This is a genomic window from Klebsiella sp. I138 (assembly GCF_051131765.1).
In the GTDB taxonomy this organism is placed as follows: Bacteria; Pseudomonadota; Gammaproteobacteria; order Enterobacterales; family Enterobacteriaceae; genus Klebsiella.
The window spans coordinates 2,526,662-2,757,347 of the sequence record NZ_CP180447.1; the positions used below are offsets into that span (position 1 = coordinate 2,526,662).

Sequence of the window (230,686 nt, forward strand, 5' to 3'; positions counted from 1 at the left end):
CATATGGCTATCGTCATTGATGAGTTCGGCGGCGTCTCTGGTCTGGTGACCATTGAAGACATTCTCGAACTTATCGTTGGCGAGATCGAAGACGAATACGATGAAGAGGAAGATATCGATTTTCGTCAGTTGAGCCGCCATACCTGGACGGTGCGCGCCCTGGCCTCTATTGAGGACTTCAATGAAGCCTATGGCACCCACTTCAGCGATGAAGAGGTGGACACCATTGGTGGGCTGGTGATGCAGGCCTTTGGCCATCTCCCGGCGCGCGGAGAGTCTATTGAAATCGATGGTTACCAATTCAAAGTCGCCATGGCCGATAGCCGACGTATCATCCAGGTTCATGTCAAACTTCCTGATGACGCGCCGCAGCCGAAGCTGGAAGATTAATTACACGGGACGATTAACCTAAATGGTATTTGCCTCTCTTATCGAACGCCAGCGCGTACGTCTGCTGCTGGCGCTATTATTCGGAGCCAGCGGAACGCTGGCTTTTTCTCCTTATGACATCTGGCCCGCGGCGATTATTTCGCTAATCGGCCTGCAGGGACTGACCCTTAACCGTCGTCCGTTGCAGAGTACCTGGATTGGTTTCTTCTGGGGCATGGGGCTGTTTGGCTCGGGGATAAACTGGGTTTATGTCAGCATCGCGCAGTTTGGCGGTATGCCTGGCCCGGTAAACGTGTTCCTCGTAGTGCTGCTGGCGGCGTATATGTCGCTGTACACCGGGCTCTTCGCCGGCCTGCTCTCCCGTCTGTGGCCAAAAACCAGCTGGCTGCGCGTTGCTGTCGCCGCGCCGGTAGTCTGGCAAATTACCGAGTTTCTACGCGGCTGGGTGCTGACCGGCTTCCCATGGCTGCAGTTCGGCTACAGCCAGATAGACGGCCCGCTAAAAGGTTTAGCGCCCGTGATGGGCGTTGAAGCCATTAACTTCCTGTTGATGATAGTCAGCGGCCTGCTGGTTCTGGCGCTCGTTCAGCGCAGCTGGAAACCACTGATCGCCGCCGTCGTGCTGTTCGCACTGCCCTTCCCGCTGCGCTACATTCAGTGGTATCAGCTGCAGCCGGAGCGCGCGACCGAAGTGTCGCTGGTGCAGGGCGATATTCCCCAGGCGCTGAAGTGGGATGAAAAGCAGCTGTTCAACACGCTGAAGATCTATATGGATTTAACCCAGCCGCATATGGGGTCGTCACAGCTGATTATCTGGCCTGAATCGGCGATTCCGGATCTGGAAATCAATCAGCAGAATTTCCTTACCATGATGGACGACCTGCTGCGTGCGAAAAACAGTTCGCTGGTGACCGGCATCGTCGATGCGCGACTGAACAAGCAGAACCGTTACGATACCTACAACACCATCATTACGCTGGGCAAAGATAATCCCTACAGCTACGACTCCAAAGATCGCTACAACAAGAACCATCTGGTGCCGTTCGGCGAGTTCGTTCCGCTGGAGTCTATTCTTCGTCCGCTGGCTCCGTTCTTCGATCTGCCGATGTCGTCTTTCAGCCGCGGTCCGTACGTGCAGCCGCAGTTGGTGGCGCATAATATGAAACTGACGGCGGCCATCTGCTACGAGATTATTCTCGGCGAACAGGTACGGGATAACTTCCGCCCGGATACCGACTACCTGCTGACCATCTCTAACGATGCCTGGTTTGGGAAATCTATCGGTCCGTGGCAGCACTTCCAGATGGCGCGCATGCGTGCCCTTGAGCTGGCTCGTCCGCTGCTGCGCAGCACCAATAACGGTATTACCGCCGTCATTGGCCCGCGGGGTGACATTCAGGACATGATCCCGCAGTTTACCCGCGCGGTGCTGACCACCAAAGTCACTCCGACTACCGGCCTGACCCCGTACGCCCGCACCGGTAACTGGCCGCTGTGGGTACTGACCGCGCTGTTAGGTTTTGGCGCACTGGTCATGAGTCTGCGCCAGCGCCGCCGATAGCCGTTCTTTCCTGCGGATCCGACTAAAGGTCCGCACAGCCCCGGCCAACGCCCGTTGCCGGGGCCACCTCTCTTCCTACTCTCACCACTCGCCGACCTGGCACGAGCATTGCTTAATATACTCAGGTCGTCGCGTCATTCTTGCTGGTACAACCCGGTTGCACCAGTCCAGATCTCGCCAGGCACTAATTTGGTGCAATGAACGATTTTTGCCTTTAAATGGTGCGGAGCAGTTCGCAAAAATAAACAATAAAGCAGCAAAATCTTTACAATAAGCCAAACTAAATGCTAACAAACACATACAAATGCTGCACACAAATATCGCAGCCATAATAACGCACACACACATTCACAATGGGTATCAAAAGCGTCAGTGACGCTGCGGATAAGGAGTTGGATATGCAATTACGTAAACTGGCCACGGCAATGCTGGTCATGGGTATGACCGCTGGCCTGGCGCATGCGGAAGATGCCGCCCCGGCAGCAGGCAGCACACTGGATAAAATCGCTAAAAACGGCGTTATCGTTGTTGGCCACCGCGAATCCTCCGTACCGTTCTCCTACTACGACAACCAGCAAAAAGTGGTCGGTTACTCTCAGGATTATTCCAACGCTATCGTTGATGCCATCAAGAAAAAGCTGAACAAACCTGACCTGCAGGTAAAACTGGTTCCGGTAACATCACAAAACCGTATTCCGCTGCTACAGAACGGCACCTATGACTTCGAGTGCGGTTCCACTACCAATAACTTGGAACGTCAGAAGCAGGCGGCGTTCTCTGACACCATTTTCGTCGTCGGCACCCGCCTGCTGGCGAAAAAAGGCGGTGAGATTAAAGATTTTGCTGACCTCAAAGATAAAGCCGTCGTGGTCACCTCCGGGACGACCTCAGAAGTTCTGCTGCATAAGCTGAATGACGAGAAGAAAATGAATATGCGCATCATCAGCGCCAAAGATCACGGCGACTCCTTCCGGACTCTGGAAAGCGGTCGTGCGGTTGCCTTTATGATGGATGATGCTCTGCTGGCCGGCGAGCGCGCCAAGGCGAAGAAACCTGACAACTGGGAAATCATCGGTACGCCGCAGTCCAAAGAAGCCTACGGCTGCATGCTGCGTAAAGACGACCCGCAGTTCAAAACGCTGGTAGACGACACCGTCGCCAAGGCCCAGACCTCCGGCGAAGCGGAAAAATGGTTCGACAAGTGGTTCAAAAACCCAATCCCGCCGAAGAATCTGAATATGAACTTCGAACTGTCCGAAGACATGAAAGCGCTGTTCAAAACTCCTAATGACAAAGCTCTGAACTAATTAAAAGAACAAGGGGCAGGACATCCTGCCCTCCCGATTGTTGTGACAGCACGGACAGACTATACGGTGGCTGGTCGTTCCCCAGCCGCCGCGAATACCGAAACAGGCTGCACAATGATCTTCGAGGGTAGCGATGCTACCCTTTTTTTTCCAGGAGTCATTTATGTCAATAGACTGGAACTGGGGGATCTTCCTGCAACAGGCCCCGTTCGGTAACACCACCTATCTGGGCTGGCTCTGGAGCGGTTTTCAGGTCACCATCGCACTGTCGATTAGCGCCTGGATCATCGCTTTTTTCGTCGGCTCGCTGTTTGGCATTTTACGCACCGCCCCCAACCGCTGGTTATCAAGTATCGGAACCTGCTACGTCGAACTGTTCCGTAATGTCCCGCTGATCGTTCAGTTTTTTACCTGGTATCTGGTCGTGCCGGAGCTCCTGCCGGAAAACATCGGCATGTGGTTTAAGTCTGAACTCGATCCGAATATTCAGTTCTTTCTCTCTTCGATGATGTGTCTGGGCCTGTTTACCGCCGCTCGTGTGTGCGAGCAGGTGCGAGCTGCCATTCAGTCACTGCCGCGTGGGCAGAAAAACGCCGGGCTGGCAATGGGCCTGACGCTGCCACAGACCTATCGTTACATCCTGCTGCCCAACGCCTATCGGGTGATTGTGCCCCCGATGACCTCCGAAATGATGAATCTGGTGAAAAACTCGGCCATCGCCTCGACCATCGGGCTGGCGGATATGGCGGCACAGGCGGGTAAGCTGCTGGATTACTCCGCACATGCCTGGGAATCCTTTACCGCGATTACCCTCGCCTATGTGTTCATCAATGCCGTGATTATGCTGGTGATGTATGTGGTTGAACGTAAGGTCCGCCTGCCGGGCAATTTGGGAGGCAAATAATCATGTACGATTTTGACTGGAGTTCCATCGTTCCGTCCATGCCCTACCTGCTGGCCGGGCTGGTTATCACGTTAAAAATCACCGTGACTGCCATCATTTTCGGTATCGTCTGGGGAACCCTGCTCGCGGTCATGCGCCTGTCGAGCTTCCTGCCGCTGGCGTGGTTTGCCAAGACTTACGTCAACGTATTCCGTTCGATCCCGCTGGTCATGGTCCTGCTGTGGTTTTATCTGATCGTTCCCGGCTTCCTGCAGAACGTCCTTGGCCTGTCACCGAAAAGCGATATCCGGCTGATATCGGCGATGGTGGCCTTCTCCATGTTTGAAGCGGCGTACTACTCGGAAATTATCCGTGCGGGTATTCAGAGTATCTCCCGCGGCCAGTCCAGCGCTGCGCTGGCGCTGGGGATGACCCACTGGCAATCCATGAAGCTGATTATTTTGCCGCAGGCGTTTCGCGCCATGGTGCCGCTGCTGCTCACTCAGGGGATTGTTCTGTTCCAGGATACTTCGCTGGTCTACGTTCTGAGCCTCGCCGACTTCTTCCGTACCGCCTCCACTATCGGCGAGCGCGATGGAACCCAGGTCGAAATGATCCTGTTTGCAGGCGCCGTTTATTTTGTCATTAGCCTCAGCGCATCGCTGTTGGTCAGCTGGTTGAAGAAAAGGACTGTGTAATGATTACCCTGAAAAACGTTTCAAAATGGTATGGTCACTTTCAGGTGCTGACCGATTGCTCCACGGAAGTGAAGAAAGGTGAAGTGGTGGTGGTTTGCGGGCCTTCCGGCTCGGGTAAATCGACGCTGATTAAAACCGTCAACGGTCTGGAGCCCATTCAACAAGGCGATATCACCGTGGATGGCACCAGGGTGAACGATAAAAAAACCAATCTCGCCAAACTGCGCTCCCGCGTCGGGATGGTGTTCCAGCACTTTGAACTGTTTCCGCATCTGTCGATTATCGACAACCTGACGCTGGCGCAGGTTAAAGTACTTAACCGTGACAAAGCCGCTTCCCGGGCAAAAGGCCTGAAGCTGCTGGAGCGCGTGGGGCTATCCGCCCATGCCGATAAATACCCGGCGCAGCTCTCCGGTGGTCAGCAGCAGCGCGTGGCTATCGCCCGTGCGCTGTGTATGGATCCGATCGCCATGCTGTTTGACGAACCTACTTCAGCACTGGATCCGGAAATGATCAACGAGGTGCTGGATGTAATGGTCGAACTGGCAAACGAGGGTATGACGATGATGGTGGTGACGCACGAGATGGGCTTTGCCCGCAAGGTCGCCAACCGGGTGATCTTTATGGATGAAGGGAAAATTGTCGAGGATTCTGACAAAGAAGCATTCTTCGCCAATCCGCAATCCGAACGTGCCAAAGACTTCCTCGCCAAAATCCTGCATTAATTCTTTGCTTTTCAGGCGCGCATCGGCAGGTGCGCGCCTGGTTTCGCTCAGCCCCGCCAACGCCACATATCAGGGTTCAAAAGGACGACGCTGGAACTGATCGTGCCCGCATTTCGGGCAGCGCGGCAGAATATCCGGGGTATAGACCGCGAGGTGATAATGGCAGTGCTCGCACACCAGGTTCCCTAACCCCACCACTTCACCACTATGGTAAACCCCGTGGTGGTTGAGATCCTGGAACACCTCACGCCATTCCAACTGGGTTTTATCGGTAATATCCGCCAGTTCCTGCCACAGACTTTCTTTTATCACCCGCATAAACACGCTATCCGTCAGCTCATCCTGACTCTCTTCATAGCTACGGGCAAACTCTTCCAGATCGCGCCTGACCGCTTTGGTCAGCGTCTCAACTTCGCGATGCGTTAACTCACCAGACTGGCTAATCTTCACCCGCGCCTGTTCCACCAGCGTGTCAATATCACGCTCGCCATTGCGTAGCCGTTCACTGAGCGTTGACACCAGTTCACGGTAGAATTGAGCAACCTTGTTCATCATTTCGCCTCCGGTGTGGTTAACTTCTTCTAATAATAGACGTTATTTGCCGTCTGCTTTGTCAGTTAGCCCACAGAGTCGGGAAATAATCTCCGCCGCTTTTGCCGATGTTAATGTGCGAAAGGCTGTTTTGACGTGGGCGTTTGGGCTATGCTATGCCGATCTGACAACACATCCATTGGCTACATTTTGTAGCTGTATTGAAAACAGGACCACTGGCTGCCATGCAAGAGCAATACCGCCCGGAAGAGATAGAATCGAAAGTCCAGCTTCACTGGGACGATCATCGTACGTTTGAAGTAACTGAAGACGAGAGCAAAGAGAAGTATTACTGCCTGTCGATGCTTCCTTATCCTTCTGGTCGACTACACATGGGTCACGTACGTAACTACACCATCGGTGACGTGATTGCCCGCTACCAGCGTATGCTGGGTAAAAACGTTCTGCAGCCGATCGGCTGGGATGCGTTCGGCCTGCCGGCGGAAGGCGCCGCGGTTAAAAACAACACCGCACCGGCACCGTGGACCTACGACAATATTGCCTACATGAAAAACCAGCTGAAAAAGCTGGGCTTTGGCTATGACTGGAGCCGTGAAGTCGCGACCTGCACCCCGGAATACTACCGCTGGGAGCAAAAATTCTTCACCGAGCTGTATAAAAAAGGCCTGGTGTACAAGAAAACGTCTGCGGTGAACTGGTGCCCGAATGACCAGACCGTTCTCGCCAACGAACAGGTTATCGACGGCTGCTGCTGGCGCTGCGATACCAAAGTTGAGCGTAAAGAGATCCCGCAGTGGTTTATCAAAATCACCGCCTACGCGGACGAGCTGCTGAACGATCTGGATAAACTGGATCACTGGCCAGATACCGTTAAGACCATGCAGCGTAACTGGATTGGCCGTTCTGAAGGGGTAGAGATCTCCTTCAACGTTAACGATTATGCCGACAAGCTGACCGTCTACACCACGCGTCCGGACACCTTCATGGGCTGCACCTACCTGGCCGTTGCCGCGGGCCACCCGCTGGCACAGCAGGCTGCGGCGTCCAACCCGGCGCTGGCTGCGTTCATCGACGAATGCCGTAACACCAAAGTCGCAGAAGCCGAGATGGCGACGATGGAGAAAAAAGGTGTCGATACCGGCTTTAAAGCAATTCATCCGCTGACCGGCGAAGCTATCCCGGTTTGGGCGGCAAACTTCGTGCTGATGGAATACGGCACCGGCGCGGTCATGGCCGTTCCGGGTCACGATCAGCGCGACTACGAATTTGCCAGCAAATATGGCCTGAACATTAAGCCGGTCATTCTGGCGGCAGACGGCTCAAAACCGGACCTGTCCGAGCAGGCGCTGACTGAAAAAGGCACCCTGTTCAACTCCGGTGAGTTCGACGGCCTGAGCTACGAAGCGGGCTTCAACGCTATCGCCGACAAACTAGCGGCTATGGGCGTTGGCGAACGTAAAATCAACTACCGCCTTCGCGACTGGGGGGTTTCCCGCCAGCGTTACTGGGGCGCACCGATCCCAATGGTCACCCTGGAAGACGGTACCGTAATGCCGACGCCGGAAGATCAGCTGCCGGTTATCCTGCCGGAAGATGTGGTCATGGACGGCATCACCAGCCCAATCAAGGCCGATCCGGAGTGGGCAAAAACCACCGTTAACGGCCAGCCTGCGCTGCGTGAAACCGATACCTTCGACACCTTCATGGAATCCTCCTGGTACTACGCGCGCTATACCTGCCCGCAGTACGATGAAGGGATGCTGGATCCAAACGCCGCCAACTACTGGCTGCCGGTCGATATTTACATCGGCGGGATCGAACATGCGATCATGCACCTGCTGTACTTCCGCTTCTTCCACAAGCTGATGCGCGATGCAGGTATGGTTAACTCCGACGAGCCGGCGAAACAGCTGCTGTGTCAGGGGATGGTACTGGCTGACGCCTTCTACTACGTTGGCGAAAACGGCGAGCGTAACTGGGTTTCCCCGGTTGATGCCACCGTCGAGCGCGATGAGAAAGGCCGTATCGTGAAAGCCTACGATCCGCAAGGTCGCGAGCTGGTGTATACCGGCATGAGCAAAATGTCCAAGTCGAAGAACAACGGCATCGACCCGCAGGTGATGGTTGAGCGCTACGGCGCGGATACCGTACGTCTGTTCATGATGTTCGCCTCGCCGGCAGATATGACCCTGGAATGGCAGGAGTCCGGCGTTGAAGGGGCCAACCGCTTCCTGAAACGCGTCTGGAAACTGGTTTACGAACACGCAACTCAGGGCCCTGTTGCCGCCCTGGACGTGACCAGCCTGAGCGAAGATCAGCAGGCGCTGCGTCGCGATGTTCACAAAACAATCGCCAAAGTCACCGATGATATCGGCCGTCGTCAGACCTTCAACACCGCGATCGCCGCGATCATGGAGCTGATGAACAAACTGGCAAAAGCCCCGCAGGACAACGAGCAGGATCGCGCGCTGATGCGTGAGGCTCTGCTGGCAGTCGTGCGCATGCTCAACCCGTTCACCCCACATGCCAGCTTCACCTTGTGGCAGGAACTGGGCGGTGAAGGCGATATCGACAACGCGCCGTGGCCGGTCGCTGACGAAAGCGCCATGGTCGAAAATACCACCCTGGTTGTTGTTCAGGTCAATGGTAAAGTCCGTGGTAAAATTACCGTTCCTGTCGACGCAACTGAAGAACAGGTTCGTGAACGTGCGGGCCAGGAACATCTGGTCGCGAAGTATCTCGACGGTGTAACCGTACGTAAAGTGATTTACGTCCCGGGTAAACTGCTCAACCTGGTCGTTGGCTAAGCGCAGGAGGAAGCGTGCGATATCTGGCAACATTGTTGTTATCTCTGGCGGTGCTCATCACCGCCGGATGCGGCTGGCATCTGCGGAGCACCACTCAGGTGCCCACCGCGATGAAATCCATGATCTTTCAGTCGAGCGATCCGAATGGTCCGTTAAGTCGTGCGGTCCGTAATCAGCTGCGTCTGAATGGCGTCGAGATAATCGACGGCAGCACGCTGCGTAAGGATATTCCTTCTCTGCGTCTGGATGCCTCGTCCATTCAAAAAGACACGGCCTCCATTTTCCAGGATGGTCGTACGGCTGAATACCAGATGGTGATGACGGTTCATGCGAGCGTATTGATCCCGGGCCATGATATCTATCCGATCTCGACGAAAGTCTATCGCTCGTTCTTCGATAACCCGCAGGCGGCGTTAGCGAAAGATGCCGAGCAGGATATGATAATCCAGGAGATGTACGACAAAGCCGCAGAACAGCTGATCCGTAAGCTGCCAAGCGTCCATGTTGCTGATGTCGAAGCCACAAAAGGGGAAGAGAAGACGGTCGCACCGACCCCAGCTTCCTCAACCTCTGGCAACCGCGTCTCTACCACGCTGGGTAACTGATGATTCGGTTGTACCCAGAACAACTCCGCGCGCAGCTCACCGAAGGGCTGCGCGCGGCCTATTTATTACTCGGCAGCGATCCGTTGCTGCTGCAGGAAAGTCAGGACGCGATTCGTACAGCCGCTGCGACTCAGGGCTTTATCGAACACCATACCGCGACCATCGATGCCAGCACCGACTGGCCTGCCCTCTTCTCACTCAGCCAGGCGATGAGTCTGTTCTCCAGCCGTCAGACGCTGCTCCTTGTTCTGCCGGAAAATGGCCCGAACGCGGCAATCAATGAACAGCTTGCCACCCTGGTCAGCATGCTCCATGACGATCTGCTGTTAATCGTTCGCGGGAATAAGCTGACCAAAGCACAGGAAAATGCTGCCTGGGTCACCGCCCTGGCAAGCCGCGCGGTTCAGGTCAGCTGTCAGACACCGGAATATGCGCAGCTTCCACGCTGGCTCGCAGCACGCGCAAAACAGCACAATTTGCATCTTGATGACGCAGCCAGCCAGCTGCTGTGCTACTGCTACGAAGGCAATCTGTTAGCGCTGGCGCAAGCGCTGGAGCGCCTCTCTTTGCTGTGGCCGGACGGCAAACTCACGTTGCCACGTGTCGAGCAGGCGGTAAACGACGCCGCCCACTTCACTCCGTATCACTGGGTAGATGCCCTGCTGGCTGGTAAAAGCAAGCGGGTACTGCATATCCTGCAACAGCTGCGTCTGGAAGGGAGCGAACCGGCTATTCTGCTGCGGACGCTCCAGCGTGAGCTACTGCTGCTGGTTAATCTCAAACGCCAGTCAGCCCATACGCCACTGCGTACGCTCTTCGATAAACACCGGGTGTGGCAAAACCGCCGCCAGTTGTTAAGCGATGCGCTTGCGCGTCTCAGCACTGACCAGCTGCGCCAGGCCGTCACTTTACTGACCCGGGCGGAGATCACTTTTAAACAGGATTACGGCAGTACCATCTGGCCGGAATTAGAAAGCCTTTCTTTGCTGCTCTGCCATAAAGCGCTGGCAGACATTTTTATTGATGGTTGATATGACTCAGTTGCAGGCAATGTACGGCGGCACCTTCGATCCGGTGCACTATGGTCACCTCAAACCCGTCGAGATTCTGGCGAATCAGATTGGCCTTGGGAAAGTGATTATTGTTCCGAACAATGTCCCGCCGCATCGCCCGCAGCCCGAAGCCACCAGCGCTCAGCGTAAGCATATGCTGGCGCTGGCCATCGCCGATAAGCCGCTGTTCGTGCTCGATGAGCGCGAACTTCAGCGCCAGACGCCATCTTATTCGGCACAAACCCTCGAAGAGTGGCGACAGGAACAAGGGCCAGACCGGCCGCTGGCGTTTATTATTGGCCAGGACTCGCTGCTGACGTTCCCGACATGGCACAACTACGCCTCAATTCTGGATAATGTTCATCTGATCGTTTGCCGCCGGCCGGGCTATCCGCTGGTGATGAAGCGGGAAGAGGATCAGCGCTGGCTGGATAAACATTTAACCCACGATGTCGAGCAACTGCATAACCGTCCCGCCGGGGTTATCTATCTGGCAGAGACGCCGTGGTTTGATATTTCAGCCACGCTTATCCGCCAGCGCCTTGAGCACGGAGAATCCTGCGCTGACATGCTGCCAGCGGCGGTTCTGGCGTATATTCACCAGCAAAAACTCTACTGTTAACCGGTCATTGTCCCATCGTTGGTGACTCCGGATACAATAGTGCAGCGTCGTTTCGCTTATACTCCTCCTCATTCATTCACGTTGCCTGAAGGCGTATATTCAGTGAAATTATGGTTAGTTCGACATGGTGAAACCGAGGCCAATGTTGCTGGCCTTTACAGCGGACACGCCCCAACCCCGTTAACCCAGCGCGGCATGATACAGGCGCAAACTCTCGGCCAGCTGCTGCAGGCCGTCCCGTTCGATCGCGTTCTCTGCAGCGGCCTGGAACGAACCCAACTCACCGCCGAACTGCTGCTCGGCGAACGGGAGATCCCCCGCCAGATTGTCCCCGAGCTCAACGAAATGTTTTTTGGCGACTGGGAAATGCGCCACCATAGGGATCTACAGCTCGAAGACGCCAGCAACTATGCCGCCTGGTGCGCAGACTGGCAGCACGCGGCGCCGACTAATGGCGAAAACTTTCAAAATTTTGCCCATCGCGTGCGCACGTTCGCAGCGCAACTAACGCAGAACCCGCAGCCTGATAATCTGCTGGTCGTGGGCCATAAGGGCGTCCTTAGCCTGCTTATCGCTCAGTTGCTGAAGCTACCGGCGGAGGCCATGTGGCATTTTCCTGTCGCGCATGGCGCATGGAGCGTACTCGAGCTGGGCGATGATTTTGCTACGCTGCGGGTATTAAATAGCCAGGCGCACTGGCTGAAGGAAGAAGAATTCCGTGCAGACCATTGACAGGTCAGAGCAGGCTGTTATTCTCCGCAGCCTGAACGCATCCGCTAAACAATGTTTCCAGAAATTGTTTTACAAAAATGGCGATGCAATCGCGGGCGATGGATGGGATGATAGCCGCCTCCATCGCTTGCTGACCGACATTTATCCCGACTTTTCGACGAGTTCAGGTATACTGTCAGGCTGTTTATTATTATCAATCTTCACTCACCCAGGGGGAACTCTTGCAGGGTAAAGCACTCCAGGATTTTGTTATCGACAAAATTGATGACCTGAAAGGTCAGGACATCGTTGCCATTGACGTTCATGGCAAATCCAGCATTACAGATTGCATGATTATTTGCACCGGCACCTCCACGCGCCATGTAATGTCCATCGCCGACCACGTAGTACAAGAGTCTCGCGCCGCAGGCATGCTGCCGCTGGGCGTTGAAGGTGAAAGCGCCGCCGACTGGATCGTTGTCGACCTTGGCGACGTCATGGTTCACGTTATGCAGGAAGAGAGCCGTCGTCTGTACGAGCTGGAAAAACTCTGGAGTTAATGCGTGAAGCTGCAACTGGTGGCCGTTGGCACCAAAATGCCGGACTGGGTTCAGACCGGCTTTAGTGAATATTTGCGCCGTTTTCCAAAAGATATGCCGTTCGAGCTGCTGGAAATCCCCGCCGGTAAACGCGGTAAAAATGCCGACATCAAGCGAATCCTCGATAAAGAAGGGGAAATGATGCTGGCGGCCGCAGGCAAAAATCGCATCGTGACCCTGGATATTCCGGGTAAACCCTGGGATACGCCGCAGCTGGCGCGCGAACTGGAACGCTGGAAACAGGATGGCCGCGACGTCAGCCTGCTTATCGGCGGTCCGGAGGGGCTCTCTCCGGCTTGCAAAGCAGCAGCGGAACAGAGTTGGTCGCTCTCCACGCTCACGTTGCCTCACCCGCTGGTACGCGTACTGGTCGCTGAGAGCCTGTATCGTGCGTGGAGCATTACCACCAACCACCCTTACCACCGTGAATAATGATGACCAGGGTAGACTAAGCAGCGAATGAAATTACAGAATTCTTTCCGCGACTATACGGCTGAATCCTCGCTGTTCGTGCGCCGGGCGCTGGTCGCTTTTTTGGGGATTTTGCTGCTTACCGGCATACTGGTTGCCAATCTTTATAACGTGCAGATTGTTCGCTACACCGACTATCAAACGCGTTCCAACGAAAACCGTATTAAGCTGGTCCCCATTCCGCCAAGCCGCGGCATTATCTATGATCGCAACGGTACGCCACTGGCGCTGAACCGCACCATCTACCAGCTGGAGATGATGCCGGAAAAAGTCGATAACGTGCAGCAAACGCTGGATGCGTTACGCGACGTCATTGACCTGACCGATGATGACATTGCGAACTTCAAGAAAGAGCGCTCGCGTTCCCATCGCTTCACCTCGATTCCCGTCAAGGTCAATCTGAGCGAAGTTCAGGTAGCCCGTTTTGCAGTTAATCAGTACCGCTTCCCCGGAGTCGAAGTTAAAGGCTATAAACGCCGCTACTATCCTTACAATTCCGCCCTGACCCACGTTATCGGCTACGTCTCAAAAATTAACGATAAAGATGTCGATCGCCTGGATAAAGAGGGCAAGCTGGCCAACTATGCTTCCACGCATGATATCGGCAAGCTGGGAATTGAACGCTATTACGAAGACGTCCTGCACGGCCAGACCGGCTATGAAGAGGTCGAGGTCAATAACCGCGGTCGCGTCATTCGTCAGCTTAAAGAGGTGCCGCCGCAGGCCGGGCGTGATATCTATTTAACCCTCGATCTCAAGCTACAGCAGTACATTGAGACTCTGCTTGCCGGCAGCCGTGCAGCCGTGGTCGTCACCGACCCGCGTACCGGCAGCATCCTCGCGCTGGTCTCCACGCCGAGCTACGACCCGAACCTGTTCGTGGATGGCATCTCCAGCAAAGACTACTCCGCTCTGCTGAACGACCCGAATACCCCGCTGGTCAACCGCGCCACCCAGGGGGTTTACCCGCCGGCATCGACGGTGAAGCCTTATGTCGCCGTATCGGCCCTCAGTGCGAACGTCATCACCCGCAACACCAGTCTGTTCGACCCGGGCTGGTGGCAGCTGCCGGGGTCTGACAAACGCTATCGCGACTGGAAAAAATGGGGCCACGGGCACCTGAACGTGACCAAGGCGCTCGAAGAGTCAGCGGATACCTACTTCTACCAGGTTGCCTATGATATGGGTATCGATCGTCTCTCTGAGTGGATGAGCAAATTCGGCTACGGTCACTATACCGGCATCGATCTGTCGGAAGAGCGTTCCGGGAATATGCCAACCCGCGAATGGAAGCTGAAGCGCTTTAAGAAGCCCTGGTATCAGGGTGACACCATTCCGGTCGGGATCGGCCAGGGCTACTGGACCGCAACGCCGATTCAGATGAACAAAGCGCTGATGATCCTGATTAACGACGGTCTGGTTAAAGTACCCCATCTGCTGCAAAGTACCGTCGAAGACGGTAAGCAGGTCCCGTGGGTTCAGCCACACGAGCCGCCGGTCGGCGATATTCACTCCGGTTACTGGGAAATCGCCAAGGACGGGATGTTCGGCGTGGCCAACCGCGGCAACGGGACTGCGCACAAATACTTCGCCAGCGCGCCGTATAAAATTGCGGCGAAATCCGGTACTGCCCAGGTCTTTGGCCTGAAAGCCAATGAAACCTATAACGCACACAGAATCGCCGAACGCCTGCGCGACCATAAACTCATGACGGCGTTTGCCCCTTATAACAATCCCCAGGTTGCTGTTGCCATCATTCTTGAGAACGGCGGTGCGGGCCCGGCGGTCGGTACGATTATGCGCCAAATTCTCGATCACATTATGTTGGGCGATAACAACACAAACCTGCCGAGCGAAAGCCCGGCGGTGACGGCGGGGGAGGATCAATAATGACCGATAATCCGAACAAAAAATCGCTATGGGATAAAATCCATCTCGACCCGACCATGGTGCTGATTCTGCTGGCGCTGCTGACCTACAGCGCGCTGGTTATCTGGAGCGCCAGCGGTCAGGACATTGGGATGATGGAGCGCAAAATAGGCCAGATCGCCATGGGCGTGGTGATCATGATAGTCATGGCGCAAATCCCGCCCCGCGTGTATGAAGGCTGGGCACCCTATCTCTATATCTTCTGCATTATTTTACTGGTAGCGGTCGATGCCTTCGGTGCGATTTCTAAAGGCGCCCAGCGCTGGCTGGATCTTGGCATCGTACGTTTTCAGCCGTCGGAAATAGCTAAAATCGCCGTCCCGCTGATGGTTGCGCGATTCATCAACCGCGACGTTTGTCCCCCTTCGCTGAAAAATACCGCCATTGCGCTGGTGCTGATTTTTCTGCCTACCCTGCTGGTGGCAGCCCAGCCGGACCTCGGGACATCGATTCTGATTGCGCTGTCGGGGCTGTTTGTATTGTTCCTGTCGGGGCTGAGCTGGCGGTTGATCGGCGTTGCAGTGGTGCTGGTGGCCGCGTTTATTCCGATTTTATGGTTCTTCCTGATGCATGATTATCAGCGTCAGCGCGTGATGATGCTGCTCGACCCGGAGACCGATCCACTCGGCGCCGGCTATCACATTATCCAGTCGAAAATCGCCATTGGTTCCGGCGGCTTACGCGGCAAAGGCTGGCTCCACGGCACGCAGTCACAGCTCGAATTCCTGCCCGAACGCCATACCGACTTTATCTTTGCGGTTCTGGCGGAAGAGCTTGGCCTGATTGGTGTGCTGATTCTGCTGGCGCTCTACATTCTGCTCATTATGCGCGGGCTGTGGATAGCCGCCCAGGCGCAAACTACCTTCGGTCGCGTCATGGCCGGCGGTTTAATGTTGATTTTATTCGTTTATGTCTTCGTAAATATTGGTATGGTAAGTGGTATTTTACCAGTGGTGGGGGTACCGTTGCCGCTGGTCAGCTACGGGGGCTCAGCCCTGATCGTATTGATGGCCGGGTTTGGTATCGTGATGTCGATCCACACCCACAGAAAAATGTTGTCGAAAAGCGTTTAAGGGGTTCGCGATGCGTAAGCAATGGCTGGGGATCTGCATAGCAGCAGGGCTGCTGGCGGCATGTTCGGGTGAAGACGTTCAACAGAAGACGGTCAGCACTCCGCAGCCGGCAGTCTGCAATGGCCCAAGCGTGGAAATCAGCGGTGCCGATCCGCATTATGAGACGCCAAATGCCACGGCGAATCAGGATTACGAGCGCGATGGCAAAAGTTATAAAATCGTCCAGGATCCGTCTAACTTTACTCAGACCGGCCTGGCCGCCATTTATGACGCCGAACCCAACAGCAATCTGACGGCATCCGGCGAAGCCTTCGACCCAACGCAGCTCACCGCCGCGCACCCGACGCTGCCGATCCCAAGCTACGTGCGCGTAACTAACGTGGCAAACGGTCGGATGATCGTGGTGCGTATTAACGATCGCGGCCCGTATGGCACCGATCGCGTCATTTCGCTTTCGCGCGCCTCCGCCGACCGTCTGAATACATCAAATAACACCAAAGTGCGGATCGATCCGATCATCGTCGCACCGGACGGTTCACTCTCCGGCCCGGGTATGGCCTGTACTACCGTTGCCAAGCAAACCTACGCCCTACCCGCTCGCCCGGATCTGGACGGCGGCACCGGCGTATCGACCGAACCGACGACACAAAGTGACGTTCGCCCGATCAGCAACGCCACGCTGAAGCCGGAAGACAGCGTTGGCGCTCCGGTGAACAGCGGCGGCTTCCTCGGTGCGCCTACACCATTGAATAGCGGCGTACTGGAAAGCAGCGAGCCTGCCGTTCAGACCGCCACCCAAAGCGCGCCGGTTACCGCTCCGGGTTCAGTTCAAGGGAGCGTCACCCCCGCAGCACCGGCCGCCGCCGCTGCGACGACGGCAGTTGCTACCTCTTCGGCCAGCGCCAGCGGCGACTTTGTCGTCCAGGTCGGCGCCGTCAGCGATCGGACCCGTGCGCAGCAATACCAGCAGCGCCTTAGCCAGCAGTTTTCCGTACCTGGTCGCGTCGTGCAGAACGGCGCGGTGTGGCGCATTCAGCTTGGCCCATTCAGCAGTAAATCGCAGGCCAGCACGGTGCAACAGCGCCTGCAAAGCGAAGCCCAGCTGCAATCATTTATTACTCACGCCAACTAAACACGCGGGGCCGATGTCCGTAACGTTACGCGCATGAAAAAGTCATTAACAAAGTCATGCGCAATGTCGGATGCCGGTCCACAGAGCATTTGTTATAGTAAGGCACTTTTTTTAACTCCATCACGGATGCCGTTGTTCAGACCATGAAGACCTCTTTCACCGCACGTTTACTCGTTACGGCCCTCTCCGTTGCAGCGCTCTCCTCCGCTGCCCACGCCGATGACCTGAACCTCAAAACCATGATCCCAGGCGCGCCGCAGATTGACGCCGAGTCCTGGATCCTTATTGATTACAATTCGGGCAAAGTGCTGGCGGAGAATAACGCCGATTCCCGCCGCGACCCGGCGAGTCTGACCAAAATGATGACCAGCTACGTCATCGGTCAGGCTATGAAAGCGGGCAAGTTTAAAGAATCCGATCTGGTTACTGTGGGTAACGACGCGTGGGCAACCGGTAACCCGGTGTTTAAAGGCTCTTCACTGATGTTCCTGAAGCCTGGTATGCAGGTTCCGGTTTCTCAGCTGATCCGCGGTATCAACCTGCAGTCAGGTAACGACGCCTGCGTCGCTATGGCCGATTACGTTGCCGGTAGCCAGGATGCTTTCGTCAGCCTGATGAACAGCTACGTCAACGCACTGGGCCTGAAAAACAGCCACTTCCAGACCGTTCACGGCCTGGACGCAGATGGACAGTACAGCTCCGCGCGCGACATGGCGCTGATTGGCCAGGCGCTGATTCGTGACGTGCCGAACGAATACACCATCTATAAAGAAAAAGAATTCACCTTCAACGGCATTCGCCAGCTGAACCGTAACGGTCTGCTGTGGGATAACAGCCTGAACGTCGACGGAATTAAAACCGGCCATACCGATAAAGCAGGTTATAACCTGGTGGCTTCGGCAACCGAAGGCCAGATGCGTCTGATCTCTGCCGTCATGGGCGGTCGCACCTATAAAGGTCGCGAATCAGAAAGCAAAAAGCTGCTGACCTGGGGCTTCCGCTTCTTCGAAACCGTTAATCCGCTGAAAGCAGGCAAAGAGTTCTCTTCCGAGCCGGCCTGGTTTGGCGACAGCGATCGTGCTTCCCTGGGTGTTGATAAAGACGTTTATCTGACTATCCCCCGCGGCCGCATGAAAGACCTGAAAGCCAGCTATGTCCTGAACAACACCGAACTGCACGCACCGCTGCAGAAAAATCAGGTGGTCGGCACCATTAACTTCCAGCTGGATGGCAAAACGATCGATCAGCGTCCGCTGGTCGTCCTGCAAGAAATTCCGGAAGGGAATTTCTTCGGAAAAATGATTGATTACATCAAGTTAATGTTCCACCACTGGTTTGGTTAAAAATCGAACACTTGAAAGTGTGATTTACATCCCCATATACTAATCATCAAAGTAACCTGATAACTCCCACCCTTCGTGGGAGTTATTATTTTTTGTCGTAACACCGGAGCTGACATGAAAACCAAACTTAACGAACTGCTTGAATTCCCTACTCCATTTACTTACAAAGTAATGGGGCAGGCGTTGCCTGAGCTGGTTGATCAGGTGGTGGAAGTGGTACAGCGCCATGCGCCTGGTGATTACTCTCCGCAGGTAAAACCGAGCAGCAAAGGTAACTATCACTCGGTTTCCATCACCATCAACGCCACCCATATCGAGCAGGTTGAAACCCTGTACGAAGAGTTGGGTAATATCGAAATCGTTCGGATGGTGCTGTAATCTCTTCCCGGACCCGGCTCCTGCGCCGGGTCATCCCTCCCCGCTCTGCTGTGATATACTCGCCGCTTAAGTCACTTCTCTCTGCGGAGACGTTGTTTTGCAGCATAATAAAATCCTTATCCGTCAACTTGGCCTGCAACCTTACGAACCTGTCTCGCAGGCGATGCATGAATTTACCGACACCCGTGACGACGCCACCCTGGATGAAATCTGGCTGGTAGAACATCTTCCGGTCTTTACTCAGGGCCAGGCAGGAAAAGCCGAGCACGTGCTGGTTCCGGGCGATATTCCGGTCATTCAAAGCGATCGCGGCGGCCAGGTGACCTACCACGGGCCGGGACAGCAGGTGATGTATGTTCTGCTGAACCTCAAGCGGCGTAAGCTGGGGGTGCGCGAACTGGTCACTCTGCTGGAGCAAACCGTAGTCAATACCCTGGCGGGGTACGGAATTGAATCACATCCGCGCGCCGATGCACCTGGCGTTTATGTCGGCGAGCAAAAAATCTGTTCGCTGGGCTTACGTATCCGCAAGGGATGTTCGTTCCACGGGCTTGCGCTGAATATCGCGATGGATCTGTCACCGTTTCTGCGGATTAACCCCTGCGGCTATGCCGGCATGGAAATGGCGCAAATGCGCCAGTGGCAGCCGGATATCCAGCCTGAGAAGGTGGCTCCTCATCTGGTTGCCAACCTGCTGGCTCTGCTCGGCAATCCTCCCCACGAGATGATTGCCGCCGCCTAGTTTCCGCCTGCTCGCGTCCCTGTTCCGGGGGCGCGACATTCGTCATCATCAATCGTTAACTCATTATATTTGCAATTAAATGTCACGCACGGAGTGTCTACCGACCGCTATACTTGCGCTATTTCCGATAAAAGGAAGCGCTGAGTGGAAAATAACACGCCTTCATCAGAGTCACCCATACCGCAGGAGCCGCACCACGACCGCCAGGTATTTCGTATTCTGCGCAATGTGGACCTAAACCTGCTGACCATTTTTGAAGCGGTGTATGTCCACAAAGGCATCGTGAATGCCGCGAAAGTGCTGAACATTACGCCATCGGCAATCAGTCAGTCGATCAACAAACTGCGTGCCCTGTTCCCCGACCCGCTGTTTATTCGCAAAGGCCAGGGCGTGACGCCGACGGCTTACGCCACTCATCTTCATCAGTACATCAGCCAGGGCATGGAATCCTTCCTCAGCGCCCTGGATCTGGCCGGTAGCGCGGATCAGCAGCGGGCGATCACCATCGCAACCTCTCCCATCATCGGAGCCTTGATTATTCCCGCCATTGCGAAAGCGCTAAAACCACGTTTTCCTCAGGTTCTGTTACACAATATCGCCATTACCGATGCCAGCAGCCAGCTCAATCAGCGTCAGGTAGATTTACTGATCGATAGCTATGCCTACAGCGGCCAGGCCATTGCACATCACGTACTGTTCCAGGACCGGGTTATCATGTACTGCCGCGAAGGCCACCCGGCGCTGCAAATGCCGCTTACCGAAGAGAACCTGCGGCAATATGAGTTCGCGTTGATACTCCCGGAAGGTCAGCGCTATCCGGCGATACACCGGCGGCTGCAGGAACACCTCGGGGATCGTCGCTGCGGTTTTAGCAGCTACAACCTTTTTGCTCAGGCGGCGCTGATTAGTCAAAGCGACATGATTGGTCTGATGCCGGAGCGGATGTTTTCTCTGGTGGCGCGAACCTGGGCGCTGGCGATGCTCGACTACCCTCAGCTACGGGAAGAACGCATCGATATTTCGCTGCATTACAACCGGCTGAGTGCTCAGGAACCGTTGCTGAATGAGATTATCGAAGCGGTTCGCCAGTCGTTTACTCAATAAAGCACGTGAGGGTAAGCATAAAACAACAACTATTATACAATTTGCCGAACAGGTAGGCTGCTTTCTGTCCCGTATCAATGGTATACTGCCTGTCCTTGATTCAAAAATAGTTGATAAATACAACATTTCATTGAATTAATTCGCTTTCCTTCGTGACTCGCAACTGGAACACGCACGCTATGAGTAAACCCATTGTGATGGAACGCGGTGTTAAGTACCGCGACGCCGATAAAATGGCCCTTATCCCGGTGAAAAACGTGGCAACTGAGCGTGAAGCTCTGCTCAGAAAACCGGAATGGATGAAAATCAAACTTCCGGCTGACTCGTCCCGTATCCAGGGAATCAAAGCAGCGATGCGTAAGAACGGCTTGCACTCCGTGTGTGAAGAAGCTTCTTGCCCAAACCTTGCGGAATGTTTCAACCACGGAACGGCCACCTTTATGATCCTCGGCGCGATTTGTACCCGCCGTTGCCCGTTCTGTGACGTTGCACACGGCCGTCCGGTTACCCCGGATGCTAACGAACCGCAGAAGCTCGCACAAACTATCGCCGATATGGGCCTGCGCTATGTCGTCGTGACCTCCGTTGACCGCGACGATCTTCGTGACGGCGGCGCTCAGCACTTTGCCGATTGCATTAGCGCGATTCGTGAGAAAAACCCGACGATTAAGATTGAGACTCTGGTGCCTGACTTCCGTGGTCGTATGGATCGCGCGCTGGAGATCCTCACCGTAACGCCACCAGATGTGTTTAACCACAACCTGGAAAACGTACCGCGTCTGTATCGACAGGTTCGCCCTGGTGCTGACTACAACTGGTCACTGAAGTTGCTGGAGCGTTTCAAAGAAGCACACCCTGAGCTCCCGACCAAATCGGGGCTGATGGTCGGCCTCGGCGAGACCAACGCCGAGATCGTCGAAGTGATGCGCGATCTGCGTCGTCACGGCGTGACCATGCTCACCTTAGGCCAGTATCTGCAGCCAAGCCGTCATCACCTGCCGGTTCAGCGCTATGTTAGCCCGGACGAATTTGAAGAAATGAAAGCCGAAGCGATGGCCATGGGCTTCACCCACGCCGCCTGCGGTCCGTTCGTTCGTTCGTCTTATCACGCTGACCTGCAAGCCAAAGGGATGGAAGTGAAATAAATTTCACGGCCGTTCTGCCGCCGCGTGAAGCCCTTCGCGCGGCGGACTGTTTTATCCCCGACCATTCAATACCCTCACCTTAAGCCGGTAACAACTGGTTGCATTTTTTTATACTTCCCCAGCCACAGGCAGCAAAAAGAGACCGCAACGCTTATCGCTGCAGTCTCTTCTACGTTCAGGCTCACGCCTGTCGGTTACGCGTGCCCGCTGTCGGGGAACGCGCCTTTAATTACTCTTTATGAGAGAGTTTCTGTGCCGGTGCGTCTTCTTCAGCACTGGTTTTCTTCGCGCTATCGTCATCGTCGTTCATGGCTTTCTTAAAGCCTTTGATAGCCGAACCCAGGTCTCCACCCAGCGTACGTAATTTTTTGGTACCAAACACTAAAATAATCAGTGCCGCGACAACCAGCAGTTTGGTAATACTAATCTCACCCATAGCTAACCTTCTTCTCTAAAACAAGCTGCGAATACGCCATTATACACGCGAACAATTAACGGCTATTTGTCGCGCGGACACAATAGCAATCTGTAACAAGGTGAATCAAGCCTTGTTTAAAAAAACGTCACAATAATTGCGGTGGCGCAAAGCGGCGGTTTTTCAACACCGGCAAACGCTCGCGAATCTGGCGCAGTGACGCTGTCGAAATGTCGGCAGTCATCATCTGCGGCCCGTCCCCCGCTCCCGCCAGCGTCGTCCCCATCGGGTCGACAATACGGCTCTGGCCAATATTACGGGTTCCGCATTCCCCTGCAGCCACGATGTAGCAGGTTGTATCCAGAGCCCTGGCTGCCAGCAGCGTGGCCCAATGATGCTCCTTCATCGGGCCCCTCACCCACGCAGTGGGTAAAACCAGCACTTCAGCGCCGTTCAGCGCCAGCGCTAATGCCAGCTCAGGAAAGCGTAAATCGTAACAGGTCATCAGGCCAACTCGTACCCCGTCAACGTCAATCAGCGGCGGAATCTGTTGCCCGGCATCGACAAGACGCGACTCCTGCATATTAAACGCGTCATACAAATGGAGCTTCTGGTATTGGGCAATCACCGCACCCTGGCGGATCGCCACCAGCGTATTCGTCGCTCGACCTTCATCAGAAGGGACATGCAACGTCAGCACCGTGGTTAAGTCATTATTCCGACTTTCATCACGCAGCAGCTGTAAAAAACCGCCATCAATGTCCTGTGCCGACTTGACCGATAAATCCGGATCGCTGTCGTCCCGAGCCAGCAATGCTTCCGGTAACACCAGCAGTGATACTCCCTGCCCGGCCGCCTGATTCATCAATTCAACGCAGGTTCGCGCATTGACTCGCCAGTCCGGCGTTACGGCAAATTGTCCTGCAGCAACCCGCATTGTTTTCTCCCGTCAGGTATTTCATAGCCAGTCACGCATTTTGCGCGCTACACTCAAACCCCTATATTAACCAAATAGCAGGGAATAAGAGTGTCACAACTACTTTTAGCCGTTTTTGTTGGTGGGGGTACCGGTAGCGTGCTGCGCTGGTGGTTAGGAATGAAGTTCAATCCAATGCATCATGCCATTCCCATTGGTACACTCGCGGCAAACCTGCTAGGCGCATTTATTATTGGTGCCGGGCTGGCGTGGTTTAATCGTCTGACGAACGTTGACCCGATGTGGAAACTGCTGATCACGACCGGATTTTGCGGCGGGCTGACCACTTTTTCGACCTTCTCATCGGAGGTGGTGTTTCTGCTGCAACAGGGCCGGTTCAGCTGGGCACTGCTGAATGTTCTGGTCAACCTGTTAGGTTCGTTCGCCATGACGGCTGCGGCATTCTGGCTCTTTTCTCACGCCGCCAGCCGCTAACCACAGGCAAAAAAAAACCCGCTCAGGGCGGGTTTTTATATTCTACTGACGCAATGCTTAGATAGCGTTTACGTTTGCAGCAGAAGGGCCTTTGGCACCGTTAGTGATTTCGAACTCTACACGCTGACCTTCAGCCAGAGTTTTGAAACCGTTGGACTGGATTGCAGAGAAATGTACGAATACATCTTTGCTGCCATCTTCCGGAGTAATGAAACCGAATCCTTTGGATTCATTAAACCACTTAACGTTACCTTTAATCTTAGACATCAAAATTACCTTTATATGAAAAAACGACACTGATACTGTGTCGGACACCAGTACATCAATTGTGATGCCTTTTGTCCAGTCCAAGTTTGTTAAAAAGTGACAAAAGTCGCTATCTTTTTTAGGAGGTCACGCCTTAGTTGTTGTTTTTTCAAAGGACAAATGACTTAGCTCTTTTGTTGCTAAGCTATACCAGCGCTAAAACTGAATACGGGCCCACGCGAACAAAACGTTGCCGTTATTGTAGGTGCCGGGGATATAGGTCATCTGGAAGGTCGCAGGACCGTAACCAATTGATGCCAATGGCAAAATGACTGGAATTGGAATGTAATTCCAGTTATCTCGCGCCGTCACGCCCAGCGTGTATCCCAGTCCGAGATGGAAGTTATCGTCCGCCAGCGGGCGCCAGGTTTTCTCCCAGCCATAGCCGCCAATCGGCTCCCATTTGTTAAATGAGTCCTTAAAAGCCATCAGATAGATGCCATGCCAGTTGCCTTTATCATCCCAACGCGAAACGCCGAATCCAGCTCCCCAGGGACGCTCGTTATACTCATCGGTCTTTTCTTTGTCATAGGCAAAGCGGGCATGCCAGGTAATCGCGGGAACATACAGATCGTAGTGTTCAGGTTCCTGCCAGGTCTCCACGACGTTATCACTTAATGTGTTATACCCATCGCGAATGGACGACGTAAATGACGCATTAGCCGCGCTACCAGAGAGCATTAACCCTAAAAAAACAAGAATAAACAATACGAACTGACGTAGTCTCAACACTTATCTATTACCAATATTGATTTTAAAGCGCATTAAGTTAACAAGTATAATCTTAATATTACCTTAACGAAATTAGGCAAACTCTTGATTTACGATCGTAAAAACGCCGCTGTTTCTACCATTCTCGTTTTGTGATGCTCCCCTCCCCTCCGCTTTTGATTGCCGGATTCTCATCGGTTTATTGATTTGCATCAGCATGTTTCGCCCATTTATTAGGCACATTCGCTCACTTAATTTTTTCTTCACTTTATTTATTAGCAGATTCTTTGGGTAAAGGGCTTAGGGGTAAAAAATGCTTACGCTAGTTGAGATCCTGATTGGGATTGTGGTCATTGTGGGTGTTGCCCGCTATATCATTAAAGGGTATTCCGCCACCGGCGTACTCTTCGTCGGCGGTCTGACGCTGCTCATCGTCAGCGCGTTGATGGGACACAAAATTTTACCCGGCGAGACGAAAAGCACGGGGTATTCCGCCACCGATATCATCGAGTACGTCAAAATTCTCCTGATGAGCCGCGGCGGCGATTTGGGCATGATGATCATGATGCTCTGCGGATTCGCCACCTATATGACCCATATTGGCGCTAACGATATGGTGGTGAAGCTGGCCTCGAAACCGCTGCGCTATATCAACTCCCCTTATCTGCTGATGATCGCCGCCTATTTCGTGGCCTGCCTGATGTCGCTGGCCGTCTCCTCGGCCACCGGTCTGGGGGTTCTGCTGATGGCCACGCTGTTCCCGGTCATGGTGAACGTCGGAATCAGCCGCGGTGCGGCGGCGGCAATTTGCGCCTCACCGGCGGCGATTATCCTCTCGCCGACCTCCGGTGACGTAGTCCTGGCCGCCAAAGCGGCGGAAATGCCGCTCATCGACTTTGCCTTTAAAACCACGCTGCCGATCTCCATCGTCGCGATTATCAGCATGGCCATTGCCCATTTCTTCTGGCAACGCTATCTGGATAAAAAAGAGAACGTCGTTCACGAAATGCTTGATGTGAATGAAATCACCACCACCGCACCGTCTTTCTACGCCCTGTTGCCGTTTACACCGATTATTGGCGTGCTGATTTTCGACGGCAAATGGGGTCCGGAGCTGCATATTATTGCCATCCTCGTACTCTGCATGTTGCTGGCGGCAGTGCTGGAGTTTTTCCGCGGCTTTAACACCAAAAACGTTTTTGCCGGACTGGAAGTGGCCTACCGTGGCATGGCCGATGCCTTCGCTGGCGTCGTCATGCTGCTAGTCGCCGCGGGCGTCTTTGCCCAGGGCCTGAGCACCATTGGTTTTATTAATAGCCTGATCTCGATAGCCACGTCGTTTGGTTCAGCCAGCATCATTTTAATGCTAGTGCTGGTCATTCTGACAATGCTGGCTGCCATGACGACCGGGTCCGGTAACGCACCGTTTTACGCCTTCGTGGAGATGATCCCAAAACTGGCCCACTCTTCGGGCATCAACCCGGCTTACCTGTCGATTCCCATGCTGCAGGCTTCAAACCTGGGCCGGACAATTTCACCCGTTTCCGGCGTCGTGGTCGCGGTGGCCGGGATGGCGAAAATCTCGCCGTTCGAAGTGGTGAAGCGGACTTCTGTCCCGGTTATCGTTGGTCTGCTGGTGGTGATTATCGCCACCGAAGTTCTGGTTCCCGGCAGCGCGATTCAATAAACGCGAAAAGGCGCCAGCAGGCGCCTTTTTATGCTTTAATCATTTCCTGTAAATCATTGTCACCCACTATCAGGAATAAAAATGTTCAGGAAGGATTTCGTCGCCATTGCCCTTTTACTCACGGCAACCCAGGCCGGCGCTGAACCACTTACCGCAACCCAATATGGCGATTTCGACCGTTATGTGCTGGCTTTGTCCTGGCAAACGGGATTCTGTCAAAGCATGCATGACCGAAACCGCAGCGAGCCGGAAGAGTGTCGTCTGCAGCAGGAATTACCCAATAAAGCGGATTTCCTGACGGTGCATGGTCTCTGGCCCGGTCTGCCTAAATCCATCGCGGCCCGCGGCGTTGACGATCGGCGCTGGATGCGTTTTGGCTGTGCCACCCGCCCCGTACCCAACATGCCTGAAGTGCAGGCCGGACGTAAATGCCAGGCGGCAGAAACCGGGCTGTCTCTCGAAATGGCGAACAAACTCAACAGCGTCATGCCGGGTTCCGGCGGCAATTCATGCCTCGAACGCTACGAATATGCGAAACACGGCGTCTGCTTTGGCTTCGATCCGGACAGCTACTTCGGTACGATGGTGCGTCTTGGCGGCGAAGTGAAGCAGAGTCCGCTGGGCATTTTCCTGGCAAAACACTACGGGCAGAGCGTCAGCCGCGACGACTTCGATGCCGCAATCGCGCAGGCTTATGGCAAGCAGAGCGTGAAAGCATTTAAGCTGACCTGTAACGGTAACCCGGCCTACCTGACCGAAATGCAAATCGCCCTTAAAGCGGAAACCATTAATCAGCCGCTTTCCGCAGATTCCTTCCTGCCGCAGCCCCATCCGGGGAATTGTGCGAAGCAATTTGTGATTGATAAAGCCGGTAACTGATGATTCGGCGGCGTAAGCCGCCGGTATGCTAGGCGCGAATAAAATCCAGTAAATCCTGGTTTATCTGGTGTTTATGGGTCGTACAGATCCCATGAGATCCACCTTGATAGACCTTTAATTCGCCATCAGGCAACAGCTGAGCCGCCACCTTCCCGCAGGTTTCGAACGGTACAATCTGGTCATCATCGCCATGAATAACAAGGGTCGGGATCGTCATTTTGCGCAGGTCCTCGCGCAGATCGGTTTCCGAAAAGGCTTTAATGCAGTCATAAAGGGCTTTAATCGACCCCTGTAATCCTTGCTCAACAAACCCTTCGCGTACCGCTTTTGACTCTTTGGCTCCGTCGCGGTTGTAGCCGTAGAACGCAGCTGTCAGCTCATAGAAGAACGCGCCCCGATCCTCAATAACCCCTTCCCTGATGCTGTCGAATACCGCTTTGGGAACGCCGCCAGGGTTGAAATCAGTCTGAAGCATAATCGGCGTCACGGCACTAATCAGAACCGCTTTCGCGACCCGATCGGTGCCGTGCCGGCCGATATAACGCGCGACTTCTCCACCGCCGGTTGAGTGTCCGACGTGAACGGCATCACGTAAATTCAGGTGAGCCGTGAGCTGCGCCAGATCGTCAGCATACTGATCCATATTATGCCCGTCCCAGGGCTGTGCAGAACGGCCATGTCCCCGACGATCGTGAGCAATAACGCGGAATCCCTGCGATCCGAGGAACAGCATTTGATCTTCAAAAGCATCAGCCGTCAGCGGCCAACCGTGGCTAAACACCACCGGCTGCCCGCTCCCCCAATCTTTAAAATACAGATAACTACCATCGTTGAGAGTAAGTTTGTCAAAACCGCTCATTTGAGTCTCCTGTATTGGAAGGGTACTACCTGATACAGCTTAAAAAGGATAAGACAGATTTTTCGGTTGTGACGGCATTAGCATAAATTTCATATGTTGCTTTCTGCGATCATCGCTTAATGTGCGTTTAATCACTTCAAACCGCCGACAAGTCTCAGTATGATGGGATGACATTAACCCTTGCCTTTACGGTGAGGGTTTTCTTTTACGGACAGGTTCCTGGATAACACGGAGTATGCGATGACCAGACCCGCAATCATCATTAATGAGCTCGATGCTGAACGCATCGACAGGCTGCTCGAGCAGCCGGCTTTCGCTAATTCCCCGGTCGCAGACGCGCTGAACGACGAACTGGATCGTGCACAAATGCTGGCACCGGAAGCGATGCCGTCGGATGTTGTCAGCATGAACAGTAAAGTCAGATTCCGCGATTTGAGCAACGGTGAAGAACGCGTGCGGACCCTGGTGTTTCCCTCGCAGGTGACGGACAGCGCCACTCAGCTTTCCGTACTCGCCCCCGTCGGCGCCGCGCTGCTCGGTTTGAAAGTCGGCAGTGCGATTCACTGGGAATTGCCCGGCGGCACATCAGCGCATCTTGAAGTACTGGAGCTGCTCTATCAGCCGGAAGCCGCAGGTGAGTTTCATCGTTAATTCCCCCACTGCCTGAGGCGTTTCACGCTTTCTTCAGAGGATGTCTTTACATCCTCTTTCTGCCCCTCTCTTGCTGCTCTGACAAAATTTTACCCTTACCTTCTCCTGAGCTGACAGTTTTGCGACCTGAATGACACTATATCTTCGTATAATATGTTGATATAGAAACAGTCGAACAAGGAGAAATGCATATGTATAAAACTATCATTATGCCGGTTGATGTTTTTGAGATGGAGTTGAGCGACAAGGCCGTCCGCCACGCGGAATTTTTAGCCCAGCAGGATGGTATTATTCACCTGCTCCACGTCCTGCCCGGGTCGTCCAGCTTCACGATGAGCCGCTTCACCGCCGATCTGCGCCGTTTTGAAGAACATCTCCAGCACGAAGCGGAAACGCGCCTGAAAACGATGGCGGGTCATTTCAGCATTGACCCTTCACGGATCAAAATGCACGTCCGCTTCGGTAGCGTGCGGGATATGGTGAACGAACTGGCGAACGAAATTAAGGCCGATGTGGTCGTGATTGGTTCCCGTAATCCCTCTATCAGCACCCACCTGCTCGGGTCTAATGCCTCAAGCGTCATTCGCCATGCCCACATTCCGGTGATGGTCGTCCGCTAGCGCAGAACGATAAAGAAAGAGGCTACCCAAGGGTAGCCTCTTTTATATGCAGGTGTAGTCTTACTTTATTATGCGGTTTTGGTACGAATCAGATAATCAAACGAACTCAGAGACGCTTTTGCCCCCTCGCCCGCGGCGATAATAATCTGTTTGTACGGCACGGTGGTGCAGTCGCCAGCGGCAAACACGCCCTTGACGTTGGTTTCACATTTCGCGTCGATGATAATTTCGCCCATCCGGTTGCGCTCGATGGCGCCTTCCAGCCAGGTCGTATTGGGCAGCAGTCCAATCTGGACGAAAATCCCCGCCAGCCCGATATGGTGCTCATCTCCGCTGATCCGGTCACGATACTGCAGCCCGGTAACTTTGCTGCCATCACCCGTGACTTCAGTGGTCTGCGCGTTGAGAATGATATCAACGTTTTTCAGGCTACGAACTTTATCCTGCAGGACCTGGTCGGCTTTCATTTCCGGCGCAAACTCCAGCAGAGTCACGTGCTCAACCAGGCCAGCCAGATCGATTGCCGCTTCAACGCCGGAGTTACCGCCGCCGATAACCGCCACGCGTTTACCTTTAAACAACGGGCCGTCGCAGTGCGGGCAATAGGTGACCCCTTTAGTACGATACTGATCTTCGCCCGGCACATTCATGTTGCGCCATTTTGCCCCGGTGGCAATAATCACGCTGCGCGCTTTCAGCACCGCGCCAGAGGCCGTTTCAATCTGATGCAGGCCGCCTTCCACCGCTGCCGGGATCAGTTTCGCCGCGCTCTGGGAGTCAATCACATCCACATCATAGTCGCTGACGTGAGCTTTCAACGCCCCGGCCAGCTTCTGTCCTTCTGTTTTTGGCACAGAGATGTAGTTTTCGATATCCACAGTATCCAGTACCTGGCCACCGAAACGTTCTCCCATCAGACCGGTACGAATGCCTTTACGCGCAGAGTAGACGGCCGCTGCGGCGCCTGACGGGCCGGAACCAACAATCAGCACATCATAAGCCTCACGCTTGTTCAGCTCTTCCGCCGCACGTTTTTCAGCGCCGGTATCGACCTTCGCAACAATTTCCGTCAACGTCATACGACCCTGACCAAACTCCTGACCATTCATAAAGACGGCCGGAACACCCATCACGTTGCGATCGGTAATTTCGTTCTGGAAAGTCCCGCCGTCAATCGCCGTATGTTTAATACGCGGGTTCAGGACCGCCATCAGGTTCAGCGCCTGCACGACATCCGGGCAGTTGTGGCAAGAGAGCGAGTAATAGGTTTCAAACTCAAAATCACCGTCGAGATCGCGGATCTGCTCCAGCAAAGACTGGGTTTCTTTGGAAGGATGACCGCCGGTCCACAGCAGCGCCAGCACCAAAGAGGTGAATTCATGTCCCAGCGGGGAACCGGCAAAACGCGGCCCATGGAGAGAGCCTGGATTCGCAATCAGGAAAGAGGGCTTGCGGACAGGCAAGCTGTTATCTTCTCTGAAGGTCACTTTTTCCGACAGTTCGGCGATTTCAGCCAGCAGTTCCTTGATTTCTGCCGATTTTGCGCTGTCATCCAGCGTGGCAACCAGCTCAACAGGTTTGGTCAGTTTCTCAAGGTAGGCCTTGAGCTGGGTTTTCATGTTGGTGTCGAGCATTATTCATCTCCTGCTTAAAAAACATCATCATGCAAGCGGCCTTACGGGCTGCCTGAATGCGGCTTGCATCATGGGGTTTTGAATAAAAACGGGTGTCGAAACACCCGTTTACTGTCGTCGGTTTCCGAACTATTTCCCGTCAGAGCCAGGCAACGCCGCTATGACGGGAAAGGCAATGGAAATTTAGATTTTGCCGACCAGGTCCAGAGACGGAGCCAGAGTTGCTTCGCCTTCTTTCCATTTAGCCGGGCAAACTTCGCCTGGGTGAGAAGCAACGTACTGAGCAGCTTTGATTTTACGCAGCAGGTCAGATGCGTCACGGCCGATACCTTCAGCGGTAACTTCGATAGCCTGAATGATACCCTGCGGGTCTACAACGAAGGTTGCACGGTCTGCCAGACCTTCGTCTTCACGCATGTTGTCGAAGTTACGGGTCAGGGCGCCAGTCGGGTCGCCGATCATCGCGTATTTGATTTTCGCGATGGTGTCAGAGCTGCTGTGCCATGCTTTGTGGGTGAAGTGGGTATCGGTAGAAACGGAATACACGTCTACGCCCAGTTTCTGCAGTTCTTCGTAATGGTCTGCAACGTCGCCCAGTTCGGTCGGGCATACGAAGGTGAAGTCAGCCGGATAGAAGAAGAATACGCTCCAACGGCCTTCGGTGTCTTTCTCGGTAACTTCGATGAATTCACCGTTTTTGAATGCCTGGTTTTTAAAAGGTTTAATTTTAGTGTTAATCAAGGACATCTATACTTCCTCCGTGTTTTCGTTGAGGTCTAAGTTAACGAACTTTTCCTGATTCGACCAATGCGTTTGCATTATCAAATCAATAAGCGATATCTAACAACCGGAACAAGACAACTTTGTGAACCCGTCGCGACCATCGCTACGTTTCGTTACTTTTGCATCCCGCCGCACTGAAAGTAAAAAGGCCACCCTATTCAGGCGGCCCCGTTACCTGAAATACCCGCAGGTAGGTTCAGTGCCAGACAAGCTGGCTATGTGTTGCGCTCTACATTACCTTAATGTAACAGCAGGGCCGATTACACCATCCGCCGCATCAAAGGGCAATCAGCCTGCGAGCAAGTCTCACCTATAGCTGTGATAGGCTTCATCATTTTTTCACCTTATGCATTGATTTAACAAGGAATAATCATGTTAAAACGTCTGTTTTTCCTGAGTTTTTTACCCTTTTTCTGCCAGGCAGAAGATCTCCCGGCGCCCGTAAAAGCAATAGAAAAACAGGGTATTACCATTATTAAGCCCTTTGAGGCACCGGGCGGGATGAAGGGCTGGCTAGGGAAATATCAGGATATGGGGGTCGCTATCTACCTGACGCCAGACGGTAAGCACGCTATCTCCGGCTACATGTATGATGAAAATGGCAATAATCTGAGTGAACAACTGTTCCAGAAAGAGCTCTACACGCCGGCAGGCCAGGCGATGTGGAAGAAAATGGAAGCCGCCAACTGGCTGCTGGAAGGGAAAAAAGAGGCGCCGGTGATTCTGTATGTCTTTGCCGATCCCTTCTGTCCGTATTGTCAGCAATTCTGGCAGCAGGCTCGTCCATGGGTAGAATCAGGCAAAGTACAGATTCGCACGCTGCTGGTCGGGGTTATCAAACCCGAAAGCCCGACGACAGCCGCTGCCATCCTCGCCACCCGCGATCCGGCAAAAACATGGCATGACTACGAACAATCTGCCGGGAAAATGAAAATTGAGATCCCGGCCAATCTGTCAGCAGAAAAAGTGAAGATCGTCAGCGAGAACCAGCAGTTAATGGACGAACTTGGCGCGAACGCAACGCCAGCTATTTACTACATGAACAAAGAAAATATGCTGCAACAGGTCGTCGGGCTACCTGAAGCTGACAAATTACCGGTGATGATGGGCGATAAGTAACCCGCTCGCCTCTGCTTTCTGGCCAGGTTCCTGCGGTAAAAGAACCTGGTCAATGCCTCTTCAGTCATATACATTCAGCAATAGCGTTGAATAACGGTCATAATATATTCATAAAGTGAATTATTACAAAAATAAAATACAGAATATAAATAACATTTATCACCACGACTGAACCCGGATATTAACCATGGCGAACTTATACGGCCTGAAAAAATTCGATCTTAACCTGCTGGTTGTTTTTGAATGTATCTATCAACACCTGAGCATTAGCCGGGCGGCGGAAACGTTATTTATTACGCCATCGGCCGTGAGTCAGTCATTACAACGTCTGCGTAATCAGATTAACGACCCTCTGTTTATTCGTTCAGGTAAAGGGATTATCCCCACTAAAACGGGTATCAACCTGCATTATCTCCTCGAAAGAAACCTTTGCCAGATAGAGCAAACCATTAACATTGCCAGCCACACGCGGCTGAGAAAAAATGTTGTTATTTATAGCCCTCAGCTCTTTATTACCCCTGAATCTTCACGCTTAATGAATGCGCTCTACCAGGATCCCAATATGCAGGTCGAACACCATGACCTGCAGCTCACCAGCGGATCCATAGAGAGCCTGCTGTCTCATCGCAAAGCCGACCTGATATTAAGCTTATCGCCATACGAAAGCCCCGAGACGCTCTGCCAGCCCTTTCAGGCGGTAGAAATGGCGCTGGTCTGTCGCGCATGTCATCCGCGGGCCGCAGACCTGAATGCCCGAGAGGCCATCACCCGGGAACGCTTTACCGGATATCTATCAAATGAGGTCGGAATAAAAGATTTCCATGCGCATATGAAAAAATGGATTCCTGAACGCATGATTGCCTTTCGCAGCGATTCTCTGATGGCAATTATCAACATGATTAATCAAACCGACCTCATCGGTTTTATCCCTAAAGCGCTCATTAACCATCCGCTCTTCACTCTGAACGTGAGAATACTGCCCGTCCCGGCGCCATCGATTATGATCTACATGGTGTATCACCGGGCACAAATGAATACGTCATTATTCTCTTCACTTTTCGAAAAAATAATAAAACCGCAACAGCAGATAAATAATTAAGGCAGTAAATAATAAAAACATAACCAATGCACCAACAAAATATAAACCACCAAAAAATGACGAGAGTTATTTTCTGGCGTAGCATGCCATGCAATAAAATCGTCAACGACACTTAAGGAACAGAGATCGTGACATTAATAAAACATTCGTTACCAGAATCCGTTTTGCAGGCCGCACAAAAACGAATTAAATGGCTGATGGATAATTTCTCGCGTATCTGTATCTCTTTTTCCGGCGGCAAAGACTCCACCGTCATGTTACATCTGGCCGCACTTCATGCGCGACGCACCGGCCGTAAAATCAGCGTGCTGTTTATCGACTGGGAAGCACAGTTTTCCTGCACCATAACCCACTGTGAAGCGCTTCGCGAAGCGTATCAGGATGTCATTGAGCAGTTTTATTGGGTCGCCCTGCCAATCACCACACAGAATTCACTCAGTCAGTTTGCGCCAGAATGGCAATGCTGGGAACCCGGTACCCCCTGGGTCCGACAGCCACCGTCGCACGCGATTACCGATCCCGGCTATTTTTCTTTTTACTACCCGGGAATGAGTTTCGAAACCTTTGTTCGCGAATTTGCCGACTGGTTTTCCCGCAGTCGCCCCGCGGCGATTCTAGTGGGCATCCGCGCGGATGAATCCCTTAATCGCTTCAACACCATCTCGTCACGGCGCAAGCAGCGCTTTGCCGATGACAAGCCGTGGACCACCGCCACACCGGGTGGCCATGCGTGGTACGCCTACCCTATTTATGACTGGAAAACCGCTGATATCTGGACCTGGTTTGCCAAAAACGGGCATGCCTACAACCCGCTCTATGACCTGATGTATAAGGCTGGCGTACCGCTACGCTATATGCGCATCTGCGAGCCTTTCGGGCCTGAACAGCGCCAGGGGCTTTGGCTTTATCACGTTCTGGAGCCTGAACGCTGGGCCGCGATGTGCCAGCGGGTAAGCGGCGTAAGCTGCGGTGGCATCTACGCCGGCCAGGATAATCAGTTCTACGGGCACCGCAAACTGGAAAAGCCCGGGCACCATAGCTGGAAGAGCTATGCCTTGTTTTTACTCGACAGCATGCCGGAACAAACGGCCGAACATTACCGGAATAAAATTGCCGTCTACCTGCACTGGTATCAAAAACAGGGGATGGTGGATATTCCTGACAGCCAGAAGGCCGACACCGGGGCCAAAGATATTCCTTCCTGGCGACGCATCTGCAAGGTACTGCTGAATAATGATTACTGGTGCCGCATGCTCTCTTTCAGCCCGACAAAATCCCGCCACTACCAGCGCTACCGCGAACGAATGAGCCAAAAACGACAGCAATGGGGAATCTTATGCAACAACAAATAATGCAGGACCTTGAACGCTATCTGAACACTCTCCAGGATGCTGAACGCATCGGCGCACTGAACGCCTTCCGCCAGCTTCTACACCGCTACAGCCCGTTCAATTCGCACCCCGTTGACTGCGTCCTGTGGGTAAAGCAGGAGTGCGTTTCGCCGAATGATTACAACCCCAACAGCCTCGCCCCACCGGAAAAACGCCTGCTGCTCACCTCGCTGGAAACAGACGGTTTTACGCAGCCGATCGTCGTACTCAGGCATGATGAAGCACGCTACACCATCGTTGACGGGTTCCATCGCCACGAGCTCGGTAAAAGCAAGGCGCTGCTAAAAAAAGGGTTAAACGGCTATCTTCCGGTGACCTGTCTGCTAAGCCATTCCGCCAGTCGCGATACGCTGATGGCCGCCACCATTCGCCATAACCGCGCACGGGGTCGCCATCAGATCCCGGCCATGTCGGAGATAGTCCACGAACTGGCGAACCTCGGCTGGCCTGACGATAAAATCAGCAAAGAGCTGGGTATGGATGCTGATGAGGTGTTACGCCTGAAGCAAATTAACGGTCTTGCCGAACTGTTTGGCGACCGGCAGTTCTCTCAGGCGTGGACCGTTAAATAGCTATAGTTGGCACAGGCGCTCTGCCGCCGCCAGCAGAGTTGCCGGCTGTTTGGCAAAGCACAGTCGAATCAGCTTGTGCGGGAACGGTTCGGCGCAGAACACCGACAGCGGGATCGCCGCCACGCCTACTTCGGTCGTCAGCCAGCGGCAAAAACTCACGTCATCCAGGTCGGAAATCGCGCTGTAGTCCGCCAGCAGGAAATAGGTCCCCTCGCAGGGCAAAAGCGTCAGACGGCTGTCGCGCAGCGCCTCAATAAACAGATCGCGCCGTTCACGGTAGAACGTCGGCAGCTGACGATAGTGTTCCGGCTCGCCGCGCAGCATATCGGCGATAGCCTGCTGGGCTGGGGTATTCACAGCGAAGGTCAGATACTGATGAACCTTGCGCAGCTCGGCGCTTATCGCCGTCGGTGCAACACAGTAACCCACTTTCCAGCCGGTCATATGGAAGGTTTTACCAAACGAAGAGACCGCCACCGCCCGCTCGCGCAGCTGCGGGTGTGCCAGGACGCTGGCGTGCCCGCTTGGCGCAAAGCAGATATGCTCATAGACTTCATCGCTGATTACATAAATTTCATGGTCAGCAATTGCCTGCCACAGTGCGGCAAAATCCTCGCGCTGCCAGACCGTCGCCGACGGATTATGCGGCGTATTCAGGATAACCAGCCGGGTACGCTCGCTTAGCGCTGCGCCAAACGCCTGCCAGTCAACGCGAAAATGCGGCGGCTGGAGGGCAATACGTTTCAGTACGCCGCCAGAGAGCTCCACGGCCGGTGCGTAGCTGTCGTAGCTCGGGTCGAAACAGATGACTTCATCGCCGGTGCGCACCAGCGCCGTAATCGCCGCATACAGCGCCTCGGTGGCCCCCGCCGTGACGGTAATCTCGCTGTTTGCATCGGGGCGATAACCGTACAGCTCGGCAGTTTTATCGGCGATGGCTTCCCGCAGTGCCGGAACGCCGGTCATTGGCGCATACTGGTTCGCCCCTTGGGCGACGTGAAAGGCCAGGCGCTCTTGCAGATAGCGTGGCCCGTCAAAATCAGGGAACCCCTGCGACAGATTGATCGCCCGGTGCTCCAGCGCCAGCGCGCTCATTTGTGTAAATATGGTGGTCCCCAGAGAAGGGAGTTTACTTTCAGGAATCAGTGGCTTATTACTCATTTTATCTTGCCCGATTGTAATGCTGTTGTTGAAGCCACTATAACACGATGTTAATATTTGGCAATCAAGACGCTTAGACGTCTAAATGATAATGTTATGCCGGTTATCGCCTGACACCGCCCCATCACGGGCATCGCCCACTCTGGAGAAACCATGATCCGCGCTATCGTGACCGATATTGAAGGCACCACCAGCGACATTTCTTTTGTCCACAACGTGCTGTTTCCCTACGCCCGCGAACGGTTAGCGGGATTTATCACCGCCCAACAGTACGCCGAGCCGGTGAAGACAATTCTGGATAATCTACGCGCGGAAATCGACGCGCCCACCGCCGGTACCCCACAGCTGATTGATACGCTGTTCGCGTTTATGGACCAGGATCGCAAATCAACGGCGCTTAAGGCGCTACAGGGTATTATCTGGCGCGAAGGGTATGTTAACGGCGACTTTACCGGTCATCTCTATCCTGATGTCCTGCCTGCACTGGAAAGATGGAAGTCACAGGGGATTGATTTATATATATATTCCTCGGGATCCGTGGCAGCGCAGAAATTGTTATTTGGCTACAGCGATGAAGGTGATATTACTCATTTATTCAGTGGCTATTTCGATACGCTGACGGGCGCCAAGCGCGAAACGCAGTCCTATCGCAATATTGCAGAACAGCTGGGGCATCATCCGGCAACGATTCTGTTCCTCTCCGATATTCATCAGGAGCTGGATGCAGCAGAAGAAGCGGGTTTTCGCACAATCCAGCTGGTACGCGGCGACCGCGATCCTGCCAGCCATCACCCGCAGGTTCAGCGTTTTGACGACATTCATCCGGAGCAGATCCCAGCATGAGCGCATTAACGATTTATTCAGAAAAAGACGCCGGTACGCCCCTCTGGCACAGCACAGACGGCGGTGAAATTCAGCAGCAGCTCAACGCCAAAGGAGTGCGTTTCGAGCGCTGGCAGGCCGACCGAGATTTAGGCCCCTCCCCAACGGCGGAAACGGTGCTCGATGCCTACCAGCACGCCATTGCGAAGCTGGTAGCAGAAAAAGGCTACCAGAGCTGGGACGTGATCAGCCTGCGCGCCGACAACCCGCAGAAAGAGGCGCTGCGCGCGAAGTTCCTCAATGAACATACCCACGGTGAGGACGAAGTCCGCTTCTTCGTTGAAGGTGCCGGGTTGTTCTGCCTGCATATTGGCAGTGAAGTGTTCCAGGTGCTCTGCGAGAAGAACGATCTGATTTCGGTGCCCGCCGACACGCCGCACTGGTTTGATATGGGTTCGGAGCCAGACTTCACTGCGATCCGCATTTTTGATAACCCGGAAGGCTGGGTGGCAAAATTTACCGGGAATGATATTGCCGACGCCTATCCGCGCCTGGCTTAACTCACGACACGGCATCCGCCAGCGCGACGCACTCTCCGCGCTGGCCAGGAAGCGATTAGCCGCTCAGCTACGGTCGTAGCGGCGGCGCAGCAGCTCGCACTCGAATAAAAACTCCAGCCCCTCCAGCTGACGCCGCGCTTCCTCGACATCTTTCCCCCAGCAGGTCAACCCGTGGCCACGAAGCAGGAAACCGTAGCGCAGCTGTTGGGTCTGAGCATGATCTTCAATGCGCAGCGCCAGGGCATCGATATCCTGATCGTTATCAAAAATCGCCACCGGCACCGCGTCCAGATGGCTACGCTGCCCGGTCAGCGTTTTCTGCATTTCGTAGCCCTGAAGCAGCAAAACATCGCTCTGCTCAATGCGCGAAAGAACGGTGGCGTTAACGGTATGAACGTGCAGCACAACATTGGCCTGTGGGAACAGGCGGTAAATCAGCGTATGCAGCCCGGTTTCGGCAGAGGGTTTACGCCCGGAAGGCGCCTGATTCGTCGCGATCTCCACCTGCAAAAAATCCTCGGTGGTCAGGCCGCCTTTATCGCGCCCCGACTCGCTGAGCCAGCACCAGGACTCGTCCTGACGTACCGACATATTGCCACCGGTAGCCGGTGCCCAGCCTTTCGCACCGATCCAATGACAGGCGGTGACCAGTTGCGCGAGTCTTTCTTGCCACATAGCAGTTCCTTAGTTTAGCGATGTTAACTAGCCTGATGAAAAGTACTTTAGCCGTCTAAATGGCTATTTAGCTGATACTAACACCGCCAGCTTAAGCGAACAATATTTCAGGAAAATCTTGCATTAATAATGGCTATATCAGAACGGCATATGAAATTACCGTTTTTAACAACGATACAACCATATGTTTTCATGAAGCCAATATTACTGGCGATGGATTAGCCAAAAAACGGATAGTCGCTCCACAAGAAAGCCGGAAAAACACGAGCTCAATGTCTTAAACAGCGCCGGAATCAGTCTCAACGTCAGCTTGCTTTATGCCGTGAGCCGCTGCCCCATCGCGGTGCAAAACTTTGCACTATGCACACTCCTCTGGCAATCGTCGGCTGACAAGCGACTTTTTATGTGCACTCTGCCCACTGCATTGTGTCATCCGCGCCTTGATTTTGTTGGCATATCTCTTGCTATCTCTCTGGCATCGCCATTCGGATAGCCACTCAGAGGTTCCACAATGTCAAACAGCAATGATTTTCCGCTCGTCGAAGCGCCAGCCTCCGGGCGTAAGGGCGTATTTTCGATCTCCATGGTTCTGTTCAGCTTCACTTTTTTTACCGGCACAATGTTCGCGGGCGGCAAACTTGGCGTCTCTTTTTCCATCGTCAATCTACTGTGGATTGCAGTTATCGGTAACTTTCTGCTGGCCCTGTACGCCGCATCGCTCGGCTGGATTGCCGCGCGTAGCGGGCTGAATACCGTACTGATGGGGCGTTTTTGCTTCGGGGAAATCGGCAGCAAGCTCGCCGATTTTATTCTCGGCTTCGCTGAGCTGGGCTGGTATGCATGGGGCACCGCAACGGTCGCCATCTCGCTGGTCAAAATCCTCGCCCTGCCCGCCGTCATGACCATTCCGTTGATGATCCTGTTCGGGATCCTGTTCTGCGTCACCGCGCTGGTGGGCTACAAGGGACTGGACGTGCTGTCGCGCGTGTCGGTACCGCTGATGTTCATTCTGCTGGTAGTTTCTATGTACCTCGCCGCCCATCACGTCGGCGGCTGGCAGGCGATGACCAAAATCGAACCCGGCGAAACCATGACCTGGTCGGCGGCCATCACGATGGTATTCGGCACCTTCGCCAGCGGCGCGACCCAGGCAACGAACTGGACGCGGCTGGCGAACTCCAGCCGCACCGCGATCGTCGCTAGCATGAGCAGCTTCCTTATTGGCAACGGGCTAATGATCGTTGCCGGAGCCTGGTGCGCTATCGTCTACCAGCAGGCCGATATCGTGGAGGTGCTGATTTTGCAGGGGCTGTCCGTCGCCGCAGTGGTGATGCTGTGCCTCAATCTGCTGACGATTCAGGGACCGACTATCTATAACGTCTCGGCAGCCGCCTGCCATCTGTTACGCAGCGAGCGACGCCGTACCCTGACCGTGGTCGCCGCCGGCGTCGGCATTCTGCTGGCCATTGGCGGTATGTATGAAATGCTGATCCCTTTCCTGGTCCTGCTGGGCAGCATCATTCCCCCCATCGGCGGCGTTATCCTCGCCGACTACTGGTTTTATCGCGGCGGCCGCTATCCGCGGCTGCAAACCACCCGTTTGCCGCGCTTTAACTGGCTGGGGCTTGGCGCCTACGCCGTAGGCGCGGTAGTGGCTTACCTGTCGCCATGGATCGCCCCGCTGGTTGGCATTACCGTTTCCGCGCTGATCTATATCGCTCTGACGCGTCTGAGCAAACGTCAGCCCGCCGCTGATTCGGTCGCGGAGCAGTAGCCATGAGTCTGACGGTCAGCGAAATCCTCGCCCTTGATGGCCTTTCCGCCATGCGCCTGCGGGCGGGCAAACAAGGGCTACAGCTGGCAGTTCGCTGGTACTACGTAGCCGAAAATGAAAATATCGCCGAATGGATCATGGGCGGGGAACTGGTGTTTATTACCGGGATCAACCACCCCCGTGATGAAGACAACCTGCTCCATCTGCTGATGGAAGGCAAACAGCGAGGGATCGCCGGAATGGTGATCCTGACCGGCGACGCCTATATTCAGGCGATCCCGCCACGCCTGCTCGCCCTTGCCGACGAGCTGGGCATTCCGCTGATCGAACAACCCTATCTGCTGAAGATGGTGATTGTGACCGAGCGCATCGGTACCGCGCTGGTGCGCAGCGAGAATGCCCTGCAATCCCAGCGCGATATTCTGATGCAGCTATTAACCGGCGACTATCCCGACCTGCAAATCCTGCATCAACGCGCGCTGCACCAGCAGCTGGATTTTACCCGCCCCCTACGGGTGGCGGCGCTGCGCCTTGAAGGGATACAGCGCCTGTTTCGCCAGCTTGCGCCGGAGCAGGCCGAGGCCTGGCTACAACAGGCCCGTCGTACCGTGCGCCAGCGCCTGCAGCAGCAGCTCAATCAACAGGGCAACCCCTTTCCCCTGGTAGAGCGCAGCAATATGTTTCTCTTCCTCCTTCCGGATGAAGAAGGCGAGTTTTATCAACAGAAAAAGTGGCTCCAGCAGTGGCTGCTTGCGCTGGCTGAAGGCGATGACGGGCTGTCGCTGCTGTGCGGTCTCTCGGCGCCGGTGCAGCAGCTGCAGGGATATCAGCGCGCCCTCTCACAGGCGCGTCAGGCCCTGGACCTCAGCGATAACCTGCGTCCAGCCCAGCGTATCAGCGACTATCAGCAGCTGGGCTTTATCAAGCTGCTCTCCGCCGTTAGCGACCCTGCCCTGCTGAACGATTTTATGCACGCTACCCTCGGCTGCCTGATCGAACCCGATCGCAAAAGTCCGTGGCTGCTGATGGAGACGCTGGAAACGCTGCTTCAGGAAAGCGGTAACGTGGTCAAGGCCGCCGAGCGGCTGGGCATTCACCGCAACACGCTGCATCAGCGAATCCAACGCATTGAAAAACTGACCCGCTATCCGGTCAGCCATCCGCAATTTCATCTCAACGCCTCTGTCGCCTTAGCTATCTGGCGTATGTCGCAAAACCATTTACGGGAACAACCATGAAAATTATCAACGCGCGCCTGCGCCATCAACAAGCGCTCTTTACCCTTGAATTACAGGATGGCCTGATTAAAAGCATTAGCCCGCAGGACGCCGCGCAGGCCGCTGACGCCAGCGATATCGACGCCCGGCAAAAGCTGGTTATTCCACCGTTTGTCGAACCGCATATCCACCTGGATGCCACCCTGACGGCGGGCGAGCCGGAGTGGAATATGAGCGGTACGCTGTTTGAGGGCATCGCCCGCTGGAGCCAGCGTAAAGCGAGCGTCACCGTTGAAGATACGCGCCAGCGGGCGCTGAAAACTATCGGGATGCTGCGCGATAATGGTGTGCAGCACGTGCGCACCCACATCGATGTCACCGATCCCTCCTTGACGGCGCTTGAGGCAATGCTGGCGGTAAAAAAAGAGGCGGCCCATCTTATTGATCTGCAAATCGTCGCCTTTCCGCAGGAGGGTATTGAATCCTTCCCCGGCGGACGCGAGCTGATGACCCGCGCCATCGAAATGGGTGCCGACGTGGTGGGCGGAATTCCGCATTATGAAAACACCCGCGATAAGGGCGTCAGCTCGCTGATTTTTTTGATGGACCTGGCCCAGCGCCACGGCTGCCTGGTGGACGTGCACTGCGATGAAACCGACGATCCGCAGTCACGCTTCCTGGAGGTGCTGGCGGAAGAAGCCCGGGTACGTGGTATGGGCGCCCAGGTGACTGCCAGCCATACCTGCGCCATGGGCTCCTACGATAATGCCTACTGTTCAAAGCTGTTCCGCCTGCTAAAAGCGTCGGGCATCAACTTTATCTCCTGTCCGACCGAAAGCATTCACCTGCAGGGGCGCTTCGACAGCTGGCCGAAGCGCCGCGGCGTCACGCGGGTGGCGGAGCTGGACCGCGCCGGGATTAACGTCTGCTTTGCTCAGGACTCCATTCAGGATCCGTGGTACCCGCTGGGCAACGGCAACATCATGCGCATCCTCGATGCCGGACTGCATATCTGCCATATGCTGGGCTATGAAGATTTGCAGCGCTGCCTCGATCTGATTACCGAGAACAGCGCCAGGACGCTGTGCCTTGGCGATAACTACGGTATTGCTGAAGGTCGCCCGGCAAACTTGCTGATCCTCGATGCGCACAACGACTATGACGCGGTGCGCCGCCAGGCCAAAGTGTTGACGTCTGTTCGTCACGGCAAAATCATTTTGCAGCGCGAGGCGGAACAGATTCACTACCCGGCATAAGCATAACGTTGACGCGGGACGCATCCCGCGTCAACCCGCTGCTCGCACAGGGATTTATGTGGTACCTTCTTACTACTTTTTCTGTGCCGACCATGGGTCCCAGAGCCGGCATGGGCTCACTGAGAACAACCCGTACCCTGACACTATGAGCGAAAAAAAATGGATTAAGGCTGAGGATGTTGCCCGACTCGCAGGCGTCTCCCGCTCCGCGGTTTCCCGCACCTTTACGCCCGGCGCATCGGTGGCGGAAAAAACCCGACAGAAAGTCCTCGCCGCGGCGGAAACACTAGGCTATCAGGTCAATATCATCGCCCGTGCGATGAATACCGGCAGCAGTAACTTTATCGGTATTGTCACCGCCGGGTTTGATAATCCTTTCCGCAGTAAGCTGCTGTCGCCGCTGGTCCATCAGCTGGCGCTCAACGGTTTTATGCCGCTGCTGATGAACGCCGACGATCCGCAGCAGCTCGCCCCGTCGCTCAAACAGTTGCTGAGCTACCACGTCGCGGGTGTCATTATCACTTCCGGGGCGCCGCCGCTGTCGCTGGCGGAGGAGTATCTGGAGCGAAAGATCCCGGTGACGCTTATCAACCGCCACGCCGACTTAGCCGGCTGCGATCGCGTATGCAGCGACAACGCCCAGGGCGCGAAGCTGGTGGCCGACCTGTTTGTTCAGCGCCAGTGGCGACAGGCCGGGTTTATTGGTGAAAGTCTGGATAACTTCAGCACCCGTCAGCGCTACGAAACGTTTGTTGCCCATACTCAAGGCATGGACGTCGCCGCACACTTCTGCGAAAGCAGTGGCTACCAGGCAGGCTTTGCCGCCGCCAGGCAGCTGCTCGCTGCACATCCGCAGCTCCAGGCGCTGTTCTGCGCCACCGATATGCTGGCGCTCGGGGCGCTGGATGGTCTGCGGGCGGATAACCCCGTCGCTTCGCTACCGGCCATTATTGGCTTCGATGATATTCCCCAGGCGGACTGGCAGCCCTACCAGCTGACCACCGTGCAGCAGAACACCGCCCTGCTCGCCCACCATGCGGTGGATCTACTGGTAACAAGAATCGCCAAATTTCACCTGCCGTCACGTCATCGCGAAGTGCCGGTGAAACTAATAATCCGTCAGAGTGCAAAATGAAAAATTCATTTTATGCCCGAACGATCACAGAATAATTTATTGAATCCATCCACACTCATTTCGCCCTTCGGGGCTATTTTTTTCACGAAAAATGCACACGTGTGCAAAAAAAGGAGAATAAGCATGAAGCCTCTGGAATCAGATGCGCTACAGGCCCGCTACCGCTTAGCCTGCGAGCTGGCACAAGCCGGAGCAGAGCTGGCTTTCGAGTACTATCAACAGCGCGACCGGCTTGCGGTGGATCACAAAGGCAACGACCTGCAGGACGTGGTTAGCATTGCCGATAAGCAGGTCGAGGATTTTGTGAAACAGCGCATTATCAGCGCCTTTCCACAAGATGGTTTTCTCGGCGAGGAAAGCGGCACGCAGATGCCGGACGCCCGCGTGCTGTGGGTTGTCGACCCTATCGACGGCACCAGCTGTTTTCTTAACGGCCTGCACACCTGGTGCCTCTCACTGGCTATCGTCGCCGACGGCGAGCCGGTTATCGGCGTGGTGTACGACCCCAACCATCGCGAGCTGTTTCATGCCCTGAAAGGCCAGGGTGCATGGCTCAACGATACTCCCATCACGCCGCATCCGGCTGCAACGGTCAAAGAGGGGGTGATGGGTGTCGGGACCTCGCACCGCGTAACACCAGCGGTCTTTCTGCCCTTTCTCAATGCGCTGCTGAGCGACGGCGGCATGTTTATCCGCAACGGTTCCGGAGCACTGATGAGCGCCTGGGCAGCAGCGGGAAGGCTAATCGGCTACTACGAACCGCATATGAACCCGTGGGATGCCCTTCCCGGGCTGGTGCTGATGCGCGAAGCAGGCGGCGAGACCAATGATTTTCTGGCCGCAGACGGTATCACCAACGGCAACCCGCTGCTGCTGGCCAGCAAAGCGCTCTACCCGCAGTTTAAAAAAATGATTCAGCAACCTTTACCTTAACCCGCACAGGGTCAGGCTTTATCTGATTATGTACTCTACACAGATACGATAAATACCCTCATGGACGAAGCACAATAATCAGTCAGGCCTCCGACCTTCGGAGATAACATCATGTCTGGATTTTTTGCTTTTTTTCGCGCCGCGCCGCCCAAAGCCGCCGCGCAGTTCAGCGAGCCGCATTTTCGTTGGGTTCGCTGGCAGACCTTTCTGGCAATGACCATCGCCTACGTCACTTTCTACGTCTGCCGGCTGTCATTTACCGTAGCGAAAAGCGCGCTCGTTGAACTGGGTATTTCACCAACCGAGCTGGGCATGATCGGCTCTGCGCTGTTTTTCAGCTACGCCATCGGCAAGCTGGTCAATGGCTTCATTGCCGATCATGCCAACGTGGTTCGTTATATGAGTCTCGGCCTGCTGCTGAGCGCCGGAATGAACCTGATGATGGGGATGACCACCAATGCCCTGCTGCTGGCTGTTTTCTGGGGCATCAACGGCTGGGCACAGTCGATGGGAGTCGGTCCTTGTGCGGTCTCGCTGGCCCGCTGGTACGGTTATAAAGAGCGCGGAACCTTTTATGGTATCTGGTCTACAGCGCATAACATCGGCGAGGCACTCACCTACATCGTGATCGCCGCCGTCATTGCGGGCTTTGGCTGGCAAATGGGCTATTTGTCGACGGCCGCGCTCGGTGCCGCCGGCGTGGTGCTGATGCTGGTATTTATGCGTGACTCTCCACAAAGCTGCGGTTTCCCCCCCATCAGTCTCATCCGTGACGAGCCGCAGCAGGAAGAGTCCAGCGGTTCCGTTTTCAAAAACCAACTGCTCGCCATGCGCAACCCCGCACTGTGGACCCTGGCACTGGCATCGGCCTTTATGTATATCGATCGGTACGCGGTAAATTCATGGGGAATATTTTTCCTCCAGCAGGAAAAAGCCTACACCACCGTTGAAGCCTCGGGGATCATTGGCGTAAACGCCATTGCCGGGATTGCCGGGACCATCGTTGCCGGGATGCTCTCTGACCGCTTTTTCCCCCGAAACCGTAGCGTGATGGCCGGCGTCATTAGCCTGTTGAACACCGCCGGCTTCGCGCTCATGCTCTGGTCTCCCCACCGCTACTCTACCGATATTCTGTCGATGATCATTTTCGGCGCAACCATTGGAGCCCTGACTTGCTTCCTCGGCGGACTGATTGCCGTCGATATCTCCTCGCGCAAAGCCGCAGGCGCCGCGTTGGGTACGATCGGGATCGCCAGCTACGCCGGCGCAGGGCTGGGGGAATTTCTGACCAGGATAATCATTGATAAAACCGCGATCATCGAAAACGGTAAAACGCTCTATAACTTCAGCACATTATCGCAGTTTTGGGTCGCGGCCGGCCTGGCATCAGCCCTGTTCTGCTTCATGACCGCAGCCATTGTTGCCAGGCGCCATGCGACGGAACGTCAAACGTCTCTATCCTCATAATCCATTAATTTATAACACTTCACTAATAAGGAAGACCCTATGATGCCTGCACGACATCAGGTATTGCTGCGCCTGTTCATTGCCTGCGCGCTGCCTTTGCTGGCAACACCAGCCTCAGCGGCCACGCAGTATCAGCTGGAAAAAGTCGTTGAACTCAGCCGACACGGTATTCGCCCGCCAACGCCCGGCAATCGTGACGCTATTGAAGCCGCCACCCGGCGACCATGGACAGCATGGAGCACCCACGACGGCGAGTTAACCGGCCACGGCTATGCGGCCGTGGTCAACAAAGGTCATGCTGAGGGCGACGGCTATCGTAAGTCCGCCATTCTGACCGCTGGCTGCCCGTCCGCCGGAGACATTTATGTTCGCGCCAGCCCGCTGCAACGCACGCGGGCCACTGCCGAGGCCTACGTTGACGGTGCCTTTCCCGGCTGCGGCATAGCGATTCATTACATCAGCGGCGATGCCGACCCGCTGTTTCAGACCGATAAATTTGCTGCCACACGAACCGATCCCGGTCAGGAACTGAATGCTGTGAAAGCGAAAGCCGGGGATCTGGCGCTGCGTCAGCAAACGCTGGCACCGGTGATTCAGCAGCTAAAAAACGCGGTTTGCGCGCCCGATAAGCCTTGCCCGGCATTCGACCAGCCGTGGCAGGTTGAACAAAGCAAAAGCGGGAAAGTCTCCGTAACCGGGCTGAACGTCATGGCCAATATGGTTGAAACGCTGCGCCTGGGCTGGAGTGAAAACCTGCCGCTCAGCCAGCTGGCGTGGGGGAACATCACCCGCTCCAGCCAGATAACCGCCCTGTTGCCGCTGTTGACGGAGAACTACGATCTGAGCAACGACGTGTTTTATACCGCCCAAAAACGCGGCTCGATTCTGCTCAACGCCATGCTTGAGGGGGTAAAAGAAGGCGCAACGCCGAATGTACGCTGGCTGTTGCTGGTGGCACACGATACCAATATCGCGATGGTACGTACGCTAATGGATTTTAGCTGGCAGCTACCGGGGTACAGCCGGGGCAATATCCCGCCAGGTAGCAGCCTGGTACTGGAACGCTGGCGTGATACCCGCAGCGATAAACGCTACCTGCGCGTCTACTTCCAAGCGCAAAGTCTGGACGATTTACGCCGTCTGCAAACCCCGGACAGCCAGCATCCGATGCTGCGCCAGGAGTGGCGTCAGCCGGGCTGTCAGGCGACGGTCGTCGGCACGCTGTGCCCTTATCAGGCGGCACTGACGACGCTCGGCCGGCATATCGATCCGCAGTCCGCTCCGGCGGTAAAAATGGTTCTGCCGTAAGATAAACGCGAAGCTATGGAGGTAGCTTCGCGTTTTAGCTCAGGCCTGTTCTGGCGCAAACGCCCCGCTCACCACCTGATCCGGCGTCACCACGCCGCTATCCAGCACCCAGCCGCTAATTAACGCCGCCGGTGTGACATCAAACGCCGGATTATACACCGACGCATTCTCCGGCGCCCACTGCACGGCGCCAAAGCTGCCCGCCACGCCGGTTACTTCCGCCGCCGCCCGCTGTTCGATTGGTATCGCTTCGCCGTTCGGGCAACGGCTATCGAGCGTGGTTTGCGGGGCCGCAACATAGAAAGGAATACCGTGAAACTTCGCCAGCACTGCCAGGGAGTAGGTGCCAATTTTATTCGCCACATCCCCGTTGGCAGCAATGCGGTCCGCGCCCACCCACACCGCATCCACCAGCCCTTTCGCCATCAGACTGGCAGCCATCGAATCGGTAATCAGCTGATAAGGCACCCCCAGCTCACCCAACTCCCATGCGGTCAGACGGCCCCCCTGCAGCAACGGGCGCGTCTCATCGACCCAGACGTTTTCTACCAGCCCGCGCTGATGGGCCAGCGCAATCACCCCCAGCGCCGTTCCCACGCCCGCCGTCGCCAGCCCGCCGGTATTGCAGTGGGTGAGAAGACGACTGCCAGGCTTCACCAGCGCGCTGCCGGTTTCGGCAATCCTTGCACACAGCTGTTTATCTTCAGCAATCAGGCGCAGCGCTTCATCTTCCAGCGCCTGGATATAGTTTTCCTGCGCCAGCGCCAGCTTCATGCGGTCGAGATTATTCATCAGGTTTACCGCCGTTGGCCGCGCGGCGCGCAGCGTTTCCAGCGCCTGAGCAAGCTCATTCTGGCTGAGGCCGCGCCCGGCCAGCAGCGCCAGCAGCAGGCTGGCCGACAGGCCGATTAACGGTGCGCCGCGCACCCGCAGTGCGTGAATATGGTCCACCAGCAACGAAACGTTATCCGCCGCCAGCCAGCGTTTTTCCTGCGGCAATGCCTGCTGATCAAGAATAAAAAGCTGATTTTCGCTGACTCGCAGGCTGGTGGTCTGTAGTGTCTGCATATCGTTAAATCCCTGTTGCGTTGTTGTATCACATTGTGTCAGGATGAATTCCAGAAGTATAGACGTCTGAACGGCTTAATCAGAACTTTTGAGGATCGAGGCAATGTCGCAATACCATACCTTCACCCCAGGCGATGCCGTGGCATACGCACAACAATTTGGCGGCATCGATAATCCGTCGGAACTGGTGTCCGCGCAGGAAGTGGGGGACGGTAACCTCAACCTGGTCTTTAAGATTTATGACACCCACGGCGTGAGTCGCGTTGTTGTTAAGCAGGCCCTGCCCTACGTTCGTTGCGTGGGAGAATCCTGGCCGCTGACCCTTGACCGCGCCCGTCTGGAAGCACAAACCCTGGTTGCGCACTATCAGCACTGCCCGCAGCACACGGTGAAAATTCACCACTTTGACCCAGAACTGGCGGTGATGGTGATGGAAGATCTCTCCGATCATCGTATCTGGCGCGGCGAGTTAATCCATAACGTTTACTATCCGCAGGCCGCGCGTCAGCTGGGGGAATACCTGGCCCAGGCGCTGTTTCACACCAGCGATTTCTACCTCCATCCGCATGAGAAAAAAGCCCAGGTCGCCCGGTTTATTAACCCGGAAATGTGCGAAATCACCGAGGACCTGTTTTTCAACGACCCGTACCAGGTCCACGAACGCAATAACTACCCGGCCGAGCTGGAAGCCGAGGTCGCCGCCCTGCGCGACGATGCTCAGCTCAAGCTGGCGGTCGCGTCGCTGAAACATCGCTTCTTCTCGCACGCCGAAGCGCTGTTGCACGGGGATATTCACAGCGGTTCCATTTTTGTTGCCGAGAACAGTTTTAAAGCCATCGACGCAGAATTCGGTTATTTCGGCCCGGCAGGCTTTGATATCGGTACCGCTATTGGCAACCTGCTGCTGAACTATTGCGGCCTGCCAGGGCATTTGGGGATTCGCGATGCGGCCGCAGCGCGCGAACAGCGTCTGCACGATATTACTCAGCTGTGGAGCACGTTTGCTGAACGTTTCCAGTCTCTGGCAACGGAGAAAGCACGCGATGCGGCGCTGGCTTACCCCGGCTACGCTTCCGAGTACCTGAAAAAAGTCTGGCACGATGCGATTGGCTTCTGCGGCACCGAGCTGATTCGCCGCAGCATCGGCCTGTCGCACGTCGCCGATATAGAGACGATTCAGGATGAGGCCATGCGCCACGAATGCCAGCGTCATGCCATCACGCTGGGTAAAGCGCTGATTGTGATTGCCGATCGTATCGACAGCGTCGACGATCTGATCGCCCGCATTCGCCAGTACAGCTAAGTGCAGCCTGTAAGCCGGGTAGCGGCCCGGCATACGGCCAGATTTTTGTAGGCCGGGTAAGCGCAGCGCCACCCGGCAACAACCTACCCCAGATATTCGATAACCGACAGGCCGCCGTTATAGTCGGTGCTGTAGATAATTCCCTGAGCATCAACAAACACATCGCAGGACTGAATCACCTGCGGACGGCCCGGGCGCGTATCCATCATTCTCGCCGGCGCGGCAGGCACCAGGGCGCCGGTTTCCACCGGCCGGTATGGGTCGGAGATATCGTAGGCCCGCACGCCCGCATTCTGATAAGTGGCGAAAATCAGCGTTGAACTGATAAAGCTACCGGGGCGGTTTTCATGCAGGTTGTGTGGCCCAAAATGGGCCCCTTTCGCGACATAATCCGTCTCCTGCGGCTGCGGGAACGTGGAGATACTCACCGGGTTAGCCGGCTCGCGGATATCAAACAGCCAGATCAGCTTCTCGCCATCCTGCTGGTTATCGAGCACCGCTTCATCCAGTACCACCAGCAAATCGCGATCCGGCAGCGGCAGCGCCGTATGGGTCCCGCCGCCAAATGGCGGACTCCAGTTACGATGGCTAATCAGCTTCGGCTGAGTTCGGTCCTTCACATCAAGCAGCGTCAGGCCGCCGTCGCGCCAGCTGCCGTAAGCGGTGTCCCCGGCGATAATGGCGTGATGCAGCGCATAGCGCTTACCCTGCGGCCAGTCCGCCGTCTCTCCCGCCGCCTGATGCATCCCCGGCAGCCACCAGCGCCCGGCCACTTCCGGTTTCCGCGGATCGGTCAGATCGATGGTCAGGAAGATATAGTCGCTAAAGCCGTCGATCAGCGCAGAAACGTAGGCCCAGCGTCCGCCAACGTACCAGATCCGATGAATGCCGATACCGTTCAGCGACAGAAAGCCGATCTCGCGCGGCTGTTCCGGGTGGGAAATATCAAATACGCGCAGCCCGGCGCTCCAGCCGCCATCCTGCACATCGCTCACCGTCTCCCCCACCGAACGGGTGTAATACATCTTCTCGTCGGCAAAACGGGTATCGGCAAACAGATCCCGGGCATTAATGACCAGCAGTAGATCATCATGGGCCTGCAAATGCACATTCCAGGTTCCCGGCGGCGCGGCAATGTAGTTTACCGCTTTCGGATGGGCCGGATCGCGGACGTCCACTACCGAAAACCCCTGCGACACCATATGGCCGATATAGGCGAAACCACGGTGTACCATGAGCTGAACGCCGTCCGGGCGTCCTCCTTGATCGCTATGCCCAATCAGCCGCATATTGCGGCTGTAGTCGGGGCGCGGGAGTGCCGTCGCCATACCTGCTCCTTATTTGTGTTTCGCTTCCAGCGTGGCGAACCACGGAGCGATAAAGTCTTCGGTCTGACCCCAGCCCGGAATGATTTTACCCAACGAGGCCACGTTGACCGCCCCAGGCTGCGCTGCCAGCAGCGCCTGCGGAATAGCCGCCGCTTTGAAATCATAAGTTGCAGGCGTTGGCTCACCGGCTATTTTATTGGCGATCAAACGTACGTTGGTTGCCCCGATAAGCTTCGGATCCACCGCCACGCTCACTTTCCACGGGCTGCCTGATTCGCGCATCAGCTGCAGGTCCTGGTTAGAAATATCAATGCTGTACAGTTTGATTTCGGTGCGCCCGTTCTCCTTCAGCGCTTTATATGCCCCCTGGCTGAATGCATCCCAGGTTCCCCAAATCGCATCGATCTTGCCTTTCGGGTATTTAGCCAGGATCGCACCAACCTTATTGGCGGTGTCGCCCTGCACGTCGGAAGAGACGGCGCCGATCGACTCCAGCTCCTTAATCCCCGGGTTTTGCTTGAGCAGGGTCTGGTAAGCCGCCTGGCGGCGCTCCATCGGTGGGAAGCCGGCCACCCACAGTTTGATAATATTGGCTTTACCGTTGAAATCTTTCACCAGTTGGCCAAAAGAGAGGTCGGTCAGCGAGGCGTCATCCTGCTGAGTCACGGTGACACCCGGGATGTCACCGCTGACGGCGGTATCGAACACGGCCACTTTAATGCCGGCATCTACCGCTTTTTTCACCAGCGCGGTCGAATACGGATCGCGTCCCTGGGAGAGAATAATGCCATCGTATTTTTGGCTAATTGCCTGGTTAACGAAGTCCTGGAATTTGGCGTCATCCCCGTTACTGAGGAAAGTACTGATTTTGAAACCGAGTTTTTTCCCTTCCTGAATAGCCCCGGCAACAAACTGGGTCGTGTTATCGTCAGAACCGAGGTTGCGGATCACCGCAATGCGAATCGGGCCGCTATGTTCGGCAATCGCCGCCGGAACTGGCGTCGGGGTTTCAGCAAAGGCCGCCGCAGAGTTGAATAACCCCAATGCGATGAGTGAAAGCGTTATCTTTTTCATGGTGTTTACCCTGTAAAATTTTATGTGCGACGCTGAAAGTAAGTCAGTGCCAACGCGCCAGCCAGCACCAGCCCTTTAATAATGTCCATCGCGTAGTACGGTACCGACAGCATCACCAGACCGTTGGAGAGCACGCCAAGAATCACCGCCCCCACCAACGTACCCAGCGCGTTCGGTTTGCCGGAACCCGCCAGTGAAAACCCAATCCACGCCGCCGCTACCGCATCCATCAGATAGCCGCTACCGGCGTTAACTTGCGAAGAGCCGATACGCGAGGCCAGCAAAATGCCGCCCAGCCCGGCCAGTAAAGAGGCAATCACGTAGGCCGCCACTTTATAGCGGGTGATACGCAGGCCGGAGAGCCGTGCGGCCTCAGGGTTGCCGCCAATGGCGTACATTCTGCGCCCGTGGGTCGTGAAGGAGAGCGCCAACTGGGCAATCACGGTCACCACCAGCATAACTATCACGATGGTCGGTACCTGCCCCAGCAAACCGAAGGCTGCCGGAATGACCCCCTCGGCCATATCGCCGCTCGGCAATACCATGTTCTCAGTGATCGAACCGCCGTAGCTGTAGGTCATCGCCACGCCCTGAATCACAAACAGACTGGCAAGGGTGGCGAGCATGTCTGGAATGCGCAGGACAACAATCAAGAAAGCGTTGAACAGCCCCACCAGCGTACAAAGCGCAAGCGTGACCAGAATCGCCTCCGTGGTGCCAAAGCCGTGCCAGACAAACAGCGAAACCACCAGCGCGTTGGCCAGCGAGGCCGTCGACCCGACCGACAGATCAAAGCCGCCAATGGTCAACGAAATGGAGACGCCGATGGCAATCACCGTCACAATGGCAATCGAGCGCAAAATGTTGATGATGTTGAACGGGTCGAGGAAATTGTCCGAGGCGAGGCCAAAAACGGCAATCAGCAGCACCACGGTCAGCAACATGCCCCATTTATAAAGAAAATCAAAAAATCGCTGACGGCCCGATACCGTCGCATTAACTGTCAGGGCCTTGCTCACGCTGCTGCTCCTCCGGTGGAGTAATAAAGAAGTGTCTCTTCCCGGGCGTCAGCGCCCGGGATTTCTGCGACGATACGGCCGTCCCACAATACGCAAATACGGTCACACAAACCCACCAGCTCAGAGAATTCGCCCGAGGCATAGATAATCCCTTTCCCCTCGCGAGCCAGCCCGTCGATCAGGGTGAACAGGTCGGTCCTGGCTTTCACATCGACGCCCTTTGTCGGTTCGTCGAATATCAATACGTTGGCGTTACCGCGCAGCCATTTGCCGATCGCCACTTTCTGCTGGTTACCGCCGGAAAGCCGACGCAGAGTCTGGGCCGGGCCGGTGGTACGGATCCCAATACGGGCTATGACCTCTTCCGCCCAGCGCCACGCCTGGCGATGACCGAACAGGCTCCAGCGTGAAAAGCTGTTATCGGCGCTGACCGCCAGGTTCATGCCAATCGGTTCTTCGATAAAAATGCCCTCTTTACGCCGCTCTTCCGGCACCAGCGCCAGCCCGCGCATCACGGAATCCGCCGGGTCGCGAGGCCGCCACGGCTGGCTGTTCAGCTCCCCGCGCGTCAGACGGCTTTTGCTGGCGCCAAACAGCGCTTTACACAGCTCGGTTTTACCGGCCCCGGCCAGGCCGGCGATGCCAAGGATTTCCCCTTTGCGCAGCCGCAGCGAAATATCCTGCAGCAGCCCTTCATCGTGCAGACCGTCAACCTGTAGCAAAATCTCTTCAGCGTGCGGCGGGCGCTTCGGTGGGAAAATATCGCTCAGCTCATGACCCAGCATCTTCTCCACGATCTGCTCGCCGCTCAACTCAGTCATGGGGCTGCTTTCAATCAGCTTCCCGTCGCGCAATACCGTCAGGGTGTCGCAGATAGCCTTCAGCTCATGAATACGGTGGGAGATAAACACCACGCCAATCCCCTGCTGCTGCAGGCGACGAACCACCGTAAACAGGCGCTCACTTTCATGCTGATCCAGCGGCGCGGTGGGTTCATCAAGAATTAAAAAACGGCAATGGTGTGACAGCGCGCGGGCCAACAAAATCTGCTGTTTCTCCGCCAGGGTGCAGCTATCGATAGAGCGACGCACATCGAGCGTGATATCCAACTGGGCCAGCGCCTCGCGCGCCTGGTCGCGCACGGTGTGCCAGCTAAAACGCAGCCCCGGATCCGCCAGGCGGTCCAGCATAATATTTTCCGCAATGGTCAGGCCCGGCACCAGCGCCACATCCACCTCTTGTTGCACCAGATGAATGCCCAGCAGCTTCGCATCCCGTGGGGAACGAATGCTCACCGGCTGGTTATTGATAACAATCTCACCCTCGTAATGGGCGTGCGTACCGCACAGCACCGCCATCAGCGTCGACTTCCCCGCGCCGTTGGCACCGGTCAGCGCATGCACCGATCCTCCCCGCAGGGTGAAAGCGACATTGCTGAGCGCCCTGAAGCCCGAAAAGGCCAGGTTAATGTTGTTCATCTCAAGACGATTCACTGCCATCTCCCGGGACCTTTACGATTAATATTCTGATTTAACGAATTTTTCACAGCCGCCATTGACTGACAACTGCGTAAAAGGCATAAGATAAAACGAAATATTATTAGCCATCCGGATGTCCAGACTTAACATCAGGTTAGCGAAACGAGATAAGGACAGCGTTCATGAGCAACAGCGATATCCGCGTAGTACCCGGCCCGGCTAACTATTTTTCCCATACCGGCAGCCTTGCCCGCCTGCACGATTTTTACAACGATGAGCAGCTTTCCCGCGCCATGTGGATCTACGGCGAGCGAGCCATCGCCGGTGCCCGGCCCTTTCTGCCGGAGGCGTTCCACGCCGTCGGCGCTAAAAAAGTGCTGTTTACCGGGCACTGTAGCGAAAGCGACGTCACCCAGCTGGCGACAGAAGCCGGAGATGACCGTGCCGTGGTGATCGGCGTCGGCGGCGGCGCGCTGCTGGATACCGCCAAAGCCGTGGCCCGGCGGCTGGGGCTTCCGTTTGTCGCCATCCCGACCATCGCCGCCACCTGCGCAGCGTGGACTCCGCTGTCGGTGTGGTACAACGACGCCGGGCAGGCGCTGCATTTTGAAATCTTCGATGACGCCAATTTCCTGGTGCTGGTGGAGCCGCAAATTATCCTTAATGCTCCGGCGGAATATCTGCTGGCAGGGATCGGCGATACGCTGGCGAAATGGTATGAAGCCGTCGTGCTGGCGCCGCAACCAGAAACGCTGCCGCTAACCGTGCGGCTGGGGATTAACGGCGCGCTGGCCATTCGTGACGTACTGCTACGAAGCAGCGAAACCGCGCTGGCCGACCAGCAGCGCGGCGAACTGTCGCAGGCGTTTCGCGATGTGACGGATGCCATTATCGCCGGCGGAGGGATGGTCGGCGGCTTAGGTGAGCGCTATACCCGCGTCGCCGCCGCACACGCGGTGCATAACGGTCTGACGGTCCTGCCGCAGACCGAAAAGTTTCTTCATGGCACCAAGGTCGCCTACGGCATTCTGGTGCAAAGCGCCCTGCTGGGTCAGGACGAGGTATTGGCCCAGCTAGTCAACGCCTACCAGCGTTTCAACCTGCCCACTACGCTGGCGGAACTTGACGTCGATATCCACAACCGGACCGAGTTGGATCGGGTGATTGCCCATACCCTGCGCCCGGTGGAATCGATTCATTTTCTGCCGGTTGAACTGACGCCCCAGAGCCTGGCCGCCGCCTTTGAGAAAGTGGAAAACTTCCGCCGACAGGTGCATTGACGCGCTGGAATCTCGCTCTATACCTAATGATGGTTCTCCCACTCATTGTACGAGGTCATCATGCAGATCGATTTAACGGGTAAAAAGGCGTTGGTTACCGGGGCCAGTCGTGGAATTGGCCGTGCCATTGCGCTGTCGCTGGCCCAGGCGGGTGCCGATGTGGTTATCACCTATGAAAAGTCCGCCGATAAGGCGCAGGCGGTTGCCGACGAGATCGCCGCGCTCGGACGCCACGGCGCGGCAATTCAGGCCGACAGCGCGAATGCGCAGGCGATTCAGCAGGCCGTCACGCGGACGGTGGAGACTCTTGGCGGGCTGGATATTTTGGTGAATAACGCCGGGATCGCACGCGGTGGTCCGCTGGAATCACTGTCGCTGGAAGATATCGATGCGCTGATCAACGTCAATATCCGCGGCGTGGTGGTCGCCATCCAGGCGGCGCTGCCGCATCTGCCCGATGGCGGACGCATAATTAATATTGGCAGCTGTCTTGCCAACCGCGTCTCCTCACCGGGCATTGCGGTCTATGCGATGACCAAATCTGCGCTCAATTCGCTGACCCGTGGCCTGGCCCGCGATCTCGGACCGCGCGGTATTACCGTCAATCTGGTCCATCCGGGCCCGACCGACAGCGATATGAACCCGGCGGACGGTGAACAGGCCGAGTCGCAGCGTCAGCTGATTGCGTTAGGGAAGTATGGCCAGGCAGAAGATGTGGCTGCCGCGGTGACCTTTCTGGCCAGCCCGGCTGCCGGACAAATATCCGGTACCGGTCTGGATGTCGATGGGGGACTTAACGCCTGAGAAGGCGACTAAAAGTCTATCCCAGTAGGCGTATATGTTGCAGCCAGTTTGGCCACGGACAGCGCGGAACCACCAGAGCGTACACGCAGTTCGTGAGGATGGTGAGCACTGCCCTGGGTCAAAATGGCAAATAAAATAGCCTAATGGAATAGGCTCTTAGCAGCACTTCGCCCCCCCTTTCCCGCCATAGCGTGCATCCTGTCGCTCGCGAAAGAATTCTTCATAGGTCATCGGTGTCTGCTCAGGATGAGTCTGGCGAATATGCTCGACATAGTTATCGTAGTCGGGCACACCAATCATCATTTTCGCCGCCTGGCCCAGATACTTCCCGGCTTTGGAAAGGGTATCAAACATGTTGGTCTCTCATCACGGCCCCTCTCCACACGGAAAGGGGCCTGGGGTTTAATGTGCGCGCTTCGCCTGCGCCGCTAGCGGTTCTGCATCGGCAGGTAACGCTTCATAAGGTGTCTCTTTCGCCGTCGGTTTATCTTCTCTCAACGCCGCCAGCGCGGTTTTGATGGAGAAGAGCGCCAGTACCACCACAACCACCATAAAGAAGATGGTGAGGCCCGCATCCAGCCGGTTGTTAAAGACCAGCTGTGCCAGCTGCGATTCGGTGTACTGCGGCGGAATATTGCCGCTGTCGATCATCGCCTGGAACTTATTGGCAATCGCCAGGAACCCGACTTTGGTATCCGGGCTAAACGATTTCTGCCAGCCGGCGGTGAGGGTGCAAATCAACAGCCAGGCCGTCGGCAGCAGCGCCACCCACGCATAGCGCTCGCGCTTCATCTTAAACAGTACCACCGCGCACAGCATCAGCGCCATACCTGCCAGCATCTGGTTAGCGATGCCAAACAGCGGCCACAGCGTATTAATGCCGCCGAGCGGGTCAACAACCCCCTGATGCAGGAAGTATCCCCACGCCAGCACGCAAAGCCCGGTCGCCAGCAGGTTCGCCGGCAGCGAGTTGGTTTTTTTCAGTCCGGGGCTCAGTACGCCCAGCAGATCCTGCAGCATAAAACGCGCCGCACGGGTGCCCGCATCAACCGCCGTCAGGATAAACAGCGCTTCAAACAGAATCGCGAAGTGATACCAGAAAGCGACATCCATCAGCCCGCCCAGCGAACCGTGCAGGATGTAGGCCATCCCCACCGCCAGCGTCGGCGCGCCGCCTGCCCGCGAGATAATCGACTGCTCGCCCACTTCGCTGGCTATCTGGCGCAGCGTATCCGGCGTAATACTAAAGCCCCAGCTACTCACCACCTGTGCGGCGGATGCCACCACATCGGTGGTGCCTGCCGGCGCCAGTACCGCAATCGGGCTGTTCATGGCGAAGTACACGCCAGGGTCAATAATACAGGCCGCCACCAGCGCCATAATGGCAACAAAGGATTCCATCAGCATACCGCCATAGCCGATAAAGCAGGCCTGGCCTTCATTCGCCAGCATTTTAGGCGTGGTCCCGGATGAAATCAGCGCATGGAAGCCGGAGACCGCCCCGCAGGCTATAGTGATAAACAGGAACGGGAACATGCTGCCGGACCAGACCGGGCCGGTACCGTCAATAAATTTGGTCAGCGCCGGCATGCTCAGCGTCGGACGCATAATCAGGATGCCAATCGCCAGCCCGACAATGGTGCCTATTTTCAGGAAGGTTGACAGGTAATCACGCGGTGCCAGCAGCAGCCATACGGGCAGAACGGCGGCAATAAAGCCGTAGCCCACCAGAATCCAGGTCAGCTGCACGCCGGTGTAATCAAACCACGGTGCCCACGTCGGGCTTTCCGCTACCCATCCGCCGGAGACAATCGCAAACACCAGCATCACCAGGCCAATCACCGACACTTCGCCAATGCGTCCCGGACGCAGGTAGCGAATGTAGATCCCCATAAAGATAGCCAGCGGGATAGTGAAGGCAACGGTATAGGTACCCCACGGGCTGTGGGTCAAGGCTTTCACGACGATCATCGCCAGTACCGCGAGGATAATCACCATGATCATAAAGCAGGCCACCAGCGCCAGAACCCCGGCGGTCGGCCCCATCTCCTCTTTCACCAGCTCACCGAGAGAACGTCCGTCGCGGCGAGTAGACACGAACAACACCATAAAATCCTGCACCGCACCGGCCAGAACCACTCCGGCGAGGATCCAGATCATCCCCGGCAGATAGCCCATCTGTGCCGCCAGCACCGGCCCCACGAGCGGCCCCGCTCCGGCAATCGCCGCAAAATGGTGACCGAACAGCACTTTTTTATCGGTCGGAACATAGTCAAGGCCGTCGTTATGCCGCACGGCCGGGGTCATGCGCGTAGGGTCAACCGCCAGCACATTTTTGGCGATATAAAGACCATAGAAGCGATAGGCGATCAGATAAATGCAGACTGCCGCGACGACAATCCATAACGCATTAATCTGTTCACCTCTGTTTAAGGCGATGTAGCCGAGGGCAAAGGCTCCGATAACCGAGAGCAATGTCCAGATGAGGTATTTCCCTGAATGATTCATCGTTGCGTCCCACCGGTAGGATAATCAGAATGTTACATTTTGTTTCTAGAACACAACTCAGGATTTAACAATGTTGAAACCATGCAGATGTCGTGCAGAGACAGGGATTTGTCTCACATTGCTAGCGGGATCACTTCTGGCAGGAAAAAAAATGTAAATGGAGGAGGAAATCTGCAGCTGCATCATGACGGGTTCCCGGAGGCGTCCCTCGGACGACTGTAACCCCGTAGCCCGGTCAGCGCAGCGCCACCGGGGGATCAGTCGCAGAGTCTGTCCGTATGGTGGATGCTCCCGGAGGCGACGGTAGCCCGGCTAAGGCGTTCACACCGCAAGCCGGGAACAGGCGTCTCCTCAGCCGAGAACTGACGTGCCCAACCGGCAGGTACAGCAGCGCCGGCCTCGCTCATCAAAGATAGCAATCTCCCAGCTTTGGTTCTGACGCCCCAGATGCAAAGGACGACACTCGCCGCGGACATGACCGCTTGAGACCGCCCGATGGTGGGTCGCATTCAGCTCGGTCCCCACCACGCACTGCCCCTCTTCGGTCATCAGCCAGCCGGCCATCGACCCCAGCGTCTCCGCCAGCGCTGCGGATGCCCCGCCGTGCAGCAGGCCAAACGGCTGATGCGTGCGCGCATCAACCGGCATACTCGCCTCCAGCAGCCCCTCTTCCAGCCGGGTATAGCTAATCCCCAGATGAGCCACCATCGTATTCTCGCTGGTGGCGTTAAGCGCCTCCAGCGTCAGCTGACGTTTCCAGGCCATTTACGCCCCCAGCGTCGAGCCGCCATCAACCACGATATCCTGCAGCGTGATATGACTGGCGTTTGCGGAAGCGAGGAACAGGATCGTACTGGCAATCTCCTGCGGACGCGCAATTTTACCCAGCGGGATCCCAAGCTTAAACTGCTCGCCGAAGCCGCGAATACGGCGCTGTTCAGCATCCTCACTGACCCACAGCGTGCGCTGCATATCGGTATCGGTCGAGCCCGGCGAGACCAGGTTACAGCGTACGCCGCTGCCCGCCAGCTCCAGACCCACGGTCAGCGCCAGGCTTTTCAGCGCCGCCTTTGAGGCGCCATAGGCGCTCATGCCGATCCGTGGGGTATGCGCAGCATCGGAGGCCACGGTGACAATCGCCCCGCCCTGTTGGCGACGGAACTGAGCCATCGTCTGCTGAAACAGGTTAAATGCCCCGCCGACGTTCACAGCAAAAGTCTGCTGCCACGCGTCCAGGCTCAGTTCATCTGTCGCACCCATGCGCAAAATCCCCGCCGCGTTAACCAGCACATCCAGCCGCTCAATGCCCTTCAGCAGGCGCCCGCATACCTCAGCCACCTGCTGCGCATTGGCAACATCCAGCGTGTGCGTCGTAAACGGATAATCATCGCCTTCGAAAACCAGATCGAACCCGGTTACCCGAGCGCCGGCCTCTACAAACGCCAGCGCCGTCGCGTAGCCAATGCCCTTACCAGCGCCGGTGATCCATACGGTCTGCCCTTGAAAATCCAGCGCGGCCATTATTTCACCTCACGGGAAAGCAGCGCCCACCAGGCATCAATAGTCGGTTTTTTCGCCAGCATCACGAAGTCGATGTCGCCGTGCACTTTGCGCCAGCGCGCGGCCAGCGCCATCATCCGCACGGAGTCCAGGCCGTAGTCGATCAGATTTTCGTCATCCATAGGCTCGTCAGACTCATCCAGCAGCGGCAGCACCAGCGCCCGCAGCGCCGCCTTTGATGCCGGCAGCGGCAGCAGCTCCTCGGTCATCACCACGCGTCCGGAGCGACCAGCGACATATTTCAGCGACATCAGATGTTCTTCCCGACTGAAGTCGGCCAGCGCATCGGCGACGAAGAACGGTTTGATATCGCGCATAAATGCGTCGGTCGCGGTAGTCATACAGCCGATGTGGGCATAGACGCCCGTAATAATCAGCTGATCGCGACCGGTCTCTTTGAGCATCTCTTCCAGCGGCGAACGGTGAAATGCGCTGTAGCGCCACTTCACCAGTACGGTGTCGTGCTCATCCGGGGCCAGAGCGGCAATCACGCGCTGCTGCTCCGGGGAGCGGGTCAGCCCCGGGCCCCACATATCATTGAGCAGAGCACGGTCTTCATCGCTTTGGGTTTTCGGCTGAGCGGTGTAGTACACCGGAATATTATTTTGCTTACAGAAATCACGCAGGGCGGCAATGTTGGCGACCACTTTCGCCATCATGGCGCTGTCTTCACCCCAGAAGTTGAGGAAATATTCCTGCATATCGTGGATCAGCAGCGCGGCGCGGGACGGCTCAAAGGCCCAGTTCACTTTGTTCGCCGGGATGTCGCTGGCTTCCGGTAGCGCGTAAGCCTGTAGTTTAGGAATAGCCATTCTGTGTTCTCCTTCAGCCCGGCTCGCGTGTAGCCAGCCACTGGCGTAATTGTTTTTTATCGACTTTGCCCACCGGCGTCAGCGGCAGTGCTTCCAGGCACTCCACGCGGTCCGGCAGCTTAAATTCCGCAACGCCCTGCTCGCGCAGAAAACGACGCACCGCTACCGCACGCAGCGGTTCTTTAACCACCAGATACGCGCAGCTTTTCTCGCCCAGCAGACTATCTTCCATGCTGACCAGCGCGGCATGGATCACCGCCGGATGGCGCAGCAGCAGGTTTTCGACCTCCTCCGCCGCGATCTTCTCGCCGCCGCGGTTGATCTGATCTTTTTCCCGCCCCTGGACGGTGATATATCCGTCCTCATCGATCGAAATAAGATCGCCGGAGCAGTAGAAACCGTCGGCATCAAACGCTTCGGCGTTGTGCTGCGGACTGTTGTAGTAGCCGCGGAAGGTGTACGGCCCCCGGGTCATCAGACGCCCGACTTCACCGCGCGGCAGCGGGTTGCCATCGGCATCCGCAACCCACACTTCATCGTCCGGGCACATCGGGCAACCCTGGGTATTGATAATCCGTTCCTGGCTGTCATTGAGGCGGGTGTAGTTCACCAGCCCTTCCGCCATGCCGAAGACCTGCTGCAGCTGGCAGCCGATCTCCGCCGGGATCCGCGCCGCCAGCGTTGCCGACAGACGTGCGCCGCCAACCTGCAACAGCGTCAACGAACGCAGCTGCGCATTCCCGGCACCTTCACGGATGGCCTGGAGCCACAGGCTGACCGCCGGTGGCACCAGCGACGCGACGCTAATCTGATGCTGCTCAATCAGCGGGAAGCACAGCGTTGCGCTCGGGTCGGCGGCCAGAATGACCCGCCCGCCGGCAAGAAACACGCCGAGCGAGCCCGGTGAGCTCATGGCGTAGTTGTGGGCAGCAGGCAGCGCATTCAAGTAGCGGGTTTGCGCGCTGATGCCGCAAATTTCGTTACTGCGACGGATGCTATAGTCGTAATCGTTATGCGTACGAGGGATCAGCTTCGGTGTCCCGGTACTGCCGCCGGAAAGCTGGAAAAACGCCACTTCATCAGCAGGCGTCGGATTGGCGATAAAGTTATCCGCCGGGCGGGCGATCGCCGCCGCCAGATCGTATTCACCGCGATCGTTACGCAGCAGTACAACCCGCACTGACGAATGCTGCTCAACGAAACCGTTGAGGAACTGGTCATCGGCAAACAGCGCATGATCGCGATCGGCTATCAGCAGCGCCGGCTCAATTTGAGTCGCATAGGCATTCAGCTCGCTGCGCTGGTGGCTGAACAAAGCATTCACCGGCGCCACTCCAATACGCAGCAGCGCAAACAGGGTGATGTAGAACTCGGCGACGTTGCCCAGCTGCACCAGCGCGGTTTCACCGCGCTTCAGTCCCAGACGCTGGAGCGACGATGCCAGGTTATCCACCTGCTGATTAAACTGACGATAGCTGTACTGCTTATCACCCTCGATAATGGCGATGGCGTCGCTGTCGGCGTGACGGGTAATCAGGTTAGTAAGCGGCAGATCCTGCCAGTAGCCCTTTTCACGATAGCGGGCGGCAAAACTTTCCGGCCAGCGGTTAAATGCAATCATCATCGCCTCTTAATTCAAGCCAAATACATTCAGCATGGTCGTTAGTTTGACGCCGGTTTCGCGCCACTCTCCCAGCGGAGAAGAGGCCGGGACAATGCCCGCGCCGGCAAACAGACGCAGCGTGCGCTGATGCAGGCGGGCGCAGCGAATCGTCACCACCCACTCACCGTTACCTTCGTCATCGCACCAGCCAACAATGCCGCCAAACAGCTGGCGATCGAACGGTTCCAGTTCCGCAATCAGGCGTTTCGCCACCTGATGCGGGAAGCCGCTCAGGGCCGGCGTCGGGTGTAGCAGGCAGGCCAGCGACATCGCGTTCTCCTGCGCCAGCGCGGTCCCTTCAATCGGCGTTGCCAGGTGCCAGAGCGTCGGCGTGGTGACCAACTGCGGGGAATCCGGCAGCGACAGCTCACGACAGCGCGGGGTCAGCACCGCCTTCATCGCCTGGGTCACCAGCTCGTGCTCGTGGCGATCTTTACCCGAAGCCAGCAGTTTGTTGCCCGCTTCGCGATCCAGCACATCGTCCGGCTGACGGCGGGCCGAACCGGCCAGCGGCAGAGAACTGAAATGATCCCCCTCTTTGCGCAGCAGCAGCTCCGGGCTGGCGCCCAGCAGCACGCCGCCGTCAGAGAGCGGCACGTGGAAGTTAAAACTGGCGGGGTTCTGCGCAATCAGGCGCTCAAGCAGCGCGCTGCTGTCCACGCGATCGCGGGTGGTAATATCAATCAGGCGCGACAGAACAACCTTGTCCACTTCCGGCGTCGCGGTCAGCTCAGCGGCCCGCTCAACCATCGCCATAAAGGCATCCTGCTGAGGAATTTCCTGACGCTCCACGACATCCATTGACGTCTGGGCTGAGGCGTAGCGAGCCGACTTCTGCCTGGCGGTGCGGGAGAAATTTTCCCAGCGCTCAGGAATAAACAGCTCGGAAGGCTGGTTGGTATCAAACGGAATAGCGCCGACCATCACCGGTTTACGGATCCCGGCAGCCTTCGCGTCGGCGAAGGCCGCCGCCATTTTCTGCTGGAATTCCCCATCGAGCAGTGCGCCATCGGCGGCAGAATGGGAAAAACGGCGAAAGCAGCCCGCGGTATGAAAACTGCGGTACGGCGACATAAAGAAGAAGCTTTCCGGCGACAGGGTCATTTTTTGTTCCTGTACATCCTCGGCCAGTGACGTTTCCATATCATCCTCCAAAAACGATAAAGATATTACGAATAATTATCATTTATATTTTGGTTGGCTAACCTAAAAGGTATTGCCTGACATGTCAACCGTACAAACGGCATGTTGTGCTACTTAGGCTTGCATCCACGCGATACAAAGTTGAAAATGAGACGCATTTATCTCAACTCAATCAGGATGCGAATTCGTGAATTTGTCCACATTTTGCCGCCGTACCCTGCTGGCCTGCGGGCTGGTGCTTTTAGGAATTACCTCATCCCTGGCCGCCGACTGGCCCCGTCAGGTGACCGACAGCCGCGGCGCGCATACGCTGGAAAGTAAACCACTGCGCATCGTCTCCACCAGCGTGACGCTTACCGGCTCGTTGCTGGCGATTGACGCACCGGTCGTTGCCAGCGGTGCCACCACGCCAAACAACCGCGTGGCCGATGACCAGGGATTCCTGCGTCAGTGGGGAGCCGTTGCGAAGGAACGTAAGCTGGCGCGCCTGTACATCGGCGAACCCAGCGCGGAGGCCGTGGCCGCACAAATGCCAGATCTTATCCTGATCAGCGCCACCGGCGGTGATTCTGCCCTGGCGCTGTACGACCAGCTCTCCACCATCGCCCCGACGCTTATCATTAATTACGATGATAAAAGCTGGCAGGCGCTGCTGACCGAGCTGGGACATATCACCGGCCAGGAAAAGCAGGCTTCCGCGCGAATTGCCGAGTTCGATAAGCAGCTCGCTACGCTGAAGCAGCGGATGACGCTCCCGCCACAGCCGGTCAGCGCGCTGGTGTACACCGCCGCGGCCCACAGCGCTAATCTGTGGACTCCGGAGTCCGCTCAGGGTCAGATGCTTGAACAACTGGGCTTTAAACTGGCCAGCTTGCCTGCCGGTCTGCATGCCAGTCAGAGCCAGGGGAAGCGCCATGACATTATCCAGCTAGGCGGCGAGAATTTAGCCGCGGGCCTCAACGGTGAAAGCCTGTTCCTGTTCGCCGGCGATGAAAAAGATGCCGCCGCGATTTACGCCAATCCGCTGCTGGCGCACCTGCCGGCGGTGAAGAACCAGCGCGTTTATCCGCTCGGGATTGAAACCTTCCGCCTCGATTACTACAGCGCCATGCTGGTGCTGCACCGTCTCGCCACCCTCTTCGGCTAACCTTCTTTCCCGGCCAGCATCGTCGCCGGCCGGGAAATATCGCCGCACTTAACTTTCGCTGACTGCCTCAGGGCGCTGGAAGCGACGCAGTTCTCCCAGTAGCCCCATCAGCATGACGCCAACAATCACCAGCACCCACCCGCTGGCGCTCGCCGACGCCACCGGCGTCATCATGACTCCCAGCCCACCCAGCAATGCAGCACCAATGGCATCACCGGTGACGTTCTGCGCGGTCCACAGGCCGTTAATACGCCCGAGCATCGCTTCCGGCGTCTGGGTCTGAATCAGGGTGTACTGCAACAGCGAGCTGATCGCGCTTAGCCAGCCAAACAGGGCCAGACACAGCGCTCCCAGCGCCCAGAACGGCATCAGGCTGAACAGCGCGATGGCCACAAATGACCCGACCGTGGTCATCAGCATCAGCGCCCCCGGTTTTGCGGTTTGCGCCAGCTGACCGCTGGTTAACGCCCCCAGCGCTGCGCCCAATGGGATCGCGGCATACAGTAAACCAATCTGGGAGGCGGACATCTGCCAGCCGTCGGCCAGCGCTGGATAAAGGACCCGCACCGCACTTGCCATCGTCAGCAGACCGCCCAGCAGGGCAATCCCGCCAATCAGGGGGCTATTGAAGAGGAATTTCAGTCCCGCTAGCAGCGACCTCAGCGGATGCTCCCGCGGTTGGGGTGGCGGCGGGAGCAGCGGCAGGCGCAGCAGAGTCAAGGTAGTGATAAACGTCCCCGCCGCCGCCAGGCCATAGTTCCAGGCTACGCCGCCGGTGGCCAGCAGCAGACCGCCGATCATCGGCGAAATAACCGACCCCAGGCGCACCGTCAACATAGTGATCGCCCCGGCCTGCATCAGATTCTCACGCCCGACCAGCGCGGGTGTCGCCGCCAGCAGTGCCGTCACACCAAGCGAGGCGAAGAAACCGTCCCAAATCCCCAGCACATAGATGGCGAGTAGCGACGGCTCAGGCAGCAGCGCATTGAGGCACAGACCGATAAACCCCACGCCACAGGTACCACGCGCCAACAAAATCAAACGCTTACGCTCATAGCGATCCGCCAGCACGCCGCCGACCATCAAACCGACAAACATCGAGCAGCCGGTCAAGGTGACCGAGAGCCCCACCTGCCAGGTAGAGTGGGTCATCATCTGGATTTGTACCGGAATCGCCACGCCCAGCAGACCCAGCGACAGGATTGAGATAAAACGAGCGATAAAAACGGCGCGAAACGCCGGATGGGTTTTCAGCAGACTGAGGTTCAGCAGCCGGGATTGTCGGTTCATTACAGCGCCTTGTTATTATTTTCCATCTACGCACTGTCCTTCAGACTGCGTCTTCTGGTGGCTGCACTTCCTTAGCCCGGTCATACGGTTAGCGTTACTTCCAGACAGGCGTGCGTTTACCGCCGCGATGCATTCTGAATGATCTTGCGTATACCATTCTTGTGGGCGGCCATGCTAACATAACTGAATAGAATCGATAACGATAATTACTATCATTATCATGTCAGGGATGTGAATTATGTCGTTTTCTACGACCACGGTGCGGGCCATTGCCGTACCGGGTCTGGTGCTCGTGTTAACCATTGCTATCGCCCTCAGCCTGCTTGTTGGCGCCAAACCTCTTCCATTGAGCGTCGTCGTGGATGCTTTTTCCGGTACCTGTCAGAGCGCCGATTGCACTATCGTGCTGGATGCGCGACTGCCGCGAACCCTGGCGGGACTGCTGGCCGGCGCCGCGCTGGGCCTGGCCGGGGCGCTGATGCAGACCCTGACGCGTAATCCGCTTGCCGACCCCGGCATTCTCGGGGTGAACTCCGGCGCCAGCTTCGCAATTGTGCTGGGTGCGGCGTTGTTTGGCATCCACTCCCCGCAGGAGCAGCTGCTGATGTCGTTCTGCGGCGCGTTTGGCGCCTCGCTGCTGGTGGCCTTCACCGGCAGCCAGGGCGGCGGTCAGCTCAGCCCGGTGCGCCTGACGCTGGCTGGCGTGGCGCTGGCGGCGGTGCTGGAAGGACTCTCGAACGGTATTGCGCTCCTCAATCCCGATGTCTATGACCAGCTGCGATTCTGGCAGGCCGGTTCGCTGGATATTCGCACCCTACAGACGTTGAAAATCGTCTTGCTTCCGGTGCTGATCGCCGCTGCCGTGACGCTGCTGTTAAGCCGGGCGCTCAACAGCCTGAGCCTCGGCAACGATACCGCCACCTCACTCGGCAGCCGGGTCGCCCGCACTCAGTTCATCGGCCTGCTGGCCATTACCGTGCTCTGCGGTAGCGCCACGGCGGTGGTCGGTCCCATCGCCTTTATTGGCCTGATGATGCCGCATATGTCGCGCTGGCTGGTGGGTGCCGACCACCGCTGGTCGCTGCCGGTGACCTTACTGGCAACGCCTGCCCTGCTGCTGTTTGCCGATGTTCTTGGCCGCCTGTTGGTCCCCGGCGAACTGCGCGTCTCGGTCGTCAGCGCCTTTATCGGTGCGCCGGTGCTGATTTGGCTGGTGCGTCGCCAGCCGCGTGGAGGTGCAATGTGATAGCCCCTCCCCGCCGCCTGCTGATTAGCTGCCTGATTCTGCTTGCCGCCAGCCTGACTATCTCCCTTTGGGGACTCGGCAGCGGCCTGGTGCCGCTCAGCGTTGAGCAGGTCGTTTCCGCTCTGCTGGGCGATGCGCCGCGCAATATCACCATGGTCGTCACCGAATGGCGACTTCCGCGGGTGCTGATGGCGCTGCTTATCGGCGCTGCGCTGGGCGTCAGCGGCGCCATTTTTCAGTCGTTGATGCGCAATCCGCTGGGCAGCCCGGATGTGATGGGTTTTAACACCGGCGCATGGAGCGGCGTACTGGTGGCGATGGTCATGTTCGGCCAGAACCTGACGGCTATCGCGCTGGCGGCGATGATCGGCGGCGTGCTCACCGCGCTGGTGGTCTGGCTGCTGGCCTGGCGTAACGGTATTGAAACTTTTCGTCTGATTATTATCGGGATTGGCATACGTGCCATGCTGGTCGCTTTCAATACCTGGCTGCTGCTACGCGCTTCGCTGGAGACCGCCCTCTCTGCCGGGCTGTGGAATGCCGGCTCGTTGAATGGCCTGACATGGGGCAAAACCTGGCCCTCCGCGCCGCTGATTCTGCTGATGCTGGTCGGTGCCGCGCTGCTCGCGCGGCGCATGCGTCTGCTGGAGATGGGTGACGATACCGCCTGCGCGCTTGGCGTGCAGGTTGAGCGTTCGCGCTTGTTGATGATGCTGGTAGGCGTCGTGCTGACCGCAGCTGCCACTGCGCTGGCCGGCCCTATTTCATTTATTGCTCTGGTAGCGCCACATATCGCCCGCCGCCTGAGCGGCACCGCGCGCTGGGGGTTAACCCAATCAGCGCTCTGCGGCGCGCTGCTGCTGGCGCTGGCTGACTACAGCGCCCAGCGCCTGTTTATGCCCTATCAATTACCGGTGGGAGTGGTGACCGTCAGCCTTGGCGGCATTTATCTCATCGCGCTGTTAATTCAGGAGTCCCGCAAAAAATGACCGCTGAAACGACCCGTTTGCGCGGCGACCAGCTCACCCTGGCGTACGGCAAAAAGACCATCGCCGAATCGCTGAATGTGACCATTCCTGACGGCCATTTTACAGCGATCATTGGCCCCAACGGCTGCGGAAAATCAACGCTGTTGCGTACCCTGAGCCGCCTGATGACGCCGGCCAGCGGCCATGTTTATCTCGACGGAGAACAAATCCAGCGCTATGCCAGCAAAGAGGTGGCGAAACGCATCGGTCTGCTGGCGCAAAATGCCACCACGCCGGGCGATATCACCGTTCAGGAGCTGGTTGCACGCGGCCGCTATCCGCATCAGCCGCTGTTTACCCGCTGGCGTAAAGAGGATGATGACGCGGTCAACAGCGCCATGAAGGCCACCGGCATCACCGACCTGGCGCTGCAAAGCGTCGATACGCTCTCCGGTGGACAGCGGCAGCGGGCCTGGATTGCGATGGTGCTGGCGCAGGAAACGGCCATTATGCTGTTGGATGAGCCTACCACCTGGCTGGATATCAGCCATCAAATCGACCTGCTGGAGCTGCTGAGCGAGCTGAATCGCGAGAAGGGGTATACCCTGGCGGCGGTGCTACACGACCTCAACCAGGCCTGCCGCTATGCCACACATTTGATTGCCTTGCGCGACGGCAAAATCGTCGCGCAAGGGGCGCCGAAAGAGATCGTCACCGCAGAGTTGATCGAACAGATTTACGGCCTGCGCTGCATGATCATCGACGATCCGGTGGCGCATACGCCGCTGGTGGTGCCGCTGGGACGACGGTAACCAGGCGAGGTTCTGCCCGGTGGCACTGCGCTGACCGGGCCTACGATTTCGTACTATCACGTAGGCCGGGTCAGGCGTTAGCCGCCACCCGGCATTTTATCCGCAGCTACCCCAGAATCTCCCTGATCACCGGACCTATCGATTCGAAGGCCTGCGGCGAGATAATATCCACGTGAGCGCAGTTCTGGCTAAAGACCTCCAGCTCGCCCACCCAGGGGCCCCACGCCGCGTGCGGATCCATCCCCGCCGGACGCGTTTTCTCCGCCACAAACAACGTCGCCTTGCCATCAAATTTCGCGCTATGCGCGGTGGTCAGCAGACGCACGGCATCGGCATAGTTGCCCTCGATAACGCGGAACAACTCGCCGGAAGCCTGCCCCTGCTGAGCGGCAAGGAAAGCCTCGCGCTCGCGTTCAATCTCAGCCAGCACCTCCGGGTCCAGACGACCGTTAGCCTCTTTCTCCGCCCAGTTCTGCGTCTCAGGCGGCCAGGTATCCAGCAAGCCCAGAAACGCCACCGCTTCGCCACGCTGACGTAAACGGGCAGCAATGCCCTGCGCCAGCGTCCCGCCGAGGGAATAACCAAAGAGGTAATACGGCCCGTGCGGCTGCTGCGCCAGCAGGGTCTGGAGATGCTGCTCGCACACTTCATCAAGGTTTGCCGCGTTCATCATCGGGCCTTCCGGGCGCGGAGACTGAATACCGGTAATCGACCAGCGCGGATTAAGATAGCGGGCCAGGACGCTGAACTGCCAGGCAAAACCCGATGCCGGATGGAAGCAGAACAACGTCGGCCCGTCGCTGACGCGCAGCGGCAGGATGGGATCAAAGCCCAGGCGCTGCGCCTGCTCATCGCTGAGATCGGACGCCAGCAGCGCGCTCAGTTTGCCTACCGTCGAGGCCACCATCACCTGCCCGGGCGTCACCTGACGGCCCAGTTCGCGGCCGAGCTGTGCCGCCAGGCGCATCGCCAGCAGTGAATGGCCACCGAGGGCGAAAAAGTCGGCTTCAATGTCGTTCACTTCACAGCCCAGCAGCTGACTGAACGCCTCAGCCACCGTGGTTTCCATCCCCGGCTCCGGCGCACGACCGCTGCGCTCGCCGCCCAGCGTCGGCAGCGGCAGCGCTTTGCGATCCAGCTTGCCGTTAGCGCTCAGAGGCAGTTCCGGCAGCTGAATCAGCACCACTGGCACCATATGTGGCGGCAGCTGTTCGGCAAGGCGCGTTTTCAGCGCCACCGTATCCAGCGGCAGCCCGGACTCTGACACCAGGTAGCCAACCAGCTGGCGGGCATCGCCGCCGGTCGCTGCCGCCTGATTGATGACGCAGGCATGCGTCACCGCCTGCGCAACGTCCGGCAGCGCAGACATGACGCGATCGATTTCGCCCAGCTCAATACGCTGCCCGCGAATTTTCAGCTGATCATCGCTGCGCCCGAGATACTCCACCGCACCGTTATCCAGCCAGCGCGCCACGTCACCGGTTCGGTACATCCGCTCACCGGCGGCAAACGGGTCAGCGATAAAGCGCGAGGCGGTCAGATCCGGACGCCCCAGATACCCCTGAGCCAGCTGGATACCGGTCAGATATAAATCCCCGGCGACGCCCGGCGGAACCGGATGCAGAGAGGCATCCAGGATACGCAGCCCGGTATTCCATACCGGCCAGCCGATTGGCACGCTGTTGCCGGTGACCGCCGCCAGCTCCGCCCCGCAGGCCGGATACCAGCTCACGTCCACCGCCGCTTCGGTCGGACCATAGAGGTTATGCAGCGGTGCGCCGGTCAAGACTTCCCACTCACGGCACAGGTCGGTAGGTAACGCTTCACCGCTACAGAAGACGCGTTTCAGCGTCCGGCAGGTTGCCACGTTTTCAGCATCCAGCGAGGCCACAAAAGCCGCCAGCATTGACGGTACAAAGTGGGTCGTGGTCACGCCGTAGCGGGCAAAAAACTGCTGCATTGCCAGCGGATCGCGATGGGCTTCCGGCTCGGCCATTACCAGCCGCGCGCCGGTGATAAACGGCCACCAGAACTCCCAGACCGACACGTCAAAGCTGCACGGCGTCTTTTGCGCCACGACATCATCGGCAGAGAGCGGATAGTGGTTTTGCATCCACAGCAGACGGTTAACGATAGCGGTTTGCCCCACCATCACCCCTTTCGGACGCCCGGTGGAACCGGAGGTAAAAATAATGTACGCCGTGTGCTCCGGCTGTGAGAGCGCAAGCGGAGTGTCATCGCCCACTGCCAGGGGCTGCTGGTAGCACAGGCTTTCCAGCCCCGGGATATCACTAAAGCGAGCCAGCTGATCGTCTGCGGTAATCAGCAGCGACGGGCGGGCGTCCTCCAGCATCATACGCAGCCGGTCATCCGGATAACCGGTATCCAGCGGCAACCAGGCCGCACCAGCCTCCACAATACCGTGCAGCGCCAGCGTGAGGAATACCGAACGCGGCAGCGCCACCGCCACGCTATCGCCCGGCTTCACGCCACGTTCGCGCAAGCGCTGCGCCAGCGCCACAACCTGCTGACGCATTTCGCGGTAGCTGAACTGCCAGGTGGCATCCGCCAGCGCCGGGGCATCCGGCGTTTTTGCCGCCTGCTCCGCCACCAGCGCACTGAGCGTCGTCGTCGGCAGCGCGACGCCGGTATTATTCACCTGCGCCAGTTGTTCCGTCTCGCGTGTCGACAGCAGACTGGCCTCGCCGCAGCGCAGCGCCGGGTCGGCGGCAAACTGGGTCAGCAGCGCAGATAAACGCGCCACGTGGGTGCGCAACGCGGTTTCGTCATAGCGTGCTTTATTCGCCAACACTTCCAGTGACAGGCCGCCGGATTCATCCGGGAACAGCGCCAGTTCGAGGTCGTTTACCGGGCCGGTAGCCAGCGTGTGGGTCTGCGCCACAATACCGTCAATATCCAGAACATAATCAAAAACTTTAACGTTGAGCACCGGCCCAAACAGCGGTTCATCCCCCGCCGCTTTACCGCTATCGCGAACAATTTGCTCGGCATCATAGCGCTGGTGACGACGCATTTTTTTCAACTGGGCGCTGAGACGCAGCGCCAGTTCCGCCAGGGTCTCTTGTGCATCAATACGTACCGCCAGCGGCAGCACGTTCAGTACCGGTCCGGTCGCGGTCAACGCCGCCGACCCCATCCGACGCATAAAGATAAAGCCCGCGGCATACTCCATCCGGCTGCATAAGCGGCCGAGCCACAGGGTGGTCAGCGCCAGCGCCAGATCGGCGCGCTGACACTGCGGTGCGCCGGCGGCAAGTCGGCTGAACAGACCGGCATCCAGATCCAGCTTCAGGCGCCAGATATCGGTACTGGTCGCGCGTCCTGCCAGCGGCGCGGCAGAAAGCGATGCCGGTGACGGCAGTGCTTTGCGCTGTTCCATCCAGAACGCCTTATCACGCTGCCAGGCATCGCTGCCGGCGTATTGCTGGTACTCTTCGACAACCTCAGAAAAAGGCGTAAACGGTGACGCGGGCGTCTCCTCCCCGCGTTGCCATGCACGATAAATTGCAGCTATCTGGCGGGTAATTGCAGGGAAACTGAAGCCATCAACCAGTAAATGGTGATAGCGTTGATACCAGTACCAGCAGTCATCTGCCACCCGCAGCAGTTGGTGACAAACCAGCGGATTGCCGCCGTCAACGCGTAAATTCTGCCCGAGGTCGGCCTGCATTACCGCCAGCGCGGCATCGTGCGGAGAGCTCGCCTCGCGCAGATCGTGATATTCAGGTTCGGCGAAGACGCGCTGCTCATCGACCCATTGCCAGGCTTCACCGTTATCTTCGCAAAAACGCATGCTGAGGGTATCGGCCTGCGCCAGACCGGTCACGATAGCCCGTCCCAGCAGCGCCGGGTCAAGATTGCCGCGCAGCTCTACATAGTGGGCGACGCTCCATGCGCCGGGCAGCGTAGAGAGCCGTTCCGCCATCCAGATCCCTGGCTGCGCCGCAACCAGCGGTAAGCGAGTGGTCATGTTCGGCTCCTTGAGGTTGCATGGTGCGCGGGGATGAGGGTTGACCAGTTGTCCGCCAGCCAGGTATTGCACGCCTCTAAGGACTGCGGTGGGCATTCCACCGTCCAGCCTTGCGGCAGCGCACAGTGGTGCGGCCACAGGCTGTACTGCTGTTGTGCGTTGCGCAAAATGTAAAACTGCCCTTGCGGATTATCGAAGGGGTTGCTGAATTGCATACCAAACTCCTGTCTTTACTCGCCATCCTTCCAGCGGCTTGCGCGTTGGCTGCTGCCTTTGTGTCTGTGGAATGATATTGAGCCTGAAGCGCACTTTGTTACGCGTCGCTCAGCGGCTGCCATAGCTGGATGAGTCCAGCAGTCAGCCCGCCGCGCCAACAAAGCGCATCGTGCCCGCCGTCAACCTGACGCCAGAAAATCGTCTGCTGTGTCTGCTGTAGTTGCGATAAAAGCGCCTGATTGGCGCGAAAAATTAGCGGCTCGCGCTTGCCGGCTTCCAGCCAGATTCGCAGCCCGTGCGGGCGGATTTCTCCCCGACTCAGGCGGTCGATCAGCAGGCCCGTCTGTGCACCGCCGCGATGCGGCCACCAGTAGGAACCAGACTGACTCAGCACGCAGCCAAAGCGGTGCGGCCAGTACAGCGCGGCAAACATCGCCGCCAGGCCACCAAAGCTTTGACCGGCGACGACGGTACGATCGGCGCGGTTGCTAAAGGGGGCGATCTGCTGCACCAGAGGCAATAGTTCTTCCTGCACCGCCAGCCAGAATTCAGCATTGCAGGGCAGCTCCCGGCTCCGGTGTTCGTTATCAATGACATCAACCAGCAGGTAGACGGCGGGAGGCAGTTTTGCCTCGCGCGTCAGCCCGGCCAGCGCGGACCACACCGGCATGCTCTCGGCCCAGAACTGACCGTCGAGCAGCACCGCCAGCGGACGCGCTTCGGCTTCGGCCGGGACCTCGCCGGTGGTGTAAATCCATATCCGCCGCGAGTTGTCTAGCCGGGCGCTGTGCCATTCGATACAGACCGGCGCCTGGGAAGGTTCATCGCGCAGTGACCAGCCGGGCTGTTCCGGCGCCTGCGGCAGCTCCAGCGCCGAAACGGCGTGTCCGCGTCCGCCTTTCCAGCTTTGCGGGTTTAACGGATCGGCAATCGCACGCGGCAGCAGTCTGCGCCAGCCTTCGCGCAGCAGCATGCGGTCCGGGCTATCGCCGGTGAAAATCTCAGGGGCAAAATCGTCATCACGATCGGAGGGAATAAAGCAGTAGCTGCCGCGCCATGCGGGAGACAATGAGGTTTGCCACTGCCAGACATCGGTGCCCGGTACGCGCACGAGGGTTTGTGGTACGGCATTCTGGTGATGGTCAGTGACGCCGGTGATATACATCCACACCCGCTTCGTCGAGGAAGTGTCTTCGTTGCCCGCCGGATCGCGCCACCAAAAGGTCACTAAACAGCGGTCGTCACGGGCCTCAGCCTGCGGGCCTGCGATCCCCTTCCACCATTCATCACTTCCTGTCATTAACATTCCGTCATTAACCCTATGTTTATCGTGATTTTTCTCAACAAACGTAATTTTTATTGATAATATTATTGATAACTATTTGCATTTGCAATAGCGTATTACCGCGCTTTTGGGAAGAGTCACTTCTAATTACACATGTCAGAGAGGGCCAATTGGTCAGCGATGGAATGCCTTCGCCCTCTACTGGCAACATTTCTGCCGCCGCTCCTCCCGGTGGGAAGGGGTTTCAGGGGCATGCGGCAACGGAAAGCAGGACTTAAAATGAATAACAGGATCAAATCCTTGGCCTTACTGGTCAATCTGGGAATTTATGGGGTTGCCTTCCCGCTGTGTGCGGAAGAGACCATCGACAGCAAAAAAACCGCCGCCGAAGAAACGATGGTGGTCACCGCCGCCGAGCAAAACCTTCAGGCGCCGGGCGTATCAACGATCACCGCTGATGAAATTCGTAAACGTCCGCCCGCTCGCGATGTCTCCGAAATTATCCGCACCATGCCTGGCGTTAACCTGACCGGTAACTCCACCAGCGGCCAGCGCGGCAACAATCGCCAGATTGATATCCGCGGTATGGGCCCGGAAAACACCCTGATCCTGATCGATGGCAAACCGGTAACCAGCCGTAACTCCATCCGCCTGGGCTGGCGCGGCGAGCGCGATACCCGTGGCGATACCAACTGGGTCCCGCCTGAGCTGATTGAACGCATAGAGGTCATTCGTGGCCCGGCAGCGGTACGCTACGGCAACGGCGCAGCGGGTGGCGTAGTCAATATCATCACCAAAAAAGGTGATAACGAATGGCACGGTTCATGGAACACCTACATGAACGCCCCGGAGCACAAAGATGAAGGCTCCACCAAACGTACCAACTTCAGCCTGAATGGCCCGCTGGGCGGAGACTTCAGCTTCCGCCTGTTAGGCAACCTCGATAAAACCCAGGCCGACGCGTGGGATATCAACCAGGGTCATCAGTCAGAACGTACCGGGATTTACGCCGATACGCTGCCTGCCGGCCGCGAAGGGGTTGAGAACAAAAATATCAACGGCGTCGTGCGCTGGGACTTTGCACCGATGAACTCGCTGGAGTTTGAAGCGGGCTATAGCCGTCAGGGCAACCTGTACGCCGGGGATACGCAGAACACCAACACCAACGATCTGGTGAAAGAAAACTACGGCAAAGAGACCAACCGTCTCTATCGTCAGACGTACTCGGTCACCTGGAACGGCGGCTGGGATAACGGCATCACCACCAGTAACTGGGCGCAGTACGAGCACACGCGTAACTCGCGTAAAGGCGAAGGACTGGCCGGGGGCACGGAAGGGATCTTCAGCAGCGACCAGTTCTCTGATATCGATCTGTCCGACGTGATGCTGCACAGTGAAATCAGCATTCCGTTCGATATGTGGGTGAATCAGAACCTGACGCTGGGTACCGAATGGAACCAGCAGCGGATGAAGGATCTGGCCTCCAACACCCAGACCTTTATGGGCGGTAATATTCCGGGTTCAGAGAGCACCGGCCGCAGCCCGTATTCGCAGGCGGAGATCTTCTCGCTGTTTGCTGAAGACAACATCGAGTTGACCGACTCCACTATGCTGACCCCGGCGCTGCGCTTTGACCACCACAGCATTGTGGGGAATAACTGGAGCCCGTCGCTTAACCTGTCTCAGGGACTGGGGGATGACTTCACTCTGAAAATGGGTATCGGCCGCGCCTATAAAGCCCCGAGTCTGTACCAGACCAACCCGAACTACATTCTGTACAGTAAAGGTCAAGGCTGTTACGCCAGCTCAACCGGTACCGGTTGCTATATGATGGGTAACGAAGACCTGAAAGCGGAAACCAGTATCAACAAAGAGATCGGTCTTGAGTTTAAACGCGACGGTTGGCTGGCCGGTGTGACCTGGTTCCGTAACGACTACCGCAACAAAATTGAAGCCGGCTATGCGCCGATTTCCCAGACCACCAACGGTAAAGTGAAAACCGATATTTACCAGTGGGAGAACGTGCCGAAAGCGGTCGTTGAAGGTCTGGAGGGAACGTTGAACGTACCGGTTAGCGAAACCGTTAACTGGACCAACAACATCACCTATATGTTGCAGAGTAAGAACAAAGAGACCGGCGATCGCCTGTCGATTATTCCGGAATATACGCTGAACTCAACGCTGAGCTGGCAGATATACCAGGACGTTTCCGTGCAGTCGACCTTTACCTGGTACGGCAAGCAGGAACCGAAAAAGTATAACTACAAAGGTCAGCCGGTCACCGGTAGCGAGAAGAACGAGGTGAGCCCGTATAGCATCCTCGGTCTGAGCGCGACCTGGGACGTCACCAAATACGTCAGCCTGACCGGCGGCGTGGATAACGTCTTCGACAAGCGTCACTGGCGTGCGGGTAACGCCCAGACCACCGGCGGCGATACCGGCTATATGTACGGCGCAGGTGCCGAGACCTATAACGAATCGGGCCGTACCTGGTACATGAGCGTTAACACGCAGTTCTGATTCCGCGCCTGAAAACCAGACCGTTCTCTCCCGCAGAGGACGGTCTGGCTATTCACAACAGGACTGAACGCCTCCCCTGCATCCTGACGTAGGATGACGCTATGCAAACGACGCACTCTACTTTTCCTTTTGCCGGCCATCGTCTGCATCAGATTGATTTCGACCCAGCCACCTTTCAGCCTCATGACATCCTGTGGCTCCCTCACCATCAACAGATGGCAAACTGCGGTCGGAAACGGCAGATGGAACATCTCGCCGGGCGCATTGCCGCGGTCTGTGCCCTGAAAGAGGTTGGCGAGAAAGGCGTTCCCGGGACAGGTGAGCAGCGACAGCCGCTGTGGCCAACGCCCTGGTCTGGCAGCATCAGCCACTGCGGCACGCGCGCGCTGGCCGTTGTCGCGGCCCGACCGGTCGGTATCGATATCGAAAGCGTGTTTACCCCGGCGCTGGCGGCGCAACTGGAAAGCAGTATTATCAGCCCGGCAGAACGCACGGTGCTGAAGGCCAGTGGGCTGCCCTTTGAGCTGGCCCTGACGCTGGCTTTTTCGGCGAAAGAGAGTGGGTTTAAGGCCCTGCCCCTCGCACAACAGCCGGGGTCGGAATTTTTGCACTTTCGGATATTCGATATTCAGGGTGAGATAGCCACATTGCGAGTGGCCGGGGAGACATACCGGGTAAACTGGATGGCAGCTGAGACCGACGTCATCACGCTTTGCCAGACTCAACATCAGCAATAAAGGAAGAACCCGTACGGTCATCTCCGCACGGGGTACCCGTTATTCAAGGTCAGCACATCGTTTTCGCGAGGGCGGTAATGGCCTGGGCATCAAAACCGTGGAACTGCCGTAGCCAACCGCGATCGGCCGCGGCAGCATATTCGCCATCAGGAATGCCCAGTCGTTTCAGCGGAATACCGATCCCCGCCTCTGCCATAACTTCTGCCACCAGGCTTCCAAGGCCGCCATTTACGTTATGCTCTTCAACCGTAATCACCGCGTTGCAGCCCTTCAGCGCGGCCAGTAGCGCGTGCGTGTCACAAGGCCGAATAGACGGCACGCTGATCACCCGCGCCTGAATACCTGCCTCAGCCAGTTTTTGGGCAGCCTCGACAATTTCATGTACCGTCGAACCGGTTGCAACCAGCGCCAGATCGTGACCTGCACGCAACGTGTTTACGGCGCCCGGGGTAAAACGATAGCTTTCATCATACAGTTCCGGTAACGCTTTGCCGTCGAGACGGATATACACCGGCCCCTGATGCTGAAGGGCATAGTCGATTATCTGTCGACATTCGCGTGGCGATGACGGCGCATAAATCTGAATATTCCCGAATCCGCGCATCACCGCAAGATCATCAATAGCATGGTGCGTACTTGCCAATGGGCCGTAGCTGGCACCGGCATTCAGACCAAATAATTTGACGTTGGTGTTGTTGTAACAGACATCCACTTTGATTTGCTCATTGGCACGGGAAATCAAAAATGGCGCAGCATTGCAGGTCACCGCAACTTTGCCACCCAACGCCAGACCGGCGGCCATACCAACCATGCTTTGCTCAGCAATACCAACGTTAACCAACCGGCCAGGAAAGTGTTTAATAAAGGGAGCTATTTTTGCGGTTGATGTTGAGTCGGCGACAACGGGCACCAGATCAACCCCATTTTCTACGGCATCAATAAACGCTTGAACCATCACGTTCGCCAGGTGTTCTGCATTACTCATCGTTCAGTTCCTCCAGTGCCAGTGCAATCTCCTCGCCTTTCGGTACCCTGTGGTGCCATTCCGGACGCCCCTGGATAAAGGAGATACCGGCGCCTTTCGTGGTGTTCGCAATAATGACGTTTGGTTTTCCTTCCTGCTTTAATCCTTCAAGCGTCGCAACCACAGAGGCCATGTCATTTCCCTGACATTCGGTTACGGTCATACCAAAGGCCTGCCATTTTTCGGCTAGCGGATCGGTATTCATAATTTCGCGGGTTGGCCCGGCCAGCTGTAGATTATTTTTGTCATTAATAATGATCAGATTATCAAGGCCGTAATGTGCAGCCGCGAGCGCGGCCTCCCAGTTGCTTCCTTCGGCCAGTTCGCCATCGCCGGTGATGAGGAACACGCGGCGAGCGCTGTGGCTCTTTTTCGCCGCCAACGCCAGCCCCACGGCTACGGGCAGCCCATGCCCCAATGCCCCGGTATTCAGCTCAATACCCGGTGTTTTCTGGCGAACCGGATGGCCAGGAAGATGAGAATTGGCATGCTGATAGGTGCTTAGCCAGTCAACCGGGAAAAATCCTGCCTCGGCCAGCACGCAGTAATAGCAGCCCACCGCATGCCCTTTCGACTGGATGTAGATATCGCGCTCCTCGTCAGCAATGCGGCCCGGCGCCACGTTCAAAATACGGAAATAGAGCGCGGTTAAGAGCTCTACCTGCGACAGGTCGGCGCCGGTATGACCACCCGCGGGGCTGTTGGCATTCAATCTAATAATGTGGCGGCGAACTGCGCGAGCCTGACGCTCAAGTGCCTGAACATCGTAGTTATAGGGATTCATTTAATACCTCTGAATTTAATTTCAACTTGGAATATTTATTCCGCAAGGGACTAAAAAAACCAGATATCCCCTGGCAGCGCATCACAGAGCTTTCGCCGCTGCACCAAACTCAGGAACATTCTGCCTCCTCACCATCAGGCATACCTGCGCCTGGATAATTTTTCAGTTGACCTGAAATCACAATGAATATATATTCAATCATGATTCTTTATTCAATTATGCGGTCACTGTTTCGTTTTTGTCCATAGCTGATTTAGAGGATTGATAAAAGTTTGAGTTTCATCACACTTAAATGTCTTTTTTTTTCGCGTATGATTAAAGCCTCTAACATAATGGCTGCACGTTAATGATTTTCGGGGATATATATGGCTAAGCAGGATGAACAACGGCTATTAGTTAAGATTGCCACTCTTTACTACCTTGAAGGACGAAAGCAGTCCGACATTGCTCAACTTCTCTCGCTTTCTCAGTCATTTGTCTCCCGCGCTATCACCCGCTGCCAGAAAGAAGGGGTGGTGAAAATTAGCGTCGTTCAGCCCTCAAATATTTTTCTGAATCTCGAAAAAGGCATTGAGGATCGCTACGGAATTAAGCAGGCCATCGTCGTGGACACCGAAGAAGATGCCAGCGACCACACCATTAAACGCGCTATTGGTTCGGCTGCGGCCCACTATCTTGAAACACGGCTCCGGCCAAAAGATCTGATTGGCGTCTCGTCGTGGAGCTCAACCATTCGGGCCATGGTTGATGAGGTTCACGCGCAGAACCTCAAAGCCAGCGGCGTGATTCAGCTGCTGGGCGGCGTGGGTCCTAACGGCAATGTGCAGGCAACAATACTCACTCAGACCCTTGCGCAGCGGTTAAACTGCGAAGCCTGGCTGCTACCTTCGCAAAGCATTGAAGGATCCGTGGAAGAGAAAAACCGGCTGATTGCCAGCCAGGATGTTGCCGATGTGATTTCTCGTTTTGACGAAGTCGATATGGCTATCGTCGGGATTGGCATCCTCGAACCTTCACAGTTGCTCAAAACGTCTGGCAACTATTATCACGAAGATATGCTACAGGTGCTGGCGGAGCGTGGTGCAGTCGGAGATATTTGCCTGCACTATTACGATAAAACCGGCCAGGCCGTGTTACGTGATGATGAAGATCCTGTTATAGGCATGGCGCTGGAGAAGGTTAAAAACTGTCCGAACGTTGTCGCGCTGGCCGGCGGTAGCGATAAAGTCGCCGCCATCAAAGGTGCCCTCTCCGGTGGTTATATTGACGTTTTGATCACCGATTACCCTACCGCCAGGCTGCTTATCACCGCATAGCCATTCACTTGAACATCTTTTCCCGTGCCCTTGCGCGCTCACCGAAGACGCAAGGGAACGTCAAATAAATACTTATATTTCAATTTAGTAAGTGACTTAGCCACTGTTCAAGTCTGACGTCCCCCACGCATTTATCAATCCAGATAAGTGTGATTGCCAGCACAATTGATAACTTTCCCTCTGGCTCCTGAGAAACTTTCTGGCTAAGGTATTAAATAAATAATCACTATCGAATATATATTCAGTGATTAAAAAAGTGATAACGAAATGTCACATCATGGCCTGCTAAGCAGCAATGCGATAACGAGGAATCTCGCCCTTCCCTCAGCGCCAGGACGACGTGTGACTCAGGAGACTATCTAATGCTGGCAACACAGAAAGAGTTCATCATTGCGCTCGATGAAGGTACCACCAACGCTAAAGCGGTGGTGCTTGACGGCCGTGGCAACGTTATTGTGAAGTTTTCTCAACCGTTGGCTATCCAGACACCTCGCGATGGCTGGGTAGAACAGTCCGGAGAAGCCTTAGTCGAGGCCTCACTGGAAGTGATAGCGAAAGCTATTGCACATGTTGGCGCAGAAAAAGTAGTGGCATTAGCCATCAGCAACCAACGTGAAACCGCCATCGGTTGGTATCGCCAGAGCGGCAAACCGATTAATGCTGCCATCACCTGGCAATGTACCCGTAGCGCGAGTTTCTGTGAGGCGCTGCGCCGTGATCACAAAGAACCCCATATTAAATCCACCACCGGGCTGCCGATTGCCCCCTTGTTTTCCGCCTCAAAAATGCGCTGGTTGCTGGAATCACTGCCGGAAGGGCGGGCGATGGCAGAGCGCGGGGACATTTGTCTCGGAACCATCGATAGCTGGCTACTGTGGAACCTGACGCAAGGTGAAGCCTTCAGCTGCGATTACTCCAACGCCGCACGGACTCAGCTGCTCAATCTACACACCGGCCAGTGGGATAACGACATGCTGGCGTTGTTTCAGATCCCTCGCGTCGCGCTGCCGGAAATTAAACCGTCCAGCGGGTTATTCGGTTATACCCGCGGGCTGGCCGCCATTCCTGACGGTATCCCGGTAATGGCCATGGTCGGCGATTCACATGCAGCACTGTTTGGTCACGCGCTCGGCGAACTGGGCTGCGTTAAGGCCACTTATGGAACAGGCTCATCCGTCATGGCACCGGTAAAATCGGCGCAGTGCGACATTGCAGCACTGGCCACTACCATCGCCTGGCACGATGGCGACAGCATCATTTATGGCCTGGAAGGCAACATTCCTCACACCGGCGATGCCGTGGCCTGGATGGCTGATAGCACGGGGCTAAGCGAACTCTCCGATAGCGAACTGGCCTATGAGCTCAACACCCTGCCAGCCTCCGTCGATTCAACGCTGGGCGTCTATTTTGTCCCCGCACTGACGGGTCTGGGTGCCCCCTGGTGGGACGACAGCGCACGGGGCGTTATCTGCGGACTCAGCCGCGGCGTCAAGCGTGCCCATCTGATCCGCGCCGCGCTGGAATCCATCACCTACCAGATTGCCGATGTGGTGGTCGCCATGCGTCAGCATGATGACTTCCATCTTGCTGCCTTGATGGTCGATGGCGGACCGACAAAAAACGACTGGCTGATGCAATACCAGGCCGACCTGCTAGGTTGTCCGGTGATGCGCAGCGATGTCCCCGAACTGTCAGCTATTGGCGCGGCCCTGCTGGCCCGCAAGGCAATTCAGCCCGGCACTGCTATTGATTTAAGTGCTTTCTTGACCGAACACAGCGAATTTCGCCCCGACATGGCACGCCATCAGCGTTTACAAAAAAGATGGCAGGAGTGGCGCCATGCGGTGGACAGAACATTATGGAAACCGGCCCCGTCCGCCTGACGCCCCACCAGGGATCCTGCTGCGCGACGAACCTGAATCATCAACAGAAGGAGAGCTCCGGCCCATACAACTGATTTTCAGGCCTTGCGTTGTTTCACCGTACCCGACAATAACAACATAGAGAGAACATTGTCATGAAATTACGTTTAACGCTGTTAACTGCTGCCACCCTGACCGCTTTTTCATTTTCCGCTCAGGCGGTAGAAAAAGGCACCATTATGATTATGGTCAACTCGCTGGATAATCCGTATTACGCCTCTGAAGCGAAAGGTGCCAGCGAGAAAGCAAAAGAACTGGGATATAAAACGACGATTCTGTCACATGGTGAAGATGTAAAAAAACAGAACGAACTTATTGATACTGCCATTGGGAAAAAAGTTCAGGGTATTATTCTCGATAATGCCGACTCAACCGCCAGCGTTGCTGCAATTGAAAAAGCAAAAAAAGCAGGTATTCCCGTGGTATTAATCAACAGGGAAATTCCGGTTGATGATGTGGCCCTTGAACAGATCACACATAATAACTTCCAGGCAGGTTCGGAAGTAGCCAACGTATTTGTTGAAAAAATGGCAGAAAAAGGAAAATACGCAGAGCTGACCTGCAACCTTGCCGATAATAACTGCGTGACTCGCTCTAAATCTTTCCATCAGGTTATCGACCAGTATCCTGACATGATCAGCGTCGCCAAACAGGATGCCAAAGGTACGTTAATCGATGGCAAACGTATTATGGATAGCATCCTCCAGGCTCATCCTGACGTTAAAGGGGTGATTTGCGGTAACGGCCCTGTCGCGCTGGGCGCTATTGCCGCACTTAAAGCAGCAAATCGCACGGACGTCGTCGTTGTCGGCATCGACGGCAGCAACGATGAGCGTGATGCCGTTAAAGCAGGAAGCTTGCAGGCCACCGTTATGCTCCAGGCCCAGTCTATCGCTGCTCAGGGAGTTACCGACCTCGATAATTTCCTGCAAAAAGGGGTTAAACCGGCGAAACAGCGCGTCATGTTCCGCGGCATCCTGATAACCAAAGATAACGCAGACAAAGTTCAGGACTTCAATATCAAGTCCTGAGTTCGGGTTGTTGCGCCCCTGCGGGGGCGCATAGGAGAGTCTCATGTATAAAAAAACCTGGCTGGCATTAGCCGTTCTGGCTCTTGGAGGCTGCCGCATTGTCTCTCAGCAAGAGCTGGCCGATCTTAAATCCCCGCCCAATCCGCACATGGCGAATATCGACCGGACATGGCAGGAGAAACTTGTGCCGCAGGTTGTCGCCCAGGCCCGCTCCGTCGGGACATTGATGACCGAATTACATGCCGCCAAAGATATCGACAGCGCCTGCAAAACATTGGGTTACCGCGCTCAGGAAGAAAACCCGTGCATTTTCTTCGTCAAGGTTGAAGGCAAAATAACTCAAGTTGATGCCACCTCACGCAGTGGAAAAATGACCGTTCAGGATCAAAGCGGCAGCAATATTACGGTGCAAATCGGTCCAACGCTTCGCGGAACCCAGCTACGCGATGGTTATAAAGGCACCAGTTACGAAGACTTTAACGATCAGGTCCTGTTCGGTGAGTATGGCCGAGCCATTAACGACCAGGCCGTAAAAATGATTAAGACCGCACAGATAACATCCGGCGAAACGGTTCAGGTCTATGGCGTATTCTCCGCCTGGGATATACCGCAAACGTTCCCTGATATTACCCCAGCGAAAATTATTCGCCCCGGAGGACAATAAGATGTCAGCGCAAGAAATCGTCACTCCTCAACCAGTCGAAGCTGAAGTTATTATCGAAACCCGTGGACTGTCTCGCGTTTACCCGGGCGTTATCGCCTTAGATAACGTCGACTATCGGGTCTATCGAAATAAAGTCAACGTTCTGATCGGAGAAAATGGTGCGGGTAAATCCACCATGATGAAAATGCTTGCCGGTGTCGAAACCCCCTCCTCCGGGCAAATTATTCTCGAGGGCTCTCCCGTTTCATTAAACTCGACTCACCAGGCTGAAAAACAGGGAATAAGTATCATTTTTCAGGAGCTAAATTTATTCCCGAATATGAATGTCATGGACAATATTTTCATGGCAAACGAGTTTTTTCAGAAAGGCAAAATCAACGAAAAATACCAATACGAACTGGCTAAATCACTGCTGGAACGGCTGGAGCTTGATGTCGACCCCTATACTCCACTCGGGGAACTGGGTATTGGTCACCAGCAGTTGGTCGAAATTGCGCGTGCCCTGTCCAAAGATACTCGCGTATTGATTATGGACGAGCCCACTTCCGCGCTCAGTCAGTCTGAAGTCAAAGTCCTGTTCAATGTCATTGATCAGCTTAAGCGTCGCGGCGTCACCATCATTTATATCTCCCATCGCCTGGAAGAGCTGATGGAAATTGGCGACTACATTACCATTTTCCGTGATGGTCGTTTTATCAGTGAACGGACCGTCAGCGATGCCAGCATCCCCTGGATCATTGAACAAATGGTCGGCGATAAGAAAAAACATTTCGATTACCAGCCAGCTCCCAAAGGCGAAACGGTTCTGGCGGTGGACGGCCTGACCGCACTTCACCCCAGCGGAGGTTACAAACTCAATGATGTGACCTTTACCTTATGCAAGGGCGAGGTCATCGGTATTTACGGCCTGCTGGGTGCCGGGCGTACAGAGCTGTTCAAAGGGATGATCGGCCTGATGCCCTGCCAGAACGGCAGTATCCATCTCAACGGCGAAAATATTGGCAAAGCCCATTTTCAGGCAAGGCTCAAAAAAGGGCTGGCGCTGGTACCGGAAGACAGACAGGGCGAAGGTGTCGTGCAGATGATGTCCATTCAATCCAATATGACGCTTTCCGATTTTAGCCTACAGGGGTTTCGTCGCGCCTGGAAATGGCTGAATCCGCATAAAGAAGACGCCAGCGTGAAAGAAATGATTCAGCAGCTCGCTATCAAAGTTAGTGATCCCGAGCTTCCTATCACCTCTCTGAGCGGCGGTAACCAACAAAAAGTGGTGCTGGGCAAGGCGCTAATGACGCAGCCGCAGGTCGTTTTTCTGGATGAGCCGACGCGTGGCATCGACGTGGGTGCCAAAACGGATGTGTATCACCTCATTGGCAAAATGGCGCAGCAGGGGCTCGCCGTGATGTTCTCCTCGTCGGAGCTGGATGAGGTCATGGCGCTGGCAGATCGTATTTTGGTGATGGCCGATGGCCGTATTACCGCTGATTTACCGCGTCATGCGGTTACCCGCGAAAAATTGATCGCGGCTTCAACACCTCAAGATTAACCAGGCTGGAATCCATCATGAACCAGAAATATATGATTTATATGTACCTGCTGAAGGCCAGAACGTTTATCGCTCTGCTGCTGGTTGTTGCGTTTTTCAGCGTGATGGTACCGAATTTCCTGACCGCTTCGAACCTGTTGATTATGACCCAGCATGTGGCCATTACCGGCCTGCTGGCTATCGGGATGACGCTGGTCATTTTGACCGGGGGAATTGACCTTTCAGTTGGCGCCGTGGCCGGGATCTGCGGCATGGTCGCCGGAGCCCTGTTAACAAATGGTCTGCCCTTGTGGAACGGCAGCGTCATCTTCTTCAATGTGCCTGAAGTCATCTTGTGCGTGGCCATATTTGGCATATTGATGGGCTTTATTAATGGTGCCGTGATTACCCGTTTTGGCGTAGCCCCCTTCATCTGCACCCTCGGTATGATGTACGTCGCCCGTGGCTCTGCCCTGCTGTTTAATGATGGCAGCACCTACCCCAACCTCAACGGCATGGAAGCGCTGGGCAATACCGGGTTCGCGACCCTCGGTTCCGGAACGGTTCTGGGAATTTATCTGCCGATCTGGCTAATGATCGCCTTTCTGGTGCTGGGCTACTGGTTGACGACGAAGACCCCGCTGGGCCGTTATATCTACGCCATCGGGGGTAACGAATCCGCGGCTCGTCTGGCCGGCGTCCCCATTGTTAAGGCCAAAATTTTTGTTTACGCCTTCTCCGGACTTTGCGCCGCGTTCGTCGGACTGATTGTTGCCTCGCAGCTGCAAACCGCACACCCGATGACCGGCAACATGTTCGAAATGGACGCCATCGGTGCCACCGTTCTTGGCGGAACCGCGCTGGCAGGCGGTCGGGGCCGGGTTACTGGTTCAATTATCGGCGCCTTCGTTATCGTCTTCCTTGCCGACGGAATGGTGATGATGGGCGTCAGTGATTTCTGGCAGATGGTGATTAAGGGCGTGGTTATTGTTACCGCCGTCGTCGTCGACCAGTTCCAACAGAAGCTACAGAACAAGGTCATTCTCATGCGCCGCCATGAAGAAAAACTGGCGACGGTTCATCCCACCGGCGCTGCGTCCAGTTAATTCACGCTTAACACCGATTCTTCCGCCGGGCGTAGTCGCCCGGCTTAGCTAAAGGGAAAAAAGTATGCACAGAAATTTTCACAACAAAACCATCGTTATTACCGGCGCCTGCCGCGGTATTGGTGCCGGTATCACCGAACGCTTTGCTCGCGATGGCGCCAGACTGGTGATGGTCTCTAATGCACCACGCGTCCATGAAACCGCAGAAACCTTACGCCAACGTTATCAGGCCGATATTCTGTCACTGCAGATTGATGTCACCGACGAGGAACAGGTTCAGTCCCTGTACGAGCAGGCCGCAGCCCGCTTCGGCACCATTGATGTTTCGATTCAAAACGCCGGAGTGATCACCATCGATTATTTTGATCGCTTGCCGAAAGCAGATTTCGAAAAAGTACTCGCCGTCAACACCACTGGCGTCTGGCTATGCTGTCGAGAAGCGGCCAAATATATGGTGAAACAAAACCACGGTAGTTTGATCAATACCTCCTCCGGTCAGGGGCGTCAGGGCTTTATCTACACCCCACATTACGCCGCCAGCAAAATGGGCGTCATCGGCATTACGCAAAGCCTGGCCCATGAGCTGGCACCGTGGAATATCACGGTCAATGCCTTCTGCCCAGGAATTATCGAAAGTGAAATGTGGGACTACAACGACCGGGTATGGGGCGAGATCCTCAGCAATGAACAAAAGCGCTATGGCAAAGGTGAGCTAATGGCGGAGTGGGTGGAAGGCATTCCGATGAAACGAGCGGGGAAACCGGAAGATGTGGCCGGGCTGGTTGCCTTCCTCGCCTCCGACGATGCGCGCTATCTAACCGGGCAAACGATTAACATCGACGGCGGCTTAATTATGTCGTAATGCCCGCCAGGGTATTGACCAGAAGAGTAATCACTATGATCGCAAAAAATTTTGCTCAACAGCTGTTTAACCTACAGGACCGTGTAGCCTTCATCACCGGTGCAGGTAGTGGGATTGGCCAGACAATTGCCTACGGGCTTGCCAGCGCGGGCGCGCGCGTCGTCGGCTTTGATTTACGTGAAGATGGCGGACTTGCCGAAACCGTTAATAATATCGAAGCGATGGGTGGACAAGCCTGCTTTTACACCGGAGATGTGCGCCAGCTTAGCGATCTGCGAGCCGGCGTCGCGCTGGCCAAAAGCCGTTTCGGCCGTCTCGATATAGCCGTCAATGCCGCCGGTATCGCCAACGCTAACCCGGCGCTGGAAATGGAAACGGAACAGTGGCAGCGGGTTATCGATATCAACCTTACCGGTGTCTGGAACTCCTGTAAGGCCCAGGCGGAGCTGATGCTGGAATCTGGCGGCGGCTCAATTATCAATATCGCCTCGATGTCCGGGATTATTGTCAACCGCGGGCTCGAACAGGCGCATTACAACAGCTCAAAGGCCGGCGTGATTCATCTCTCCAAAAGCCTTGCTATGGAGTGGGTCGGGAAAGGGATTCGCGTCAACTCGATTAGCCCTGGTTACACCGCGACGCCGATGAATACCCGCCCTGAAATGGTTCATCAGACCCGTGAGTTCGAAAGCCAGACGCCCATCCAGCGAATGGCCAAAGTTGAAGAAATGGCTGGACCGGCGCTGTTTCTCGCCAGCGATGCTGCTTCATTTTGTACCGGCGTTGATCTGGTCGTCGATGGTGGCTTTATCTGCTGGTAAACTGAACATATCGGGACATCCCTGATAAATAAAGGCGCCCACGGGCGCCTTTTTTCATACGCGACATTCTGCTGCCGACATCCCCGGCAACATCACGCCGTTCCCCGGCGCGATCCTGTGCAGATGGATAAACAGGCTGGCTCTGGTTCTTCCATTTCTGCCGGGCGGCGGATGACACCTTGCCCGGCCTGCAACAGTCAGCCTGTGCCGAAGACCGGTCCTTCAGGCTTATGCCTGCCCCGTAGGCTCGCGCAAGCGAAGCGCCGCCGGGCTATTTGTGTCACCGGGCTGCCCTTAACGCAAATCTTCCAGTCGCTTCAGCTGTCTCCCTTCACCATCAAAATTTTCCGCCGCCAGCCACGCGCGCAGCGCTGCATCACGCTCTGCCCATTCGCTGTCAATTATCGACAGCTGATCGCTATCGCGGGTGCGCCCTTTGCGCACCATTTTTTGCCGCAGGCGGCCCTCCCAGGTGAATCCCAGACGATCCGCCGCCCGCCGTGAGGCGATATTCATCGAATCGCACTTCCACTCCAGCCGGCGATAGCCTTGCTCAAACGCATTCTTCAGCAGCAGCCACACCGCCTCCGTACCCAGCGGGGTATTTTTCATCGGACGCGACCAGGTAACATGACCGATTTCAACCGTCCCCATTCCCCGGTCGATGGCCATATAACTGACCAGCCCAACCGCCTGCCCGGAATGCAAATCGATGACCGCAAAGGGTACCAGCGCATCATCGTTGACTTTACCCGCCACCCAGTGCGCCGCAGCTTCAACGCTCGTCGGGCAGGTGCTGGCCAGCCACGTCCAGTCACTCTCATCGCCGAGCGCGTAGGCCGCAAACAGATCGGCGGTATGGCGATGCACATCCAGCGGCTCAAGTCGGCAAAAGCGCCCGCTTAGCGGCGTGCGTTTCAAGATTCTGGCCCCCTGCCAGTCGGCAACAACATCATTCACCACCTGACCGTACTGATTGATTTCCGGCATGCCTGCACCCCGTTGAATTGTAATGAAATTGTTATATCAAGAAGCACAGCGGACAGAAAGAGCCCCGCCGTTTATTTTCATTAATAACCTGCTGATATGAATTATTCTTTTTACGCATAAGCTTATCTGTATTTTGACTTTACGACTGCGGTGAAGCGGCCTAACGTAGCGAAGCATAAATAATCAAAACAACATTTTTCAGGGATTGCACATGACCAAAAAACTGCTCTCTTTACTGGTGCTGACCGCGCTCTCCGCCGCCGTTCATGCCGCTACACCGCCTTCAACTCTGGTCGTTGCCCAGGGCCTTGACGACATCGTCAGCCTTGACCCGGCAGAAGCCAATGAGCTTTCCAGTATTCAGACGGTACCGAGCCTCTATCAGCGTCTGGTTCAGCCAGACCGTGACAACCCTGAAAAAATCGCCCCGATTCTGGCAGAAAGCTGGCAGGCTGACCCGGCAGCGAAAACGCTGACCATTAAGCTGAAGCCCGACGCGAAATTCGCTTCGGGCAACCCGCTTCGCCCGGAGGATATTATTTTCTCCTATACCCGCGCGGTGACGCTGAATAAATCCCCCGCCTTTATTCTTAACGTCCTCGGCTGGCAGCCGGACAACATCGCCAGCCAGTTGAAAAAGGTCGATGACCATACGCTGCAACTGCACTGGACCGCTGACGTCAGCCCGGCTGTGGCGCTGAATATCCTCTCCACGCCCATTGCTTCTATCGTTGATGAAAAACTGGTGGCGCCGAACGTCAAAGACAACGACTTCGGTAACAGCTGGCTGAAAATGCACTCTGCCGGCAGCGGTGCGTTTAAGATGCGTGTCTATCAGCCGCACCAGGCCATCGTGCTGGAGGCCAACGACAGCTCGCCCACCGGCGCACCGAAGCTGAAGAGTGTGATCATTAAAAACGTTCCCGATCCGGCCTCTCGTCGGCTGCTGATTCAACAGGGTGACGCCGACGTCGCTCGCGATCTCGGCGCCGATCAGATTGCCGCCCTACAGGGGAAACCGGGCGTTAACGTACTGAGCATTCCGTCCGCCGAGCAGAACTACCTGGCGTTCAACACCGGCAACAGCGCCAACCCGCTGCTGAAAAATCCGGCCCTCTGGGAAGCCGCACGCTGGCTGGTGGACTACGACGGCATCACCAAAGATCTGCTTAAAGGCCAGTATTTTGTGCATCAAAGCTTCCTGCCGGTCGGCCTGCCGGGCGCGCTGGATAATAATCCGTTCAAATTTGACCCGGCGAAGGCGAAAGCCATTCTCGCCAAAGCGGGGATTAAAGATGCGCACTTTACCCTTGATGTTGAGAACAAACCGCCATTCATCACCATTGCCCAGTCAATGCAGGCCAGCTTTGCCCAGGGCGGCGTGAAGATTGACCTACTGCCCGCGGCAGGCAGCCAGGTGTATGCCCGCGTGCGCGCGAAACAGCACCAGGCGGCGATTCGCCTGTGGATCCCGGATTATTTTGACGCCCACTCCAACGCCAGCGCCTTCGCCTGGAATGATGGCAAATCCAGCACCGTTGCCGGTCTCAACGGCTGGCAGATCCCGCAGCTGAATAAAGAAACCCAGGCCGCGGTCGCCGAAGCCGATCCGGCAAAACGTCTTGATCTGTATAAGAAAATGCAGGAAGAGTTACAGCGCAGTTCACCGTATGTGTTTGTTGATCAGGGGAAAACTCAGATCGTGGTCCGCGATAACGTCAAAGGCTATCAGCAGGGCCTCAACGCCGATATGGTCTGGTACGATAACGTCACCAAGTAATGTCCCTTGTTGCCGGGTGGCGTTGCGCTACCCGGCCTACGTTCTCGTTTTTTGTAGGCCGGGTAAGGCGACACCGCCACCCGGTATGAAGAGATTTTTCCATGCCACATCTTTCCACTCGCGTGCTTCAGGGGCTGCTTACCCTGCTGCTCACGCTCTTCGGCCTGTTGCTCGTCACGTTCGCGCTTTCGGCGCTGTCGCCGGTTGACCGGGTGCTACAAATCGTCGGCGATCATGCCAGCCAGTCCACCTACGATCAGGTTCGCCACCAGCTCGGGCTCGATCGCTCGCTGCCGGTGCAGTTCTGGCACTATCTGGTCAATCTGGCCCACGGCGACCTCGGCACGGCCAGCTCTACCGGCCAGCCGGTGCTGCACGACCTGCTCGCCACCTTTCCCGCCACCCTCGAACTGGCCACGCTGGCGCTGATCGTCGGTGCGTTACTCGGGGTCAGTGCCGGGGTGTTGTGCGCTCGTTACGCGGGTTCTCCGTGGGATCTGGCGGTACGCACCTTTACCCTGGTCGGTAACTCGGTACCCATTTTCTGGCTCGGGCTGCTGATGCTGGCGCTGTTCTATGCCAAATTACAGTGGACGCCGGGTCCCGGTCGGCTGGACGATATCTATCAATATACCGTCGAGCCGCGAACCGGCTTCGTGCTGATTGATACCTGGCTCTCCGGCGATAAAGAGGCCTTCAAGAATGCCCTCGGCCACCTGCTGCTGCCGGTGCTGCTGCTGGGATATTATTCACTGGCCAGCATCACCCGCCTGACCCGGTCCGCCTGCCTCAGCGAGATGAACAAAGAGTACATCCTGCTGGCGCGCGCCAAAGGTGCCAGCGAAATGACGATTCTGCTGCGCCACGTGCTCCCCAATATTCGCGGCACCCTGCTCACGGTCATCGCCCTGGCCTGGACCTCCATGCTGGAAGGGGCGGTGCTCACGGAAACCGTCTTCTCCTGGCCAGGTATTGGTCGCTACCTGACCACCGCGCTGTTTGCCGGCGATACCACCGCCATCATGGGCGGTACGCTGCTCATTGGCGCCAGCTTTGTCTTCATTAATAACCTCACCGATCTGCTGGTGCGGTTGACCGACCCGAGGATACGCTGATGCCCGCCTATCTGTTTTTGCGGCGCCTTCGCCGTTCCCCCGCCGCTTTTTGCGGGCTGATCATCATCGTGTTGCTCATGCTGGTGGCGCTGTTCGCCCCGTGGCTGGCGCCACTCGACCCTAACTGGCAGGATGCTGCCGCGCGGTTGCAAGGGCCCGGTGCGCAGCACTGGCTCGGCACCGACAGCTACGGTCGCGACCAGCTTTCTCGCCTGATTTATGGCGCGCGTCCGGCGCTGGGCCTGGTGGCGTTAGTCACCCTGATCACCCTGCCCGCCGGCCTGCTGGTAGGCATTCTTTCCGGCTATTACGGTGGCTGGCTGGAGCGCATTTTAATGCGTTTTACCGACGTGGTGATGTCAATGCCGCGCCTGATCCTCGCATTTGCCTTTGTCGCCATGTTGGGTCCGGGGCTGGTTAACGGCGCGCTAGCGCTGGCGCTCACCACCTGGCCCGCCTATGCCCGTCAGGCGCGGAGTGAAATTCAGCGTCTGCGCCATAGCGATTATCTGGCGGCGGCGGAGATGATGGGCATTCGCGGCTGGCGGCTGCTGATTGGCCATATTTTGCCGCTGTGTCTGCCTTCCGCAATCGTGCGTCTGGCGCTGGATCTGGCGGGGATTATTCTCGCCGCCGCCGGACTGGGCTTCCTTGGTCTTGGCGCTCGTCCTCCGATGGCGGAATGGGGCGCAATGATTGCCGACGGGATGCAGGTCATTTTCGATCAGTGGTGGATTGCCGCCGCACCTGGTGCCGTGATCCTGATAGCCAGCCTGGCATTTAACCTGCTGGGCGACGGCCTGCGCGATGTTCTGGAGCCGCAACATGACTGATAACCGACTCACCGTTCAAGGTCTCAGCATCGACTACCCCTCCGCCCGGGTGGTCAATAACGTCAGCTTTACGCTCGGCAACGAGCGGCTGGCGCTGGTGGGCGAATCCGGTTCAGGCAAATCGATGACCGCTCGCGCTCTGATGGGGCTGGTGCGCAGGCCGGGCGTGGTCAGTGCAGAGACGCTGACCGTTCTGGGGCACGATCTTCTGAGCCTCAACGACCGCGGCTGGCGTGCCCTTCGCGGCAACGATATTGCCATGGTATTGCAGGATCCGCGCTATGCGCTGAACCCGGTACAGAACATTCAGGCGCAGCTGGAAGAAGCGTTAACGCTGCATCAGCGCCTGAGTCGCCGCGCGCGGCTGGAGGCGGTAAAAGCCGCCGTTGCCGCCGTCGGCCTCGATTTGCCCGTGCTCAACCGCTATCCCGGCGAACTCTCCGGCGGGATGGGGCAGCGGGTGATGATCGCCATCGCGCTGTTGAATAACCCGAAAGTGCTGATTGCCGACGAACCCACCTCGGCACTCGATTCCCGTCTGCGCAATCAGATCCTCGAACTGCTGGTGGAACAGTGCGAACAGCGGCAAATGGCGATGCTGCTGATCAGCCACGATCTGCCGCTGGTAGCGGAGCATTGCCATCGGGTGCTGGTGATGTATCAGGGCGCGCAGGTTGATGAGATGCCCGCCCGCGAACTACCCCAGGCTACGCATCCCTACACCCGTACGCTGTGGACCTGCCGTCCTGATGCGAGCACTTACGGCGAGATGCTCCCCACCCTCGACAGAACGCAGGACTTTACGGAGGCGGCGCATGGCAGTCGTTAATCTCGACGCATTACAGGTGATTTTTGCTGAAAAAACGGCGGTTTCCGCCGCCAGCTTCGACGTCGAGGCCGGGGAAACTTTCAGCCTGATTGGCGCCTCCGGCTGCGGAAAATCCACGATTCTGCGGGTTCTCGCCGGGCTACAGCGCGAATGGCGCGGCAGCGTTCAGCTGTTCGGGAAGGCGATAACGCCCGGCGTTCGTTTTCAGGGCGAGCTGCGCCGCAACGTGCAGATGGTGTTTCAGGATCCCTACGCGTCTTTGCACCCCAACCATACGCTGTGGCGAACCCTGGCCGAGCCGCTGAAAATCCATGGTCTCGACGCCATCCAGCAGCGGGTCGATACCGCGCTCGAGCAGGTGGGGCTTCCCGCCGATGCCGCGCGTCGCTATCCGCATCAGCTTTCCGGCGGCCAGCGCCAGCGCGTGGCAATTGCGCGCGCGCTGCTGCTGCGCCCGCAGATCCTGCTACTCGATGAACCTACCTCAGCGCTGGATATGTCGGTGCAGGCGGAGATTCTCAATCTGTTGAACCGGTTGAAGCAGGAGCACGGTATGACCTATCTGCTGGTCAGCCATGATGCTGATGTGATTGCCCATATGTCGGATCGGGCGGCATTTATGGCAGAAGGCGTGATCCAGCGCTTCTTCAATCGTGAAGCGCTGGTCAGTGGCGATCACCGGATGGGCTGACCCGCTGGCGCCACGCTGACCGGGCTACGCATCGACCGTAGCCCGGTTCAGGCATTACCGCTTTATTTCGCCAGACTGGCAAAGCGGGCGAGTACGCTGTCGAAAATCGCCAGCCCTTGCGCAATCTGTTCGGCGCTGATGGTGCACGGTGGCACCACGTGAATGCGGTTTTCCACCACAAAGGCCAGCAGACCGGCTTCGGTTAACGCCCCCTTAATTGCCGCCATATCCGCTGCGGTCAGCGGCGTTTTACGTTGGCGGTCGCTGACCATTTCCAGCGCCTGGAACAGGCCACGGCCGCGGACATGGCCGATGATCGCATGTTTTTCCGCCAGCGCTTCCAGCCCAGAACGCAGGACGTGATTCCCCATCTGCGCCGCGTTTTCGACGATTTTTTCCTCTTTCATGGCGTCAATGGTGGCCACAATCGCCGCCATCGCCAGCGGATGGCCGGAATAGGTCAGACCGCCGGCAAAGAAATGGTCGTCAAAATAACGGGCAATCGGGTCGCTTATCAGCACGCCGCCCGCGGGCACGTACCCGGCATTAACCCCTTTGGCAAAGGTCACCAGGTCCGGCACTACGCCATCTTGTTCGAAGGCAAACCAGCTCCCGGTACGGCCAAACCCGGACATCACCTCATCAAGGATCAGCACGATACCAAACTCATCGGCCAGCGCGCGAACGCCTTGCATATAGCCGTCAGGCGGCACCAGAATGCCGGCGGTACCGGGAATCGACTCCAGCAGAATGGCGGCAATGGCGCCAGGGCCTTCGCATTCAATCATTCTGCGTAAATGTGCCAGCGCGCGCTGGCACTCCTCTTCTTCCGTCGCGGCATTAAATTCGCTGCGATAGAGGTACGGGTTGAAAAAATGAACGTGGCCGCGAGAATATTCATTCGGCACGCGGCGCCAGTCTCCGGTAGCCGCAATCGCACTTCCGGTATTGCCGTGGTATGAACGATAGGCCGACAGCACTTTATCGCGTCCGGTATACAGCCGCGCCATGCGAATGGCATTCTCATTGGCATCGGCACCGGCATTGGTAAAGAACACCTTGCTAAAGCCTTCCGGCGCCAGCTCGACAATGCGTTTCGCCGCTTCACCACGGGCGAGGTTGGCGGTCGCCGGCGCAATCGTCACCAGTTCCTCCAGCTGCGCTTTCATCGCCGCCAGCACGCGAGGGTGCTGGTAGCCGATGTTGACGTTAACCAGCTGGCTGCTGAAATCAAGGTAGGTTTTGCCTTCATAATCCCACAGCTCGCAGCCTCTGGCTCCGGCAATCACCAGCGGGTTGACGTTGCCCTGTACCGACCACGAATGAAAGACATAAGCGCGATCCAGTTGGCGTACTTCATCGTTGCTTACCGTTACATCGTTCTGTATTGCCAGCTTCATACCCTGCCCTCTGATGTCGTTGTTGTTGGCTCCATCATTGGTCGCGCTGAGGAAAAAGGGATAGAGCCAGTCGCTTGAAAAGGTTGTGACACCGTGTCACAACGCCACCTGACAACTGGCCCTGTGTCGGGGCGGGCGCCGTTTTTATAGTGAGGAGAACAATGCGCACAGGAGAGTGAAATGACGACCAACAACGTGGTGTTTATTACCGGAGCAACCTCTGGTTTTGGGGAAGCAGCGGCACAGGTGTTTGCCGAGGCGGGCTGGTCGCTGGTGCTGAGCGGGCGTCGTCTGGCGCGTCTGGAAAAGCTGTATGACCGGCTGAGTCCGCTGGTGCCGGTACATATTATCGAGCTTGACGTCCGCGATAGCGAGGCCGTTGAAGCCGCAGTGGCGGCGCTGCCCGCCGCCTTTGCCGATGTCAAAACGCTGATTAACAACGCCGGCCTGGCGCTGGCACCTCAGCCGGCGCAGAAGGTCGATCTACAGGACTGGAAAACAATGATCGATACCAACGTCACCGGTCTGGTCAACGTCACCCACGCGCTGCTGCCGACGTTAATTCAGCACGGTGCCGGCGCCAGTATCATCAATATCGGCTCTATTGCCGGCCAGTGGCCCTATCCGGGCAGCCACGTTTACGGCGCCAGCAAAGCATTTGTGAAGCAGTTCAGCTACAACCTGCGCTGTGATTTACTCGGTACCGGGGTGCGGGTAACCGACCTGGCTCCGGGAATTGCCGAGACGGAATTCACCCTCGTACGCACCAAAGGCGACCAGGCCGCGTCCGATAATCTCTATCGCGGCACCACGCCTTTGAGCGCGCAGGATATCGCCGGGCAGATGTTTTATATCGCCACCCTGCCGGATCATATGAACATCAACCGCGTAGAAGTGATGCCGGTACGCCAGGCCTGGCAGCCGTTCGCCATTGACCGGGATTGAGGTTTTCGTCGTTTTGGTAGTCTGGTCGCCCGTACTGGCGCCACGCGCCGCCTTCGGGACGGCATACAGGGGTTTCTTTCACCTCCGTATTCCGTCCCTCAACAACATATTACCGACTGCTTTGCAAAAACTGGCGAACGCGTTCGGAGTCCGGGTTGGTGAAGAACTTCTCCGGCGGCGCCTTCTCAATCAACAGCCCTTTTTCGAGAAACACCACCTCATCCGACACCTGACGGGCAAAGTCCATCTCGTGAGTGACCACCACCATGGTGTACCCTTCTGCCGCCAGCGCCTTCATCACCCCCAGCACTTCGTTAACCAGTTCGGGATCCAGCGCCGACGTCGGTTCGTCAAACAGAATCACTTCCGGCGACATCGCCAGCGACCGGGCAATCGCCACCCGCTGCTTCTGCCCGCCGGAGAGGGTAATCGGCCAGGCATCGGCTTTGTGCGCCATCCCGACTTTTTCCAGCTGCTGCAAGGCTATCGCATACGCCTCCTCGCGTTTCATCCCTTTAACATGGAGCAGCGCTTCGCTGACATTCTGCTGTACGGTCAGGTGCGGCCACAGATTAAAACTCTGGAACACCATGCCCACTCGCTCGCGAATCTTCGACAGCTGACGGTGAGACATGGCCTTGCCATTCTGGTCATCAAAACCCAACCGCTGGCCACCGATATGGATCTCGCCGCGATCCGGCTGTTCCAGCCAGTTCATGCAGCGCAGCAGCGTCGATTTGCCAGAACCCGACGAGCCCAGAATACTGACCACCGACCCTTTTTCGACGGTCAGGTTGATGTCGCGCAGTACTTCAATATTATCAAACTGTTTGGAGACGTTTTTAATGCTCACTGCAGTCATATCAGGCATGGCTCATTCCTCTTCTGGCTCCGAGGGCGCTCAGTCGCTTAATCAGCAACTCCAGCAAAATGCTGATTGCCCAGTAGAGTGCAATCGCGACGATAAAGGCGTTAAACGGGATAAACCAGGTTGCCTGGACACTGTTGGCCGCCGCGGTAATCTCCTGAACGGTGATAATGCTCAGAAAAGCGGTATCCTTCAGACAAATAATCAGCTGATTGCCCAGCAGCGGCAGTGCCGACGAGACGATATTCGGCAAAATAATCCGCCGGTAGATCTGGTAGCGAGAGAACCCCTGAGCCACCGCGGCCTCAATATACCCGGCGGAAAATACCCGCCGCTGGCTGCGCAAGATTTCAAAGAAATAGGCACCGTGGTAAAAAATCAGCGCAACCAGGCCTGCGGTCCAGGCATCCATACTGATCCCTATCTCCGGCAGGCCGTAATAGAGCAGATAGGCGAGGATTAAAAATGGAATGGCGCGCATCAGGCTGACAAAACCGATAATGACGCGGTTCAGCCATCGCTTTTGGTATTCGGTCAAATAGCACAACATAATACCAATGATTAGCCCCACGACGGCGGCCAGAATAAATAGCTCAAGAGTGGCGATCAGGCCGGAAATAAAGCTGTCGCGCGCTGACCAGATAATAGCCCACTGATTCATAGATCCTCCCGTTGTTATCGCGCCAGGCGTTTCGCTTTACGTTCCGCCAGCCCCTGCAGCTTCAGCAGCATGCCGATTATCACGACGTAAAGCAGGCCCGCCGCGAGGATCGGCGACAGGGGTTCATAGGTGACGGATGAGATACGGTTAGTTACGCGAGTTAAATCAACCACACCGATCACCGCAATCGCCGGGCTGCCTTTGATCAGGAAAGACATTTCATTCACCAGCGCCGGCAGGCTCTCGATCCACATCTGCGGCAGCATGATGTGGCGAAAATAGGCCCAGCGGCGCATCCCCACGGATTCCGCAGCCTCGCGCTGCTCACGGGGGAACGTGCGAAACGCGTTACGCCAGATTTCGGCGTTAAAGGCCGAAGTGTTCAGGGTCAGGGCCACGATTGCCGCCACGTTTTTGTCGAGATTAATCCCCACCGTTGGCAGCGAGAGAAATAGAAACAGCACCAGCGTCACCAGCGGCGTGGCGCGCGCCAGGCTGATATAGACCACCAGCAGCTGGTCAACAATCGGGATACGCAGCATCCGCACCAGGGCTATCAGCAGACCAATCACCACCCCAAACGTGATGGCGATGGCCGAAATCCAGAGGGTCGTCCATGCGCCTTCAATCAGTAACTGCCAGGAAATTGCATCCATATGGCCCTCCTTTGGATTAAAACCGCGGCGGCGATCCGCCGCGAAAGGTTAAAAACCTGCCAGTTTGTGGAACTGTTCCGGACTGGTAATCGCTTCTGTCGGGAGGTTATCGTAGGTTTCGCCAAACCATTTTTTCTGCAGCTCAGCAAGCTTGCCAGTTTCGCGCATATGATTCATAAATTTGGTCATATAGGCCAAAAGCTGCGGTGAGCTTTTCGGAATGGGCCAGGCCATATAGCCCGGGCCGGATACCGCCAGCCCTTTGGCAAAGACCTTCGGTTTGGCTTTCGCCAGATCGTTGACCGAGATAACCACGTTAATCACGTAATCAAGGCGCTTATTAGCCAGGTCGGCGTAGGCTTCCGGGTAGGAGGGATACTCCACCACTGGCCCAAGCTTGCCACCGGTTTTTTCCAGCATCGCTTTCAACTCTGGCAGTCGCGCCAGCAGCGCACTCCCCGCCTGCAGGCCCACTTTTTTACCGCTTAAATCGGCGATGGTGTTAAGGGAGTTATCGCCAGCACGTTTCACAAAATAGTGCTGTGCCGAGGCCCAGGGTGGCGTGAAGTCAAACACCTTCAGCCGATCGTCGGTAATCACCGCGCCGGTTAACGCCATATCGTACTGGCCGGTAGAGACTGCCGCTAACAGGCCGGTCCATGGCAGGATGCTCTGGTCGACGTGGAATTTGGCATATTTGCGCAACTCCTCCAGCATATCTTTGTTAAAACCATCGGCCTGGCCGTTATTCATAAAGTTAAACGGCGCGTAATCATCTTCGGTCGCGACTTTCAGGGTGCCGGACTTTTCGATGTCCGGGAGATCCGCTGCTGCTGCGTGATAAGAAAAAGCCATCGCCATAACGGCGCCCAGACACATTGAACCCAACGATTTTTTCATCAATCCACCCCTAATTAATTCGCCAGACGTGTTCATTCCCGAACATGAAAAGGTTTTGCAAAATTTGTGCCGACGGAAACTCCGGTCCGCGACTAATGAATGCGTTTTTACTGTAGGGAGCGTTTTTGTTTTCCGGATAGAGCCAGTTTGGCTGCGTCACTGTGTCAGTCTTCCTCAGGGTGGTATGGAATTTGCTGCAGGGTGTAGAGAGATTTCACGTAAGGAGCCCCGCATGATCCGTCACCTTTTGCACGTCGAGTTCGACCAACGTCGCGGTTTACAGGAACAGGTGCGGGAGACGTTGGTTAACGCCATTCTGAGCGGCATTTTTTCCGCCGACACGCCGTTGCCCTCCTGCCGCCAGTTGGCCAGCCAGCTACGGGTGTCGCGCAATACCACGGCGCTGGTTTTTGAAAGTCTGGTCAGCGAAGGCTATCTCATCAGCCGCCCGCGCAGCGGGTACTATCTGCATCCCGACTATCAGCACGCCGCCGCCTCTGTCACCGTGCCGGGTGCACCGGATAGCGAATGTGCTGCACCACGCTGGGGCACGCGGCTGCAAATTACCCCCAGCCAGCAGGAGTCGATTCTGAAACCCGCCGGCTGGATGAACTACCGCTATCAGTTTATCTATGGCCAGCCGGATACCCGCCAGTTTCCGCTGACCACCTGGCGCTCGGCGGCCAACTGGCTGCACGGCGGCGTGCGCGATCCGGCCTGGGTCGTCGATCATATCGACCAGGACGTACCGATGCTGATAGAGCAGATCCGCACCCGGGTGTTGCCTAAGCGCGGCATCGTCGCTGCGGCAGATGAGATTCTGATTACGCTCGGTTCGCAAAACGCGCTCTACCTGCTCACCCGCCTGCTGATGTCGTCAAAGACCCGGGTCGGCGTAGAGAACCCCTGCTTTCGCGAGGCAATTAATACCTTCCTGCTGGCAGACGCCGATATCGTGCCACATCCGGTAGACGAAGAAGGGATCGTGCTTGACGATACTCCCTGCGATTATTACTACGTCACCCCCGGCCACCAGGTGCCGACGGGGGTGGCAATGAGCCAGGCGCGGCGCAGCCAGCTGCTGGAGCATGCAACCCGCCATGATGCGGTGATCATCGAAGATGATTACGATTCGGAAAGCAATTTTATGCTGAACCCGCTACCGGCATTAAAAGCCAGCGATCGCAGCGGGCGGGTGATCTACGTCAGCAGCCTGTCGAAAGCGCTGTCTCCCGGCCTGCGGCTGGGTTTTATGGTCGCCGACCCGGACCTGATTGATGAAGCACGTGCGCTGCGGCGGCTGATTTACCGCCACCCGCCCACCAATATTCAGTATCAGATGGCCCACTTCCTTGCCCAGGGGCACTATGAAACCCATCTGCGGCGCTACCACTACGATTCCGCGCAGCGCTGGGAGCGTCTGAATAATGCGCTGCATAACTACCTGCCGGAGTGCCGGATTATTCCCGGGAGTGAGCATGCCAATGCTTTTTGGCTGGCGACGCCGGAACAGATTAATACCCAGCAGCTGACCTGGCGCGCCGCCCACGCCGGAGTACTGATTGAGCCCGGCGCGCGTCATTTTCTCAACGCCAGCCCGCCGGGTAACTTCTTCCGCATGGGCTTTCACGCGATCAATCCCGATGCGATAGAACCCGGCGTCGAGGTTTTGTGCCACCAGCTGGCCCAACTGGGGTGAGCAGCCTCCCCTATCCCGGCGACGTACCAACCGGTCTGGTTTAACAGCGCGGCGAAATCCGAAGGCATAGTGCGGTAAAAAGGTATACTGCTGCCTCTGTCTGTTTCGCCGCTCATGTTTGCGGCACCACAAGGAACGTCGCTATGCCTCTGCGCTTCCCGCATCTTCTGCCAGCGCTGTTGATCGTCTCTCTGCCCGCCGTTGCCAGCGGAAAGTGCACCCTCACCGACCCGTCGTTGTCGCTGCAAAGCTATGCCGTTAATCCGCAGCGCGAGCGCATTGTGATGTACTGGAAAAAAGCAGATGGCGAGGCCTTTGGATCGCTGCGTGCCCTGCTGGCAGGAATCAATCAGGATGGGCGTGTGCAGATGGCGATGAACGGCGGTATTTACGCAAAAAACGATGAGCCACTGGGGCTGTATATCGAAAAGGGCGTGCAAAAGGTCCCGCTTAACCGCGCCTCCGGCGGCGGCAACTTTTTTATCCGCCCCGGCGGAGTGTTTTATCTTGAGGGGCAAAAAGCGGGGATCGCCAGCATCGATAAATACAAGCCATCACCGGCAATCACCTACGCGGTACAGTCCGGGCCAATGCTGATTGAAAACGGTAAGATAAACTGGCGCCTGAAGCCGTCCGCCAGCTCGCGCAAGCTGCGCAATGGCGTCGGTATCACCCGGCAGGGCCAGGTCATTTTTATGCTCAGCGAACGCGAAACCAACTTCTACGATTTCGCCTGCTACGCGCAGTCAAAACTTAACGTTCGCCAGATGCTCTATCTCGACGGCACCATTTCCAGAATGTACCAGCAAGGCGGCGGCGTGCCGTGGCAGTATCATCCCTTCGTCACCATGATTACCGTGGAATCGAAATAGCCGATTTTTATCGGGCGCGGTGTTTATGATTGCCTCTCTTTATGTTGCTGCTCTGAACCCGGCGCAGCGTAGCGCTGGCCGGGAAAAGCTAACGTGTCGAACCTACATCCGCCGATGCCCCCACTCGCGCAGGCGCTGGAATAACACGAACAGTGACGGAATAAACACAATACCGATAACCGTCGCCACCAGCATGCCGCTGAACACCGTGGTGCCGATAATCCGTCGACTCTGCGCCCCGGCGCCGGTGGCGAGCATCATCGGCATAATGCCGATAATAAAAGAGACGGCGGTCATCAGCACCGCCCGAAAACGCCGGGTGGCCCCCTCGCGGGCGGCATCCACCACCGACATCCCCTCTTCGCGTTTAGCGCGGGCAAACTCGACGATCAGAATCGCATTTTTCGCCGCCAGCGCAATGAGCAACACCAGCCCTATCTGTACGTATACATCGTTGGCATAGCCGGCTATCCATAGCCACAGCAGCGCCCCGCCGATAGCAAACAGCACCGACAGCATCACGCTTGCCGGCAGCGTCCAGCTTTCATATTGGGCGACGAGGAACAGCCACGCCATCGCCACCGCCGCCAGCACGATCCAGATAGCCTGATTACCGGTCTGCTGCTCCTGCCAGGATATGCCGCTCCACGCATAATCATATCCCTGCGGCAAATTCGACAGCAGAATTTGCTCCATCACCGCCATCGCCGTGCGGCTGCTGACGCCCTGCGCCGCGGAGCCGCTCACCGACACCGACGGGAACTGGTTGTACTGCTGAATAAACGGCGCGCCGACGCTTGGGGTAATGGTCACCAGATTACTCAGCCGAATCCGCTCGCCGTGATGACTGCGAACATACAGCTCGCCTATCTGTTCCGCCCGCTCGCGCCACTGCATCTCGTTTTGTACCACGACCGGGTAGACGCGATTGTTGATGCTGAAATCTCCAACGCGGGTGCCGCCAAACGCCGTTTGCAGGCTGTTGAAAATCCGCGATACCGGCACGTCCAGCCGTGCGGCCTGGTCGCGGTCAACGTTGAGCGTCAGCTGCGGAACGTTGCTGCTCCAGGTCGTAAACACCTGGCTCAGCTGCGGATGCTGGTTCGCCATTCGCAGCACCTGCTGCGTCACCTGCTCCAGCTCCGCCGACGATTGCCCGGCCTGCGCCAGAATACGTAAATTGAAGCCGGACGCGTTACCCAGCCCTGGTAACGTAGGCGGCGCAAAGGTCATAATCGTCGCTTCCGGCAGCCCCATCAACTGACCCTGTAGTTTGCCCATTACCGCATTCAGTGGCGGCCGCTGATGCCAGTCTTTCAACATCACCGAGATAAATCCGCCGTTGGACGCGCTGGTGCCGTTGAGAATGTTAAAACCGGACACCTGAATCACATCCTCAACCGCAGGATTGGCCAGCAGCAGCGTACGCGCCTCGGTCATCACCGCTTCGGTACGCTCCAGCGACGCCGCTTCCGGCAGTTGCACGCTGGCGAAGAAATAGCCCTGATCCTCCTGGGGCAGAAAGCCTTTAGGCATTTGACTAAAGCTGAAGGCCACCAGGCCGGCGGCCGCTGCTGTTGCCGCCAGCGCCAGCCACGGACGACGGTTCATCCGTCCGACCAGCGCACCGTAGCCGTCACGCACCGTTTCCAGGGCGCGGTTGAATGCCCGCCAGAGAGCAGCAGGCTGGGCAGGTCGCGGGCGTAGCAACAGCGCGCACAGTGCCGGCGTCAGGGTAAGTGCGACAATGCTCGATACCGTCACCGCCGTCGACAGAGTGACGGCAAACTGCCGATACAGCTCGCCGACGATCCCCGGCAGCAGCGCCACCGGTACAAACACCGCCAGCAGTACCAGGGTGGTAGCGATAACCGGCCCGGCGATTTGACGCAGCGCCAGCGCGGTCGCCTCCGCGCGCCCGGTGCCTTCCGCCAGATGGGTTTCAACGCTCTCCACCACGACGATGGCGTCATCCACCACCATGGTCAGGGCGAGAATAATAGCGAATAAACTCAGCGTATTGGCGCTATAGCCCAGCAAATACAGCACGGCAAAGCTACCAATCAGCGACACCGGGATTGCCAGCGTGACAATCAGCGTGGCCCGCCAGCTCTGCAGGAACAGCGACACCACCACGACCACCGCCAGCAGGGTCAACGCCAGCGAGACGCCAATCTCTTTGATCGTTGCCGCCACAAAGCGGGTGGTATCGAATTTTACCTCCCAGGTCAGATCCGCCGGAAAGCGGCTGTGCAGGCGGGTCAGTTCGGTGCGTACCGCGTCAGCGACCTGCAGGGCGTTGGCGGTTGGCGTCGGATAGATACCGAGATACGCGGAGTCTTTCCCGTTCAGCTGTGCGCCAGAACTGTAGCTTCGCGCCCCCAGCTCAAGGGTGGCGACTTCGGCGAGGCGAACCAGCTGGCCCTGTTCACCGCTGCGGATCGCTATCTGGCTGAAGCTTTCCGCATCACTCAGGCGACCAATACCGTTGATGGTCAGCGTCTGCTGCTGGCCGTTGAACACCGGCGGCGTGCCCACCTGCCCGGCCGCCCCCTGCACATTCTGCTCGCGCAGCGCCTGGGCGATATCATCGGCCGTCACGTTCAGTGCGTTCATGCGATCGGGACGCAGCCACACCCGCATGCTGTAGTCCCGGGCGCCAAACATCTGTACCTCACCTACCCCCGGCAGGCGGGCCAGCGCTTCGCGCACCTGGGTACTGGCGTAGTTGCTGACGAACAGCGGAGAGAGCGTTTCCAGCGGCGAGTACAGGCTGACGCCCATCAGCAGATTGCTCGCCCGCTTACGCACCTGCACCCCGTTCTGCTGTGCATCGGCGGGGAGCTGCGACAGGGCCTGCGATACGCGGTTTTGTACGTCAATCGCCGCCAAATCGGCATCGGTTCCCGCGGCAAAGGTCAGGCTCAGGCTGTAGGTACCTTCATCGGAACTGGTGGACTCCATATACAGCATATGGTCAACGCCGTTGAGCTGGGTCTCCAGCGGCGCGGCGATGGCCTCCGCGACGTCCGCCGCGCTGGCGCCCGGCCAGCTGGCGCTGACGTTGACCACCGGCGGCGTGATCTGAGGATATTGCTCGACCGGAATCAGCTTCAGCGACACCGCGCCGATAAAGGTCATCAGCAGCGCAATCACCATCGCAAAACGCGGGCGACGAATAAAAAACGTCAGCATCCCTTCTCCTTCCTTATTTCAGCAGTTGAACGGATGCGCCGTCACGCAGACGCTGCGCGCCTTCCGTCACCACGCGCTCGCCCGCTTGCAGACCGTCAGCCACCACAAACTGCTGTCCCTGTTGGCCGCCGGACGTCAAACGTCGCAGCGCGACGGTGTTATTTTCCGCAATAACCCAGCTATAGAACCCCTGAGCATCCTGCTGGACGGCAGTAACCGGGATCATCAGGCTCTCCGGCGACTGCCGTGGACGAAGGATCACCGGCACGTTGCCGCCTGGCAGCAGGCGATGCTGCGGATTGGCGAATTCAGCGCGCAGCACTACGCTGGCGGTGCGAGTATCGATCCGGTTATCGACCGAAGTCAGCACGCCATCTTCCCGCTGACCGTCGGGTTCAATCTGCGCCAGCCACGCCTGCTTCAGCGCGCCAATATCGGCATGCTGCCCGGCTTTACTGTAAAAAGCGGCTTCGTCTAAGGCGAACGAGACGCGAATCGGATCGAGCTGCACGATATCGACCAGCATTCCGCTGGTGGGCCCCACCAGGCTGCCGACATGAAAGCGGCTGTGACCGATACGCCCGCTCACCGGGGAATCGATACGGGTATAATCCAGCGTAATTTGCTGCGTCGTAACGCGTGCCTTCGCCTGCTCCACGGCGGCGGCGGCAACATCGCGCTGCATCCGGGCGTTATCGACATCGTTGCGGCTGATAGAGTGGTTATTTTTCAGCTGCTGATAGCGGGTCAGCAGCTGCTGGGCCTGACGCAACGAGGCCTGGGTACTTTTCAGTTCAGCCTCAGCGAGCGCCAGCGCGGCCCGAGGCTGCGCGTCATCGAGGGTGAACAGCCGCTCGCCCTTCTTAACGTACTGTCCGTCCTGAAAATGGCGTTGCAGAATCGCCCCCTCCGTACGTGCGCGGATCTCCACGTCATGAATCGCCTCAATACGACCGGGAAGTGGGCGTTCAGCCACATGCGGTAGAAGCTGAACGGCGGTCGCGCGGACCGGGATGGCGGGTGCGGCGGTGGCCGTCAGGGCGCAGCCTGCCAGGCCAAAGGTCAGTAAGACCAGGCGCAAAATATTTTTCATCGGGATTCCTTGCTGGCGGTGCGGCGTCCCTCCCCTGACGGAGAGAGACGCCGGGCAAATCAGGCGGTTTTACGTAACGGGCGGGTCAGACGTTTTTCGACTTCCACCACCAGGAACATCACGATGCCAATCGCCAGGGTAATGAGCCAGTAGCGCAGCGGCAGCGATTCGGTGCCAAACATCGTCTGCATAAACGGCAGGTAGATAATCGCCAGCTGCAGGAGCAGAAGCACGCCGCTGACCAGCCAGATGCCTTTGTTACGCAGCAGGCCTTTATTCAACGAGAAGCTCTCGCTGCTGCGGCAGTTAATCATGTACACCCACTGGGCGGTTACCAGCATCTGCAACAGCACGGTGCGGATAAACTCAGCACTATGGCCGCGCGGTGCCAGCCAGGCCTCAAGAATAAAGGCGGCGACGGCAATCATGGTCCCGACGAAAGCGACACGCCAGACGGCGAAGGCATCCATCACGTGCTGGCCCGTTTTCCGCGGTGGGCGGTTCATGACGTTGCGCTCGGCGGCTTCGAAAGCGAGACCGAAGGAGAGCGTGGCGGAGGTCGCCATGTTCATCCACAGAATCAACACCGGCGTCAGCGGAATAATATTCCCCGCCAGCAGGGCAATAATGATCAGCAGCCCCTGCGCCAGGTTGGTCGGCATAATAAACAGAATCGTTTTCTTCAGGTTGTCGTAGACACGACGCCCCTCTTTCACCGAGCTGGCGATGGTGGCGAAGTTGTCGTCCGTCAGCACCATGTCGGCCGCCTCTTTGGTCACTTCGGTACCTTTGATGCCCATAGCAATGCCAACGTCGGCCTGGCGGAGCGCCGGGGCATCGTTTACGCCATCGCCGGTCATGCCGACAACTTCGCCGGTATCCTGCAGTGCCTTGACCAACCGCAGCTTATGCTCCGGGCTGGTGCGGGCAAAAATATCGTACTCCACGGCGGCCTTCGCCAGCTCGGCATCATCCATGTGCTCCAGCTGGTAGCCGGTCATCGCCTGCGTGCTGTTGGTGATCCCCAGCATCTGGCCGATGCTCATCGCCGTTTGCGGGTGATCCCCGGTGATCATTTTCACGCGGATCCCGGCGGTCTGACAGGCATGAATAGCGTCAATCGCTTCCGGACGCGGTGGGTCCATCATCCCGGCAATACCGAGGAATATCAGGCCCTCACGCAGATCGTCGTGGGTCAGCGTCGTGCGATCGGCCTGCGCCGGTTTACAGGCGGCGGCAACCATACGCAACCCCTGACTGGCGAAGCGGGAGATTTCATCCTCCCAATACTGACGCTCGAACGGTGCCGCGCCCTGCTTTGTCATCTGCTCACGACACATGGCGAAAATCACGTCCGGCGCGCCGGTTATCAGCACACGCTCGACATTGTCGATTTTCTGGTGCGTCGCCATGTACTTGTACTGTGAATCAAACGGAATTTTGGCGACCAGTTGTGTCTCAACCGACGGCAGGTTTGCCTTTGCCGCCAGCACTTTTAACGCCCCTTCGGTCGGCCCGCCGGTGATGCCCCACAGGCCGCGTGCGTCCTTAACCAACTGGCTGTCGTTACACAGGTCAATCGTGCGCAGATACGTTTCCAGCACGCTCCCGGCATGAATCTGCACCGGCTCATCGCTGCCTTCCAGATAGATATTGCCCTGCGGCTCATAGCTGTCACCCTCAACCCGGTAGCAACAGTCGGCGGTGATAATCGCTTTGACCGTCATTTCGTTCATGGTCAGCGTCCCGGTTTTATCCGAACAGACCACGGTCATCGCCCCCAGCGTTTCTACCGTCGGGAGCTTGCGGATAATGGCGTGTTTGCGCGCCATCGCCTGCACACCGAGAGAGAGAATGATCGAGATAATCGCCGGTAGCCCTTCCGGAACAGCCGCCACGGCCAGGCTAATCAGCGACAGCAGCAGCTCACCCATTGGGATATCGCGCAGGGCCAGGCTGAAGACAAACAGCGCCGCCATCATGGCAAGGATAATGACGAAGATCGCTTTACCCAGTTTATCCATCTGCACCAGCAGCGGCGTGCGGTGCTTCTCGATGCCCGCCATCATCTGGTTGATGTGCCCGAGTTCCGTATCCTGTCCGGTCGCCGTCACCACGCCGACGCCACCGCCGCCGCTGATGGTTGTTCCGGAAAACACCATGTTGATCCGGTCCCCCAGCGGCAGCTCGCCTTTCAGCGCGTCGGTGGTTTTATCCACCACCGTCGATTCGCCGGTCAGGATCGCCTCTTCCACACGCAGGTTGTGGGTTTCGATCAGGCGCATATCCGCCGGCACGCGGTCGCCCGCCCGCAGAATAACGATATCTCCCGGCACCAGATCGCGGGTGGGCAGCGTTTCATGTTTACCGTTGCGCTGTACCCGCGCGTTGCTGGAAAGCATATTGCGGATCCCCTGCAGGGATTTTTCGGCGTTGCTCTCCTGAACGTGGCCAATCAGGGCGTTAATCACCGTAACGCCCAGGATAACCAACGTATCTACCCAGTGTCCCATCACCGCCGTCAGCACCGCCGCGGCCAGCAGGACGAAAATCAGCACGTCGTTAAAGTGGGCGAGGAAACGCAGCCAGGCTGGCTTGCTTTTCTTTTCCGGCAGCGCGTTAGGGCCAAAGGATGCCAGGCGCTCAGCGGCCTCGGCGGAGTGCAACCCTGCGGTGCGGCTCTTTTTCTGCTCCAGCACCTGCTCAACGGTCTGCCGGTAGGCCGGCTGTGGTGCAGAATCCCCCCCAGGAGGGGTATTGTGGGGATTAATCATTCTGGTCAAAATAAATTTTCCTTATAAATTCCGCTATTCGGAAAGCCTGAAATCATTTCTGGCCAATGAACGAATATGATTTTATATAGCGAGGTAAAAATTGATCCAGAACAATTAAGGACCTCTCGCAAAATTTAAAATCTGTGATAAGTTAATTCTTCAAACAACTATTGCAGAATATTAATAAACATAAATTAAACGAGGTCCATTATGTTTGGAATCTACCGCGGACGCCGCCTGGCACTGTACATCTTGTTGGCTATCATTATCGCCACCCTGGTGGGATATAGCACCTACAGTTTTGTAAAGTACACCATTTAATAATGACGTTAATTGACATTAAAATGCGATTAATTTAATGACAAATAATTCGAATAATATTAACAAGGGAAATAAGAGATATTATATTAGTGCTACGCATAATGACGTAAATATTCGACCAGGAAAGGATATTGCGTTACATGCTTTTTTACCGGACAATATGTTTTTTTAACTGATGATTAACAAGTAATGAAACATCCGCTCGAAACGCTGATCTCTGCCGCAGGCATTTTATTGCTGGCCCTGATCTCTTGTTTACTGCTGCCAGCGCCGTCCCTTGGGTTAACGCTGGCACAAAAACTGGTCGAGACCTTTCATCTGATGGATCTCAACCAGTTTTATACCCTGCTTTTTTGTCTGTGGTTTTTAGTGCTGGGCGCGATTGAATACGTGGTCCTGCGCTGGGTCTGGCGTCGCTGGTTTTCTCTGGATCGCTAGCCCGGTAAAGTCGCGCATTCCCGCTACCAGCGCCTCGCACCAGGCGACATAATCATGGCCGCTGGACGAAGGATGGAAGCTGACGCGATAACCTTTATCGCGTAGCACCTGCTCAAATTCGCGGGTATTGCTGTAAATCCCGCCGTCAGGTCCCGAGGTCTCGAACCGCCCTGCCTGTAGCCAGAAGCGTACCGGATAGCGTGGCGACTGCTGATACTGCCGCGTCAGCCAACTGGCCTCTTCGCCTTTTGGTGCCCACCAGTAAGAGCCCGACAGACTGAGGACGTTGGCAAACTGTCGCGGATAGCGCAGCGCGACCCACGACGCGGCCAGCCCGCCGTAGCTGGATCCGGCGACAACGGTTTTTTGTCGGCTGATATTTAGCCCCTGCTGGCGTAGCCAGGGCAGTAGCTCATGGGCCATAAAATCGGCAAAGAAGGGATTTGGCGGCAGTTCTTTCGCCCGCCGCGGATGATCGAGGCTATCGATAAATATGACGTTGATCGGCGGCAGCGCATGGCTGGCGATCAGGCTGTCCAGCACGTTAGCAAAGTGATATTCGTCCTGATAGGTTTTGCCATCAAACAGCATTAACGTCCAGCGCGCGGGCTGCGGCAGGCGCGGACGGTAGATAATCACTTCCCGGGTATTGTGCAAAAAATCGCTGCGCAGCTGATGGCGGGTCAAGGTGCCATAGCGCAGGGGCTGCGCCATGCGCTGCGGCGTGCAGTAGCGAGCCGGATTGAGCGCCAGCAGAGAATAGCGGCTCCAGCGATCGCTGGCACGGTTCACGCTTTGCGGGTTCAGCGGATCGGCCTGGGCGCTGATGAGAATCGCCCGTCGCTGTTCATGGCCGACGCCGTCAACCTGCGGGACATCCGGCGCCAGCTTATATTGCATCAGCGTATCTGCCGGCACCACGTAGCTGCGGAACCAGACATCGGAATGGCCGAGCCGGAACAGCGGATCCTGATCGCCCGCCGGGGAGCCCAGCAAGAAGACGTTTTTACTCGCCCCACGCCACAGGAAAGTGACCCGCTTGTGTCCGGCATCCACCGGTTCTACCATCGGCGTCCCTTCCTGCTCGCGCTCCTGCCAGAAACGTGCCGTAGAACCGCCCGCCGCCAGCTCCTGCATCAACTGTTGTAAGCGAGGGCTGACGGGATCCGGCGACGGCTGTTTGGCCAGCGCGGTCGTTTCTTTCATCCGCCAGCGGAAACGCCAGGTCATGCCTTCTTCCCCGTGCAGGACCAGCGCAGAAGCGCGGTTCACCGGCAGGGAGAACAGCAGCATTTGTTCACCATCCGGCGGCCCTCCCGTTAGCAGCGTGCGCAGCCGACGGTTATTTTCATCCAGCAGTCGGGCATCCGTTACCCCGGAAATCGTCGCCGTAACGTAGTTCTCACCCAACGTCGGTAGATCAAAACAGACCTCACCGCTGGCATCGAATTTTCCCTGTAACTCCCCCTGCAGCGAGGGCGACTCGCAGTTCATTGCCGCTGCCGGTAGCGCGCTCATGCCAACCAGCAAACCACTCCATGCCATTTTCATTGCCCGATTTATCCTTGAACGCATTGGTAAGCAACGCTAATTCAAATGGGAATGATTTGCAATAGCATCTGGATGGGTTCGCGAGGGAATGCCGCCGCTGAAGGGATATTCCGGCGACGTCATCCGTTTAGCACTGCTGATCGGCGATAGTCAGGAAAACGTCCGCCGGTTCCCCGGCGGATATGCCTCAGTGGGCGCGGTTGTGATTTTCTTTGCGATAGGCACCCGGCGGCTGATGAAACGTGCGGGTGAAAATGCGGGTGAAGGTCTGCTGTGAATCAAAGCCATATTTCAGGCAGATATCATAAACTCGCTGATCGGTGTCGCGCAGATCGCGCGCCGCCATCCGCAGTTTACGCTCGCGAATATAGCGCCCCAGACTCTCCCCTTTGTACTGCAAAAAGAGTCGTTGCAGATGCCATTTCGAATAACCAGAGTGACGAGCAATATCATCAATACGCAGCGGCTGATGCAAATTGTCATCAATCCACCCGACGATAGTCTCAATCACCTGAGCGGAAATAGTCATATGTCCTCTCTCCTCTTGAATCAAACCGGTATTTATCGCCACCAGGTATTAAATGATTGTGTTTTATCGGCAACCCAAACCGGCTCGCCAAGCATCGGCGTTAACAACCGCCACGGCCGTTCTTCACTGGCCGCAGCCAGCCGTTTGTAGGGATCGTCCCAGCTGTGTTTCGCCAGAACAAAGCGCCCCGCATGCCCCGGCAATACGGCGCGCGCGTGGAGATCGTCGGCAGCCTGCGCCGTTTCGTCAGGCATCATATGAATATATTTCCAGTCCTGGTCGTACTGACCGTTCTCCATAATCGCCAGGTCCACCGGGCCAAACTGTTCCCCGATGGCCTTGAAGTGCGGGCCGTACCCGCTATCGCCGCTGTAGTAAATTTTCTGCTGCGGCGTAACGAACATAAAGCTGGCCCACAGCGTCTGGTTGCGCTTCAGCCCGCGGCCGGAGAAATGACGAGCCGGCAGGATATGCACGATCAGTTCATCGCTCACCTGCACTGCCTGGTTCCAGTCAGCCTCGCTAATAATGGCGCCGTCCATACCCCAGTAGCGCAGATGCGAACCAACGCCGAGCGGCGTCACCACACGCTTGATTTTGGGCATCAGCGCTTTAATGGTGGCGTAATCAAGATGGTCATAGTGGTCGTGTGAAATAATCAGCAGGTCTATTTCCGGCATCCGCTCTGCGCGCCACGGATAGTCACCCGGGAAGGCTTTGTTGATAAATGAGAACGGTGCGGCATAGTCGCTGAAGACCGGGTCAATGAGGATGCGTTTCCCCGCCAGTTGCAAGTACCAGGAGGAGTGGCCCAGCCACACCATCGCATCCTGCCCGACAGGCAGGGTGGCGAGATCGGTATTGACCAGCGGCAACGGCTGCGCAGGACGGGCATTTTCGCGTTTAGCGACCAGAAACTCCCACCAGGCGGCCAGCATATTTTTCTGTCCAGTGAACCCCGGCGTGGGTAGCTGATTATGAAACTGGCCATCGCGATAGTGCGGGGACTCTTCCACCAGACTGAGCTGCGCGCCCTGCGGCGCCCGGCCAAACCCGGCATTTAACACAAACGGCAAAGCTGTTGCTGAGGCTAATAACATAATGGCGACCACGCTGATAGTGACACGGTTCATAACCTGACCAGATGAAACTCCCTATCATGGGAGTTTAGTGATATAACTTGATTATGAGTGAGTAAGCACTCATTATTAGGAAGAAGGGGAAAGTCGTCAAGGCGATTTTCAAATTTTTAACATCCACCGTTGCAGTGCCATCACCTGGCATGTTTAGATCGTGGTTTAATGACGCGAGAGGTAAATCGTAGTGGCTCGTCCGAAGAGTGAAGATAAAAAGCAAGCGTTGCTGGAGGCCGCGACGGCCGCTTTTGCCCAATCGGGTATCGCCGCCTCAACGTCGACAATCGCCCGCAGTGCCGGGGTTGCCGAGGGTACGCTGTTCCGCTATTTTGCCACCAAGGATGAGTTGCTCAACGAACTGTACCTCTCGATCAAGTCCGGGTTAGTTCAATCGATGGTTGCCGGGCTGACGCCAAACGAAAAGCGGCCAAAAGAGAACGCCCGGAATATCTGGGACAGCTATATCGACTGGAGCATTCGCCATCCGATGGAGCACAAAGCGATTCGTCGAATGTCTCTCAGCGAGCGCATCACCGACGAAACCCGGACCCGCGTCAAAGAGATGTTTCCCGAGCTCAACGAAATGTGCCAGCTGTCGGTCAAACCGGTCTTTCTGAGCGATGCCTACAGCGCGTTTGGCGACGCCCTGTTTCTGTCACTGGCGGAAACCACTATCGAATTTGCCAGCCACGACCCGCAGCGCGCACCCGACCTGATCGCCCTGGGCTTTGAAACCATGTGGCAGGCGCTTCACGAGAACGACGCCTGATGGACCGCGCCACGCTGCACGCCAGCGCCCACCGCATCGCGCTGGCATACCCGTTTACCGAGCACTGCTGGCCCTTTGGCCCGGAGTATGACGTGTTCAAAGTCGGCGGGCGCATTTTTATGCTCACCATGACGATTCGCGGCCGCGCGCTGGTTAATCTCAAAGCCGACCCGCAAAAATCGCTGCTCCATCAGGCGATTTATCGCAGTATTGAGCCCGGCTACCACATGAACAAAAAACACTGGATTACCGTCGTTCCCGGCGAGGATATCAGCGAGAGTCTGCTGGCGGAGCTTATCGATGACTCATGGAATCAGGTGGTGAATAAGCTGGCGAAGAAAGATCGGCTGCGGCTGCGCCCAGAAGGATTTTCAGGCTAACGCGATAAGTGTTATCGCAATTTTGTCTCTTATCATTTCCCCGCCTTCGCTGTACTCTTCTCCCACTAACTGCCCCTAAGGGGCTGTAAACTCAAATTATCTTGAGAATAAACCGTGAGGAAGAGTTATGGATATCGTCTCCGTTGCCTTAAAACGCCACTCCACAAAAGCCTTCGATGCCACGAAAAAACTGACGGCTGAAGAAGCAGAAAATCTAAAAACACTGCTGCAATTCAGCCCGTCGAGCACCAACTCTCAGCCGTGGCATTTTATCGTTGCCAGCACGGATGAAGGCAAAGCGCGCGTGGCGAAAGCCGCCAGCGGCACCTATGTGTTCAATGAACGCAAAATTCTCGACGCTTCACATGTCGTTGTTTTCTGTGCGAAAACCGCGATGGACGACGCCTGGCTGGAGCGCGTAGTTGACCAGGAAGAGGCCGACGGGCGTTTTGCTACCCCGGAAGCCAAGGCCGGTAACCACAAAGGCCGCGTGTTCTTTGCCGATATGCACCGCAAAGACCTGCAGGACGATAATCACTGGATGGCGAAGCAGGTTTACCTGAACGTTGGCAACTTCCTGCTCGGCGTGGCGGCAATGGGTCTCGATGCGGTACCGGTTGAAGGGTTCGATGCCGCGATCCTTGATGCCGAATTTGGCTTAACCGAACAAGGGTTTACCAGCGTGGTTATCGTGCCGGTCGGCCACCACAGCGTGGAAGATTTCAACGCCACGTTGCCAAAATCGCGCCTGCCGCAGGCGACGACCATCACCGAGATTTAATCTTCTCGCGCACGCCGCTCGCCGGCGTGCCAGATTCTTTCCGCGTAGCGGCCAACAATCGCCAGCGATACCGCCAGAATCAGGAAGAACACCACCTTATGCAGGCTTCCCCAGAAGTACTCGAAAAAGCGGGTATAGAGGTTAATGGCGAGGAACGTCAGGCCAAAACCACGCAGCATCCCGTCATCGGTTTTCAGACTGATGTAGATGCAGATGCCCGCAGCCACGCCAAATAACAGCGCCCATGGGAGCTGCTGCATCGGCGAAATGCTGTACCAACCGTCGAGATCCCGATAGCCAAAAATCGACAGGATCCACAGCGCAATAAATAAATACGTCAGGCCCATAGCTTTGCTGACGGTAAACACTCGGCGCTGAAGCAGCCACTTTTGCAGAAGGCAGCAGAGCGCCAACAGCACGCCGCCGAACAGAACAAAACGAATCGGGTAGTTCATGCCCAGCCAGTAAGCCCCCCACCCTGACACATACCCGGTATGCGCGCCAAACCAGTTACCCAGCGCCAGCAGGAAGAACAACCACACCAGCCCGGAACGGGCCGCCAGACCGATGACGCCATAGATAGCACAGCCGGCCAGAAACAGCGGGGCAATATTGCCACTGCCGTTATCGAGCCGCACCCCGACCTGCCATAGCGCCAGCGCAGTAAACACCACGCCGACAAACAGAATCGCCTCGGTGCTGTAGTGCCAGTGCTGCTCCCGCCGCTGGCGGCGAAAGCCCCAGAGATAGCAGGCGAACGCTATCGCGGTCGGAAGCGCAATTCGCGCCAGCGCTGAGTCGCTGAACACGGCCGTCAGCCAGGCGACCAGTTCGCTATCGGCAAACACGCTGCCCAGCGCAATCAGCAGGCACGCCAGCGCCGTCCAGAAGGCGTAGCGGCTCAGACGCTGCCAGTCAAAGGTGCTCACGTGCAAGGTGGCCGCCAGCCGCTGGCGATCCGTGTGGCTCAACTCACCCGTGGCCTGCCATTCCTCCAGCGCGTGCTGAATCACCCGATGTTGCTTCCTGGTCACGTTCATCTGCGTTCCCTGTCGTTATGAGTTGAGAAAATCCTGTTTATCCAGCCACGCCAGCGCCTGCTCGCCGGCTTCGTCCATCGGCAGATAGACCAGTAGCCGCGAACCATTACGCGGGGCGGAATACCAGTACATTTGCTGCAGACTGAAGCGTCCGAGCTGCGGATGGTTGAAATTCTTAACCTGATTTTCCACGCCGCGGACGTCATAACGCTGATGCCACAGCGCCTCAAACTCAGCGGAAGCGGCAAAAAAACGCGCCAGTTTATTTTCCCACAGCGGGTCGCCCCGGTGTTCGGCCATCGCCGCGCGGAAGTAGGAGACAAACGTAGGCAGTACATCACGATTTTCAATGCGGCTGCGCCAGGTTTCGTGGGTCAGGTAAAGGTAAATACAGTTGCGGTCTTCTTCGGGGAGCGCGGCGAAATCAACGCCCATCAGCCGACAAAAGCTGTCATTCCACGCCACAATATCAAAGTTGGGTTTCTGGATACTGGCCGGCTGCGGCATCAGGCTGTCGAGCAGCCGTCGGGTCCCCGGGCTTATCCCCTCGCAGACGGTTATTTGCGTGGCTTCCGGCGGCGTCAGCCCGGCCAACACAAACAGGTGACGCGTCTCCAGCGGGCTGCATTGAAGCGCATTCGCGACGCCCACCAGCACCGATTCCGACGGGTTGACTTCCCGCCCCTGCTCCAGCCAGGTGTACCAGGTCACGCCGACATCGGCCAGCATCGCCACCTCTTCACGACGCAGCCCAGGCGTGCGCCGCCGCCCGACTCGCGGCAGGCCAAGGCGCTGCGGGTCGAGGCTTTCGCGCCGGGCACGCAAAAAGGCGCCAAGCTGTTTACGGCTATTGTCGGGCGCGATCGGCACCGGTTCACGTTGCGGCATTCCCGTCATCTTGACTCCAGCATGGTAGTACCAATACCAGTATAGACAGGAACTGGTACCCGTTTAATTTATCGGTAATGCTACGGCCATCCGCTGAATGACGCAATGGAGAGATCCGATGAATTCGTCTGCTGTTTCACCCGGCCGCGCCGGTTTGCTGCTTCTGTTGACCGGCCAGATGCTGCCGCTGATCGACACCTCTATTACCAACGTGGCGCTGGATTCTATCACCCACTCTCTGGATGCCAGCGCGACCCAACTGGAGCTGATCGTTGCCCTCTACGGCGTCTCTTTTGCCGTGTGCCTGGCGATGGGCAGCAAGCTGGGCGATAACTACGGCCGCCGTCGTCTGTTTATGTGGGGCGTCGCGCTTTTTGGTCTCGCCTCTTTGCTGTGCGGTATGGCCAACTCCATCAGCGGGCTGCTGGCGGCCCGCACGCTGCAGGGCGCAGGCGCGGCGCTGATCGTACCGCAAATCCTCGCCACCCTGCATGTGACGTTAAAAGGCACCGCCCACGCTCGCGCCATCAGCCTGTATGGCGGAATCGGAGGGATTGCGTTTATCGTCGGGCAGATGGGCGGCGGCTGGCTGGTTTCGGCGGATATCGCCGGTCTGGGCTGGCGCAATGCCTTCTTTATTAACGTCCCCATCTGCCTGCTGGTGCTGGCGTTCAGTACGCGCTACGTCCCGGAAACCCGCCGTGAAGCCCATTCACGCATCGACTGGCAGGGCACCTTCAGTCTGGCGCTAATCCTCTGCTGCCTGCTGTTCCCGATGGCGCTGGGCCCGGAACTACATTGGCCGTGGACGTTGCAGATTCTGCTGGTAGCCGTGCTGCCTCTGCTGGCCTGGATGCGGGTCAGCGCACTACGGAAACAACAGCGCGGCGAGCAGCCGCTGCTGCCTCCCCGACTGCTGAAGCTCACCAGCATTCGCTTTGGCATGGCCGTCGCCCTGCTGTTTTTCAGCGCCTGGTCCGGCTTCATGTTCTGCATGGCGCTGACCATGCAGGCCGGATTAGGAATGGCGCCGTGGCAGTCGGGCAACAGCTTTATCGCCCTCGGCGTGGCCTATTTTATCTCCGCGCTGTATGCGCCGAAGCTGATTGCTCGTTACAGTATGGGACGCATTTTGCTGATCGGGCTGGCGGTGCAGATAACCGGTCTGCTGCTGCTGATGGCGACCTTCCGTCACTTCGCTGACCACACGTCTACGCTGGCGCTGGTGCCGTCTACCGCGCTTATCGGCTACGGCCAGGCGCTGATCGTGAATAGCTTCTATCGCATCGGCATGCGCGATATCAGCGCCAGTGATGCGGGCGCCGGGAGCGCCATCCTGAGCACTCTTCAGCAGGCGACGCTGGGATTAGGCCCGGCGATTCTCGGCTCGCTGTTTTTAACGCTCACCCAGCGCGGCGGCGGTAACTATCCGCAGGCGTTAATTGATTTTCTGGCCGTAGAGGTGGTGATGATGCTGGTCTTAGGCGCGATTGCCCTGTGGCTGCGTCAGCATCTCAATGTGCGCCCGGTGGCCGCCGCGTCATAATCCACAATTGCATGACGCCTGATTTGCATAATATACATCCAGCGGTCATCATAACCGCTGGATGTACAGGAGACGTTATGCAGGAATTAATCACGCAAATTGCCGCATTAGGCATCAAAATCACCCCGACAACTTCGCTCATTATTATCTTCGGCATTATCTTACTGACGGCCATCGTCGTTCATTTCATTTTGCATAAAGGGGTGCTGCGCGCCTTTGAAAAACGCGCCCAGGCCAGCAGCCATTTGTGGCTGCAAATCATCACCCAGAACAAACTGTTTCACCGGCTGGCCTTTACCCTGCAGGGGATTATCGTCAATGTGCAGGCGGTGTTATGGCTCCAGAAAGGCAGTGAAGCCGCCACTATTTTAACCACCTGCGCCCAGCTGTGGGTCATGCTCTATGCCCTGCTCTCCTTCTTTTCGCTGCTCGATGTGGTTTTCAATTTATCGCAGAAGTTCGCCACCGCCTCCCAGCTACCGCTGAAAGGGATCTTCCAGGGGGTTAAGCTGGTTAGTGCGATAATCATCGGCATCCTGATTATTTCCTTACTGATTGGCCAGTCACCGGCGATTTTAATCAGCGGCCTCGGCGCGATGGCCGCGGTACTGATGCTGGTATTTAAAGACCCGATTCTTGGTCTGGTCGCCGGGATTCAGCTCGCCGCCAACGACATGCTGAAGCTCGGAGACTGGCTGGAAATGCCGAAATATGGCGCCGACGGCGCGGTTATCGATATTGGCCTGACCACGGTGAAAGTCCGCAACTGGGACAACACTATTACCACTATCCCCACCTGGTCGCTGGTGTCCGACTCCTTTAAAAACTGGAGCGGGATGTCCGCTTCCGGCGGGCGTCGCATTAAGCGCAGCCTGAATATTGATACCACCAGTATTCATTTTCTCGATGAACAGGAGCAGCAGCGCTTAATTCAGGCCCGCCTGCTTAAGCCTTATATGGACTCACGTCATCAGGAAATTAGCGAATGGAACCAGCAAAACGCCGCTGACCATTCGGTGTTGAACCTGCGCAAGATGACCAATATCGGCACCTTCCGCGCCTATTTGCAGGAATATCTGCGCAACCACCCGCGGCTGCGCAAAGATATGACGATGATGGTCCGCCAGCTGGCGCCGGACGCCAACGGGCTGCCCATTGAGATCTACTGCTTCACCAGCACCGTGGTGTGGGCGGAATATGAGAGCATCCAGGCGGATATTTTTGACCACATTTTTGCCGTGGTCGACGAGTTCGGTCTGCGCATTCACCAGTCACCGACCGGCAACGACATTCGTTCGCTGGCGGGGTCAAATCACGCGTAACGATCAGGCACTGGCGCGGGCAATAATGCGCCAGTCCATCATCACCCGTTCGGCGGCGGCTTCCGGGTTGTCGATTTTCTTGAGCAGCAGCGTCACCGCCGTGCGGCCGATATCACGTGACGGCTGTTCTACGGTAGTCAGCTGCGGTGAGACCATCTCCGCAAGCTCTGTGCCATCAAATCCCATCACTGCAATATCTTCCGGCACCCGCAGTCCGGCCTGGGCAATCGCACGCAGGGCACCTGCCGCCAACGAATCGGCAACGGCAAACACCGCATCCGGCCGCTCTTTGGAGGCCAGCAGCGTTTCCATTGCCGCTTTACCGGCGGCGGCGCTGAGGTCGCTGGCATAGGCCACCTGCTGATAGGTGAGCTCACGCACGTGCAGTACGTTTTTATAGCCACGCTCGCGCAGGCGGGCGTAGCGATAGCTCAGATCGTGATTAATCAGGGCAATGCGTCGTCGACCGCTCTCCGCCAGGCGCGACACCGCGCCCTGTGCGGCATCGATATCGTTAATGCCGACGCAGGAGATACGGCCGGCATCGGCATATTCGGCGCACTGCACCCACGGCGCCTCGCCGATCATCATCGTCAGCTCCGGCAGGCTGGAGAGCGCGTTCATCGTAATAATCCCGTCGACCACTTTCCCCGACAGTAGCCGCAGTCCGGAGGTTGATCGCGCCAGATCGGACCCGGAATTGCACAGTAAAATACGGTAGCCGTGCTTTTCCGCCTCTTCCTCGATGCCCTTCACCACTTCCGCGCAGAACGGGTTGGCGATATTCGACACCATCACCAGAATCATATAGCTTCGCGCCGTGCGCAGCTGGCGGGCCAGCAGGTTGGGCTGATAGTTGCTCTCTTTAATCGCCTGCAGCACGCGTTCGCGGTTTTTCGGTTTGACGGTATCGCTGTTATTCAGCACCCGCGATACGGTTGCCACTGAGACACCCGCCAGACGGGCGATTTTCTGAATTGACATAACGGCTGCATTTCCTGCGATAAAAGTTATTGTGCGCAGGCTATCATAAATACGCCGTCGATGGTGGCGTGGCGGGAGAAATCGCGATTTCCGCCGCGGCTGGTCGCCAGCAGGCATTGCGCTGAAAACAGCCGCTGCGCGGTATGCTCCACTCCGGCTTCATCTGGCGGACCGGGCTGAACTCAACGTCCCTGTCTCGACCTGCCCTCTGGCCGCCTTATTCGTCCCGCCCCTGGGGCTCACCCCTTCGGGGCCGACGTCAACGTCGTTCAAAAACGCTTCCGACGTTTTTGTCCTGGCGGCCAGTCCTGGATGCGCACCTGCGTTCCCGCCCGTTTTCCTGATGCGCCTTACCCCCCGCGCTGTCATCCCGTGGCCGTCCCGTCGCGATATCATTGCTAAAGGTTTTTCAGCAGCAGAAGAGTCAGCATGGAATATCGGGATATGCCGCAGGGGGACAGCGGCGCATAAAAAATCGGCATTACAAATAATCAGGGCTATTTTCCAGGCGCGGTCAGCGCGATGATAGCACTGTAAATCTGAGCGCCGGGACGGTGCTGTTTTTCCGCCAGGCCTGACATAATAAATTCGTTAAGGATGATGCTATCAATGAAGATTCAAGTCGCATTACTTGTTCTCGGCTGTACTCTTGCCACGCTCACCGGCTGCACCGCCTCAAAATCCTCGCCGGAACGCCACGCCTACTATTTCATTGCCCACCGTTCCGATTTTGTCGGCGGCAACTATGCCGTAAACCGCCAGGAGAACTACCGCTTAAATCTACCGACCTTCACCGAGGCGTATCAGCGCGGTCAGAAGGATCGGAGCAGCGGCGTCAGTGAAAGCGCAGCCCGCAGCAACACCGAGGCAATCAAGCAACAGATAGCCAAAGGTAGCCAGACGCAGCACGCCTTTAACGGCAACAGCAGCGATAAATGGGAGCATCAGATGGAGAATAAAGACGCCGTGCTGTTCGGCAACGAACTGTCCGGCGCCTATCTGGATGGCTATCTCGGGGTGAAATAAGCCGTCATGCGCCACGGGAAGTGGCGCACAACCCGCCGGCTATCGCTCGACGCGGACCCAGCGCTGCTGCTGATGGCTTTGCAAAATAGCGTCAATGATATACATCACATCCGCCCCTTCATAAAATGAGGCGAAACGCCGCGTGTCGGCTTCCGGCATCTTTCCGGCACGTACCGCCTGATAAAAGCTCAGCATCATATTCTTGAAGGCGTCCGGCCAGCCTTCAATATGCCCGCCGGGGAAGTGGGCGCTGGCGGCGATATCACGCTGCATGAGGCTCGGATCATCGCTGAGCAGCTGGTTTGGCCGGGAACGCTGGCCAATCCACAGCCGCTGCGCAAGCTCCTGATCCCACGCCAGCGAACAGCGGCTGCCGTTGATTTCAATCGCCAGGCGGTTCTTTCTCCCGGCGCTGACCTGCGACACGGTAAAACAGCCTTTACTGCCATCATCGAAGCGGAACAGCACCGACCCCATATCTTCCGTATCCACTTCACGCGCGTCAAAATGCTGAGGCTCACCCGCCTGGCTGAAGGTGGTTTCGCCGGAAACGGCCACATGGCGCGTCGGCCAGACGATGGAGAGATCCGCCATCACCTCGGTGATACGTCTGCCGGTCATAAACTGTACCGTGTCGCACCAGTGGGAGCCGATATCCGCCATTGCCCGCGATGCGCCGCCCAGCGCCGACTCTACCCGCCAGTTGTAGTCGCTTTGCTGTACCATCCAGTCCTGCAAATAGCTGCCGTGTGCTGAAAACAGCCTCCCGACCTGCCCGTCACGCATCATGCTGGCAGCCTGCTGAACCATTGCAAACTGACGATAGACAAAGCTCACACCGTGCACCACGCCCGCCTTTTCCGCCAGCGCAACCAGCTCACGCGCCTCCTCCGGGAGCATGCACAGCGGCTTTTCCGAGAACACATGCAGCCCGGCATGCAACACCTGGCGGTTGATCTCCGCGTGCAGATGGTTCGGCGTGCAGTTATGTACCACCTGCAAACCAGGATGCCCCAGAAGATCCTTAACCCGGCCATAGGCATGAGCCACATTCAGCTGCCGCGCTTTTTGCTGTGCCTGTGCCAGATCGCTGTCGCACAGCGCCACGACCTCGATATCCCCGACCCGACGTAGCGCTTCAATGTGCGCCGGGCCAATAAACCCGGTGCCAATAATGCCAACCTGAATCATGCTTGTCCCTCGCGGCCGCTGGCGAAATCATCAAACGCCCGCCCGGAGACGGGAATAATATGGCGGCGGATAAACTCGCTCCCCTCGCGCGCGCCGGCTTCGGCCTCTTTCAGGCAACACTCCCACTCCAGCACTGCCCAGCCGTCGAAGTCGTACTCGGTCAGTTTGCTGAAAACACTCTTGAAATCAATTTGTCCATCACCCGGCGAGCGGAAGCGCCCCGCCCGCTGTAGCCAGTTCTGGTAGCCGCCGTACACGCCGCTGCGGCCGTCGCGACGAAACTCGGCATCTTTGACATGAAAGGCTTTGATCCGTGAATGGTAGATATCGATATACGCCAGATAATCCATCTGCTGGAGATGTAAATGGCTGGGATCGTAGAGCATATTGCAGCGCGGATGGTTATCTACCCGTTGCAGGAAGCGTTCGAAAGTCACGCCATCGTGCAGGTCTTCGCCCGGATGGATTTCATAGCAAAGATCGATCCCCTGCTCATCGTACACATCAAGAATGGGATGCCAGCGCCGCGCCAGCTCATCAAATGCCTCATCAAGCAGCGCCGGATTATGCGGCGGCCAGGGATAAAAAAATGGCCAGGCCAGCGATCCGGAAAATGTCGCGTGGGCCTGCAGGCCTAAGCGCCGCGAAGCCATCGCCGCCTGGCGTACTTTTTCCACCGCCCACTGCTGGCGCGCCTGCGGATCTCCACGTAGCGCAGCAGGTGCGAAGGCATCAAACGCCGCATCATACGCTGGATGCACGGCCACCAGCTGCCCTTCCAGATGCGTTGAGAGTTCGCTGATGGTCAGGCCATGCGCCGCCAGCCGCCCGAGAATCTCATCGCAGTAGGTCTGGCTGGCCGCCGCCTGCTCGACATCAAAAATAGCCGGATGATTACACGGGATCTGCAGCGCCTGATAGCCCAGCCCGGCAGCCCAGGCGGCGATCCCGTCCAGGGTGTTAAACGGCGCCTGTGCCCCGATAAACTGCGCCAAAAAAATCCCCGGTCCCTTCATCGTTTTCATACCCCCTCCTTAAAATTAGTGCTGTTCTTTCTCGCGATACTGGAAAGAGAAAAGGAAAATCAGTGCAATCACTGCCGCAGCCACCGCCGGGATCCACCAGAAGATGACCCACGCCTGCGGCACGGTCTGCCCGGCCACCAGATGGTTATACAGCGCGCCGGAAATTTGCGATCCCAGCAGCATCCCGATGCCGTAGGTAAACATCACGATCATGCTTTGTGCCTGGCCTTTCACCTTTTCTCCCGCCACGCGGTCGGTATAGATAAAACCGACGACAAAAAAGAAGTCATAGCACACGCCGTGCAGCAGGATGCCAAGGTAGAGCAGGAAGCGCCCCTCTTCGCTTACGCCAAGAGCGAAGAAGGCATAACGTACGAACCACGCCACCATCCCGACCAGCAGCATGTACTTCACTCCCAGGCGGCGGAACAACAGTGGGATCACCAGCATAAAGGCGATTTCTGACATCTGACCGAATGACATCGCGGTGCTAACATCCGCCACGCCCGCATCTGCCAGATAAGAGGCGGTGTAGGCGTAGTAAGTGCCCAGCGGGATCGAGATAAGCGTGGCGCAGAGCGAAAAGATAAAGAAGTGGCGCGTCTTGAGCAGCGCAAAAGCGTCGGCGCAGAGCAGGTCGCGAAATTTCACCGGAATACCTTTGGCCGGCGCCGGCGTATGCGGCAAGGTCAGGCTATAGACCGCCAGCACCACCGAACACAGCGCCGCCAGATTAAAGATAGCCGTAGTGTCGGAAATCCCGGTCACGCCGATACAAATCCCGGCGATAATCCAGCCGATGGTGCCAAAGACGCGCACCACAGGGAACGTTTTATCGACATTGCTCAGGCTGTGGAAAGCAATATTATTGGTCAGCGCCAGCGTCGGCATGTAGCACAGCGTATAGCCAAACAGCAGGCCAATCAGCAGCGCGCCATTTTGCGCCACCAGCGCCTGCGGGACGAACCACAAAATCACCGCCCCTGCCAGGTGCATCACCGCCATCACTTTCTGTGAAGCAAAGAAGCGATCGACCAGCATCCCCAACACAAACGGCGATAGAATCGAGGCGATAGGCCCGGCAGAGAACGCATCGCCAATCAGCAGGGCCATATCGTAGCGCGTCATCACCAGCCCCAGAGTCACCGACCAGCTACCCCAGATAAAAAACTGCATAAACATCATTAACGACAGGCGCGGCACCAGAAACCGGTGCTGTACGCCGACACTTTCACGACCTTCAGTTGTTGATATCATTTTGACCGCCCCTAAAAAGTAATCGATTACAAAACGTCACGAAATGAAAAGTAATCGATTACAAAAAGAAGATCCTTCGCAAAATACGCTAAGCGCGAAGAAGATCACAATAAAAGGCAGATTGCCCCGACGAACGCCGGGGCCAGGAGGCTTTACGCCGGACGGCGCAGCAGCTTGAAGACGATAAACAAGAACAGGATCCATCCCGGCAGCAGAATGGCCGACAGACGCATACCGTCGATGGTGCACATCAGCACCAGAATCAGCGCGAGGAAAGCAATACAGAGATAGTTGCCGCCAGGCGCCAGCAGCGCTTTGAACTTCGGCTCCCGCCCTTTACGACGCTGCGCGGCACGGAACTTCAGGTGTGCCATGCAGATCATTATCCAGTTCAGCAGCAGCGTCGCCACCACCAGCGCCATCAGCAGGCCCAGCGCTTTCTGCGGCAGCAGATAGTTCAGCAGTACCACCAGCGAGGTGATGACCCCAGAGAGGATCAGCGAATTCACCGGCACGCCGCGCTTGCTGACGCGGGCGAGAAACTTCGGTGCATTGCCCTGTACCGACAGGCCGAACAGCATGCGGCTGTTGGAGTAAACGCCGCTGTTATAAACCGACAGCGAAGCCACCAGAATGACGAAGTTCAGTGCAGAAGCCACCACGCTGCTGTCAAGATTATGGAAAATCATGACGAACGGGCTGCTATCGGACTTGATCTCCACCCACGGGTAAAGCGCCAGCAGCACCACCAGCGAACCGATATAAAACAGCAGAATACGGTACACCACCTGATTGACCGCTTTCGGAATACTTTTTTCCGGATTCTGCGCTTCAGCGGCGGTAATACCAATCAGTTCCAGGCCGCCGAAGGAGAACATAATCACTGCCAGCGACATCACCAGGCCATGCCAGCCGGTAGCGAAGAAACCACCGTAGCGCCACAGGTTGTCAAACCCGGCTTTGCTGCCGCCGTGGCCACCAAACAGCATCCACAGGCCAAAGCCAATCATGCCGATAATTGCCAGCACTTTAATCAAGGCAAACCAGAACTCCGCCTCGCCGTACAGGCGAACATTAACGAGGTTAACGGCGTTAATGATGACAAAGAAGGCGGCCGCCCAGATCCAGGTTGGCACATCCGGGAGCCAGTACTGCATGTAAATCCCGGCGGCGGTCAGCTCAGCCATTCCCACCAGTACGAACATCACCCAGTAGTTCCAGCCGGAGAGAAAACCCGCAAACGGGCCCCAGTATTTGTAGGCAAAGTGGGCAAAGGATCCGGATACGGGTTCTTCAACCACCATTTCGCCCAGTTGGCGCATGATCAGAAAAGCCACGATCCCGGCAACGGCATAGCCAATCAGTACGGCAGGCCCGGCCATTTGAATCGCCGGCCCGATCCCGAGAAACAGGCCGGTACCGATGGCGCCGCCGAGGGCAATAAGCTGAATATGTCGGTTCTGTAAACCGCGATGAAGCGTCGGGCCGCTCTCCGCTGTGGCATCTGACTGCGTTGACGCGTCTTTCACGTCTTTCCCCTGTGAGTTTTTATGAAGGGGCACCTTTTAACACTTCTGCTCGCCCGACTTCAAGTTGCAGATGCGTTGATTACGCGGCAATGGATGGCGACGGGCGGCGGAAAAGGGATAAACCGCGGGGGCGAGCGGTACTGGCCCGCCCCGGATTTACGATCAGAAATCGTAGCTCATCGATACCTTAACGGTACGTGGCTGCCCCTGGAACAGATAGGTGCCGGTATCATCAATACCTGACCAGTAGTTCTCATTGGTCACGTTATCCACCCCGGCACGCAGGACCATCTGGTTTTGATTCTGATTCAACGCCAGACGGTAGCGCACGCCCAAATCGAGGGTCGTGTAGCTGTCGAGCTTTTTGCTGTTCGCCGCGTCGGCATACTGTGAACCGGTGTGGTTCACCCGCGCGGTGGCCGTCAGCCCGTCAACCGGCTTGATGTCATACTCCGCGCCTAACACCGCGTAGAAGCGAGAAACGCCGATGGCATCTTTACCATCGTTGGCCCCCTTCGCCGTTTTGGTTTGCTCAGGATCCAGCCACTGAACGCTGCCGTTCAGGCGCAGGCCCAGCGTTGGCTCACCGAAAACGTTCAGTTCGACGCCACGGTTACGCTGCTCGCCATCCAGACCGTAGTAGCCTTTAGCATCGGAGATGGCGTTCGGCTTTTTAATTTCAAACAGCGCCAGCGAACCACCAAGGGTGCCGTAATCAATTTTTACGCCAACCTCATCCTGTTTCGAATGCGCGATCCCGGTGCTCTGCCCGGCATTTGTCGCGGTATTCGGCGCCACGCTTCCCGGCTGTAGCGCCTCGGTGTGGTTGGCATACAAAGACAGCGTCTCCCACGGCTTGTAGACCAGGCCAACCGTCGGCGTCCAGCGGCTCTGGGTATAGCGGGAAGTGGTATCTTCCAGACCGGTTTTATTGCTGTAGTTACGCACCACCACCTTCTGATGACGCGCGGCGGCGGTAAGCAGCAGGCTGTTATCAAAGAAGCCCAGCGTGTCGCTCAGCAGCCAGCCCTGGGTACGGCTGCGTGACGTGGTGAGTGGGTCGAAGTAATTACCGCCAAAATAGGCGTTATCCGGCATCGCCACATCATGGTTGTCATAGATATTGGTGGTCGGGTTTTTCGCCGACATACGCCAGGCGGTGGCATCGGTTCTGACCTGGGCGGCATAGCCGACATTGACCTGATGAGAGATAGCGCCGGTGTTGAAATTACCCCGCACGCCGCCCATCCCGCTGATGGAGTCGATGATGCGGTTGGTATCCAGACGTCCGACGGTCGCATCGCCGTTCTCGTTTACCAGCTTCGGCGCGCTATAGGTGCCGGTTTCATGCGAGTGCTGGCCGCCGAGGGCGCTGTACAGCGTCCAGTTGTTGGTCAGGTCATACTCGGCTTTGGCCATACCGAATTCGCTTTCTATATCGCTATAGCCCCACTTCTGGCTGTAGTTTTTGCTGTTATCCGGCAGCGCAGGAACAAAATCGACGCCGCTGATATTGATCCCCATCGTTCCGCCATGGAACGTCTTTTTCTGATAGCCGAAATCAACAGAGGAACGGAAACGGTCGCCGCGATAATCCAGCCCCAGTGACGCCAGCGTCGTGCGGCGCTTGTCATTATCAACCGCCCCCTCCCCTTCCCGGTGAACCAGGTTCACTCGGGCGCCAAACTGATTATCCTCGCCAAAGCGACGGCCAAGGTCGAGGCTGCCGCCGACCTGGGAATCGGCGGTATAGTCCACGCCAACGCGGGTGGTCGGCACATCATCTGCACGTTTCGGTTCGAGGTTGATCATCCCGCCGACGCCGCTGCTGGCGACGCCATTGAGCAGACCATTAGCCCCTTTGAAGACTTCAACGCGCTCCAGCATCTGGGTATCCATCACCTGACGCGGCACCACGCCCGCCAGGCCGCCCATGGTCATATCATCGCCATCCAGCTTAAACCCGCGAATGCGATAGGTTTCGGCAAAGTTACCGTAGCCCTGCACCGCCTGTACGCCGGCGTCATTGCTGACCACGTCGGCGATAGTTTGCGCCTGCTGATCCTGAATCAGCTTCGAGGTATAGCCGATAACGTTAAACGGCACGTCCATCGCTTTTTGTTCGCCAAGCATACCGATACGGCCGCCGTGGGCAATTTGTCCGTCAAGGAAGGCCGGTACCACCAGGTCGCCGCCGGCTTTAAAATCGCTGCCTTCGGTCGCCTGAACGACCATAACCTCTTCGTTTTTCTTGCCAGCCGCGGTGTTATCTGCTGCCGCAGCGCTATGGGTAATGGCGCCAATAGTTAACGCCAGCAGCGTTTTGCGCAGCGGGAATGGGGAAGACGTGATGTGCATAATGAGTCCGTGATGAAGATAAATGGAACAAATGGCCCGTTGCCGGGCCAGAATTTTTTATTGCGCGTTCAGGTCGATGCGAACAACGCTGTCCGGACCTTTGGTGGAGTGATCTTTGTTGAACGGCTGTTTAACGGTCACAAACAGCGTCTGCCCCTCGTCATCGAGCAAGAGGCTGTTTGGATTTGCGGGGATATCCCACTGCTTTTTCAGAGCATAGGTGATGCCATCAAGGCTGATAACCTTGCCAGACTCGCGTTGTGAGATATAAATTTCATTGCGTTTAGGGTTGAACTGCACCGCTAACGAGTCGCCTACGTCCAGTCGCTTAATGACCTTACCGCTATGAATATCCAGCACCAGCGTAGTTTTGGCCTGTGAATTATCGGTCACGAACAGGCGGCCGGTTTCGCTGTCTTCAGCGATATTCAGCAGCAGCGCTGGCTTATCACCCAGCGGTTTCCAGCGCTGTTCAATCCGGTTATTGTGCGGGTTTATCAGCAGAATTTCGCCGCTGCCATTGGCGGCGTACAGGCGATCGGTTTGCGTAGAATAGTGCAGGCCGGTCATCCACTTACCGGTATTTTTAATCCGCGTTTTCAGCTTCAGCGTGGTAGCGTCAACGACCCAGATTTGCGCCGGATCAGCAACGGCGCCGACGTACAGGGTATTGCCCAGCAGCAGGATCTGCCGCGCGCCGTACGGCATCCCTTTCTCGTTACGCTCGCTGAACAGCAGGCGTTTTTTGACCTTCCCGGTCGCGGTGTCGATGGCGCTGATGCCGCCATCCAGCGAGTTCGTGACGAACAGCGTGCTGCCGTCCAGGGTCATCTGTACGGCAAAGTTTTTCAGATCGGTGTGGCTCAGGCCGGTGGTTTTCAACGTTTTCGGGTCGAGCTTATAGACCGCTCCGCCCTGCACATCTTTAAACCCCTCGGCGCTGGCCACGTACAGCGCATCGCCCTGTGGGCTGAGCGCCATTTCGTACAGGCCATCAGCCAGTTGACGCTTGAGCGGTTGTATGTCGGTAACGGCATTTTTCTCGACGACCGGCGGGGTTGCCTTGATGGAAGGCGTTGTAGCGCAGCCGCTTAAGACGGCAGAAATGACCAGAGCTAATACCGGAATGGTGTATTTCATCATTGAAATCCTTAACAAAATCAATAAACCGGTGGTAGCTCTGCGCCGATATTATGTTGTTCCGGCATAGCAAGACTGAACCCCACCCTACGCCTTCGCTGTTTCCTTGTGAGCGGCTCACTGGCGCAGGTTAGTCCATTCTTAGCCTGCAAACAAAAAGAAGAATGAGAACTATACTCATTATCGATAATCAGGCAAGCGCAATTGCTTCTCTTGAGGTAAAAAACAATAATCTGCTTATTTTATAGCGTGATATGTAGATGGCTTTGTCGCCTGAAGCCTGCGATATGGCATCAGACGGGGGAGTGAATATAAATGCCATTATCTTTCACCCTACGGGCCAAACCAGAGCACATTCAGGGCAATGGAATAATTAAGGAATGAGCATGTAAGAAATTAATGGCCAGGTCAACAACGCACGGGCCATCAGGGACGTAATATCATTATTAGTCAGATATCACCCGATATAACCGGCTTACTGGCATTCATAATTAGCAATCATCATCCTGTATTACAATTAATGCACCGAGGTTTAGTGCGGATGGTTAATTAATGCTAAAAACTGTACAACTAATACTATTCCACGTACCAGAATCGCCATTACACCCTCATGCCTGAAATTAAAAAACTCGCCATCCTCAACGGTTTCATTAAAATTAACTTTTGTCCCAACCTCTTCAATCACCCTGTTAAAACGAAAAAATAACACACTGTTTAATCTACGTTTTTATAGAACACCTCTAAGCGAAACTTAAAAAATAACGCAATAAACTCAGACATCAAAGAAAAGATAAGCAATCCACATAAAAAATAAAATAACATCAAGACAATGACCACAGGCCTCATGACAACCGGAATCGACTGCTAACTAAAACAATCAAACATAATTTTAATTTCAATCCCAGAGGCAAATGCTAGCATAAACAACATTAAAAATTATTAGAGCGATACATATTCCCCTGATATCTATGCTGGCTGAATTTTAATGACCAGCAGACTCTAATTTAATATCCCTATCAATGGAGGTGTAAAATATCGCCTGGGCAATGCCGCGCCACATTATTAATATTGCAGTATCCGCATCACAACACCAAACATCACTTGTATATATGGATTAAATATATCTAACCAAAGGAAATAATTATGAAAAAAACGCTTATTGCTCTGGTAATGGCCGGCTTCGCTTCCCAGGCTATGGCTGCCGGCACCGGTACTATCGAATTTAAGGGGTTGTTAACGGCCAACACCTGTAATGCCACTGTCAACGACGCTGCGGGAACCGCTACCGTCACTCTGCCAACGCTTTCTAAGAGTTTACTACCCACCAGTGCAGCAACAGCGGGTGATACGGCTTTTACTATCGAACTGAAAGACTGTACCGGGACTCTGACGACGGCATCTGCTTACTTTGAAGCCGGTACCGGCGTTAACACCGATGGCCGTCTGATCAATACAGGAGATGCCGCTAACGTGGATGTTCAGTTACTGGACGGCACTAACGCCAATGCCGTCATTAAGGCGGGCAGCACCGAACAAATTGCCAACACCAAGTATGTCACCCTTGCCTCCGAAGCAGGCACCACCGTCCTTCCATACACCGCGCGCTACTATGCAACGGGTTCGACCGGTGCCGGTGCCGGTACCGTGACTTCCAGCGTGACATACAGCATTCAGTACAAGTAAGGCCCTGGTCATTCAGGTGGGTTCGCCCCACCTGCTTTATCCCGATGTCATGGAGGATAACCGATGACAATCAAGACCCCGTTAATGTCTGCTCTCGCCGCAGGCCTGTCCATGGTGCTCAGTGCCTCAGCCTGGTCCGCCACCGTCATTTCATCCACCCGCATTATTTATCCCCAGTCTGAACGTGAGGTGACCGTGCAGATCAGTAATCAGGGTAAAGGGCCGGTTCTGCTCCAGAGCTGGATTGACGACGGGCGAGTGAATGCCTCCCCGGACACAATCAACGTTCCGTTTGTGCTGACACCACCGGTTAACCGTATCGATCCCGATAAGGGTCAGTCCGTGCGCATTCGTTATACCGGTAGCGGGCTGGCGGGCGACCGCGAATCCTTATTCTGGTTTAACGCCCTGGAAGTGCCGCCCAGACTCCAGAAAAACGCCGGTATAAACCATATGCAGATGGCGTTTCGCACCCGAATCAAACTCTTTTATCGCCCGACCGGGTTGAAAGGAACGCCGGAAGAAGCCGCCCGCAGTCTGCAATGGCAAAGCCAGGGAAATAAGCTGACCGCCGTCAATAACACGCCATGGCATGTCTCTCTGGTGGACGTAGAGGGCACGGTTAAGGGCCGTAAAGTCGTGACGGACGCAGACACCGTACCGCCATTCGGCAACCGGACTTTTATCTCAAAAGAGAGTCAGGCGGGCACCGTCATCCGCTGGCGCAGCGTGAATGACTACGGCGCCATACGCGAGCACCCGGATAAGTAACTCTCGAACGTTATTTCCGGTCTCGACATACGGCTCTGAACACATGGAGTGAAACATGGGCGAAAAACACAGCACCCCAACATTACGGTGCGATAATCCCGACTTATCTGCTTTGTATTCATTACTGGCGGCGGCGCTTCTGACATTGCAGCCGTCTGTCGCCTGTGCGGATGAGCTCGTAGAGTTCGACCCGATGTTTCTTAATCTGCAAAATCCGGGGCAGCTCGACCTGACGCGCTTTCGCCGCGGGGCTGCCGCCCTTCCGGGGGAACACGCCACCGATATCTGGCTGAACGGCCAGTTTGTCAGCCGGGAGAACCTCTCTTTCCGCGCATTACCCGACGGTGGAACGACGATTTGCGTTCCGGAGAGTCTGCTGCTCTCTCTCCCCCTTGCCGACGATACGCTGAAACCGACAGAAACCGCAGACTGCCAGAACCTGGCCACCCGCCTGCCGGATGCCACCCGAGATTACGACAGCGGCCGTCAGCGCCTTGATTTAACGCTTCCGCAGATATTAGTGCGCCGGGTGGCGCGAGGAACCGTTCCTTACCCCTTGTGGGACCGGGGCGTAACGGCCGTAATGCTGGGATATCACCTCGGCGCCTGGCGCTCGTCGTCATATGGCAGCGAACAGCGTCAGGCTTACGGGACGCTAAATACCGGCGTCAATATTGGTGCCTGGTATCTGCGGCATAACGGCAGTTACAGCTGGCAAGAGAAGCTGGGGCCGCGTTACGAAACCATTAATACCTATCTGCAACGGGACGTACCGCCATTGCGCGGGCGCCTGCTGATGGGAGAAAGCTATACTCAGGGGCAGCTGTTCGACACGGTTCCGTTTACCGGGGTCTCTTTAGCCAGCGATGATCGTATGCTGCCTGAATCCCTGCGCGGTTATGCCCCGGAAATCCGCGGGATCGCCCGGACAAATGCCCTGGTGAGCGTCCGTCAGAACGGCCAGATCATTTATGAAACCACGGTCACACCCGGCGAGTTTCTCATTAATGACCTCTACCCTACCGGGTACGGCGGCTCGCTGGATGTCGTGGTAAAAGAAGCCGACGGCCAGGAGCAGCATTTTGAAGTACCTTACGCCGCCGTCACCCAGCTGCTACGCCCGGGCAACTGGCGCTACAGCTTTACCGGCGGTAAATTACGCAACAGCAGGCTCAGCCAAAAACCGGGGTTTGGCGAGATAACCTGGCAGCAGGGACTGGCCAACAGGATCACCGGCTACAGCGGTGCACAGGTTGCTCCCGGTTATTACGCCCTCCAGAGCGGGCTGGCGGTTGGTACACCGTTCGGCGCTGTGTCAGGGGATGTGACGCATACCGACTCTTCCTCCCCGACGAATGGCAGCCTGCAGGGGCAAAGTTACCGGCTGAGCTACAGCAAGTATCTGCCTGAAACCGGCAGCAACTTCTCGCTGGCCACCTATCGCTTTTCCACCCGAAACTACCTCAGCATTCAGGATGCCATGTCGCTGAGGGAGCGGACGGTTCCCCAGGATAAGCTGGTGCGGCCCCGCAACCGGGCCACTCTGACCTTAAATCAGAGCCTGGGGAGTCGCTTCGGGTATCTGTATCTGAGTGGTTCGGTGCAGAACTACTGGGGAAGAGAGGGGCACGACCAGCAGTATCAGACTGGCTATAACATCAGTACCGGTCGTCTGTCCTGGGGACTATCGGTTACCCGCAGTCGCAACAGCATCGGCAAGTTTGAAAACACCTGGCTGCTGAGCCTCAGCATGCCGCTTGGCAGCAGCACCCAAAATATCCCCTATCTGCGCAGCAGCCTGACCCGTGATGCTCAGGGCAAATATGGTGAGCAGCTGTCGCTTTCCGCAAGCGCCGGCGAAAATCAGCAGTTCAGCTACGGCCTGGATGCGAGTCATCAAAGCTCCGGCGGCAACACCGGTACGTTATCCGGTCAGTATCGCAGCCCATGGACATCCCTTTCCGCTACGGCCGGTAAGGGCAGAAACTACAACAGTACCTCCTTAGGCATGAATGGCACCCTGATTGCACATAGCGGCGGGCTCAGCGCCTCATCTTATACCAGCGACACCTTTGCGATTATCGAAGCTAAGGGGGCGGAGGGCGCCCGGGTCAGTTCCATGCCTGCCATCCAGGTAGACAGCCGGGGCTATGCGCTGGTCCCTAACCTTAATCCCTACCAGATGAATGATGTCAATCTCGATCCCAAAGGCACAAAAGAGGGCGTGGAGTTCAGTACCACCCGCCAGAAAGTCGCCCCCTATTCCGGGGCGATAGTGAAGCTGAATTACGGCGTAAAACAGGGCAATACCCTGATGCTAGCCATCACCCGGCCTGATGGCCAGCCGGTACCGTTCGGGGCAGAAGCCATTGACAGCAGCGGAGCGCTGGTGGGCTATACCGGCCAGGCTGGTCAGCTTTATGCCCTGGTGCAAACGCCCGCCGGGAAAATGACCATTAAGTGGGGAAGTGACCGTCTCGATCAATGCATGGTGACCTGGCGTATTTCTGATAACAAGTCTGCTACCTCTGCCCCGCAGCAACAGGCGGCGCAGTGTCGCTAACGGACAACGCCTTTGTGATAACAATCAGAATTCAATTGTAGTGTGATTAATTTGGATTAATAAGAATGATTACATCCGATTAAATGCATCAGAATAGTATATTTCTGGAGTGAAAATGAGAATAATGACCACTTTTTGTATAAAATATCTCCCTTTATTTTTTACGCTGTACTCGTCATGGGCTCAGGCTTTAATACAGTGCGAACAGACAACACCCGAAAAAAACGAAGTATTAAATATCATCGGGAATAATATAACCGTCGGGCCTGACATGCCATTAGGGACGGTATTATATGGTGGCACTATCTCATTTCCGACGGAAGTTCATCTACGATGCAGTTCGCCAAAACCTGATACGGGAACGCTTAAATGGATGTTAGGTATAGACTCAGTCAACTCGCCTTTATCAAACTGGGCCGGACCGCCATTAGGTGGTAAAGTGTATGAAACCAATATTCCGGGCGTTGGCATCGCGATTTGGTACTCTGGAAAAGCAGTAACAAAAGAATCTCCCGTTATGGCTTCTGAGATTCAGGTTGCCATTGACGTGGCCGCTATAAATTACGGAATGGGGGGCGTTTTTGACTTTTCATTAATCAAAATTGGTGAGACTCCTCCTGGAAATTACACCATTGATTCATCTTTATTCCCTAACATGATCAGATACTATGATCCAGGAACGAATGTTGCAGGAAACTTCCCCATAATAGCCAGGCGTTATCAGTTATCGGGTTCTGTCAATGTGGTAGCCAAAACCTGTACGACACCGGATGTCAATGTACCTCTGGGAACACATAATGCATCCGTATTTTCCTCCGCGGCAGGAACTCCGTGGGTAGATGCATCGATTAAACTAACAGATTGTCCCACATTTTCGGGATATCACTCGGCATACAGCCGGGTCAACTTAGCGACGGGAGATATTCCACCTACAACAAATAACCAAATCAGCGTCAGCCTTTCCCCGGTGAACGGTATTTTTGATGCTGAAAATGGGATAATGAATATTATATCATCCCCCGAATCTGCCAGAGGTGTGAGTATACAAATTGCTCACGGCACCCCCGACACTGCCACCCCTCAACCATTTAACTTTAACAGCCCGTCAGTCGTAGATTTGCCTAAATCAGGCGATAGTACGATTATCTACCCGCTTGTTGCGCGCTATGTTAAAACATCATCTGCGTTTACTGCAGGAGTGGCGGATGGGCGCGTCACGTTTACGGTTAACTATTATTGACTATCTGCCAATAGATTCACAGCCGTAAATGTGAATATATGTTCTCACATATTTAAATGCTCCGGAATAACCGGGGCGCATCTGAACGATAACAGCGACGATGCTGCATCGTTCAGATGCAACGCACAATGAACGACTCATTATAGCCAACGAAAACTCTCTGTAATAAAGTACAGTGGTATATTTTATTCAATACAGCCACAACACTATCAGGGAGTAAAAGGCATATATTTTGTTTCTCATATCTTCAATAATTTTTAACCTGCTGATGTTAGCCAGAGGTATTGTTTCACTCCCGGCAACAGGCAAAGACCTGAAGAGTCCATGTCGCCAGGTCAGCCTCACATTAATAGCGCATCATCACCGATTTCAGTTCGGTGTAGTCATCGATAAATGCACTGCCGAATTCGCGGCCAATTCCCGATCCTTTCATGCCACCAAACGGCACCGCCGGGTCGAGAAAGGTGTGCATATTAACCCAAACGATCCCGGCATTAATCGCATCGCAATAGCGCAACGCCTTGCGGATATTCTCCGACCAGACGCTGGCGGCCAGGCCAAACGGCGAAGCGTTAATGCGGGACAGCGCATCCTCTTCGCTTTGGTACCCGATAAAACTGCACACCGGACCGAAAGTCTCTTCCTGCATCAGCGTGCTGTTTTCGCTCTGGACCTTCACCGCCGTCGGCAGGACAAAATAGCCCTCTCCAGGCAGCGCTTCACCGCCACAGACAATGGTGTCACCCTCTTCTCGCGCTTTCTCAATCAGCTGCAATACCTTCTCAAACTGTTGCCGATTGGCCAGCGGCCCCATCAGCGTCTGTTCATCCAGCGGCGAACCCGGGCGCAGCGCAGACAGGCGCTGTTTGAGGATTTCCAGCACTGCATCCAGCTTGCCCTGCGGCAGATAAAAACGCTCGGCAGCGGCGCAGATTTGCCCCTGGTTGAGATAGCCCGCTTCGATAATACCGTCCACCATTGCCTCGGGGGCAAGATCGTCGAGGAACAGCGCGGCGTTTTTGCCGCCCAGCTCCAGAGTGACGCGCTTCCCGGCACCGGTCGCCGATTGCTGGACTTTCTCGCCGGTCGCCACCGAACCGGTGAAGCTGACCTTCGCGCAGGCCGGGTGGGTAATCAACCGCTGGGCAATTTCACCTCCCGCGCCGTTCACCACGTTAATCACGCCGTCCGGGATCCCCGCCTCTTTCGCCAGTTCCGCAACCCGCAGCAGCGTCAGCGGCGTATATTCGCTCGGCTTAATAACAATCGTGCAGCCGCACACCAGCGCCGCTGCCAGTTTCCAGATAGCGATCATTATCGAGAAGTTCCACGGCACGATACCGACCACCACGCCAACCGGCTGACGCCGGGTAAAAGCCGTGTACTTCTCTCCCGCCATTGACGGGAGCGAGACATCCAGCGTTTCGCCGGTCACCTTGCCAGCCCAGCCGGCAAAGTAGCGCAGGAACGCTACCGACTGATCCAGTTCAAGCATCCGCGCCAGGCCGATGGTTTTACCAGAGCACAGGCTCTCCAGCTGCGCCAGCTCCTCACGATGACCGGCGAGAAGATCCGCCAGCTTTAGCAGCAGCGCGCCACGCTGTAGCGTCGGCATTGCGCGCCAGGACTCAAATGCCTGACTCGCGCTGGCCATCGCCCGCTCAGCCTGCCCGACATCCGCCGACGTGACCTGCGCAATCGCTTTGCCGGTGGCGGGGTTAATCACTGCCAGCGCCGGACCGTTTCCGGGTAAAGCCTCCCCGGCAATAAACTGTCCGTGCGGTTGGCGTAAAAAAGTAGCTACTTCAGCAAGTAAGGTCACATCACTCATCGGTGGCACCCGTTTTTTTCAGGAAATGTCCCCCATCACACCACGGTCAAATCACCCTGCCTATCGTTCTAAAGAACGTCATTCTTTCGGACGATATTCAGCCCCCCTCCGCCATGCTGTGATGTGGGCCTTAGCCAGGCGAGACAGGGTAACGCTATGAATATCAAAATCGATGCGCTGAACTACTACGGCGCCACAAAAAAATACCAGCTGCATTTTCCGGCGCTGCAGGACGATATTGAAGCCGACGTGGTGATCATCGGCGGCGGCTTTTCCGGGATTAATACCGCGCTGGAGCTGGCGGAACAGGGCATCACCAACGTGGTGGTGCTGGAAGCCCGTCATTTAGGCTACGGCGGCACCGGGCGCAACGGCGGCCAGGTGATGGCCGGTATCGGCCACGACATTGAAGCGGTGAAAAGACACGTAGGTAAAGAGGGGCTGGAGACGCTGTTTAAAATCTCCAATCTTGGCGCCGGGATCATTCGCGAGCGCATTCAGAAATACAATATCGATGCCGACTTCGTTCCCGGCTACGGCTATTTAGCCTACAACCAGCGCCAGCTGAAGACGCTGCGCCAGTGGGAAAAAGAGTTTAAGGCCGCCACTCCGGATGAGGATATTGCGCTCTATACCGGCAGCGATGTGCAGCAAATTGTCGGCTCCGACGTCTACTGCGGCGCGCTCAAGCATATGGGCGGCGGGCAGATCCACTCCCTGAATATGCTGCTGGGTTCGGCAAAAGCGGCCCACTCATTAGGGGTGAAGATTTTCGAATCCTCCCCGGTCGTTGAGGTGAATTACGGCAAAGAGGTGCGGGTGCGCACGGCGATGGGCAGCGTGAAGGCCGCCAAACTGCTGTGGGCCTGCGACAGCTTCCTCAACAATATGGAACCGGAGATCTATAACAAGACCCTGGTGACCTACTCCTATCAGGTGTCAACGGAGCCTCTTTCCGATGAGCTGATCGACCGTATCAGCCCTTTGCGCGGTGCCTTCAGCGATATTCGCCCGGTCATCAACTACTACCGCATTACCCGGGAAAACCGCCTGCTGTTCGGCAGCGCAACGCGTTACCTTGAGTATACGCCGAACGATTTTGCCGCCTGGAACCGTACGCTGCTGGCGGAGGTGTTCCCTTATCTTAAGGATGTCAAAATCGACTTCGCCTGGGGCGGCCCGATGGCCTGTAGCGCCAATCTGTTCCCACAAATCGGTACCCTGCGCGACCACAATAACGTCTTCTACGTGCAGGGCTATTCCGGGTTTGGCGTCACCCCCTCACATATTGTGTGCAAAATCCTCGCCGAAGGGATCAGCGGCGGCTCGGATCGTTACCGCCTGATGAGCAGCATTCCTCACGCGACAATCCACGGTCGTGACAGCCTGCGTCTGCTGCTGGTCACTGCCGGAAAACTCATGCATCAAACCGCCGGTTACTGGAAAGGCCGGAGTTAACCAGGAGAACATCATGCAAGCATTTAAACTCGATCAACCGGTTCCCGAACTGCAGCCTATCGGCAGCGTCAGCCTGCTGGGCGCAACGCCAACCGAAGGCGATCCGCAGGTGGCGGGCGCTATGGTTTACGGCGAACCGCAGGACGCCTTTACCTGCGGCCTGTTTTCGTCCACTCAGGGGAGTTTCACTATGACCTATCCGTTTACCGAACACGCCACCGTTCTGGAAGGCGAAGTTGAGCTGACCGTGTCGGGCGGCAAGCCACAGCGTTTCGCCCCTGGCGACAGCTGGTTTGTGAAACAGGGTACCGAAGTGGAGTGGAAAATCCTCACCCCACGCTTCGTCAAGCATTACCTGGCGAACGTCGAAAGCCGGTAGCAGATGCAGACAATCCCCGGTGCCCGGCGGCGGGGATTGTAATCATGCACTTCGTCACAGAATCAACCGCCGCTCTCCACCTTCAGGACGATATTCATTGAGCCGGATGCCAACCTAAATTATGACTATCCGGAATGGCTATTCACTTCCAGCCACTCCCTGCCCTTCCCTATCTTGTGCAGAGGTTGACTATGTTCAGTAAAAGACTCGCCAGCCATCTCGAACGCGGCGTCGTCGGCTTTCCTACTACCCTCGCCAGCTCCGTCGGACTGATTATGGCTAGCCCGGTGATCCTGACCGTGACCAGCGGTTTTGGCATGGGTGGTGATACCTTCGCGCTGGCGGTCCTGCTGGCGTTTATTATGATGCAGGCTCAGGTCACCACCTTTGCCGAAGCGGCGACGCTTATCCCCACGACCGGCTCGGTATATGACTATATCGCCTGCGGAATGGGGCGCTTTTTCGCCATTACCGGCGCGCTATGCGCCTATCTGATCGTGCATATTTTTGCCGGTACCGCGGAAACCATTCTGGCCGGGGTGATGGCGCTGGTGAACTTTGAGTCCATCAGCAGCCAGATGGCCGCCCATCAGAATACCTGGATGGTCGGCGTCGGAATGGTGGTGGTTTTCGGCCTGCTGAACGCCATTGGCGTGGAGATCTTTGGTAAGGTCGAAGTGGTACTCACCTTCGGGATGTGGAGCACGCTGACCATCTTCGGCCTGTGCGGTATTTTTATGGCACCGGTGACGCATCTTTCAGGCTGGTTCGGTACGCCGATTAACGTCAGCGACCTTTCGGGCCTCTTCGGCTATATCGGTATGGCGATGTTTATGTTCGTCGGCTGTGAGCTGGTCACTCCCATGGCCCCGGAAATTAAACAGGCGCACCGGACCATTCCTCGTGCGATGGCGCTCGGTCTGCTGGGCGTCGCAAGCTGCATGTTTATCTATGGCGCGGCCATTAACCGCCAGGTCGAGAACGTGGTGCTGGACGCGGCGAACAACGTCCACCTGCTGGATACGCCGATGGCTATTCCGGCCTTTGCCGAGCGGGTGATGGGCCACGCGGGGCAATACTGGCTGGGCGTCGGGCTGCTGCTGGCGGGCTGCGCCACCATCAATACCCTGATGGCCGCCGTACCTCGGATTATCTACGGCATGGCGCTGGATGGCGCACTTCCTCGCTTTCTGACCTGGCTGCATCCTCGCTTCAAGACGCCGGTTATCGCCATTGCGATTGGCGTGGCAATCCCCTGCCTGCACGCCTGGTATCTGCATGGCGATATCGACCGTATCGTGCCACTGATCCTCGCCGCCGTTTGTGCCTGGGGCGTCGCCTATCTGCTGGTGACTCTGTCGGTAGTACTGCTGCGTATTCGTCGCCCGGATCTGCCCCGCGCCTACCGCTCGCCGTGGTTCCCGCTGCCGCAGATTATCTCCAGCGTCGGGATTATTATCGCCATCTTCAATATCACCCCACCGGGCATGGACAGCCGCGAAGTGCTGGTGCCGTTCGGGATTATGCTTGGGTTAACCGCCGCCTATGCGCTTTTCTGGACGGTGTGCGTGCAGCGGGTCAACCCGTTCCGCCCGGTACCTGTTGAAGAAGTGGTGGAGCGCGCGATAGGTAACTATGAGAAACAAAACCAAGGGGAGATGACGCCAGATGCCCTCCGTCCTCTCGTTTAGTACGCCGCTGATGAACGCGGTGCAGCGCGATTTAACTGGCTGGGAGAGTGAAAAACTCAGCGAGCGAAGTGCGGTGCTGCACCTGAATGCCACCACCGATGTGACGTTCAGCGTTCGCCAGAAACGGCTGTTTATGGCCAGCATTCACAGCTGCGAATTTGTCGTCGAGGGGCCGGTCACCCGGCCCGCTCAGGGTAAGATTCGCGCCCATCAATCCGGCTGGCTTAAACGCCAGCCGGTCACCTTCCGGGCGGCAAAATCGGCCGCCGACCTCGCCCGATATCTCAACCGTTTTCCACGATTACAGCAGACGTTGAGCGAGCTGGACTATCGCCGCTTCTCCTTAACCATTGACGACCAGCGCTGGCGCTGCTGCATTGAACCGTGGGCCGCCAGCGAAGTGGTCTGCAAAATGCCGCCGCTGCGCCGTTACCTGCGCCTCGAAAAACAACAGCGTATGCTGCTGCTGAGCGTCATGAATATGATTCATCAGGCAATCGGCCAATGGATGGCAGAGAAGTAACGGGGAAGTCATGGGGGTAAACAAAGCACAGCAGGAGAGCGCTTCTCCGCAAGCATAGCGGAGAAGCGTACGAACGTTACTTCAGCCCAAACTGGTGCGCCAGCTCGTCAATTGCCTGGCGCTGGAAGCGGGTAAATGCCTCACGCGGCTGCTGCTGTTGAATAAACGCCAGCAGCGGATCCTCAACCTCGGTTTTCACCCCGCTTAACGCTTCCATCACCGCCAGCCCACAGAACGGCACATAGGATTCGGCATAGCCGCCTTCGTGAACCATCACCAGCTTCCCTGCACACAGGCGGTCTGCTGCTTCCTGCACCCGTTCGGTCATGGCGCGAAAACTGTCGCTGTGGAGCTGCATCCGCGCCAGCGGATCCATGGCGTTGGCATCGTAGCCGCAGGCCACAATAATCAGCTCCGGCTCAAAGCGCGCCAGCGCCGGAAGGACTATCGTATCCAGCGCGTAGCACCAGCTGTCGTCCCCCGCACCGGCCATCAACGGCACATTGATGTTGTACCCTTCACCCGCGCCGGTCCCGCGATCCGCTTCCCCGGCATAGCCCGGCGGGAAACAGCCGTCCTGGTGCAGCGAGATGGTCAGCACATCGTCACGCTGCAGATAGATATGCTGCGTCCCGTTACCGTGGTGCACATCCCAGTCGAGAATGGCGACCTTGCCCAGCCCGTGCCGCGCCTTAGCCCGCTCAACGGCAATAGGAATATTGGCAAGAAAGCAGAAACCCATCGACTGATCCGGCAGGCAGTGATGCCCCGGCGGCCGCGACAGGGAGTAGGCGTTATCCAGCTCACCGCTCAGCACCGCCTCGACCGCCGCGCTGGCCAGCCCGGCAGAAAGACAGGCAATTTCATAGCTGCCCGGCCCCAGCGGCGCCTCTTTACCCAGCAGGCCCCCGCCACTATCGCTGATCGCCTTAAAACGCTCCAGATAATGTGCCGGGTGAATACGGCGTAAATCTTCCTCGCTGGCGGCAGCAGCGCAGCGCTGCTGAAGCTGCGGAGTCAGGCCAGAGACATCCATCAGGTTTTTCATCCGCCGTTTGGTTTCCGGCGATTCCGCATGGCCGCCTCCTGCCGGAGGCTGTACCCAGCCGCCGACCGGTAGCGTCACCGCATGCAGGCCGGTACTGTGCCAGAAGCAACGCTCATCAAAGAAGAAACCGGTTTTTCTTTTCACTCTATCCTCCCGTTGGCTCACTCTTCCCGGCGGGCGATGCCGCCAGAATCAATCCTGCTGAGATCAGCGCGCAGCCGCCTGCCGCAATAAGCAGCGCATCGGCGCTGGCGAAATGTTGTAGTAGTGCGCCGGCCAACGCCGGGCCTGCCGCCATCCCGCCGCCAATCACCAGATTGATGCTGTTCATCAGGCGACCGTTGTTATCCAGCCCGGCAACGCGCGCGAGAATAAAAGGCAGAACAAAGGTCCAGGTGAATTTGAACAACAGCGCGGCCAGCGCAAAGCGCACCAGCAGCGGATGGCTGACCAGCAGCACAATACTGAGTATCAGCAGGCCGTAGCCCAGCCAGACCGGGACCCGGTCAGGGCGCCGCGTCCCACGCAGCGCCGCGCCGCCCGCGCCGATAATGCCGAACACCGTGGCGGCCGCCAGTACCATACCGATTTGCGCCGCGGTTAATCCCGCCGCGCTGCCGATGGTGCCGATAAAGGTCCATACCGCGCTGAGGCTGATGTAAAAAGTAAGAACCGCCAGCACCGCAAACAGCTTACGTAGCGGAGCGGCCGAGGGCTGCTGGCGGGAAGATGCGGGCATCGGCTGGAAGCGCCGGGGAAATGCCGAAACCAGCGGCAGGCAGCAGAGCATGATCGCGGCAAGGATCAGGTACACCACCTTCAGACCGAAGCTGGCAAACAGTCCTGGCAAAACCAGTAGCCCCACCATGCCCAGCAGCAGCTGGCCCAGCACCCAGAAGGCGTACACGCGTGAAGGGTTCGCCGTCCCGGCCGCGCAGCTGATACACAGAATCATCAACGTGCCGCCCGCCAGCGAGGCGATAAAGCGGGCGATCAGCAGCGTTTCATACTGGCTGACCGTCGCCGAGACCAGGTTTGCTACGAAAAATACCCCGCAGGCACACAGCGCAACCCGGCGCCAGTTAAGACGGCTCATCCACCACCACGCCGGCAGCGTGGCGAGGCTCATCGCACCCAGTTCGGCAGAGAAAAGATAGCCAATTTGTCCGGGCGTCAGTCGCCACTCGCTGGCCAACTGTGCTGCGACCGCTGGTGCGGTCATCAGAATTCCCGGCGCAACGGCGGCGAAAATGACGATAGCGCCCAGCAGGCGGGCGGTAAAAACCAGCCCGGACGGCCGGGAGATACGACTTTCAGCAACGGGTGTACTCGACATCGTGGTGCGTGCTCCAGTCAAAAAAGTCTCCCCCCGGGCAATCGCCCAGGGAGTGATACCGTCTGGCATCAGGAAAACGCCGCGGTTGGCGGCGCGCGCGGGATGCGATGAGTCAGATTACAGATGCAGCGTGCGCTGAGCGGATGGCATCCAGGTTCGGGAAACAAGCTCGGTACGATTGACCACTTCGGTCTTGGCAAAGATATTGCGTAAGTGGGTTTTCACCGTGGAGAGAGAAATATCCAGCTGACGGGCTATCAGCTTATTACTGGCCCCTTCGCGGACCATGCCGACAACTTCACGCTCTTTCGCCGTCAGCATCGCCGGCAGGTCGTCATCGTCTTCCAGTAGACAATCATGGATTGCCAGCTCCACCAGCGGCAGTACCGCCTGGGCGCGCAGACGCTCTTCGCTGGAGAAAGCTACGTCGCGCATCAAGGAGATACCGGCGATAATTCTCCGATCGCGGCGAATAAAGACTTCGGTCATGTCACGAACGTTATTCGGCAACATAAACTCATGATAGTAATGACGGTTGCGGTCGCAGAGACCCGGCGTCATCGCTGCCATGGTAATCGCCTGATGGCTAAAGCGGGACGGCAGCAGCGGATCCAGCGGCTGAAAACACTCCAGATATTGCTGGTGCGTATTCGCGGAAATATTATGCAAAATATAGTGTTCTGGTTTTAAACGATTATTTACCCGATAAAACACCGCCGACGACAGTGGAATTAACTGTGAAATTGTCTGTAAACAACGGGCAATTATCGCATCATTACGACCGGCTTTTAATAAAGCAGACATGATTCCCCTCCCGTCGAGGTGAAAGTGCGCTTTACCCGTCATACGTCAAGTTGCATGTGCGCTGGCAATACTCGCTCCATCCCTGAGCCCCGCCCTTCGGGCGCTGTTCACCCCAGCCACTGACTTCCGTAAGCCCCTGGGGATGCCCTGCATTGCCGCCTTCCTGCACTCGAATTATTTAGGGTATAAACGTGGATGAAGACCGATAGATGAAGCATACATTTCACATTTAAGTAACACAATCATTAACATATTAACAGTGTGATATGGGTTACAAAAAATTATTCAACGCACTGTTAATTAAAGAATTAATAATCAATATGCTATCCTGTTATCGCCAGAACATTAAAACATAAACAAAAGTTATTAACGCTATAACCGAATACCGTTTAGGTTCACATCCTCACGCTTTTCAGTGCCTGTCTCGTTCTTTAGGACGATAGTCTTTTTAAACCACTCCTCTATACCTAATAAATATTTCCTTATCCGCTGCTTATCCATTACCGGAAGCGCAGCTTTTCTGCTGCCCAAAGCATTGCGTTCGCCAAAAAAATAAATACGGAGCCATCGATGCTGAATATCGCCGCATTACGCCAGCAGCAAATTCCGTTGGCTATTGAACCCCGGGCAGCGGTGCCCTTTCATATTTTGATCAAACCGATTGGCCCGGCCTGCAACCTCGCCTGCCGCTACTGCTACTACCCGCAGGGCGACGCGCCGGTGCAGAAAATGGACGAGCCGACGCTGGAATCGTTTATCCGTCGCTATATTGCCGCCCAACCCGCCGGGGCTCGGGAGATTAACTTCGTCTGGCAAGGCGGTGAACCGCTGCTGGCCGGTCTGCGCTTTTATAAAAAAGCGCTGGCGTTACAAAAGCGCTATGCCCCTGCGGGCGTCACCATCAGTAACAGCCTGCAAACTAACGCCACGCTAATCAACGATGCGTGGTGCCGTCTGTTCCATGAACATCATTTCACGGTCGGCGTCAGTCTTGAGGGCAGTGAAACGCTGCAAAATCACCACCGGCCGGATAAACGTGGCCAGGCCAGCTATCCGGCGGCGCTGCGCGGTATCGCCCTGTTGCATCAACATCAGGTGGAATTCAATTTACTGGTCGTGGTCCACGATGAGATGACCCGCCACGCCGCCGCCATTTACGACCACGTGGTCAGTCTTGGCGCTCGTTACCTGCAGTTTCAGCCGCTGATGAGCGAAGGCGATGCCCTACAGCAAGGCTATCGCCTCAGCGCCGAGAACTGGGGGCGTTTTATGGTCGCGGTCTGGCGCCAGTGGCGTAAGCGCGGCGATATCGGGCGCGTTTTCGTGATGAATATTGAGCAGGCATGGGGGCAATATTTTACCCATACCAGCGCCACCTGCGTCCATGCCGCCCGCTGCGGCAGCAACCTGGTGATGGAGCCTGACGGCCAACTTTACGCCTGCGATCATCTGATTAACGCCGGGCATCACCTCGGCCAGCTTGCTGAACGCCCGCTGGCTCAGGCGGTAGATAGTGCGACTCATCTGCCTTTCGGCAGCGAAAAAAGCCGGCGCCGGGAATGCCAGCAGTGTGCAGTGAAAATAGTCTGCCAGGGCGGTTGTCCCGCCCATCTTAACGACGCGGGCTACAACCGTCTGTGCGCCGGCTACTTCCATTTTTTTAGCGAAATCCTCGCCCCGTTGCGCTCCTACTCCCGCGACCTCAACGGCCTGCGCGCCTGGCGTGCCCGTTTTATCGAAAGCCAACCGGTGCGCTAACCGATTTTTTCCACGGTCGCGCTGCCTTCATATTCGGGCGCGATAAATCCCCGAGCCTGAACAGGAGACCAGGTAGTGAATAAAAAAACAGTGGCCGCCGCGTTGAGCATGATCCTCTCCGGCGCAGCGCACAGCGCGCAAACCGAGCGCCCCAACATCATCGTGATTATCGCCGACGATATGGGGTATTCCGATATCAGCCCCTTCGGCGGCGAAATTCCGACGCCTAACCTGCAGACGATGGCCGAACAAGGGGTGCGCATGAGTCAGTATTACACGTCACCCATGTCGGCCCCCGCCCGGTCGATGCTGCTGACCGGGAATACTAACCAACAGGCCGGCATGGGCGGCATGTGGTGGTATGACAGCACCATTGGCAAAGAGGGCTATGAGCTGCGTCTCACTGACCGCGTCACCACCATGGCCGAACGGTTTAAAGATGCCGGCTATAACACCCTGATGGCCGGAAAATGGCATCTCGGCTTCGTGCCCGGTGCCACGCCGCAAGATCGCGGCTTTCACCACTCGTTCGCCTTTATGGGCGGCGGCACCAGCCATTTTGACGATGCGATACCGCTGGGTACCGTCGAAGCTTTCCATACCTACTACACCCGCGACGGCCAGCGCGCTTCGCTTCCCGCCGACTTTTACTCCAGCGAAGCCTACGCCGCTCAGATGAACCAGTGGATCAAAGAAACGCCAGCGGAACAGCCGGTTTTCGCCTGGCTGGCATTTACCGCGCCACACGACCCGCTGCAGGCACCGGATGAATGGATTAAGCGCTTTAAGGGTCAGTATGAACAGGGCTATGGCGAGGTTTATCGCCAGCGTATTGCCCGTCTGAAGGCGTTGGGGATCCTCCATGACGATACGCCGCTTCCGGGTCTGGATCTCGATAAAGAGTGGGCGGCACTCACGCCGGAACAACAAAAATACACGGCAAAAGTGATGCAGGTGTACGCCGCGATGATCGCCAACATGGATGCACAAATTGGCACCGTGATGGACACGCTGAAGCAAACCGGGCGTGATAAAAATACCCTTGTGCTCTTTTTAACCGATAACGGCGCTAATCCGGCGGAGGGCTTTTACTACGAATCGGAACCGTCGTTCTGGAAACAGTTCGACAACCGCTACGAGAATATTGGCCGCAAAGGATCGTTCGTCTCCTACGGTCCGCACTGGGCGAACGTCAGCAACGCCCCTTACGCCCGCTACCATAAGACCACCAGCGGCCAGGGGGGTATCAACACCGACTTTATGATTTCCGGTCCCGGGATAGTACATAGCGGCAAAATTGACACCTCCACCATGGCGGTATACGACGTCGCGCCCACCTTATATGAGTTCGCGGGTATCGACGCCAACAAAGCGCTGGCGAAGAAACCGGTCTTGCCGATGGTCGGCGTCAGCTTTAAACGCTACCTGACCGGAGAAACTCAGCAGCCGCCCCGTTCTTCTTACGGCGTTGAGCTGCATAACCAGGCAGCCTGGGTTGACGGCGACTGGAAGCTGCGTCGGCTGGTCAAAACCTTCCCGCAGGCCGGCGACGCGCCGTGGGGACTGTTCAATCTTAAGCAGGACCCGCTGGAAACCCATGACGTCGCCGCACAATACCCGCAGCGGGTGAAGGCGATGAGCCAGGCTTATGCCGCATTTGCCAAACGCACCATGGTGGTTCACGCCGACGGCAGGCTGATTGACTACGCCGGAATCGATGCCAAAACCGGTCGCTACCTCGCGGTGGACCCGCAAACGATGCAGCCGGTTCCCGCACCGCAGGCGATTCCTGTGACCTCGAGCGAGTGATCCGCCCGGCGCTCGTTCTTTTGAACGATAGCCGGGAAGCACGCCCCTTTCTAAGGTACAAAGCAGGCGTTTTTGGGAGAGAGACAATGGGTAGAGTGGTAGTAATTACCGGCGGTGGTACCGGGATTGGCGCCGCCTGTGCGCGACTGATGGCGGCGGCAGGCGAGACGGTGTTCATTACCGGCCGCCGTCTGGCTCCTCTGCGAGCGCTGGCGGAAGAGACGGGCGCCATCGCGCTGGCTGGCGATGCCGCCAGCGGCGATGAGTGGCAGATGCGTCTACTGCCAACGATTCGCGAACGCGCAGGCCATATTGACGTTTTAATTTGTAGCGCAGGCGGCATGGGCTACGGCGCCGCCGGAGAGACCAGCGACCAGCAGTGGCGTGCGGCGCTGGAGAGCAATCTCAACAGTGCCTTCGTCAGCGTTCGCGCCTGCCTGCCGTCGTTGATTGCCCGCCGCGGCAACGTGCTGTTTGTTGCCTCAATTGCCTCTCTCGCGGCCGGGCCACAGGCCTGCGGCTACGTCACCGCCAAGCACGCATTGACGGGCCTGATGCGTTCGGTCGCCCGGGACTATGGCCCGCAGGGCGTGCGCGCCAACGCCATTTGCCCCGGCTGGGTGACGACGCCGATGGCCGACGAGGAGATGCAGCCGCTGATGGCCGCGCAGGGTCTCAGCCTTGAGCAGGCCTATCGCCAGGTGTGCCGCGATGTCCCGCTGCGTCGCCCGGCCAGCGCGCAAGAGATTGCCCTCGCCTGCCAGTTCCTCTGCTCCCCGCAGGCGTCGATTATCAGCGGCGCAATGCTGGTCGCCGACGGCGGCGCCAGTACGGTCGACGTTCCGACGCTGGCGTTTTCTTAACTTTTTTAGCCACAAGGATCACCCATGACTTCAGAAGCAGTGTTTATTCAGGTCGGCGCGCTGGCGGACGGCTTTGCGCCTCACGGCAACGTGCTGCCGACCGCCGCTTTGCCAGCCGGAAAATCCCTGACCTTTTCTCTGGCCAACGGCACCCGTCATCAGCTCACGATGAGCGACGCCCATACCTTTACCTGGGACGGGCAGCCGGTTTCCGGGCGCGTGACCGCCATTCGTCCCGATGTACTGTTTATCGATTTTCTCGATCCCGGCACGGAAAATGCCAGCATCAGCGCGGTATGCAACCTGACGCAAAATAACGCCACCCTGGTCTACGGGCAGCTGCCAACGGAGCAGGCCGCGCGTCTCGATGCGTTCAGCCGCGTCGAGCAAGGGCTGCCGCTAACGGCGGTAGAAGCCGACTTCCATTTTGCACGCCTGAATGACGAATCCGGACCGCTGCCGACATTCACCCGCGCGCTGGTGGGGATGCGTAACCAGTACACCTACAGCCCAACCGAACGCTACGAGCATATTTATCTCAACGATAATTTCTATGCCTGGCAGTGTCTGGACGGCGTGGAGAAAGGGCTGGCGGATGTCGATCGCTGTCATTACGTGGCGGTTGCCGACGATCTTTATCTGTTCGTCTGGCGCGAGAAAATCATTCCGACGCTGGGGGTGATCCTTATCGATCTGCAACAGATGCGCACCGACGGTAAAATTCTGGGCTATCAGGGAAGCGATTTTGCCGCGCTGAGCAATTTCCCGGTCGGGGCCAGCGCGCAGATTCTGAATGTGACGGAGCATTCGGCCTGAGAAAAACACCGGAGCCCGGCGGCTCCGGTATGCGGCTATCAGGCGCTGGCAATTTCCAGCCGCGCCAGCTGAGCGGCGTTTAGCGTCAGGTGAGCGGCACGCGCAAAACTTTCCACCTGGGCCACGCTGGTCGCACTGGCGATAGGCGCGGTCACCCCTTCCCGACTCATTAGCCAGGCCAGCGCCACCTCGGCAGGTTTCGCATTGTGCTGACCGGCCACCTCTTCCAGCGTATCGAGAATCCGCATTCCGCGCGGGTTGAGGTATTTCCCGATACCGCCGCCGCGCGGGCTTTGCCCCAGGTCGGACTGCTGGCGGTATTTGCCGGTCAGGAAACCGGAGGCGAGGCTGTAATAGGTGACGACGCCTATTTCCCGGCTGATGCACAGGTCGCACAGCGCCCCCTCAAAAGCGGAACGATGATAGAGGTTATATTCCGGTTGCAGCACCTGCCAGGCAGGTAGCCCCTCTTTGCGCGCCACTTCCAGCGCCGCAGATAGCTGCTGAGCATCCAGGTTGGATGCGCCCGTCGCGCGGATTTTCCCTGCCTGCTGCAACGCGTGAAACGCGCTCAGCGTCTCGGCAAGTGGGGTTTCCGGGTCCGGCCAGTGGGCAAAATAGAGGTCGATATAATCAGTGTTCAGGCGACGCAGCGAGTCTTCCACGGCCTGCTGGATCCAGGCTTTCTTCAACCCTTTATGCCCGGGCAGCCCCAGATCAGAGCCCACCTTGGTGAAGATTTTCACCTTGTCACGCATCCCCGGACGCGCCTGCAACCAGCGACCAATCAGGGTTTCCGATTCGCCACCCTGGTTACCCTCCGCCCAGCGGGAGTAGACATCGGCGGTATCAATGGCATCAAAGCCGTGGTCAACAAAAGCATCAAGAATGGCAAAACTGGTTTTTTCATCGCAGGTCCAGCCGAACACGTTGCCGCCGAAGACCAGCGGCGCGATGGAAAATCCGGTTTTGCCCAATGGACGTGTATTCATGCCGTTCACTCCTTATCGCTTATATTCTGCATCCTTCGCCAGGCCCAAGGGTTGGGAAAGAACAATGAGTGGAGAGTCAGAAAAGGAATCTTGAGGCGGGCTAATCCGTGCCCGCCGGACGCATCACAACATTATGTGCCGGAATAGACGTCAAAGCTAAAATATTTACCCGACAGTTTTTTATAGGTTCCGTCGGCAAGAATATGGGCAATTGCGCCGTTAATTTCCTGACGCAGGGCATCGTCCTCTTTACGCAGGCCGATCGCCGCACCGGCACCAAACAGCTTATTATCCTGCAAACTTCCGCCAACAAAGGCGAAATCTTTGCCCTGCGGCTGCTGCAGGAAGCTGTAGTCCGCCATCATTCCTGAAAGCACCGCGCCATCAATACGCCCGGATTCCAGATCCCGCACTACGCTGTCAGCGCCCTGATAGGCGACGATATTGATCCCCGCCGGACGCCAGTGCTGGTTGACGTAAGTCTCCTGGGCCGATCCCTGCTCCACGCCGATGGTTTTGCCTTTGAGCTGCTCTGGCGTATTACCGGTCAGCGTATTTTTGCGCGCCACGAGGAATACCGGGCCGTTATACAGCTTGTCAGTAAAGCCAATCTGCTCTTTACGCTTTTCGGTCATATACATGCCGGAGAGAATGGCGTCGAACTTCCGCGCCTTCAGCGCCGGAATAATGCCGTCGAAGTTGCTCTCCACCCACACGCACTTCGCCTGGAGCTGCTGACAGATGGCATGTCCTAAATCAATATCGAATCCCGCCAGCTTGCCCTGCGGGTCTTTCCATTCAAACGGCGCAAAAGTGGGATCGACGCCAAAGCGAATTTCCTTTTGTTCTGCGGCCAGCGCCGATGTTGATGCCATCAGTGCGACCCACAGCAGTAGTGATTTTTTCATTATTTACGAGCTCCAGAGATCAACGGCAGTGTGTTTCAACTAACCGGGCGAAAAACGACGCCCCGGTGGTAATAATGTCATCGTTAAAGTCATAGCCAGGGTTATGCACCATGCAGCCGCCTTTACCGCCCTTCTCACCGTTGCCCAGCAGGAAATAACAGCCCGGACGCGCCTGTAGCATAAAGGCAAAGTCTTCACTGGCGTTCATCGGCGAAATGGACTCCAGCACCTGCTCGCCGCCAAAAACTTCCAGCGCTAATGCTTTGGCAAACGCGGTCTCATCCACGCTGTTGGTCAGCACCGGGTAGGAGTCGTAGACTTCAATCTCGCTGGTGGCACCGTAGCTTTTGGCCGTGAACTCCGTGATTTCATGAATGCGTTTAATCAGCAGATCGCGCACTTCCTGCTTCATGGCCCGTACGGTCAGCTCCATCATTGCGCTTTCCGGGATAACGTTGGAGGCAATGCCCGACTGGAAGGTCCCGACGGTCACTACGGCGGTTTCACCCGGTGGCACGTTGCGAGCGACGATACTTTGCAGGGCCATAACCAGCGCCGACCCGGTCAGGATGGGGTCTATCGCGCGCTCCGGGTGGGCACCGTGGCCGCCGTAGCCGTGAATGGTTATCTTGACGGTATCCGCCGATGCCATGAAGTTGCCGGCGTAGAAGCCCAGCTTACCGACCGGCAGCCCCGGCATGTTGTGCAGCGCAAAAACGCTATCGCAGGGGAAGCGTTCAAACAGCCCGTCTTTAATCATCAGATCCGCGCCGCCGATAGCTTCTTCCGCAGGCTGGAAAATCAAATGCACCGTGCCGTTAAACTGGCAGGCCGGTGAGGCGATGTATTTTGCCGCCGCCAGCAGAATAGTGGTGTGGCCGTCATGGCCGCAGGCGTGCATTTTTCCCGGCGCCGTGCTGGCCCACGGTAATTCGGTGGTTTCAAAAATCGGCAGCGCATCCATATCGGCGCGCAGCCCGATCGTACGCGATGAGTGGCCTTTGGTAAGCGATCCCACCAGCCCGGTTTTGCCCAGTTCACGCGTGACCGTATAACCCCATTCCGTCAGTTTTTCCGCCACCAGTTCACTGGTATTAAACTCTTCCAGGCTTAATTCCGGATGGGCATGTAAATAATGACGGATCGCAATCATTTCTTCTTCAGCTGCTTTAATTTCTGGAATCACAAAATCGCTCATGCCGGTCTCCGGGAAATAAGAAATAGATATCCTGATTCATTCAGGCTTCAGGTAAACGGCGGTTGGAAAATGAGATGCCAGAGCCCCAAAAACGTGAAGTATGAAGAATATACTCAGACTCAATAACTTATCTGGATAAGCGCTTAATGCAAGCAAGATTTCTGATTCCTGGCGTGCGCTTCATCTCATTTACTAATGATTATTCAGCACGTTACCCAGACCAGGAGACAAAAGAAATAGCCTCACTGACGTCTAAAAATAAAACTCATCATCCATACCAATAAACCCTAAAAAAGCAGTGAAATAGACCAAATATAAGGCAAAATTTAAATATAAACTTTTAATTCTTGGATTATTAACGCATTTTTATTCTACGATTACCCGCCTTAAATCAGCTTATTCAATACCCGCAGTCTACCCGCCAGGCGTCATGTGGCTGGCAACCGACACGCGCCACGGAACCCCGATGGTCCCTTGCGGGACGTACCGGAAAATAAACCCATGTCAGCAGATAAATGCGGATTACAGTAGAACTCAAATATGAAATATCAGGCACTTTTCCTGGCGTCAGCGCTGGCGCTAACCGGCTGTAGCGCCCAGGGTGATACCGCCAGCCAGCAGCGCGCCAGCATTCAGAAAATACGCAGCGAAACGCTGAGTAAACTCTATTCGCTATATCCTGAAGCCCGCAGCGATATCCAGCACGCCGATGGCTACGCGGTATTTTCCAGCAACAGCAGCAAAATTTTAGTGCTTGGATTTGGCAGCGGCTACGGCGTGGTGAGAGATATTCGCACCGGCAAAGATACCTATATGAAAATGGCTCAGGGCGGCGCCGGTCTGGGGATGGGCGTGAAGCAGCAGCGTACCGTGCTGGTGTTCCATGATAAAGCCGCGCTCCACACCTTTATTACTCAGGGCTATATGGTCGGCGCGGACGCCAATGCCGCAGCGAAATATGATGATAAGGGCGTCGCCCCGGTCGCGGCGTCGGCAAGCGGTGTCGCAAAAGATACCTCTTCGCTGCCGTCGAAGGTAAATGTGTATGAGATTACCGAGAAAGGACTGGCCGCTCAGGCGATGCTTAACGGCTATAAGTACTGGCCGGATGATGAGTTGAACAAGAGATAGTCGTCCTCAGAACGCCTGGTGGAAATGCCCTCTCCCTGACCGGGAGAGGGTTACAGCATTAGTGCGACAGAACGCCGTTCACCAGAATAGACGTAATGATGCCCGTTGCCGCTGCAATCAGGACGTAGTTGCCGTCGATATACGACCAGTGCTGACCCTGCGGGGGCGGCGGAAGACCGCGATCGTTCCAGTTGCTGACCCGATAATCATTGCCGCGATAGCGATCCGGCGCAGGCTGTCCCTTGCGGAAGTCATGGCCGTTCCACGCAAAGTGGTCTTGCTCATGTCTGTCCTGATGCGACTTCCCTTGTGCATGATTATCACCGCGGTTGTCGCCGGCGTTGTTACGATCGTTGTTGCGATCCGGGCCGCGATTATCACCGCCCTGACGATGGCTGTCGCCGTTGCCCTGAGGACCATTATTACCGGGGCCCTGCTGACGATTACCGTCCTGACCACCGTGACCAGAGCCGTTTTGTTGCCACACCTGCTGTTGGCCTGGGTTACCATTGCCGTTGGGACCGTCGGCATAGGCTAATGAGCTTAATGCGCAGGACAACATCACGGCCAGAGAAATCATTTTTTTCATCGTACACCTCCTGATATGCCTCCTTTTTACCGCCGGAATGTGGAGAAATAGTGAGTATCAGGATATCCAGGACAATTCCTGGCATTGTCGTTCAGCGTCGCTGCCGCGAGGCGAATATCACCGCGACGTTGCTCTCAATCACCCTACCTGCATATAAAAAAAGGCCGCTTTCGCGACCTTATTGTTTGAACGACTTTTTGCGTGAAGCGGCAACGGGGAATTATTCGCTGACTTTATTTTTCAAGTCTTCCGCACCCTGCTTGGTTTTATCCCAGCCTTTTTCGGTGCCTTCTTTCGTCTTATCCCACCCTTTTTCGGTGGCGGCTTTGGTCTTATTCCAGCCCTTCTCGGTCCCTTCTTTGGTCTTATCCCAACCCTTCTCGGTCCCTTCTTTGGTCTTGTTCCAGGTTTTTTGAGCACCTTCACTCACCTGGCTGCCTACGCTGTCGCTTTTACCCTGCGCCGCGTGTTCGGATTTCAGCTTCTGCTCTTCGCCCTCATTCTGAGCCTGGTGCAGTTTCTCTTTCGCGGTATTCGCCCCTTCATGGGCCGCCGCGACGGTATCATCAGTTGCGTGTGTTGTCGCAGCAAAAACGGGGGCTGCTACCAGAATCGCAGATAACGCAATCATTGCTTTTTTCATCATTTCCTCTCTAACGTGCTTAATGTTATGAGTCATCAACAGCATGGCATAACATTCCGGTCATGACTTTAGGGATAGTTCTTAAAACCAGAACCGTCTATTTTTCCCCGTTTTTCGCGTTTTCACGCCTGTCGTTCCCTCCCCTCCCGGAGGCGCCAATAAATTCCAGTAAGTTGTTACATTTTATGAAATTCCGTTTTCATATACCTGCCGTTTATTTTCATACGCGAATAATTATCAAAATCATTATATTTATAAATACGCAAACGGAACTCACATTATGGCAATAAAATCAGTAAGTTCACTCATTCTTACTGCGCTAATCTCGGCCCCCGCTATCAGCTATGCAACGCAATATCCCCTTACGGTAACCGACCTCTCTGGCCGCCAGATAACGCTCCAGCATGAACCTCAACGCATCATTCTGCAGGACGGACGAGACCTCATGTCGCTGGCGCTGCTGGATCGCGACAACCCGTTTAAGCGGGTTGTTGCCTGGAATAATCTGGCGAAAAAACAGGACATCGCGACCTGGAAAATGCTGCAACAGAAGTGGCCGCAGTCGGCAGCCATTCTTGATATGGGCTTTAGCGACAAAGGCAATGTTGACCTGGAAAGCGTTCTTTCCCGCCAGCCCGACCTGATGATTGCGCAGCTGCGCGCCAGACCAGCGCTGACCGAAAGCGGAATTATCAGCAAGCTTGCCGCACTGAACATTCCGGTATTATTTGTGGATTATGAAGTCAATCCAGCCCGCGATACCGCGCCCAGCATTGACCTGCTAGGCCAGGTACTCAATCGCGAAAGCAATGCCAAAGCCTATACCGATTACTACCGGCAGCATCTGCAGGCGATCGAGCAAAAAACGGCGACGATTGCTCCGAAAGCAACGGTCTTTGTCGAAGCGCTGGCCGGCAATAGCGACGCCTGCTGCTTTACCCACGGTCACAGCGGCTGGGGGGGGCTGGTCGAAGCGGTTGGCGCCACCAATATCGGTTCACAGGTATTGCCCGGTGCCTCCGGTTTCGTGGCGCTGGAAAAAATTATCAGCATGAAGCCCGATGCCTACATCATGACCGGTTCGAAGCGCGGTAACAGCCAGGTGCTGCCGCTCGGCTATCAGGTCAGCCAGCAGGAGGTTAACGCCCAGGGAGAGGTGCTGCTGACGCGCACCGGCGTCAGCGATATTCCGGCGGTGAAAGCGAAGCGGGCTTACGGGGTTTACCATCATTTCTATAACCATCCGTGGAATATCGTCGGCATGGAGTACCTGGCGAAAGATATCTACCCGCACGCCTTTAGCGCGCTGAACCCCGATGAGACGTATCACTATATCGTGCGTCACTTCACCTCGCTACCGGACCTGCCGTTCGTCTTTTCCTGGAAACAAGGTGAGTAATCGCGCATGAGTTTGACCACTGAACCCGGCATCCGCACGCTGAACGCCGATGCCGAGGGTGTCATGACCCGCTACCGCCAAATTCTGCGCCGCCGTATCGCCTTGATGCTGCTGTTGCTGGTGCTGATCGTCGCCTCGCTGCTGCTCGACTTCATGCTCGGGCCGTCGGGTATGCCGCTGCATACCCTGTGGCAAACCCTGACGGACCCCGGCAGCGCAGCGGCCGGGACGCGGGTTATTGTCTGGGATATCCGCATGCCCTATGCGCTGATGGCGGTAGTGGTTGGCCTCTCCCTGGGCCTTGCCGGCGCAGAAATGCAGACCATCCTCAACAACCCGCTCGCCAGTCCATTTACCCTCGGCGTCTCCTCGGCGGCGGCGTTCGGGGCGGCGCTGGCTATCGTGCTGGGGATTGGCCTTCCCGGCATTCCCGGCCAGTGGTTTATCTCCGCTAACGCGTTTATATTCGCCCTGCTGGCCGCCCTGCTGCTGGACGGGATCACCCGCTGGACGCAGGTTGCCACCTCCGGGGTGATCCTGTTTGGTATCGCACTGGTATTTACCTTTAACGCTCTGGTGTCGATGCTGCAGTTTGTCGCCAACGAAGATACGTTACAGGGGCTGGTATTCTGGACCATGGGCAGCATCGATCGCGCCTCCTGGCAAAAGGTGGGGATTTTAGTTGCCGTTCTGGCATTGGTCATGCCGCTTTCTCTGCTGAATGCCTGGAAGCTGACCGCGTTGCGCCTCGGCGAGGACCGGGCCATCAGCTTTGGCATCAACGTTCGTCGCCTGCGCCTGACGACGCTTTTGCGGATCAGCATCTTATCAGCCCTGTCGGTGGCCTTCGTCGGCCCCATTGGCTTTATTGGTCTCGTCGCACCGCACATTGCACGCCTGATGTTTGGTGAGGACCACCGCTTTTATCTGCCCGCCAGCGCCTTTATTGGCGCCCTGGTGCTGTCGCTCGCCTCGGTGGCGTCGAAGAATCTGTTGCCCGGCGCGATCATCCCGGTGGGGATCGTCACCTCGCTGGTCGGCGTTCCCTTTTTCCTGAGTATTATTTTACGCCATCGGGGGAACGTATGAGCCTGCACACTTCAGTAGAATCGGGGTTGGCAATCGGCCATTTCAACGCCGGTTATCCCAAACGCCAGGTCATCCGCGATCTGACGGTCCCCCACCTGCCGTGTGGCAAGATCACTGCGCTTCTGGGGCCTAACGGCAGCGGAAAATCCACGCTGATGCGGGCTATGGCGGGCCTCGGCCCGTCGACCGGAGAACTGTCGCTGGCCGGGGAAAACCTGCTGGCTCTGCCGTTTGCCAGGCGAGCAGAGCAGGTGGTCTATCTGCCGCAAACGCTGCCTGCTGGTGTGCATCTCCACGTCCTGGAGTCGATTATTGTCGCCCGGCATGCAGCCGGAGGCGTACGTTCGGATAGCGAGGCGGAGGTGATGTCCCTGCTGCGCCAGCTTGGCATCGAACACCTGGCGCTGAGCTACCTGGACCAGCTTTCCGGCGGGCAAAAGCAGCTCGTCGGTTTGGCCCAGTCGCTTATCCGCCAGCCGTCATTGCTCCTGTTGGATGAACCGCTCAGCGCGCTGGATTTGAACTATCAGTTTCACGTCATGGACCTGGTACGCCGTGAGACCCGCCGACGCAATATCATCACTCTGGTGGTGGTGCATGATATTAATATTGCCCTGCGCCATGCCGATCATCTGCTGATGCTAAAGGAAGGACGACTGCTGGCCGACGGCGCGCCGTCGCAGGTGATTACGCCAGAGATACTCGCCACGGTATATGGCGTGCGCGGGAGGATTGAGCCCTGCTCGCAGGGAATAATGCAGGTGATTATCGACGGTCTGGCAAGCGGATAATCAGGCGCTGGTCGGGCATCATTATTTGCCCGACCAGCGCCTGATTAGCGGCCCACGCACAGGTTAATGATCGAGATAAAGGTAGTTTTCCCAGCTTTTCATGCGGATCAGGATCTTTCTGATCAGCGACAGGTGTTCGAGATGACCGGAGTAAACCGCCGCTTCAACATCGGTCCCCTGCGGCAGATGGTAGTTTTGCAGTCGTTCATCCGTCACCTTAAATACCACCAGCGCCCGGCCGTGGGTGTCCAGATCGCTGGTCGTCAGCAACGTCCCCTGTCCCTGAAACTGGCTTTCGCCAATGGCCGGCAGCACGTCAGTGACTTCAGCGTGAAATACCGTTCCCGGTACCGCCGGGAATAACAGCTCGGCCTGCTCGCCTTTTTCCAGACGCTGTAGCGAATTCTGACGGAAGGCGGCCACGAACTCTCGATTTTCCGGCGATCCCGTCGGGACAAACGTCATCACCGGCTTCATGCCGAGAGCCGTCGACATCGTTCCCGGGCGCAAACCGACGGTGCTGACGTAACCATCCGACGGTGCACGCACAACGGTATTCTCCAGTTTAAACTCTGCCGCGCGCAGTTTCGCCAGCAGCGAAGCGACTTTGGTATTTTCGCCATGGACCACCGAGTTCAGATTATTGCGCGCCTGAATCACGCTTGCCTGGGCTGCGGCTACCGCGGCCTCATCGGCTTTCCAGGTCTGGCGGCGGGTATCCACCATCTGATCTGAAAATGCCCCTTTGTCGTGACCGGCCTGGAAGCGGGCATATTCCCGCTGCGCCTGATCGCGCAAGGCTATCGCTTTTTGCAGATCGGCCTGGGCGCTGTTCAGGGCGGCGTTAAGCGACAGCGCATCCTGACTTGCCGCTTTGACCTGTGCTTTTAGATCGTCAACCTGTGCCTGAAAAGGCGTCGGATCGATAGTGAACAGAATATCCCCCTGATGCAGCATTTGGTTCGGCTGCACCGGCACGCTGATCACTCGACCACGCGTTTGCGAAACGACAGGCACCGTACGGAAAACCTGTTTGCCAATATCGGTGTAGGGGAAGTTATAGTTCATCCCGAGAATTAAGGCGCCAATCAATACCACGCCGCCTAATACCGCGGTGGGTACCGTCCATTTATTCAGGGGAATACGGAAAATTTTAAATATCGCAATACATAAGGCAGCGTAACTCAGGAGCAGCAACGTTTCCATTATTCAGACCCCTTATTAATTATATTGACCGCGGCATTCTGTTTCACCACATTTAACTCCTGCTGGAGGCTATCCAGATGGGTTAATGCCTGCTCCAGACGATGATGCAGGTCGCTTTGTTGCTGGGCCATTTTTTGCATCCCCCAGCCGCGGTCTTCGCGCCACAGCGTGGCCCAAATCCACAGCAGCGGCCACAGGATATGCAGCGTAAATAAGCTCACCCATCCAGCGTAATGGATCGCATCCTGATGAGGATGATTTCTTTTTTTAGCAATTTCATAGGGGATGTCGTGAATAACAATCACCCCGTAAAACAGGATCAGGACTACCGCAACCAGGATAGCCAATGCAACATAATCCAGGGTCATAGAATAACTCCAGAGAGAAAATTAAATTAAGCAGTAAGCTGAATGAAGGCGTCACGACGCCGGGAAAATAATTAAACAGAATTTTCCATGCGAGTATTAATCAGAATTTTTCAGGGATTTTCCGGTCAATGGAAATAAGCTGCCCTTTTTTCACCGTAATATATCCCCCCTCTTTCAGAGCCGCCAGAACCTGATAGACATAGCTTCTTGAAAGGTTCGTTCGTTTGATAATAAAAGCAGACAAACTTTCGCGTTTGCCGGTATCAATTTCGCGGCGATACAGATAGCGAAACAGCATCGACCTGATGGTCTGGAACCCTGATAAGTTGCCTCTTTCATTGCTGGCATCCAGCACAAAGATGCCCATATAAACCAGAATCGTGGCCAGCTCTTTCATGTACTGCGGCGACGAGTGATAGAAAATGCGTTCAAAATCGCTCGCGGTGATTTTGCTAAAAAGGCAATTTTCCTGGCACTGGTAGACGAATTCGACCGGCGGGCAATAGTGCTCCAGCAGGCCCAGCGGCATATTTTCGATAACAATGCCCAGCAGATTTTGCTCATCGTCTACGGCCAGGGTCATCTGCCCCTGCAAAAGAAAGTAGATGAACCCCTCTGCGGGCTGGAAACGAGCGCCACAGGCTAGTTCAAGCGGCTCGCCGCAGGCGATAACCTCAGGCAGATGGGTTGTCAGATCCAGTGTCTGGTAAAAAGCGTGAATATTGCCAAAACGACTCGCCATCTTTAAGTGCGCTCTCCCTTACCAGCCGGTAGTGAGCAAATCATTGCTTCACGAAATATACCGAAGAATACCGGACAGTAAAAGTCCACAGCTGGAGTTCTGCCGCCGGTCACCACGGCATGCCTCTTCTTACGCCCGTTTTTTTGCCCTGCCTCGCACTTTATCGATCGCAGCGTTTCGATCCTCGGCAGGCTATGCTTAAATATGCTAAACCGGTTTAATTAAGTTTAGCATTGAGGTGAAATCAGTATGAATGCAAAAGTATGGGTGCTTGGGGATGCGGTCGTGGACCTGCTACCGGAAAGCGGCGGTCGCCTGTTGCAGTGCCCCGGCGGCGCACCGGCCAACGTAGCGGTGGGCATCGCCCGTCTGGGCGGCAGCAGCGGGTTTATCGGCCGCGTCGGCGACGATCCTTTTGGCCGCTTTATGCAGCAAACCCTGCGCCAGGAGCAGGTAGATACCCGCTATATGCGGTGTGACCCGCAGCACCGAACCTCTACCGTGGTCGTCGACCTCGACGACCACGGAGAAAGAAACTTTACCTTTATGGTGCGCCCCAGCGCGGACCTGTTCTTACAGCCGGAGGATCTCCCGCCCTTCGCCGCTAACGAATGGCTGCACGTCTGCTCCATCGCTCTCAGCGCCGAACCCAGCCGCAGCACAACTTTCGCGGCGATGGAAAGAATAAAATTCGCCGGTGGTCGGGTCAGCTTTGACCCCAATATCCGGGCAGATCTCTGGCAGGACCAGGAGTTGCTCCACGCTTGTCTCGACCGCGCTCTGCGGCTCGCCAACGTGGTGAAGCTCTCCGAAGAGGAGCTGGTCTTAATCAGCGGCAGTCATGATATTGCCGAGGGAATTGCCGCCCTGACCCGGCGCTATCAGCCTGAATTATTACTGGTCACGCAGGGGAAAGCGGGCGTACTCGCCGCGTTCCAGCAGCAGTTCACCCACTTCCCGGCGAAACCGGTGGTCAGCGTCGATACCACCGGCGCAGGCGATGCGTTTGTCGCCGGGCTGCTTGCCTGCCTGGCCGCACAGGGAATGCCTGCGGATCCGGCAGCGCTGGAACCGGCAATTATGCAGGCGCAAACCTGCGGAGCGCTGGCCACCACCGCCAAAGGGGCAATGACCGCACTGCCTTATCAGGCCGATCTTAACCGCCAGTTTTGATCCTTCCGGGCTGCCCCTGGCGGCCCACTTTGTTGCATCCATCACATTTATTAAATCGGTTTAGCAAATTATATTCACAGATGTTAAAGGTCATGTTTAACATAGCACCTAAACCGGTTTAGCAAAAAAACAAACACCTTTTAATTTCACCTTCGGGATGCGACCAACATGTATCGAAAAAGTACGCTCGCGATTCTTATCGCTTTGCTAACCGGTGCCGCCTCTGTTCACGCACAAACGGATCTCGGTAGTATCGAAGCGCGTTTAGCCGCGCTGGAACAAAGGTTACAGGACGCGGAAAACAGAGCCCAGACCGCTGAAAACCGCGCGGAATCGGCGGAGAAAAAAGTCCAGCAGTTAACCACTCAGCAGCAAGAAAACCAGGACACGACCCAGGAAGTCGCGCAGCGTACCGCCAAACTGGAGAAGAAAGCCGACGAGAAAAGCGGGTTCGAGTTCCACGGCTACGCGCGTTCCGGGGTTATCATGAATGACTCCGGAGCCAGCACGCAATCCGGGGCATACATGACGCCAGCAGGGGAAACCGGCGGCGCCATCGGCCGTCTGGGAAACCAGGCCGACACCTATGTCGAAATGAACCTCGAGCACAAGCAGACCCTGGATAACGGCGCGACGACTCGCTTCAAAGTGATGGTGGCCGACGGCCAAACCACCTACAACGACTGGAGCGCAAGCACCAGCGATCTGAACGTGCGTCAGGCGTTTGTCGAACTGGGTAACCTGCCTACTTTCGAAGGTCCCTTCAAAGGTTCCACCCTGTGGGCCGGTAAACGCTTCGACCGCGACAATTTTGATATTCACTGGATCGATTCCGACGTCGTATTCCTCGCCGGTACCGGGGGCGGTATTTATGACGTGAAGTGGAACGACAATCTGCGGAGCAACTTCTCGCTTTACGGGCGCAACTTCGGCGATATCGATGACGCCAGCAACAACGTGCAGAACTACATCCTCAGCATGAATAACTTCATCGGCCCGGTGCAGATGATGGTCAGCGGGATGCGGGCGAAAGATAATGACGATCGTAAAGATACCAACGGCAATCTGGTCAAAGGGAATGCGGCCAATACCGGGGTGCATGCGCTGCTCGGTTTGCATAACGACAGTTTCTATGGCCTGCGTGAAGGGACCAGTAAAACAGCCCTGCTCTACGGACATGGCCTGGGGGCTGAAGTCAAAGGCGTCGGCTCTGACGGTGGCCTGCGTTCGCAGGCAAACACCTGGCGCTTCGCCAGCTACGGCACCACGCCGCTCAGTAAAAACTGGTCTATCGCCCCGGCGATTCTGGCCCAGAACAGTAAAGACCGCTATGTTGACGGCGACAGCTACCAATGGGCTACCGTCAACATGCGTCTGATTCAGGAGATCAACCAGAACTTCGCCCTCGCTTACGAAGGTACATATCAATATATGGACCTCAAGCCAGAAGGCTATAACGACCGCAATGCGGTGAACGGTAGCTTCTATAAACTCACCTTCGCCCCGACCTTCAAGGTCGGCAGCATCGGTGATTTCTTCACCCGCCCGGAGATCCGCCTCTACACCTCGTGGATGGACTGGAGCAAAAAACTGGATAATTACGCCAGCGATGACGCGCTGGGCAGCAGCGGCTTTAAATCGGGCGGGGAATGGTCGTTCGGTATGCAAATGGAAACCTGGTTCTGACGGCTCACGCCTGACACGAACCCAAACCGGGGCGGCGGCGAGTCGGCCATCGCCCCGGACACAATAACGACGCAGAGACTGCGCCCCCGTAAACCCGGGACCACAACACGAAAATTATTACGCATTCAGAGGGTACTATGGATTTTGAACAGATTTCCCGCTCGCTGCTTCCACTTCTGGGAGGCAAGGAAAATATCGCCAGCGCCGCGCACTGCGCCACGCGTCTGCGTCTGGTGCTGGTCGATGATGCACTCGCCGACCAGCAGGCCATCGGTAAAATCGAAGGGGTAAAAGGCTGTTTTCGTAACGCCGGACAGATGCAGATTATTTTCGGCACCGGGGTGGTGAATAAAGTCTACGCCGCTTTTATCCAGGTGGCTGGGGTTGGCGAGTCCAGTAAATCGGAAGCCGCCGACATTGCGGCAAAAAAACTGAATCCGTTCCAGCGCATTGCCCGCCTGCTGTCGAATATCTTCGTGCCAATCATCCCGGCCATCGTTGCCTCCGGCCTGTTGATGGGGCTGTTGGGGATGGTAAAAACCTACGGCTGGGTTGACCCAAGTAACGCTATCTACATTATTCTGGATATGTGCAGCTCGGCGGCATTTATTATCCTGCCTATCTTGATTGGCTTTACCGCCGCGCGCGAGTTTGGCGGCAACCCCTATCTGGGCGCAACGCTGGGCGGCATCCTGACCCACCCGGCGTTAACCAACGCCTGGGGCGTGGCTTCCGGCTTTCACACCATGAACTTTTTTGGCCTGGAAGTCGCGATGATCGGCTACCAGGGGACGGTGTTCCCGGTCCTGCTGGCCGTGTGGTTTATGAGCATCGTTGAGAAACAGCTGCGTCGTGTTATCCCTGATGCGCTGGACCTGATCCTGACGCCGTTCCTGACGGTTATCATCTCGGGCTTTATCGCCCTGCTGATTATCGGCCCGGCCGGGCGCGCGCTGGGGGATGGCATTTCGTTCGTGCTCAGTACGCTGATTACCCATGCCGGATGGCTGGCTGGATTGCTGTTTGGCGGCCTGTACTCGGTCATCGTTATTACCGGTATCCACCACAGTTTCCATGCTATCGAAGCCGGGCTGCTGGGTAACCCGGCCATCGGGGTGAACTTCCTGCTGCCGATTTGGGCCATGGCCAACGTTGCCCAGGGGGGCGCCTGCCTCGCGGTGTGGTTTAAAACCAAAGATGCAAAAATTAAAGCCATTACCCTGCCGTCGGCATTTTCTGCCATGCTGGGCATCACCGAAGCGGCGATTTTCGGTATTAACCTGCGCTTCGTGAAACCGTTTATCGCCGCGCTGATTGGCGGTGCCGCAGGCGGCGCATGGGTGGTATCGATGCACGTTTATATGACCGCAGTCGGTCTGACGGCCATCCCCGGTATGGCAATCGTACAGGCCAGCTCGCTGCTGAACTACATTATCGGGATGGTCATCGCCTTTGGCGTTGCCTTTGTCGTCTCTCTGTTGCTGAAATACAAAACGGACGCGGAATAATGACACTTCCTTCACGCCTGCCGGCTATTTTACAGGCCGTAATGCAGGGCCAGCCGCGCGCGCTGGCCGATAGCCACTACCCTCGCTGGCACCATGCGCCGGTGACCGGGTTGCTGAACGACCCTAACGGCTTTGTCGAATTCGCCGGACGCTATCACCTGTTCTATCAGTGGAACCCCCTTGCCTGCGATCACACCTTCAAGTGCTGGGCGCACTGGAGCTCCGCCGACCTGCTGCACTGGCAGCATGAGCCTATCGCCCTGATGCCGGATGAAGAGTATGACCGCAGCGGCTGCTACTCCGGCAGCGCGGTGGATAACGACGGGACGCTGACCCTGTGCTACACCGGCAACGTCAAATTCGAAGACGGCAGCAGGACCGCCTGGCAGTGTCTGGCGACGGAAAACGCCGACGGCACCTTCCGCAAACTCGGCCCGGTATTGCCGTTGCCAGCGGGTTACACCGGCCACGTTCGCGATCCAAAAGTCTGGCAGCATGAAGGCCGCTGGTACATGGTTTTGGGGGCGCAGGATAGCCAAAAACGCGGCAAGGTGCTGCTGTTCAGCTCCCCCGATCTGCACCAGTGGACAAGCGCAGGCGAAATCGCAGGCTACGGCATCAATGGTCTGCACGACGCCGGCTATATGTGGGAATGCCCGGACCTGTTCCCGCTCGCCGACCGGCACGTCCTGATTTGCTGTCCGCAGGGCATCCCCCGCGAAGCGGAGCGCTATCTCAATACCTACCCGGCGGTGTGGATGGCCGGTGATTTCGACTACGCCAGCGCCGCCTTCACTCACGGCGAGCTGCACGAGCTGGATGCCGGATTTGAGTTCTATGCCCCGCAAACCATGCAGACAACCGACGGTCGTCGCCTGCTGGTAGGCTGGATGGGCGTGCCGGACGGCGAGGAGATGCGCCAGCCGACGCGAGCCAACGGCTGGATCCACCAGATGACCTGCCTGCGCGAGCTGGAATGGGTGAACGATAAACTCTACCAGCGGCCGCTTCGCGAACTGACCGCCCTGCGCGGCGAAGCATGCCGCTGGCAAGGTGCCGCTCTGCCGCTGACGCCGATGGAAATGGCCCTCGAAACCGTTGGCGACGAGACGTTCAGCATCAATTTCGGCGGCGCCTTAACCCTGGAGCGCGATACCCACGGTATCCGTCTGGCGCGATGCAGCCTCGCCGGGAACGACATGCACTATCGCTACTGGCGTGGCGAGGTTCGCACGCTGCGCATTTTCATCGACCATTCGAGCGTGGAGATTTTCATTAATGACGGGGAAGGCGTAATGAGCAGCCGTATCTTCCCGAACTCTCCATCGCAGCTGGTTTTCAGCGACGCGACGCCGGTAACATTCTGCTACTGGTCGCTGGAGCCATGCATGGTAGAATAAGCGTTTTACTTTCAGGCGCATGTTGTCGTGATCAAAACCAAACGCGTTACCATTAAAGATATCGCCGAGCTGGCGGGTGTCTCGAAAGCCACCGCCAGCCTGGTGCTGAACGGTCGTGGCAAAGAACTGCGTGTGGCGCAGGACACCCGCGAGCGCGTGCTGGCGATAGCCCGCGAACAACATTACCAGCCCAGCATCCACGCCCGCTCGCTGCGCGATAATCGCAGCCACACCATCGGTCTGGTCGTGCCTGAAATCACCAACTACGGGTTTGCTGTCTTCTCTCATGAGCTGGAAATGCTCTGCCGCGAAGCGGGCGTTCAGCTGCTTATCTCCTGTACCGATGAAAACCCCGGCCAGGAGAGCATGGTGGTCAATAATATGATTGCCCGCCAGGTTGACGGGCTAATCGTCGCCTCCTGCATGCACAATGATGCCGATTATCTCAAGCTCAGCGAACAGCTGCCGGTGGTGCTGTTTGACCGCTGTCCCAGCGACAGCACGCTCCCGCTGGTGATGACCGACTCCGTCAGCCCGACGGCAGATCTGATATCCCGGATTGCCCCTCAGCATCGTGACGAATTCTGGTTTCTTGGCGGGCAGCCGCGCCTGTCGCCATCGCGCGATCGCCTGGCCGGTTTTACGCAAGGGCTGGCGAACGCCGGAGTAGAGCTACGCCCTGAGTGGGTGATTAACGGCAACTATCACCCGAGCTCCGGCTACGAGATGTTCGCTGCGCTCTGCGCACGTCTTGGGCGACCGCCAAAGGCGCTGTTCACCGCCGCCTGCGGCCTGCTGGAAGGGGTGCTGCGCTATATGAGCCAGCACCGTTTACTGGATTCCGATATCCATCTGGCGAGTTTTGACGATCACTATCTGTATGATTCGCTGTCGCTGCGTATCGACACCGTTCAGCAGGATAATCGCCAGCTGGCCTGGCACTGCTACGACCTGATAAGCCAGCTGATTGAGGGCAATACGCCTGAGCCGCTACGCCGCTATCTGCCGGCGACGCTGCAAATTCGCCATCGTTGATTTACGCATCAAGGCCGGTGATTCTGACCAGATGGACCGTGAGCCACAGCAGCTCGTTCCCGCCGAGGGTCATGTCCAGCTGCGCCTTGACATAATCGCGGATCAGCAGCGCGCAGCGATAGGCTTCCGGGTACTCTTTAATCACCTGCACCAGCAAAAAACTGTCCCGCGCGCCGTCCAGTTCTCCTTCCTGTAAACGCTGCAGGAAGAACTGCATATGGACCAGGAAACGTGAATAGTTAATCGATTCGGTGTCTATCTCCTGCTTAAAGTGGTACTGCACGAGATTAAAAATATCCTTCAGCATCTTCACCGACTGCATGGTCTGCGCCACGTCGTCGCCCTCGCTCTGGCCGTTGACCAGGTGAAAAGCTATATTGCCGGCTTCCTCTTCCGGCAGTTCAATCGCATACTGCTGGCGAATTATCGTCACCGCCTCGCTGGCGACGCGGAACTGCTGCGGATAAAAGCGCCTGACTTCCGGCAGCAGGCGGTTTTGAATGGCGATCCCTTTGCGACTGCGCTCGATGGCAAACGTCAGGTGGTCGGCGAGGGTAAAGAAAATCTGCTCGCGAACCTTGCTGGCCAACTGCATATTGGCGCGAGAAATGATCATCGCGGCCATCTCGATGACCTCATCCGGGATAGCGGAAAGCGCCTCGAGATAGCCGCTGCGCACGCCAAGCGTCTGGGTCACGAACAGCTTTTCTATCTTCTCCGGGGCTATCTCATCTCCCGGCCTGCTGTTAAAGCCAATGCCTTTCCCCATGACGATAACCTCCCTGTTATCGTCATCCATAGAGAGCACCAGACTGTTATTGAGCACCTTCTGAACAATCATCTCTGCGACTCGTCGTGGTTACCGTTATCTGCAATGACATCCTTATACCACCAGAAGCTGCGCTTGCGGATCCTTTGCAGATGCTTCAGGCCATTCTCGCCGCGATCGACATAAATAAAACCGTAGCGTTTCGCATAGCCCTGATGCGTGCTCACCACATCGATAGCCGCCCACGGGCAGTAGCCGATCAGTTCGACGCCGTCGGCAATGGCAAGGCGCATTTGTTCGATATGCGCCTGCAAAAAGGCAATCCGGTAGCTATCGTCAATCGTTCCGTCCTGCTCCAGCTTATCCGGCGCCCCCATGCCGTTTTCGCTAATCAGAATCGGCAAACCATAGCGCTCGCATACTTTGCGCAACGTCAGGCGCAGGCCGACCGGGTCAATGACCCAGCCGTAAGGGGTCTTGCCCACCCACGGGTTTTCAGCCGGACGGTAGACTCCGCTTTCCCCCAGCATAATTTGCTGATCGCCGGCGCGGGGCGCAACGTCGTTGCCGTCTCCCCGACTGGCTACGATGGTCGCCGTCGAGTAGTAGTTGATGGCGATAAAATCGGGGCGTCCCTGCTGCAATATCAGCGCATCCTCTGGCTGTACTTCCGGCGCCAGTCCACGGTCCTGTAGATAGGCCCAGGCCAGGGCGTTATAGCGGCCGTGTACCGCGATATCGAGAAAACTCCAGCAGCGCAACGTTTCCCAGTTATGCGCGGCGATAGCATCTTCCGGTTTACAGCTTCCGGCGTACATTGACGTGGTGTTGATTGCCGGTCCAATGCGCAGGCCGGGAAACTCCCGGTGACAGAGGGCAAAAATCTGCGCCTGAGCCAGCATCATATGGTGATTGTGCTGATACAGGGCCTTTTTATCCGGCAGTTCGCGGTCGGCCGGTACCCCGATGGCGCCGGGGTGGAGAATCATGGTGTTCTGTTCGTTAATCGTCAGCCACAGCGGCACCTTGTCGGCAAACTCGCTGAACAGCAGTCGGGCAAAGCGGACAAAAGCATCGCCGGTTTCACGGCGCATCCAGCCGCCTTTCAGCTCCAGTGCCCAGGGTAAGTCAAAGTGGTAGAGGGTGACGATTGGCGTTATCTGGTGACGCACAAGGGCGTCAATCAGACGATGATAAAATGCCAGGCCGGCGGGGTTCACCGGGCCGTCGCCGTCCGGGATCACCCGTGACCAGGCCACCGAAAAGCGGTAGGCCTTCAGCCCCATCTGCGCCATCAGAGCGACATCCTCCTCCACGCGGTGATAGTGGTCGCTGGCGACGCGAAAATCGGCCGTTCCCGGCGGATGGCTGAGCATATCCACCACCGACGGCCCCTTACCGTCTTCGTCCCATCCGCCCTCAACCTGATAAGCCGAGGTCGATGCGCCCCACAAAAAACCGTCCGGGAATCGGGCCTGCTGTTGATAGATCATGCCTGGACCTCCTTAGTGGAATGCGCCATCAGCCGATCGCCATAATCGACCTGCCCGGTGGCGACGAGACGCAGGGAATGTTGTTCATCACTATTTACCACCACTACCGGCGTTATCAGGTCATACCCCGCCTGCTCAATGGCGGCAATATCAAAGCAAATCAGCTCCTGCCCGGCTTTTACCTTATCACCAACCTTCAGCGAGGAGCGGAAGTGCTGACCGTTGAGATTGACGGTATCAATCCCGATATGGATCAGCAGCTCAAGCCCGCTTTCGCTTTGCAGGCCAACGGCGTGACACGAAGGCAGAAACATCATCACCGTGCCGTTAAACGGCGCTTTCAGGCATCCCTCCTGCGGGCGGATCGCCACCCCCTGCCCCAGCAGACCGCTGGCGAAAACGTCATCATTCACCTCGCTTAACGACACCACCTGGCCACGCAGCGGGCTGAGCACCTCAATATCGCCTTCATCTTTCGGGCTCACAGCAGGCGACGGCGGCGCACCAGCGTCGTTTTGCTCCTCGGGGGAATCTTTAAAAGCGATAAACCAGGTCAGGGTGAACGTCACGACGATGGAAATCGCGCAGGTCACCAGCGCATGAACGATATTCATCGGGTTCTCACCGATAAACGCCGGCAGCGCCGCCAGGCCCGGAGAAACAAAGGCGTAGCGTACCAGCCCGCTAAAGCCCGCATACATCCCGGCACAGCCGCCGCCGATCATCGCGGCAATCATCACCCGGCGGAACTTAAGTAACACCCCGTACAACGCCGGTTCAGTGATCCCCAGCAGCGCGGTAAAGCCCGATGAAGAGGCCAGCTGGCGCAGGTTGGTATTTTTGGTTTTCAGCGCCACGCACAGCGTCGCCGCGCCCATCGCCACGTTTGAAGCCAGCATCCCCGGCCCGTTAATCATTTCATAGCCATTTTTACTCAGTTGTCCTGTGGCAATCGGCGTCATCGCCCAGGCGGTGCCGGTAATAATCAGGAAGGGCTGTAGCGTGCCCATTAACATCGGGATCAGCCAGCTGGCATGGCGATCGATAGAGGCGGCGCCCGCGGCGACCAGATCGTTGAGCAGGATCCCCGCAGGCCCCACCACCACCAGCGCCAGCGGCGCGGTGATCAGCAGAACCAGCATCGGCTTAATAAAGAATTTGATAATCGACGGCGTCACCTTTTCGGCAAAACGCTCTACCCAGGACATCAGCCAGACCGTCAGAATAATGGGCAGTACCGAGCCGGCGTAATCGGAGAGCAGCACGTTGATGCCGGCAAAATCTACCGCTTTTCCCGCCGCCAGCATCTGGCCAATTCCCGGATGCAGCAGCACGCCGGCCAGCGTCATCGCCAGGATCGGGTTGCATTCAAACTTCAGCGACGCTCCGTAGGCCAGCAGTACCGGCAGGAAGAAAAAAGCGGCATCGGCGATAATATTCAGCAGCTGGTATGTCGAGCTGGTTTCGCTAATCAGTCCCGTTAGCTTGAGAATGGCCAGCAGCGCTTTGATCATCCCCGCGCCGGTTATTGCCGGAATGACCGGCGTGAAGGTCGTCGAAATAACGCTGATAATGCGGGCGACGATACCGGCCGGTTTAGCATTCTTATCGCCTCCTGCCGGGCTTTTCTTCTCCGGCAGCGCTTTATTGAGCAGGCGGAACACCTGCTGCACTTCATTGCCGATGACTATCTGGAACTGGCCGCCTTTCTCCACCACGCTGATCACGCCGGGAATCGAGCCAATCTGCGCATCGTTGACCTGCGCGCGGTCGTTGAACTCCATACGCAGCCGGGTCGCGCAGTGGGTGAGCATCCGGATATTCTCCGCGCCGCCCACCGAGTGAAGGATTTTGCCTGCTGTTTCGTTATAGTTCATAGTGTTCCCTGGTGTTGGGGCAAAAAAAAAGACCAAAACAGAGACGCTCCCCACTGTACGGGAGAGCATTCCTATTTTGGTCTTGCCTGCTTTCGCAGTAGCACGCCATCATAAAAATGGGTTATTTCGGCGGATTATCTAAGTGGCTCTGGCGTATTTCAATCAGCAACGAACAAAAATGTGAGCCAGGTTGAGTAAATTCTTAAGTCGCTATCAACCGAGAGCCTGCTGGCGTAGCCAGCTCTGTAAGAGTTTCGCATTCGCCGTCATATCGCTGTCCTGACGCACGCACAGGTAGTAATCCCGACCATCCTCAATCGCCGCATCGACGATTTTCACCAGCTCGCCGCTTTTCAGGTACGGCGCAATCAGGGGCTCACGCATCAGGGCGCAGCCCAGGCCCGCCTGCACGCCCGCAAGAGTCAGCAGGCCATCTTCAAACAGCGGCCCCGTTGAGCGCGGCGGGCGCTTGACCCCCTGCTGCACAAACCATTGGTTCCACGTCGTGCGCTCTTCATCATGAAGCAGCGGCATCTGCAACAGCTGTTCCGGCGTATCGATATGCCCATGCAGGCGGATAAACCCCCGACTGCATACCGGCACCATCCTGCCGGAAATCAGCTTTTCACTCTGATACCCGACCCACTGCCCGTCGCCAAAGCGAATCGACATGTCCGAGGCATCGCTGAGGTAGTTACGATGATTGGCGTACACCACGTTAATTTCGGTGTGCGGGTTAGCATGGACAAATGACGGCAGGCGCGGAATAAACCAGCCCATGCCGAACAGCGGAATCAGGCTAATTGTTACCTGCTGGGTTTGCACCTGATCGACCAGATGTTCGGTGGCCTGGCGCAGCACATTAAACGCCGCGCGGATCGAACGGTAATATTCCCGCCCCTGCTGGCTCAGAGTCAGCCGTCGCCCCAGCCTCTCGGTCAGCGGAATTTGCAGATACTCCTCCAGAACCTTCAGCTGATGGCTCACCGCCGAAGGAGAGATGGCCAGCTCCCGCGCAGCCAGGGTTACGCTACCCAGACGAGCGATTGCCTCAAACGCACGCACCGCACGCAGCGGCGGATCGTTGGTCAGCATACTTTCCGCGGCGATATCCCGCCCCGCCAATTGTTCTGTTTTTTTCATATATTGATTTTCTTAGTGCAAATAACGTTTTCACTCATTATTTAATAGTATTAAAAATCATTAAGATAGTTAAATTCATAAACTTCATAAGAAAGAATATATCCGTATTTTACAATTAAATTCATTTATTAGATGGTAGCCGTAATTTGAGCACAATGTCGGGTTATTCAGTTGGACACTCTCATACAACAACTTATCAACGGGGTCATGCTCGGCAGCATTTACGCCCTGATCGCGCTCGGCTATACCATGGTGTATGGCATTCTGCGCATTATTAACTTTGCCCACGGCGATATTCTGATGGTGGGCGCGTTAACCACGCTGTCCGGGATGAATGCCCTGAATGCCCATTTCCCCGGCCTGCCGCCGCTGGCGCAGCTGGCACTGGCGCTGATGCTGGCGATGATCGTCTGCGCCCTGCTGGCAATGGCGGTGGAGCGTTTTGCCTATCGCCGCCTGCGCAACGCCCCGCGCCTTGCCCCGTTGATCTCCGGGATCGGCGTCTCGGTCCTGTTACAGACCGTCGCGATGATCGTCTGGAGCCGCAATCCGCTGATGTTCCCGCAGATCCTGCCGATGGACCCGATTGCCATCACTCACGGAAGCGCCACACATCCGCCGGCTATTGTCACCGTCACCGGTATCGTCACCGTCGCCCTGGCGTTGGCCGTGATGCTTGGCCTGTGGCTGCTGGTGGAATTCACCCGCTTAGGTCGCGGGATGCGCGCGGTAGCGGAAAACCCGCGTATCGCCACGTTGATGGGGGTTAACCCGAACGCCATTATTGCCCTGACCTTTGCCATTGGCGGCGCGTTTGCGGCGCTGGCCGGCGTCATGATGGCCAGCAACTACGGCAACGCCAGCTTCTCGATGGGCTTTCTGCCCGGCATTAAAGCGTTTACCGCTGCGGTACTCGGCGGTATCGGCAATATTCGCGGCGCGATGGTCGGCGGCCTGCTGCTGGGCCTGATCGAATCCCTGGGCGCCGGTTATCTCGGTGACCTGACCCACGGCGTCTTCGGCAGCAACTATCAGGATATCTTCGCCTTTATGGTGCTGATTCTGGTGCTGGTCTTCCGTCCAGCCGGCTTACTCGGCGAGCGCGTCGCACACCGGGCCTAGGAGATAATAATGACAACGGCACAACTCGACACGCCGGTCACCCCCCGCCGATTCTGGTCCGGGATGACCCTGTTTATCTGCGCACTGCTGGTCGCCCCACTGGTCGCCAGCCAGCTCGGCGGCAACTACTGGGTGCGGGTCATCGACTTCGCCCTGCTCTATATCATGCTGGCACTGGGGCTGAACATCGTGGTCGGCTATACCGGCCTGCTGGATATGGGATTTATCGCCTTTTACGCCGTCGGCGCCTATCTGGCGGCCCTGTTGGCTTCCCCGCATCTGCTGGAGGTTTTCCCGCTGTTGCAGACCTGGTTCCCCGATGGCCTGCATACCTCGTGGCTGGTGATTATTCCGCTCGCCGCGCTGGTGGCCGCGGGTTGCGGTATCGTGCTCGGTGCACCGACGCTGAAGCTCCGCGGCGACTACCTGGCGATTGTTACCCTCGGGTTTGGTGAGATTATCCGCATCCTGATGCGTAACCTCGACCGCCCGGTCAATATCACTAACGGCGCCAAGGGGATTTCCGGCGTTGATACGCTGAATCTGTTCGGGCTTAAGTTTAGCGGGGTCTATCACTGGTTCGGCTTTAAAGTCCCGGCGCTGTGGCTGTGGTACTACCTGCTGATGCTGGTGATTGTGGCAATTATTTTCGTCTGCCTGCGCCTGCAGCACTCGCGTATCGGCCGCGCCTGGCACGCCATTCGTGAAGACGAAGACGTCGCCCGCGCCATGGGCATTAACCTACGTAACTACAAACTGCTGGCCTTCGCTATCGGTGCCTCCTTCGGCGGTGTCGCCGGGGCGCTGTTCGGCGCATTCCAGGGCTTTGTCTCCCCGGAGTCATTTACCTTACAGGAGTCGATTGCGGTACTGGCGATGGTGGTTCTCGGCGGAATGGGACACATCCCGGGCGTGATCCTCGGCGCGGTGCTGCTCACCGCGCTGCCGGAGCTGCTGCGCAGCCAGGCCGCGCCGCTCCAGCAGGCGTTATTTGGTGAAGTGCTGATCGACCCGGAAATCTTACGCCAGCTTTTTTATGGCCTGGCGCTGGTGCTGGTCATGCTTCTACGTCCGCAGGGGATCTGGCCCACGCGTCATCGAGGAGCGAAAGCATGAGCCTGTTAAACGTACGCCATATGTCGAAGCGCTTCGGCGGCCTGACGGCGGTCGATAACGTGTCGCTGACCATTAACGAGGGCGAAATCTACGGCCTGATTGGGCCAAACGGTGCCGGAAAAACCACCTGTTTCAACCTGATAACCGGATTATATCCGGCAGACAGCGGTGAGTTTGCAATCGCCGGTCGCCCCTATTTCCCGAAGAATATCGAGAAAGTGACCGCCGCCGGTATCGCCCGTACCTTTCAGAACGTGCGGTTGTTCAACGAGATGTCGGTGCTGGAAAACGTGATGGTTGGCCGTCATGTCCGCACCCGCAACGGCCTGTGGGCCGCCCTCAGCCGCCACAAGCGCGCCCGCGCCGAAGAGGCCCAAACCCGCGAACAGGCATGGCACTGGCTGGAATATACCGGCATCGCACCCTTTGCCCACTACCGCGCCTGCGATCTTGCCTACGGCCACCAGCGGCGGCTGGAAATTGCCCGGGCGCTGGCCACCGATCCGCGTCTGCTGGCGCTGGATGAACCCGCAGCCGGCATGAATGCCGCCGAAAAAGTGGCGCTCGGCGAACTGCTGCTACGCATTCGCCGCGACGGCGTAACCCTGCTGATGATTGAGCACGACGTCAAGCTGGTGATGGGCATTTGCGATCGCCTGATGGTGCTGGACTACGGCAAAACGTTGACCAGCGGCACACCGGAGACCGTACGCCGCGATCCGGCGGTGATCGCTGCCTGGCTGGGAGGCAATGTCCATGTCTGACTTATTAACCGTTCACCAGCTTGGCGTCCATTATGGCGGTATCCAGGCGGTGCGCGACGTCTCATTCAGCGTTAAGGAGGGTGAGCAGACCACGCTTATCGGCGCCAACGGTGCTGGCAAAAGCTCCACCGTGCGCGCGATTACCGGGCTGGAGCCGTTTAGCGGCGAGATTATTTTCAACGGTAAGCCGGTGCGTCGGCGCAAAGCAGAATCGCTGCTGCGCGACGGGCTGGTGATGGTGCCGGAAGGCCGCGGCATCTTTACCCGCATGAGCGTCCTGGAAAACCTGCAAATGGGCGCCTGGCTGCGTCGCGATAGCGCTGCGATCCGCAAAGAAATGGAGGAGATCTTCGCTAATTTTCCGCGTCTTGCCGAGCGTCAGCATCAGCTGGCCGGGCTGCTATCCGGCGGCGAACAGCAGCTGCTGGCGCTGAACCGCGCGTTGCTCAGCCAGCCGCGTCTGCTGATCCTTGATGAACCCTCTATGGGGCTGGCGCCCCTGATGGTCGAGAACGTTTTCCGCGTCATCGCCACCCTCCGCCAGCGCGGTGTCGCTTTGCTGCTGATTGAGCAGAACGCCCGCCTGGCGCTGGAGGCCACCGACAGCGCGTGGGTTATGGACAGCGGCAGCATCGTCGAGCGCGGCCCGTCGCCGACGCTGCTGGCTGACGACCGTATTGCACAGATTTATCTGGGCGAAATGCCCGTTTAACACACCAACCAGCCTCAGGGAAAAACAATGAAAACAGTAAAATTCAGTGCGCTCAGCGCCGCTATTCTGCTCAGTGGTTTTGCCTCATCTGCCGCATGGGCGCAGGCACAAGAAACCGTCATCATTGGCCTGGCCGGCCCGCTGACCGGGCCTTCCGCGCGAATCGGCAAGGATCTGGAGAACGGCGCACAGCTCGCCATCGACGATATCAATAAGCAGAAGCCGACCATCGGCGGCAAAGCGGTGACCTTCAAGCTGCAATCGGAAGACGATCAGTCAGATCCGCGTACCGCCGTGGCCGTCGCCCAGCGCCTGGTCGACAGCGGCGTCGCCGGCGTGGTCGGTCACTGGAATACCGGCACCAGCATTCCGGCCGCCCGGGTCTATCACGATGCCGGCATTGCCCAGGTGGCGCCGGTCGCTACCGGGCACGCCTACACTAAACAGGGCTTCGATACCAGTTTTCGCGTCATGGGCCACGACGATGACGGCGGCCAGTTTGCCGGACAATACGCGGTGCAAACCCTGAAGGCGAAGCGCATTGCGGTCATTGATGATCGTACCGCCTTTGGTCAAGGCCTGGCGGATGAGTTTATTAAGTCGCTGGAAGCGCAGGGAATAAAAATCGTCGACCGTCAGTACGTTGACGACAAAACCGTGGACTTCAGCGCCGTACTGACCGCCATTCGCAGCAAAAATGCCGACCTGATTTTCTTCGGCGGCGTGGATAGCCAGGCCGCACCGCTGGCACGTCGCATTAAGCAACTGGGCATGAACGCCACGCTGATGGGCGCCGGCGGTTTCGTCAGCCAGACCTTCCTGCAGCTGGCACAAAAAGAGGGTAACGGCGTGGTCGCGCTGGAGCCGGGACTGCCGGTCGAACAGATGCCGGGCGGCAAAGCGTTCGAACAGGCCTACCAGGCACGCTACCACACCCATATCGAACTGCATGCCCCGTTCGCCTATGACGCCACCCGCGTGCTGGTCGCGGCAATGGAAAAAGCCGATTCCGTCGATCCGGCTGACTACCTGCCCGCCCTGCGTGCCATCAGCTATTCCGGCGTCACCGGACAAATCGCCTTTGATAAAGAAGGCAACCTGAAGTCGCCAACCTTTACCGTTTACAAAGTCGTCGACGGTCAATGGCAGCCGCAAACCGTACTCGGCGGCGCAAAAACGAAGTAACGCAGTGAGGCAATGTGATGAGTGATAATAATGAGCTGGGCATTCTCGCCCGCCGCAAAATTGAAGCAGAAATTATTAAGCCGATTTACGCCATTCTGGTGCGCGAGATAGGCAAGACTCGCGCCCAGGCCGTCATCGGTGAGGCCATTGAGAACGCCGCGATTGAGGCGGGAAAGGCGTTTGCCCGCCAGGAGCCCAACGGCGCGGATATCCAGAGCTTCGTCGCCCTGCAATATCTGTGGGAAAAAGACAATGCGCTGGAGGTCAAAGTGCTGGACGCCGACGACCAGCAGTATAACTACAACGTCAACCGCTGCCGCTACGCTGAGATGTATCACGAAATGGGGCTTGGCGAGATTGGCCACCTGCTCTCCTGCGCCCGCGACGATAAGTTTATCGTCGGCTATGCGCCGGACGTGGAGCTGACCCGCACAACCACCATTATGCAGGGAGCGCCGTGCTGCGACTTCCGCTATCGCGTGAAGAAGGACAAACCATGACCGCCATCAATGCCGAACGTCTGTGGTCAACGCTGAACGAGATGGCCACGATTGGGGCTACCCCGGCGGGCGGCGTCACTCGCCTGGCGCTTAGCGAAGAGGATCGACAGGCGCGAAACCGCCTGCTCGCCTGGGCGCTGGAGGCCGGTTTTCACTGCAACGTGGATAGCATGGGCAATATGTTTATCCGCCGCGCCGGAAAAAATCCGCAGCTTGCCCCGGTATTGACCGGGTCACACGTTGACTCACAGCCGCTCGGTGGCCGCTATGACGGAATTTACGGCGTGCTGGCCGGGCTGGAGGCGCTGCGCACGCTGAACGATTCCGGCATTGAGACCGAACGGGATATCGTGCTGGTCAACTGGACCAACGAAGAAGGGGCCCGCTTTGCCCCGGCGATGCTCGCCTCCGGCGTCTGGGCCGGGCAGTTCAGCGAAGCCTTCGCGCTGGCCCGTGAAGATCGCGACGGCATCAGCGTCGGAACGGCGCTGGAGGCCATCGGCTATCGCGGCGAACGTCCGGCCGCCGCGTTCCCGGTTCATGCCTGTTATGAGGTGCATATCGAACAGGGGCCGATTCTGGAAGATGAAGGGGTTGATATCGGGCTGGTGCATGCGGCGATGGGCCAGCGCTGGTTCAATATCACTCTGACAGGGTTTTCAGCCCACGCCGGTACAACGCCAATGGGCAGCCGTCGGGATGCGCTGACCGCTTTCGCCGAGTTGGCGCTGGCGATCGAACAGACCGGTATTGACCATCAGCCGGATGGCCGGGCCACAATTGGCATGGTGCAGGTCACGCCTGGGTCACGCAACGTGGTGCCGGGCCGCGTCGAATGCAGCGTCGAATTTCGTCATCCGCAAAGCGACGCGCTGGAGAAGATGGAGCAGGCGTTGCATCACGCCGCCGAAAAGCTAGCCGGACGCGGGGTGCAGGCGCAGATTGAGCGAATTTTTAATTACGCGCCGATCGCCTTCAACGCCCAATGCCTGGCGCGCAGCGAGCAGGCGGTTCAGACACTCGGCTACAGCGCCAGACGGATGGTTTCCGGTGCCGGGCATGACACCTGCTATATCAGCCACGTCGCGCCCGCCAGTATGATTTTTATTCCCTGCGAGAAAGGGGTGAGTCATAACGAAGCGGAAAATATTCAGCCGGCCTGGGCAGAAAAAGGGGCGAACGTACTCCTGCACAGTCTGCTGCTCGCCGCGGCGGAAAAGTAGGCCCGCTTCTCTTTTTGTCGTCCTGGCGCAACGCGGCGCCATGACGACAAATATTCATCCTCGCGGTACCGTCTTCGACGAACAGGAATCCGCCACCGTTCCTATAACCAAATTAAAACAATACCTTATATTGCTTAACCGTCTGGACAAAAACCCATATTTTTCTGGATTATCTGCTAAAATCAGCCAATAGATCGCATAAAGAAAGAAAATATGCGCACGCAACGGCATCGCATTTCGTTGCATTTCAGTTCAACGATTCTCGAATCGCTTCCTTCTTTTTACTGCTGACGCCCGGGTACGTGTGAAAACAAAAAAGAGATCCTCAGCATCGTCCAATATTCTCCGCTATATCTGGGGATCCGCGCTGGCGACGATTTTTTTAACCACCATCCTCTCCTTCTGGCTACTTTCCGGCTCATGGGTGACGTGGAAAAGCGCGCATAACAATGTAATCCAGTTCGATATTTTCTACCGGGTATTACAGGTCTCCAATGACCTCGCCGGGGAACGAGCCTTCGTTAACGAGCTGGTATTAAGTCCTCCCGAGGATAAAGCGTCACGCTGGCAGGCGCTGATCGCGCAACGCGAGATCACCGATAGCGACATGCAAAAGATCCCGAAAAACCTGCTTTCTCCGTCCCTGATGGGCGAAATGATGCGGCAGCTGGATCATTCCCGCCGCATTGCCAGCACTTTTCGTACCCAAGTGTTAAGCGATCCGGTGGCCGCAGACAAGGCCATTCACGATATGGTGGTGGCGACGGATTTCTATCATCGGGCACTGTTCGAGCGCACCGCTGAGTTTCTGCTGCTCGAACCCAGCGCGCTCGGTCCCATTCTGCGCGCGCAGGCGCTGGGCGAACTGCGCGATGCCACAGGTCGACTGGGGTCACAGGTGCTGATTCCGCTGGCCACGCACACCCCGATCCCGCAGGCCAACCGGGAAGGGGTGATTCGCGGCATTGAACGGATTAATACCGCGTGGTGGCTGCTGCAAACCCAGGGCGATGAGTCCACCTACCTTCCCCACTTCCAGAGAAAGCTGGAAAACACCCGCCGGGACTTCGAACGCCAGGGCATTACGTTAATCAACCAGTTAAGCGCTGAGAGCGATAGCGGTAAACCCTACAGCGTAAGCGCCGAACGGTTTGCCATCGACTATCATGCCAGCCTCAGTTCGTTTGACGATCTGCTCAATACCTATATGACCGGGGTAAAAGAGCACTACACCGCCACCGAACATCAGGCCTTAAAGAATTTCCTGGTCCGCCTGGTGGTCCTCGGGCTGGTGTATGCCCTGACCATTGCGATGATTTTCTATATTCGCTCCCGCGTCTTACGCCCCATTCTGCGCTTAAACGATCTCGCCGCGGCGCTGATTGCCGGGAAACAGCTCCACGTCCAAATCGATGACGATACGGCGGAAGAGGTACAGGGCCTGTTTTCATCCCTCGGCACTCTGGGGAAAAAGTTGCGTGAAGATGCCCGTATCAGCCGCCAGTACCAGCGCCAGTCGGAAGAGGATCCCTTGACCCATCTGTTTAATCGCCGGGCGTTTAACTCCCGGGCCGACGCGTTGTTAACTCAGTCCAGCGAGGCGCTTCCGGCCTGGCTTGTCATGCTCGATGTTGACCGCTTCAAGTCGATAAACGACAACTGGGGGCATCCGATGGGCGATGAGGTGCTGGTTGCTCTGGCCAAAACCTTGAGCAAATTAAGCCGCCCGGAAGATGTGGTGGGCCGCCTCGGCGGAGAAGAGTTTGCGGTCCTGTTCCTGGCCGGTTCGGTAGAAGAGGTTGCCCGCTATACCGCACGGATTCAGCAGGAGATTCGCAAGCTGACGTTCCATACGACCGGCGATATCACCTTTAAGATCACCGCCAGTTTCGGGGTTTCCAAAGGCTGGCAGTGCCCGCTACAGGATCTGCTGTCGCGGGCCGATAGCGAGCTGTATAACGCCAAGAATAGCGGACGCGACCGGATTTGCGGTCTCTCCTGAGCGAGCCGACACCCGCATAGCTTATCCTGCACATCAACGCGAAAAATAACCCTGATCGCTCATCAGGGTTATTACCCGTTGACCTAGTGCTTCTTGCGGTTACGCCGCATGTCTATCGTTACCGCGGCAACAATAATAATCCCTTTGATAATATCCTGAACGTAAGCATCGACGCCGACGAAGGTAAACCCGCTTTTGATTAAGCCGAGAATCATCGCGCCAATCAAGGTGCCGGTAATTCTCCCGACGCCACCCATCAGGCTGCTGCCGCCGATAACCGCCGCAGCGATAGCATCCAGCTCGTAGGACATGCCCATGCTGGACTGTCCGCTGCTGACGCGCGCCGCCAGGACGACCCCGGCCAGGCCAGACAGCGCGCCGGCGATGGTATAGACGATGACCAGATACTTATTCACATTGATGCCGGACACTTTTGCCGAGGTCATGTTGCCACCGATGGCGTAAACATATTTACCGTAGCGTGTGTGTTTCAGCGCAACGTGAAACAGCGCGGCAATCACGAAGAAGATAATCACTGGCATCGCCCCCTGACCAATCGACGTAAAGCTGTCGGACAAGAAGCTAATCGGGTTTCCCTGGGTGTAATATTGGGCCAGGCCGCGGGCGGAGACCATCATCCCGAGGGTCGCGATAAACGGTGGAATGCCGGTGCGGGTAACCAGAAAGCCGTTGGTTAATCCGCAGATCAGTCCGACGCCAATCCCGGCGCAAATCGGAATCACTGCCGGCAGGTTAACCAGCGACGGGAACATCGGCGTCAGGCTATCGGACGTTTGCGCCAGGCTTGCCGCCACCACGGCAGCGAGGGCAATCACCGACCCGGAGGAGAGGTCAATCCCGGTGGTGATAATGACCTGAGTCACGCCGACGGCGATAATCCCGATAATGGCAACCTGGAGCACAATCAGCACCAGGCGATTGGTGTTCATCAGGAAAGACTGGTCGCGGACAAACCAGCCGGCAATTTCAAATGTCAGGGCAATCACCACCATAACAATAAAGATACCGGTATCTTTCGGCATTTTATGCCGCAAATTACCGAGGAAAGAGGGTCGCTCATTTGCAGATGCTGCGGTCAGTTTCATATTGCTCATTCTCTACGCCTCAATGGGATGCCAACGACAAAATGGTTTCCTGATCGGCCTCGTCTTTGTCGAGGATGCCGGTAATACGCCCTTCGTGCATGACCATGACCCGGTCGCTCATCCCCAGAATTTCCGGCAGTTCAGAAGAGACCATAATGACCGCAACACCGCGGTTCGCCAGTTCGCTAATCAGATGATAAATTTCAGCTTTTGCCCCCACATCAATACCGCGGGTTGGCTCATCAAGAATTAATATTTTCGGCTGCGCTAACAGCCAGCGGGCAATTAAAACCTTTTGTTGATTGCCGCCGCTGAGGTTATTAATTATCTGATCCATGGTCGGGGTTTTAATATTCAGACGGCGGATCTGTTCCATGCAGTCTTCCGCCATCTTCATATGTTTCACGAACCCGCTCCTGCCGATATATTCCGGCATATTGACGATACTCATGTTTTCCATCACCGAGAGCACCAGGAACAGCCCCGATTTTTTGCGGTCTTCCGTCAGCAGCGCCATCCCTTTTTCAATCGCGACGGAGGGCGAGTCGATCGTCACCGGCTGTCCGTCAATCAAGACTTCGCCGCTGTCAAAACGCGTCATCCCGAACAGGCTCTCCATGACTTCACTGCGCCCGGCGCCGACCAGGCCTGCTACGCCGAGGATTTCCCCGCGACGGACGCTAAAATTCACGTCCTCGAAATAGCCTTTGCGCGACAGATTGCGAACCGTCAGAACCTCCTCACCGATCGTATTATTGAATTTCGGGAACAGCTGAGTTAATTCACGGCCCACCATCTGGGTAATGAGCGACTGGCGGGTAAATTCGCCTGTCTGCCGGCTGCCTACCCAGGTACCGTCGCGAAAGACGCTAATTTCATCGGTGATCGCGAAAATCTCATCCATCTTGTGGCTGATATAGATGATGGCTTTTCCCTGTTCACGTAAATCACGAATGATCGTAAACAGGTGTGCCACTTCCCCTTCTGTCAGCGCCGAGGTGGGCTCATCCATAATCACAATATCCGCGTTCCACGACACCGCTTTGGCGATTTCCACCATCTGCTGGGCAGCGATACTCAGATCGCCCACCAGCCGGTCGGCAGACAAGCGGATATTCAGCTTATTGAGCAGCGTCTGGGTCTGGCGGGTCAGCTGGCGGTGGTCGACAAAGCCAAATTTCATCGGCTCGCGTCCCAGCCAGATATTTTCCGCTACCGTCATATGTGGCACCAGATTCAGCTCCTGGTGAATCATTGAGATCCCCGAACGCAGCGCATCCATCGTATCCAGGAACTGCACCGGCTCGCCTTTTACCCAAATAGAGCCCTTATCGGGACGATAAATCCCGATAAGGCACTTCATTAACGTCGACTTTCCCGCGCCATTTTCCCCCATCAGGGCGTGCACCGTCCCCGGGCGCACGCGTAATGAGACATTATCGAGCGCCTTCACGCCGGGAAAGAACTTGCTGATACCTTCGGCTTCTAGTGCAAAAGCGTTCATACATCCACCTCCGTACCGCTGATCCAGGAATGATTATTTTTGATTACGGCTGACGAACTCAGACATATTCTCTTTAGTAATCAGCTGGTAAGGGACATCGATGATTTTTTCGACTTTCTCGCCGTTTGCCAGTTTAACGGCAGCATCCACCGCGCCTTCTCCCTGCCCTTTTGCATCCTGGAAAATGGTGGCGATCATTTTGCCGTTTTTCAGCATTTGCAGTGCGTCAGGTGTTCCATCGACGCCGGCAATCAGAATGTGATTCGGGTTGCTTCCCAGCGCCTGCAGCGCACCGATCGCCATTTCATCATTGTTGGAGGCGATAGCCTGAATATCTTCTCCGCTGGTCATCCAGTTACTCACCACATCCACGGCATCGTTACGCATAAACTTCGCCGTCTGCTTCTGGACGATTTTGATATTCGGGTATTTCGCCACGACTTCTTCCACGCCTTTGGTACGGTCGCGGGTGGACTCGTTCGCCAGATCGCCCAGCAGAACCGCCACGTTTCCTTTGCCATTCATCGCTTTCGCCAACGCTTCCATCTGTAAACGACCGGCAAGCACCGAATCCGACCCGACGTAGGCCATTTTGTCGGTCAGCGGTAGCTGAGGACGGCGATTGACGAACACCAGCGGGATGCCGGCTTTGGTGGCCTGATCGATAATCGGTTTCACCGCGTTGGTATCAACCGGGTTGACGATGATGGCATCGACGCCTTGCCCAATGAAGTTCTGTACCTGCTGCAGCTGCTGTGCGACATCGCCCTTAGCGTCTTCAACCTGCGATTTCACCCCCTCTTTCTGCATCTCTTTCTGCATAGCAGTACGCAGGATAGTCAGGAAGTTATCATCGAAAAGCGCCATGGAAACGCCGACGGAAAGGTCTTTTGCCATCACGGCTGCGGGCAACATACAGACTAACAAAGAGGCAATAATCGTTTTCTTGATGTTCATAGTTGATCCTTGGGGTTCAGGGACATGCCAGTTCATTGAGATGAAATGAAAAATTCATTTCGTAAATCGTCTTTCTGATACCTGCCGGCTCTCCAGCCAGAAGCGTTGCTTCCGACAGCGCTGTTTTTTCACACGTTTATTGAAACCGCTCAATTCAATTGATTTTTAATGAATTATTAAAACGGTAGTTCATAAATCATGCGATTTATCATCCGGTCAATTTCAGATGTTTTGTTTCATTAACAACACATATGAAACTTTTATAATTAAATAACTGAAATGAAAATTTTAAAACCACCTGGTAACAGAACTTTGACAGATATCTAACATTGCGGCATAAACGCGCAATAAATGAGAGGCGCCCAGCAGTTTGCGCACAAGCCGCAGGCCCAGCGCTGGCATTCCGCCAGAGAGGAATTCACCGCATAAGAAAGGGGGGATTTGAAACGCCTGACGCATTTTTCTCGCCGCCCGTTACAAATTGATCCGATTTTCCCGCAGGCAGCAATGCGCAGAACTTGCCCTTCAGAAGTCCGCGTTAGCTCCGTTCTTTCAAGGAATTAGCCCCTCATCACCGCCTGCCTGAACGACTTATTCCGTTCCCAGCCTCCAGGGAGGCCCGTTCCCAGGATCGCCACAGAGGCATAAACTGCTCACTTTCTTCATCACGCCCTGCAAGGCAGGCCGACATGTCTCGTCTCTTTTTGCTGAAATGCGCGCTTCTCACAACAGCGCTCTCGCTGTCTCCACGGATTCTGGCCGCGCCCGATATTGAGGTTGGTTTTTCACCTGAAGGCTCTGCCCGCCAGCTGGTATTGCAGACCATCAATCAGGCCAAAACCTCGATTCGGATGATCGCCTACTCTTTTCAGGCGCCTGACATCGCCGAGGCGCTTATCGCCGCCCATGACCGCGGCGTTGATGTACAAATCGTGGTCGATAAAAGACGTAATAAGGTACAGGCCAGTCAGAAAATGATGAGGTATGTTGCGGATCACGGGGTGGCATTACGCGTCGATGGGCACTATCACATTCAGCACGATAAAACGATTATTGCCGACGGGACGACGGTGGAAACCGGGTCATTTAACTACGCCCCCTCCGCCGAAACGGAAAATAGTGAAAACGTCGTGGTCATCCATCATCAGGAGGCGGTTGCCAGGCAATATATCGCCCATTGGCAGTCGCGGTGGGCGCTGGGCGTGCCCTACGTGGGGTAAGCGAAAAAACGCCGCCCCTCACGATCAGCCTGGCATAGCGTGAGGGGTGGCGGTCTGTTACGGGTAAAACGTTAGTGCGTCACTTTCAGGTCCAGCTCATAGGGGCTGGTTTTTCCTTCGTCACGTGCGCCGCCCATCTGATACACGCGGACGGTATATTTCCCGTTGGTTTCCAGGCGTTGCTCAAAGGCCCCTTCCGTCATCGAACCATTAAAAATGGTCTCATTCGCAGGGTTGATAATATTGAAATAAGGATGCGGCCACTGACTCTTCATCGCAACGTGCATCAGCTGTCCCGCTTTTACTACCAGCGTATAGTCCTTCACATCGGCGCCGCTCACCGTATTTTTAATCGAGGTTCCACTGGTGCCTTTGTCGAAATGAACCGGGATTGTATTTATTTTATAACCCGCGATTGCGGATAACGGCGCGAATAAACAACCAGCACAGATCAAGCCACCAACAATTAACTTTAAATTTTTCATTTAATTAACACCTTATGTTTTTATATATCGTGTTATAGCACATAAGGGATCCCGGAAATATTTCCAGGAAATAGATTGCAACTATTTTGCTATTTCCGCCGACAGCACGGTATCACGCTGAAAAGTAAAACGCCCTCCTGCGGCTGATGCGCGAGAGGGCGTTGTCTTTCAGAGGAGCTTATTTCTGCGGACGCATCGCCGGGAACAGGATCACGTCGCGGATAGTGTGGCTGTTAGTAAACAGCATCACCATGCGGTCGATCCCGATACCCAGACCTGCGGTCGGCGGCAGGCCATATTCCAGCGCGGTCACGTAGTCTTCATCGTAGAACATCGCTTCATCGTCACCAGCCGCTTTCGCGTTCACCTGATCGAGGAAACGCTGCGCCTGGTCTTCCGCATCGTTCAGCTCGCTGAAGCCGTTACCGATTTCACGCCCGCCGATAAAGAACTCAAAGCGGTCGGTAATTTCCGGGTTCACGTCATTACGGCGCGCCAGCGGAGAGACTTCCGCCGGATACTCGGTAATAAAGGTCGGTTGAATCAGGTGCGCTTCCGCCACTTCATCAAAGATTTCCGTGACGATACGGCCCAGGCCCCAGCTCTTCTCAACGTGGATGCCGATAGACTCCGCCAGAGCTTTCGCTGCATCGAAGTTATCCAGATCCGCCATCTCGGTTTCCGGACGATGTTTCTTGATGGCTTCGCGCATAGTCAGTTTTTCAAACGGCTTGCCGAAGTCGAAAGTCTGGTCGCCATAGGGGACTTCCGTTTTGCCCAGCACGGTCTGCGCCAGGGTACGGAACAGGGATTCGGTCAGCTCAATCAGATCTTTGTAATCCGCATACGCCATGTAGAGTTCCATCATCGTGAACTCTGGATTGTGGCGAACGGAGATCCCTTCGTTACGGAAGTTACGGTTGATTTCGAACACCCGTTCAAAGCCGCCTACGACCAGACGTTTCAGGTACAGTTCCGGCGCGATACGCAGGTACATGTCCATATCCAGCGCGTTATGGTGGGTGATGAACGGACGGGCAGACGCCCCGCCGGGGATCACCTGCATCATTGGGGTTTCGACTTCCATAAAGCCGCGAGCCACCATGAACTGACGCATCGTTGCGAGGATCTGCGAACGCACTTTAAACGTGCGGCGTGATTCTTCGTTAGAGATCAGATCCAGGTAACGCTGGCGATAGCGGGCTTCCTGATCCTGCAGGCCGTGGAATTTATCCGGCAGTGGACGCAGCGCTTTGGTCAGCAGGCGCAGCTCGGTGCAGTGGATAGACAGTTCGCCGGTTTGGGTTTTGAACAGCGTACCGCGCGCGGCAATAATGTCACCGAGGTCCCACTTTTTAAACTGTTCGTTGTAGACGCCTTCCGGCAGATCGTCACGCGCAACGTACAGCTGAATACGGCCGCCCACGTCCTGCAAGGTGACGAAGGAGGCTTTGCCCATAATGCGGCGGGTCATCATACGACCAGCAACGGAGACTTCAACGTTCAAGGAGGTGAGTGCTTCGTTATCCTTGCCATCGAATTCAGCGTGCAATTGGTCAGAGGTATGGTCACGACGAAAATCATTCGGGAACGGGATACCCTGCTCACGCAGCGCAGCCAGCTTTTCACGACGGGTTTTCAGTTCATTATTAAGGTCAATTGCCTCATCGGCACTTTGTGCTTGTTGTTCAGACATGTTGGTTCCTCATAACCCTGCTTTCAAACTTGCTTCGATAAATTGAACCAGGTTTCTATCCGGCGCGGCCCGGTGAGTGCGGGTTTCTACACCCGTGCGCAGCCGGTCGGTGACTTTACCGCCAAAATAAGCTCGATAGAATCCTAACGAACCTGGCCTCACTTAAGGCTGATATCACTCAGCAATAGCCAAACTAAAGTTTTTTTCGTAGCTGGCTTCCCATATCGCCAGAATATCCTCCTCCTAACGGTTAAACGATGCAAGGAGCGGTTTATCGCTCCGCTTACGCAAATGCATTGAGCCTTTAGGTCAGCGTATGCCGCCTGGGGGGATCGCCCGCGCAGGGGCTATGCGCCTCCCCCAGGAAGTTCGCCGGCTGCGGCACGGCGTTTGCTCACGCTACAGGCGGCACCGAAGGCCAGAATGACAATCACCGTCACGCAGCCGAGCGTCCACTCCCCCATTTGAGAAAAGAAATGTTGGTACGCGGTAATCGCCGTTTCGCTGATCTGCGATTCGGTGGTCTGCTGCGCGACGATCCCCGCCAGCCAGTTGGCGACCGCACCGGTTGCCAGCATGTAAATCCCGGTCAGAACCCCGGTCACGCCCGGCATATTCAGACGGGTGATCTGCGCCATCGCCACCGGGTCGATAAACAACTCGGCAAAGCCCATCAGCGCCAGCCCGGTGACCATCAGACCCATTGAGGCCTGTCCGTCGACGGCGCCATGACGCGCGTTCAGGGCCAGCAAAATAAATCCGCAGCCCATCAGCACCAGACCAAAGGCAAATTTCAGCCAGACGCGCAGCGCCGACCGCGTGCTGCCTTCCGGGCGCATCAACCAGGCCAGCATCACGCCCGCGGCCATCACGGCGACGGCATTCACCGACTGGAACAGCGCCGTCGGCACTTCAATGTTGAACAGCTGGCGGTTAACAAACCGATCGATAAACAGACTAATAGAGCTGCCGCCCTGCTGCGCCAGAACCCAGAACAGCGTGCCGGTCAGCATCAGCAGTACGATTTGCCACAGCGCGCGACGGTGCTGCGGGGAGTTCACCATAATGCGTGCCACCATCTGAGCGGCAAAGACGCAGACAATGGCCAGCAGATAACCCGACCAGTTATTTTCCAGCAGCAGCGTGAAGAACACCGGCGCCACGCAGAGCATGACCACCAGCCAGCCCCAGGTCGGCAGCACGAACTTCACCGCGCACAGCGCCTGTTTGTCGACGCCACGGGTGTGGCTGAAATGGCGATGGCCGCTCAGAAAAATCAGCAGCCCGATAAACATGCCAATCCCCGCCAGCGCAAAACCGATGTGCCAGCCATACCACTGTGCCGTCAGCCCACAGGCAATCGGTGCCGCGATTGAGCCAACGTTCCCCGCCGCATACAGCAGCGAAAAACCGCCGTCGCGTCGACTGTCGTCGGAGGCATACAGCTCGCCTAGCAGGCAGCTGATATTGGATTTAAACAGACCATAGCCGCAGATAATGATTGCCAGCGCGAGGTACAGACTCCAGGTTGCATCAGATTCGATGCCCAGCACGACGTGGCCGAGCGTCATCAACAGCGCACCGGCGATAACCGCCATGCGATTGCCGAGCAGGCGGTCGGCAAGCCAGCCGCCAAGAATGGGGGTAACGTAAACCAGGGAAGCGTAAGCGCTGAACAGACTGATGGCGTGGCTGTCATCAAAGCCAAGTTGATGGGTGAGGTAGAGGATGAGTAAGGCACGCATGCCGTAAAAGCTGAAATATTCCCAGATTTGGATCGCTACGATGTAATAGATCGCGCGCGGTTGTGAGGGTGTTTTCATGAGGTCTCCTGCAGCGTGAAAAAAGGGAAGTGGCAAGCCACTTCCCTTGGAGCTTCAATTACTTGTTGTTTTCTTCTTTCAGCACTTTAACGGTATAGCGACCATCCGCCTGACGATATGCGCCATGGATATCGGTTTCGAAGCCCGGATAGTGGGCGCCGATTTCGCACAGCATCTGCAGGAATTCCAGTACCGGACGGCTCTCTTCGGTGATCATTTCACCCGGCATAACCAGCGGAACTCCCGGAGGATACGGCAGGATCATGTTGGCGTTGACACGGCCCACCATCTCTTCGAGATACACTTCTTCCGTTTTGCCGTGCAGCTCTTTCTGGAACGCCACGTACGGGGTAACCATCATGGTTGGCAGCACTTCAAATGCGCGGAACATCAGGTCCGGCAGGTTGTGATGCGCAATCAGTTTGTGAATGTTCTGCGCCAGTTCCTGAACACGCATGTTTTCATAGAATTCAGGATCTTCACGATACAGAGACGGCAGCATGTTTTTCACGCGCAGGTTCAGGTCGAACGCACGTTTAAAGTCAGTCAGCGCACGCAGCAGGCTCAGTGCTTTAGTTTTATCGATACCGATGCTGAACAGGAACAGCAGGTTGTACGGACCGGTTTTCTCAACCACGATGCCGTGTTCGTCGAGATATTTCGCCACGATGCTGGCCGGAATCCCGAACTCATCCATGGTGCCGTCTTTCTTCATCCCCGGAGTCAGCAGAGTGACTTTGATCGGGTCAAGGTACATGTGTTCGTTATCGATGTTTTTGAAACCGTGCCATGCGCTATCAGAACGCAGCGGCCAGCATTCCGGTCCGTCGATATGTTCCGGCTGCCAGACGTCGAAGAACCAGCCTTCAGACTCGCCTTTCAGACGTTTGATCTCTTTACGGAACTTAATGGAACGTTCAATAGAGCCATCAATCAGACGCTTACCAGCATTACCTTTCATCATTGCCGCGGCCGTTTCGGTCGAGGCGACCACACCGTAGTGCGGAGACGTGGTGGTGTGCATCATGTAGGCTTCGTTAAAGGTCTCTTCGTTGACATCACCTTTCACGTGAATCATGGAAGCCTGGGAGAACGCCGCCAGCAGTTTGTGCGTGGACTGGGTTTCGTAAATGACCTTCCCTTCAACACGGCCACCGCTCATCCCGCATTTACCGGCATAGATTGGCGAGAAGTTGGTGTAAGGCACCCATGCGGAGTCAAAGTGGATAGACTTAACATCCAGGGTTTTCTTAATAAAGTCAGTGTTATACAGCAGGCCGTCGTAGGTGGAGTTGGTGATAACCGCGTGCACCGGCCAGGTCGCGTTCGGCGTCTCTTTGACACGTTTAGCGATAGTCGCGTGCTGGAATTCGCTCTGCGGAATGCCACCGAGGATCCCGTAGGCGTTACGGGTCGGACGGAAGTAGATCGGCGTAATATCGCTCATCATCATCAGGTGAGTCAGCGATTTGTGACAGTTACGGTCAATCAGGACGGTGCTGCCTGCCGGCGCGGAATACATGCCGACGATTTTGTTCGCCGTTGAGGTGCCGTTGGTCACCATGTAGCTGCGTTCAGCGTTGAAAACGCGAGCAATATACTCTTCCGCTTCTTTGTGCGGGCCGCTGTGGTCCAGCAGAGAACCGAGTTCAGAAACTGAAATCGAGATATCGGATTTCATGGTGTTTGAACCAAAGAAATCGTAGAAGATGCTGCCAACCGGGCTTTTCTGGAAGGCGGTGCCGCCCATGTGGCCTGGGGTACAGAAGGTGTATTTGCCTTCACGGACATATTTGAACAGCGCTTTGGTCAGCGGCGGCAGAATGGTGTCGATGTATTCATCGGTGTTCTGCTTGATTTTGTCTGCAATGTCATCGGCCGCGCCCAGCGCATATTCGAAGAAGCGAACCTGCATACGCAGATCGTTCAGGCTAACGTCCAGCGTGGAGTAGGTGTTGGCGAAAGCATACAGTGGCATGTATTCGTTCATCGTGCTGATTTCTTCGCACAGTTCGAGATTGTATTTATCCCAGTCGAAGATTACGCCACACAGACGGGCATTGTTTTCGATAAGTTTCAGTAAATCTTCGCGGTCGTTCGGATAGACAATGCGGAAGTCCAGGCGTTCAAGGGCGCGATGAAGTTCACGGATAGGCTCTTCTTTAAAGTAGACGCCCATGTGATTCATGATTGCGATAACGTTCATAGTCGAATCTCCAGATATGGAGAGCCCCTCCCGTCACGTGGTGACAGGTGCAGGAAGGAGCTCCAGGAATAAGGGTTACGGATTAATGCGCGCTGGCGGCGGAGCTGTCAGTGTTGTCGTTTTCGTGCTGACGCTGATGCATTTTGCGACCGTAGAACATCAGGATAATCAGGCTGACGATAAAGGTACCGGCCAGTTCGAAGGAGCTTGCACCCATCAGGGCGATGAAGCAGAACGCACAGCCGAGGACAGAACAAATCAGGCTGACAAGGTTGCGAATGTTGATGCCTTCGAAGCGAATCAGGTCAACGCAGGAGTAGAAGTAAGGCAGCATGGTCAGCAGTACGGCAATACCGGTCAGCTCACCGAACAGGTCGGACGCTTTACCACCGCTGGAGTTCATCAGGGTAATCAGCACCATCAGAGCGGTCATTTTCACCGCGGCCAGCAGCAGACCTTTTTTCGGAATACCGTTGTCATCCAGTTCGCCGTACACTTTCGGGAAGTTACCGTCGTTAGCGGCACGGACACCGGCCTGACCGACCAGCATCATCCAGGAACCCAGAGAGGTCAGGCAAGCAAATGCGGTGAAGGCAGAAACCACCGGAGCAGCCCAGCCGCCAAGAATTGTGGAGGCACTGATAGCGAACGGCGCACCGGATGCAGCCATCTGAGCGGCAGGGTACATACCAGCGATAACCTGAGTCGCAGCGATATAAACGATACCGGCCATTGCGGTTCCCAGCATGGTTGCCAGCGGAACGGTACGTTTCGGGTTTTTCACCATACCGGTACTAACGGCGGCAGACTCAACGCCGACGAACGCCCACAGGCAGAGCAGAATACTTTTGATAACCGCGTGGCTGTCTGGCGTGCTGGAAGTGTTCCAGTTTGCCTGATAGGTCGCCGCGTCAAACCAGTGCCAGCCGATAACCGCAGTCATCACCACCGGAATTAACACCAGCACCAGGCCAATTGTGGTCAGACGGCTCACCCAGGTACCGCCGAGCATATTAACGAAGGTGAATATCCAGACGATTGCAATACATGCGATACCGGCTGGAATCGGATTATTCAAAATAGGGAAGAAGGTAGACAGATAAGAGACGGCGGTAATGCCAATCGCCAGGTTACCAATCCAGTTTGCATGATAATAAAGGACGCCGGTCTGGAAACCGAACGCGGGAGATATTTCCCCGGCATAGGCAATCGGGCCACCTTGCTGTGGGTTCTTCGTTGCCAGTCGGGCATATACATAAGCCAGAGACATGGCACCAATAATAGAAATAACCCAACCCCAGATAGCAATACCACCGATGCTGGCGAGGTTCGCAGGTAATAATGCAATACCGCTCCCCATCATATTACCAGCGACGACGCCGGTACAGGCAAATAGCCCTATCTTCTTGGCTGAACTCATGTTTGCTTTTCTCCTAAGTTTATTTGGGAGGTACAGATCATGATATAGAACCTTTAATTGACCCGACCAACTGCCAACAAGATTACTGATTCAAAGGAGATAAGTCCTAAAGATAAAGTGAAATATCAACAAACATCAGACAAATGATATTTTGACCTTTTTCGATTAACATATCAGGATGACATGTTGATATCATAAAAAGATAAACATCGTTCAATTACAGAAACTTATACAACCATCGGCGTGTTGAATTTGTGTTGTGTTTCGCTATTTTGACGTCAAAAAAATATAACAATCAGGGTGCTCGTGAGAAACATAAATTTAACCTCACCACGCTCGATATATTGAGCGTGGTGAGGGTTTACTTATTCTGAAGAGAGGAAGTTATCGAGGTAGGGAACAACGCGGGTTACGGAAGTCTGGAATACCGCATTTTCAATCCAGTAAAAGGTATTCTCACCCGGGCGCAAATTAAATGCGGTCAGATAGGCATCCGCCGCTTCCCGGTTCTGTCCTTTCATTTCGTAGACTTTACCTAACAGCACATAGTTCATCCACGACATTTCCAGGTCGATTCCGGTATTAATGGCGTTATACGCTTCATCAACTTTTCCCTGGCCTAGCAAATCCACCGTTTTAATCTGGTAAAACACCGCCGTGTTTTTTATCCCTGGCATATCGCCAACCCGCGTAATTTCGGCATACAGCGCGCTGAGCTGCTCTTTATCTAACGGCTGTTGCGAATGGCGTAACACATCCACCAGCGTTTTTTCTGCATACGCATAAGAAAAATCAGGCGAATCTTTAATTACGCCATCAAGTAGCGCGCTGGCCTTACCTAATGAATCCACATCGCCGTTCATTAATAGCTGATGCGACTCGTAGAAATGGGTCAGCGCCGTACTGTGTGACGGTTGATATTGTTTCAACATCGTCTGCATTCGCTCTGACCACGGCTGCTTCAGCGCCTCTGATAAGCTGGTCAACAGATCGTTCTGAATCGACAGCTGGTTATCGCTGGTAATGAAGTAACGCTTGTCCATCATGGTTGAGCCGTCGGCGTTATCCACCATCTGCACTGACATAAAGCACTGCTGCGCGCGATAGTGTCGCTGGTTAACGAACTCAATCGTCAGCGTTTTACCTGAACTGCTTGGCTCATTAATGTTGTAGTTGGTTTTGTCATGCACCATAAAGGTTGAGAAGGTGTTGAGCGACGTGGTCACCAGACTGCCTAAGCCCACCGCATAAGAGTGCTGCGACGCCCAGTTGGTGCAGGAATTACCTTTCAGCAGATGAATATCAATATCACGCGGGTTCAGCAGCAAGCGCGCTTTATTCACCGGCGGTCGTGACTCCATCGTCGACAGCGCAACCAGCGCCACACAAGAGCCGAGCGCCAGCAGGAACAAGATCCACACCCAGAAGGTGGTGATACGTCTGCGCTTCTCCGGTTTTGCGCCCGGACCCTGGGCTTGCTCAACCTCGAGGGCGGCAGCCGTCGGGATCGTCAGGTCAGGCACCGCAGCAGGGTCCGCGGACGCAAGCGCCGGCGCGGGCTCCTCCCCCTCTTCCGTACACCAGATGACCGGCACCGTGAGCTTATAGCCGCGTTTAGGTACCGTCGCGATGTATTCAAGGCTACTGTCGTTGCCATCTTTCAACGATTTACGTAGCTCGGAAATGCTCTGCGTGACGACGTGGCTGGTGACCACGTTGCGTGTCCAGACATTATCAATAAGCTCGTCCCTGCTGAGCACTTCACCAGGGTGACGGGCAAAGAAGACCAAAAGATCGATTAAGCGCGGTTCAAGAGTAAGCTGACGTCCCTTCCGGCTGATTTGGTTAACAGAAGGTGTAACCAGCCATTCTCCCACGCGAACAACAGGTTGTTGCATAAAAAAGAGCCCAAAACGAAAAGGGAAAGGCGCGATGATAACACATTTCCCCTACCTATTTATGATAGGGGTCATTACCTTGAGCGCGTTAGATCATTCTGTATTTGTTTCACTTAGCCAGTTTTTATTTCTAAACAAAAGCGATAATAGTCTATTAACATCTGCGCCACCTTTACCTGAATAGCGCCGGATTATTCTTCCGCAATCACGTCGTAAGACACCTGGCCCGCCAGGCCAGGCAATCTCTCTACCGGCATGACATTTGAACAATCGGATTGCGACCCTGATTCGAAATCCTGCCCCTTTCGAAAACAGAATTTCGGCATATGAATTGCCTTTGAGTGGAGGTGATACAGATGAAAAATCACCATTCACGGAAGAGCAAACCACTTTTGCCCTGTAGCTGAACGAACTGAGTACACCTGTATCGGAGGTCTACCATAAGCAGGGCGCTTCCGGTGCCACTTTCTATTCCTGGCGCAAGAAATACGATCAAATGTCCCTGTCCGGACTATTATACCAACCGCAATTTGCGCAGGAAGTTCTGCGGAAAAATAAGCAGGTTATCGCTCGGAGTTTCGACAAAACGATACTTCAGGCCGTGGCAGGTCAACCACCGTTCTGTCAGGCGTCGTTCTTTGAGGGCGGATGACTGCGTGATTCGCTTGTGGATCCGGGAGAACACTTAACCCATGTACATTGATTACCATATTGGTGCAGACAGTTTGAACACGGGCTGAGAGGATAAACCGGAATATCATTATTACCTCCCAGCCTCACGTTGACAAATCCAGGAATTAATTATATTTAATAAATTCCGTTGCAAACTTAAACATATGATAACGATGAGTAGCTACGGAATATTCGAATAACTTCCCGTTATCTAAATAAGCTGTTTGTTCAACATGAATAACAACTTCAGGGGATGGCAACTCAAGGAGGGTGCTTTGCCGTTCATCAGAAACATCAGCGGTGATCATCATATGGCTACTGTGTACGTTATACCCCAACCCTTCGGTAATATAAGTATAGATGGAGTCGGCAACGTTAGTATAGTTAAGCCCAGGTATAATACTCACCGGCATATAGGTTTTTTCAATAATCGTAGGCACCGTATTTATTACTCGAACGCGTAAAATTGAATACACCATTTCATCGCTATTAAGCTGTAACTTCTCCTGAATAGCAGGTGATGCCGGGATTGCTGAGAATTCTATTACACGAGTGTCAATGTGCTTTCCAGACTCCATGCAACGTGCTTTTGTACCCGTCAGATGATTATTGCTAGAAACATTGAATGGAAGTTTTACAAATGAACCCAATCCTCTTTTTCTTACAACAAAACCCTCCTTAACAAGGATATCAAGTGCCTTTGTGATTGTGAGTTCACTGCAATCAAAAAACAGTGCCAGTTTTCGCCCCTCTGGAAGTTGACTGTTTTGTTCATAATAACCAGAAACTATTCTATTTTTTAACTCATTATATATATCAATATACTTAGGCATATAGTTTACATAACAGACCTATAGACATAGGTCTGTTATACTATAATTTACGAAAGATAGACATATCAACGTAAGATTGATGCCGCCATTCTCACATAGGTATGTCTTTTGCCACGAATTGCCACTGAAAGTGCCCGAATAGCCTCTGGGTCGGCAATCCCGCAACAACCGGCATCACCAAAGTTATGCATATCACTGCCACAGCGCTTGCTGGCCAAACCAATTAGTTTAACCGTCTCAGCATCCGCACCTTCCTGACTGCTACTGATCGTCGTTATCGCAAGCCCTCCAGCCTGATGGACCTCGCTGATAATATGACTAACGATACTTTCACGACTCCCTGGACAAGTGCCTGGTGCAGGGATCACCACGGCATGCGCACCGGCACGAATATAATCTGTATATTCTTTTGCCGAAGCCAGGCCACTGGAATAAAATTTGGCGGCGATGATTAAACCAGTAAAACAGGACTTCGCCAGGCGTATCGCTTCCAGCATTGTCTGAATATTCAGTTCTGGTTTGTCATAGCCAGTCAAACAAAGAAAATCAGCCTGTTGAATATTTTCCAGTGTCCTGGCAGAAAGCTGACGGGGATTTTCAATGTCCAGGCTTTCGCTAATTTCCAGACTAATACCTACCAGTCTGCCTGTCAGGGCTTTTATTTGTTGCCAGCCGCCATTTCCCGGTATTCCAGCAACCGTGTGGGTGACGGTGTTATAACCCTTGAGTAAAATCATATCGGCGCCGAATGCGCCGACCAGCTCAGCGCCCGTGATTTCTGGATAAAGTGATGGGCTCTCCGCGGCCACTTCGGCAAGCACAGTTCGTCCTTCTGATGTCTGAATAGCCGCAAAGAGATCGCTAGCTATAGGTTGATCTCGAAAATCTGACGCACGGCAGTTTAGTAAGCGTTTCATATTATTGATCCAGCGTGATTATTGATGGCGACGCGTGTTCAAAACCACGCTCGAGAATTTCGAGGTTGGTGAGAATATCAGCTTCACTGACGTAACCCGGCATCCCGTTAACGATAGTCTCATAAAGTGCATCATAGACACGCCCATAATCTCCGTGAACAGTCGGGATGTCTCGCTTCACAACCTCATCGTTTACATTGAGGTATTCAATAACACCCGGCTCACGGTCTGCGCAAAATAAAGGATCATCCGGCATAATATTGTTTTTCAGACAGGTTTCCTGCTGATCAATTTGTCCTATGAGGAAAGAACCGCGTGTACCATGGACAATAAATTTTGGATACGGGGTCATAACAAGGTGACTCGTTTTGATAATCGCCTTCACATCACCATAAAATAGCTGGGTTTCAAACATATCATCCGGGTTGCCATCCCGCCGCAGGCTGCGGATATCGTAAGCTACCTGACGCGGTCTGCCAAACAGAGATAGTATCTGATCAAGGGTGTGAATACCCAGACCATAAAACGCACCATTAAACGGATGATTTTCCTGGGAGTCAGCCTCCGGACGGTAATAATCGAAGTGGCTTTCGACTTCAATAATATCGCCAATAAGGCCACTTTTAATGACGTCCTTGACCGTAAGAAAGCAAGCGTCAAAGCGGCGATTCTGAAATGGGGTTACCGTCACCTGGTGTTCTTTAGCCAGACATAACAGCTCTTTCGCCTCTTGCAACGTCGTGGTGAAGGGCTTTTCGACCATCACATTCTTGCCATGCTTGATACACATTCTGGCATATTCAAAATGGCTGTCTGGGTGTGTACAAATAACAACGAGACGAACGGATTCATCCTGTAGTATATCATTCACATCACGAGTAAACCGAATCCCGATATATTTTGGATGTGACTCTACCTCCGGCTGCGCTTTCATATCAAAAATAGTTTTAACATTATATTTGTCGCGTATTAACACATAGGGCAAATGATAGCGGGTAGCGCTTTTCCCAAAGCCAATAAATGCACAATTAATCATATAACTTCCTTATTTAAACACCTTTATTGCGTGTTCGATAATGGATTTACCATCCATATGAGAGAAATGTTGTGAGTTAACTAACTCAATCTGACATCGACCCTGTACAGTTTCTCGTACCTGGCTTTCCATATAAGACAGTTGCGGAGAAAGAAATATAAGATCCGTTTGCAGGTAAATATTTTCAAGACTACCGATATTGGTAGCGCTAATACTGACAGTACAGTTGATACTTTGAGCATATTGACGCATTTTTTTTGCCACCATTGAAGTGGACATACCCTCATTACACATCAGGACAATGGTTTTTCCGTCCAACACATGACCGTCTGATGCGCATTTCACCTCTACCGTTTCTAATGGCTCTTTTCCAATATTGTCGATGATATTTCGGGAATTTTTGCTCATAATTGAACGTTCGTATGCAAGCAGGAAAGGCATGTAAACCATCACGCCAATGACGATAAGTATCCCTTGCAATACAACGTTACGCAGATCACCACCAGAGCCCAACCATCCGGAGAGGAACGGCGGTACCGACCAGGGGACATAGGCCACAATGCGTGATACCCAACCCCAGGAAGTGGCAAAGTAAGCAATGATAAAATTTATTTGCGGATAGATGATGAACGGGATCATCAGCAGCGGGTTGAGGATCACCGGAAGCCCGAAAATGACTGGTTCATTAATGTTAAAAATGCCTGGTGCAATCACCGTCCTGGCAAATTTTTTATGACTGCTCATGCGACTGCGTAATATTATGGCTAACAGCAAAGCCAAAGTAGAGCCCGTCCCCCCATATGGCCGTAAAGATCCCGAAACGGTAATACAATGATATGTGGCGGTATTTGCCCGGCGGCAAAAGCAGCCATGTTTTCCTGCATTGCAACCAACAAAGGTGGCTCCAGGACCGGATTAATAATACCGGATGGATGGATGCCAAGCGAAAATAACAGATTTGTTAAAGTAGTTAATGTAATAAACCCCGGTAGACTGGTGGTGAGATGCACAAGGGGTTTTTGTACTAACGTCTGAATCAATTCGAACAGTTCAGTATCAAACCAGCTGGTGATAGCGAAAGTCCCACAGGCAAACAGTGCAACGGTGATCATAATAGCGAATAGAGCATTAAACGACTGTTGTACCATCGGTGGAACTTCGTCACCCAAGGTGATTTTTAGCGCCTCACTATTTGATATTTTCAAAAACAGGCTAGTAGATAAGAAGGCACAAATAATGGCGAGAAAGACCCCTCCTGCATTGGTCAAGGCATAGGGCACGACGCCACTTATCATCACAGTTTCGCTATCCTGCGGCGTTACAGACACGGCTGTTGGCATTATCACGTAGAAGCAGGCCAGCGATACCATTGCAGCAATAATTGGGCTCTCGGCTTTACGTTTGCTTGCCAGTGAATAGGCTACAAGTACCGCGAGCATAATCGACAAAATATTCATCGTGCCATTTAATGCCCGCTCGCCGATACCTCGATAATGTGCCATGGTTTCAGCAGAAATAATATTTTTCATAAACCCATTGGGATCCAGAAAAACATAATTCACCATAATAACCAGACCAGCGAGTACCAAAAAAGGGATCGCGATGATAAAACTATCTCGCAGGCTTCTCAGATGAACCTGCCCTGCCAGTTTTTGTGAAACGCTGGCAATACTATCTAATGAGATATTCATAAGGATCCTTTAATTCTTTTGCCGGTGGAGAATAATCAGTTCCGCAATTAATTCTCTGGCAAGCATTGCAGTCATAAGATGGTCCTGGGCATGAACCATAACCAGATGAACCTGGATCTTACCTTCACCTTCATCCATACCAATTAAGGTGGTTTGTATATGATGGGCTTTTTTTGCTTCTTCATCTGCATTTGTCAATAATTGCAATGACAGGGTATAATCCTGCGTTTTGGCGGCCTGCAATGCCGCAAATGCGAGGCTTTTGCAGGATCCAGCATGGGTAATTAAACCCATAACAATCTCTTCATAATTTTCTGGCATAGTGATATCCTTTTATTTAAAACCACGTTTATTCATCGTGCTGATATACTATCTGGCCGGTAACATTAAGTTTATCAAAAGCGATCTATCGTTCATCAGATTAGCGAACAAGGGGAAGAAATCTTCAATACAATCCACAAATTCATTTCACAACGACTGAAAAATCCGCCCCATCCTGCTACATCAATTTCATTAATTTAATATACTCACAATATATATTTCTAAAACTACCAGTATCATTCGGCCCTTCCGGTTCGAAAAATATGTAAAAAATCTGGCAGGCACCTTCTTAATTTAAAGGCGATTTACCACTAACCATAAATGTATTCAACATGGCTCGTAGGTACAATTCAGCCAACCAATAATTATTATGGTATTGATATTTCGCCAGGACCTATAAATCCTACTGTTATCGGAAAACGCGCATTAATTTGATGATGTATTTAAAAGTTATATTTGAACCGAATCCGCATACCGTAGCGATCGTCGGAGTTTTCTCCATCGGAGTATAGATTATCCGAATTACGTTTGATCTGTGACCAATACGCACCCAGGTAAATATCAAAATTATTCATATCTAGTACATTGGCAAAACGATATGACGAGTGGATAGTATGAATCTGATACTTTCCGTCCTGGTCGATAAAGTCATCATTATTCGCTTGCAAGGCGGGATTAAAATCGGAGAGTTTATTCTTAGCCCAGATATAACCTATAGCAAATTTATCCCACAAAATATTCGCACCAACGGTTAAATCTTTCTCATTCACAGCATCCATAAATGCGAAATTTATGTTTGCGGTAATATCATGATCAATTTTCAGGGTTGACGACCAGCCAAAACCGTTACGTTCTGACTGATCCTGCCATTGTCCGCTGGTATTATGGTAACCATAGGCATTGTTAACGACATTGCTTTCTGCTGCCACGGCTGTAGTGAAATTATCACCACGCCAGGCGACAACCGGTCGGAGGTAGATCGTATTTTTCTTTCTGGTCAGGGTATTTCCATGATAAGAGGCACCAGCAAACAGATCGCTACCGTCCTCCACCAGACTGTTCAGTTCAAAGTACCAGTTATCAATGGATTTACTTAGCATTAGGTTTCCACCGCTGTTGCTGCGCCCGCGCCCTTCTTTCATCATATAGATATAGCCGAACCCATCAGCATACAGATCATTGGCCGTATTACCTGAATATTCTACAAAGGTGTCCTGGTTTATCGGGAACATATCGTAAGCTTCGAAGCGCCCGACAGTCACACGCCAATTATCCTTACCACCTTCTTTCTGCCCGAAGTATAAAGCGGCATCATCCAGATTCATATGGCCACTCATGTCCGCAAGCGGCTGAGAAATAAATCCAGCAAAATTACCGCCTGGTAATTCACGATAGCCGTCAAGCCCTAGCAAAATACGACCATTGATGCTCCAGCGGTCACTATCACTTGCACTCCAGTCTTTATTCGGACTAGTTCGAGAAGAGGTCAGTTGTTTCGAACTACTGGCTGCATCGGTATTAAATTCGACATCCCCATAGAACCTGAGCTTCCCGGATGAAGTATCGAAAGTCATATCTGCCAGACTGTTAAAGGAAACCAGAGCTAATGTGAAAGTTAGTAGAATTTTTTTCATAAATATTCCATATATTGAGTTTTACCAGTTTTTATAAGTGAGTCCATGAAGGTGCATTTTAAAACTATATAGTTTTAAAATTCATTGTATAAGATCACACTTTTAAAATGACAAAATAAATATAAAAGAACGTTAAATGACAAAAAATTAATATTAAATCCATATCACTTATAAAATAACAAGCAAGAATAAATAAAGATCAATGTATATTATAAAATAATGGGAGATAATTCCCCCTCTAGTTATTCTCTTTATGAATATAATCTTGCACTACTTTACGACAGCTTGAATGCAATGAAGAAACTGACATCAACACAGTAATGGTCAATTGAAAAACATCTGCCCGGTGGGACATGTGCGGTGTGCGTCTCATACCTGATAACACGTGACCAGCCTCTTCATCGGCTATTCAGGCGCAGGGGAATGGTATTTGTTGATGTCGAAGGTCGAAGGTCGAAACATTACACGGATGAGATGATTCAGCATTCTATTCCGCTCGCTGAGGAGGAGGAGATTATCGATATCATCAAACAATATGTCCAGGCCATCCGGGTTTCATGATGCCCCACGTGTTGCATACAGTGTTTAAAGAAGCCCTGAGCCGCTCTGACCGGCTTGTCTGTTAGTTTATCGTCAAACCGGACCCTGCCTATCCGCCTGAAGCATCATTTATCATTTAACACTTCCCCCTCCCATCACTGAGATGTTCTTCCGTAATGGGAGGCCAGGGCTCTGTTCTCCCCCACCGTCAAATGGAAGCAGATTCACGGCCTCGCCAGGAATGAGGCCGCGCTTTCGAGTGGACTAGTCGCGACCTTGCCGATGTAGCGCCACCGCCTGCTCAAGCGCACTAATATCCGGGCTGGACAGCAGCGGTTGCAGGCTCAGCAGGGTCTCTTCGGCTAATTCATAAAGATTCAGCTTTAGCAGGCGCTCAATATCGGGCTCGGGAAAACGGCGTTTGATAAACGTAGCCGGGTTGCCTCCCACGACGGTATACGGCGATACGTCTTTGGTGACTACCGAACCCGCCGCCACTACGGCGCCTTCGCCAATCGTGACACCCGGCATAATCATCGCCCGCATGCCAATCCAGCAGCCGTCCTGCAGCACGGTATCTCCGCGATGCTGGTACGCCTCATTAACACATGACACAAACGGATAGAGGCTAACCCAGTCCATTCGATGCGTGCTGTTGCCGCCCATCAGGATCACCGCTTCCGGCGCGATGCAGACGAAATTGCCAATATAGAGCTTATCTACATGGCCTAATGGTTCCCAACCGTCGCTGACGGCATCGCCGTGCAGGTAGCGCACCACACAGCGTTCAAACCCACGATCCCAGCAGTCGCTATAGTAGCTGTAACTGCCGCGAATGATCACATTCGGGTTGGTTACCGTCAGGTGCAGGCGTTCGGTTATCGACCAGTGCTTATCGGCCATCGAGGCATTCCTTCTTGCGTTTATATATCCGCTTGCTGACCCGTCATCATTAACCGGAAAAACTCAATACCGGCGCAACCACTGAAAGTACGTCTGGCATCATGATGGCTGACTCAGGGAATATTTTGTTGAGAATAAACTGACAGGCATTGGGTTTATTCGCTAGCGCCGACATTATCCATAATTAAACAAAATAGCTCCACCCCGATCATATTCTTAATGATAAAAACGGGCAGTTTCCACACGCTGCCAGGTTTATCTGTGTCCAGACTTCTTATTCTCACTTTCGTGTTGCTTCTGACCTCGTGCGCGGGATATTTTTCGCCGCCGCCAAAAGACACGGTGGACAGCGACGTCGGGAAGCGCAGCTCGCTTCCCGACTGTCGGAGTCGCCACAACGTCATTATCTGCGACTGGGGGAAACCGTAGATATGCGCGTTCGCCCCCTTGCGGAGGCGAACGACGGATTTATTGCACCCGATCGATATCAGGCGTGGGGAGGGTCGTGATGACCGGACGGGAACGGCGGCTATAGAAATAAAGGCCGACCAACAGCAGCGTAAACGGAATACCAAACCACAGCGTCATGCGGAAGAAATCGGTAAACGCCGTTGAAATCAGCAGCGCCAGCATCAGAACAGCCCCCAGCAACGTACTCCACGGGTAGCCCCATAGCCGAAACTTCAGTACCGTTTGCGTGTGCTGACGGCGAAAGAACAGATGCGTGATGAATATCATCAGCCAGGTGAAGCAGGCCCCGTAAACCGAAATGGACATCATCGCGGCAAACGCCTGCTGCGGGTAGATAATGCTCAGGACGATAGAAACCATAATGCCGACGCACGAGATTGCCAGCGCATTCACCGGGATCCCACGAACGCTGACCCGCCCGAAACCTGCCGGCGCCTGTCCGGCACGCGACAGCGAGAACATCATTCGCGTAGTGATATACAGCTGGCTGTTCATGGCCGAGAGCGCCGCAATCAGGACGATAAAGTTAAAAATACCGCCGGCGTACGGCAAGTGAATCACGTTCATCGCCACCAGGAAGGGACTTTCGCTGGTACCGGACTGACGCCACGGCACAATTGCCAGCATCAGCGCTATCGAGAGCATATAGAAAATAAACAGGCGCAGGATGGTTCCTTTAAACGCTGACTTCACCGCCACTACCGGGTTTTTCGCTTCCCCTGCCGCCACCGCGATCATTTCGATACTCAGATAGCTAAAGATAGAAACAATTGTCGCGAACCACATCCCGCTGATCCCGAACGGCATGAACCCACCGCCGCCGGTAAAATTGTGCAGGCCATAGGTCGGATTGGCGGAGAAGGCCAGGATCCCCAGCCCAATAACGATAAAAGCCATGATCGCCAGAACCTTGATCGTCGATAGCGCGTACTCAACCTGGCCAAACCATTTTACGCCGATAACGTTAATCACAATCACCACGGCGGAAAACAGCAACACCCACGGCCAGACCGGCGTATGCGGGAACCAGAACTGCATATACATTCCAATGGCGGTTACCTCGGTGCCGACTGCCAGTACCACGCAGGACCAGTAGGAATAGCGCACCAGAAATCCACAGAGCGGACTGAGATAAAACTCGGCATAGTCGCCGAATGAACCCGGAGTAGGATGCTCTGATGTCATCTCCGCAAGGCAGCCCATCAATAGCAGCGCGATCACGCCGCCAATCAAATAGCTCAGCAACACCGACGGCCCGGCCATCTGAATAGCGTAAGCGCTCCCCAGAAACAGTCCGGTACCAATCGCGCCGCCGATTGCCAACATCGACATTTGCCCGGCGGTCAGCTGTTTCTTCAGCCCGCCCTGGCGCTGTGCAATCTCATCAAAACGCTTGCGATCTTTCATCGGTTCCTACCTTAGCGACGGGCGGTGGTCACATCGAGGATAGCGGCGGTGACGTAGTCGATGTTGTCACCATTAAGGCCGGGCAGACACATCCGTCCCGGCGCCACCAGATAAATGGCATAGCGCTCGCGCAGCTCGTCCACCTGACGTTCGTTCAGTCCGGTATAGCTGAACATCCCGCGCTGATCGCGGATGCGCCGGTAGTCCAGCTGAGAACCGCCCTGCTCCAGTCCGGCAGAGAGCCGCTGGCGCATCTGCTGAATTCTCTGACGCATTGTCGCCAGCTCCTCCTGCCACTGCTGGCGGAGCTGCGCATCGGCTAATACCATGTCGACTATCCGACTGCCGTGGGTAGGCGGGCAGGAGTAGCTACGGCGAATTAACGTCTTTAAGGCGCCCTGAACGTTAGCCGCCGTCTGCGCATCGCCGCAGCGGACGGTTAATCCCCCCACCCGCTGGCCGTACAAGGCGATATTTTTTGAAAACGAGTTGGCGACGATAAAATCGATATCGCTCTCCAGCGCCAGTCTCAGCGCATAGCAGTCTTCCTCCAGGCCGGCGCCGAAACCCTGATAGGCAATATCGAAAAATGGCAGCAGCCGCTGCGCCTGAATCAGCTGAATAAGCGTCTGCCACTGGCTGTGGCTGAGATCGGTTCCGGTCGGGTTATGGCAGCAAGGATGCAGCAGCACCGCCGTACCTGCAGGGAGTGTCTGCAGGGCCTGTAGCATGTCGGCAAAGCGCAGTTCACCGCTGAGATTGTCAAAATAGGGATAGCTGTTGACCTCTAAGCCCGCCCCGGAAAAAATGGCCTGATGGTTGGCCCAGGTCGGGTCTGAAACCCAAATCTCTTTACGCTGTAAAAAATGAACGAGAAAATCGGCCGCCAGCTTCAATGCCCCTGAGCCGCCAACGGTTTGCACCGTCGCCAGCGCATGCTGTGGGGCTGTTGGACCCAGCAGCAATGTTTGTATCTGGCTGGCAAAACGTGCGCTGCCTTCAATCGGCGGGTAGCCGTGCGGCTGCCGCTGCGCCAGCAGACGCTGCTCCGCCTGCTCGACGGCGCGCATCAGCGGAACCGCCCCTTGCGCGTCATAATATAAGCCGATGCCTAAATTAACTTTGCGCGGATTGCGGTCCTGCAAATAAGCTTCCATTAATGACATAATAGGGTCGGGAGTCGATGATTTAATGTCTGCGAACATAGGTATCCTTAGCCATAATAAAATATGGCCAGCAGGTGAATATTTATTTTTGTGTTTTCAGGCCGTCGCGCTGACGGTAATTTCTATTTTCATTCCAGGCACCACTAATTTATCGACAATCACCGTCGAACGATTAGGGTATGGCGCATTAAAGTAACGCCGGTAAATATCATCAAGGCGTGCGACATCATTCACATCGGTCAGATAAATAATAACCTGGAGAACATTATCGCTATGGCTCCCGGCCGCCCGCAGCGCCTGGATAAGATTATCGAAAGTCAGGGCAATCTGCCGTTCCGCCGGGCCGGTATCAATAGTCCCGTCGGCCCGGACCGGACCATGGGCGGTAAAGAGCATACCGCCGCCGCGGGTCGCCCAGGAAAATGGCTGACCGATGTCCGGCAGGCCGGTTTGAATTACGTCTCGCATAAAGGGTTACCATAGTGGCAAAGTACGTTGAAAAGTGCGCCATCAGTGGCAAACAGCGCATCAAGGATAGAGTAGTGATTCGCCGCAGGCAGGGCTATTTCGTCGACCGGCCTCCCCAGCTGGCGCAGCGCCCGGGCATAGTTTTCACTCTGTGCGATGAGTTCTGCCCGCTCGGCGCTGCCGTAAAACAGCGCCAGCGGCGGCGCCTGGTCCTGGATATGGTGTAGCGGACTGAGCTCGCTCACTTCCTGCGCCGTCAGCTGTAATGGCCGGTTGACCGCCGTGGTCAGCAGCGGCTCAAGATCATAAATCCCGCTGATTGCCAGCACCGCATCCACACGCGGATGCGCCTGCCAACAGGCAGCCAGATGACCACCAGCGGAGTGGCCGCTCAGAAAAACCGGGTCGCGCAGCCCCGGCTGGCACGCAATGGCATCCAGCGCCGCGCCAATCTGGCGGTGGATTGCCGTTAACGTCGCCTGCGGCGCTAACGTATACTCCACCAGCATCACATCAAATCCCCATGCCAGCGGTCCGGCGGTAATAAAAGCAAAATCCTCTTTATTACAGGACTGCCAGTACCCGCCATGGATAAATATGATCGTCCCCGCCTTTCCGGCCGGCGAAATAAACCAGTCAATACGTTCCCGCGCGCCGGGACCATAAGAAAAAGTCATGGTATTTTCATTGTGCTGATACACCTGCTGACTCCGCCACTGAAAGTCAGCCAATATTTCCGCCTCATTATCGACGGTTGTGCTGTTGTCATAACTCCCAACGCTGAGTTTCATATATTAAACTTTGTTTATTATTTAAGATGTGGCTTAACTATTAGCAATGAGCAATTTTATTGTCAAGCCTGTACAAAGTGGAATGCGTGGGAGTTAATAGAAATTAAATCTCGTCACTAATAAGTTTTACCAGTGAAACTTTTCTGGGGAGATTAGTCTGCAAAACGGTGGCGACAATCGGTTGACGCTCATCGATCAACGCATTCGCCACGCTCTCCACTCTTCCTGACCTCTGTACTGTGACCGAGCCAACGTCCTGAGAAACGACTGAAGAGTCAAACTGTACAAACATCGGGAAAAGTTCATACTCAACCCTATAAATGAGCCAATGTCTTTGATATTAATTTGGCAGTAACAATGTCGGGTCTCAGAACTTATAAAAAGGAATACAGACCAATGAAATACAAATTAGTCAAACAGGTTGTCCATGATGATGTGTTAAGAAACAGCTTCATTAATTTGGCAATTAAGACCTTTGACCTCTCTTTTAAGGAGTGGTACAAAAAAGGCTACTGGACTGAGTCGTATATTCCTTATGCATTTGTTGACCATAATAAAGTCATCGCTAATGCCTCAGCGAATATCATCGATCTAATGTGGCAGGGGCAGCCTAAACGCTATATTCAGATTGGTACCGTAATGACCGCAACCGATCATCGTGAAAAGGGTCTGGCCAGCCAGCTGATTAACCAGATTCTGGCTGACTGGCAGGATCAGGCCGACGGTATTTTTCTCTTCGCTAACTCCACTACCGTTGATTTCTATCCGAAATTTGGCTTTGAACGAACCGATGAGTATCAGTACGCCCTGCCGGTTACGCCTGCCGCCGGAGATTTTCGCAAGCTGGATATGGATAAAGAGAGCGACGTTGAAATTCTCAAATACTATTACCAAAAATCAAACCCGTTTTCCCGGCTCTCGGCGCACCATAACTTCGGCCTGTTAATGTTCTACTGCTCGGCTTTTATGAAGCACTTCGTCTATTACTCGGAGAAAAATAACGCCGTCGCAATCGCCATGCAGAACGATCATGCCCTGCTCTGTTTTGATATTTTCTGTGACAGCGAGAGTTCGCTGTCGAAGATCGTGAACGAACTCGCGGCGGAGCACTCCCGGCAGGTTATTTTAGGTTTTACCCCGAAGGAAGACAGAGTTGGTGAATACGAAAAAATCGAAATTGATGATTTCCTGTTCATCTATGCGGCGAAAGAAAATATCTTTAAAGACCGCAAACTCATGTTCCCGACGCTCTCGCATGCCTGAATAATTTCGACTCCGGACAGATTACCAGCTGAAGAAACCGGCGTCCCCGCAGAGGCCCGCGAGGCTGCCCCATCCCGTCATCATGCCCACCGGCGGCATGACGGGATGTAACACATTATTTAGCAACGACAAACAGAGACTTGCAGCGTGGACACAGTAATGTCGCGCCTTTTTTTACTTTGTTTACAGGCTGTCGTGATTTATGCCCGCATTCCGGGCAGGTTACCGTGGTATCAGAGGAGGAACTCAAGCGCTTCACTGCGTTGTCGAAGAATGACATAGACCTTACCCACCGAATGAATGTGGTCTATCATACCATTAAGTGTTCAAAAAACACACAGCGCCAGGGCACCAGATCATGGCTACGAAGAAAGAGTTTATCGTCGTTTAAACACGATATTTTATCTGATGCTCTCTCGGCACTCAGACATCTTAAAAACGAATTCGCATTTCTCGGCTCCTCACTCAGGAGACGATATTCGATTGTTAGGCCTTGTTATCTACGCGTGTCAGAAAGAGACCGTCTCTTATTAACCCGCAAGCTAGCACGCTTCTACCAGTCCCTGTATGAGATGTCATAACCCGCTGCTTTTAGCTGTTTTCACTAAAAACAGTGTAATCACCCTATTATCTATAAAAAACCCATCTGAAATAAGATGAATAGCATGAGTCGTAATTTAGCCCTAATCTGATGAATGAGATATGGTAATGTTTATTCATATCGAATGATGACAGACAAACAAGAGATAACAAATGACTGAAAACTCAACAATTCATGCTCAAAATTGTCGTACCGATATCGGGATTGGAAAACAGGTCACTGCCAGCGTAAAAGGGTATGTCGAAGGCAAGCTCTATATGATTGACATTACCGTTCATCCTGTTGAGATCACGTTTGATTTTGGCGAAGAAAAAATAAAATACGGCTCTTATTTTAGTTCTAAAAATCAGGAGATGGTGTGGGCGGCAGAAAGAAAAGAGCTAACCATCTCCGATGAAAAAGGGTCTTTCACGATTGCCTTTTAATTATCAGGTTCAATGTCGATAAAACGTGCCGTCGCTATGCCCTGACCCAATACGGCCCGCTTCAATTAAAATTTCATCGATAACATCTTCAAGACAGGCTGAGCCATGATTCTCACAAATCATATGAACCTGTTTTAATATCTCGTCCTGGGACATCTCTCCGCGCAAAGCGGAGGTCAGCATGACGGATGCCCAGCGTCGAACTTCCGGGTGCGTAATCATACAGCTTCACCTCAAATAGCAACACACGTCTTTAAATTATAGGTGTTCAGAAGACATTCACCCATTAAATCATGCTGTCGCCCTGGCCCCTGACCGGCATAAGGATTTCCTTGCCTTGCCGGCTGACGGCCTTTCATCGAGGTGCTACGGCAGCAGCTTTACCGCCGCGTTTTGAATCTCGGCTGATGTTAAATCGCGGTCAGAGGCAACATGCACGATGCGATGATCGCCCGTTAAGGAAGGAAATTCGGCGGACATGATCTGCAGATGCATTTGTTCACCATTAGGATACTCACGTAATATTGTTGTTACGCCCGGCATTATCTTTGCGACTACCGCCGGTAATGCATTAAAAAAAACAATAACTTTCTTCATCGGTCTACCACCTGAATGACAGCGCAATGATCGCTACGCTATATCTGTACAATGAAAAAAGGCCCCGTCTGGGGCCTTTTTTATTTCCGACAGTCCATCGGCACGGTGCCGCTGGAAATGTAAGGAGCAATATTATCAAATGTAACCATTGATGTTTTACAGAAGATACATTTTGCGCCAAACGGATTTTTTTCCGTCACATCGTAATTCGATGTTCTGTATTGTGACCCATGACAGCATGGGCATCTGAAATGAATGTATTCAGTCATAATGTTAGCCTTTACTTGCGACAACATTCACTACCGCAGGGACAAGAGATTATACTCTGGTGAAAACGCGTCTGTGGTTTTCAAGGATAGTGCAGAAATCACTACGCCGAACAGCACACTGCGGGCATCCCCTTTTTTGTGGCCGTTCTCTCAATGATTAACCCGAGTTCTTTCACGAGATTACTCATTATTTCTTTTAGTGACTTTCTAAGATATGTTGTTAATTTTTTTAATTAGCCCTTGGGCATATCTGGTCTGCAGAAAACTTATCAAAGAGAAAAATACCCAAAAGGAGATATCAGAAGATAAATGCGATGAGAAAATTCCGAGAACTGTTACAGATAATGTTTAAGACTCAAACCGTTGATGCCATTAACGCATGTTAATCATCTATTGGCAAGCGTTATTTTTACAGTTTTTTAACCCTCGTTTTTCGCAATACAACTATGCATATATTGACTGATTCTGACAATGTTAAGGGTGAAGGTTTGCCAGCCTCGGCCCGGCACCGGTCTTTTGTCATAAAACAGGAAAGTCGCGTCCTCAAACAATGCCAACGAGTGCTCTTTATCCTCTTCAATTGCTTAGATTTTTTAAATATTTTTTCTACAACGCATGAATCAGTATCTTTCGCGGATAAAAAGGCGCATCTTCATACAGATCGGCAGTGATGCATCCCATGCAGATCGCAATGTCTGGTCAGAAAGCACATTTTTCTCATTAATTGCTCAAGATACTATTACCGCAGGCCACACTATGTTTATGACATTTTTCATTTATTTCGGAATTATCGGTTCCGTCGCCGCGCTGGCTTTATTTTCCCTATCGCTGTTATGGATTGCTGTTTCAAATAATCCGGACAACACGGATATATAAACTTCATCTGAATTTAATATTCACGCAACGCTTAATCCATTAAAGTGTGACACCTTCCCGGTGACATCATATTTATTCCCTGATTTTGCAATGGCTTGAGTAAGCAGATATCCCCAGCCGGGCCCCACAGCAAAAAGTCCGGCAATGTCACCATCACCGGACCCTGTATTGCCTGTCACGACACTTCGCCAGAATCGCCCAGCCTGAACGCGGCCGGACGTAGCCGTCTTTTACCCGCGACGCGAAACGTAATCCCGCTTAGGCTCCCCGGTGTAGATCTGCCGCGGACGGTATATATTCAGCGGCGACTCATGCATCTCGTTCCAGTGAGCGACCCAGCCCAGCGTTCGCCCCACCGCGGTAATCACCACAAACATCGACGGTGGCAGCCCTATCGCCTTGAGGATCACGGCGGTATAAAAATCGACGCTCGGCGAAAGTCCGTTCTCAACAAAGTACGGATCGTGCAGCGCGACCTCTTCGAGGGCCATTGCCACCTGAAGCAGCCGGTCCGACATTCCCAGTTCCGCCAGCAGCTGATGACAGGTTTCGCGCAAAATGGCCGCCCGGGGATCGAGATATTTGTAGCGTGAGTTACCAAAGCCCAGGCGACGGAAAGCCTGAGGGTCCCTCTTCACTTTACTGATAAACGCCGGTACCTGATCGACGCTCTCAATATCGCCCAGCATTTGCATACTGGCCTCGTTGGCACCGCCGTGCATTGGCCCCCACATCGACGCCAGACCGGCCGCCACGCAGGCAAACAGATTGGCCCCTGAGGACCCAGCCGCACGCACCGTGGTGGTCGACGCGCACTGCCCGTGGTCGGCGTGGAGCACCATGATCTGGTTCAACGCCCGCTCGATGACCGGGTTCACCTGGTATTTTTCTGCCGGAATCGCAAACAGCATATGCAGGAAATTCCCCACATAAGACAGGTCGTTTTTCGGATATACCGCTGGCTGTTCGATAGAAAACTTATAGCTCATTGCCGCAAGCGTCGGCATCTTGGAGAGCAATCGGGTGGCGGCCAGCGCACGGTGCTCGGGGTTTTCGACGTCCAGAACATCGTGGTAAAAGGCCGCCAGCGCGCCCACCATGGCACACATCAGCGCCATCGGATGGGAGTCGCGACGAAAGCCGCTGCACATTTTTGACATCTGCTCATGCACCAGAGTGTGGCGGGTAATTTTTTCCCGGAAGACCTGATAGCTCTCCTCATCGGGCGCCTCTCCGTGCAGCATGATATAGGCCACCTCCAGGAACTCGCACTGTCTGGCCAACTGGTCCACCGGGTAGCCGCGGTGCAGCAGGATGCTGTTCTCCGTATCAATGTAGGAAATGGCCGACTCACACCCGGCGGTATTGTTGAAGCCCGGATCAAAACTGCACATCCCTGATGACGCGAGCGCGCGGACATCGATACCGACGTGACCCAGCGTCCCGGACACCGTATTCAGGGAGATGGTCTCTTGTCCATCCGAAGAAAGTATTAACGGTTTGGTTCCCATTCTGTAAATTCACCCCTCAGCAGCACACGCGTGATCACCCTGAAGTCATTCTCCAGGCCGAATTTCCAACATAGCCGGGGTGCTGCGGCTATTCTTTGATATAAACGGTTAAAAGCGCGATAAAAGCGGGTTTTAGCAGGCCAGGTCGCTCTCACTGAATTTTGCTCTTACTCATAAGGACTACCGTGTTAGCCAATACACTTATCTTCATCGTCGCCGCTATCCATATCTACATACTGATCCTGGAGATGTTTTTGTGGGAGAGTAAAGCCGGGCGCAAGGCCTTCAAACTCAGCGCAAACTTTGCCCGCGAGACCCGGGTTATGGCGGCAAATCAGGGGCTATATAACGGTTTTTTAGCCGCCGGTTTGCTGTGGGGACTCTGGAGTCCAGAAAGCGGATTTGAGTTTAAAGCGTTCTTTCTAATCTGCGTGGTGGTCGCCGGACTGTACGGCGCCGCAACCGCCAGTCGGAAAATACTTTATGTGCAGGCGCTCCCGGCAACGCTGGCACTGATTGCGCTGTGCGTCGGCTAATACCGGGAGCGTGGGCATGCATTGACGGTCGCGGGAGATGAGTCCTGACCCGGCGGCGGCCTGGATGCATCCCAGGCCATCGGCGAAAGCACCCAGACGTTTGCTACTTTCTGAACTCGCGCCTCGGCCATCGTCGAACCGAAACTCAGTAGCGAAGCCATCATTAACAGCAGATAGATCCCTTTTCTTTTCATCTCGGCGACTCCTCATCGTGACGAACGGCAAGCGCCGCCGGCTTGTGCCGTTCTAGCATCGACAGGCAGCCCACCAATACAACGATAGCGGCCCCAAAGATCAGGCTTACGACGTTAGCGCCAAGGCCAAAACCGCCGCTGTCTACCGGCTGCGACAGCAGGTCACCGCAGGCGGCGCCAAACGGGCGGGTCAGAATATATGCCGCCCAGAAGCAGAACACCGCATTAGCACGAAAGACAAAACGTGCCGTCGCAATAATCAGAAGCCAGCCGCCGAAGAAAGCTGCTGCGCTGTAGTAGCCCATGTTCAGCCCCTCGGCCAGGCCGTCGCCTACGGCGGTGCCCAGCGCAAAGGTGAACAAAATAGCCAGCCAGTAGAAACGCTCTCGCACCCGGCTATCGATGTGATGGATAGACAGGGTCTTTTCCCGGGCGTACCACAGCGCAAAAGTCACGAGTAGCGCCAGAGCAAAAAAGAGCGAACTGTAGGCCAACGGGACGTGCAGTGCATCGGTTAAATTATCGGTCACCAGGGTCCCGAAAATGCTGATAAATACTACCGTCAGCCAGTAGATCACCGGCTGGTAGCGGGTTTCCCGCAGTTGAAAAACCAGGGTAACAAGCAGCAGCCCACCGACCACCCACGAGGTATTCAGCAAACCGAATCCCAAATCCATATTGAGATAATCGGCGCCGGTTTCCCCGACCGTGGTCGACATCATTTTGATTAACCAGAAGACCAGCGTGACCTCAGGCACTTTATTCAGCCACGCCGGTGATGTCGTCAAAGTGTTCATTTTTATCCTCTTTTTACACGTTTTCGCTGTTGCAGGTGAGCATTAACGCAGCGTACAGACGTACACCAGCGCGGGCGGTAGATTGCGCATTACGACGATCCGCTGCCAGCGAAAAAACCGGGAAAGCAGCGCCTCCGACAGGGGACTGTACTGAAACTGAATAAACAGTCCGCCCGCCGACATCTGTTGCCGGATCTGATGAAGAATGCGCATGCTGATGCGCAGCGGCAACGAGAGCAGCGGCAGGCAGGAAAAAACGATATCGTAGGGGTTGATCAGCCTTTCCGCCGATGCCGCCACAACATTAAGGCGTCGGTCATCAATGGCTTGCAGCTGGCCGACAAAGCCTGGATTGATTTCATAAGCGTCAAGCATCGCATCGCGGCGCATCCGCGACAGGATCCCTTTAGTTAAAACACCGTTTGCCGCGCCCAGTTCGGCGATCGACAGGCTGACGCCCCAGTCGACCTGGTTCATCATTGCGCGACAGAGCGCGGGTGACGATGGCAGCAGCGCCCCGGTCGTCCTCGGAGCGGCAATAAACTGGCGCAGGTAAGAAGAACCGCGCGTTAACGCGGTTTCGGCAGAATGTGAAAGCGGTTTGTTAGGCATAATTATCACCGGACAGTCAGCGGAGAATCCATTATCCGCTGCCGTGGATGACTCTGGCTCAACGCCCGGATTACAATTTTGTTCGGTTGGAGGCGCTTTCGTGACGCTCAGGCAGGAGCAATGAAAAGCGACTACCCCGATGAGGCGCACTCGTCACGGCTATCCTGCCGCCGTGCAGTTCGGCAATGGTTTTAACCAACGCCAGCCCCAGACCGGTGTTCTCGGCGTTGCTGCGGGCGTCGTCTATCCGGTAGAAACGGTCAAAAATATACGGCAAATGTTCAGGACTGATACCTTCGCCGTTATCTTCAACGCTGAGCGCAATCTGGCCATTTTCCCTGCTGGCACGCAGCACAATTTTACCGCCGGACGGCGTATGCCGTAGCGCATTGGACAGCAGGTTCGACAGCGCGCGCTGCAGGTGGATTGGGTCAGCGTAAAAATCCACCTCCCCTTCGCTGACCAGGGTAATGTTTTTCTCCTCCGCCAGCACATCGTAGAGGTTTATCTGACGGGCAAACTCCGTCGCGCTGGAGAGGAGCTCAAGATGCAGCGGCTCACGGCTGTTATCGGCCCGGGCCAGGAACAGCATCGACGAAATCATCCGCGACAGGCGCTCCCCTTCTTCAACAATGGCCGCCAGCGTGTCCCGATACTCTTCCGCGCTTCGGGCTTTGCTCTGCGTCACGCTGGCGGCGGAGATCAAGTTGTTGATTGGCCCACGCAGTTCATGGGCAATATCCGATGAAAAACGGGTCAGCTGCGTAAAAGAGGCCTCGAGACGGGTCATCATGCCGTCGAAGGATGTTGACAGCGCGTTCAGCTCCGACGGCCAGCGCTGGGTCGACAGCCGGGTGTGTAGCTCCCCGGCGTGGATATGCGCAATCTCCCGGCTCATGGTGCGCAGCGGCAGCAGCCCTCGTCGCGCCAGCCAGTAGCCGATAGCCGAAAAGAGGACCACCGCCAGCGCCGCCACAATTTGCATCCGCCGCCAGTAATCTTCAATAATTTCATTGTTTTTTGAGACATTAAGCGCCGCCTGCACCCGCCACGGCTGATTGTCTTTGAGGATAAACTCCGTTGAGACAATCAGATACTTTTCACTCACGTCGTGGCGGTGATATTTCCACTCGCTGTAGTGGAACTCATTCGCGGGGGGAGGGAAATCCTGCTGCGGTACGCGCATATTCTTCGACTGGGCCCAGACCTTACCGTCCGGGCTGATAATACGCAGCGAAAGCCGTTCCTGGCGGGCGATGAACTCGAACAGCTCCTGCTGCCAGAGATCCTTCGGCCCCTGGCGCTCACTGATGGTTGTCGCTATCTCCTGTTGAAAGCGCAGCGTACTGCGCAGCTCGTCAACATCCTTCTGCCCGAGCTGATTGCGCATCGTCGAGTACAGCAGGCCGGTTACGCTGTACAGCACCAGGCTCATGGCGAGAGAAAAGTAGAGCGTCAAACGCAGGGTTATCGGGAAATTACGCGGGATCAGCATCGTTTCTCTCTTCCAGCACGTACCCCGCGCCGCGAATAGTGTGCAGCAGTTTCACCTCATACCCGTCATCGATTTTGCTGCGCAGGCGGCGAACCGCAACGTCAATCACGTTGGTCTCCGGATCAAAATTCATATCCCAGACCTGTTCGGCCAGGACGGTACGCGATAGCACTTCGCCACGGCGGCGCATCAGCAGGCTGAGCAACAAAAACTCCTTTTGCGTCAGCTCAAGGCGTTTCCCGTTGCGCGACGCGCGGTGCTTGAGAAAGTCGAGTTGCAGATCGCTTATCTGCAACACCGCCTCCTCAGCGAGGGCACTGTGAGGCGCGCCGCGGCGCATAATCACCCGCACCCGTGCCAGCAGTTCGCTAAACGAGAAAGGTTTAATCAGGTAATCTTCCGCCCCCAGCTCCAGACCGCATACCCGGTCTTCCACGTCATCACGGGCGGTGAGAAACATCACCGGCGTCATTTTCCCCGCCTGTCGGGTCAGTTCGAGGATCTTCCAGCCGTTCATGCCCGGAAGCATCACGTCAAGGATCGCCAGATCGTAGTCGTTGGTCAGTAAAAAGTGCAAACCGTCCACGCCGTCGTGCGCGACATCAACCACGAAGTCGTTCTCCCGCAGCCCCTTCGCGATGTAGTCCGCTGCCATCGTTTGATCTTCAACCAGCAGTAGTCTCATTGTGCCTCCGTCTGCGGCGCCAGCGCCGCGCTTTTCCGCGTGGTTCTCTCAAAGAGAAGATACAGCACCGGGGTAATAAACAGGGTAATCAATTGCGAGAACAGCAGCCCACCCACTACGGCAACCCCCATCGGCTGGCGTAGCTCTGCACCCGCCCCCCAGCCAAAAGCAATCGGCAATGCCCCCATCATGGCGCACAGCGTGGTCATCATGATGGGCCGAAAGCGCTGCATGCAGGCCTGAATAATCGCGTCATGGGCGGAAAGCCCGTGGCTTCGTCGCGCCACCAGCGCGAAATCAATCATCATGATGGCGTTCTTTTTCACAATGCCTATCAGTAGCAAAATGCCGATCATCGCGATAAACGTCAGATCCATATTCATCAGCCGCAGCGCCAGCAGCGCCCCGACGGCCGCCGACGGCAATCCAAGGAGAATGGTCAGCGGATGAATCCAGCTTTCATAGAGCACCCCGAGGATGACGTAGATCACCGCCAGCGCCATCACGATAAGCCATATCTGGCTGCTCTGCGACTGCTGGTACAGCGCGGCCTGCCCGGCGTAGCGACCAATAACCGCGTTCGGCAGCGCAATATCCTGCTGGATCCGGGCAATCGTCCGGGTGGCGTCCGAGAGCGACTTGCCCGATGCCAGATCGAAGGAAATCGTGATCGCCGGCAGCTGCCCCTGATGGTTTACCGCCGTCACGCCCTGGCCGCGGGTAATCTGGGTGAAGGTCGTGACCGGCAGCAAGGTGTTGGCGGACGAACGCACGTAGATCTTTGCCAGGTCGCTCTCGTTTTGACGAAATGCACTGTTCACCTCCATGATCACTTCGTAGCTATCTTCCGGAGCGTAAATCGTCGAAACCTGCTGAGTGCCAAAAGCCGCGTACAGATTATTGCGGATCTGATCGATATCGACGCCCATCAGCGAAGCTTTATTGCGGTCAATTTGCAGCTGAGCCTGGAGCCCGTTGAGTTCGGCATCGCTGTTCACGCCGACGAAGACGCCGCTCTGTTTCATGCCCGCCATCAGCTTATCGGCCCATGCGTTGAGCGAAAGGCCGCCGCTGCTGTTCACCGACTGGAGCGTGTACTGGTAGCTGCTTTTCGACGAACGTCCTCCCACCTTCAGGTTCTGCACCGGGCTGTAAAATACGGTGATACCGGGCAGATAGCGGGTTTCGGCACGCATCTGCTGTACCACCTGCGCCATCGCCGGGCGCTGCGCGGCGTCTTTCAGCGTCAGCATCAGTTGGGTGGTATCGTGATCGACCTTGGTCACGATGTCGCTGACCGCCGGATCCGCCTGCAGCGTTTTCCCGATCTGCTGTGCCACCGCCAGCCGCCCGGCATAGGACATGTCCTGCGGGGTATCGATGTTGGCGGCTACCTGGCCGATATCCTCCTGGGGGAAAAAGCCTTTTGGCGCACTCAGGTAAAGCACAACGCTGAGCACCACCGTCGCCAGTGCGGTCAGCACCACGATGGCTTTATGCACTACTGCCCACTCCAGGGCACGGCCATATGCCTGACGCAAAGCTTCAAAGCCGCGGTCAAAATGGCGGCTCCAGGCCGGGGCACGGTCGCCGGTTTCATGCTGCCTGACCAGCATCGGCACCAGCAGCGGGATAATCGTCAGCGAGGCGGCGGCGGACACCAGAATCGCCAGCGAGACGACCCACGCAAACTCGTGGAATAACAGTCCCAGGGTGCCAGGCATCAGGAAAATCGGAATAAAGACCGCCACCAGCGACAGCGATATTGAGATAACGGTAAATGCCACCTCGCGCACGCCCAGCAGCGCCGCCTGCCACGGAGATTCCCCCTCCTCCCGGTAACGCATGATGTTCTCCAGCACCACGATGGCGTCATCGACGACCAGCCCAACGGCAATGGTCAGCCCCATTAGCGAAATATTGTCGAGACTCATACCGAGCAAATACATCAGCGCAAAGGCGCCGAGCAGCGAAACCGGTACGCTCAGCGCCGGGATCAGCGTAGCGCGCAGATTGCGCAAAAACAGCAGGATCACCAGGATAACCAGCGCAATCGTCAGCAGCAGGGTGATGTTAACATCATGAATAGCCTGACGAATTGACAGAGAGCGGTCGTTGAGCAACTGCATTTTTACCGAAGGGGGCATCTGCGACTGCAGCCGCGGCAGCAGCTGGTTTATCGCATCAATGGTCGAGACGATATTTGCTCCCGGCTGACGGTTGATACTCAGCACGATCGCCGTATGACCGTTGACCGCACTATAGCTCAGGGCGTTCTCAATACTGTCTTCGACGCTGGCGATATCTGACAAACGTACCGGCTGGCCGTTGCGGGTCGCAACAATCACATTGGCAAAGTCTGCGGCGTTTCTCAAATCCCCCTGAGTTTGCAGCATCATCATTTGCCGCCTGCCGTCCAGTTCACCGACCGGCGTGTTCGCATTGGCGGATTTCAGCGCCGACTGCACGTCGGTCAACGTCAGGTCCGTCGCCGCCAGGCGGTCGGGATCGATTTCTACCCGAACGGCATAGCGTTTTTGGCCAATGACGTTTACTTCCGCGACCCCTTTGATGGTCGACAGCGCAGGTGAGATAAGATCGTCGCTGTAGCGGTTCAGGTCAGAAAGCGTCATCGACGGTGAATCGATACCGATCACCGCAATCGGCGCATCCGCCGGGTTGACCTTGCGAAAGGACGGCGGCGTCGTCATCTGCGCAGGGAGATTTTTCATCGTCTGATACAGCGCCGACTGCACATCCACCGCTGCGGAGTCGATATTCACCGAAGGATCAAACTCCAGCACGATTGTCGTCGCCCCTTGCAGGCTGGTTGAGGTCAGCATCGCCAGGCCCTGAATCGTCGCCAGGTTCTTTTCCAGCGGCGTCGCCACCGATGAGGCCATTGTTTCCGGGCTAGCGCCGGACAGCGAAGCGTTGACGCGAATGGTCGGCATATCAAACGACGGCAGCGCCGCGACCGGCAGTTTTGTCCAGCAGATAGCGCCGGTAACAATCACCGCCAGCCACAGTAACATCACCGCAATCGGTCGAGATAAACAGGCTTCAGCCAGCTTCATTGCACACGCTCCGCCTGTCCCGCCGCCTTCGCTACGGCAACCTGTATCCCAGGACGCAGGTTATTACTTCCTTCAATCACCACCCGGGTTCCCTGGTTCACGCCTTCTACGATCGCCATCTGCTGCTGAATACGCAGCAGATTAACCGGCAGCGTCGTCGCCCGGCTGTGGTCATCAACGAGATAGACAAAGTGGCCCTGTGGCCCGTTCTGGATAGCCTGCGGCGGCAGCACCACAACCTGCTGCGTACCGGCCTCAACGCTGACATGTTGAAACGCGCCCGGCCATAGCAGATGGTCGGCGTTGGCAAAACGCGCCTTCAGCGCAATGGTTCCGCTCTCGGTACTGACGGTGTTGTCGATAAATTCGAGCGTGCCGGCAATTTTGTCCCCTTTTGCATTATCGACCAGCACCCTGACAGGCCCTTGCACCTGAGCCGCCAGCACGGCATTAAGATCGTTTTCCGGCAGCGTAAACGAGACGCCCACCGGGTCAAATTGATTGACGGTGACCAGCGGCTGGCTGCTTCCCGGCTGCACCAGGCTACCGGGATGCACATTGAGAGCCCCGCTTTTCCCGCTCACCGGGGCATAAATACGCGTATAGCCCAGTTGCGCTTCGGCGCTCAGAATATCCTCCTGCGCCGCCTGCACCTGGGCTGCATACTGCTGCCGGGTACTGAGCAGCGTGTCCCAGTCGGAGGCAGAAATGTAGTTCTGCGCCTTCAGCGCACGGCCGCGAGCCAGATCCCGCTGCGCTTTATCCAGCTGCGACTGCGATTGCGCCCGGGACGCCTGATCCCGGTGCAAAGTGGCCTGTTGCGTGGAATCATCGAGGGTAAACAGCAGCTGTCCCTGCTGGACAAACGCCCCTTCCTGAAACGCAACGTGCTTAACAGTGCCGGTAATTTGCGACTGAATATCAACCTGATTGAGCGACACCACATGCCCTTGCGTCGTCAGACTCAGCGGCAGCGAGGTTAGCTGCGCCGGGGTCAGGCTGACCAACGGCGGCGGCGTGTTTTTCGGGGAGGCCGAAACGGCATTCTGGCGGAAAAAAAACAGAGACAGCGCAAGCGCGCCCGCCAGCAGGAGGATGACCGGAAAGGGCCTGATGCGTAATACGTTCATGGCAATGTGCCGTCAAAGAAACAGTCATACCAGTCTACTCACCACCGCCCGACAAAAAGGTGCCAGCCGAATGACAATTTTGTCATCTGTGCAGCGCAGTACTGCCCCTGACGGTGAGAAAAAATGGATAACGTAAGCGGTTTTTATATCTGTTTGATAAATGCAATAGACGCATTAAAAAGATAATATTCATCCCGCATCAGAACAGGCTCAGGCCGGATGTAATATTTAATCGCCACAGAGCGAAGCTGCACTAACCATCGCATTACCGTTTCAGGCAAGGTTTAACAAATGAAAAAACTCATAGCAATGATTCTGGTTGCCGCGTTCGGCATCATGTCGGTTTCTGCAATCGGCTGTCCGAAAGGCACCCACCCGCATGGCGGAACAGGTTCACATCATGCTGGCGGTACCTGTTATTAATCATTATGGCGACCGTGGTCGCCATTTTTAATAACGACAACTCTGCGTTTGCTTACTGAAATCGACTAACAATAGTCGGACATTACCGGCAGATAATAAAAAGGATATGTTGGCCATCGGCCTGAAAAAAGAAGTAAAGGGAGTTGTTGAGAAGAGAGAATGGTACCCCTACAGGATTCGATATAAAAACGTAACAAACTGATTTTATTTAACTATATAGGTTAATGAAATCAAGCATACCCCCAAATGTACCCCCATATATTTTTTTAAGGATGAGAATTGACTATTTATCGCACAATTTGGGGCTCAGGGTACCTTCTCGCATGTCGGTAATATCCACCGGTACAAAATCACGCCTAAATTTATGTGCGGAAAAATTTCTCTATATACATGCAAAATGTGTTGGTTCGGTTGGTTCAGTTGCCTCAAAACGTAAATATCATTGTTTTACTTACATATTTATCAAAAAAACGAACCAACACCACCCGGGTTTGAACCAACATTTAGCTGGTTGAACCAACACTCGCGATGTTTCAAACGCCAAAATCATAGGCTCTACCGCTAATTACTGATTCTATTCCACCACTCTTTGATCAATAGGTAGCTGGTGGATGATATCTGGACGATTGAATCGGTATCGGCACATAACCAGGAGTAATCCTCTGCACTTCCGATACATCACTTGATAAAACCTTGCTGTTTTTAATACATGTGGTTGAATTAATTAATGAAAAAAGCTTTTGGCAGGAAAGAGTTGTTGCTGGTGGTTCCACTTTCATGGAGCACGATTTGTCGTCTGGAGGCTAAGGGTGAGTTTCCGAAACGCTGGTATATCACAGACAGAAGATGTGCCTGGGATGGAGATGAGGTAGAACAGTGGCTCGATGGGCGTAAGGCCAATAGCTGTAAAGAGTTTGGTGGCAAAAAACCGCCTGTTATAAAGAGAGTTTTTCGCCCAGTAGGTAAGGCAACGTGATGCAGTTGGCACATTGCTTTCGCAGATCCGCCGCACCGGGCGATACGTTCACGGGGAACTCTCGCCGGCAGATAAAGCCCAGAAGGTGGTGGCCAGTTTCATGCCTGCCATCCTGGAAGCGATGAAGTCGGAAGAGAAGCAGACCTATCACTATCCACTGAAGCCGAAATAACGTGAGCACATTCACTGCCCGGAAGGTGTTCTCGGCCTGGTTGAGCACTCAATGCCGATGGACATGCTGAATAAGATGGATGCCGACGTGCATAATGTTGCCGGCGTCGCGGCGGAGTTAACGACGATGCTTTCCTACATAGCCGGTGTCAGTAAATACGCGCGCGAAAACAAGAGACATGCTCAGTATGTTCTGAATCAGGTGCATAGCTTCTAACGGAGAGCCTAGGCGCAGGGAAGCGCATCACTAAAGTTCTATCTGTATCACTTAGTTCCACTCTGGTTCACTCTGTTTCATTGCGTCCTTGCTCAAATTTGATTAAGATTACCTCAAGGGTAAACAAAAAAGTTGCAAAAAAGTTACCCTGTTGACGGTAGTTTCTACATTATGAGGTGATGTATGTCACAAGTTAACGAAGGACGTAAGGCTCGTAGAGAACGACCTGTTGTTCGACGTTCTGCCGAGCAGAAAGCAAGGCTGAGTGCTGCATCTGATATATTAGCGCTCAAATTGGCTGAGAAACGTAATTCATGGGTTTTAAAATCGTAAGATCCAGCATTATTGAAGATGTTATATCTGAAACACCTTTTGCTGAACACCCTATCTCAGAATTTGAATATTATAAACGCATTTGCATCGAAGAGGGCGACATGCCAGCGCCCTCTGAAACCGACCAGAACATATACCCTTCTTATCTTGAAACTGTTGGCAGAGACAGATTCATGACTAATCCTATTGAAGCTCGTGCGGAAGAATTACACCATGCGCACATCTGGCAGGAAGGATGCTGCTGGGAAGAAGATGATGAAGAAGATGATAGCCTAAAGGTTCAGTGGGCATGTACCAGCGACAGCTATGTTGTGTATTCATACTTTATCGATAGCGATGGAGATCACCATTTCTACGTTATTGACTACTGCAACGACGGTGCCCACGGTCTGATATCTGATAGAACGCAGGTTTTGGATTGGGCAAACCAAGCGGAACGATACAAACTCAGAAATATTTAAGCCCGCGACGCGGGCTTCTTTGTGGGCGTTAGTCGGATTTGTGACATGTCACGCTATTTATTGCCATTCAGCTTTTGCGGCTCTTTACAACGAAACGATGCCTGCATAGCAGCTATGACCAAGCTCTCAGCGGAGTTAACTCGCTTGTCAGGGTTATCGTTTAAGTATTTATAAACAACATCAGCATATGTCTGTAACCGCCCATTAGGCTGACAAAAAACCTGAGCCCCTTCATTACCATAAGCATCAATCATTGATGCCACATATCCCATGAATACGCCAGCCTGAAGCTGACTATCAGGCGTACTACGTCCACCTTGTTCAGCTTTTTTATACTCCTGAGCATAGAGGTATAGCTGTTGGCCATCATAAAACTTTGCTTCTGCAGGGGTTAAAAATGCGCAGAAAAGAGCGCAAGCAATATATTTGGCATTCATTATTATTTCCCTAACATGAATTGTGAGGGTGGGATCAGGAAGTCGTTACCCTGCTCACGCTCAACCCGTCGTTGGTATCGTTCCAAAGAGCCTGGGTCTAGCGCATCCTGTATACGGTTCAATATCAGACCGTTCATTGCTGTTCGCAGCCAGAATACGTTCAGGAATGGTGTATTGTCCAGAGAGGTGCGATACCAGTCACCTAGGTCTGCTTCACCACGCGTTGTCTGTCGCAATAGCGTGATGATGCTGTCGGCATTAGAAGCTGCAGGCCCCATCAGCGACGTTACCGGACCTGCCCCCATCCGGTTAACTTCACCAAAAATGAAATCACCAAAGATACCGAGTCCACCACCCTGCGCCGCTGCCGCAAGGAATGTTTTAGCATCTGCAGGTCGCGGGGTTTGCCCCTTCAACATCAACTTGGCCTGCAGTGAGACGTATCCAAACAACGTGGACCATACAAACAGGTTTGCAGCCCCCATGAAGGCACCTTTTCCATTACGCAAAAGCGCATTGGTCAGCGATCCGGTTTTCGATTCACCAAGACCTGCGGGAGTGTATCCGCGACCAAATACCTCTCGGCCAAGAACATTCTGCATGAAGCTGGCAGTAAAAGATTTGTACTGCCCGGCGAAACGAATTGCTTCCCCTGGGACGGTACCTGGCACGGTGCCCATCTTCATAAATGATTGAGTGTGGTCGCCAGGCTCCGACATCGCTATGTTAAGCCGATCTAGAACGTATCCACGCAACTGACCTTCCAGTGTATCTCTGGCATCAGCTATAGATCGTTCGGTTGGTTTAATCCCTTTCCCTTCGACATAGGAAGCGATCACATCTTCTGGCACGCCGCGGATACCGCTGCTAGTCATGAACTTTCTTCCTTCACTATCGGCCATATCCATGTTGCGATAGATATTCCACTCAGCGTCCCCGATGCCATGCAGGTCCAGCACGCGCCGCAAATCTTCCTGAAGTGCAGAAAACTGATGGTCTGCATTC

Annotated in this window: 208 protein-coding genes and 2 pseudogenes (2 of these 210 cut by a window edge); 108 read left to right on the forward strand and 102 right to left on the reverse strand. The window is 55.6% G+C overall.

Annotated elements, in window-relative coordinates; all coding sequences use genetic code 11:
* The 6 genes from corC to ACMYSK_RS11830 all read left to right on the forward strand — a co-directional run.
* On the forward strand, window positions 1-390 hold the 3' portion of the coding sequence (gene corC, locus ACMYSK_RS11805; protein ID WP_434643253.1) for a CNNM family magnesium/cobalt transport protein CorC. Its footprint begins 489 nt before the window's first position; the window shows 390 of its 879 coding nt (coding positions 490-879); its start codon lies beyond the left edge, outside the window; its stop codon occupies window positions 388-390.
* A 22-nt stretch (window positions 391-412) separates the two neighbouring features.
* Window positions 413-1,951 carry an apolipoprotein N-acyltransferase gene (gene lnt, locus ACMYSK_RS11810; protein ID WP_434643256.1) on the forward strand — a complete coding sequence of 513 codons (1,539 nt, stop codon included), beginning with the start codon at window positions 413-415 and terminating at the stop codon, window positions 1,949-1,951.
* Window positions 1,952-2,349: 398 nt separating this feature from the next.
* Window positions 2,350-3,258, forward strand: a complete 909-nt coding sequence (locus tag ACMYSK_RS11815; RefSeq protein ID WP_434643258.1) for an amino acid ABC transporter substrate-binding protein — start codon at window positions 2,350-2,352, stop codon at window positions 3,256-3,258.
* A gap of 163 nt (window positions 3,259-3,421) precedes the next feature.
* On the forward strand, window positions 3,422-4,162 hold the full coding sequence (locus ACMYSK_RS11820; RefSeq protein ID WP_434643261.1) for an amino acid ABC transporter permease: 741 nt from the start codon (window positions 3,422-3,424) through the stop codon (window positions 4,160-4,162).
* A 2-nt stretch (window positions 4,163-4,164) separates the two neighbouring features.
* Window positions 4,165-4,839 (forward strand): glutamate/aspartate ABC transporter permease GltK, encoded by a 675-nt coding sequence (gltK, locus tag ACMYSK_RS11825; protein ID WP_434643264.1) that lies wholly within the window; start codon window positions 4,165-4,167, stop codon window positions 4,837-4,839.
* Window positions 4,839-5,564, forward strand: coding sequence for an amino acid ABC transporter ATP-binding protein (locus ACMYSK_RS11830; protein WP_434643266.1), 726 nt, complete (start codon window positions 4,839-4,841; stop codon window positions 5,562-5,564). The genes gltK and ACMYSK_RS11830 overlap by 1 nt, the downstream gene beginning before the upstream one ends.
* Before the next feature lie 69 nt (window positions 5,565-5,633).
* On the opposite strand, the gene ACMYSK_RS11835 is transcribed toward ACMYSK_RS11830, so the two are convergent.
* A complete protein-coding gene (locus ACMYSK_RS11835; RefSeq protein WP_434644056.1) occupies window positions 5,634-6,116 on the reverse strand; it encodes a zinc ribbon-containing protein in 483 nt (160 codons plus the stop codon).
* Between the two features lie 224 nt (window positions 6,117-6,340).
* Between ACMYSK_RS11835 and leuS the strand changes: the two genes are divergently transcribed.
* From leuS to lipA, 15 genes are all read left to right on the forward strand, one after another.
* Window positions 6,341-8,923, forward strand: coding sequence for a leucine--tRNA ligase (gene leuS, locus ACMYSK_RS11840; RefSeq protein WP_434643269.1), 2,583 nt, complete (start codon window positions 6,341-6,343; stop codon window positions 8,921-8,923).
* 14 nt (window positions 8,924-8,937) lie between these two features.
* A complete protein-coding gene (gene lptE / locus ACMYSK_RS11845; RefSeq protein ID WP_434643271.1) occupies window positions 8,938-9,528 on the forward strand; it encodes an LPS assembly lipoprotein LptE in 591 nt (196 codons plus the stop codon).
* Window positions 9,528-10,559 (forward strand): DNA polymerase III subunit delta, encoded by a 1,032-nt coding sequence (gene holA, locus ACMYSK_RS11850; protein ID WP_434643273.1) that lies wholly within the window; start codon window positions 9,528-9,530, stop codon window positions 10,557-10,559. Before lptE ends, holA begins: the two co-directional genes overlap by 1 nt.
* A complete protein-coding gene (nadD, locus tag ACMYSK_RS11855; RefSeq protein WP_434643276.1) occupies window positions 10,552-11,202 on the forward strand; it encodes a nicotinate-nucleotide adenylyltransferase in 651 nt (216 codons plus the stop codon). Before holA ends, nadD begins: the two co-directional genes overlap by 8 nt.
* A 102-nt stretch (window positions 11,203-11,304) precedes the next feature.
* The gene (locus ACMYSK_RS11860; RefSeq protein ID WP_434643279.1) at window positions 11,305-11,934 is read left to right on the forward strand and encodes an adenosylcobalamin/alpha-ribazole phosphatase; all 630 of its coding nucleotides are present in this window, start codon (window positions 11,305-11,307) and stop codon (window positions 11,932-11,934) included.
* A 221-nt stretch (window positions 11,935-12,155) separates the two neighbouring features.
* Window positions 12,156-12,473: a ribosome silencing factor gene (gene rsfS / locus ACMYSK_RS11865; protein WP_004859547.1), complete on the forward strand. Its 318-nt coding sequence runs from the start codon at window positions 12,156-12,158 to the stop codon at window positions 12,471-12,473.
* Window positions 12,474-12,476: 3 nt separating this feature from the next.
* On the forward strand, window positions 12,477-12,944 hold the full coding sequence (rlmH, locus tag ACMYSK_RS11870; RefSeq protein WP_015584895.1) for a 23S rRNA (pseudouridine(1915)-N(3))-methyltransferase RlmH: 468 nt from the start codon (window positions 12,477-12,479) through the stop codon (window positions 12,942-12,944).
* A gap of 27 nt (window positions 12,945-12,971) precedes the next feature.
* Window positions 12,972-14,873 (forward strand): peptidoglycan DD-transpeptidase MrdA, encoded by a 1,902-nt coding sequence (gene mrdA, locus ACMYSK_RS11875; protein WP_434643282.1) that lies wholly within the window; start codon window positions 12,972-12,974, stop codon window positions 14,871-14,873.
* A complete protein-coding gene (mrdB, locus tag ACMYSK_RS11880; RefSeq protein ID WP_434643285.1) occupies window positions 14,873-15,985 on the forward strand; it encodes a peptidoglycan glycosyltransferase MrdB in 1,113 nt (370 codons plus the stop codon). The genes mrdA and mrdB overlap by 1 nt, the downstream gene beginning before the upstream one ends.
* A 10-nt stretch (window positions 15,986-15,995) precedes the next feature.
* Window positions 15,996-17,117, forward strand: coding sequence for an endolytic peptidoglycan transglycosylase RlpA (rlpA, locus tag ACMYSK_RS11885; protein WP_434643288.1), 1,122 nt, complete (start codon window positions 15,996-15,998; stop codon window positions 17,115-17,117).
* Between the two features lie 143 nt (window positions 17,118-17,260).
* Entirely contained in the window at window positions 17,261-18,460 is a 1,200-nt protein-coding gene (dacA, locus tag ACMYSK_RS11890) for a D-alanyl-D-alanine carboxypeptidase DacA (protein ID WP_434643289.1), read from the forward strand.
* Between the two features lie 114 nt (window positions 18,461-18,574).
* The gene (gene ybeD, locus ACMYSK_RS11895) at window positions 18,575-18,838 is read left to right on the forward strand and encodes a DUF493 family protein YbeD (protein ID WP_041144576.1); all 264 of its coding nucleotides are present in this window, start codon (window positions 18,575-18,577) and stop codon (window positions 18,836-18,838) included.
* A gap of 97 nt (window positions 18,839-18,935) precedes the next feature.
* Window positions 18,936-19,580: a lipoyl(octanoyl) transferase LipB gene (gene lipB / locus ACMYSK_RS11900; RefSeq protein ID WP_434643292.1), complete on the forward strand. Its 645-nt coding sequence runs from the start codon at window positions 18,936-18,938 to the stop codon at window positions 19,578-19,580.
* Between the two features lie 144 nt (window positions 19,581-19,724).
* Complete coding sequence (locus tag ACMYSK_RS11905; RefSeq protein WP_434643295.1) at window positions 19,725-20,684, forward strand: YbeF family transcriptional regulator; 960 nt, start codon at window positions 19,725-19,727, stop codon at window positions 20,682-20,684.
* 179 nt (window positions 20,685-20,863) lie between these two features.
* A complete protein-coding gene (lipA, locus tag ACMYSK_RS11910) occupies window positions 20,864-21,829 on the forward strand; it encodes a lipoyl synthase (RefSeq protein WP_434643297.1) in 966 nt (321 codons plus the stop codon).
* Window positions 21,830-22,058: 229 nt separating this feature from the next.
* On the opposite strand, the gene tatE is transcribed toward lipA, so the two are convergent.
* Entirely contained in the window at window positions 22,059-22,265 is a 207-nt protein-coding gene (tatE, locus tag ACMYSK_RS11915) for a twin-arginine translocase subunit TatE (protein ID WP_004859519.1), read from the reverse strand.
* A 127-nt stretch (window positions 22,266-22,392) separates the two neighbouring features.
* Window positions 22,393-23,181 carry a deaminated glutathione amidase gene (locus tag ACMYSK_RS11920; protein ID WP_434643300.1) on the reverse strand — a complete coding sequence of 263 codons (789 nt, stop codon included), beginning with the start codon at window positions 23,179-23,181 and terminating at the stop codon, window positions 22,393-22,395.
* Between the two features lie 90 nt (window positions 23,182-23,271).
* Between ACMYSK_RS11920 and crcB the strand changes: the two genes are divergently transcribed.
* Window positions 23,272-23,655 carry a fluoride efflux transporter CrcB gene (gene crcB / locus ACMYSK_RS11925; protein WP_434643303.1) on the forward strand — a complete coding sequence of 128 codons (384 nt, stop codon included), beginning with the start codon at window positions 23,272-23,274 and terminating at the stop codon, window positions 23,653-23,655.
* 57 nt (window positions 23,656-23,712) lie between these two features.
* On the opposite strand, the gene cspE is transcribed toward crcB, so the two are convergent.
* Both cspE and pagP read right to left on the reverse strand, forming a co-directional pair.
* On the reverse strand, window positions 23,713-23,922 hold the full coding sequence (cspE, locus tag ACMYSK_RS11930) for a transcription antiterminator/RNA stability regulator CspE (RefSeq protein WP_004859511.1): 210 nt from the start codon (window positions 23,920-23,922) through the stop codon (window positions 23,713-23,715).
* Window positions 23,923-24,117: 195 nt separating this feature from the next.
* Window positions 24,118-24,693 (reverse strand): lipid IV(A) palmitoyltransferase PagP, encoded by a 576-nt coding sequence (gene pagP, locus ACMYSK_RS11935; protein WP_434643306.1) that lies wholly within the window; start codon window positions 24,691-24,693, stop codon window positions 24,118-24,120.
* A gap of 292 nt (window positions 24,694-24,985) precedes the next feature.
* On the opposite strand from pagP, the gene dcuC reads away from it, so the two are divergent.
* Entirely contained in the window at window positions 24,986-26,359 is a 1,374-nt protein-coding gene (dcuC, locus tag ACMYSK_RS11940; RefSeq protein WP_434643309.1) for an anaerobic C4-dicarboxylate transporter DcuC, read from the forward strand.
* Window positions 26,360-26,440: 81 nt separating this feature from the next.
* Entirely contained in the window at window positions 26,441-27,238 is a 798-nt protein-coding gene (gene rna / locus ACMYSK_RS11945; RefSeq protein WP_434643311.1) for a ribonuclease I, read from the forward strand.
* A 28-nt stretch (window positions 27,239-27,266) separates the two neighbouring features.
* Here rna and ACMYSK_RS11950 read toward each other — a convergent pair whose 3' ends face one another.
* On the reverse strand, window positions 27,267-28,097 hold the full coding sequence (locus tag ACMYSK_RS11950; RefSeq protein WP_434643313.1) for an alpha/beta fold hydrolase: 831 nt from the start codon (window positions 28,095-28,097) through the stop codon (window positions 27,267-27,269).
* Window positions 28,098-28,337: 240 nt separating this feature from the next.
* On the opposite strand from ACMYSK_RS11950, the gene rnk reads away from it, so the two are divergent.
* Together rnk and uspG are read left to right on the forward strand one after the other, a co-directional pair.
* On the forward strand, window positions 28,338-28,748 hold the full coding sequence (gene rnk, locus ACMYSK_RS11955; protein ID WP_434643316.1) for a nucleoside diphosphate kinase regulator: 411 nt from the start codon (window positions 28,338-28,340) through the stop codon (window positions 28,746-28,748).
* A gap of 191 nt (window positions 28,749-28,939) precedes the next feature.
* Window positions 28,940-29,368, forward strand: a complete 429-nt coding sequence (gene uspG, locus ACMYSK_RS11960) for a universal stress protein UspG (RefSeq protein ID WP_434643319.1) — start codon at window positions 28,940-28,942, stop codon at window positions 29,366-29,368.
* A 68-nt stretch (window positions 29,369-29,436) separates the two neighbouring features.
* Here uspG and ahpF read toward each other — a convergent pair whose 3' ends face one another.
* Window positions 29,437-31,002: an alkyl hydroperoxide reductase subunit F gene (gene ahpF, locus ACMYSK_RS11965; protein ID WP_434643322.1), complete on the reverse strand. Its 1,566-nt coding sequence runs from the start codon at window positions 31,000-31,002 to the stop codon at window positions 29,437-29,439.
* Window positions 31,003-31,185: 183 nt separating this feature from the next.
* On the reverse strand, window positions 31,186-31,749 hold the full coding sequence (ahpC, locus tag ACMYSK_RS11970; protein WP_004859485.1) for an alkyl hydroperoxide reductase subunit C: 564 nt from the start codon (window positions 31,747-31,749) through the stop codon (window positions 31,186-31,188).
* Between the two features lie 408 nt (window positions 31,750-32,157).
* Between ahpC and dsbG the strand changes: the two genes are divergently transcribed.
* The 4 genes from dsbG to ACMYSK_RS11990 all read left to right on the forward strand — a co-directional run bounded on the left by dsbG (window position 32,158) and on the right by ACMYSK_RS11990 (window position 35,966).
* Window positions 32,158-32,904, forward strand: coding sequence for a thiol:disulfide interchange protein DsbG (gene dsbG / locus ACMYSK_RS11975; RefSeq protein WP_434643324.1), 747 nt, complete (start codon window positions 32,158-32,160; stop codon window positions 32,902-32,904).
* A 187-nt stretch (window positions 32,905-33,091) separates the two neighbouring features.
* On the forward strand, window positions 33,092-34,003 hold the full coding sequence (gene citR, locus ACMYSK_RS11980; RefSeq protein WP_434643326.1) for a DNA-binding transcriptional repressor CitR: 912 nt from the start codon (window positions 33,092-33,094) through the stop codon (window positions 34,001-34,003).
* Between the two features lie 128 nt (window positions 34,004-34,131).
* Window positions 34,132-35,355, forward strand: a complete 1,224-nt coding sequence (locus ACMYSK_RS11985) for a phosphoadenosine phosphosulfate reductase (RefSeq protein WP_434643328.1) — start codon at window positions 34,132-34,134, stop codon at window positions 35,353-35,355.
* Window positions 35,340-35,966 carry an IbrB-like domain-containing protein gene (locus tag ACMYSK_RS11990; RefSeq protein ID WP_434643330.1) on the forward strand — a complete coding sequence of 209 codons (627 nt, stop codon included), beginning with the start codon at window positions 35,340-35,342 and terminating at the stop codon, window positions 35,964-35,966. The genes ACMYSK_RS11985 and ACMYSK_RS11990 overlap by 16 nt, the downstream gene beginning before the upstream one ends.
* On the opposite strand, the gene ACMYSK_RS11995 is transcribed toward ACMYSK_RS11990, so the two are convergent.
* Window positions 35,967-37,112 carry a pyridoxal phosphate-dependent aminotransferase gene (locus tag ACMYSK_RS11995; RefSeq protein WP_434644058.1) on the reverse strand — a complete coding sequence of 382 codons (1,146 nt, stop codon included), beginning with the start codon at window positions 37,110-37,112 and terminating at the stop codon, window positions 35,967-35,969.
* 168 nt (window positions 37,113-37,280) lie between these two features.
* On the opposite strand from ACMYSK_RS11995, the gene mtnC reads away from it, so the two are divergent.
* Both mtnC and ACMYSK_RS12005 read left to right on the forward strand, forming a co-directional pair.
* Window positions 37,281-37,970, forward strand: coding sequence for an acireductone synthase (gene mtnC / locus ACMYSK_RS12000; protein ID WP_434643332.1), 690 nt, complete (start codon window positions 37,281-37,283; stop codon window positions 37,968-37,970).
* Window positions 37,967-38,509: a 1,2-dihydroxy-3-keto-5-methylthiopentene dioxygenase gene (locus tag ACMYSK_RS12005; RefSeq protein ID WP_434643334.1), complete on the forward strand. Its 543-nt coding sequence runs from the start codon at window positions 37,967-37,969 to the stop codon at window positions 38,507-38,509. The genes mtnC and ACMYSK_RS12005 overlap by 4 nt, the downstream gene beginning before the upstream one ends.
* A gap of 63 nt (window positions 38,510-38,572) precedes the next feature.
* On the opposite strand, the gene ACMYSK_RS12010 is transcribed toward ACMYSK_RS12005, so the two are convergent.
* The gene (locus tag ACMYSK_RS12010) at window positions 38,573-39,184 is read right to left on the reverse strand and encodes a methylthioribulose 1-phosphate dehydratase (RefSeq protein ID WP_434643337.1); all 612 of its coding nucleotides are present in this window, start codon (window positions 39,182-39,184) and stop codon (window positions 38,573-38,575) included.
* Between the two features lie 511 nt (window positions 39,185-39,695).
* Here ACMYSK_RS12010 and codB point away from each other — a divergent pair.
* From codB to ACMYSK_RS12045, 7 genes are all read left to right on the forward strand, one after another.
* Window positions 39,696-40,958 carry a cytosine permease gene (codB, locus tag ACMYSK_RS12015; protein WP_434643339.1) on the forward strand — a complete coding sequence of 421 codons (1,263 nt, stop codon included), beginning with the start codon at window positions 39,696-39,698 and terminating at the stop codon, window positions 40,956-40,958.
* Between the two features lie 2 nt (window positions 40,959-40,960).
* Window positions 40,961-42,196, forward strand: a complete 1,236-nt coding sequence (locus ACMYSK_RS12020) for a PucR family transcriptional regulator (protein WP_434643342.1) — start codon at window positions 40,961-40,963, stop codon at window positions 42,194-42,196.
* Window positions 42,193-43,431: a cytosine deaminase gene (gene codA / locus ACMYSK_RS12025; protein WP_434643345.1), complete on the forward strand. Its 1,239-nt coding sequence runs from the start codon at window positions 42,193-42,195 to the stop codon at window positions 43,429-43,431. Before ACMYSK_RS12020 ends, codA begins: the two co-directional genes overlap by 4 nt.
* Before the next feature lie 145 nt (window positions 43,432-43,576).
* Entirely contained in the window at window positions 43,577-44,566 is a 990-nt protein-coding gene (locus ACMYSK_RS12030; protein WP_434643347.1) for a LacI family DNA-binding transcriptional regulator, read from the forward strand.
* A gap of 123 nt (window positions 44,567-44,689) precedes the next feature.
* Entirely contained in the window at window positions 44,690-45,499 is an 810-nt protein-coding gene (locus ACMYSK_RS12035; RefSeq protein WP_434643349.1) for an inositol monophosphatase family protein, read from the forward strand.
* A gap of 111 nt (window positions 45,500-45,610) precedes the next feature.
* On the forward strand, window positions 45,611-46,966 hold the full coding sequence (locus tag ACMYSK_RS12040) for an MFS transporter (RefSeq protein ID WP_434643352.1): 1,356 nt from the start codon (window positions 45,611-45,613) through the stop codon (window positions 46,964-46,966).
* Between the two features lie 39 nt (window positions 46,967-47,005).
* A complete protein-coding gene (locus tag ACMYSK_RS12045) occupies window positions 47,006-48,274 on the forward strand; it encodes a histidine-type phosphatase (RefSeq protein ID WP_434643355.1) in 1,269 nt (422 codons plus the stop codon).
* Window positions 48,275-48,313: 39 nt separating this feature from the next.
* On the opposite strand, the gene mtnA is transcribed toward ACMYSK_RS12045, so the two are convergent.
* Window positions 48,314-49,342, reverse strand: coding sequence for an S-methyl-5-thioribose-1-phosphate isomerase (gene mtnA / locus ACMYSK_RS12050; protein ID WP_434643357.1), 1,029 nt, complete (start codon window positions 49,340-49,342; stop codon window positions 48,314-48,316).
* Window positions 49,343-49,445: 103 nt separating this feature from the next.
* On the opposite strand from mtnA, the gene mtnK reads away from it, so the two are divergent.
* Window positions 49,446-50,645, forward strand: coding sequence for an S-methyl-5-thioribose kinase (gene mtnK / locus ACMYSK_RS12055; RefSeq protein ID WP_434643359.1), 1,200 nt, complete (start codon window positions 49,446-49,448; stop codon window positions 50,643-50,645).
* An 83-nt stretch (window positions 50,646-50,728) separates the two neighbouring features.
* Here the strand turns inward: mtnK and ACMYSK_RS12060 are convergent, their stop codons facing one another.
* From ACMYSK_RS12060 to ACMYSK_RS12075, 4 genes are read right to left on the reverse strand one after another with little or no spacing between them, the layout of a single operon-like run.
* Window positions 50,729-51,973: an LVIVD repeat-containing protein gene (locus ACMYSK_RS12060; protein WP_434643362.1), complete on the reverse strand. Its 1,245-nt coding sequence runs from the start codon at window positions 51,971-51,973 to the stop codon at window positions 50,729-50,731.
* A gap of 9 nt (window positions 51,974-51,982) precedes the next feature.
* Complete coding sequence (locus tag ACMYSK_RS12065) at window positions 51,983-53,047, reverse strand: sugar ABC transporter substrate-binding protein (RefSeq protein ID WP_434643365.1); 1,065 nt, start codon at window positions 53,045-53,047, stop codon at window positions 51,983-51,985.
* A gap of 20 nt (window positions 53,048-53,067) precedes the next feature.
* A complete protein-coding gene (locus ACMYSK_RS12070; protein ID WP_434643368.1) occupies window positions 53,068-54,066 on the reverse strand; it encodes an ABC transporter permease in 999 nt (332 codons plus the stop codon).
* Window positions 54,063-55,565, reverse strand: a complete 1,503-nt coding sequence (locus tag ACMYSK_RS12075; RefSeq protein WP_434643371.1) for a sugar ABC transporter ATP-binding protein — start codon at window positions 55,563-55,565, stop codon at window positions 54,063-54,065. Before ACMYSK_RS12075 ends, ACMYSK_RS12070 begins: the two co-directional genes overlap by 4 nt.
* A 161-nt stretch (window positions 55,566-55,726) precedes the next feature.
* Here ACMYSK_RS12075 and ACMYSK_RS12080 point away from each other — a divergent pair, with 161 nt between their 5' ends.
* Entirely contained in the window at window positions 55,727-56,824 is a 1,098-nt protein-coding gene (locus ACMYSK_RS12080) for an oxidoreductase (protein ID WP_434643374.1), read from the forward strand.
* Between the two features lie 60 nt (window positions 56,825-56,884).
* Complete coding sequence (locus ACMYSK_RS12085; RefSeq protein WP_434643377.1) at window positions 56,885-57,628, forward strand: SDR family NAD(P)-dependent oxidoreductase; 744 nt, start codon at window positions 56,885-56,887, stop codon at window positions 57,626-57,628.
* Between the two features lie 156 nt (window positions 57,629-57,784).
* Here the strand turns inward: ACMYSK_RS12085 and ACMYSK_RS12090 are convergent, their stop codons facing one another.
* From ACMYSK_RS12090 to entC, 7 genes are all read right to left on the reverse strand, one after another.
* On the reverse strand, window positions 57,785-57,982 hold the full coding sequence (locus ACMYSK_RS12090; protein ID WP_032688939.1) for a YbdD/YjiX family protein: 198 nt from the start codon (window positions 57,980-57,982) through the stop codon (window positions 57,785-57,787).
* Between the two features lie 48 nt (window positions 57,983-58,030).
* Window positions 58,031-60,136: a pyruvate/proton symporter CstA gene (cstA, locus tag ACMYSK_RS12095; RefSeq protein ID WP_434643380.1), complete on the reverse strand. Its 2,106-nt coding sequence runs from the start codon at window positions 60,134-60,136 to the stop codon at window positions 58,031-58,033.
* Between the two features lie 351 nt (window positions 60,137-60,487).
* Window positions 60,488-60,901: a proofreading thioesterase EntH gene (gene entH / locus ACMYSK_RS12100; RefSeq protein WP_434643383.1), complete on the reverse strand. Its 414-nt coding sequence runs from the start codon at window positions 60,899-60,901 to the stop codon at window positions 60,488-60,490.
* A complete protein-coding gene (entA, locus tag ACMYSK_RS12105; RefSeq protein WP_434643385.1) occupies window positions 60,902-61,657 on the reverse strand; it encodes a 2,3-dihydro-2,3-dihydroxybenzoate dehydrogenase EntA in 756 nt (251 codons plus the stop codon).
* On the reverse strand, window positions 61,657-62,508 hold the full coding sequence (gene entB, locus ACMYSK_RS12110) for an enterobactin biosynthesis bifunctional isochorismatase/aryl carrier protein EntB (protein ID WP_434643387.1): 852 nt from the start codon (window positions 62,506-62,508) through the stop codon (window positions 61,657-61,659). Before entB ends, entA begins: the two co-directional genes overlap by 1 nt.
* 13 nt (window positions 62,509-62,521) lie before the next feature.
* Window positions 62,522-64,129 (reverse strand): (2,3-dihydroxybenzoyl)adenylate synthase EntE, encoded by a 1,608-nt coding sequence (entE, locus tag ACMYSK_RS12115; RefSeq protein WP_434644061.1) that lies wholly within the window; start codon window positions 64,127-64,129, stop codon window positions 62,522-62,524.
* 9 nt (window positions 64,130-64,138) lie between these two features.
* Window positions 64,139-65,314, reverse strand: coding sequence for an isochorismate synthase EntC (gene entC, locus ACMYSK_RS12120; protein ID WP_434643389.1), 1,176 nt, complete (start codon window positions 65,312-65,314; stop codon window positions 64,139-64,141).
* Between the two features lie 187 nt (window positions 65,315-65,501).
* Here entC and fepB point away from each other — a divergent pair, with 187 nt between their 5' ends.
* Entirely contained in the window at window positions 65,502-66,461 is a 960-nt protein-coding gene (fepB, locus tag ACMYSK_RS12125) for a Fe2+-enterobactin ABC transporter substrate-binding protein (RefSeq protein ID WP_434643392.1), read from the forward strand.
* Between the two features lie 48 nt (window positions 66,462-66,509).
* Here fepB and entS read toward each other — a convergent pair whose 3' ends face one another.
* Entirely contained in the window at window positions 66,510-67,751 is a 1,242-nt protein-coding gene (gene entS, locus ACMYSK_RS12130) for an enterobactin transporter EntS (RefSeq protein ID WP_434643394.1), read from the reverse strand.
* A gap of 238 nt (window positions 67,752-67,989) precedes the next feature.
* On the opposite strand from entS, the gene fepD reads away from it, so the two are divergent.
* The 3 genes from fepD to fepC are packed head-to-tail and all read left to right on the forward strand — an operon-like array spanning window position 67,990 to window position 70,777.
* A complete protein-coding gene (gene fepD / locus ACMYSK_RS12135) occupies window positions 67,990-68,997 on the forward strand; it encodes a Fe(3+)-siderophore ABC transporter permease (protein WP_434643396.1) in 1,008 nt (335 codons plus the stop codon).
* Complete coding sequence (fepG, locus tag ACMYSK_RS12140; protein ID WP_434643399.1) at window positions 68,994-69,986, forward strand: iron-enterobactin ABC transporter permease; 993 nt, start codon at window positions 68,994-68,996, stop codon at window positions 69,984-69,986. The genes fepD and fepG overlap by 4 nt, the downstream gene beginning before the upstream one ends.
* On the forward strand, window positions 69,983-70,777 hold the full coding sequence (fepC, locus tag ACMYSK_RS12145; RefSeq protein ID WP_434643402.1) for an iron-enterobactin ABC transporter ATP-binding protein: 795 nt from the start codon (window positions 69,983-69,985) through the stop codon (window positions 70,775-70,777). Before fepG ends, fepC begins: the two co-directional genes overlap by 4 nt.
* A gap of 106 nt (window positions 70,778-70,883) precedes the next feature.
* On the opposite strand, the gene entF is transcribed toward fepC, so the two are convergent.
* From entF to fes, 3 genes are all read right to left on the reverse strand, one after another.
* Window positions 70,884-74,768 carry an enterobactin non-ribosomal peptide synthetase EntF gene (entF, locus tag ACMYSK_RS12150; RefSeq protein WP_434643404.1) on the reverse strand — a complete coding sequence of 1,295 codons (3,885 nt, stop codon included), beginning with the start codon at window positions 74,766-74,768 and terminating at the stop codon, window positions 70,884-70,886.
* Window positions 74,765-74,983, reverse strand: a complete 219-nt coding sequence (locus tag ACMYSK_RS12155) for an MbtH family protein (RefSeq protein WP_434643406.1) — start codon at window positions 74,981-74,983, stop codon at window positions 74,765-74,767. The genes entF and ACMYSK_RS12155 overlap by 4 nt, the downstream gene beginning before the upstream one ends.
* A 98-nt stretch (window positions 74,984-75,081) precedes the next feature.
* Window positions 75,082-76,290 carry an enterochelin esterase gene (gene fes, locus ACMYSK_RS12160; protein ID WP_434643409.1) on the reverse strand — a complete coding sequence of 403 codons (1,209 nt, stop codon included), beginning with the start codon at window positions 76,288-76,290 and terminating at the stop codon, window positions 75,082-75,084.
* Window positions 76,291-76,548: 258 nt separating this feature from the next.
* On the opposite strand from fes, the gene fepA reads away from it, so the two are divergent.
* Window positions 76,549-78,789 carry a siderophore enterobactin receptor FepA gene (gene fepA, locus ACMYSK_RS12165; RefSeq protein WP_434643412.1) on the forward strand — a complete coding sequence of 747 codons (2,241 nt, stop codon included), beginning with the start codon at window positions 76,549-76,551 and terminating at the stop codon, window positions 78,787-78,789.
* A gap of 101 nt (window positions 78,790-78,890) precedes the next feature.
* On the forward strand, window positions 78,891-79,526 hold the full coding sequence (entD, locus tag ACMYSK_RS12170; RefSeq protein WP_434643414.1) for an enterobactin synthase subunit EntD: 636 nt from the start codon (window positions 78,891-78,893) through the stop codon (window positions 79,524-79,526).
* A gap of 49 nt (window positions 79,527-79,575) precedes the next feature.
* On the opposite strand, the gene ACMYSK_RS12175 is transcribed toward entD, so the two are convergent.
* A complete protein-coding gene (locus ACMYSK_RS12175) occupies window positions 79,576-80,511 on the reverse strand; it encodes a transketolase family protein (protein ID WP_434643416.1) in 936 nt (311 codons plus the stop codon).
* Window positions 80,504-81,334, reverse strand: a complete 831-nt coding sequence (locus ACMYSK_RS12180) for a transketolase (protein ID WP_434643418.1) — start codon at window positions 81,332-81,334, stop codon at window positions 80,504-80,506. The genes ACMYSK_RS12175 and ACMYSK_RS12180 overlap by 8 nt, the downstream gene beginning before the upstream one ends.
* Before the next feature lie 365 nt (window positions 81,335-81,699).
* Between ACMYSK_RS12180 and ACMYSK_RS12185 the strand changes: the two genes are divergently transcribed.
* From ACMYSK_RS12185 to ACMYSK_RS12220, 8 genes are all read left to right on the forward strand, one after another.
* Window positions 81,700-82,650: a sugar-binding transcriptional regulator gene (locus ACMYSK_RS12185; protein WP_434643420.1), complete on the forward strand. Its 951-nt coding sequence runs from the start codon at window positions 81,700-81,702 to the stop codon at window positions 82,648-82,650.
* A 362-nt stretch (window positions 82,651-83,012) separates the two neighbouring features.
* The gene (locus ACMYSK_RS12190) at window positions 83,013-84,533 is read left to right on the forward strand and encodes an FGGY family carbohydrate kinase (protein ID WP_434643423.1); all 1,521 of its coding nucleotides are present in this window, start codon (window positions 83,013-83,015) and stop codon (window positions 84,531-84,533) included.
* A gap of 134 nt (window positions 84,534-84,667) precedes the next feature.
* Window positions 84,668-85,603 (forward strand): D-ribose ABC transporter substrate-binding protein, encoded by a 936-nt coding sequence (locus ACMYSK_RS12195; protein WP_434643426.1) that lies wholly within the window; start codon window positions 84,668-84,670, stop codon window positions 85,601-85,603.
* Between the two features lie 43 nt (window positions 85,604-85,646).
* Window positions 85,647-86,267 carry a DUF2291 family protein gene (locus tag ACMYSK_RS12200; protein ID WP_434643428.1) on the forward strand — a complete coding sequence of 207 codons (621 nt, stop codon included), beginning with the start codon at window positions 85,647-85,649 and terminating at the stop codon, window positions 86,265-86,267.
* A gap of 1 nt (window position 86,268) precedes the next feature.
* Complete coding sequence (locus ACMYSK_RS12205; RefSeq protein WP_434643431.1) at window positions 86,269-87,813, forward strand: sugar ABC transporter ATP-binding protein; 1,545 nt, start codon at window positions 86,269-86,271, stop codon at window positions 87,811-87,813.
* A gap of 17 nt (window positions 87,814-87,830) precedes the next feature.
* Window positions 87,831-88,898 (forward strand): ABC transporter permease, encoded by a 1,068-nt coding sequence (locus tag ACMYSK_RS12210; protein ID WP_434643434.1) that lies wholly within the window; start codon window positions 87,831-87,833, stop codon window positions 88,896-88,898.
* A 64-nt stretch (window positions 88,899-88,962) separates the two neighbouring features.
* Window positions 88,963-89,760 carry an SDR family oxidoreductase gene (locus ACMYSK_RS12215; RefSeq protein WP_434643436.1) on the forward strand — a complete coding sequence of 266 codons (798 nt, stop codon included), beginning with the start codon at window positions 88,963-88,965 and terminating at the stop codon, window positions 89,758-89,760.
* Window positions 89,761-89,795: 35 nt separating this feature from the next.
* A complete protein-coding gene (locus ACMYSK_RS12220) occupies window positions 89,796-90,581 on the forward strand; it encodes an SDR family oxidoreductase (protein WP_434643438.1) in 786 nt (261 codons plus the stop codon).
* Window positions 90,582-90,875: 294 nt separating this feature from the next.
* Here ACMYSK_RS12220 and ACMYSK_RS12225 read toward each other — a convergent pair whose 3' ends face one another.
* Window positions 90,876-91,571 (reverse strand): GNAT family N-acetyltransferase, encoded by a 696-nt coding sequence (locus ACMYSK_RS12225; RefSeq protein WP_434643441.1) that lies wholly within the window; start codon window positions 91,569-91,571, stop codon window positions 90,876-90,878.
* 211 nt (window positions 91,572-91,782) lie between these two features.
* Here ACMYSK_RS12225 and ACMYSK_RS12230 point away from each other — a divergent pair, with 211 nt between their 5' ends.
* The 5 genes from ACMYSK_RS12230 to ACMYSK_RS12250 all read left to right on the forward strand — a co-directional run bounded on the left by ACMYSK_RS12230 (window position 91,783) and on the right by ACMYSK_RS12250 (window position 96,819).
* Window positions 91,783-93,351, forward strand: a complete 1,569-nt coding sequence (locus ACMYSK_RS12230; protein ID WP_434643443.1) for an ABC transporter substrate-binding protein — start codon at window positions 91,783-91,785, stop codon at window positions 93,349-93,351.
* 101 nt (window positions 93,352-93,452) lie between these two features.
* Window positions 93,453-94,466 (forward strand): ABC transporter permease, encoded by a 1,014-nt coding sequence (locus tag ACMYSK_RS12235; RefSeq protein WP_434643445.1) that lies wholly within the window; start codon window positions 93,453-93,455, stop codon window positions 94,464-94,466.
* Window positions 94,466-95,299 carry an ABC transporter permease gene (locus ACMYSK_RS12240; protein ID WP_434643448.1) on the forward strand — a complete coding sequence of 278 codons (834 nt, stop codon included), beginning with the start codon at window positions 94,466-94,468 and terminating at the stop codon, window positions 95,297-95,299. The genes ACMYSK_RS12235 and ACMYSK_RS12240 overlap by 1 nt, the downstream gene beginning before the upstream one ends.
* Entirely contained in the window at window positions 95,292-96,128 is an 837-nt protein-coding gene (locus tag ACMYSK_RS12245) for an ABC transporter ATP-binding protein (RefSeq protein WP_434643451.1), read from the forward strand. Before ACMYSK_RS12240 ends, ACMYSK_RS12245 begins: the two co-directional genes overlap by 8 nt.
* Window positions 96,115-96,819, forward strand: a complete 705-nt coding sequence (locus ACMYSK_RS12250) for an ABC transporter ATP-binding protein (RefSeq protein ID WP_434643453.1) — start codon at window positions 96,115-96,117, stop codon at window positions 96,817-96,819. The genes ACMYSK_RS12245 and ACMYSK_RS12250 overlap by 14 nt, the downstream gene beginning before the upstream one ends.
* 62 nt (window positions 96,820-96,881) lie before the next feature.
* Here ACMYSK_RS12250 and ACMYSK_RS12255 read toward each other — a convergent pair whose 3' ends face one another.
* Entirely contained in the window at window positions 96,882-98,219 is a 1,338-nt protein-coding gene (locus ACMYSK_RS12255) for an aspartate aminotransferase family protein (protein ID WP_434643456.1), read from the reverse strand.
* Window positions 98,220-98,399: 180 nt separating this feature from the next.
* Between ACMYSK_RS12255 and ACMYSK_RS12260 the strand changes: the two genes are divergently transcribed.
* On the forward strand, window positions 98,400-99,164 hold the full coding sequence (locus ACMYSK_RS12260; protein ID WP_434643458.1) for an SDR family NAD(P)-dependent oxidoreductase: 765 nt from the start codon (window positions 98,400-98,402) through the stop codon (window positions 99,162-99,164).
* Between the two features lie 109 nt (window positions 99,165-99,273).
* Here ACMYSK_RS12260 and ACMYSK_RS12265 read toward each other — a convergent pair whose 3' ends face one another.
* The 4 genes from ACMYSK_RS12265 to ACMYSK_RS12280 are packed head-to-tail and all read right to left on the reverse strand — an operon-like array spanning window position 99,274 to window position 102,249.
* A complete protein-coding gene (locus ACMYSK_RS12265) occupies window positions 99,274-100,035 on the reverse strand; it encodes an amino acid ABC transporter ATP-binding protein (RefSeq protein WP_434643461.1) in 762 nt (253 codons plus the stop codon).
* The gene (locus tag ACMYSK_RS12270; protein WP_434643463.1) at window positions 100,028-100,693 is read right to left on the reverse strand and encodes an amino acid ABC transporter permease; all 666 of its coding nucleotides are present in this window, start codon (window positions 100,691-100,693) and stop codon (window positions 100,028-100,030) included. The genes ACMYSK_RS12265 and ACMYSK_RS12270 overlap by 8 nt, the downstream gene beginning before the upstream one ends.
* 14 nt (window positions 100,694-100,707) lie before the next feature.
* A complete protein-coding gene (locus ACMYSK_RS12275) occupies window positions 100,708-101,349 on the reverse strand; it encodes an amino acid ABC transporter permease (RefSeq protein WP_434643466.1) in 642 nt (213 codons plus the stop codon).
* 48 nt (window positions 101,350-101,397) lie between these two features.
* Window positions 101,398-102,249: a transporter substrate-binding domain-containing protein gene (locus ACMYSK_RS12280; RefSeq protein WP_434643469.1), complete on the reverse strand. Its 852-nt coding sequence runs from the start codon at window positions 102,247-102,249 to the stop codon at window positions 101,398-101,400.
* A gap of 232 nt (window positions 102,250-102,481) precedes the next feature.
* Between ACMYSK_RS12280 and ACMYSK_RS12285 the strand changes: the two genes are divergently transcribed.
* Both ACMYSK_RS12285 and ACMYSK_RS12290 read left to right on the forward strand, forming a co-directional pair.
* The gene (locus ACMYSK_RS12285; protein ID WP_434643472.1) at window positions 102,482-103,948 is read left to right on the forward strand and encodes a PLP-dependent aminotransferase family protein; all 1,467 of its coding nucleotides are present in this window, start codon (window positions 102,482-102,484) and stop codon (window positions 103,946-103,948) included.
* Between the two features lie 143 nt (window positions 103,949-104,091).
* Window positions 104,092-104,820 (forward strand): phosphodiester glycosidase family protein, encoded by a 729-nt coding sequence (locus tag ACMYSK_RS12290; RefSeq protein WP_434643475.1) that lies wholly within the window; start codon window positions 104,092-104,094, stop codon window positions 104,818-104,820.
* Between the two features lie 102 nt (window positions 104,821-104,922).
* Here ACMYSK_RS12290 and ACMYSK_RS12295 read toward each other — a convergent pair whose 3' ends face one another.
* The 3 genes from ACMYSK_RS12295 to ACMYSK_RS12305 are packed head-to-tail and all read right to left on the reverse strand — an operon-like array spanning window position 104,923 to window position 111,891.
* Window positions 104,923-108,015, reverse strand: coding sequence for an efflux RND transporter permease subunit (locus ACMYSK_RS12295; RefSeq protein WP_434643477.1), 3,093 nt, complete (start codon window positions 108,013-108,015; stop codon window positions 104,923-104,925).
* A 13-nt stretch (window positions 108,016-108,028) separates the two neighbouring features.
* On the reverse strand, window positions 108,029-109,108 hold the full coding sequence (locus ACMYSK_RS12300) for an efflux RND transporter periplasmic adaptor subunit (RefSeq protein WP_434643479.1): 1,080 nt from the start codon (window positions 109,106-109,108) through the stop codon (window positions 108,029-108,031).
* A 59-nt stretch (window positions 109,109-109,167) separates the two neighbouring features.
* Window positions 109,168-111,891: a cation-transporting P-type ATPase gene (locus ACMYSK_RS12305; protein WP_434643481.1), complete on the reverse strand. Its 2,724-nt coding sequence runs from the start codon at window positions 111,889-111,891 to the stop codon at window positions 109,168-109,170.
* Window positions 111,892-112,392: 501 nt separating this feature from the next.
* Here ACMYSK_RS12305 and ACMYSK_RS12310 point away from each other — a divergent pair.
* A complete protein-coding gene (locus tag ACMYSK_RS12310; RefSeq protein ID WP_434643484.1) occupies window positions 112,393-112,641 on the forward strand; it encodes a DUF1158 domain-containing protein in 249 nt (82 codons plus the stop codon).
* Here the strand turns inward: ACMYSK_RS12310 and ACMYSK_RS12315 are convergent.
* The 3 genes from ACMYSK_RS12315 to ACMYSK_RS12325 form a co-directional block, all read right to left on the reverse strand.
* Window positions 112,570-114,192, reverse strand: a complete 1,623-nt coding sequence (locus ACMYSK_RS12315) for an alpha/beta hydrolase-fold protein (RefSeq protein ID WP_434643486.1) — start codon at window positions 114,190-114,192, stop codon at window positions 112,570-112,572. The genes ACMYSK_RS12310 and ACMYSK_RS12315 overlap by 72 nt on opposite strands.
* A gap of 187 nt (window positions 114,193-114,379) precedes the next feature.
* Window positions 114,380-114,721, reverse strand: a complete 342-nt coding sequence (locus ACMYSK_RS12320; protein WP_434643488.1) for a RamA family antibiotic efflux transcriptional regulator — start codon at window positions 114,719-114,721, stop codon at window positions 114,380-114,382.
* 32 nt (window positions 114,722-114,753) lie between these two features.
* The gene (locus ACMYSK_RS12325) at window positions 114,754-115,854 is read right to left on the reverse strand and encodes an MBL fold metallo-hydrolase (protein WP_434643491.1); all 1,101 of its coding nucleotides are present in this window, start codon (window positions 115,852-115,854) and stop codon (window positions 114,754-114,756) included.
* 190 nt (window positions 115,855-116,044) lie between these two features.
* Here ACMYSK_RS12325 and ACMYSK_RS12330 point away from each other — a divergent pair, with 190 nt between their 5' ends.
* The 3 genes from ACMYSK_RS12330 to nfsB all read left to right on the forward strand — a co-directional run bounded on the left by ACMYSK_RS12330 (window position 116,045) and on the right by nfsB (window position 117,787).
* Complete coding sequence (locus ACMYSK_RS12330) at window positions 116,045-116,626, forward strand: TetR/AcrR family transcriptional regulator (RefSeq protein WP_434643493.1); 582 nt, start codon at window positions 116,045-116,047, stop codon at window positions 116,624-116,626.
* Window positions 116,626-117,006, forward strand: coding sequence for an MmcQ/YjbR family DNA-binding protein (locus tag ACMYSK_RS12335; RefSeq protein ID WP_434643496.1), 381 nt, complete (start codon window positions 116,626-116,628; stop codon window positions 117,004-117,006). The genes ACMYSK_RS12330 and ACMYSK_RS12335 overlap by 1 nt, the downstream gene beginning before the upstream one ends.
* Window positions 117,007-117,133: 127 nt before the next feature.
* The gene (gene nfsB / locus ACMYSK_RS12340; RefSeq protein ID WP_434643498.1) at window positions 117,134-117,787 is read left to right on the forward strand and encodes an oxygen-insensitive NAD(P)H nitroreductase; all 654 of its coding nucleotides are present in this window, start codon (window positions 117,134-117,136) and stop codon (window positions 117,785-117,787) included.
* Here nfsB and ACMYSK_RS12345 read toward each other — a convergent pair.
* Window positions 117,784-118,827 (reverse strand): DUF2157 domain-containing protein, encoded by a 1,044-nt coding sequence (locus ACMYSK_RS12345; protein ID WP_434643501.1) that lies wholly within the window; start codon window positions 118,825-118,827, stop codon window positions 117,784-117,786. The genes nfsB and ACMYSK_RS12345 overlap by 4 nt on opposite strands.
* A gap of 15 nt (window positions 118,828-118,842) precedes the next feature.
* The gene (locus ACMYSK_RS12350) at window positions 118,843-119,724 is read right to left on the reverse strand and encodes a helix-turn-helix transcriptional regulator (protein WP_434643503.1); all 882 of its coding nucleotides are present in this window, start codon (window positions 119,722-119,724) and stop codon (window positions 118,843-118,845) included.
* Between the two features lie 109 nt (window positions 119,725-119,833).
* Here ACMYSK_RS12350 and ACMYSK_RS12355 point away from each other — a divergent pair, with 109 nt between their 5' ends.
* Window positions 119,834-121,261 carry an MFS transporter gene (locus tag ACMYSK_RS12355; protein ID WP_434643506.1) on the forward strand — a complete coding sequence of 476 codons (1,428 nt, stop codon included), beginning with the start codon at window positions 119,834-119,836 and terminating at the stop codon, window positions 121,259-121,261.
* Window positions 121,262-121,338: 77 nt separating this feature from the next.
* Complete coding sequence (locus tag ACMYSK_RS12360) at window positions 121,339-122,583, forward strand: mechanosensitive ion channel family protein (protein ID WP_434643509.1); 1,245 nt, start codon at window positions 121,339-121,341, stop codon at window positions 122,581-122,583.
* A gap of 3 nt (window positions 122,584-122,586) precedes the next feature.
* Here ACMYSK_RS12360 and ACMYSK_RS12365 read toward each other — a convergent pair whose 3' ends face one another.
* A complete protein-coding gene (locus tag ACMYSK_RS12365) occupies window positions 122,587-123,567 on the reverse strand; it encodes a LacI family DNA-binding transcriptional regulator (RefSeq protein ID WP_434643512.1) in 981 nt (326 codons plus the stop codon).
* 26 nt (window positions 123,568-123,593) lie between these two features.
* On the reverse strand, window positions 123,594-123,719 hold the full coding sequence (locus ACMYSK_RS12370) for a hypothetical protein (protein WP_434643514.1): 126 nt from the start codon (window positions 123,717-123,719) through the stop codon (window positions 123,594-123,596).
* 457 nt (window positions 123,720-124,176) lie between these two features.
* On the opposite strand from ACMYSK_RS12370, the gene ACMYSK_RS12375 reads away from it, so the two are divergent.
* A complete protein-coding gene (locus tag ACMYSK_RS12375; RefSeq protein WP_434643516.1) occupies window positions 124,177-124,593 on the forward strand; it encodes an Exc2 family lipoprotein in 417 nt (138 codons plus the stop codon).
* 39 nt (window positions 124,594-124,632) lie between these two features.
* Here ACMYSK_RS12375 and ACMYSK_RS12380 read toward each other — a convergent pair whose 3' ends face one another.
* The 6 genes from ACMYSK_RS12380 to ACMYSK_RS12405 form a co-directional block, all read right to left on the reverse strand.
* Complete coding sequence (locus ACMYSK_RS12380) at window positions 124,633-125,784, reverse strand: Gfo/Idh/MocA family protein (protein WP_434643518.1); 1,152 nt, start codon at window positions 125,782-125,784, stop codon at window positions 124,633-124,635.
* On the reverse strand, window positions 125,781-126,809 hold the full coding sequence (locus ACMYSK_RS12385; RefSeq protein ID WP_434643520.1) for a sugar phosphate isomerase/epimerase family protein: 1,029 nt from the start codon (window positions 126,807-126,809) through the stop codon (window positions 125,781-125,783). Before ACMYSK_RS12385 ends, ACMYSK_RS12380 begins: the two co-directional genes overlap by 4 nt.
* Window positions 126,810-126,824: 15 nt before the next feature.
* Window positions 126,825-128,066 carry an MFS transporter gene (locus ACMYSK_RS12390; protein ID WP_434643523.1) on the reverse strand — a complete coding sequence of 414 codons (1,242 nt, stop codon included), beginning with the start codon at window positions 128,064-128,066 and terminating at the stop codon, window positions 126,825-126,827.
* A 152-nt stretch (window positions 128,067-128,218) separates the two neighbouring features.
* A complete protein-coding gene (gene pheP, locus ACMYSK_RS12395) occupies window positions 128,219-129,595 on the reverse strand; it encodes a phenylalanine transporter (RefSeq protein WP_434643524.1) in 1,377 nt (458 codons plus the stop codon).
* A 162-nt stretch (window positions 129,596-129,757) separates the two neighbouring features.
* Window positions 129,758-131,953, reverse strand: a complete 2,196-nt coding sequence (locus ACMYSK_RS12400; protein WP_434643526.1) for a TonB-dependent receptor — start codon at window positions 131,951-131,953, stop codon at window positions 129,758-129,760.
* Between the two features lie 57 nt (window positions 131,954-132,010).
* Window positions 132,011-133,093, reverse strand: coding sequence for a YncE family protein (locus ACMYSK_RS12405; protein WP_434644064.1), 1,083 nt, complete (start codon window positions 133,091-133,093; stop codon window positions 132,011-132,013).
* 1,143 nt (window positions 133,094-134,236) lie between these two features.
* Here ACMYSK_RS12405 and ACMYSK_RS12410 point away from each other — a divergent pair.
* The 4 genes from ACMYSK_RS12410 to ACMYSK_RS12425 all read left to right on the forward strand — a co-directional run bounded on the left by ACMYSK_RS12410 (window position 134,237) and on the right by ACMYSK_RS12425 (window position 139,350).
* Window positions 134,237-134,776: a fimbrial protein gene (locus ACMYSK_RS12410; RefSeq protein WP_434643529.1), complete on the forward strand. Its 540-nt coding sequence runs from the start codon at window positions 134,237-134,239 to the stop codon at window positions 134,774-134,776.
* A gap of 63 nt (window positions 134,777-134,839) precedes the next feature.
* Window positions 134,840-135,547 (forward strand): fimbria/pilus periplasmic chaperone, encoded by a 708-nt coding sequence (locus ACMYSK_RS12415; RefSeq protein WP_434643531.1) that lies wholly within the window; start codon window positions 134,840-134,842, stop codon window positions 135,545-135,547.
* Window positions 135,548-135,602: 55 nt separating this feature from the next.
* The gene (locus ACMYSK_RS12420; protein WP_434643534.1) at window positions 135,603-138,110 is read left to right on the forward strand and encodes a fimbria/pilus outer membrane usher protein; all 2,508 of its coding nucleotides are present in this window, start codon (window positions 135,603-135,605) and stop codon (window positions 138,108-138,110) included.
* Window positions 138,111-138,225: 115 nt separating this feature from the next.
* Window positions 138,226-139,350 (forward strand): fimbrial protein, encoded by a 1,125-nt coding sequence (locus ACMYSK_RS12425; protein WP_434643537.1) that lies wholly within the window; start codon window positions 138,226-138,228, stop codon window positions 139,348-139,350.
* A gap of 346 nt (window positions 139,351-139,696) precedes the next feature.
* Here the strand turns inward: ACMYSK_RS12425 and ACMYSK_RS12430 are convergent, their stop codons facing one another.
* Complete coding sequence (locus ACMYSK_RS12430) at window positions 139,697-141,181, reverse strand: aldehyde dehydrogenase family protein (protein WP_434643539.1); 1,485 nt, start codon at window positions 141,179-141,181, stop codon at window positions 139,697-139,699.
* Window positions 141,182-141,337: 156 nt separating this feature from the next.
* Here ACMYSK_RS12430 and ACMYSK_RS12435 point away from each other — a divergent pair, with 156 nt between their 5' ends.
* The 4 genes from ACMYSK_RS12435 (at window position 141,338) to ACMYSK_RS12450 (ending at window position 145,232) form a co-directional block, all read left to right on the forward strand.
* Window positions 141,338-142,639 (forward strand): NAD(P)/FAD-dependent oxidoreductase, encoded by a 1,302-nt coding sequence (locus ACMYSK_RS12435; RefSeq protein WP_434643542.1) that lies wholly within the window; start codon window positions 141,338-141,340, stop codon window positions 142,637-142,639.
* Window positions 142,640-142,652: 13 nt separating this feature from the next.
* Window positions 142,653-143,018 carry a cupin domain-containing protein gene (locus ACMYSK_RS12440; protein WP_004859114.1) on the forward strand — a complete coding sequence of 122 codons (366 nt, stop codon included), beginning with the start codon at window positions 142,653-142,655 and terminating at the stop codon, window positions 143,016-143,018.
* Window positions 143,019-143,209: 191 nt separating this feature from the next.
* Window positions 143,210-144,709 (forward strand): APC family permease, encoded by a 1,500-nt coding sequence (locus ACMYSK_RS12445; protein ID WP_434643544.1) that lies wholly within the window; start codon window positions 143,210-143,212, stop codon window positions 144,707-144,709.
* Entirely contained in the window at window positions 144,687-145,232 is a 546-nt protein-coding gene (locus tag ACMYSK_RS12450) for a DUF3156 family protein (protein ID WP_434643547.1), read from the forward strand. Before ACMYSK_RS12445 ends, ACMYSK_RS12450 begins: the two co-directional genes overlap by 23 nt.
* Window positions 145,233-145,308: 76 nt before the next feature.
* Here the strand turns inward: ACMYSK_RS12450 and ACMYSK_RS12455 are convergent, their stop codons facing one another.
* The 3 genes from ACMYSK_RS12455 to ACMYSK_RS12465 all read right to left on the reverse strand — a co-directional run bounded on the left by ACMYSK_RS12455 (window position 145,309) and on the right by ACMYSK_RS12465 (window position 148,420).
* Window positions 145,309-146,424 carry a class II histone deacetylase gene (locus ACMYSK_RS12455; RefSeq protein WP_434643549.1) on the reverse strand — a complete coding sequence of 372 codons (1,116 nt, stop codon included), beginning with the start codon at window positions 146,422-146,424 and terminating at the stop codon, window positions 145,309-145,311.
* A gap of 1 nt (window position 146,425) precedes the next feature.
* The gene (locus ACMYSK_RS12460) at window positions 146,426-147,616 is read right to left on the reverse strand and encodes an MFS transporter (RefSeq protein WP_434643552.1); all 1,191 of its coding nucleotides are present in this window, start codon (window positions 147,614-147,616) and stop codon (window positions 146,426-146,428) included.
* 117 nt (window positions 147,617-147,733) lie between these two features.
* Window positions 147,734-148,420: a response regulator transcription factor gene (locus ACMYSK_RS12465; protein WP_434643555.1), complete on the reverse strand. Its 687-nt coding sequence runs from the start codon at window positions 148,418-148,420 to the stop codon at window positions 147,734-147,736.
* A 570-nt stretch (window positions 148,421-148,990) separates the two neighbouring features.
* Here ACMYSK_RS12465 and ACMYSK_RS12470 point away from each other — a divergent pair.
* The 4 genes from ACMYSK_RS12470 (at window position 148,991) to ACMYSK_RS12485 (ending at window position 153,666) form a co-directional block, all read left to right on the forward strand.
* Window positions 148,991-150,178: an anaerobic sulfatase maturase gene (locus ACMYSK_RS12470; RefSeq protein ID WP_434643558.1), complete on the forward strand. Its 1,188-nt coding sequence runs from the start codon at window positions 148,991-148,993 to the stop codon at window positions 150,176-150,178.
* Between the two features lie 75 nt (window positions 150,179-150,253).
* A complete protein-coding gene (locus ACMYSK_RS12475) occupies window positions 150,254-151,987 on the forward strand; it encodes an arylsulfatase (RefSeq protein ID WP_434643560.1) in 1,734 nt (577 codons plus the stop codon).
* An 86-nt stretch (window positions 151,988-152,073) separates the two neighbouring features.
* Window positions 152,074-152,850, forward strand: coding sequence for an SDR family NAD(P)-dependent oxidoreductase (locus ACMYSK_RS12480; protein WP_434643562.1), 777 nt, complete (start codon window positions 152,074-152,076; stop codon window positions 152,848-152,850).
* A gap of 24 nt (window positions 152,851-152,874) precedes the next feature.
* Window positions 152,875-153,666, forward strand: a complete 792-nt coding sequence (locus ACMYSK_RS12485; protein ID WP_434643564.1) for a MoaF C-terminal domain-containing protein — start codon at window positions 152,875-152,877, stop codon at window positions 153,664-153,666.
* A gap of 38 nt (window positions 153,667-153,704) precedes the next feature.
* Here the strand turns inward: ACMYSK_RS12485 and ACMYSK_RS12490 are convergent, their stop codons facing one another.
* From ACMYSK_RS12490 to ACMYSK_RS12500, 3 genes are all read right to left on the reverse strand, one after another.
* Entirely contained in the window at window positions 153,705-154,658 is a 954-nt protein-coding gene (locus ACMYSK_RS12490; RefSeq protein WP_434643567.1) for an aldo/keto reductase, read from the reverse strand.
* Window positions 154,659-154,789: 131 nt separating this feature from the next.
* On the reverse strand, window positions 154,790-155,566 hold the full coding sequence (locus ACMYSK_RS12495; protein ID WP_434643570.1) for an ABC transporter substrate-binding protein: 777 nt from the start codon (window positions 155,564-155,566) through the stop codon (window positions 154,790-154,792).
* A 19-nt stretch (window positions 155,567-155,585) separates the two neighbouring features.
* Entirely contained in the window at window positions 155,586-156,764 is a 1,179-nt protein-coding gene (locus tag ACMYSK_RS12500) for a M20 aminoacylase family protein (protein WP_434643573.1), read from the reverse strand.
* Window positions 156,765-157,304: 540 nt separating this feature from the next.
* On the opposite strand from ACMYSK_RS12500, the gene ACMYSK_RS12505 reads away from it, so the two are divergent.
* Complete coding sequence (locus ACMYSK_RS12505) at window positions 157,305-157,895, forward strand: YSC84-related protein (RefSeq protein WP_434643576.1); 591 nt, start codon at window positions 157,305-157,307, stop codon at window positions 157,893-157,895.
* A gap of 58 nt (window positions 157,896-157,953) precedes the next feature.
* Here the strand turns inward: ACMYSK_RS12505 and ACMYSK_RS12510 are convergent, their stop codons facing one another.
* Together ACMYSK_RS12510 and ACMYSK_RS12515 are read right to left on the reverse strand one after the other, a co-directional pair.
* Window positions 157,954-158,484, reverse strand: coding sequence for an RcnB family protein (locus ACMYSK_RS12510; RefSeq protein WP_434643579.1), 531 nt, complete (start codon window positions 158,482-158,484; stop codon window positions 157,954-157,956).
* Between the two features lie 220 nt (window positions 158,485-158,704).
* Window positions 158,705-159,127, reverse strand: a complete 423-nt coding sequence (locus ACMYSK_RS12515) for a hypothetical protein (RefSeq protein ID WP_434644067.1) — start codon at window positions 159,125-159,127, stop codon at window positions 158,705-158,707.
* A gap of 280 nt (window positions 159,128-159,407) precedes the next feature.
* Here ACMYSK_RS12515 and ACMYSK_RS12520 point away from each other — a divergent pair, with 280 nt between their 5' ends.
* The 3 genes from ACMYSK_RS12520 to ACMYSK_RS12530 are packed head-to-tail and all read left to right on the forward strand — an operon-like array spanning window position 159,408 to window position 162,406.
* On the forward strand, window positions 159,408-160,526 hold the full coding sequence (locus ACMYSK_RS12520; RefSeq protein ID WP_434643581.1) for an ABC transporter substrate-binding protein: 1,119 nt from the start codon (window positions 159,408-159,410) through the stop codon (window positions 160,524-160,526).
* Window positions 160,527-160,532: 6 nt separating this feature from the next.
* Window positions 160,533-161,615 (forward strand): FecCD family ABC transporter permease, encoded by a 1,083-nt coding sequence (locus ACMYSK_RS12525; protein WP_434643583.1) that lies wholly within the window; start codon window positions 160,533-160,535, stop codon window positions 161,613-161,615.
* Entirely contained in the window at window positions 161,612-162,406 is a 795-nt protein-coding gene (locus ACMYSK_RS12530) for an ABC transporter ATP-binding protein (protein ID WP_434643584.1), read from the forward strand. The genes ACMYSK_RS12525 and ACMYSK_RS12530 overlap by 4 nt, the downstream gene beginning before the upstream one ends.
* A gap of 63 nt (window positions 162,407-162,469) precedes the next feature.
* Here the strand turns inward: ACMYSK_RS12530 and ACMYSK_RS12535 are convergent, their stop codons facing one another.
* The 3 genes from ACMYSK_RS12535 to ACMYSK_RS12545 form a co-directional block, all read right to left on the reverse strand.
* On the reverse strand, window positions 162,470-163,612 hold the full coding sequence (locus tag ACMYSK_RS12535) for an HlyD family secretion protein (RefSeq protein ID WP_434643587.1): 1,143 nt from the start codon (window positions 163,610-163,612) through the stop codon (window positions 162,470-162,472).
* Window positions 163,612-163,980: a DUF3302 domain-containing protein gene (locus ACMYSK_RS12540; RefSeq protein WP_434643590.1), complete on the reverse strand. Its 369-nt coding sequence runs from the start codon at window positions 163,978-163,980 to the stop codon at window positions 163,612-163,614. Before ACMYSK_RS12540 ends, ACMYSK_RS12535 begins: the two co-directional genes overlap by 1 nt.
* A 100-nt stretch (window positions 163,981-164,080) precedes the next feature.
* On the reverse strand, window positions 164,081-164,722 hold the full coding sequence (locus tag ACMYSK_RS12545; protein WP_434643593.1) for a helix-turn-helix domain-containing protein: 642 nt from the start codon (window positions 164,720-164,722) through the stop codon (window positions 164,081-164,083).
* Window positions 164,723-164,971: 249 nt separating this feature from the next.
* Here ACMYSK_RS12545 and ACMYSK_RS12550 point away from each other — a divergent pair, with 249 nt between their 5' ends.
* The 5 genes from ACMYSK_RS12550 to ACMYSK_RS12570 all read left to right on the forward strand — a co-directional run bounded on the left by ACMYSK_RS12550 (window position 164,972) and on the right by ACMYSK_RS12570 (window position 171,524).
* Window positions 164,972-165,895 (forward strand): aminoimidazole riboside kinase, encoded by a 924-nt coding sequence (locus ACMYSK_RS12550; RefSeq protein ID WP_434643595.1) that lies wholly within the window; start codon window positions 164,972-164,974, stop codon window positions 165,893-165,895.
* A gap of 168 nt (window positions 165,896-166,063) precedes the next feature.
* Window positions 166,064-167,581, forward strand: coding sequence for a carbohydrate porin (locus ACMYSK_RS12555; protein WP_434643598.1), 1,518 nt, complete (start codon window positions 166,064-166,066; stop codon window positions 167,579-167,581).
* A gap of 137 nt (window positions 167,582-167,718) precedes the next feature.
* Window positions 167,719-169,089 (forward strand): sucrose-specific PTS transporter subunit IIBC, encoded by a 1,371-nt coding sequence (locus tag ACMYSK_RS12560; RefSeq protein WP_434643600.1) that lies wholly within the window; start codon window positions 167,719-167,721, stop codon window positions 169,087-169,089.
* Window positions 169,089-170,489 (forward strand): sucrose-6-phosphate hydrolase, encoded by a 1,401-nt coding sequence (locus tag ACMYSK_RS12565; protein ID WP_434643603.1) that lies wholly within the window; start codon window positions 169,089-169,091, stop codon window positions 170,487-170,489. The genes ACMYSK_RS12560 and ACMYSK_RS12565 overlap by 1 nt, the downstream gene beginning before the upstream one ends.
* A gap of 30 nt (window positions 170,490-170,519) precedes the next feature.
* Complete coding sequence (locus ACMYSK_RS12570) at window positions 170,520-171,524, forward strand: LacI family DNA-binding transcriptional regulator (RefSeq protein WP_434644069.1); 1,005 nt, start codon at window positions 170,520-170,522, stop codon at window positions 171,522-171,524.
* 1 nt (window position 171,525) lies between these two features.
* On the opposite strand, the gene licT is transcribed toward ACMYSK_RS12570, so the two are convergent.
* The 4 genes from licT to ACMYSK_RS12590 form a co-directional block, all read right to left on the reverse strand.
* Entirely contained in the window at window positions 171,526-172,365 is an 840-nt protein-coding gene (gene licT / locus ACMYSK_RS12575) for a BglG family transcription antiterminator LicT (protein ID WP_434643606.1), read from the reverse strand.
* A complete protein-coding gene (locus ACMYSK_RS12580) occupies window positions 172,362-173,786 on the reverse strand; it encodes a glycoside hydrolase family 1 protein (protein WP_434643609.1) in 1,425 nt (474 codons plus the stop codon). Before ACMYSK_RS12580 ends, licT begins: the two co-directional genes overlap by 4 nt.
* The gene (locus ACMYSK_RS12585; RefSeq protein WP_434643613.1) at window positions 173,783-175,663 is read right to left on the reverse strand and encodes a beta-glucoside-specific PTS transporter subunit IIABC; all 1,881 of its coding nucleotides are present in this window, start codon (window positions 175,661-175,663) and stop codon (window positions 173,783-173,785) included. Before ACMYSK_RS12585 ends, ACMYSK_RS12580 begins: the two co-directional genes overlap by 4 nt.
* Window positions 175,664-175,876: 213 nt before the next feature.
* Window positions 175,877-176,806, reverse strand: coding sequence for a LysR substrate-binding domain-containing protein (locus ACMYSK_RS12590; protein ID WP_434643615.1), 930 nt, complete (start codon window positions 176,804-176,806; stop codon window positions 175,877-175,879).
* A 207-nt stretch (window positions 176,807-177,013) separates the two neighbouring features.
* On the opposite strand from ACMYSK_RS12590, the gene ACMYSK_RS12595 reads away from it, so the two are divergent.
* The 8 genes from ACMYSK_RS12595 to ACMYSK_RS12630 all read left to right on the forward strand — a co-directional run bounded on the left by ACMYSK_RS12595 (window position 177,014) and on the right by ACMYSK_RS12630 (window position 185,430).
* The gene (locus ACMYSK_RS12595) at window positions 177,014-177,928 is read left to right on the forward strand and encodes a branched-chain amino acid ABC transporter permease (RefSeq protein WP_434644072.1); all 915 of its coding nucleotides are present in this window, start codon (window positions 177,014-177,016) and stop codon (window positions 177,926-177,928) included.
* A gap of 9 nt (window positions 177,929-177,937) precedes the next feature.
* Window positions 177,938-179,044, forward strand: a complete 1,107-nt coding sequence (locus tag ACMYSK_RS12600) for a branched-chain amino acid ABC transporter permease (RefSeq protein WP_434643618.1) — start codon at window positions 177,938-177,940, stop codon at window positions 179,042-179,044.
* A complete protein-coding gene (locus tag ACMYSK_RS12605; RefSeq protein WP_434643620.1) occupies window positions 179,041-179,808 on the forward strand; it encodes an ABC transporter ATP-binding protein in 768 nt (255 codons plus the stop codon). The genes ACMYSK_RS12600 and ACMYSK_RS12605 overlap by 4 nt, the downstream gene beginning before the upstream one ends.
* Window positions 179,801-180,520: an ABC transporter ATP-binding protein gene (locus tag ACMYSK_RS12610; RefSeq protein ID WP_434643623.1), complete on the forward strand. Its 720-nt coding sequence runs from the start codon at window positions 179,801-179,803 to the stop codon at window positions 180,518-180,520. Before ACMYSK_RS12605 ends, ACMYSK_RS12610 begins: the two co-directional genes overlap by 8 nt.
* Before the next feature lie 27 nt (window positions 180,521-180,547).
* Window positions 180,548-181,705: a branched-chain amino acid ABC transporter substrate-binding protein gene (locus ACMYSK_RS12615; protein ID WP_434643625.1), complete on the forward strand. Its 1,158-nt coding sequence runs from the start codon at window positions 180,548-180,550 to the stop codon at window positions 181,703-181,705.
* Between the two features lie 17 nt (window positions 181,706-181,722).
* On the forward strand, window positions 181,723-182,205 hold the full coding sequence (locus tag ACMYSK_RS12620) for an L-2-amino-thiazoline-4-carboxylic acid hydrolase (RefSeq protein WP_434643628.1): 483 nt from the start codon (window positions 181,723-181,725) through the stop codon (window positions 182,203-182,205).
* Complete coding sequence (locus ACMYSK_RS12625) at window positions 182,202-183,428, forward strand: Zn-dependent hydrolase (RefSeq protein WP_434644075.1); 1,227 nt, start codon at window positions 182,202-182,204, stop codon at window positions 183,426-183,428. The genes ACMYSK_RS12620 and ACMYSK_RS12625 overlap by 4 nt, the downstream gene beginning before the upstream one ends.
* 304 nt (window positions 183,429-183,732) lie before the next feature.
* Window positions 183,733-185,430, forward strand: coding sequence for a diguanylate cyclase (locus tag ACMYSK_RS12630; protein WP_434643631.1), 1,698 nt, complete (start codon window positions 183,733-183,735; stop codon window positions 185,428-185,430).
* Window positions 185,431-185,513: 83 nt separating this feature from the next.
* On the opposite strand, the gene ACMYSK_RS12635 is transcribed toward ACMYSK_RS12630, so the two are convergent.
* From ACMYSK_RS12635 to ACMYSK_RS12645, 3 genes are read right to left on the reverse strand one after another with little or no spacing between them, the layout of a single operon-like run.
* Entirely contained in the window at window positions 185,514-186,536 is a 1,023-nt protein-coding gene (locus ACMYSK_RS12635) for an ABC transporter permease (protein ID WP_434644078.1), read from the reverse strand.
* A gap of 19 nt (window positions 186,537-186,555) precedes the next feature.
* Window positions 186,556-188,040, reverse strand: a complete 1,485-nt coding sequence (locus tag ACMYSK_RS12640) for a sugar ABC transporter ATP-binding protein (RefSeq protein WP_434643634.1) — start codon at window positions 188,038-188,040, stop codon at window positions 186,556-186,558.
* Between the two features lie 33 nt (window positions 188,041-188,073).
* Complete coding sequence (locus tag ACMYSK_RS12645; RefSeq protein WP_434643637.1) at window positions 188,074-188,997, reverse strand: sugar ABC transporter substrate-binding protein; 924 nt, start codon at window positions 188,995-188,997, stop codon at window positions 188,074-188,076.
* 689 nt (window positions 188,998-189,686) lie between these two features.
* Here ACMYSK_RS12645 and ACMYSK_RS12650 point away from each other — a divergent pair.
* Window positions 189,687-190,217, forward strand: coding sequence for a phospholipase D family protein (locus ACMYSK_RS12650; protein ID WP_434643640.1), 531 nt, complete (start codon window positions 189,687-189,689; stop codon window positions 190,215-190,217).
* Between the two features lie 71 nt (window positions 190,218-190,288).
* On the opposite strand, the gene ACMYSK_RS12655 is transcribed toward ACMYSK_RS12650, so the two are convergent.
* The 19 genes and pseudogenes from ACMYSK_RS12655 to ACMYSK_RS12745 all read right to left on the reverse strand — a co-directional run bounded on the left by ACMYSK_RS12655 (window position 190,289) and on the right by ACMYSK_RS12745 (window position 212,595).
* Window positions 190,289-190,702 (reverse strand): DNA breaking-rejoining protein, encoded by a 414-nt coding sequence (locus tag ACMYSK_RS12655; RefSeq protein ID WP_434643641.1) that lies wholly within the window; start codon window positions 190,700-190,702, stop codon window positions 190,289-190,291.
* Between the two features lie 178 nt (window positions 190,703-190,880).
* Entirely contained in the window at window positions 190,881-192,398 is a 1,518-nt protein-coding gene (gene lysS / locus ACMYSK_RS12660) for a lysine--tRNA ligase (protein ID WP_434643644.1), read from the reverse strand.
* 9 nt (window positions 192,399-192,407) lie between these two features.
* A pseudogene (locus ACMYSK_RS12665) lies at window positions 192,408-192,500 on the reverse strand (hypothetical protein); the annotation flags it as partial.
* Window positions 192,501-192,745: 245 nt separating this feature from the next.
* Window positions 192,746-194,221, reverse strand: a complete 1,476-nt coding sequence (dtpD, locus tag ACMYSK_RS12670; RefSeq protein WP_434643647.1) for a dipeptide permease DtpD — start codon at window positions 194,219-194,221, stop codon at window positions 192,746-192,748.
* 58 nt (window positions 194,222-194,279) lie between these two features.
* Window positions 194,280-196,427, reverse strand: coding sequence for a lysine decarboxylase CadA (gene cadA, locus ACMYSK_RS12675; RefSeq protein ID WP_434643649.1), 2,148 nt, complete (start codon window positions 196,425-196,427; stop codon window positions 194,280-194,282).
* 82 nt (window positions 196,428-196,509) lie between these two features.
* Window positions 196,510-197,847 carry a cadaverine/lysine antiporter gene (gene cadB / locus ACMYSK_RS12680; RefSeq protein ID WP_434643651.1) on the reverse strand — a complete coding sequence of 446 codons (1,338 nt, stop codon included), beginning with the start codon at window positions 197,845-197,847 and terminating at the stop codon, window positions 196,510-196,512.
* A gap of 365 nt (window positions 197,848-198,212) precedes the next feature.
* Window positions 198,213-199,745 (reverse strand): lysine decarboxylation/transport transcriptional activator CadC, encoded by a 1,533-nt coding sequence (gene cadC / locus ACMYSK_RS12685; protein ID WP_434643654.1) that lies wholly within the window; start codon window positions 199,743-199,745, stop codon window positions 198,213-198,215.
* Window positions 199,746-200,542: 797 nt separating this feature from the next.
* Window positions 200,543-201,250 carry a GntR family transcriptional regulator gene (locus tag ACMYSK_RS12690; RefSeq protein ID WP_434643657.1) on the reverse strand — a complete coding sequence of 236 codons (708 nt, stop codon included), beginning with the start codon at window positions 201,248-201,250 and terminating at the stop codon, window positions 200,543-200,545.
* 65 nt (window positions 201,251-201,315) lie between these two features.
* Window positions 201,316-202,167 carry a hypothetical protein gene (locus ACMYSK_RS12695; RefSeq protein ID WP_434643660.1) on the reverse strand — a complete coding sequence of 284 codons (852 nt, stop codon included), beginning with the start codon at window positions 202,165-202,167 and terminating at the stop codon, window positions 201,316-201,318.
* Window position 202,168: 1 nt separating this feature from the next.
* Window positions 202,169-203,203: an oxidoreductase gene (locus ACMYSK_RS12700; RefSeq protein ID WP_434643662.1), complete on the reverse strand. Its 1,035-nt coding sequence runs from the start codon at window positions 203,201-203,203 to the stop codon at window positions 202,169-202,171.
* A gap of 9 nt (window positions 203,204-203,212) precedes the next feature.
* Window positions 203,213-203,842, reverse strand: coding sequence for a hypothetical protein (locus tag ACMYSK_RS12705; protein WP_434644081.1), 630 nt, complete (start codon window positions 203,840-203,842; stop codon window positions 203,213-203,215).
* A gap of 36 nt (window positions 203,843-203,878) precedes the next feature.
* Window positions 203,879-204,894 (reverse strand): annotated as a pseudogene (locus ACMYSK_RS12710) (PTS sugar transporter subunit IIC); the annotation flags it as partial.
* A gap of 9 nt (window positions 204,895-204,903) precedes the next feature.
* The gene (locus tag ACMYSK_RS12715; protein ID WP_434643664.1) at window positions 204,904-205,215 is read right to left on the reverse strand and encodes a PTS lactose/cellobiose transporter subunit IIA; all 312 of its coding nucleotides are present in this window, start codon (window positions 205,213-205,215) and stop codon (window positions 204,904-204,906) included.
* Window positions 205,216-205,658: 443 nt separating this feature from the next.
* Window positions 205,659-206,849, reverse strand: a complete 1,191-nt coding sequence (locus tag ACMYSK_RS12720; RefSeq protein WP_434643668.1) for a carbohydrate porin — start codon at window positions 206,847-206,849, stop codon at window positions 205,659-205,661.
* An 804-nt stretch (window positions 206,850-207,653) separates the two neighbouring features.
* Window positions 207,654-208,292 (reverse strand): CatB-related O-acetyltransferase, encoded by a 639-nt coding sequence (locus tag ACMYSK_RS12725; protein ID WP_434643671.1) that lies wholly within the window; start codon window positions 208,290-208,292, stop codon window positions 207,654-207,656.
* A gap of 468 nt (window positions 208,293-208,760) precedes the next feature.
* Complete coding sequence (locus ACMYSK_RS12730; RefSeq protein WP_434643673.1) at window positions 208,761-210,170, reverse strand: amino acid permease; 1,410 nt, start codon at window positions 210,168-210,170, stop codon at window positions 208,761-208,763.
* An 11-nt stretch (window positions 210,171-210,181) separates the two neighbouring features.
* Window positions 210,182-211,375: an aromatic amino acid transaminase gene (locus tag ACMYSK_RS12735; RefSeq protein WP_434643675.1), complete on the reverse strand. Its 1,194-nt coding sequence runs from the start codon at window positions 211,373-211,375 to the stop codon at window positions 210,182-210,184.
* A gap of 57 nt (window positions 211,376-211,432) precedes the next feature.
* Window positions 211,433-211,804 carry a RidA family protein gene (locus tag ACMYSK_RS12740; protein ID WP_434643678.1) on the reverse strand — a complete coding sequence of 124 codons (372 nt, stop codon included), beginning with the start codon at window positions 211,802-211,804 and terminating at the stop codon, window positions 211,433-211,435.
* Window positions 211,792-212,595, reverse strand: coding sequence for an alpha/beta hydrolase (locus ACMYSK_RS12745; RefSeq protein ID WP_434643680.1), 804 nt, complete (start codon window positions 212,593-212,595; stop codon window positions 211,792-211,794). Before ACMYSK_RS12745 ends, ACMYSK_RS12740 begins: the two co-directional genes overlap by 13 nt.
* A 396-nt stretch (window positions 212,596-212,991) precedes the next feature.
* On the opposite strand from ACMYSK_RS12745, the gene ACMYSK_RS12750 reads away from it, so the two are divergent.
* Entirely contained in the window at window positions 212,992-213,858 is an 867-nt protein-coding gene (locus tag ACMYSK_RS12750; protein WP_434643683.1) for a GNAT family N-acetyltransferase, read from the forward strand.
* A 115-nt stretch (window positions 213,859-213,973) separates the two neighbouring features.
* On the opposite strand, the gene ACMYSK_RS12755 is transcribed toward ACMYSK_RS12750, so the two are convergent.
* Window positions 213,974-214,138: a YnfU family zinc-binding protein gene (locus ACMYSK_RS12755; RefSeq protein ID WP_434643686.1), complete on the reverse strand. Its 165-nt coding sequence runs from the start codon at window positions 214,136-214,138 to the stop codon at window positions 213,974-213,976.
* A gap of 473 nt (window positions 214,139-214,611) precedes the next feature.
* Here ACMYSK_RS12755 and ACMYSK_RS12760 point away from each other — a divergent pair, with 473 nt between their 5' ends.
* Window positions 214,612-214,884, forward strand: coding sequence for a hypothetical protein (locus tag ACMYSK_RS12760; protein WP_434643689.1), 273 nt, complete (start codon window positions 214,612-214,614; stop codon window positions 214,882-214,884).
* Window positions 214,885-214,893: 9 nt separating this feature from the next.
* Here ACMYSK_RS12760 and ACMYSK_RS12765 read toward each other — a convergent pair whose 3' ends face one another.
* The 3 genes from ACMYSK_RS12765 to ymcF form a co-directional block, all read right to left on the reverse strand.
* Window positions 214,894-215,106 carry a hypothetical protein gene (locus ACMYSK_RS12765; protein ID WP_434643692.1) on the reverse strand — a complete coding sequence of 71 codons (213 nt, stop codon included), beginning with the start codon at window positions 215,104-215,106 and terminating at the stop codon, window positions 214,894-214,896.
* 144 nt (window positions 215,107-215,250) lie between these two features.
* Window positions 215,251-215,481 carry a hypothetical protein gene (locus ACMYSK_RS12770; RefSeq protein ID WP_434643694.1) on the reverse strand — a complete coding sequence of 77 codons (231 nt, stop codon included), beginning with the start codon at window positions 215,479-215,481 and terminating at the stop codon, window positions 215,251-215,253.
* Between the two features lie 80 nt (window positions 215,482-215,561).
* A complete protein-coding gene (gene ymcF / locus ACMYSK_RS12775) occupies window positions 215,562-215,750 on the reverse strand; it encodes a cold shock small protein YmcF (RefSeq protein ID WP_434643696.1) in 189 nt (62 codons plus the stop codon).
* A 762-nt stretch (window positions 215,751-216,512) separates the two neighbouring features.
* Here ymcF and ACMYSK_RS12780 point away from each other — a divergent pair.
* Window positions 216,513-216,626: a YnaM/YnfT family protein gene (locus tag ACMYSK_RS12780; RefSeq protein ID WP_434644084.1), complete on the forward strand. Its 114-nt coding sequence runs from the start codon at window positions 216,513-216,515 to the stop codon at window positions 216,624-216,626.
* A 230-nt stretch (window positions 216,627-216,856) separates the two neighbouring features.
* On the opposite strand, the gene ACMYSK_RS12785 is transcribed toward ACMYSK_RS12780, so the two are convergent.
* On the reverse strand, window positions 216,857-218,137 hold the full coding sequence (locus ACMYSK_RS12785) for a citrate synthase (RefSeq protein WP_434643699.1): 1,281 nt from the start codon (window positions 218,135-218,137) through the stop codon (window positions 216,857-216,859).
* A 185-nt stretch (window positions 218,138-218,322) separates the two neighbouring features.
* On the opposite strand from ACMYSK_RS12785, the gene ACMYSK_RS12790 reads away from it, so the two are divergent.
* Window positions 218,323-218,673, forward strand: a complete 351-nt coding sequence (locus tag ACMYSK_RS12790; RefSeq protein ID WP_434643701.1) for a DUF1304 domain-containing protein — start codon at window positions 218,323-218,325, stop codon at window positions 218,671-218,673.
* Here the strand turns inward: ACMYSK_RS12790 and ACMYSK_RS12795 are convergent.
* The 7 genes from ACMYSK_RS12795 to ACMYSK_RS12825 form a co-directional block, all read right to left on the reverse strand.
* Complete coding sequence (locus tag ACMYSK_RS12795) at window positions 218,670-218,867, reverse strand: hypothetical protein (RefSeq protein WP_434643704.1); 198 nt, start codon at window positions 218,865-218,867, stop codon at window positions 218,670-218,672. The genes ACMYSK_RS12790 and ACMYSK_RS12795 overlap by 4 nt on opposite strands.
* Window positions 218,864-219,664: a COG4705 family protein gene (locus ACMYSK_RS12800; protein WP_434643707.1), complete on the reverse strand. Its 801-nt coding sequence runs from the start codon at window positions 219,662-219,664 to the stop codon at window positions 218,864-218,866. Before ACMYSK_RS12800 ends, ACMYSK_RS12795 begins: the two co-directional genes overlap by 4 nt.
* A 42-nt stretch (window positions 219,665-219,706) precedes the next feature.
* Window positions 219,707-220,276, reverse strand: a complete 570-nt coding sequence (locus ACMYSK_RS12805) for a class I SAM-dependent methyltransferase (protein ID WP_434643709.1) — start codon at window positions 220,274-220,276, stop codon at window positions 219,707-219,709.
* A 70-nt stretch (window positions 220,277-220,346) separates the two neighbouring features.
* Entirely contained in the window at window positions 220,347-221,771 is a 1,425-nt protein-coding gene (locus ACMYSK_RS12810) for a heavy metal sensor histidine kinase (RefSeq protein ID WP_434643712.1), read from the reverse strand.
* Window positions 221,755-222,456 (reverse strand): heavy metal response regulator transcription factor, encoded by a 702-nt coding sequence (locus tag ACMYSK_RS12815; protein WP_434643715.1) that lies wholly within the window; start codon window positions 222,454-222,456, stop codon window positions 221,755-221,757. Before ACMYSK_RS12815 ends, ACMYSK_RS12810 begins: the two co-directional genes overlap by 17 nt.
* Entirely contained in the window at window positions 222,453-225,533 is a 3,081-nt protein-coding gene (locus ACMYSK_RS12820; protein ID WP_434643718.1) for an efflux RND transporter permease subunit, read from the reverse strand. Before ACMYSK_RS12820 ends, ACMYSK_RS12815 begins: the two co-directional genes overlap by 4 nt.
* A complete protein-coding gene (locus ACMYSK_RS12825; protein WP_434643721.1) occupies window positions 225,530-226,663 on the reverse strand; it encodes an efflux RND transporter periplasmic adaptor subunit in 1,134 nt (377 codons plus the stop codon). Before ACMYSK_RS12825 ends, ACMYSK_RS12820 begins: the two co-directional genes overlap by 4 nt.
* Window positions 226,664-226,954: 291 nt before the next feature.
* On the opposite strand from ACMYSK_RS12825, the gene ACMYSK_RS12830 reads away from it, so the two are divergent.
* The 3 genes from ACMYSK_RS12830 (at window position 226,955) to ACMYSK_RS12840 (ending at window position 229,244) form a co-directional block, all read left to right on the forward strand.
* Window positions 226,955-227,086: a hypothetical protein gene (locus ACMYSK_RS12830; protein WP_434643724.1), complete on the forward strand. Its 132-nt coding sequence runs from the start codon at window positions 226,955-226,957 to the stop codon at window positions 227,084-227,086.
* Between the two features lie 727 nt (window positions 227,087-227,813).
* Window positions 227,814-228,062 (forward strand): helix-turn-helix transcriptional regulator, encoded by a 249-nt coding sequence (locus tag ACMYSK_RS12835; protein WP_434635899.1) that lies wholly within the window; start codon window positions 227,814-227,816, stop codon window positions 228,060-228,062.
* A gap of 702 nt (window positions 228,063-228,764) precedes the next feature.
* On the forward strand, window positions 228,765-229,244 hold the full coding sequence (locus ACMYSK_RS12840) for a type II toxin-antitoxin system YafO family toxin (protein WP_434635900.1): 480 nt from the start codon (window positions 228,765-228,767) through the stop codon (window positions 229,242-229,244).
* 53 nt (window positions 229,245-229,297) lie between these two features.
* On the opposite strand, the gene ACMYSK_RS12845 is transcribed toward ACMYSK_RS12840, so the two are convergent.
* Window positions 229,298-229,681: a Rap1a/Tai family immunity protein gene (locus tag ACMYSK_RS12845; RefSeq protein WP_434635901.1), complete on the reverse strand. Its 384-nt coding sequence runs from the start codon at window positions 229,679-229,681 to the stop codon at window positions 229,298-229,300.
* A 2-nt stretch (window positions 229,682-229,683) separates the two neighbouring features.
* Window positions 229,684-230,686, reverse strand: the 3' end of a protein-coding gene (locus ACMYSK_RS12850) for a hypothetical protein (protein ID WP_434635902.1). It continues 1,544 nt past the right edge of the window; only the last 1,003 of its 2,547 coding nucleotides appear in the window; its start codon lies beyond the right edge, outside the window; it ends in the stop codon at window positions 229,684-229,686.

What these genes read in the sequence shown, in the direction of transcription:
- ACMYSK_RS12185 (WP_434643420.1), top strand. Translation starts at nt 81,700, where the DNA reads ATGGCTAAGCAGGATGAACAACGGCTATTAGTTAAGATTGCCACTCTT.
- ACMYSK_RS12635 (WP_434644078.1), bottom strand. Translation starts at nt 186,536, where the DNA reads ATGAAACTGACCGCAGCATCTGCAAATGAGCGACCCTCTTTCCTCGGT.
- ACMYSK_RS12605 (WP_434643620.1), top strand. Translation starts at nt 179,041, where the DNA reads ATGAGCCTGTTAAACGTACGCCATATGTCGAAGCGCTTCGGCGGCCTG.
- ACMYSK_RS12735 (WP_434643675.1), bottom strand. Translation starts at nt 211,375, where the DNA reads ATGTTCGCAGACATTAAATCATCGACTCCCGACCCTATTATGTCATTA.
- ACMYSK_RS12530 (WP_434643584.1), top strand. Translation starts at nt 161,612, where the DNA reads ATGAGCCTGCACACTTCAGTAGAATCGGGGTTGGCAATCGGCCATTTC.
- fepD (WP_434643396.1), top strand. Translation starts at nt 67,990, where the DNA reads ATGTCGTTTTCTACGACCACGGTGCGGGCCATTGCCGTACCGGGTCTG.
- ACMYSK_RS12505 (WP_434643576.1), top strand. Translation starts at nt 157,305, where the DNA reads ATGAAATATCAGGCACTTTTCCTGGCGTCAGCGCTGGCGCTAACCGGC.
- ACMYSK_RS12250 (WP_434643453.1), top strand. Translation starts at nt 96,115, where the DNA reads ATGGCAGTCGTTAATCTCGACGCATTACAGGTGATTTTTGCTGAAAAA.
- ACMYSK_RS12770 (WP_434643694.1), bottom strand. Translation starts at nt 215,481, where the DNA reads ATGAAGAAAGTTATTGTTTTTTTTAATGCATTACCGGCGGTAGTCGCA.
- ahpF (WP_434643322.1), bottom strand. Translation starts at nt 31,002, where the DNA reads ATGCTCGACACCAACATGAAAACCCAGCTCAAGGCCTACCTTGAGAAA.
- ACMYSK_RS12830 (WP_434643724.1), top strand. Translation starts at nt 226,955, where the DNA reads ATGAAAAAACTCATAGCAATGATTCTGGTTGCCGCGTTCGGCATCATG.
- ACMYSK_RS12580 (WP_434643609.1), bottom strand. Translation starts at nt 173,786, where the DNA reads ATGATCTATCAACAGCAGGCCCGATTCCCGGACGGTTTTTTGTGGGGC.
- ACMYSK_RS12045 (WP_434643355.1), top strand. Translation starts at nt 47,006, where the DNA reads ATGATGCCTGCACGACATCAGGTATTGCTGCGCCTGTTCATTGCCTGC.
- ACMYSK_RS12310 (WP_434643484.1), top strand. Translation starts at nt 112,393, where the DNA reads ATGAAACATCCGCTCGAAACGCTGATCTCTGCCGCAGGCATTTTATTG.
- ACMYSK_RS12420 (WP_434643534.1), top strand. Translation starts at nt 135,603, where the DNA reads ATGGGCGAAAAACACAGCACCCCAACATTACGGTGCGATAATCCCGAC.
- ACMYSK_RS12795 (WP_434643704.1), bottom strand. Translation starts at nt 218,867, where the DNA reads ATGAAAAGAAAAGGGATCTATCTGCTGTTAATGATGGCTTCGCTACTG.
- ahpC (WP_004859485.1), bottom strand. Translation starts at nt 31,749, where the DNA reads ATGTCCTTGATTAACACTAAAATTAAACCTTTTAAAAACCAGGCATTC.
- ACMYSK_RS12780 (WP_434644084.1), top strand. Translation starts at nt 216,513, where the DNA reads ATGACATTTTTCATTTATTTCGGAATTATCGGTTCCGTCGCCGCGCTG.
- ACMYSK_RS12640 (WP_434643634.1), bottom strand. Translation starts at nt 188,040, where the DNA reads ATGAACGCTTTTGCACTAGAAGCCGAAGGTATCAGCAAGTTCTTTCCC.
- ACMYSK_RS12075 (WP_434643371.1), bottom strand. Translation starts at nt 55,565, where the DNA reads ATGGCAGTGAATCGTCTTGAGATGAACAACATTAACCTGGCCTTTTCG.
- ACMYSK_RS11950 (WP_434643313.1), bottom strand. Translation starts at nt 28,097, where the DNA reads ATGAGCGGTTTTGACAAACTTACTCTCAACGATGGTAGTTATCTGTAT.
- ACMYSK_RS12785 (WP_434643699.1), bottom strand. Translation starts at nt 218,137, where the DNA reads ATGGGAACCAAACCGTTAATACTTTCTTCGGATGGACAAGAGACCATC.
- ACMYSK_RS12210 (WP_434643434.1), top strand. Translation starts at nt 87,831, where the DNA reads ATGAACCAGAAATATATGATTTATATGTACCTGCTGAAGGCCAGAACG.
- rnk (WP_434643316.1), top strand. Translation starts at nt 28,338, where the DNA reads ATGACCAGACCCGCAATCATCATTAATGAGCTCGATGCTGAACGCATC.
- ACMYSK_RS12645 (WP_434643637.1), bottom strand. Translation starts at nt 188,997, where the DNA reads ATGAACATCAAGAAAACGATTATTGCCTCTTTGTTAGTCTGTATGTTG.
- ACMYSK_RS12005 (WP_434643334.1), top strand. Translation starts at nt 37,967, where the DNA reads ATGAGCGCATTAACGATTTATTCAGAAAAAGACGCCGGTACGCCCCTC.
- mtnC (WP_434643332.1), top strand. Translation starts at nt 37,281, where the DNA reads ATGATCCGCGCTATCGTGACCGATATTGAAGGCACCACCAGCGACATT.
- ACMYSK_RS12750 (WP_434643683.1), top strand. Translation starts at nt 212,992, where the DNA reads ATGAAATACAAATTAGTCAAACAGGTTGTCCATGATGATGTGTTAAGA.
- cadC (WP_434643654.1), bottom strand. Translation starts at nt 199,745, where the DNA reads ATGCAACAACCTGTTGTTCGCGTGGGAGAATGGCTGGTTACACCTTCT.
- ACMYSK_RS11990 (WP_434643330.1), top strand. Translation starts at nt 35,340, where the DNA reads ATGCAACAACAAATAATGCAGGACCTTGAACGCTATCTGAACACTCTC.
- dsbG (WP_434643324.1), top strand. Translation starts at nt 32,158, where the DNA reads ATGTTAAAACGTCTGTTTTTCCTGAGTTTTTTACCCTTTTTCTGCCAG.
- ACMYSK_RS12405 (WP_434644064.1), bottom strand. Translation starts at nt 133,093, where the DNA reads ATGAAATACACCATTCCGGTATTAGCTCTGGTCATTTCTGCCGTCTTA.
- ACMYSK_RS12460 (WP_434643552.1), bottom strand. Translation starts at nt 147,616, where the DNA reads ATGTCGAGTACACCCGTTGCTGAAAGTCGTATCTCCCGGCCGTCCGGG.
- ACMYSK_RS12565 (WP_434643603.1), top strand. Translation starts at nt 169,089, where the DNA reads ATGACACTTCCTTCACGCCTGCCGGCTATTTTACAGGCCGTAATGCAG.
- ACMYSK_RS12835 (WP_434635899.1), top strand. Translation starts at nt 227,814, where the DNA reads ATGAAAAAAGCTTTTGGCAGGAAAGAGTTGTTGCTGGTGGTTCCACTT.
- ACMYSK_RS12705 (WP_434644081.1), bottom strand. Translation starts at nt 203,842, where the DNA reads ATGATCCCGTTCATCATCTATCCGCAAATAAATTTTATCATTGCTTAC.
- ACMYSK_RS12725 (WP_434643671.1), bottom strand. Translation starts at nt 208,292, where the DNA reads ATGGCCGATAAGCACTGGTCGATAACCGAACGCCTGCACCTGACGGTA.
- ACMYSK_RS12230 (WP_434643443.1), top strand. Translation starts at nt 91,783, where the DNA reads ATGACCAAAAAACTGCTCTCTTTACTGGTGCTGACCGCGCTCTCCGCC.
- ACMYSK_RS12265 (WP_434643461.1), bottom strand. Translation starts at nt 100,035, where the DNA reads ATGCCTGATATGACTGCAGTGAGCATTAAAAACGTCTCCAAACAGTTT.
- ACMYSK_RS12690 (WP_434643657.1), bottom strand. Translation starts at nt 201,250, where the DNA reads ATGCCTAAGTATATTGATATATATAATGAGTTAAAAAATAGAATAGTT.
- ACMYSK_RS12590 (WP_434643615.1), bottom strand. Translation starts at nt 176,806, where the DNA reads ATGAAAAAAACAGAACAATTGGCGGGGCGGGATATCGCCGCGGAAAGT.
- fepA (WP_434643412.1), top strand. Translation starts at nt 76,549, where the DNA reads ATGAATAACAGGATCAAATCCTTGGCCTTACTGGTCAATCTGGGAATT.
- cadB (WP_434643651.1), bottom strand. Translation starts at nt 197,847, where the DNA reads ATGAGTTCAGCCAAGAAGATAGGGCTATTTGCCTGTACCGGCGTCGTC.
- gltK (WP_434643264.1), top strand. Translation starts at nt 4,165, where the DNA reads ATGTACGATTTTGACTGGAGTTCCATCGTTCCGTCCATGCCCTACCTG.
- ACMYSK_RS12325 (WP_434643491.1), bottom strand. Translation starts at nt 115,854, where the DNA reads ATGAACCGTGTCACTATCAGCGTGGTCGCCATTATGTTATTAGCCTCA.
- ACMYSK_RS12335 (WP_434643496.1), top strand. Translation starts at nt 116,626, where the DNA reads ATGGACCGCGCCACGCTGCACGCCAGCGCCCACCGCATCGCGCTGGCA.
- fes (WP_434643409.1), bottom strand. Translation starts at nt 76,290, where the DNA reads ATGTTAATGACAGGAAGTGATGAATGGTGGAAGGGGATCGCAGGCCCG.
- ymcF (WP_434643696.1), bottom strand. Translation starts at nt 215,750, where the DNA reads ATGACTGAATACATTCATTTCAGATGCCCATGCTGTCATGGGTCACAA.
- ACMYSK_RS12515 (WP_434644067.1), bottom strand. Translation starts at nt 159,127, where the DNA reads ATGAAAAAAGCAATGATTGCGTTATCTGCGATTCTGGTAGCAGCCCCC.
- ACMYSK_RS12190 (WP_434643423.1), top strand. Translation starts at nt 83,013, where the DNA reads ATGCTGGCAACACAGAAAGAGTTCATCATTGCGCTCGATGAAGGTACC.
- ACMYSK_RS11820 (WP_434643261.1), top strand. Translation starts at nt 3,422, where the DNA reads ATGTCAATAGACTGGAACTGGGGGATCTTCCTGCAACAGGCCCCGTTC.
- ACMYSK_RS12175 (WP_434643416.1), bottom strand. Translation starts at nt 80,511, where the DNA reads ATGAGTAATGCAGAACACCTGGCGAACGTGATGGTTCAAGCGTTTATT.
- ACMYSK_RS12390 (WP_434643523.1), bottom strand. Translation starts at nt 128,066, where the DNA reads ATGATATCAACAACTGAAGGTCGTGAAAGTGTCGGCGTACAGCACCGG.
- ACMYSK_RS12810 (WP_434643712.1), bottom strand. Translation starts at nt 221,771, where the DNA reads ATGCTGATCCCGCGTAATTTCCCGATAACCCTGCGTTTGACGCTCTAC.
- ACMYSK_RS12745 (WP_434643680.1), bottom strand. Translation starts at nt 212,595, where the DNA reads ATGAAACTCAGCGTTGGGAGTTATGACAACAGCACAACCGTCGATAAT.
- codA (WP_434643345.1), top strand. Translation starts at nt 42,193, where the DNA reads ATGAAAATTATCAACGCGCGCCTGCGCCATCAACAAGCGCTCTTTACC.
- ACMYSK_RS12550 (WP_434643595.1), top strand. Translation starts at nt 164,972, where the DNA reads ATGAATGCAAAAGTATGGGTGCTTGGGGATGCGGTCGTGGACCTGCTA.
- ACMYSK_RS12365 (WP_434643512.1), bottom strand. Translation starts at nt 123,567, where the DNA reads ATGTCAATTCAGAAAATCGCCCGTCTGGCGGGTGTCTCAGTGGCAACC.
- ACMYSK_RS12510 (WP_434643579.1), bottom strand. Translation starts at nt 158,484, where the DNA reads ATGAAAAAAATGATTTCTCTGGCCGTGATGTTGTCCTGCGCATTAAGC.
- ACMYSK_RS12490 (WP_434643567.1), bottom strand. Translation starts at nt 154,658, where the DNA reads ATGAATACACGTCCATTGGGCAAAACCGGATTTTCCATCGCGCCGCTG.
- ACMYSK_RS12380 (WP_434643518.1), bottom strand. Translation starts at nt 125,784, where the DNA reads ATGATTCAGGTTGGCATTATTGGCACCGGGTTTATTGGCCCGGCGCAC.
- ACMYSK_RS12600 (WP_434643618.1), top strand. Translation starts at nt 177,938, where the DNA reads ATGACAACGGCACAACTCGACACGCCGGTCACCCCCCGCCGATTCTGG.
- ACMYSK_RS12525 (WP_434643583.1), top strand. Translation starts at nt 160,533, where the DNA reads ATGAGTTTGACCACTGAACCCGGCATCCGCACGCTGAACGCCGATGCC.
- fepC (WP_434643402.1), top strand. Translation starts at nt 69,983, where the DNA reads ATGACCGCTGAAACGACCCGTTTGCGCGGCGACCAGCTCACCCTGGCG.
- ACMYSK_RS12270 (WP_434643463.1), bottom strand. Translation starts at nt 100,693, where the DNA reads ATGAATCAGTGGGCTATTATCTGGTCAGCGCGCGACAGCTTTATTTCC.
- ACMYSK_RS12205 (WP_434643431.1), top strand. Translation starts at nt 86,269, where the DNA reads ATGTCAGCGCAAGAAATCGTCACTCCTCAACCAGTCGAAGCTGAAGTT.
- ACMYSK_RS12385 (WP_434643520.1), bottom strand. Translation starts at nt 126,809, where the DNA reads ATGAAAACGATGAAGGGACCGGGGATTTTTTTGGCGCAGTTTATCGGG.
- ACMYSK_RS12465 (WP_434643555.1), bottom strand. Translation starts at nt 148,420, where the DNA reads ATGTCTGCTTTATTAAAAGCCGGTCGTAATGATGCGATAATTGCCCGT.
- ACMYSK_RS12400 (WP_434643526.1), bottom strand. Translation starts at nt 131,953, where the DNA reads ATGCACATCACGTCTTCCCCATTCCCGCTGCGCAAAACGCTGCTGGCG.
- leuS (WP_434643269.1), top strand. Translation starts at nt 6,341, where the DNA reads ATGCAAGAGCAATACCGCCCGGAAGAGATAGAATCGAAAGTCCAGCTT.
- ACMYSK_RS12040 (WP_434643352.1), top strand. Translation starts at nt 45,611, where the DNA reads ATGTCTGGATTTTTTGCTTTTTTTCGCGCCGCGCCGCCCAAAGCCGCC.
- ACMYSK_RS12700 (WP_434643662.1), bottom strand. Translation starts at nt 203,203, where the DNA reads ATGATTAATTGTGCATTTATTGGCTTTGGGAAAAGCGCTACCCGCTAT.
- ACMYSK_RS12820 (WP_434643718.1), bottom strand. Translation starts at nt 225,533, where the DNA reads ATGAAGCTGGCTGAAGCCTGTTTATCTCGACCGATTGCGGTGATGTTA.
- ACMYSK_RS11830 (WP_434643266.1), top strand. Translation starts at nt 4,839, where the DNA reads ATGATTACCCTGAAAAACGTTTCAAAATGGTATGGTCACTTTCAGGTG.
- ACMYSK_RS12290 (WP_434643475.1), top strand. Translation starts at nt 104,092, where the DNA reads ATGCCTCTGCGCTTCCCGCATCTTCTGCCAGCGCTGTTGATCGTCTCT.
- ACMYSK_RS12615 (WP_434643625.1), top strand. Translation starts at nt 180,548, where the DNA reads ATGAAAACAGTAAAATTCAGTGCGCTCAGCGCCGCTATTCTGCTCAGT.
- ACMYSK_RS12020 (WP_434643342.1), top strand. Translation starts at nt 40,961, where the DNA reads ATGAGTCTGACGGTCAGCGAAATCCTCGCCCTTGATGGCCTTTCCGCC.
- ACMYSK_RS12485 (WP_434643564.1), top strand. Translation starts at nt 152,875, where the DNA reads ATGACTTCAGAAGCAGTGTTTATTCAGGTCGGCGCGCTGGCGGACGGC.
- lipA (WP_434643297.1), top strand. Translation starts at nt 20,864, where the DNA reads ATGAGTAAACCCATTGTGATGGAACGCGGTGTTAAGTACCGCGACGCC.
- ACMYSK_RS12560 (WP_434643600.1), top strand. Translation starts at nt 167,719, where the DNA reads ATGGATTTTGAACAGATTTCCCGCTCGCTGCTTCCACTTCTGGGAGGC.
- ACMYSK_RS12755 (WP_434643686.1), bottom strand. Translation starts at nt 214,138, where the DNA reads ATGTCATTCTTCGACAACGCAGTGAAGCGCTTGAGTTCCTCCTCTGAT.
- ACMYSK_RS12345 (WP_434643501.1), bottom strand. Translation starts at nt 118,827, where the DNA reads ATGAACGTGACCAGGAAGCAACATCGGGTGATTCAGCACGCGCTGGAG.
- ACMYSK_RS12085 (WP_434643377.1), top strand. Translation starts at nt 56,885, where the DNA reads ATGCAGATCGATTTAACGGGTAAAAAGGCGTTGGTTACCGGGGCCAGT.
- ACMYSK_RS12010 (WP_434643337.1), bottom strand. Translation starts at nt 39,184, where the DNA reads ATGTGGCAAGAAAGACTCGCGCAACTGGTCACCGCCTGTCATTGGATC.
- dacA (WP_434643289.1), top strand. Translation starts at nt 17,261, where the DNA reads ATGAAGACCTCTTTCACCGCACGTTTACTCGTTACGGCCCTCTCCGTT.
- ACMYSK_RS12315 (WP_434643486.1), bottom strand. Translation starts at nt 114,192, where the DNA reads ATGAAAATGGCATGGAGTGGTTTGCTGGTTGGCATGAGCGCGCTACCG.
- mrdA (WP_434643282.1), top strand. Translation starts at nt 12,972, where the DNA reads ATGAAATTACAGAATTCTTTCCGCGACTATACGGCTGAATCCTCGCTG.
- ACMYSK_RS12060 (WP_434643362.1), bottom strand. Translation starts at nt 51,973, where the DNA reads ATGGCGACGGCACTCCCGCGCCCCGACTACAGCCGCAATATGCGGCTG.
- ACMYSK_RS12650 (WP_434643640.1), top strand. Translation starts at nt 189,687, where the DNA reads ATGTCTCGTCTCTTTTTGCTGAAATGCGCGCTTCTCACAACAGCGCTC.
- ACMYSK_RS12445 (WP_434643544.1), top strand. Translation starts at nt 143,210, where the DNA reads ATGTTCAGTAAAAGACTCGCCAGCCATCTCGAACGCGGCGTCGTCGGC.
- ACMYSK_RS12760 (WP_434643689.1), top strand. Translation starts at nt 214,612, where the DNA reads ATGACTGAAAACTCAACAATTCATGCTCAAAATTGTCGTACCGATATC.
- entB (WP_434643387.1), bottom strand. Translation starts at nt 62,508, where the DNA reads ATGGCTATTCCTAAACTACAGGCTTACGCGCTACCGGAAGCCAGCGAC.
- ACMYSK_RS12260 (WP_434643458.1), top strand. Translation starts at nt 98,400, where the DNA reads ATGACGACCAACAACGTGGTGTTTATTACCGGAGCAACCTCTGGTTTT.
- ACMYSK_RS11920 (WP_434643300.1), bottom strand. Translation starts at nt 23,181, where the DNA reads ATGCGGGTTGCTGCAGGACAATTTGCCGTAACGCCGGACTGGCGAGTC.
- ACMYSK_RS12240 (WP_434643448.1), top strand. Translation starts at nt 94,466, where the DNA reads ATGCCCGCCTATCTGTTTTTGCGGCGCCTTCGCCGTTCCCCCGCCGCT.
- ACMYSK_RS12220 (WP_434643438.1), top strand. Translation starts at nt 89,796, where the DNA reads ATGATCGCAAAAAATTTTGCTCAACAGCTGTTTAACCTACAGGACCGT.
- ACMYSK_RS12425 (WP_434643537.1), top strand. Translation starts at nt 138,226, where the DNA reads ATGAGAATAATGACCACTTTTTGTATAAAATATCTCCCTTTATTTTTT.
- entE (WP_434644061.1), bottom strand. Translation starts at nt 64,129, where the DNA reads ATGATTGCATTTAACCGCTGGCCGGAAAGTTTTGCCGCCCGCTATCGT.
- nfsB (WP_434643498.1), top strand. Translation starts at nt 117,134, where the DNA reads ATGGATATCGTCTCCGTTGCCTTAAAACGCCACTCCACAAAAGCCTTC.
- ACMYSK_RS12360 (WP_434643509.1), top strand. Translation starts at nt 121,339, where the DNA reads ATGCAGGAATTAATCACGCAAATTGCCGCATTAGGCATCAAAATCACC.
- ACMYSK_RS12655 (WP_434643641.1), bottom strand. Translation starts at nt 190,702, where the DNA reads ATGAAAAATTTAAAGTTAATTGTTGGTGGCTTGATCTGTGCTGGTTGT.
- ybeD (WP_041144576.1), top strand. Translation starts at nt 18,575, where the DNA reads ATGAAAACCAAACTTAACGAACTGCTTGAATTCCCTACTCCATTTACT.
- ACMYSK_RS12035 (WP_434643349.1), top strand. Translation starts at nt 44,690, where the DNA reads ATGAAGCCTCTGGAATCAGATGCGCTACAGGCCCGCTACCGCTTAGCC.
- cadA (WP_434643649.1), bottom strand. Translation starts at nt 196,427, where the DNA reads ATGAACGTTATCGCAATCATGAATCACATGGGCGTCTACTTTAAAGAA.
- mtnA (WP_434643357.1), bottom strand. Translation starts at nt 49,342, where the DNA reads ATGCAGACACTACAGACCACCAGCCTGCGAGTCAGCGAAAATCAGCTT.
- ACMYSK_RS12410 (WP_434643529.1), top strand. Translation starts at nt 134,237, where the DNA reads ATGAAAAAAACGCTTATTGCTCTGGTAATGGCCGGCTTCGCTTCCCAG.
- lysS (WP_434643644.1), bottom strand. Translation starts at nt 192,398, where the DNA reads ATGTCTGAACAACAAGCACAAAGTGCCGATGAGGCAATTGACCTTAAT.
- ACMYSK_RS12235 (WP_434643445.1), top strand. Translation starts at nt 93,453, where the DNA reads ATGCCACATCTTTCCACTCGCGTGCTTCAGGGGCTGCTTACCCTGCTG.
- ACMYSK_RS12435 (WP_434643542.1), top strand. Translation starts at nt 141,338, where the DNA reads ATGAATATCAAAATCGATGCGCTGAACTACTACGGCGCCACAAAAAAA.
- entD (WP_434643414.1), top strand. Translation starts at nt 78,891, where the DNA reads ATGCAAACGACGCACTCTACTTTTCCTTTTGCCGGCCATCGTCTGCAT.
- ACMYSK_RS12415 (WP_434643531.1), top strand. Translation starts at nt 134,840, where the DNA reads ATGACAATCAAGACCCCGTTAATGTCTGCTCTCGCCGCAGGCCTGTCC.
- ACMYSK_RS12555 (WP_434643598.1), top strand. Translation starts at nt 166,064, where the DNA reads ATGTATCGAAAAAGTACGCTCGCGATTCTTATCGCTTTGCTAACCGGT.
- ACMYSK_RS12610 (WP_434643623.1), top strand. Translation starts at nt 179,801, where the DNA reads ATGTCTGACTTATTAACCGTTCACCAGCTTGGCGTCCATTATGGCGGT.
- ACMYSK_RS12090 (WP_032688939.1), bottom strand. Translation starts at nt 57,982, where the DNA reads ATGTTTGATACCCTTTCCAAAGCCGGGAAGTATCTGGGCCAGGCGGCG.
- uspG (WP_434643319.1), top strand. Translation starts at nt 28,940, where the DNA reads ATGTATAAAACTATCATTATGCCGGTTGATGTTTTTGAGATGGAGTTG.
- rna (WP_434643311.1), top strand. Translation starts at nt 26,441, where the DNA reads ATGTTCAGGAAGGATTTCGTCGCCATTGCCCTTTTACTCACGGCAACC.
- ACMYSK_RS12845 (WP_434635901.1), bottom strand. Translation starts at nt 229,681, where the DNA reads ATGAATGCCAAATATATTGCTTGCGCTCTTTTCTGCGCATTTTTAACC.
- ACMYSK_RS12180 (WP_434643418.1), bottom strand. Translation starts at nt 81,334, where the DNA reads ATGAATCCCTATAACTACGATGTTCAGGCACTTGAGCGTCAGGCTCGC.
- ACMYSK_RS12480 (WP_434643562.1), top strand. Translation starts at nt 152,074, where the DNA reads ATGGGTAGAGTGGTAGTAATTACCGGCGGTGGTACCGGGATTGGCGCC.
- ACMYSK_RS12300 (WP_434643479.1), bottom strand. Translation starts at nt 109,108, where the DNA reads ATGAAAAATATTTTGCGCCTGGTCTTACTGACCTTTGGCCTGGCAGGC.
- ACMYSK_RS12355 (WP_434643506.1), top strand. Translation starts at nt 119,834, where the DNA reads ATGAATTCGTCTGCTGTTTCACCCGGCCGCGCCGGTTTGCTGCTTCTG.
- ACMYSK_RS12450 (WP_434643547.1), top strand. Translation starts at nt 144,687, where the DNA reads ATGCCCTCCGTCCTCTCGTTTAGTACGCCGCTGATGAACGCGGTGCAG.
- ACMYSK_RS12500 (WP_434643573.1), bottom strand. Translation starts at nt 156,764, where the DNA reads ATGAGCGATTTTGTGATTCCAGAAATTAAAGCAGCTGAAGAAGAAATG.
- entH (WP_434643383.1), bottom strand. Translation starts at nt 60,901, where the DNA reads ATGGCCTGGAAACGTCAGCTGACGCTGGAGGCGCTTAACGCCACCAGC.
- ACMYSK_RS12805 (WP_434643709.1), bottom strand. Translation starts at nt 220,276, where the DNA reads ATGCCTAACAAACCGCTTTCACATTCTGCCGAAACCGCGTTAACGCGC.
- dtpD (WP_434643647.1), bottom strand. Translation starts at nt 194,221, where the DNA reads ATGAAAACACCCTCACAACCGCGCGCGATCTATTACATCGTAGCGATC.
- ACMYSK_RS12225 (WP_434643441.1), bottom strand. Translation starts at nt 91,571, where the DNA reads ATGCCGGAAATCAATCAGTACGGTCAGGTGGTGAATGATGTTGTTGCC.
- ACMYSK_RS12440 (WP_004859114.1), top strand. Translation starts at nt 142,653, where the DNA reads ATGCAAGCATTTAAACTCGATCAACCGGTTCCCGAACTGCAGCCTATC.
- ACMYSK_RS12285 (WP_434643472.1), top strand. Translation starts at nt 102,482, where the DNA reads ATGATCCGTCACCTTTTGCACGTCGAGTTCGACCAACGTCGCGGTTTA.
- citR (WP_434643326.1), top strand. Translation starts at nt 33,092, where the DNA reads ATGGCGAACTTATACGGCCTGAAAAAATTCGATCTTAACCTGCTGGTT.
- nadD (WP_434643276.1), top strand. Translation starts at nt 10,552, where the DNA reads ATGGTTGATATGACTCAGTTGCAGGCAATGTACGGCGGCACCTTCGAT.
- ACMYSK_RS12720 (WP_434643668.1), bottom strand. Translation starts at nt 206,849, where the DNA reads ATGAAAAAAATTCTACTAACTTTCACATTAGCTCTGGTTTCCTTTAAC.
- tatE (WP_004859519.1), bottom strand. Translation starts at nt 22,265, where the DNA reads ATGGGTGAGATTAGTATTACCAAACTGCTGGTTGTCGCGGCACTGATT.
- ACMYSK_RS11835 (WP_434644056.1), bottom strand. Translation starts at nt 6,116, where the DNA reads ATGAACAAGGTTGCTCAATTCTACCGTGAACTGGTGTCAACGCTCAGT.
- ACMYSK_RS12520 (WP_434643581.1), top strand. Translation starts at nt 159,408, where the DNA reads ATGGCAATAAAATCAGTAAGTTCACTCATTCTTACTGCGCTAATCTCG.
- ACMYSK_RS12215 (WP_434643436.1), top strand. Translation starts at nt 88,963, where the DNA reads ATGCACAGAAATTTTCACAACAAAACCATCGTTATTACCGGCGCCTGC.
- ACMYSK_RS12195 (WP_434643426.1), top strand. Translation starts at nt 84,668, where the DNA reads ATGAAATTACGTTTAACGCTGTTAACTGCTGCCACCCTGACCGCTTTT.
- entC (WP_434643389.1), bottom strand. Translation starts at nt 65,314, where the DNA reads ATGGAAACGTCACTGGCCGAGGATGTACAGGAACAAAAAATGACCCTG.
- cstA (WP_434643380.1), bottom strand. Translation starts at nt 60,136, where the DNA reads ATGAATCATTCAGGGAAATACCTCATCTGGACATTGCTCTCGGTTATC.
- ACMYSK_RS12800 (WP_434643707.1), bottom strand. Translation starts at nt 219,664, where the DNA reads ATGAACACTTTGACGACATCACCGGCGTGGCTGAATAAAGTGCCTGAG.
- ACMYSK_RS12255 (WP_434643456.1), bottom strand. Translation starts at nt 98,219, where the DNA reads ATGAAGCTGGCAATACAGAACGATGTAACGGTAAGCAACGATGAAGTA.
- ACMYSK_RS12495 (WP_434643570.1), bottom strand. Translation starts at nt 155,566, where the DNA reads ATGAAAAAATCACTACTGCTGTGGGTCGCACTGATGGCATCAACATCG.
- ACMYSK_RS12545 (WP_434643593.1), bottom strand. Translation starts at nt 164,722, where the DNA reads ATGGCGAGTCGTTTTGGCAATATTCACGCTTTTTACCAGACACTGGAT.
- entS (WP_434643394.1), bottom strand. Translation starts at nt 67,751, where the DNA reads ATGAACCGACAATCCCGGCTGCTGAACCTCAGTCTGCTGAAAACCCAT.
- cspE (WP_004859511.1), bottom strand. Translation starts at nt 23,922, where the DNA reads ATGTCTAAGATTAAAGGTAACGTTAAGTGGTTTAATGAATCCAAAGGA.
- ACMYSK_RS12840 (WP_434635900.1), top strand. Translation starts at nt 228,765, where the DNA reads ATGGGTTTTAAAATCGTAAGATCCAGCATTATTGAAGATGTTATATCT.
- ACMYSK_RS12620 (WP_434643628.1), top strand. Translation starts at nt 181,723, where the DNA reads ATGAGTGATAATAATGAGCTGGGCATTCTCGCCCGCCGCAAAATTGAA.
- ACMYSK_RS12625 (WP_434644075.1), top strand. Translation starts at nt 182,202, where the DNA reads ATGACCGCCATCAATGCCGAACGTCTGTGGTCAACGCTGAACGAGATG.
- ACMYSK_RS12740 (WP_434643678.1), bottom strand. Translation starts at nt 211,804, where the DNA reads ATGCGAGACGTAATTCAAACCGGCCTGCCGGACATCGGTCAGCCATTT.
- ACMYSK_RS12825 (WP_434643721.1), bottom strand. Translation starts at nt 226,663, where the DNA reads ATGAACGTATTACGCATCAGGCCCTTTCCGGTCATCCTCCTGCTGGCG.
- rlpA (WP_434643288.1), top strand. Translation starts at nt 15,996, where the DNA reads ATGCGTAAGCAATGGCTGGGGATCTGCATAGCAGCAGGGCTGCTGGCG.
- ACMYSK_RS12540 (WP_434643590.1), bottom strand. Translation starts at nt 163,980, where the DNA reads ATGACCCTGGATTATGTTGCATTGGCTATCCTGGTTGCGGTAGTCCTG.
- ACMYSK_RS12295 (WP_434643477.1), bottom strand. Translation starts at nt 108,015, where the DNA reads ATGCTGACGTTTTTTATTCGTCGCCCGCGTTTTGCGATGGTGATTGCG.
- ACMYSK_RS12470 (WP_434643558.1), top strand. Translation starts at nt 148,991, where the DNA reads ATGCTGAATATCGCCGCATTACGCCAGCAGCAAATTCCGTTGGCTATT.
- ACMYSK_RS12155 (WP_434643406.1), bottom strand. Translation starts at nt 74,983, where the DNA reads ATGCAATTCAGCAACCCCTTCGATAATCCGCAAGGGCAGTTTTACATT.
- ACMYSK_RS12595 (WP_434644072.1), top strand. Translation starts at nt 177,014, where the DNA reads ATGCTCGGCAGCATTTACGCCCTGATCGCGCTCGGCTATACCATGGTG.
- ACMYSK_RS12730 (WP_434643673.1), bottom strand. Translation starts at nt 210,170, where the DNA reads ATGAAAGATCGCAAGCGTTTTGATGAGATTGCACAGCGCCAGGGCGGG.
- ACMYSK_RS12815 (WP_434643715.1), bottom strand. Translation starts at nt 222,456, where the DNA reads ATGAGACTACTGCTGGTTGAAGATCAAACGATGGCAGCGGACTACATC.
- ACMYSK_RS12535 (WP_434643587.1), bottom strand. Translation starts at nt 163,612, where the DNA reads ATGGAAACGTTGCTGCTCCTGAGTTACGCTGCCTTATGTATTGCGATA.
- ACMYSK_RS12080 (WP_434643374.1), top strand. Translation starts at nt 55,727, where the DNA reads ATGAGCAACAGCGATATCCGCGTAGTACCCGGCCCGGCTAACTATTTT.
- ACMYSK_RS12280 (WP_434643469.1), bottom strand. Translation starts at nt 102,249, where the DNA reads ATGAAAAAATCGTTGGGTTCAATGTGTCTGGGCGCCGTTATGGCGATG.
- entA (WP_434643385.1), bottom strand. Translation starts at nt 61,657, where the DNA reads ATGGCCGCGCTGGATTTTCAAGGGCAGACCGTATGGATCACCGGCGCT.
- ACMYSK_RS12375 (WP_434643516.1), top strand. Translation starts at nt 124,177, where the DNA reads ATGAAGATTCAAGTCGCATTACTTGTTCTCGGCTGTACTCTTGCCACG.
- dcuC (WP_434643309.1), top strand. Translation starts at nt 24,986, where the DNA reads ATGCTTACGCTAGTTGAGATCCTGATTGGGATTGTGGTCATTGTGGGT.
- ACMYSK_RS12030 (WP_434643347.1), top strand. Translation starts at nt 43,577, where the DNA reads ATGAGCGAAAAAAAATGGATTAAGGCTGAGGATGTTGCCCGACTCGCA.
- lnt (WP_434643256.1), top strand. Translation starts at nt 413, where the DNA reads ATGGTATTTGCCTCTCTTATCGAACGCCAGCGCGTACGTCTGCTGCTG.
- ACMYSK_RS12200 (WP_434643428.1), top strand. Translation starts at nt 85,647, where the DNA reads ATGTATAAAAAAACCTGGCTGGCATTAGCCGTTCTGGCTCTTGGAGGC.
- ACMYSK_RS12320 (WP_434643488.1), bottom strand. Translation starts at nt 114,721, where the DNA reads ATGACTATTTCCGCTCAGGTGATTGAGACTATCGTCGGGTGGATTGAT.
- ACMYSK_RS12065 (WP_434643365.1), bottom strand. Translation starts at nt 53,047, where the DNA reads ATGAAAAAGATAACGCTTTCACTCATCGCATTGGGGTTATTCAACTCT.
- ACMYSK_RS12350 (WP_434643503.1), bottom strand. Translation starts at nt 119,724, where the DNA reads ATGACGGGAATGCCGCAACGTGAACCGGTGCCGATCGCGCCCGACAAT.
- codB (WP_434643339.1), top strand. Translation starts at nt 39,696, where the DNA reads ATGTCAAACAGCAATGATTTTCCGCTCGTCGAAGCGCCAGCCTCCGGG.
- ACMYSK_RS12275 (WP_434643466.1), bottom strand. Translation starts at nt 101,349, where the DNA reads ATGGATGCAATTTCCTGGCAGTTACTGATTGAAGGCGCATGGACGACC.
- ACMYSK_RS12715 (WP_434643664.1), bottom strand. Translation starts at nt 205,215, where the DNA reads ATGCCAGAAAATTATGAAGAGATTGTTATGGGTTTAATTACCCATGCT.
- mrdB (WP_434643285.1), top strand. Translation starts at nt 14,873, where the DNA reads ATGACCGATAATCCGAACAAAAAATCGCTATGGGATAAAATCCATCTC.
- ACMYSK_RS12765 (WP_434643692.1), bottom strand. Translation starts at nt 215,106, where the DNA reads ATGATTACGCACCCGGAAGTTCGACGCTGGGCATCCGTCATGCTGACC.
- ACMYSK_RS12695 (WP_434643660.1), bottom strand. Translation starts at nt 202,167, where the DNA reads ATGAAACGCTTACTAAACTGCCGTGCGTCAGATTTTCGAGATCAACCT.
- holA (WP_434643273.1), top strand. Translation starts at nt 9,528, where the DNA reads ATGATTCGGTTGTACCCAGAACAACTCCGCGCGCAGCTCACCGAAGGG.
- mtnK (WP_434643359.1), top strand. Translation starts at nt 49,446, where the DNA reads ATGTCGCAATACCATACCTTCACCCCAGGCGATGCCGTGGCATACGCA.
- ACMYSK_RS12430 (WP_434643539.1), bottom strand. Translation starts at nt 141,181, where the DNA reads ATGAGTGATGTGACCTTACTTGCTGAAGTAGCTACTTTTTTACGCCAA.
- entF (WP_434643404.1), bottom strand. Translation starts at nt 74,768, where the DNA reads ATGACCACTCGCTTACCGCTGGTTGCGGCGCAGCCAGGGATCTGGATG.
- ACMYSK_RS12245 (WP_434643451.1), top strand. Translation starts at nt 95,292, where the DNA reads ATGACTGATAACCGACTCACCGTTCAAGGTCTCAGCATCGACTACCCC.
- ACMYSK_RS12585 (WP_434643613.1), bottom strand. Translation starts at nt 175,663, where the DNA reads ATGAACTATAACGAAACAGCAGGCAAAATCCTTCACTCGGTGGGCGGC.
- ACMYSK_RS11815 (WP_434643258.1), top strand. Translation starts at nt 2,350, where the DNA reads ATGCAATTACGTAAACTGGCCACGGCAATGCTGGTCATGGGTATGACC.
- licT (WP_434643606.1), bottom strand. Translation starts at nt 172,365, where the DNA reads ATGATTGTTCAGAAGGTGCTCAATAACAGTCTGGTGCTCTCTATGGAT.